Source organism: Leifsonia sp. NPDC058230, assembly GCF_042882245.1.
Taxonomy (GTDB): domain Bacteria; phylum Actinomycetota; class Actinomycetes; order Actinomycetales; family Microbacteriaceae; genus Leifsonia.
The window spans coordinates 57,672-267,631 of the sequence record NZ_JBHVWM010000002.1; the positions used below are offsets into that span (position 1 = coordinate 57,672).

A 209,960-nucleotide genomic window follows, 5' to 3' on the forward strand; every position below is an offset into this window, starting at 1 on the left:
CGACGAGTTCGCCGCCCTCAAGGAGCGGATGACCGTCGACATCCCGCAGAGCGGCATCGCCCTCGACGACGAGCAGTGGACCGCCGCGCGGGTGAGGGAGCACGAGAACGAGCTCGACGCGCGCGGCGAGCCGCTGCTCACCACCGTCGCCCAGCACATCCCGAGCGGTCACCTCGTGGCCTACACCGAGATCACCGTTCCCGACGACGGCGACAAGGCCGAGCAGTACGACACGCTCGTCGCGGTGGCACACCGGGGGCACCGCCTGGGAGCCCTGGTGAAGCTCGAGAACCTGAGGCGCCTCGCCGCGCATGCGCCGCACATCCGGCGGATTCTCACCTGGAACGCCGACGAGAACGCGCCGATGCTCGCCGTCAACGATGCCTTCGGCTTCGAGCTGCGCGGCCTCACCGGCACCTGGCAGAAGACACTGGCCTAGGCGGCGCGTAGCCGCTGACAGTGCGGGCAGAAGTGCGACGAGCGGTTCATGAACTGCTCGCGGACGATCGGGGTTCCGCAGCGCGGGCACGGTTTGCCCTGCTGGCCGTACACGTTGAGGCTGTGCGAGAAGTAGCCCGAGGCGCCATTGACGTTCACGTACTGCGCGTCGAAGCTCGTGCCGCCCTCGGCCAGCGCCTTGGCCAGCACCAGGCGGACTTCGTTCAGAAGGGTCCGGATGCGCGCGCGGCTGAGGCTGTTCGCCGGCTGCGCATAGTGCAGCTTGGCGGCCCAGAGTGCTTCGTCGGCGTAGATGTTGCCGATGCCGCTGATGAGCGTCTGGTCGAGCAGCGCGCGCTTGATGCCGGTGTTCTTGCGGCCGAGAGCGCGCGCGAAGGCGGCGTCGTCGAACGCCGGGTCGAGCGGATCGCGGGCGATGTGGGACACCTGTGCCGGCACGAGGGGCTCCTCGGTGCCGCGACCTCCCGGAGCGCCGTCGACGGTCGGAACGAGCGTGTCGACGGCCATCGAGCCGAAGATGCGCTGGTCGACGAAGTCGATCCAGAGCTCGCGGCGATCGCCGGACTCCGACCGCGGGGTCTCGATGTGCAACCGGATGCGCAACAGGCCTTTCTCGATGGCACCGGGCTCCCGCACCAGGATCTGGCCGCTCATCCCGAGATGCGCGACAATCGCCTCGTCGGTGCCTTGGAGCGGGATCCAGAGGAACTTGCCGCGCCGCGCCGGCGTCGCCATGACACGACCGGTGGTGAGTTCCTCGAAAGCGCCGGCCAGCGAATCGTGGCGGCGCAGCGATCGTGGTTCGAAGACCTCGACACCGAGAATGGTCGCGTCCGTCACCGCCGGAGCGAGCCCGGCGCGCACGACCTCAACCTCGGGAAGCTCGGGCACGACGTTTCGTGAGTTCGGTCCAGGCGACGAGGGCGGCCGACATCTCGGCCTGCTTCTTGCTCGTCCCCTCGCCGGTGGCGGTGACCAGACCGGGCACCTCGACGGTGGCGTGGAACGTCTTGCTGTGATCGGGACCGGTGTTGGTCACCGAGTAGATAGGCAGCCCGGCTCCGCGATGAGCGGCAGCCTCCTGCAGGCTGGTCTTCGGATCCATCGCGGCGCCGAACCGGTCCGGATCGTCGAGGAGCGGCTCGACGAGTCGCAGCACGAGCGCAGTGGCCTGCTCGCCGCCAACGTCGAGGTAGGCGGCGCCGATGATGGCCTCCACCGTGTCGGCGAGGATGGACGCTTTGTCGCGGCCGCCACTCTGGTTCTCACCACGGCCGAGCAGCAGGAACTCCCCCAGTCCGATGCTGCGGGCCACCTCGGCAAGGGCGACAGAGCTCACGAGACTGGCTCGCCGCTTGGCGAGATCGCCCTCATCGAGGAGGGGGTTCTCGCGAAAGAGCTTGACCGTGACGGCCTGTCCCAGAATCGAATCGCCGAGGAACTCGAGGCGCTCGTTGTTCGGGATGCCGCCGTGCTCGTAGGCATACGAGCGGTGGGTCAGCGCAAGCTCGAGAAGCTCGGGGTCGATATCGACCCCGAGCTTCTCGACGAGCGCAGAGCGGTCGGTCGAATGTCCGGCCATGCCGCTGAAATCAGAGACGCCGGAAATCAGACGTCGGCGACCTTGCGGCCCTTGTATTCGAGGAACAGGGCGGTGCCTGCGGAGTCCTCGACGACCTTGGCGCGGTGCGGGAGGCTGTAGGTGACCTTGCCGTTCTCGATCGTCTTGACGAGCGTGGGGACCTCAGCCTTCCACTGCGAACGGCGGGCGTGGGTGTTGGCGCGCGATTGCTTCCGCTTCGGAACAGCCATGACTAACTCTCTTCTCTGGTTCTGTCGTTGTCGTTGTCGGCAGGAACATCCTGCGTCACGTTGTCGGAAGCCTGGAAGGCCGCAAGCGCAGACCACCGCGAATCGGTGTTCTCCTGGGGTTTGCGGTCCGGCATTTCCGCCAGCCTCTCGCCCGTCTCGGGGTCGAGTCCGGGGCAATCTGGCCGGCACACCGGCTGAAACGGAAGTGCAAGCACGACCGCATCCCTGATCAGAGGTTCAAGATCCACGTGGTCGTCGTGAACCTCATAATCAAAAGCTTCGTCAGAAGAATACGCGAAAAGTTCCTGGAAATCGACTTGGACAGGCTGTTCGATGTCGATCAGGCAACGCCCGCAGACGCCGACAGCGATCGAATCGGCCTCAGCAGAGACGAGGACGCCCTCGTGCATCGACTCGAGACGCAGGTCGAGATCGATGGTCGCGCCCACCGGGACGCTCACCAGTCCCTCGCCCAGCTTCTCGTCGACGGGCAGGCTGATTCGCGACTCGCGCATCTCCCCGGGACGATGGATGAGGTCGTACACATTGACGGTGTACGGAGTGGTCTTGAACTTGGTCACGATCGACCATTTTACGCCTCAGCTCCTGACAGTTGACCCGACAGACCACCCTGGCGGAATGAGCGACACCGGCAGCAGCGTCGCCTTGGCTCTCAGCGCCGCTCCGGCCTGCGCTTCGAGTGCGTCGAGCACGCGATGGAGGTCGTCGGCGAGACCGACGGCTACTGCGCGCGACGGCGGCCCGTACGCATCCCGCTCGCGCACGGTGAGAAGTCTCGCTATGGCGTCCTCGCCCGGTGTGCCGGCGACGGCGGCCGCTATCCGGGAGGCGAACGCCCGCGGGGTCTCGGTGTCCGGCACCGCCCAGCCGAGGTCACGCGCGGTGTCGCGCAGCTCGTCCCAGGCGATCCCCGCACCGCCCCACTCGTCGGTGAGCCGTCTCAGCCGCTGGCGCCGCCGCACCCGCCGGAAGACGGCGGGAACGAGAAGAAGCGCGATGACGAGAACGGCCACACCGAATCCGGATGCGATCGGCTGGAGCGGCGAGGTGGCAGTGGCGCCGGTGGGACTCGAGAGGTTGGCCGGATCGGTGGGCACGAGTCGCTGCGCTGCGGAGGTCGATGTCGACGTCGGGAGAGGACCGATCGGCGTCGCGCCGACGTCAGGGCGCGTGTAGCTCGGGATGGTGCCCCGGCCGACCGTCGGCTCGAACGGCACCCAGCCGACCCCGGCGAAGTAGAGCTCCGGCCAGGCGTGCAGGTCGTCGCTGGTCACCGTGTACAGACCGGGGTTGTTTGCGGTTCCGCCGCTTGTGGCGCCAGGCAGGTAGCCCTCTGCCACCCGCGACGGGATGCCGAGCGTGCGTGCCATGAGCGCCATCGCCGAAGCGAAGTGCACGCAGTACCCGCTCTTCACCTCGAGGAACCTCGCGATCACCCGGGCGCCGTCGCCGTCGTAGCCTTGGCGGAGCGGGGTCTGGGTCGAGTAGACGAAGTTGTTGTCCCGGAAGTAGTCCTGCAGGGCGACGGCCTTGTCGTACTCGGACTCGGCCCCTTGGGTCGCTGCGATCGCCGTGGACGCGATGATCGGCGGCAGGCTCGACGGGAGGAACAGGTCGCGTTCGATGGACGTGGGGACGAATCCCCCGGCGTTCTTCAGCTGCTCGGCGGTCGGCTGGATGACGAGGCTCGTCGCCGTGTACTTCTGACCCTGGGTGGAGCTGTTCACCCCGCCGATCGTGAGGTCGTCGGGATCCCACGACCACGTGCCGTTCAGGCCCTTGATGCCCTGCACCGGATATGGAACGGGAAGCCAGCGGCTCTGCATGTTGTCGATCTCGATGTTCGTCGTGATCTTCGTGGTCGCCACGCTGTCGGAGAGGCCGAACACTGGTCCGATCGTGTTTCCGGGCGGAAGGCGCTTGGTGTCGCGTTCCCGGTGCTTCCACACGGAGCCGGTGAACTGGTCGAGGGAGGCCAGCTTCAGATACTGACCGCTCGCCGCCGTGGTGGTGTACGTCAGGGTGCGCACGGCCGCTGGACGGCGGAGATCGCGGCCCAGGTCGATGAGCGGGGTGACGGTTCCGCCGATGGAGACGCCGCCCGCGGTGAAGGAGGTCGCACCGCCCCGGTCGAATCCGGGAGCCGTGCCCGAGAGGATGAGGGCGACGGCGATCGACGAAGCCGCGACCGACAGAGACGCCGTGGGCCGGGTCGTTCCCGGCCTCCGCGTGCGGACATCGCACCGCAGCAGCCAGAGGAACGCGGCCGCCGAGGCGGCGAGGGCGAACGGATCGAGTCCGTCGCCGAGCAGCGCGGCGGGCACGACCAGCACGCCGGCGATCCACAGTGCCGTGAGTGCCGGGATCCGGAAGGCTATCGCGGACGCATCGAGCAGGATCGCGATCAGGCAGCCGCCCCCAACCACCAGGAACATGAACTCGGGCAGGGCTTCCGCCGGTGTTCCCTGCTGATAGATCGACAGCATGGCCTGGTTCGCCAGATCTTCGAACCGAACGAAGGTCGCCGGTGTCGGCAGGAGGCCGATCAGCCCCGTCCCCCGGCCGAAGACGAGGGTCATGATCATCGCGAACTCGACCAGGAGCAGAAGAGGCACCCAGCGACGGTGCACGCCGAGCATCCTGAGCCCGGCACCGGTGACAAGGATCACGGATGCCGACAGCAGCAGGGCGAACCACCAGCCTGCGCCCTCGATCAGCCCGAACAGAGCGAAACTGAGCGCGAGCACCTGCAGCAGCAGGGCACCGGTCAGCCGCCAGTATCCCGGGCGGCGGGTGCGCACGCCCGCGATGGCGGCAGAGCCGACAGCGGTCTCGCTAGCCACCGAGCATCGCCGCCCTCTGCCCGTGCATGGCGCGCTGCCAGCAGTCGGCCGGTTCGTCGCCGGCCGCGAACGGCACGCACAGCCAGCCCGCGTCGACGAGCACCTCGCTCACGTCCGGGGGCGCGGACTGGGCGACGAAGGCGACCGCCGGATCGCACATGGAGCGGAGTGCCGCCAGCGCGCCCAGCTCGTCGAGCGTTCCGCCGGAGAGCACCGCGAACACCGGGACCGCCCGGCCGGAGCGCCGTAGCCCTGCGGCGAGTTCGGCGACGGCGTCGTCACGGCCGGCGGCGTCCTGGTCCACCGCCGCCAGATCGGCGAGGAGCAGCCGATCGGCGCTTCCGACATCGTAGGTGGGCGTCGCCGATCCGAGGGTGCCTGTTCGTCCCGCCCCGCTCCGGCCGGAGAGCTGGCGCGAACCGGTCTCCACGACGCTCACCACGAATCCCTGGTCGAGCAGATGCACCCCGATCGAGGCGACCAACTCGACGAGGGTCTCGAATTCCGCATCCGTGCCGGCGCCGGTTCGAGTGTCGAACAGCATCCACGCCTCGGGATTGCTGCGCTGCTCCTCTTGGCGCACCATCAGCTTGTCGTGGCGTGCCGTCGCCCGCCAGTGAACGCGTCGCAGCGGGTCGCCCTGCCGGTACTCGCGGGCGATCAGCTCGTCGGCACTCGGGATGCTGTGACGCAGCAGCTCGTGCTCGGTGCCCTCGCTGCGGGCGATGTCGAGGTCCCCCGTGCTCAACGCCTGCACCCGCGGGGTGACCACGAACTGACGGGGCTGCCCGAGGGCGTATTCGGCGAAGGCGAGCCCGAAGGGATCGGTGCGGCTGACGATCAGCGGGCCGACCGGATGCGATCCCCGGTGCATCGCGCGCACCTCCTGCCGCAGCACGATCGTGTCGCGCCCGTGTGCGACGTTCGACTGGTGCGCGCCCAGCCGCGGGAACGGCGCCGAGGGTTGGACGCCGACCGCCGGAGGCGCGTACTCCCGCCAGCGCGCGGGCGGGCTGGGACGAGGGGACTCGTTGCGCGCCGTCGTGACGACGCTCGCCGTCTCGCCCACACCGACGATGTCGGGGTGGAAACTGCGGGTGACGGTCAGACGCGGCCGGTCCATCGTCACCGAGATCATGCCCGCCAGCGGGAGCACGGTGAGGAACAAGCCGACGAAGAGAACATCGGTGCGGCCGAACGCCGCCGAGACGACCAGGGCGACGACGCCGATCCCGAACAGCACCCAGCCCCGACCCGTCGGCCGCGGCTTGCGGACCGGCGACGAGGAACGAGCGCGCCGGGGCATGGCTCAGCCCGCCGAGCCGGACCTGGCCGAGCCCGGCCGCGCCGCACCCGAACCGGACCCGATCGCACCCGATCCCACCGGGACCGGGGTCGACGCCACGATCCGCCGCACGATGTCGGCGATCACCGGTGCGCTCTCGTGGTGATGCCCGAGCGCCCGACTCGTCGGCAGCAGGCGGTGCCCGAGCACGGGAACGGCGAGCGTGTCGATGTCGTCGGGCAGCACGAAGTCACGGCCGTCGAGTGCCGCCTTCGCCTTGGCTGCTCGCACCAGCTGGAGGGTCGCGCGCGGGCTCGCGCCGAGCCTCAGGTCCCGATCCTCGCGGGTGGCCCGGACGAGGTCGACGGCGTACTGCTTCACCGGAGTGGACGCGAACACGCTCCGAGCCGTCGTCATCATGGCCCGCAACTCCGCCGAGGTCACCACCGGTCCGATCCGGGAAAGCGGGCTCGAGGTGTCGCGTCCCGTCAGCATCGCCATCTCGGAGTCGTCGTCGGGATAGCCCATGGCGATCCGCGCCATGAAGCGGTCGCGCTGTGCCTCGGGAAGGGCGTACGTGCCCTCCATCTCGACCGGGTTCTGCGTCGCGACGACGATGAACGGCGCGGAGAGCGGATAGGTCGACCCGTCGACGGTGACCTGGCGCTCCTCCATGCACTCCAGCAGGGCGGACTGCGTCTTCGGACTCGCGCGGTTGATCTCGTCGCCGATGACGATGTTCGCGAACACCGCGCCCGGCTTGAACTCGAACCGGCGCTCGGCCTGGTTGTAGACCGACACGCCCGTCACATCGCTCGGAAGCAGGTCGGGGGTGAACTGGATGCGGCTGACGGTGCAATCGACCGACTTGGCCAGCGCTTTGGCGAGCATCGTCTTGCCCACGCCCGGCACATCCTCGATGAGGAGATGGCCTTCGGCGAGGAGGACGGTCAGCGCGGTTCGGACGGCGTCGTGCTTGCCGTCGATCACCGACTCGACATTGACCGTGATCTGCTCGGCCCGGCGGCGCAGCTCTTCCAGGTCCATGCCTGCGGCGGCATCCCCCGCGGGCTCGGAGGGGGCGACGGACGATTCCGTCGGCTGGCGGGTCGCGTAACTGTTCATGTCTCCTGCAAGTACTCGTAGACGGCGGTGGGAACGTACGGGCTGACATCTCCCCCGAGCGCGGAGACCTGGCGCACGAGGGAGCTGGACAGGTGGGCGTTGGCCGGGTTCGGCAACAGGAAGACCGTCTCGACAGCGGCCAGGTGCCGGTTGACGATCGCCATCGGCGTCTCGTAGGCGACGTCGACCTGTGAGCGGATGCCCTTGACGAGCACGTGTGCGCCGACATCGGTGCAGTAGTCGACCAGAAGGCCCACGCTCCAGGATGCGACCACGATGTTGCCGAAGATGCCCGCGTCCTCGATCGACCGCTCGAGCAACGACACCCGCTGCGCGATGGGCAGGAGGGCCGACTTGTCGGGGTTGTGCACCACGAGAACGTGCACCTCGTCGAAAATGCCGGCGGCACGTTCGATCACATCGAGGTGCCCGAGAGTGACCGGGTCGAACGATCCAGGGACAACGGCGATCCTGTTCATAGAGCATCAGACTATCTCGACGTTCCCGGCATTTCGTTGTGAATCCGTTACCGAACCGGCGGCCGGGTCTCAGTGGCCCGGACTCACTCAGGATTTGGCGAGGAACGCGCGCTCGCTCTCGTCGAGGCGTCGTGCCAGAGCGGCGGCGAGGGCGGGATGCGCCCCCAGCCCGTCGCCCGATTCGAGCGTCTCCTGCGCGGCCGTCCGCGCTTCCGAGATGAGCTCCCCGTCCTTCGCGACGCGCAGCAGCCGCAGCGACGATCGGCCGCCGGATTGCCGGCTGCCGAGCACATCGCCCTCGCGGCGCAGCTCCAGGTCGATGTTCGCCAGCTCGAAGCCGTCGAGCGTCGCAGCGACCGCCTCCACGCGCTCTCGCGCGAGCGTCTCCGGCTCGGCGGAGGTGACCATGAGACAGAGCCCCGGGACACCGCCTCGCCCGACACGACCGCGCAGCTGATGGAGCTGGGACACGCCGAACCGGTCGGCGTCGAGGATCACCATCGCCGACGCGTTCGGCACGTCGACCCCCACCTCGATCACCGTCGTGGCGACGATGAGGTCGAGCGCGCCCGCGGCGAACGAACGCATCACCTCGTCTTTGACGTCGGACGACAGCTTTCCGTGGAGGACGCCGATGCGCGCCTCGGCGAACAGCGGATCAGCACGCACCTGTGCCGCCACCGCCTCGACATTCGCAACGGGACGGGCGGGGCCCTCATCGGGAGGACTCTCTTCGCCGTCGTCTTCGGCGTCCTTTCCCGTGATCGCCGGGCAGACGACGAAGACCTGCCTGCCCTTCGAGATCTCCTCGGATGCGCGCTCCCAGATGCGCCTCTCCCAGCCGGGCCGGTCGGCCAACGGCACGACGAAGCTCTCGATCCCCTGCCGGCCTGCCGGCAGCTGCGCGATCGTCGAGACGTCCAGGTCTCCGAAGACGGTCATGGCGACGGTTCGCGGGATCGGCGTCGCCGTGAGCACCAGGACGTGCGGCGGCGTTCCGCCCTTCGCCCGCAAAGCCTCACGCTGCTCGACGCCGAAGCGGTGCTGTTCGTCGACCACGACCAGGCCGAGGTCGAAGAAGGTGACCGCGTCCCCGAGGAGTGCGTGGGTTCCCACGACGATGCGCGCCTGCCCCGACACGGTGCGCAGCAGGGCCTTCTTGCGCTCCGCCGTCGACAGCTGACCGGTGAGCATCGTCGGCATGAGTTGTGCCGCCAGATCGGGCCCGAGCACTCGGACGATCGAACGCAGGTGCTGCGCCGCCAGAACCTCCGTCGGCGCGAGGAGGGCCGCCTGGCCGCCGGAATCCGCGACAGCGAGCATCGCCCGCAGCGCCACCAGGGTCTTGCCCGAACCGACTTCGCCCTGCACGAGCCGATTCATCGGCGCCGTGTCGGCGAGGTCGCGGGCGATCTCGCCGCCGACGGTCGCCTGATCGTCGGTCAGGGCGAACGGGAGCGCCGCATCGAAGCGCTCGAGGAAGCCGCCCGGCGACGGCCGACGCGGGGTCGCGGCGATGGCGCGCGCCGCTGCCCGTTGCTGCAGGAGGGCGGCCTGGAGTACGAAGGCCTCCTGGAAGCGAAGCGCATCCCTGGCACGCTGCCACTGCGCATCCTTCTCCGGCCGGTGGACGAGCTCGAGCGCTTCTCGGAACGGCAGCAGCCCCCGCTCCCGCGAGACCCCACCCGGAACCGGATCGTCGACGGGACCGAGTCCGTCAAGCACCAGAGCGGTCGCCTTCTGCACCTGCCAACTCGCCACGGTGCCGGTCGCGGGATAGATCGGGATCGGCGTCTGCGCCCAGTTCTTCGCTGCCGCGCTGTTCGTGCCGACCTCGCCGCCCTCATCCGGTTCGAACAACTCGTAGTCGGGATGCGCGAGCTGCAGCGCACCCCGGTAGTCGGAGACCTTGCCGGCGAAGATGCCGCGCACGCCCGGCACGAGGTCTTTGGCACGCCAGGCCTGGTTGAAGAAGGTGAGTGTGAGGATCCCCTCGCCGTCGGAGATCTTCACCTCGAGGATCGAGCCGCGTCGCGCCCGCATCGGCCGCTCCTGCACGCGCAGCACCTCGGCGACGATCGTGACGTTCTCGTCGATCGGCAGGTTGGCCAGCGCCGTCAGCTCACCGCGCTTCGCGTAGCGGCGCGGGTAGTGACTGAGCAGATCGGCGACGGTGCGCATCCCGAACGCCTTCTCGAAGGCGCTGGCGGTGCGGCCGCCGAGCACGCCGCTCAGCTTGGCGTCGAGGCTGATCGCGCTCTCGACGGCCGGGGAAGACGCGGAACTCATGGTTCGATCGTACGGGCCGCGTCCGTCAGGGCGGCGAGCTCGGCCACCACGTCGGGGTCCTCGGGCCGCTCGGCGGAGAGCCGCTGCTGGATGGCGAGGGCCTCGTCGGTGCGGCCGAGCAGCCGCAGGCAGTGCGCAAGCGCCCACTCGGCCCAGAAGAGCTGCGTATCGGTGCCGACCTCGCGCGCAGCAGAGAAGGCCGTCGCGAACTCCTCGAGCGCCGCGGACGGGTGCCCGTCGTCGAGCAGAGCGAGTCCGCGATTGTTGTGCAGGGTCACGGCCCAGCGGCGGGTGCGGACGTCGGTGGCGGCCTGCAGCTCGGTCAGCGCTTCGGCCGTCCAATGCGCCGAGCGGGTGTGATCGGCGATGGCGAGCATGTGGGCGGCGTCGACGGCGAGGAACACATCGCCGTCCCGGCGGGCGCGGGACAGCGCCTCCTCGAAGAGCGGGATGGCCTCCTCTTTGCGCCCGGACGAAGTGCGCAGGCGGCCACGCTCGAGCGAGATGCGCACCGCGAGCACCCCCAGCGCCGGCTCCAGGGAGTCGAGCAGGGCATCCGCCTCGTCGAAGCGTTGCTGCAGGCCGAGTGCCCGTGCGCGCTGGGTCTCCAACTCGGCCCGCACCAGTTCGGCACGGTCGGATTCGGCTGCCGCCTGCGCGAAACGTTCCGCAGAGGCGATCGGGTCGTCGAAGTTCCACAGGGCGTCGAGCTCGGACTGGTCGAGTCGTTCGTCCACGACACCATCTTGCTCGGCGAGAGGTCCCGGCCGCTAGGCTCGAATCCACTATGACTCGAATCGTCGCCGGTTTCGCCGGCTCGCTCGCCCTCCAGGTGCCGAAAAGCGGGACGCGACCCACCAGCGACCGGGTGCGGGAGGCGATCTTCTCGGCCCTCGACGCCCGTGACGAGCTCCACGGCGCCCGCGTGCTCGACCTCTACGCCGGGTCTGGCGCGCTCGGCCTCGAGGCCGCGAGCCGGGGCGCCGTCACCGTGATGCTCGTCGAGAGAGACTCCGAAGCGGCCGCCGTCGTGCGCAAGAACATCTCCGCGCTGCTCAAGGCCGCGCCGAAGGATGCGAAACCCAAGATCGAGGTGCGCTCGACGGCCGTGCAGACCTTCCTCGCCGGCTCGGGGTCCACCTACGACCTGGTCTTCATGGACCCGCCGTACGACCTCGGCGAGGACGACCTGCGCGACGCCCTCCTGACCCTGGAACACCGCCTCGGCCCTCACGCGACGATCTGCCTCGAGCGCAGCACCCGCTCGCCCGAGCCGCTCCTGCCGCCCGGCCTCACACTCGACCGGCGCAAGGACTACGGCGACACCGCGCTGTACTGGATCACCCCCGCCTGACCCGGGGCTGCGTGGGATCGTCCGTCAGCCGGCGTGCCCGTTCCAGCCGACATACGGATCCCAACCGCCACGCTCCTCGAAGAGGCGTCCGTCCACCAGCAATCCGGACCCCGCTGCGACGTGACCGATCGGCCGGAAGCCACCGGGCAGTGCCGTTCCCCGCGGGAAGGTCGCCAACAGGCCGTGGTCCTCACCGCCCGTGAGTGCGGTGCGCACGTCGTCGCCGAGGGCAGACGACTCCAGGTCGACGGCGACGCCGCTGTCCTCGGCGACGCGCCGCGCGTCGAGCGCGAGGCCGTCGCTCAGATCGAGCATGGCCGTCGCGCCGGCCAGAGCCGCGAGCGGTCCGTCGGCGATCGGCGGGTTGGGCCGCAACTGAGCGCCGACGGTCTCCGGATGCTCGCGCAGCACCTCCTCGAACCGCGCCCGGTCGGGCTCTCCGTTCTCATCCACCGCCCGCTCGAAGAGCAGCCGGAGGCCCGTCGCCGCCACGCCGAGGGCTCCGGACACCGCGACGACGTCCCCGGCCCGCGCACCGCTCCGGAGCACCGGCCGACGGCCCTGCAGGTCGCCGAACGCCGTCACGGCGATCGTGAACGTGCCGGAGACCGAGAGGTCGCCGCCGACGACGCCGCAGTCGGGGGCGAGCGCAGCACACGCATCCCGAAGCCCGTCGGCCAGGGAGAGCAAATCGGCGACCGGAGTGTCGCTGGGGGCCGCGATGGCGACGACCAGCGCTGTGGGGACGGCGCCCATCGCGGCCACGTCCGAGAGGTTCGTCGCGGCGGCCTTCCAGCCGAGGTCGTACGGCGCCGACCACGCCCAGCGGAAATCCGGGCCGTGCACCATCATGTCGGTGGTGACGACATAGCGGCCGTCAGGCGCGGCGAGCACGGCGGCGTCATCGCCGGGGCCGACGATCGTGGCGAACGACCGCGGCAGGCGCGGGAAGATCTGCTTGAGGGTCTCGCGCTCGGAGGCCTCGCCCAGCGTCGTTCCGGCGGTGGCGCTCCCAGACATCGTCATGCATCAAACGGTAGCCTGAAAGCGATGCCCAGACGCCACACCGCCCTCGCGGTGATCCTCGCCGCCGCCCTTCTCGCCCTCACGGGATGCGCCCCCATCGTCGCCCTCGACGCCGCGCCGGGCTCGAACGACCCCGGCTGCGCCGAGATCAGCGTGCGGCTGCCCGATTCCGTCGCGGGCAAGGCCAAGCGCGAGACGAACGCTCAGGCGACGGGCGCCTGGGGAACGCCCACCGCGGTGCTGCTCCGGTGCGGCGTGAAGCCGATCGGACCGACCACGCAGCCGTGCGTCAACGTGAACGGCATCGACTGGGTGCTGATGACCGATCCGGCCGCGAAGACGATCGTCTACCAGACCTTCGGGCGCGTCCCGGCGACCGAGCTGATCATCGACCATGTCTCGGGCGTGTCCGACTCGGCGGTGCTGCCCGAGTTCTCGGGTGCCATCGCCACCGTCAAACAGACCGAGAAGTGCCTCTCGACGCTGGACACCGATCCGGGAGCCTGAGTCGGAGAGCCCGCCCGACTGACCGGTGAAACGTCCGTCGCGACGGTCAGCCGGCGGCGCGGGCGAGAGCCACGGAGATGAGCTCGTCGATGAGTGCCGGATAGGACAGACCCGACTCCTGCCAGCAACGCGGGAACATCGAGATCGGGGTGAAACCCGGCATCGTGTTGATCTCGTTGATGACGAACCCGTCGGCCGTCAGGAAGAAGTCGACCCTGGCGAGTCCCTCTCCCCCGATGGCGTCGAACGCCTGCACGCCGAGCGCCTGCATGGTGGCGAGCTCGTCAGCGGTCAGGTCGGCAGGGCAGACGAGGTCGATCCCTGGAGCATCGAGGTATTTGGCTGCGAAGTCGTAGAAGTCACGCCCCGTGACGACGATCTCTCCGGCGACGGATGCGCGGGTCGCTTCGCCCGGGCGGCCGCCGAGCACGGCGATCTCGACCTCACGACCCGCGACCGACGACTCGATCAGCACGCGGTCGTCTTCGGCGAGGGCGGTCTCGATGGCCGCGTCCAGCTCGGACGCCTGCTTCACCTTGCTCACGCCGACGCTCGAACCCGCGCGTGCGGGCTTCACGAAGGCGGGAAGGCCGAGCTCCGCGGCGGCGGTGCGCACCGCATCCGGGCTCGTTCGCCATTCGAATGCGGTGACCGTGCGCCAGGGCGCCACCGGGATGCCCGACTGCTGCAGCACGGTCTTCGTGAAGTGCTTGTCCATGCCGAGAGCGCTGGCGAGCACTCCGCTGCCCACGTACGGGAGGTCGACGAGTTCGAGCATCCCCTGCACCGTGCCGTCTTCGCCCCACGGTCCGTGCAGGATCGGGAACACGACATCGACCGTGCCGAGGGAACGCGTCACACCGTTCTCGGTGACCGAGAGCTCGTGCGACCGGGCGTTCTCCGGCCACCGGATGCGCGAGCCGTTGTCCTCGACGGTCGGCAGCTTCTCCGCGTTCAGCGCGAACAGCGAAGCGTCGTCGGGCTGGAGGGTGAACGTACCGTCGCGCGTGATGCCGACGGGGATGACGTCGTACCGGTCGCGATCAATTGCGGTCAGCACTCCCGCCGCCGTTGCGCAGCTGATCGAATGCTCGCTTGAACGCCCCCCGAAGAGAAGAGCGACCACGAGTTTGTCCGTCATCCAGTGTCCTTTCGCCCTGAGGCTCGTCTGAGTCGGTGGTGAGGTGCGGGGCGATGTCCTTCGGGTCGAGCGTACCGTCCAGCACCTGGCTGACCTGGCGCACGATCGGCATCTCGACGCCGCGGGCCTCGGCCAGCCTGAGGATCGGCGCCACCGAGGCCAGCCCCTCCGCGGTCTGGTTCATCTGCTTCACGACGTCGTTGAAGCTGTAGCCCTGGCCGAGCAGCCGGCCGGCCGTGTTGTTGCGGCTCAGCGACGACTCGCAGGTCGCGATGAGGTCGCCGAGCCCGGCGAGACCGGACAGCGTGACGGCCTCCGCTCCGTATGCCACGGCGAAGTCGGTCATTTCGACCAGCCCGCGGGTGATGATCGACGCCTTCGTGTTCTCGCCGTACCCGACACCGTCGACGATGCCGATGGCGACCGCGATGAGGTTCTTCAGCACGCCGCCGAACTCTGTGCCGATCACATCGGTGTTGACGAAGCTGCGGAAGTACCGGTTGGTCGCGGCCATCGCCACGGCCTGGGCGGTCTCGAGGCTCACCGACGAGACCACGGCGGCGGTCGGCTGCTCGCGCGCGATCTCCAGGGCGAGGTTGGGCCCGGATGCGACGGCGATACGCTCCGGCTCGATCGGCAGCCCCTGGGCGATCACCTCGCTCATCCGCAACCCGGTGCCCTTCTCGACACCCTTCATCAGGCTCACGACCACCATCGACGGGGAGAGGAACGGAGCGACAGCCTCCAGGTTGGAGCGCAGAGTCTGACTCGGGATCGAGACGAAGACCTGTTCGGCGTCGCGCATCGCTTCGCCCAGCTTGCTGGTGGCCCGCAGGTTGCGGGGCAGGTTGATGCCCTCGAGATAATCGCTGTTGCGCTTCACCTCGTTGATCTCGCGAGCGAGTTCGGGACGCCGCGCCCAGAGGGTGACGTCGGCACCTCCGTCGGCGAGGATCTTGGCGAAGGTCGTCCCCCAGCTGCCCGCGCCGAGAACGGCCACCCTGCGGGGCGCGATGACGGGTGCTTTTCTCGAGCTAGCTCTCAAAGCGGCCCGTCTCCTTCTGGTCGTGCTCGGCGGGGTTCCACCGGGTCTCCGGAGCCTTCTCGCCGCGGAGGTCTTCCAACAGAGAGGTGATGGCTTCCATGATGGCGGCCGTTGCTTCGTTGAGAGTCGCCGAGTCCAGATTGCGGCCGCGGAAGGCCGAGAGGTCGACCGGGTCGCCGACCTTCACCGTGACCGTCTTGCGCGGGAAGAAGCTGATCTTCTTGCCGTAGCGCGCCATCACCTGCTGGGCGCCCCAATGGGCGACCGGGATCACGGGGATGTCGTGTTCGAGCGCCATGCGGGCCGCGCCGGTCTTGCCGCGCATCGGCCACATGTCGGGGTCGCGCGTCAGCGAGCCCTCCGGGTAGATGATCACGATGCGACCGTCGTCCACGATCTGCTGAGCGGACTGCAGCGGTGCGGAACCGCGTGCCGATCCGGCGCGTTCCACCGGCACCTGCCCCGATTTGCGCAGCAGCCAGCCGACCACGGGAATCTTGAAGAGGCTGCCCTTCGCCAGGAAGCGCGGCATCCGGCCGAGGTGCCAGCTGACCATCCCGATCATGACGGGATCGATCTCGGTGTAGTGGTTCGGAGCCACCACGAAGGCGCCGCGCCGCGGCAGCTTGTCGCCGTCGACGACCTTGAAGCGCACGGCGATGCTCATGATCGGGATGATGATCCCGGCGAGCACCCAGAAGATCGAGGGCTTGCTCGTCTCCTTGCGGGGCAGTTTGACGGGTGCGGAGGCAGGCTTCTGCTCTGAAGAAGGTCGGGACACGTCCCTATTATCCTTCGAGAACGAAGTCGGCTCCCAGCAGTTCGAGCTTGGTGATGAAGTTCTCGTACCCCCGGCTGATGATCCCGACGTTGCTGACGGTCGAGCGTCCCTCCGCGCTGAGCGCGGCGATCAGGTGGCTGAAGCCGCCACGAAGGTCGGGAACGACGATGTCGGCGCCGTGCAGCGGCGTGGGACCGGAGATGACGGCCGAGTGGTTGAAGTTGCGCTGACCGAAGCGGCACGGGTGGCCGCCGAGGCAGTCCTTGTGGATCTGGATGGTCGCGCCCATCTCGACGAGCGCGTCCACGAATCCGAAGCGCTGCTCGTACACCGTCTCGTGCACGATCGAGACACCGTTCGCCTTCGTGAGGGCGACCACGAGCGGCTGCTGCCAATCGGTCATGAAGCCGGGGTGCACATCCGTCTCGATCACGACAGGCTTGAGCTCGCCGCCGGGGTGGAAGAAGCGGATGCCGTCGTCGTGGATCTCGAACGCCCCGCCCACCTTGCGGAAGACGTTGAGGAAGGTGAGCATCTCGGGCTGACGGGCGCCGCCGACGTAGATGTCGCCACCGGTCGCGAGCGCGGCGGCAGCCCAGCTCGCAGCCTCGTTGCGGTCGAACAGCGCCGTGTGGCTGTAACCGACGAGCTTGTCCACGCCCTCGATCCGGATCACCCGGTCGGTGTCGACCGTGATGATCGCACCCATCTTCTGGAGGATGTTGATCAGGTCCATGATCTCGGGCTCGATCGCCGCGCCCTTGAGCTCGGTGATGCCCTCGGCGCGCACGGCGGTGAGAAGCACCTGCTCGGTGGCGCCGACACTCGGGTACGGCAGCTCGAGCTTCGCGCCGTGCAGGCCGTTGGGGGCGGTCATCCGGATGCCCGTCGGCAGCTTGTCGACGATCGCGCCGAACTTGCGAAGCACCTCGAGGTGGTAGTCGATCGGGCGGTCGCCGATGCGGCAGCCGCCGAGATCGGGGATGAACGCCTCACCGAGACGGTGCAGCAGCGGCCCGCAGAACAGGATCGGGATGCGGCTGGAGCCGGCGTGCGCGTCGATGTCGGCCATGTGGGCGCTCTCGACGGCGCTCGGGTCGAGCAGCAGCTCGCCCTCGTCGGCGCCGTCGGTGACCTTGACGCCGTGGATCTCCAGCAGCCCGCGGACGACCCGGACATCGCTGATGTCGGGCACGTCGCGCAGCACGCTCGGCCCCTCTCCGAGGAGGGCGGCGACCATCGCTTTGGTGACGAGGTTCTTGGCGCCCTTCAGTTCGATCCTGCCGCGGAGCGGGATGCCTCCGTTGATCGCGATGCGATCGCCTTTGAGGCCTACGCTGGCTCCTGCTGCCTGGGCGTCCTGAAGAAGTGAGTTCAAAGTTTCACCGGTAACGTCTTAGGCCGCCAGCTTTCGCGGCGGGCTTCGAATTCTGTGATGTGCGCCTCGTCACGCAGGGTCAGACCGATATCGTCCAGCCCTTCGAGCAAACGCCATCTAGTGTAATCGTCGATCTCGAATGAGACTGTGAGTTCACCGACGCTTGCAGTCTTGGCAACCAGATCCACGGTCGCCTCTATTCCCGGACTGGCTTCGACGGCCTGCCAGAGACGCTCGGCATCCTCCGGGGTGATCTGACCGGCGAGGAGACCCTGCTTGCCCGCGTTCCCGCGGAAGATGTCACCGAACCGTGGGCTCAGCACAGCGCTGAAACCGTAGTCGCGCAGCGCCCAGACGGCGTGTTCCCGCGAGGATCCCGTGCCGAAGTCGTTGCCGGCGATGAGGATCTTGCCTGCCTTGTACGGCTCCTGATTGAGGATGAAGTCGGGGTCCTGCCGCCAGGCGAAGAACAGGGCGTCGTCGAAGCCCGTCTTCGTGACGCGCTTGAGGAACACCGCCGGGATGATCTGGTCGGTGTCGACATCGGAGCGGCGGAATGGGACGGCTACGCCGGAGACGGTCGAGATCTTTTCCATCAGGCGCCCACCTTCTCTCCGCTGCGCGTATCCGTCACGCCATCACCCGGCGTGTCGCCGCCTTCGACGCCCTCGAGGTCCCAGGGACTGGAGAGTGTTCCGCGCACGGCCGTCGCCGCCGCGACCAGCGGTGAGACCAGGTGGGTGCGCCCGCCTTTGCCCTGCCGTCCCTCGAAGTTGCGGTTGGAGGTGGAGGCGCAACGCTCCCCCGGAGCGAGCTGGTCGGGGTTCATCCCGAGGCACATCGAGCAGCCCGCGAAGCGCCACTCGGCGCCGAACTCCTCGACGATCTTGTCGATGCCCTCGGCCTCGGCCTCGATACGCACACGGGCGCTTCCCGGCACGACCATGACCCGAACGCCGTCGGCCTTCTTGCGGCCCTTGATGATCGAGGCGAACGCGCGGAGGTCTTCGATACGGCTGTTGGTGCACGAGCCCATGAAGACCGCATCCACCGGGATGCTCTTCATCGGGGTTCCCGCCGCGAGGTCCATGTATTCGAGGGCGCGTTCGGCAGCGGCGCGCTGGTTGGCGTCGACGATGTCGGCCGGGTTCGGCACGGATTCGCTCAGGGACACGCCCTGGCCCGGGTTCGTGCCCCAGGTGACGAAGGGCTCGATGTCGGCGGCGTCGAGGTAGACCTCGGCGTCGAACACGGCGTCATCGTCGGTGACGAGCGTGTTCCAGTATTCGACGGCCTCGTCCCAGTCCTGACCCGCCGGCGCGTGAGGACGGCCCTTCAGGTAGGCGTACGTGGTCTCGTCCGGTGCGACCATCCCCGCCCGGGCGCCCGCTTCGATCGACATGTTGCAGATCGTCATGCGGCCCTCCATCGAGAGCGCGCGGATCGCACTGCCGCGGTATTCGAGCACATAGCCCTGGCCGCCGCCGGTGCCGATCTTGGCGATGACCGCCAGGATGATGTCCTTGGCCGTCACACCGGGGCGCAAGTCGCCCTCCACCGTGATCGCCATCGTCTTGAACGCCTTGAGCGGCAGCGTCTGCGTCGCCATGACGTGCTCGACCTCGCTGGTGCCGATGCCGAACGCCATCGCACCGAACGCGCCGTGGGTGGAGGTGTGCGAGTCGCCGCAGACGACAGTGATGCCCGGCATGGTGAGTCCGAGCTGCGGTCCGACGACGTGGACGATGCCCTGCTCGATGTCGCCGAGAGAGTGGAGGCGGATACCGAACTCCTCGGCGTTCTTGCGCAGGGTCTCGATCTGGGTGCGGCTGGTCAGGTCGGCGATCGGCCTGTCAATGCCGATGGTCGGGGTGTTGTGGTCTTCCGTCGCGATCGTGAGGTCGGGGCGGCGAACCGGGCGGCCTGCCATCCGCAGGCCGTCGAACGCCTGCGGGCTGGTCACCTCGTGCACCAGGTGCAGGTCGATATAGATCAGATCGGGCGAACCGTCCTCGCCTTTGACGACCAGGTGGTCACGCCAGACCTTCTCGGCCAGGGTGAGTGCGGTGCGCTCAGAATCGTTACTCATGGGGCTCGTGAACTCCTTGCTTGCTTCGGTGATCAGCCAACGACGAACTCCGCGACGAGGGAGGCCTGGAAACTAGGACCCGTCGCGGCAGCTAAGGAGAAGCACACCGTAAAGCACGTTTTCAGGGTAGCACCGGTTCACTTCTGCACCTTTCACGCCCGTTCGGAGTGCCCTTCGCCCGTCTCCGACTCGATCACGACGACGGTCACGTTGTCCCGTCCGCCTGCCTCGATCGCCGCCTCCACGAGCGCGTCGGCGAGGCTCCCGTCGTGCGGGTCGGCGAGGATGCCCGCGATCTGAGCATCCCCGAGCTCCTTCGTGAGGCCGTCGGAGCAGATCAGGAAAGTCTGATGCCCCTCGATCGGCAGGAACAGCGCGTCGGTGTCGACGTAGTCCTCCGCACCGAGCGCGCGTGTGATGACGTTGCGTTCCGGATGCACGGCCGCCTGCTCGTTCGTGATCAGTCCCGCATCCACCAACTCCTGGACGGCGGAGTGGTCGATGCTCAGCTGGACGAGGGCGCTGCCGTCCCACCGGTACACGCGCGAGTCGCCGACGTTGACGACCATCCACTGCTCTTCGCCGGTCTCGGGCAGACGCACCCGGATGACGCCGGTCAGTGTCGTGCCGGCGACGGCGATCCCGGACTCGTCGGCGCCGGAGAGGGCCCGCACAGCAACGTTGGCGCGATCGATGGCCGCGATGACGTCGTCGGGGCTGGGAAGCGACCCGCCGGGCAGCGCGTTCGCGAGCGTCTCCACAGCGGTCGTGCTCGCCGCGTCGCCCCGGGCATGGCCGCCCATGCCGTCGGCGACGGCGAAAACGGGATCGGCCGTGATCATGCTGTCTTCGTTGACGTGCCGCACGGCCCCTACATCGCTTCGTGCGCTCACGTCGACGATTGACGTCATTACCCGGCATCCTCCCGTGTGGTCTTGGCCGGACGGTCGGTCGTCTCGGCGGTGCCCGAGTCGTCCGGCTCCTCCTCGTCGTCGCCATGCATGGCCTCGGACACGGAGGTGCCGCTGCGCTTCAGCTTCACCAGACTTGCAATCGTAGCGACTGCCATCGACAGGATGATCACCGCGAGCGAGGTCCATGTGCTGATCTCGGGCGCCCACTCGATGGGGTGGCCCCCGTTGATGAAGGGGAGCTCGTTCTCATGCATCGCGTGGAAGACCAGCTTGACGCCGATGAAGCCGAGGATGAACGCGATGCCGTATTTGAGGTACTCGAGCTTGTCGAGCAGGTGGCCGAGCAGGAAGTAGAGCTGCCGCAGACCCATCAGCGCGAACACGTTCGCGGCGAAGACGATGAACGGGCTCTGCGTGATTCCGAAGATCGCCGGGATCGAGTCGAGCGCGAACAGCAGGTCGGTCGTTCCGAGCGCGATGAACACGATGATCAGCGGGGTGAACATCTTGTTCCCGTCGACCAGCGTGCGCAGCTTGAAGCCCTCGTACTGGTCGGAGATCTTCAGGTGCTTGCGCATGAAACCGACCATGCGGTTCTCATTGTCGTCGGTGTCGTCGTGCTTGCTGAAGGCCTGGTGGATGGCCGTGTACAGCAGGAACGCACCGAAGATGTAGAAGATCCAGCTGAAGCTCGCGATCAGCTGGGCGCCGAGCACGATGAAGATCCCGCGCAGGACGAGCGCGATGATGATGCCCACCATCAGCACTTCCTGCTGGTACTTCTTCGGCACAGCGAAACGGCTCATGATCAGCACGAACACGAACAGGTTGTCGATGCTCAGGCTGTACTCCGTGAGCCAGCCGGCGAGGAACTGGCCGGCGTGCTCCGCATCCCCGATCGTGAGCATCAACAGGGCGAACAGCAGGGCGAGCGCCACGTAGAACGACACCCAGAGCGTCGATTCCTTCGGACTCGGGATGTGCGGCCGCTTGAAGACGATCAGCAGGTCGAACGCCAGGATCAGCAGCAGGACGACGAACGATCCGATCTCGAACCACGCGGGAAGAGCAAGTTCCACAGGGATTACCTTTCGAAGGGTGCCAAAAAGACAGCCGAAAGTCTCTCCCGCACCCACTCACTCGGGTGCCGCCGTGTCCGGGATCGATGACACCGATCCGTGTTGACGTTCACGACGCCGACCCGCTGTGGGTCGTCCGGGATACTCCCCTTCGCTTGCATCATCCTACCGGAGCCCATCCCTCACGACGTACCCGGGCCGACGGTTTCGTGTGCTTCACGGATGAGGTCGGCGACGGCTTCGAGCTCGTCGCGACTGTGGATCGTGAAGCGATGCGTCACGACCTTCTTCGTCGTGGGAAAGGCCGCCGCGATCTCGCGGTAGGCGCCGAGCAGTGCGAGGTCTTCCTCGCTGAGACCGTGGGTGAACTCCCGCCAGGTGGCCTGCACCATGGGGCCAAGTCTCGCAGCCGCGGATCGCGCGGTCTACTGTGACCTGCATGACCGAGGATCTTCGCGCACAGGCCGTCAAGGAGAGTCTCCACGACTATCTGCGAAGCAATCGCACTGAGCTTCTCGCGAAGCTCGACGGCCTCGGCGAACGCGACCTCCGGCGCCCCCTCACCCGAACCGGCACCAACCTGCTCGGCCTCGTGAAGCACGTCGCGAGCGTGCAGCTCGGGTACTTCGGGGAGACTTTCGGCAGGCCCACCGCGGTCGAGATGCCGTGGCTGGCCGACGATGCGGACGTCAACGCTGACATGTGGGCGACCCCCGACGAGACGTCGCAGCAGATCTTCGAGTTCTGGCAGTACTCCGCGGAGCATTCCGACGAAACGATCCGGATGCTCGACCTCGACTCCCCCGGATCGGTGCCCTGGTGGCCGCAGGAGCGGCGAGCCGTGACCCTCGGCCTCGTACTGACCCGGATGCTGGCCGAGATCGCCAGGCACGCCGGTCACGCCGACATCGTCCGTGAGCTCATCGACGGGAGCGCCGGCAACAACGACGGCAACCTGCCCGACCAGTCGGACGACCAGTGGAGCGCCTATCGCGAACGTCTGGCTGCGGCGGCGGAGGAGGCCGAACGGCGGTACGGCGGCCGCGGAGCGTGAGACGACGGCCGCTCGACAGCACCGTGCTCGCCTCGGCGGGTTACGACGCCGAGCGCCGGATCCTGGAACTCGAGTTCGTCGACGGCGACGTCTACCGCTACTGGGTCGTGCCCGCACGCGCCTGGCGGGAGTTGCTCGAGGCCGACAGCGCCGGCCACTACTTCGCGACGAGCATCCGGGATCGCTATCCCACCGAGAAGCTGTGAGCCGGCACGTCCGATCAATCCCGACCGCGCCTGCGGGCGATGTGGAGGACTGCGCCCCAGTGCCGGCGCAGCCGACCGTCGGCGCGCAGGTCGAGCCTCCTCCGAATCTCGCCGTCAAGGCGATCGCGCTTCCATCGGTCCATCGCGATGTGGTTCGAAAAGGTATCGAGCAGGTGCAGGTACTCCTCTGCGGTGTAGCTGACCTCCCAGTCGAATGGGACGATCGCCGCGACTTCGAAGAGACCGCTCTGCGCGATCTCCTCGCGCGAATCAGGCAATTCGCCGGGCCGGGGCTTCGCCTCGTCGCCCTTGCCTTCGCCGATCTCCTCGTAGATCTCCTGGAGTTCGGCGAAGAAGGGGTCGCCTCCCTCGGGAAAGACATGCGTCGCACTCCAGAACGCCAGGTGCCCATCGTCGTTCAGAAGCTCCCAGGCCCGCCCGTAGCGGATGCCGGGATCGATCCAGTGCCAGGCCGTCGCGGCGAACACCAGGTCGAAACGGTCGGCGCCCACCCGGGCGGTCTCGAATGCCCCGGTGACAACCCTGACGTTCGGGTACGCGACGAGGTTGCGCCGCGCGGCCGCGGCCAGATTGACGCCGATCTCGACGCACGTCAGCTGCATTCCTCGACGAGCCAACGGAATCGTGGCCTTCCCCGTCGCGCATCCCACCTCCAGGACAGAGGCGCCGCGCTCGAGGCCAGTGACGTCGACAAGGGTGTCGTACAGCTGCTCTGGATAGTCGGGCCGCGCCACCTGGTACAGATCGGCTGTGGAATCAAAACGGGTTCGCAGGTCGCGCCGATCGTCAGCCACTGTCCGAGTCTCTCGCAGGCGTCCCCGCCTGTCGAGGACCGAACGGGGCTCAGTCAGCGGGCTTGATGGCGACGCGTCCGCTGCCGGTGCGAGCCAGGTACAGGCGGGCGCCACTGCGGGCGAGGAACTCGTCCACAGCGTCGCGGGAGCCTTGCCACCAGCCGTAGTCATCGAGCAGCAGAACGCCGCCCGGCGTCAGCCGGCCGTACAGGTGGGCCAGTTCGTGCGCGGTGGATTCGTACCAATCCGTGTCCAGACGCAGCACGGCGATGCGTTCGGGGGCCTGGTCGGGGATGGTCTGCTCGACCGGCCCCTTGACGAAATGCAGCTTCTCCTCCGGGTACGGGACCTGACGGAAACCCTCCTTCACGTCCTCCAGCGAGGCGTACGCCCACACGCGGGAGGCCTTGCCGTAGGAGGCCATCAGGTCCTCTGCGGTCCGTCCGTCGCCGCGCCGGTCGCGCGGGCCGGGAGCGGTCATGCCCTCGTACGTGTCGAACAGGTACAGGTCGCGATCGTGTGCACCTGCTGCATCGAGCGCCCGGGCGATCGCGTGGATGCTCCCGCCGCGCCACACGCCGCATTCGACGACCGCACCGGGGATGCCGTACCGGGTGACATAGCGGGCAGCCGTGATACCTGCGTACAGCTTCTCGACGTTCGTCATCGTGTACGGCTGCACCAGGCGGATGATCGCGGCGGCCTCCCCGTCGATGTCCGCGGGAATCCGCCCGGCCGACGTGTCGCCACCTGTGCCGCCGCGAGCGCTCCGCAGTTCATACCCGGTCAGTCGGGAGAGAACACCGTTGAGACGCTTCCGCATCGACACACTGCACAAGGTACCCGTTCTTTTCAGACGGGCGCGGTCTTGATTCGCGGACAGTCCGGTTCGCGATCCAATTCATACCCGGCTCTCGTGGCGGATCGGCTTCAGCCGCTCGGGCGCATCCGTGGCGGGCGGGAACTCGCAGTGGAACTCCCCTTCGTAGCCGAACAGAAAGCCGAATACGGGGTTCCGCACCTCCATGCGGATGCGGTACACCTCAGCGGCATCGTCGTAGCTCTCATGCAACTCGGCGCGACCGCTGAACAGCATCGGAAAGCGGAAGGCGACGAATCGTCCCTCGTAGAATCGCTGCTCATCGGAGGTGAGGTGCAGCGAACCATCGTCACCGACCGTGAGATCCAGGTCCACAGCCAGGTGCTGATGCGTGCCGAGGTAGTCGAGAACGCGGCCGTCGTTGAGAATCATGGTCGCGTCGAAGCGGCTCGGCTTTTTGTGCACGCGGTACTCGCGGACGAAAGTGACGGTTTCGCGCCCCAGCGGGTCGCGATACGGGAAGTTCTCGATCGTGAACGGGACGTGGTCACCCACGTCAGGTATGAGAATGTTCCGGAGTTTACCGATGTACAGAAACGGCAACACCCACCAGGGCCCACGACGGATGCGCGACATGACCCCGGTTCCGATGCACGCGTAGCCCGATTCAAGGCCGACGCCGAATCTCTTCTGCATCATCGGAGAGAGTCGAGTGAACTCCTCGCCCAGTGCACGTTCGAAAATCGAGCTCATGGCGCCTCCAGCGTCGCGAGTGCCGTCGGAGGGTCGTCCATTGCGCGTCCGTGGCGGGGCGTCCGGCGACAGCGAGCCGCGCGCGGTCGATCCTGCCTCCAGAATTGAATGACAGACCACAACGTCCACGTTTCGGGCTCGACGCCTGTCTCCGCCCAGATGCGCAGCCGATCGAAACTCCACGCCGTCATCCAACCGATGAACCGGCGGAGGAAGAGCACATCCAACGTGGTGCCCCAACCCGGCTCGTAGTCATATCCGGTTATGAATGTGACACCAGTGGCAGTGGGAACGTAACGCCAGTAGCCGCGCCCGTCGCCGAGCGGCGACAGAGGGTCGGACGTCGTGAATCGCAATGCCGATGTCCGCGATCCGTCCGGCCTGCTTCGCTCCCCCAGGGAAGTCCCTGTGCCAACGATGGTGTGGAGCGGCAGCCGGCGTTCATATCGGAACCGGTACCCACCGCCAGAGAGGGCTTCAGTCGGCGTTATCGAGCTGAAGCGAAGATCCCAGCGCGGATGCTCCGAGGGTTCCTGGGTGAGCTGCCAGACCCGCTCCATCGGACTGTGGATCTCGATCTCGACATGGATTGGTGAGCCCCTCATCGATCCCCCAGGTCCGTCCCACCACCGTCGCCCAGCCGTTGCCTGATACCGTCGGCCTTCGCTCGTCGGCAATTCGCTTCACGGTAGCGGTCGGCGGGGCAACAACTCGAGTCCTCGATCGGGGGTCAGCGAGCGAAACGAAAAAGCCCGGACACCAGTGAATGACTGGTATCCGGGCTGTTGGTGACCCCAGCGGGATTTGAACCCGCGTTACCGCCGTGAGAGGGCGACGTCCTAGGCCGCTAAACGATGGGGCCGTTTTGCAACTCAATGAGTATGCCACAGACCCGCCACTGGCTCCAAAACGGGGCCGGCCTCCGGGCGTGGCGCGTCGGCCGGTCTCAGGCGAGCACTTTGAGGGCGCCGGGAACCACGGTGATCTCGACGGGCAGTGGGCCGATCCGCTCTCCGTCGGCGTAGGCGATCACCCCGGGTGCGGTCAGTGTCACCGAGCGCACCCGCTGGAACGACACCACCGGGAGCTCGGTGTGGGCACCGGAGAAGACCTTCGGAAAGACACGGAGGAATGCGAGGCGCGACATCGGCGTGACGACGAAGAGGTCGAGCATCCCATCTTCGAGGTCGGCGTGCGGAACGATGCGCATCCCGCCGCCGAGGGCACGGTTGTTGGCCACCGAGATGAGCAGCGCCCCGGTCGAGGACGGAACTCCGTCAGCCACGATCTCGTAAGGAATGGGCTTGAGCGTGGCGAGTTCGCGCAGGAGCGCGAAGACGTAGCGGCTTCGGCCCCTCGGGCGCGTCATCAGATTGGCGCGCTCGTTCACGATCGCGTCGAAGCCTGCGGAGAGCACGCCGGCGAACCACGTGGTGAGCTCACCGTGGCGCACCGTGGCCGCGTCGATCACGCGCGGTGGTCGGCCGAGCGCGTCCAGCAGACGCGCGATGGCCGCTTCGGTGTCATCGATCGGGATGCCGAGGCCGTCGGCGAGGTCGTTTCCGGTCCCGCTCGGCACGATGCCCAGGGGGATGTCGGTCTGCGCCACGATGTTGGCGCCGAGGTTGGCCATGCCGTCGCCGCCGACCACGACGAGCGCATCCGCACCCGCTTCGACCGCGCGGATCGTCTCCCGGCGCAGGAGCTCGATGTTCGCCTGATCGATATCGATCACGTTGTGTCCAGCATCCCTCAGCCGCCGGATCGCCAACGGGCCGACCTCTGCACGGTGCCCGAACGACGCCATCGGGTTGACCGCGACGACGACGGTGAGGGTGGAACCGGCCATGGTTCACGATTATGGCCGAGTCCCCGGGGTCCCGATGACACGCGTACCCGTCCGGGCGGTTCGGAGAGTTTGCAGTCGCACCGTGAATGGGTATTTCCTGGAGCCATGAGACTGACGAAGTTCGAACACGCTGCCCTCCTCCTCGAAGACTCCGGAAAGAAGCTGTTCCTCGACCCCGGCTCGTTCACGTCGCCGCTGACCGACACGTCGAACACCTCCGCCGTCGTCATCACCCACGAGCACGCCGATCACTGGACGCCCGAGCAGCTGAACCGTGTGCTCGAGCTCAACCCGGAGGTGCCGATCTACGCCCCGCAGGGCGTCGCCGCCGCCGCGCCCGACTTCGCCATCACCGTCGTGCACGCCGGTGACACCGTCGAGGCCGGACCCTTCACGTTGCGCTTCTTCGGAGGCACGCACGCGGTCATCCACTCGAGCATCCCGGTCGTCGACAACCTCGGCGTCCTCATCAACGACGAGCTCTACTACGCGGGCGACTCATTCACGATTCCCGAAGGGGTCGAGGTCGACGTGCTCGCGGTTCCTGCGGGAGCGCCGTGGCTCAAGATCGCCGAGACGATCGACTACGTTCTGGCCGTGAAGCCGAAGCGCAGCTTCCCGACCCACGAGATGGTGCTCGCACGCGCGGGAAAGGACATGTCCAACGGACGCATCAAGTGGGCGACCGAGCAGGGCGGTGGCGAGTTCTTCCCGCTCGAGCCTGGCGACACTCTCGACCTCTAAATCCCGCTGTCAGCGGCTCAGCGCGCGTGATCGGCCAAGATCTGGTCCACGTCGATCTGCTTGAGCAGCGCGGGCCAGTCGAGCTGACGGGCGACCTCCGCGATGTCTTCGTCGGCGAGCACGCGTCCGCTCCGTTCGACGGTGACGCCGACGGGGACCATCCTGTTCAGCTGCGCGAGGATGGCGTCGTCGACCGCTTCGGTGTCGAAATCGGCTCCCACGCTCGCGTAGTAGTCGGCAGAGAGGGTGTACGACACGATTCCGGTCTCGATTCGGCTCATGCCGGAAGTGTAACCCCGCGATCGTCGAACGTGAGGGGTCGCAACACGCCGCCCGCCGGGAGCGTCGGGCGGCGTGTTGCGACCCCTAGTTCGCGCGTGCCCGAGGATGCTCAGCCGCCCACGCCGCGATCTCGGCCCGCCGGGCGGCACCGAGCTTGGCGAGGATGTGCTCGACGTGCGAGCCGACCGTCTTGGGAGCGATGGAGAGCGATGCGGCGATCTGCCGGTTCGTGGATCCCGTCGCGACCAGTCGCGCCACCTCTACCTCGCGGGCGGTGAGCGGGAAGGTCCCGTCGTCCCGTGGCACACCCCGGCCTGCGCGCTCCGCCTGCGCGACCAGCGCCGCCGCACCGGTACTCGTCGCACGGTCCATCGCCTCTGCGATGAGCTCGGAGGCCGCCGCCGGACTCCTCGACCTCGTCGCGCAGACCGCACGGTCGATCAGTGCCTCCGTCCCCTCCCACCAGCGGCTGTTCGCGTCCCAGCCCGCCGAGGCCGTCTCGAGCAGGATGCGCGCCTGGCCCGGACGTCCGCTCGCCAGCTCCAGCAGGCCCTCCGCGTGACTGATCGCGGAGAGGGTCCCCGGTATGCCGCGCCGGCGAAGGAGGACCGCGCACTTGTCGATCCACGCACGGGCCGTATCCGTCGGGGCCGCGCCCGGCGCACCGCCTGCCAGAATCGCGCGGGTGCCCGTGACGACGAACGGGAACAGGTAGGCGGCGTCGGTCACTCGCGCGGAGGCCTCGAAGCCGGCCTCGCACAGCTCCACCGCATCCCCGAACCGCTCCTCGCGGAGGGCGAGCTCGGCGAGGCCCCAGAGAGCGGGCGAGAGGCGCTGGAGTTCGCGCATCCCCTCCCCGATCGCACGGGCCTCGTTCAGGATCGTACGGGCTCCCTCGAAATCAGCACGACCGAGCGCGAGATAGCCGAGCACATGCAGAGCGGTCACCCTCGTCGTGATCGCGCAGCGCCCGTCGGCCAGTGCGCGGGAGGCGAGTTCGGTGGCGTCGACCCAGTCACCGGTCGCCCAGCGCACATGCGCGAGGTGTGCCGTGAGGTAGTGGGCGTCGTTCCAGCGCTCGACCGACCGCGTGTACCGGATGCCGTCGGTCAGCCAGCGCTCGGCGCGCGCGTACGCGACCAGCACGGACGCGCTGGTGCCGAGCATCCGGTACGCGCGGGCGGCCGATGCCTCCAGGCCGGCCTCGACCGAGCGTTCGATCGTGGACTCCAGAAGCGCCCAGCCCTCGTCGAGACGGCCGGCGAAGACGAACACCGAGCCGATCGTCGCGTCGACGCCGGACCGGGATTCGAGGTCGTCGGCGGCGATCAGGGCTGCAGCGCGCTGGCCGTAGCCCTCGGCGTCCTCCAGCCGCCGGTCGAGCATGTTCGCGGCGGCGAGCGATGCGAGCAGCTGCGCGCGGGCGTGCCGGGTCTCGTTCTCCGGCAGGCCGTCGAGGCGGGCGAGCGCGTCGTCGAGATCGCGCATCCTCGATTCCAGGTCGGCGCCCAGCAGATGCCGCACGGCGACGAGCGAGGGAACGAGCTCGGCGGCGGCCACCTCGTCGCCCTCGGCGCGCAGCAGGTCGATGGCCTGGAGGTACTCGGTCTCAGCGGCCTCGTTGTCGTCGACGGCGACCTGCTCCGCCGCCAGAAGCCGGTGCAGGTTTGCTTGCTCGGCCATGCTCGCATCGGCCGGCATCGTGCGTTCAGCGCGCTCGAAGAGCTCCGCCGCCTCACGATGCGCCGAGACGTGCGAAGCGCGGTCCGCCGCTGCGAGAGCGCGACCGTACGCCTCGTCGGCCAGCCCCGCGCGCTCGAAGTGGTCGGAGACCCACGCTGCCGGGAACCGGGCCGCATCCGTGGCCCAGGCGACAGCCGCATGCAGCGAACGCCGGTGCGCCGCTCCGGTGTCTTCGTAGACGGCGTCGCGGATCAGGGCGTGCCGGAAGTCGAAGCGATCGTCCGAACGGCGCACGACGAAATGCTCGACCATCAGTTCGTCGAGCATGATCTCGACCTCGATCGCGCTGTCACCGGTGATGCGTGCGAGCAGCGCAGCGTCGAAGCTGCGGCCGATCACCGCCGCGGCGGACAGTGCCTCCCGGGTGCGCGGACGCAGTCGCCGGGTGCGGTCGATCACGGCCTCCGCGATCGTGTCGGGAACGTGCTCGAATCCGCCGGCGACGAGTTCCTCGATGTGCAGCGGGATGCCGTCGCTCGCCGCGAGCAGCCTGTCCCGCTCGTCCTCAGCCGCCTCACGGCCGAGAATCGACGCGAACATCCGGGCGGTGCCGTCGGCGTCGAGCCGGGACAGCCGTACCTCCTCCGCGCGACGCTGAGCGAGCAGGCGGGTGCGCCAGAGCTGGAACTCGGTCTGCGGGAACAGCTCCTCGGTGCGGTACGTCACCAGCGCCATGCTCGGCGAGGAGCGCAGCGCCCCTGCGACGCGCTCCAGCACCTCGAGGCTGAGCTCATCGGCCCAGTGGATGTCCTCGAGCCGCAGCAGGGTGGGAGTCGCCAACGCGTCCTCGACAGCGCCCGTCAGCTCGGCGACCATCAGCCGCCGGCGTCGCAGCGGGTCGCCCGCCATGCCGTCCTCGATGACGAGCGAGCGGATGCGGTCGGCGAGCTCGGACTCGCCGGCCCGCCGCAGCTCCGCCGACAGTCCCAGCAGGAGGACTCCGGGTGTCTCCCGGTCGCTCGGGAAGGCGCCCACCTCGATCGTTCGGGGCGCAGCGATCCGCGCCACCATCTCGTCGAGGAGGCGCGACTTGCCGATTCCTGCCTCGCCCGCGAGGACGAGCAGCTGTCCCGAGCCCTCGGCGCTCTCGGCCCACCGCCGCTCCGCGAGCGCGAGGAGATCCTCGCGGCCCACGAACTCGGGACAGACACGGGCGCGACCACCTGGCGTCGAGTACGCCGCGATCATGGGCACAGTCTAGGAGCGGTCGGCCGCGATCGACAGGCTCTGAGCGCATCCCGGAGCCATGATCGGTCAGACGACCGATGCTCGTGCCCTCCGCACCGGCGAGGCTGGCGGGACGAGAGAGGAGCAGGACAATGGCACGATTCATGGACGTTCACGACGGATTCGTCGGCGTCACCAAGGAGCAGCTCGCGGAGGCGCACGAGTTCGATCTCGCGATCGAGGCCGACGAGGGGGTGCACTTCGAGCAGGCCTGGCTCGATCCGGAGAGCGGCAAGGTGTTCTGCCTGTCGGAGGGCCCGTCGAAGGAGGCGGTCATGCGCATCCACGAGCGCGCCGGGCATCCGACCGATCAGGTCTACGAGGTGACGGTCGAGGTCTGACGCCGATGCTGGGTGGCCGGTCGCTCTGCCCTCATCGGGGGCAAACAGCCCCGGCCAGCCCTGCACTGGGGCGTGCACCCGGTCGCACCCGGCCGTTAGGTTGACCGGATGGGTGAAAAGACGGGCATGCGCGAGCGCGCGGCCGGCCTCTCGGTGATGGAACAGGTCGTCCGCTTGCAGGATGCGGCCCCGCGACGGTCGGCTCTCGCCCGTGCACTCGGGGTGAGTCCGCTGACCGAGGAGGCCGAGCCCTGGTTCGCCGGCGCGACCGGCGAGCGCGAAGTCGGAGCTGTGCTGTCGAGGCTGCCCGAAGGATGGACCGCGTTCCACGCCGTGCCGGTCGGCCGCGACGAGTCCGACATCGACCATCTCGTGGTCGGCCCGGGCGGCGTCTTCTCGGTCAACACGAAACACCACCGCGGCAAGAAGGTGTGGGTCGGCACGAAGGCTGTGATGGTCGACGGCGTCCACCAGCCGTACATCCGCAACTCCGAGTTCGAGGCATCGCGGATCCGCGGGCTGCTGGCCGAGCGGGGCCTGCACGCGCCGGTGCACGCCGTGGTCGCGGTGGTCGGGGCGGCGAAGTTCTCGGTCGCCCACCAGCCTCCCCGGGTATCGATCGTCCAGTCGTCCGACCTTCTGCGATCGATCCGGCGGCGAGCGAACGTCGTCGACGCGCCGACCATCGCCGCCATCGTGGACCTGTTCGACCATCCGTTGACTTGGCGTGCCGACGCGCCGGGCGTCGACACGGTCGGACGGTTCGAAGCGATCGCCCGCGACGTCCGCTCGGCGACGTTCGTGCGCCGTGGCTGGGTGCTCGCCGGCGCGCTCGCGCTCGTCGCGGTCGGGCTGGCGCTGCTCCCGCACTGATCTCACCGATCGTGCGGGCCGTTCGCCGGCTCAGGATGCGGTCGTGCGCATCCGCAGCTCGAGGGCGCCGTCGACGGTCTCCAGCTCGAGCGATACGCGCGCGCCGCTCAGCTCGCCGAGCGACGTGAGGTGGGTGCCTCCGCACGGGAATTCAACGACCGCATCGGGCAGCTCGCACCGCCAGGTGCGGCGCTCCCCCAGCCCCTCACCGGTGCGGGCGATGGCGACCGGAGCGCTGGAGGCGACCCAGCCGGCGAGCAGGGCGTTCGCGGTGGCCGTCACCTCATCGAGCACGCCGGGGAGTTCGGCGGCCGCGAAGCCCTTCTTCCGCAGGCTCTTGCCGATGCGGTAGGTGTCGAGTGAGCCGTTCGGCAGGATGCGCGACTCCTCGATCGCAAGCTGGTCGAAGTTCGGATTGCCGCGCCCGTCGCGCGGTACCTCCTTCGTCCAGAGCGCGGCGAGGGACTCGTTGAGCGCCAGAGACGCGAGGTGGCAGGCGGTGTGGCCGGCGGACAGGGCGCGGCGCCCATCCGGTTCGACCGCGATCTCGGCTGCGCTCCCCGGCTCGATGCCTGTCGCGTCGGCGACGAGGTGGCAGACCACGAAGACCCAGCCGTCCGTTCCGGTGCGCACCGGCGCGTCGCCGACGAACAGGGAGGTGCCGTCCGTGGCGCCCACCACGGCGTCGAGCACCGGATGCGACACCCCTGCGACGGTCAGCGTGCCCTGGTCGGCGGGCTGGTCCGGCCACACCGGGTCGACCGGGTGGAACGCCGTGCGGTCGAGGACGACGGCGGCGCGCCCGTCCGGAAGCGGCTCGACGTGCAGGACCGTTCCGGACGATACGAGTGCACCGTCCGGATAGCTGACGAGGGTGTCCGTGACGATCGGCGTGGAGAGGCTCATCCGTCCAGGTTACGAGGTCGGCGATACGCTGTGCCGATGACGCTCCCGCGCTCCCGACACCGCCTCGCGGCCGGGCTGGTCGCGGTCGCGCTCGCGGCGGCCGCGGCGCTCAGCGGCTGCACCCCGGAGCAGGTCGAGCGCGCCGGCGAAGACGTCGCCGAGCAGTGGACCGTCCCCGCCTTCTACCAGCAGCCCCACCCGGTGCCGGCCGGCGAGCCCGGCACCCTCATCCGGTCGCAGCGCATCCTGGGAGCGCCGAACGGAGCCAAGGCCTGGCGCATCCTCTTCCGGTCGACGGATGTGCTCGGCCACCCGGTCGTCAACTCCGGCATCGTCGTGGCTCCCGCCTCCGCCGCTCCGGCGGGTGGACGGACGGTCGTCTCCTGGGGCCACCCGACCACGGGAAGCGCCCAGCGCTGCGCGCCGTCGGCCGGTATCGATCCGTTCGACCTCGTCGAGGGTCTGACCGGGTTTCTGCAACGCGGATACATCGTGTCGTACACGGATTACACCGGTATGGGCACGTCCGGTCCGAACTCGTACCTGATCGGCGACACCGAGGGCAAGAACATGCTCGATACCGCGCGCGCCACCCGCGAACTGCTGGGGGCGGAGGCGAGCAACCGACTGGTGCTCTGGGGCCACTCCCAGGGCGGCCAGGCCGCACTGTTCGCGGGCCAGCTCGCGGCCGGCTACGCACCCGAGCTCGACCTGCGGGCCGTCGCCGTCGCCGCGCCGGCTGCTGATCTCGGCGACCTCATCGAGGCCGATATCGGGGACATCTCGGGCGTGAGCATCTCCTCGTACGCCTTCACGGCGTTCGAGGAGGTCTACGGACCGTCCACTCCCGGGGCCACGCTCGACAGGATCCTGACCCCCGCCGCCATCGCGGCGCTGCCGTCCATGGCGAGACTCTGCCTGATCGGCCAGAACAAGGCCCTCCACGCGATCGGCGAGCCGCTGGTCGGGAAGTTCCTCGCCGCGGATCCGGAGACCACTGAGCCGTGGGCCACGCTGCTGTCGCAGAACACTCCCGGCGCCGTGCCGATCCCGGTGCCGCTGTTCTTAGCCCAAGGCGACACCGACCAACTCGTGCGACCGCAGGCGACGGCTGCGTTCGTCGAGCACGAGCGCGCGATCGGCACGCGGGTCAGCTTCTTGCGCATCCCCGACACCGGGCACGGGCTGGTCGCCCTTCGTGCACTGCACGATCTGTTCGAGTGGCTTCCGGCCAACCGGGCGGGTGCGACCGTGCAGGACTGACGGGTCACGTCGATCGCCTCTGGCCGATGCGTCCCGGCTACGGCAGACTCTGAGCATGCAGACCGATCCGGGAGACCATGGCTGGCAACGCGTCCCCATCGAGGCGCAGAGCGTCGATGCTCCGCTCTCCGGCTCGGCAGTGTTCCTCGTGGTGGCGATCGCCGACGCCGACGAAGCGTATGCGGCCGTGCGGGATGCGCTCTCCGGGCTCTCCGACCTGGTCAAGACGGTCGGCTTCCGCGACCTCAACGCCCACCTCTCGTGCAACGTCGCGATCGGGGCGGCCTCGTGGCCCCGGCTGACCGGCCGACCGCTCCCCCGAGAGCTTCATCCGTTCCCGGTCATCGCCGGCCCGGTGCACACGGCGGTCTCGACGCCCGGCGACCTGCTGTTCCACATCCGCGCGGAACGCGACGACTTCTGCTTCGAATTCGAACGGCTGCTGCTCGGCGCGCTCGGCGACGCTGTGCAGGTGATCGACGAGGTGGTGGGTTTCCGCTACTTCGACTCCCGCGACCTGCTCGGCTTCGTCGACGGGACGGCGAACCCCGCCGGCAGCGAGATGATGGGTGCGGCGCTCGTAGGCGACGAGGACCCGGAGTACACCGGGGGTAGCTACGTGGTCGTGCAGAAGTACCTCCACGATCTCGACAAGTGGGGTTCGCTGCCGGTGCCCGCCCAAGAGGGCGTGATCGGGCGCACCAAGCTGGAGAACGTCGAACTGGGCGACGCCGAGCACGGCCAGAAATCGCACAAGACGCTCGCGACGATCACGGACGAGAACGGCGTGGAGTACGACATCCTGCGCGACAACATGCCGTTCGGACGACCGGGCCACGGCGAGTTCGGCACCTACTTCATCGGGTACTCCGGGCGGCTCTGGGTGATCGAGCGGATGCTGCAGCGGATGTTCGTCGGAGACCCGGAAGGCAGCTACGACCGGATCCTCGACTTCTCCACCGCCGCGACCGGCACCACCTTCTTCGCCCCGGCCAGTGGCGTTCTCGACGCCCTGGCGGACTGACCGAGCAGAATGCCTGCCAGCACGATGGCGAGACCGAGCGCTTGACGCAGCGTCAGCACCTCGCCCGCGACCATCGTGCCGAGGAGCACACCGGCGACGGGGTTGAGGAGACCCAGCACGCCGACGGTCCCGGCACCGAGGTGTCGCAAGCCCGAGAACCAGGCGACGAATGCCAACGCCGTCGCGACCACGGTCACGAACGCGAAGCCGGCGATCGCTGGGCCGTCCAGCCGCGGTGGCGCGCCCTCGAAGGCCACCGCGAACGGCACTGCGAGAAGACCGCCGGCGATCAGCTGCCACGACGTCGACGAGAACACGTCCGTGCCGTCGCTCCAGCGAGTGGCGAGCACGTACCCGACCGACGACAGCAGCATGGCCGCGAGCGAAGCGGCGACCCCGAGGGGATGCACGCCGGCCCCGCCGTCGAGCAGCATCACGCACACCCCGGCCACGCCCACGACGGCGCCCGCGACCGCGATCATCCGCGGACGCTCGGCGAGGAGCAACCAGCCGAAGCCCATCATGGCCAACGGCGACGTCGCCATGAGCGTCGCCGCGATGCTCGACGGCAGCAGCTGCGCCGCCGCGTAGACGAGTGCGAAGAAGCCGCCCGTGTTCAGCACCCCCAGCACGGCGGACCGCCACCACCACGCGCCGCGCGGTCGGCGACGGCGCACCAGGAAGAGCAGGAGGCCGGCGGGAAGCGCCCGGATCGCGGCGCCCCACAGCGGCTCCCCCGGCGGCAGCACGGCGTTCGTGACGACGTACGTCGATCCCCAGGCGATCGGCGCCACGGCCGTGACGAGCATCCAGAACCACTTAGCTTCCATGGAAGCTATTTTACCTTCCATGGAAGCTATTATGGAAGGGTGAGCACAACAGCCGACGGACCCGACCGCATCTCCCGGATTCAGGCCGAGTGGGCCCTCGAGCGCCCTGACCTCGACGTGAGCCCTCAGGGCGTCATCGGCCGCCTGCACAGGGTCGCTGGGCACCTCACCGACGAGCTCCGGATCGTCTATGCGGAATTCGGGCTCGGCGAGGGCGACTTCGACGTGCTCGCGGCGCTCCGCCGTGCAGGAGAGCCCTTCGAGCGGACCCCCGGAGAGCTCGCCGAGCACACGATGGTCACGACGGGCGGCATGACCAAACGCATCGACCGCCTGGAGAAGGCCGGACTGGTGGCGCGACGCGCGGGTTCCGGCGACAGGCGCAGCCGGGTCGTCGCGCTCACGCCGCGCGGCCGGGAGACCATCGATGACGCGTTCACCGCCCACATGGCCAACGAGCGCAGACTGGTCGATCAGCTCGGGGCCGACGACGCCCGACGGCTCGAGGAGATCCTCGGCCGGTGGCTGGCCCGGTTCGAGCGATGACGGGCTGAGGCTAGTGCCTCAGAGCGTCCTCGAGCGCGACCCACGGGAGCATCGCGCACTTGATGCGGGTCACGTAGCGGGAGACTCCGGCGAGTGCGACCGCGTCGCCGAGCAGCTCGTCGTCGCCCTCGAGCTGACCCTTCGACTGCATGAGCTCGCGGAAGGCGGCGATCTTGGTCGCCAGGCTCTCGCGCGAGTCGTCGTCGACGATGTCGCTGAGCAACGACGCCGACGCGGTCGAGATCGAGCAGCCGTGACCTTCCCAGCTGATCGACGCGACACCGCCGTCGGCCGCGGGATGCACGTTCACCGTGACCTCGTCGCCGCACGTCGGATTCAGCTGGTGGGACGACGCCGCGGCTCCGTCGCGCAAGCCGAAGCCGTGCTTCTCCTTCGCATGATCGAGGATGACCTGCTGATAGAGGCTCTGGAGCTCTGAGGAACTCATCGGTCGACTCCGAAGAACGCGCGGGAGTCGGCGACGGCCTGAACCGCCTGGTCGACCTCGTCCGCGGTGTTGTAGAGGTAGGTGCTGATCCGCGTGCTCGCCGTCGCGCCGAAGCGGCGATGCACGGGCTGGGCGCAGTGGTGGCCGACACGCACGGCGATGCCCCGATCGTCGAGGAACTGACCGACGTCGTGGGAGTGGATCCCGTCGACCACGAAACTGGCGAGCCCCACCCGTTCCACATCGCGTCCGGGTCCGAGGATGCGCACCCCGGGAATCTGTGCCAGCCCGTCGAGCAGGCGCTCACCGAGCGCCGCCTCGTGCGCCTCGATCGCCGGCATCCCGACCTCGCTCAGGTACTCGGTCGCCCTCGCGAGAGCGATCGCCTGGGACACCCGCTGCGTGCCCGCCTCGAAGCGCTGCGGCGCGGGAAGGTACTCGGTCTCCGTGAGCGTCACCGTGGTGATCATCGACCCACCGGTCAGGAAAGGCGGCAGCGCATCGAGGAGGTCTTTGCGTCCGTAGAGCACGCCGACGCCGGTCGGGCCGAGCATCTTGTGCCCGGAGAAGACGGCGAAGTCCACATCGAGCGCCCTCAGGTCGAGAGCGAGATGCGGCGCCGACTGACAGGCGTCGAGCACGACGAGCGCCCCCGCCGCGTGTGCGAGCCGGACGAGGGTCTCGACCGGGTTGATCGCTCCCAGTACGTTCGAGACGTGCGCGAAAGCCACGACCTTGGTGCGTGGGCCGATGATCGACGCCGCCTCGTCGAGCCGCAGCTGCCCGTCGTCGTGCAGGCCGATCACGCGGAGTGTCGCCCCCGTGCGAGCGGCGAGCTCCTGCCACGGGACGAGATTGGCGTGGTGCTCCGCCTCGGTGACGACGATCTCGTCGCCCGCGGTGAGCTGGAATCGCTCGGCTGCGGCACCTCCGCGGCCGAGCGAGGCGTTCGACATGCTGTAGGCGAGGAGGTTGATGCCCTCGGTGGCATTCGAGGTCCAGACGATCTCGTCAGCGTCGACCCCGACGAAGCGGGCGAGGGTCGCCCGCGCCTCCTCGAAGAGCTCGGTGGCCTCACCGGCGACGGTGTGCGCACCCCGATGCACCGCGGAGGTGTAGTTCTCGACGAACGTGCGTTCCGCATCCAGCACCTGACGAGGTTTCTGGGAGGTCGCGCCCGAGTCGAGGTAGACGAAGGGGTGACCGTTCACCTCGCGGGAAAGGATGGGGAAGTCCGCGCGGATGCGGGTCAGATCGAGCGTGTCAGTTTGCATCATGTCCAAGAGTCTTCTCGGGAACAACTTTAGGTCCCTTCGGTGCAAGTTGCTCGGGAGCGCTCGCATTCCCCGCGCTGCCCTTTCTTAGCGTGATCTGAGCTGGCGTCTCGGAGACTCGGGAGATCGAAAAGAAGGGCTCCGCCATGCTCGCCTCGTCCCTGCGCACCCCTCGGGCGCAGACGCCCACCCCCGTCGCCGTCGTCCAGGTGGCCGCCTCCGGCGCTGTCATCGTCGTCGTCATTCTCGCCGGCCTGGTCATCCGGGTGACCTCGGGAGCGACCTTGGTCGACCTCCGGGTCCTGAACGCGTTTGCCGCCATCCAGAACACCGCGCTCACCGCCATCGCATTCGGAGTCGACTGGGTGTTCTCGCCTCCGATAGCAGCGGTCATCGTGGTGCTCGCCGGTGCCGGGGTCTGGATTGTGACGAGAAGGCTGCGCGCCGTGGTCCTGTTCGTCGGCGTCGCCGTCCTCCCCTGGCTCGGAAGCGAGGTGGTGAAGCTGATCGTGCGCCGGCCGCGGCCCGATCCGGCGTCACTCGCGCATCCACTTCTCGCCAGCCCGCCGTCTTTCAGCTTTCCGAGCGGGCACACCTGTTTCGCGCTCGCACTGTGCCTCGCGCTGCTGACCGTGGCGTGGTCGACGAGAGCGAGGCCATTCCTCATCGCCATCTCCGTCGTCATCCCGGTGACGACCGGCCTCTCGCGGATATATCTCGGCGTGCACTACCCGACGGATGTGCTCGCCAGCCTTGCCTACACGGCCGCGGCCGCTGCCGCAGTCACCGTTCTGGGCAGGATGATCCTCGCTAGGGTTGACCGACATGGAGAGTGAACGGCATCGCATCCTCCTGGTCGAGGACGATCCTCAGCTCGGGCCGATCATCCAGCGGGTGCTGGCGGAGACCTACGAGGTGACGCTCGCTCCCGACGGCGAGACAGGGCTGCGCCTCGGACTCGGCGAGCCTTTCGACGCGATGGTCGTCGATCGCCGGCTGCCGGGCATCGACGGTCTCACGATGATCGAGCGGCTGCGCTCCGGCCGGGTGGTCGCGCCCATCCTGGTGCTCACCGCACTCGGCGCGGTCGCCGACCGGGTGAACGGGCTCGACGCCGGCGCGAACGACTACCTCGTGAAGCCGTTCGAGTTCGACGAGCTGCTGGCCAGACTACGTGCGCTCACCCGGACCTTCTCCGGCGAGGGCGCCGCGGTCTCGATCGGCAGCTGGGAGTTCTACCCCGAAAGTCGCTGCATCTATTCGCCGTACGAGGGGCGCATCCAGCTCACGGTGCGCGAGAGCGCGCTGCTGCGGCTGCTCGCCGAGAACCCGCTGCGCACGTACAGCCGCGGCGCGATCCTGCACGCGGTGTTCGAGAGCGATGAGCAACCGGGCACCGTCGACACCTACGTCCATTACGTGCGCCGCAAGACAGACAAAGACCTGATCGCAACGGTGCGGGGCGAGGGCTATCGGCTGGGTGAACTGTGAGGAACCGACCGGAGAGCGACGTCGATGCTCTCGCCGTCCGGCGTGCATCCCGTATCGTCGGACTCCAGATCACAATCGCCTCGGGCGCTCTGGTCTTCGCAGCGATCGGGGTCGCGTTCTTCTTCGTGCTCGACCAGCTGCGGCCGTCCGAACTGCTCGAGAAGCCCGCACCGGGCGAGCACAAGATCTACATCGACAGCACCGAGGCCATGATCGCGTTCGTAATCGTCGGCGTTCTCGCTGTCGCCGTGGCCGGAACGCTGAGCCTGGTGATCACACGTCGCGCGGTCAGTCCGCTCGGGCGCGCGCTGTCGATTCAGCGAACCTTCGTGCAGGACGCCAGCCACGAGCTCAGCACCCCTCTCGCGGTGCTGGATGCGCGACTCCAGATACTTCAGCGCTCCCTGCCGCAGGGTGACCCGTCTTCCGGGCTCGTCTCGGAGTTGCGCACCGACGCCCGTACACTCATCGACGTCGTGAACGACCTCCTGCTCGCCGCGGCCGACACCCCTGGCGGCGTGGGCGAACATCCGGCGCCCGTGGTGCCCGCCGTCGAACGCGCAGTCGAAGGGATGCGGGTGCTGGCCTCCGAGCGGGGGATCTCGATCGCGCTCGACGCGGACGGGTCGCCGGCGACCCCGGTGCCCTCGACGAGCATCCAGCGCTGCATCACCGCCCTCCTCGACAATGCGGTGACCCACGCTCCGGACGGGTCGGTGGTCAGCGTGAGAGTTCGAGCAGAGCGTAACCACGTCATCCTCGCAGTCGCCGACTCCGGACCAGGCATCGTCGACATCGACCCCGAGCGGATCTTCGACCGCTTTGCGCGAGCACAACAGTCTGCCACCACCTCGACCAGGCCCGGTTTCGGGATCGGGCTGGCACTCGTGCGCGAGGTCGCGGCGAGGTACGGTGGCAGCGTTCGCGTCGCAGAGACGAGCGCACGCGGAACGGTTCTCGAACTGGTTCTGCCCGAGGTGCGCTCGAACTGAGTGTGCGTTGAACACCCGACCTTCGAGACTCCGAACCTTCACCGTCGGGACTCTTGGTCGTTTCTGAGACCTGATCGGGTGGACTGGTGCACGGCACCCCAGTGCCGCATCGGTCCCACCAGGAGGGTACTCAGATGGTTCTCGCGCAGGCACCGCGCAGCTCGGTACTGAGATTCACTCTCTCCGTCGCCGTCACCAGCAGATGGAAGGTCGCAGCCGCCCTCGGCACACTCGCGATCCTCCTCGCCGCCGAGGGATCCTGGATCCCGTCCCTCTGGGGCGACGAAGCGGCGAGCCTCCTGTCGGCCGAACGGCCGGTGCCCTCGCTGTTCCGGATGCTCGGCCACGTCGACGCCGTTCACGGCACCTACTATCTGGGCCTGCACTGGTGGATCAGGGTCTTCGGCACTTCGCCGTTCGCTCTGCGGTTTCCGAGCGCCGTCGCCGTGGGGTTCGCGGTCGCGGGCACCGTCGCGATCGCCTGGAGGCTCGCGGGCCGGCGCGTGGCCGTCATCGCCGGACTCGTCTGCGCCGTACTCCCGCGGGTGACGTACATGGGCGAGGAAGCCCGCTCCTACGCCTTCAGCGCGGCCTTCGCCGTCTGGCTCACCGTCGTCCTGCTGGAGATCCTCGCCCGTCCCCGCGTGCGGCGACGCTGGTGGGTGGTCTACGGCATCCTGCTGACCGCCGGGACGTACCTGTTCCTCTATGTCGCTCTCTTCGCAGTCGTCCACGCCGTGCTCCTTCTCGTCGCCCGCCCGGGGCGTCGGGTCCTCGTGCCCTGGGCGATCGCGGCAGGCGCGGCAGCAGTCGCAAGTTTCCCACTCGTGGTGGTCGCCTTCCTCGAACGGCGTCAGATCGCGTATCTCGCCACGACGAACCAGATCACCGGCAACGCCGTCTTCAGCACGCTGTGGTTCAGCACCTGGACGGTCGCGGTCGTCGGGTGGGGGCTCATCCTGTTCGCGCTGGGCGGCGCCTGGCGGGAGCGCGGCCGGGCAGCGAGCGCGGGAACCCATCAGGGTGCGGCAGGAATCGATCGCCCTCTCCCGTCGCTTGCCGCAACGGGCGCGGCGTGGCTGGCGATCCCGACGATCATCCTCGTCGGCGGCCACTCCATCACCCCGGACTTCACGCCCCGCTATCTGTCGTTCTGCGCGCCGGCAGCCGCGCTCGTGATCGCTCTCGGGTTGACCCGGCTCTCGCGAGTCCGACGGTGGGCGCCCTTAGTCGCCGGGACGATTCTGCTCGCAGCGATCGTCCCGGTGTACGCGGCGCAGCGGACGCCGTACGCGAAGAACGGGAGCGACTGGGCGGAGGTGAGCTCCACGATCGGCGCGAATGCGCGACCGGGCGACGGTGTCGTGTTCGACGAGTCGACCAAACCCTCCAAACGCCCCCGACTCGCGATGCTCACCTACCCGGCCGGCTTCCGGGGCCTCGTGGATGTCGCCGTGCGCACTCCGTTCGCCAGCAGTCGGACCTGGCACGACTCGGCGATGACCGTGCCGCAGGCCGAGAGGGCTGGCCGTTTCGACGGCATTCGGCACGTCTGGCTCATCGAACTCGCCGACGGCGCGACCGTCGACTCCTACGGTCGCGCCGACCTCGAGCACCTGGGCTATCAAGAGGTCGGTCGGACCCTCGTCACCCACGCATCCCGGATCACCGAGCTCGCCCGCTGACAGGGCGCCTCCGTTCACCGGGAGGTCATCTCCCCGGCCTACGCTTCAGGAATGGCCACTTCGGGCATCCTCGCGCGCCGTCTCGGACTGGGCGACGCCGTCTTCATCGGTCTGGGCTCGATGATCGGCGCCGGCATCTTCTCCGTGTTCGCCCCGGCCGCGGCTGCCGCCGGAAGCTGGCTTCTCGCGGGACTGGCCATCGCTGCCGTCGTGGCCTTCTGCAACGCCACATCCTCAGCACAGCTCGCGGCCGCCTATCCCGCCTCCGGCGGCACCTATCTGTACGGACGCGAGGAGCTCGGCCCCTGGTGGGGTTTCGCCGCCGGGTGGAGCTTCGTGATCGGCAAGACGGCCAGCTGCGCGGCGATGGCTCTGACCTTCGCCACCTATGCGGCCCCGGCGGGATGGGAGCGACCCGTCGCGATCGGCGCGGTCGTCCTGCTCACTGCCGTCAACTACGCCGGAGTGACCCGCACCGCACAGCTGACCCGGATCATCGTCGTCCTCGTACTCGCCGTCCTGGGAGTCGTGCTCGCGGCGGGTGCGGTCGCCGCACCTTCGGGCGCACTCGCGAGTGGATTCTCCGCCCCCGGATCGCTCTACGGGATCCTGCAGTCCGCCGGGCTCACCTTCTTCGCTTTCGCCGGCTACGCGCGCATCGCCACGCTCGGCGAGGAGGTGCGCTCCCCCGCGCGCACGATCCCGCGGGCCATCACCGTCGCCCTCGCTCTGACCGTGGTGCTCTACCTCGCGGTCGCGGTCGTGTCCCTCGCGGCGATCGGACCGGACCGGTTGGCGCTGTCCGATGCCCCGCTCGAAGATGTGACCGCGGCGGCCGGATGGGCGTGGGCGCTTCCGATCGTTCAGGCGGGAGCCGCCCTCGCCTCGCTCGGGGCTCTGCTGGCTCTGATCGCAGGCATCGGCCGAACCGTGCTGGCGATGGCACGGAATGCCGACCTGCCGCGTTCGCTCGCGGCCGTGCATCCGCGCCGTTCCGTTCCGCACCACGCCGAAATCGCACTGGCGGTCGTGGTGGTCGTGCTCGTCGCGACCGTCGACCTCCGCAGCGCGATCGGCTTCTCCTCGTTCGGCGTGCTGCTGTACTACCTCGTCGCCAACCTCGCCGCCTTCCGGCAGAGCGCCGAGCGCCGCCGGTATCCACGCTGGCTCCAGGTTCTCGGAATGATCGGCTGCGTCGCCCTCGTGGCAACACTGCCGCCGATGAGCATCGCCGTCGGCGCTGCAGTGCTGCTCTGCGGATTCGCCTACCGCGCCATCCGCCTGACCGCGTCGCGCGGCCGGGAGCTCTAGATCAGATACGGGATGAGCGCCTTGCGCGACCGGGGATAGTCGTCGAACGTCTCCCGGTACCAGCGGTGGTTCGCCATCGCCCGCGGCGCGAGGTTCGCCACCGTGTACAGCGCGAACGCGAAGCCGGCCAGCGACCAGGTCGCGATCGCCCACCCCGTCCACTCCACGATCTCCCCCAGGTAGTTGGGGCTCGACACGAAGCGGTATCCCCCGCCGTGCGGAATCCTGTACCCGTCCGATCCCCGCCCACGCAGCCGTCTCAGGATGCGATCCGAGCTCAGGTTGAGTACGAACCCGCCCAGGAACACGAGCACACCGATCACGAAGCGCGGATCCGTCAGCCATGAGACCGCATACGAGCCGTACTCCGAGATCCAGCGCGCGTTGATCCAGGTGTTGAGGGTGTTGAACAGCATCGCCATCGCCATGACCGACACCGGCATCCGTCCCCCTCCGCGCATCAGGAACGGATAGACGAACGCCCGCTGGATGTAGTGCAGCTGCCACAGCCCGAGGAAGACCAACGGCACCACCTCGAAGCGATGCTCGCCCAGGAGGAAGAAGATCAGGAACAGCACCGACGCCGGGGACTCCATCACCACCCAGCCGACGCGCGCGGGAACAGTGGGACCCCATCCGCCGCGCCCGTGCCGCCCGTACGGCGCGACGATGAAGCAGAGGGCCACGAAGGTGACGACGGCCAGCGCGATCTCCAGGTAAACGAACCAGCGGTACGGGTCGGTCGTCGGCATCACACCACCGCCGTCCGGGTCGCGAAGTCGAGGCGCAGGAAGGGAAGGTGCTCCCGCGCAACGACGGCGCTGAGCATCCGGTCGCCGACCTGCGCGGCCACCGCGACGATGTGCGGATCGCTCTCGATCCAGAGGGCGCGCAATGCGGCACCGTCGACGACGACTGTTCCCTCGATGGTGTGCTGCTCCGACACCGGGTCGATCAGTGTTCCCGGGAAGTCTCCCCGAGTCCTCTCGTCGCGGAAGAGGTTCTGCACGATGTAATCGGCATGCTCGTTCAGCGTCTGGGTCAGCGATCGGCTCTCGGAGCCGGGGAGCGTGGTTCGCACGGCATCCCAGACGAGCGGGTAACGCATCCGGGCGCGCGTCTCGAGAATCCACTCCGGGAGAGGCCAGGGCGGCAACTCATCCAACGCGGCCGCGGTCTCGGGCGCCAGCTCGGCGAGATTGCGCGGGTCTTCACGGTTCTCCGGATGCCGCCAGAGCGTGTACGACAGCGTCAGCGCCGACGGGGTCTCCCGCCCGTTGCGGGTGGAGCTCCAGACGCTCGCTCCGGCCTCCTCGGCGGATTCGTGCGGTTCGAGTGTGAACGCCGAGCCTCCGAACCGAGCGATCGCCTCGTCGACCGTCGGCGGCGCAGGAAGGTCGATGGCACGCTTACTCGGATCGAACTGCATGGCCCTCACTCTGCCGCACGGTCTGGTGCGGGGCAATCGTCGGCGTGCCGATCTAGGTCAGCGCGATGCGGCGGCTCCGCCAATAGGCGTACAGGTCCCACGGGTCCTCGGCGCCCTCGCGGAGCTCGGCGAGGTGAGCGGCGAGCTCGTCGTGCAACTCGAACCACTCCGTTCTCGGAATCCGGTGCGCGGCGAACTGCTCGTGCCGCCGTTGCTCCAGCTTCCGGCCGCCCAGCTCGAACGCCAGCACCTCGTCGTGCGGCAGACTCGCGAGGCGCCGACGCGGATTCGCCGACGTACCGATCTTCACCCGGTCCTGGTACCGGATGTAGTACACGACGTCGACCCTGACCTCCGTGCCCGGCTCGTCGGGGGCCTCCCCCACCCGCCACTCGCAGATCGCGCAGAGCCACCCGGAGGGGTAACGCACTCCCAGCCGGGAGCCGCACGCCGCGCACGGCGACGGCAGCACATCCGTCACACCTGCGTCGCGCGCCACCCAGTCGTAGGCCGCCAGCAGGTGAGCGGTGCAGAGGTTGAGGGGCGTGTCTGCGGTAACGGGTTCGGCGCAGAGACGCCCGCTGCCCAGAAGGATTCCGCACCCGTCGACCATGCCGGCACTCTACCCGCGAGCACCGACGCGGCCGACGGATGCGGTCGAACGATCGGTCAGGCGGTCGCGGAGGCCGCCTTGCCCGCACCCCGGCCGAACGTGAAGGCCCGGATGATCTGAACGATACCGAGCACGATGAGGCTGATCCCGAGCAGGATGAACAGCACGACGAAGCCCCACAGCGGCGAGAAGAGCAGCACGATTCCCGCCACGATGCTCAGGATGGCGAAGAAGATGGCCCAGCCGCGCGAGGGTGCGTCGCCGAGCTGCGCGAACGTGGTCGCGCCTTCGACGATCCAGATGATGCCCACCAGAATGCCGAGGAACACCGCCAGGAACGCGGTCGTCCCGGAAAGGTTCGCGAACGCCAGGATCGCGGCGACGACCAAGATGACCCCGAAGACGATGTCGAGCGCTCGCGCTCCGCCGCTGAGGCCCTTCGCGAAGATCCCGATGCCCAGATACGACAGGCCGGAGACCAGGAGCGAGATGGCGATCAGGATCGTCAATCCGGCGGCGGCCGTTTTCGGCCAGAACACGATGATGATCCCGATGATCAGTGCGACCGCACCGCTGATGCCGAGCGAAACGCGAACGGTGTTGATCACCGATGCCGTCATGTCTTTGGCGTCGAGCGAGAAAGAGGCGAACATCGAAGGTTGTGAATTGGACATCAGACGATCCTTTCGCTGGATGACCGAACGCTATCGCTCCACACGGGCCGTGTCCATCGACGCGGCCGGGTGGGACGAAGACCGCGATCAGAAGTCGCCGCCGCCTCCACCGTCTCCCCCGCCGCCGTCTCCGCCGAAGAAGCCGCCTCCGCCACCGCCGTCGCGTCCGTCGCCACCGCCGAATCCTCCGCTGAAGAAGTCTCCGCCCCCACCGTCACCGCCGCCTCCGCCGAAGAACCCGCCGCCGCTTCCGCGCAGGACGCTGTCGATCAGGATGCCGCCGAGCACGGCTCCGAAGAGGCCACCACCCCCACCGCCTCGGCCGCCGTACTGACCGGGCGTCCCGTACATCCCGCCGCCGCCTGCATTCGAGGTGAACCCGTTCACGTCGGACTCGGCGAACTGGATGGCCTGGGCCGCGAGCTCGTCGGCGCGCTGAGCGTGCGCGACGGCGCTGACGGTGTCGGTCGCCGCGGTCGACTGCGCGAGGCTCAGCAGGCGCGACGCTTCAGCCAGCCGCGTACGCGCTTCCGCCCCGACCGCGCCGCGCCGTGCGGCGATGAAGTCCGATGCGGCGGTGATGCGGCTCTGTGCCGATCCGAGTGTCTGGCCGAGCGACGCGGCGGCGCGCTGCTCCTGAGCCTGGCGCGTCCGCACCGCGTTCACCACCCCGTCGATCTCGCGGTTGGCGAGTTCGAGCTTCTGCAGCAGTTCGCGCGGGTTCACCGTGCCGCCGCGGAGGCGCGACTGCACGTCAGCGACGGCGGCCTGCGTCGAAGCCTCCGCCGCCATGATCGCTCCGCTCGGGTCGCCCGACGCGGCGAGCGCTCTGGCGTCCGCGATGTCCTGCTGCAGGTTGACGACCAGCGCGTCGAGCTGGCCACGCGCGGTCGTCAGATCGGTGCCGACCCTGTCGACCGCCTCCAGCAGCTGCCGGGACTGGTCGAGGGCGGCTTCGGCGGCGCGAACGCTCACGGCCGCCTGCGTGGCGGAACCCGAGTCGGCCTTCAGCTCCGCATCGGCGAGCGCCGTGGCGGCGAACGTGAGCCTCTCGCCGGCTTGCACGATGTTGTCCTGCACGGTGGTCAACGCCGAGTCGCTGTACTCGGAAGCCAGCTGGGCGAGGGTCGTCCGCGTCGCGTTGACGCGCAGTTGGGCGGTCACGACGTCCGACCGCAGCTCGGTGACCTTGCCGGGGATGTCTTTGGCGAGCGAGCGCAGTTCGGCGAACGCCGCCGTCTGCTGATCCAGCAGTCGATTGGCCTCAGCGGTCTCGCGGATGATCGTCGCGTTCCACTCGCGGCGCTCCTGCTCGGTGTCCGGCTCCGCATCGTCGAGTTTCTGTTTCAGCGAGAAGGCCGCACGGAGCTTGGCGTCGGCGGAGTCGACCGCCGCCGCGAACGGACGCGCAGCCTCGTCCCCATACTGTGCGACGACGAATCCGAGCTCCTGCGAGCTGGCTTGCAGAGCATCGTCGGTGCGCACGAGAGCGGTCGCCGCGCGGCGCTCGAGATCGGGCAGCGGGATCGCCTGAAGCTCGTCCGCCTGCGAGGCCGCATCGCGCGCAGCCTTCGCGCGGATGCGGTTGCGGTTTCTCGTGCGCACCACCAGCAGCACGATGACCCCGATGATGACGAGGACGATCACGATGGAGACGACGACCGCCGCGATGGTGCCCGCCGAGGCCCCTCCACGGCCCGCCGCGTCGCCACCCGCTGTGCCTCCGTCGCTGCTGCCGCTCACGGCGTTCCCGATGCCGGTCGCGGCCGCGATGGCGGCATCCGCCCACTCATCGTTGCGGAGCCGAGGCTCGATCTGGTTCTTCTGGATGTCGCTCAGCTCGGACTGGCTGAGCGGACCGGCGGTGTCGGCGGAGAGGTAGTACGAGCGCCCCTGCACGGCGACCGCGAGCAGGTAGTCGGTGGGCGAGAGGTTGTTCTGACGTGCCGTGGCGATCGCCCACGACTTCGCATCGGACGGCGAGGTGAAGGTGTCGACGTAGACCACGAAAAGGCCGATCTCGTGGTCGCTGGCGAGTTTCGTGGTGGCGCTCTCCACCTCATCCGTGCGCGAACCCAGAACGCCTGCATCGTCGACCACGTGCCCGGGGCCGAGCACCACGGGTTCCTGTGCCTGAGCCGGCGAAGCGCCGACGATCGCGAGCAGCGTCAGTCCGACCGTGACGACACTCGCCGCGAGAACCCGTCGTATCTGCATCTGTCCGCCGCCCTCAGCTGATTCCACCCGCTCTTCATTCTAGGGAGCGGACCACAGGCAGTCACCGGGCGGGCCGGGTCACCGGGCCGGGGTGGGCGTTCGCGGACTCAGTGCCTCCGCGATCTGCTCGGAGAAGCGGCTGACGAATGTCTCGAGCGGACCCCGTCGCCGGAGGAGAGCGAGAATGGCACCGATGACGAGTGCCAGCGCGGCGTGGAGCGCGAGGGCGCTCGGGCCGGAGAACCACCAGGGGAATTCCGCCGCGCCGCTCTCCTGGTAGTACGCGGTCGCGAACGAGTACGCGAAGATGTGGGCGACGTAGACCGTCAGCGGGGCCGCACCGGCGGCGCTCACCGGGTGGAGGACGACAAGCCAGACCGAAGGAAGCGACCAGGCGAGGAGCAGGCACACCCCGATCACGATGAAGGCGACACCGACCCCGCGGGTGATGTCGAAGAACGATCCGGTGTGTGGTGTGTGCAGAAGATACGACCACCAGCCGCTGCCCGGAGCGCCGAGGTCGACCGCGGCGCTCGAGAGTTCCGATTCGCGGCCGAGCAGCCGGAAGAGGAGCGCGACGAACCCGAGCGTCGCCGCCAGTCCCGCCGCACCGATCCCGGCGAGCACGATCGCGAAACGTCGATGGGTCCCCTTCTGCTGGGCGATGAACAGCAACCGGGCGACGGTCATCCCGACGAGCATGTACACGAGCCACGTGATGACCGGGTACGTTCCGGTGACGAAGGTGGCGCGAAGCAGGGTGACCGGATGCTCGAGCGCGGTCCATGCGAGCGAGCCGCCCTCATCCGGTGCCCCCAGCTGCGCCCTGACCGAACCGTTCACCAAAGGCCCGACGACGGCGAGCACGGTGGCGCTCAGCACGAGAACCCAGGTGGGTGCGAACAGGAACGGGACGGTGCAGATCATGGATGCGCCGAAGTAGACCAGCACGACGATCGCAGGGCTGCCCAGCAGGCCGAGCGTCAGGCCGATCCCGATCACGGCTACGCCACGCGCGGCCAGCGCCCAGCAGGCGGCGACCGCGGCGCCCGCATCCAGGTACCGTCGGGTGGCCAGCACGATGCTCAGACCGCCGATCACCGCGAACAGGGTGGATGCGTTCCCGTCGGAGACGGCGAAGAACCAGCTCTCGCCGCGCTCCGTCACATGGGCCGACATCATCCCGAGAATCGCGACGAAGCGTGCGATATCGAGACCGACCAACCGGGGCATCACGCCGTCCGTCATCTCCAGTCCTCTCGGCCGGATCGCTGTGACGCAAGGCTAGCGAATGAGACCGGGGATGGGCAGAGCCTCGGCCCACCCACCTACCGGATGACGCGGAACGCGAGATGTGTGGCGGCCGGCGTCATCGTGACGCTCGTGCGTTCGAGGGAGATCGCCTCTCCGAGCGCGCCGAACAGCGGCGTCCCGCCGCCGAGCAGCACGGGGACGACATGAACGCGGATCTGGTCGACGAGGCCGAGCGGGAGCGCCTGCTGCATCACGGTCGCACCGTGCAGGCCGACGACTTTGTCCCCCGCCGCAACGACGGCCTGCTCGATCGCACTCGCCACGCCGTCGGTCACGAACGTGAAGACCGGCGGGTACGTCGTCGTCGGCAGCGTGTGAGTCACGACGAAGCACGGAGTATCGCCGACGGGGCCGCTGTCGCCCCAGCCTCCGTCACCCTCGTTCTTGTCGAACGATGTCCGCCCCATCACGATGGCGCCGACGCCGTCGATCATCTCCTGCAGCATGGCGCTGTCTTCGTCGGTCGCCGCGTCGAACATCCAGTCGTGCAGCATCCCGGCGCCGTCGCCGAAAGGATTCTCCCGACTGTCGTTGGGGCCGGTTACGTAGCCGTCGAGGGACATGGACATATCGCTGATCACGAGGGCCATGAGAATCTTCCAATCTCTGCGTCCCGAGTGTCCCACCACCGGTAGGATCCCGCGAGGGGGGATCATGACTCGCACGGACAACCAGCGCCGAACGCGCCGGCGCCGATTCGCATCGGCCGTCGGCGTCGCCATCGCGCTGCTCACCGCTGTCTCCGGATGCGCCCTCTTCAGCGGGACCGGCGACCCCTCATCGGCGCACACCCGGCATGCGGCCCCGACAGCATCCCCGTCGCCGACCTCCACGATCTCTGGGATCGTCATCGGCTCGGCGACCCCGACGCCGCTGGCCACGCCCACTCCGAGCCCCACCCCCACTCCGGCGCCGATCCCGACGATCACGCCGGTCCCGCGGGGCACGGTCGTCGCCGAGGGCGATGTCGCCTCCCCGAAGGGCAGCATCCACTTCCACTACCGGATGATCGCCGACGGTGACAACACCTACACCGCCGAATACTCGCGCTTCACCTCGACGGTGCCGGTTCCGGTGTCCGTCACGCTGATCGACGTCCCGCCGAGGGTCGGCGATGGACTGACCTACCACGGCGTCGGAGATCACTCGCTCGGCGGACCGACCACGACGGCCGCCCCAGCATCCACGGCACCCCTGAACGTCAGCCAGCCGTCGTATCTGGGTACGCTCGTGACCTACTCCTCGGTGACCTCGGCCAACGGGGTCCCGGTGGAACTGGGACCGGGCAAGGTGCTCGCCGTCAATGCGATGCACTGGTCGGTCCCCGTTCGACAGTCGAACGTGCATCCGATCGACGGGGGCGCCCGCCCGTACGCCGACGGGACCGTCACAGCGAAGACCGCGAGCGGTGCGCCGAAGCGGTACCTCGTGGCGCAGGGCGACACCACTGCGATGGTCGCGTCGCGGTTCGGAATCCACGTGCAAGATCTCATCTGGCTGAACCCGGATCTGCCGGGCGACGGCGGCAACCAATACCTCTACGAATCCACGACGCTGAACCTCGACCCGAACAGCCTCTAGCGTCCCAGCCCCCACCCACTATGCTCAGCTCAACGGAGGGGGAACGGCATGAGCGGACTGATGGAAGACTACGAGCGGGCGCAGCGTCGGACGAGGGGCACCCGGGCACGGGTGGTCGTTGCGATCGCATCCGCTGTCGGCGTCTGGCTCACCGTACCTCTCGGCGTCATCGCGGTCATGTCGGGCGAGGCGGCCGGCTGGTGGCTCATCGCTCTGGGTGCGGCCCTGCTCGCGGTCACTGTGATGGCCTCGGTTGCGGCGTTCCGCCGTCGCGTGACGGTGGTGGCGGAGCGCGGAAAAGCGAACCCGCGGTTTCACGAGCCGCAGCCGTCTCAGAACCCGGTCGGCGGAAACTCGATGATCGACAGCGGCATCGGCGCGCAGTGAGCTCGCCACGGTAAGCGAGGCACTCGCTCAGGACCCGAGAGTCCTACGCAGCTCGAATTGACTTGCCGATGAGCTCAGCGACCTCGGCCGCGTGTCGTTTCCGACCGCCCGTACTGGGGATGCCCCGACCGCGGCACGGCCTCCTACGCTCGACCCATGGGGGAACAGCAGGGGCATGTCCGCGAGCAGAACAGCAAGCGGACGAGGGCACTGATCATTTGGTCGGTGATCGTCGCGTCCGTCCTCGTGATTGGTGCGGGAACCGTGCTTGTCGTCACGGTCAGCGGCTGGTTGCACGCGGCCTTCTCGAACCCGGCCGATGCACAGATCCAACCCTTCAATGCGGCTCTCGATGAACTGGGCGGCCGAAAGCTCTGCACAAACGGGGATGGGGGCAATGGCCCGGACAACCTCATTCCTTGGTCGACGGTGTACTACCTCGTCCCTCATGCAGGCGGCATCTCCGATTCCCTCAGGCAGACCGCCGTTGCGGAAGGGTATTCGCTCAAGCCGATGGCCTTCGAGAGCGATCCGTCACCGGTACCCGACGAGGCCCTCAACGCAGACGATCGTTTACAGATTTACGTGTACCGTGACGCAGACGTTCCGCTCTATTGCAGCGACATTGTTCGCTACGGCGAGACACGTCAGGTCAGCGGGGAAGATGTGATCGTCGAGGTGAGTGTCGAGCTTCCCAGTCGCCTGCTCGACTAACCAGAGAGTCGAAGCTGTACCGCCATCGTCACGCCGTCCAGGCGCTAGTCTCAGGTCTCAAATGAGTCTTCGTGAAGAGCCTGGCGACGAGCCAGGAACCGAGCAAGGGCAGACTTCCGCGGATCTACGCAAGAAAAAAGCCCGGAAAAACCGGGCCCAATTTCACTTCAGAACTGCTGGGGTACCTGGACTCGAACCAAGAACAACTGAACCAGAATCAGCCGTGTTGCCAATTACACCATACCCCACCGCGCCAATCCGGAGACCGGCACCGAGAGTCAACTTTAGCCTACCGGGAGCCCCAATCACAAAACGGGCGCGCCGCCCTTCACGAGGCCGGAGCGATCACTCGGCGTGCGGTCTCCATGATCTGTGAGCGGTATCGATCGCGGATCTGCTCCTCGTCGAGGTCGCCGTAGATCATCCGGACCACCTGGGGTGCCGCGACGAACCAGTACGCCATGGCGATCAGGCTGAGGAAGATCGATTCGGCATCGGGATCGGGCCCGCCCGCCGCCTCGCGGATGAGTGCGACCCGGTCGTGGTGGTACTGCTCGCGCTTGTCGAAGTCGGGCACCTCACCCGGCGCGTAGTGCATCCCTTCGTGCTCGTAGAGCCGCACGACGTCCGGATGCGCGCACAGGAAGTCGAAGAGCTGACCGACATAGGTGGGCACGTCTTCCGAGCGAACGACGACGTGTTCCGCCAACTCGCCGAGCTTCTTCTGGAGGGCTGCGCCGAACAGGTCCTCCTTCTTGCCGAAGTAGGTATAGATCGACGCCTTGTTCACGCCGGCTCGCTCGGCGATCTTGTCGACGCGGGCTCCGCCGATCCCCTTCTGCGCGAACTCGACGGCGCTCGCCTCCAGGAGAAGGTTGGCGCTCTCAGCGCTGTCATACCGTTTCGCCATTGTCCGCTCCTGCATCGTCGCGCTTTCCAGATCGATTCTAGAGGTGTACTCTACAACTAAACGTTTAGTTATATTCAACTGGAGGAAAGAGAAATGAGCATCACCGCCCCCGTCACCGTCGAGAACACTCTCGTGCTCCGGCTCTCCGCCGACGACTTCGGAACGGACTCGAGCCCTGCCGGCGACGCGCGCCAGTTCGTCGCCGTGCTCCCTCAGCCCGGCCTCGGATCCGCGACCTCTGTCGTCCTCGATCGCGTGGACGAGAACGCGTTCGACCGGATCGCCGTCGGCTACCAGGTGGACGGCCAGACCTTCGAGCGGACCTGGACCAAGACGAACGACCTCGGTTCGACCGTCACTTACACGCTGCTGAACAGTGCGACGGACGACAACTACGTGAGCGCCGCTTAGACCGTTGCGTCCTGATCGGTCGCGACCCCGATGAGGTCGCGATTGACGGCCGCAGCGACGACCGCTCCCGCTCCGGCGGCCACGATCAGTTGCTGCGGCCCCGGCGGCGTCGACTCCCCCGCCGCGTAGACGCCGGGAATCGACGTGCGCCCCTGTGAGTCCGTGAGCAGGAACCCGTCGTCGTCGGCATCGAGATCGAGACCCGTTGCGAACGCGAGCGACGGCGTCCAGACCGGGCGCACGAATCCGCCGACCCTCGGGATCTCCGTGCCGTCGACGAGCCGCACGCCCGTCATCACGCCGCGCTCCCCCGTGAGGTCGTCGATCTGACGACGTTCGACCTGCACGCCGAGGCGTGCGAGCGTGCGCTCCTCGTCGGCCGTCACCGTGCCCGCTTGGTTCGTGAAGACGATGAGATCCTTCGACCACTGGGTGAGCAGCAGCGCACGCTCGGCGAGATCGTCCGTCTCACCGATCAGGGCGAGGGGCGCATCCGCCTTCTCGAAACCGTCGCACTCGACGCAGCTGTGCAACTGGGTGCCGTAGTAGGCCCGGATGCTGGGCACATCCGGCAGCGTCTCCGTGAGACCGGTGGCGATCACCAGGGTCTCGGCGAGCACGTCGAGGTCGGCCGAGCCACGCACCCCCTTCGCCCGGATGTGGAACCCTGCGTCCGAGAACTCGACAGACTGGGCCTGCGCGAACGCGACCTCGCCGTTGTCGTACGCTTCGACCTCGTCGCGGCCCAGTCTGCGCAGCTCCAGCGGCGGGATCCCGTCGCGCGTGAGGAACCCGCGCGCCTTCAGAGTCGCGGCATTGCGCGGCCGGTTGCTGTCGATCACCAGCACACGTCGGCGGGCACGCACGAGGTTGAGCGCAGCCGAGAGGCCTGCGGGGCCGCCACCGATCACGACGACCTCGAACGACTCCCCTGTCATCGCGCGGACCTATCCGAGCAGGGCGGAGAGCTTGTCGAGGCGCGCGACGGTCTCGGCCTTGCCAAGGATCTGCATCGACTCGAAGAGCGGCGGCGAGACCCGTCGACCCGAGATCGCGACGCGGAGTGGCCCGAAGGCGACGCGCGGCTTGAGCCCGAGGCCCTCGATCAAGGCATCGCGCAGTGCGGCCTCGATGGCCTCGTGGGTCCAGTCGGACTCCGGGACGAGCTCCAGCGCACCGAGGGATGCCGCGAGCACCTCGCCGGCGTCGGCCGGCAGCGAGGCGCGGGCATCGTCCTCGACGACCAGGGATGCGGCGTCGGTGAAGAGGAAGCCGAGCATCCCCGGCGTCTCCCCCAGCAGCTGCACCCGCTCCTGCACGAGCGGCGCGGCCTCGGTGAGGATGGCGTGCTGTGCGTCGGTCAGGGGCTCGGTGAGCACGCCGGCGGCGACCAGGTATGGCACGGTACGCTCCGCGAAATCCCAGGTCTCGAGCATCCGGATGTGGTCGCCGTTGATCGACTCGGCCTTCTTCAGGTCGAACCTGGCCGGGTTCGGGTTCACATCGACGACGTCGAACGCGGCGATCATCTCGTCGATGCCGAACACGTCGCGGTCGTGGGTGAGGGACCAGCCGAGAAGCGCCAGGTAGTTCACCAGGCCCTCGGGGATGAATCCGCGGTCGCGGTGGTGGAACAGGTTCGACTCGGGGTCGCGCTTCGAGAGCTTCTTGTTTCCGTCACCCATGACATAGGGAAGGTGACCGAACCGCGGGACGAACGTCGTGAGTCCCACGTCGATCAGCGCGTGATAGAGCGCGATCTGGCGCGGCGTCGACGACAGCAGGTCCTCACCGCGCAGCACGTGGGTGATCCCCATGAGCGCGTCGTCGACCGGGTTCACGAACGGGTACAGCGGATGCCCGTTGGGACGCACGACGACGAAGTCGCTGAACGAGCCGGCCGGGAAGGTGATGTGCCCGCGCACCAGGTCGTCGAAGCTCAGATCGGTGTCGGGAACGCGCAGGCGGAGTGCGGGCTGACGGCCCTCGGCGCGATAGGCGGCCTTCTGCTCTTCGGTGAGGTCGCGCTCGAAGTTGTCGTAGCCGAGTTTCGGGTCGCGGCCGAGCGAGACGTTGCGGGCCTCGATCTCCTCGCCGGTGGCGAAGCTCTCGTAGATGTGCCCCGACGCCTTGAGCGTCTCGACGACCTCGGCGTAGATGTCGTAGCGCTGCGACTGACGGTACGGCGCGTGCGGTCCGCCGACGTTCACGCCCTCGTCCCAGTCGAGCTTGAGCCAGGTGAGACCCTCGACGATCTGCGCGTAGCTCTCCTCGCTGTCGCGGGCCGCATCCGTGTCTTCGATGCGGAACACGAGCTTGCCGCCCGTGTGACGCGCGTAGGCCCAGTTGAAGAGGGCGGTGCGGATCAGGCCGACGTGCGGCGTTCCGGTGGGCGAGGGGCAGAACCGCACGCGGACCTCGGCGCCGGTGGCCGTGGAGAAGGGGTGAGAGGCGTTGTCAGACATACCTGTGCAAGTGTAGTTGGCGGAGCCTGGTCGGCGGAGCCTACTTGGCGGCGCGCACCGGGTTCACGAGCGACCCGACACCCTCGATCTCGACCTCGACGGTGTCGCCGGCCACGATCGGCCCGACACCCGAGGGCGTTCCGGTGAGGATCACATCCCCGGGCAGCAAGGTGAACACGCTCGAGGCGTAGGCGACGATCGACGGGATGTCGTGCACCATGTCGCTGATCTTGCCGTCTTGCTTGAGCTCGCCGTTGACGCGGGTGCGGATGAACGCATCCGGTGCGAGTTCGGTCTCGATCACCGGTCCGAGTGGGCAGAAAGTGTCGAAGCCCTTGGCGCGGGTCCACTGGCCGTCGGTCTTCTGCAGATCACGGGCCGTCACGTCGTTGGCGACGGTGTATCCGAAGACGTACTCGAGCGCGCGCTCCACCGTCACGTTCTTGGCGATCGTGCCGATGATCACGGCGAGTTCGCCCTCGTAGTCCACCTGCTGCGACTGCGGGGGCAGCACGATCGCATCCCCCAGCCCGATCACGGACGTGTTCGGCTTGAGGAAGAGCAGCGGCTCGGCCGGGGCCTCCCCGCCCATCTCCGCGGCGTGGTCCCGGTAGTTCTTGCCGACCGCGACGACCTTGGAGCGAGGGATGACCGGAGCGAGCAGCGCCCCCACCTTGCCGAGCGGCACCCGCTCGCCGGTGGTGTCGAATCCGGAGAACATGGGGTCGCCCGCGAGCACGACGAGCGCGTCCTCGTCGACGATTCCGTAATCGATGGCGCCTTCGTGGCTGAATCGTGCAATCTTCACGGATATGAGCCTAAGGGACTCGGCGGCCGGCGTGTCAGCCGTCGAGCCTGGTCATCCAGTTGTGACGGTCGGGGATGCGGCCGTACTGGATGTCGGTGAGCTCCTGGCGCAGCGACATGGTCAGCTCCCCGGGAGGCGCAGTGATGTCGCCGACCGTGAAGGTGTCCGACTTGAGCTCGCCGATCGGCGTGATCACGGCGGCCGTGCCGCAGGCGAAGACCTCGACGATGTCCCCTGACTCGACGCCGACGCGCCACTCGTCGAGCGTGACCTTGCGCTGCTCGACCTTGTGGCCGCGATCGCGGGCGAGCTGCAGCACCGACTCGAGCGTGATGCCCTCGAGGATGCTGTCCGACTCGGGCGTGACGATGGTTCCGTCCTTGTAGACCAGCACCACGTTCATCCCGCCGAGCTCTTCGAGGTACTTGCCCTCGACCGAGTCGAGGAAGAGCACCTGAGCGCATCCGTGCGCGTACGCCTCGGACTGCGGCAGCAGGCTCGACGCGTAGTTGCCGCCGGTCTTCGCGGCACCGGTACCGCCCTGACCTGCGCGCGACCAGCGGTCGGACAGCCAGATCGAGACCGGGGCGACGCCTCCGGTGAAGTATGCGCCAGCGGGGCTGGCGATCAGGTAGTAGGCGACCTTGTTCGCCGGGCGCACACCGAGGAACGCCTCCTTGGCGAACATGAACGGACGCAGGTAGAGGCTGGTCTCCGGCGCCGACGGCACCCAGTCGGCATCGACCTTGATGAGCTGCTGGAGCGAGTCGAGGAAGTATTCGACCGGCAGTTCGGGCAGGGCCAGCCGGTAAGCCGAGCGCTGCATGCGCGCGGCGTTCGCCTCGGGGCGGAATGTCCAGATCGAACCGTCCGCGTGGCGGTAGGCCTTGAGGCCCTCGAAGATCTCCTGGGCGTAGTGCAGCACGGCGGCCGACGGCTCGAGCTGGATGGGCCCGTACGGCGAGACCCGCGGCCGGTGCCAGCCGCCCTTGGCCGACCAGCAGATGTCGACCATGTGGTCGGTGAAGTAGTTGCCGAAACCGGGGTCGGCGAGGATCTCCGCGCGCTCTTCTGCGCTTCGTGACGCGTCGTTGCGCGTCACGGCGAACTGGAGGCCGCTGGTCTCGGTGGGGCCGTCGGTGAGGGTGATGCTTGTCGAAGCGTTCATGAGAGTCCTTTGCGCTGCACTCATTCAGAGCGGGGTTGAACTAATTCTGCGCCACCAGTGCGGCGATCGCGTCACCGATTTCGGCGGTGGTGCGGGATGCGACGCCCTGCAGGGAGGAACGGGAGACGAGATCGGCGGTCACCGCACCCTCCACCCGCTCCGCGAGCTCCACGCTGCCGAGATGACGGAGCAGGAGTGCGACGGAGAGGATCGCGGCGGTGGGATCGGCCTTCTGCTGGCCTGCGATGTCGGGGGCCGATCCGTGAACCGGCTCGAACATGCTGGGGAATTCGCCTGCGGGGTTGATGTTGCCCGAGGCCGCCAGTCCGATGCCACCGCTGATTGCGGCCGCGAGGTCGGTGAGAATGTCGCCGAAGAGGTTGTCTGTGACGATCACGTCAAACCTAGCAGGGTTCGTGACGAGGAAGATCGTGGCGGCGTCCACGTGCAGATAGTCGACCGTGACCTCGGGATGCTCGGCCGCGACCGCATCCACGATCCGCTTCCAGAGACCCCCCGCGAAGGTGAGCACGTTGGTCTTGTGCACCAGGGTCAGCCTCTTGCGCCGCGCCTCCGCCTGCTCGAACGCGTACCGCACGACGCGCTCGACGCCATAGGCCGTATTCACGGAGACCTCATTGGCGATCTCGTGCGGCGTGCCCTGCCGGATGGCACCGCCATTGCCGACGTAGGGGCCTTCCGTGCCCTCGCGCACGACGACGAAGTCGACGTCGCCCGGGTCGGCCAGCGGACTCGCGATTCCCGGGAACAGCGTGGTCGGGCGCAGGTTCACGTAGTGGTCGAGCGAGAAGCGGAGCGTGAGGAGCAGGCCACGCTCGATGTTCGCATCCTTCAGCCGTGGGTCGCCGGGCACACCGCCGACCGCTCCGAGGAGGATGGCGTCATGCTGCTTGATCGATGCGAGGTCCGCATCCGTGAGCACCTCGCCCGTCGCGAGGTAGCGCTCGGCGCCGAGCGAGAACGGCGTCTTCTCGAAGCTCAGGTCGCTTTCGGCCGTGACGGCATCGAGCACCTTGACCGCTTCGGCGACGACCTCCGGTCCGATTCCGTCTCCCGGGATGACGGCGAGTCTGATCGTCTGCGACATGGCACTCCTGCGGTCTCGATTGTCTTGATGACAACCCTACCGGCGGGCGGCCCGCGGGTTGCGCCGCCCGACGCCGGCCCTGTCACGGTGCGAGCGCGTCCCGCCTGACCGCGAGAAATCGTCGGACCCGTTCGTTCGGCTCGAGTTCGATCGCCCGGCCGTACGCGGTCGCCGCGGTGCGCGCATCCCCCGCCAACCGGGCCAGATCGCCGCGCACGGCGAAGGCCTGCGGCGCGAGCGTCCCGGTGAAGAGCTCACGATCGGCGTCCAGCTCGTCGCGAGCCGCCTCCGGCCCCACATCCGGGCTGTAGCCGCGGGCGACGACCCGGCCCAGACGGGCCGACGGTGACGGCCAGAGCTCCACGAGACGGTCGTAGAGCCGGGCGATCGCCGGCCAATCGGTGGCGTCCCAGCTCGGGGCGATGGCGTGCAGCCCGGCGATCCCCGCCTGCAGAGCGAAACGCCCGCGACCGCCCAGCGCCGTCGTCGCGAGCTGCTCCCCCTCGGTGATCATCCCTGCGTTCCAGTTGCCGCGGTCGGCCTCGGCGAGCGTCACGAAGTCGCCGTCGGGCGACAGCCTGGTCGTCTGCCGCGCTTCGGTGAGCAGGAGAAGCGCGAGCAGACCGGCCGCCTCACGATCGTCCGGCCGGATGCGATGAGCATCCTGGGCGAGCACCACGGCGTCGGCACGCACACGGTCGTCCGGCGCCGCGTGGCCGACGGTGTACAGCAGGTAGATCGTCGTGAGCGCATCCGGAAACCGTGCCTCCACGTCGGCCTCGTCGTCGATCGCGAACCGGATGCTCGAATCGTGGATCCGCTTCTTCGCCCGGGTGAGGCGCGCGGCCATCGTCGCCTCCTGCACGAGCAGGGCCGCGGCGACCTCCCGGGTCGGCACGCCGCAGACGAAGCGCAGGGCGAGTGCGACCCTGGCCTCCTCGCTCACCTCGGGGTGGCAGAGGAGCAGGATCAACTCCAGCCGCTCGTCGCCGGTGAAGGCGAACTCTGTCTCGGGCATGGGGGTATCCGCTGTTCGGCGCAGCTCGGCCGCGATGGCGGGGAGCGAGCGCATGGTCGTGCGTTCCTTGCGGATCGTGTCGACCGCGATCCGCCTGGCCACCGTGGTGATCCACGCGGACGGATTGTCGGGTGCGTGGCCGCGCGCCGCCAGTTCGACGGCGCGGGCGAAAGCCTCCTGCACGGCGTCTTCGGCCGTCAGCAGATCGCCGGTGTACCGCGCGACGGCGCCGAGGATGCGCGGAGCGTCAGCACGGAAGGCTTGCTCGATCCCGGAGGCCACAGCCCATTCAATCGTGGCGCACTCGCCGGCACAATCGCCGGCGGCGCCCGTCGCGAACGGGATGCGGCCTCCAGGCGTGGTCAGCTGACCCGCTCAAGCACGAGCACCGGATACAGCTCGACCCAGCCGTGGGTCGGTACCAGCGCTGCCAGTTCCCTGGCCTGCTCGGGGCTCGAAGCCGTGAAGCTGTAGAAGCCGCTCACCACTTCGCGCGTCTCACCGAACGGACCGTCGGTGAAGACCGGAGTGCCTCCCGCGCGTGGAGTGATCTTGGTCGCCACCGAGACCGACTGCAGTGCGCTGCCGCCGAGGATCTTCTCGCCGGCCGCCGCCACTGCCTCCTGGAAAGCCCCGTGACCGGCCATGCCGGCCTGGATGGCCTCTGCGGACATCTCCCCCGGGTTCCAGTCGGGCTCGCGGATGAGGACCACATACTCTTCGGACATGATGTCTCCCTACGTCTCGCGCTGATCGCGCTTTCTGATGTGAACACCAGTACGACGTAAGCCTCCCGCAGAAATCGACAGGCGGGCCGAAAATCTTTTCAGGACTCGGTGATGTCGATCTCGTGCATGAGGTCGGCGTCGATCGCCACACGCACCTTCTCGAGCAGACCCTCCGGGATGCGCGAATCGACCGTGAGCACGCTGAGGGCCTTGCCTCCGGCTGCGGTGCGGGCGATCTGCATACCCGCGATGTTGATCTCCGCCTCGCCGAACTCGTGGCCGTAGACGGCGACGATGCCAGGACGGTCGTCGTAGATCATCACGATGAGGTGCTCCGCGATCGGGACCTCGACGTCGTAGCCGTTGATCTCGACGATCTTCTCGATCTGCTTGGTGCCGGTGAGCGTTCCCGAGACCGAGATCTGCGAGCCGTCGCTGAGCGCGCCGCGCAGGGTGATCAGATTGCGGTACTCCTCGCTCACCGAATCGGTGAGCAGGCGCACCTCGATGCCGCGCTGCTCGGCGAGCAGCGGCGCATTCACGTACGAGACCGTCTCACTGACGATATTGGTGAAGATGCCCTTGAGCGCCGCCAGCTTGAGCACGCTCACGTCGTAGTCGACGAGCTCGCCGCGGACCTCGACGTCGACGCTGGTCAGCGGGCTGTGCGACAGCCCGGAGAACACCTGGCCGAGCTTCTCCACGAGCGGGATGCCCGGGCGCACGTACGGATCGATGACGCCGCCGGCGACGTTGACCGCATCCGGAACCAGCTCGCCCGACAGCGCGAGGCGAACCGACTTGGCGACGGAGACACCGGCCTTCTCCTGGGCCTCGTCGGTCGAAGCGCCGAGGTGCGGGGTGACGACGACGTTCTCGAGCGCGAGCAGCGGCGAGTCGGTGGGCGGCTCGCTGACGAAGACGTCGAGGCCGGCACCGGCGATGGACTTGGTCGAGAGGGCGCGGTACAGCGCGTCTTCGTCGATGAGCCCGCCGCGCGCGACGTTCACAATGAACGCGGTGGGCTTCATCAGCGCGAGCTGGTCGTCGCTGATCATCCCGGTGGTCTCGGGGGTCTTGGGCATGTGGATCGTGATGAAGTCGGCTTCGGCGAGCAGCTCGTCCAGTGTCACCAGCTGCACACCCAGCTGCTGCGCGCGGGCCGAGGTCACGTACGGATCGAAGGCGATCACCTTGGTGCCGAAGGCCTGCAGACGAGCGGTGATGAGCGCACCGATACGGCCGAGGCCGATGATGCCGACGGTCTTCTCGTAGACCTCGACGCCCGTGTACTTCGAACGCTTCCACTGACCCTGCGCGAGCGCATTGTGGGCGGCGGGGATGTGACGGGCGAGGCTCAGGATGTGCCCCACGGTCAGCTCGGCGGCCGAGACGATGTTCGAGGTCGGCGCGTTCACGACCATGACACCGGCGGTCGTCGCGGCCTTGATGTCCACATTGTCGAGCCCGACTCCCGCACGGGCGATCACGCGCAGCTTGGGCGCCGCGCCGATGACCTCCTGGTCGACCTTCGTGGCCGAACGCACCAGAATCGCGTCCGCGTCCACGATGGCGGAGAGCAACGCGGGACGGTCGGTGCCGTCGACCGCGCGGATCTCGAAGTCCGGCCCGAGGGCGTCGACGGTGGCGGGCGAGAGTTCTTCGGCGATCAGCACGACCGGCTTTGTCACGTGGCGGTTCCTTCGAATCGGAGCAGGCTTGGGAGGCGAGCGCCACGATCTATGGGGCGCGATCAGCACACACTCTACCGGCTGACGCGGGGTGCCCTCGCCCGCGTTACGCCCGATGTAGCGGCAGACTGGGGAGGGTGACCGTCTTCGAGATCGTTCAGCTCGTGCTGCGCATCGCGCTCGCCTGCGTCTTCGTCGTGATGGGCGTCGTGCACTTCCTGCCCCGACCTCGCAGAGTCATGGCCCGGATGATTCCGCCGCGGATGCGCAGGGATGGGATGCTGCGACCGTCTGTGCTGGTCGCCGTCACGGGCGTCTGCGAGATCGCCGGCGGCATCGGCCTGCTCGTCCCGGCGACGCGGGTGCCCGCTGCGATCGCGCTCGCCGTCTTCTTGGTCGCGGTGTTCCCCGCGAACGCCTATGCCGCCCGCCACCCAGAGGGTTTCGGCAGGCTCGCTACTCCGCTCGTCCCGCGCCTCATCGGCCAGCTCGTGCTGATCGCGCTGTGCATCATCGTCGCGCTCTGACGGGCGTCAGGACACCCGGAGCGCTGCGACGGCCTCCCGCACCACATCGGGTGACGTGACGTCGTAGGAGTCGTCTCCGCCGCCCGGCCCGCTGATCGTCCCGGTCACGGTTGCGCGCGCCGACAGGTGGACGGCGTCGACGCCGGTCGCGGCGATGGCCTGCAGGTCCACCACGCGCACGCCTCCCCCGGCCATCACCTGGATGCGGCCGGATGCTTCCGCGGCGAGGGCGGCGAGCATCCCGACACCGTCGACGCTGCGCGCTTCGCCACCAGAGCTCAGGATGCGCGTGATCCCGAGCCCGACGAGTGTCTCGAGGGCGCCGAGCGGGTCGGCCACCGCATCCATCGCCCGGTGGAAGGTCACGTCGACGCCGTCGGCCGCCTCGATGAGTCGCGCGGTCGCATCGACGTCGATGGCTCCGGATGCGTCGAGCGCACCGATCACGACGCCGCCCGCTCCGACCGCGACAGCACCGCGGATGTCGGCGATGGTCACGTCGAGTTCTTCGGGCGTGTAGACGAAACCGCCCCCTCGGGGGCGCACCAGCACGTGCACGAAACCGGGCCGTTCAGCCGCCTCGGCCTGCGCGACCGCTGCAGCGATCAAACCGGCCGAGGGAGTCAGGCCGCCGGTGCTGAGGGCCGAGCACAACTCGATCCGGTCGACACTGGCGTCGAGCGCGACACGCACGCCTGCCGGGTCCTGGACGGCGATCTCCACCGCGAGCGCCTGCTGCATGCGTTCCCCGATCTCGTACGTGTCGTGGTGTGGTGTGCGAAAAGCGCGGTCCGGTCGTGCCGAACCGCGCTCTTCGCGCTCAACGGTGCCCGATACTAGCGGGCGACCTCGCCGTCGACGTAGTCGTCGTCGTTCGAGGCGTTCCAGGCGAACAGCTTGCGCAGCTCGCGGCCGGTGGCCTCGATCGGGTGCTGCTCGCCCTTCTTGCGCAACGCGAGGAACTCCGGCGCGCCGGCGTCCTGGTCGGCGATGAACCGCTCGGCGAACGCGCCGGACTGGATGTCGGCGAGAACGGCCTGCATGTTCTCCTTCACGTGCGGGTCGATGACGCGCGGCCCGGAGACGTAGTCTCCGTACTCGGCGGTGTCGGAGACGCTCCAGCGCTGCTTGGCGATGCCGCCCTCCCACATCAGGTCGACGATGAGCTTGAGCTCGTGCAGCACCTCGAAGTAGGCGACCTGCGGCTGGTAGCCGGCCTCGGTCAGGGTCTCGAAGCCGTACTGGACGAGCTGCGACACGCCGCCGCAGAGCACAGCCTGCTCGCCGAACAGGTCGGTCTCGGTCTCTTCGGTGAAGGTCGTCTTGATGCCGCCGGCGCGGAGTCCGCCGATGCCCTTCGCGTAGCTGAGGACGAGCGGCCACGCGTTGCCTGTCGCATCCTTCTCGACGGCGACGATCACGGGAACGCCACGGCCGGCCTCGTACTCGCGGCGCACGGTGTGACCCGGGCCCTTAGGGGCGACCATGATGACGTCGACGCCCTCGGGAGCCTCGATGTAGCCGAAGCGGATGTTGAAGCCGTGGCCGAAGACGAGCGCGTTGCCCTCGCTCAGGTTGGGCTGGACGTCGTCGGCGTAGAGGTGACGCTGAACCTGGTCGGGGGCGAGGATGACGATGACGTCGGCCCACTTCGCGGCGTCCGCGGCGCTCAGCACCTGGAATCCGGCCTCTTCGGCCTTGGGCTTCGACTTCGAGCCCTCCTTCAGGCCGACGACGACCTCGACGCCCGAGTCGCGGAGGTTCTGGGCGTGCGCGTGTCCCTGCGAGCCGTAACCGATGACGGCGACCTTCTTGCCCTGGATGATGGACAGGTCAGCGTCGTTGTCGTAAAAGATCTCAGCCACTTGATGTTTCTCCTTGTTCGTGTGGTCTTGCTCAGTCAGTTCTTGAACACTCGTTCGGTGATGGACTTCGAGCCGCGGCCGATCGCGAGCAGGCCCGACTGCGCCATCTCCTTGATGCCGTACGGCTCGAGCACCTTCAGCAGCGCCTGCGTCTTGCCGCTGTCGCCCGTGACCTCGATCACGAGGGCGTCGGTGGCGACGTCGACGACGCGCGCGCGGAACAGGTTGACGGCTTCGAGCACCTGTGAGCGCGTGGTGTTGTCCACGCGCACCTTGATGAGCAGGTGCTCGCGCTGCACGGACTGCGCGGGGTCGAGCTCGACGATCTTGATCACATTGATCAGCTTGTTGAGCTGCTTGGTGACCTGCTCGAGGGGAAGCTCCTCCACATCCACCACGACGGTGATGCGGGAGAGGCCGTCCACCTCGCTCGTGCCCACCGCGAGCGACTCGATGTTGAAGCCGCGACGGGCGAACAGGCCGGCCACGCGGGTCAGCAGACCCGGTTTGTCCTCGACGAGGAGGGAAAGGACGTGCGTGCTCATCGGTTACTCCTCCTCGAACGCGGGGCTGTGGTCACGGGCGTACTGCACGTAGCTGTTGCTGACGCCCTGCGGCACCATCGGCCACACCATCGCGTCGGCGCTCACCACGAAGTCGATGACCACGGGGCGGTCGTTCGTCTCGAGGGCGAGCTTGATGGCGGCGTCCACCTCTTCTTCCTTGGTGACGCGGATGCCGAGGGCGCCGTATGCCTCGGCCAGCTTCACGAAGTCCGGGATGCGCACCGTGTCGTGCCCGGTGTTGAGGTCGGTGTTCGAGTAGCGGCCGTCGTAGAACAGCGTCTGCCACTGGCGCACCATGCCGAGCGACGAGTTGTTGATGATCGCGACCTTGATCGGGATGTGGTTGATCGTGCAGGTGGCGAGCTCCTGATTGGTCATCTGGAAGCATCCGTCGCCGTCGATCGACCAGACGATGCGGTCGGGTTCGGCCACCTTGGCCCCCATCGCGGCCGGGACCGAGTAGCCCATCGTGCCCGCGCCGCCCGAGTTGAGCCAGGCGTTGGGTCGCTCATACTTGATGAACTGCGCCGCCCACATCTGGTGCTGTCCGACGCCGGCGGTGTAGATGCCTTCCGGTCCGGTGAGCTCGCCGATGCGCTTGATGACGTGCTGCGGGGAGAGCAAACCGTCGGTCGGCTGGGTGAACCCGAGCGGGAACTCCTCGCGGAGCCCGTTCAGGTAGGTCCACCATTCGACGGTGTCGGGCGTGGTCTCCCGGCTCGCCTGCTGGAAGGCCGCGGTCAGATCGACGATGACGTCCTTGGCATCGCCGACGATGGGGACGTCGGCGACCCGGATCTTGGAGATCTCGGCAGGGTCGACATCGACGTGCACGATTTTCGCGTTGGGTGCGAACAGGGCGGTGTTGCCCGTGACGCGGTCATCGAACCGCGCACCGAGCGAGACGATGAGGTCGGACTCCTGCAGGGCGAGCACCGCGGGCACGGTGCCGTGCATCCCGGGCATGCCCAGGTGCTGCGGGTGGGAGTCGGGGAAGGCCCCGCGCGCCATGAGCGTCGTGGTGACGGGCGCGCCGGTCGCTTCGGCGAGTTCGAGCAGTTCCTTCGACGCCTTCGAGCGGATGACCCCGCCGCCGACATAGAGGATCGGCTTCTTCGCCTCGACGAGCAGCTGCGCCGCCGCGAGGATTTGCTTGCCGTGCGCCTTGGTGATCGGGCGGTAGCCGGGCAGGTCGATCTTCGGCGGCCAGACGAAGGGCACCTTGTTCTGCTGCGCGTCCTTGGTGATGTCGACCAGAACCGGGCCGGGGCGACCCGTTCCGGCGATGTGGTACGCGGCCGCGATCGTCGACGGGATGTCGGCGGCATCCTTCACGAGGAAGGAGTGCTTGGTGATCGGCATGGTGATGCCGACGATGTCCGCCTCCTGGAAGGCGTCCGTTCCCATCAGCGTGGAGAACACCTGTCCGGTGATGAAGACCACCGGCACCGAGTCCATGTGAGCATCCATGATCGCCGTGACGAGGTTCGTGGCGCCGGGGCCGCTCGTGGCCATCGCCACGCCGACCTTGTTGCTCGCCGACGCGTAGCCCTCTGCTGCGTGACCCGCGCCCTGCTCGTGGCGCACGAGCACGTGACGGATCTTGGTGGAGTCCATGATCGCGTCGTAGATCGGGAGGATCGCACCGCCGGGGAGTCCGAAGACGTCCCGGACGCCGAGCAGTTCGAGCGTGCGGACCACGGACTGCGAGCCCGTGAGGATTTCTGGTGACGCCTTACCGGCGGGCGTCGCGGATGGCAACACGGTACTTGGTTCCGAAGACATGTGTGGGAGTGTCCCTTGGTACGAAACGGATGATGCGGAGAGCGCAAGCTACCCCGTGATCGCGCCCTCCGCAGCGGAGTGCACGAGCTTGGAGTATTTTGCGAGAACGCCACGGGTATAGCGCGGGGGCAGCGGAGCCCAGCCGTCGCGGCGGGCGGTCAGCTCAGACTCGTCGACAAGTAGGTCGAGGGAGCGAGCCGCGATATCGACCCGTATCAGATCACCATCGCGCACGAAGGCGATGGGACCTGCGTCCACCGCTTCGGGTGCTATATGGCCGATGCAGAGGCCGGTTGTGCCGCCCGAGAATCGTCCGTCCGTCAATAGTAGTACATCCTTTCCGAGCCCTGCGCCCTTGATGGCGGCGGTGATGGCGAGCATCTCGCGCATCCCCGGGCCGCCCTTCGGACCCTCGTAGCGGATGATGACGACGTCTCCGGCCGAGATCGTGCCCTCGGTGAGCGCATCCATCGCTGCGCGCTCGCGTTCGAAAACGCGAGCGGGACCCTCGAAGACCTCGGCGTCGAAGCCCGCGGTCTTCACGACGGCGCCCTCGGGAGCGAAGGAGCCCTTGAGGATCGTGATCCCGCCGGTGGCGTGGATGGGGTTGTCGAGCGTGCGCAGCACCTCGCCGTCGGGCGCGGGCGGGTTGATCTCGGCCAGGTTCTCCGCGACGGTCTTGCCCGTGACGGTGAGGCAGTCGCCGTGCAGGAGGCCCGCATCCAGCAGCGCCTTCATGACGACGGGGACGCCGCCGTGGCGATCGACGTCGTTCATGACGTACTTGCCGAACGGCTTGAGGTCGCCGATGTGCGGCACCCGGTCGCCGATGCGGTTGAAGTCGTCGATCGTGAGGTCGACCTCGGCCTCGCGTGCGATTGCCAGGAGGTGCAGCACCACGTTGGTCGAGCCGCCGAACGCCATCGCCACTGCGATCGCGTTCTCGAACGCCTTCTTGGTGAGGATGTCACGGGCAGTGATGCCGAGCTTGAGCAGATTGACGACGGCCTCGCCGCTGCGGTGCGCGAAGTAGTCCCGACGGCGGTCGGCCGAGGGCGGGGCGGCCGAGCCCGGGAGGCTCATCCCGAGAGCCTCGGCGACGGATGCCATCGTGTTGGCGGTGTACATGCCACCGCAGGCACCCTCGCCCGGGGCGATCGCGCACTCGATGCGCTTGAGGTCTTCTTCGCTCATCTTGCCGGCCTTGCACGCGCCGACCGCCTCGAAGGAGTCGATGATCGTGACGTCCTTCTCGGTGCCGTCCGAGAGCTTCACCCAGCCGGGCGCGATCGAACCGGCGTAGAGGAACACGGCCGAGAGGTCGAGGCGCGCTGCGGCCATGAGCATGCCGGGCAGCGACTTGTCGCAGCCCGCGAGAAGCACGGTGCCGTCGAGGCGCTCGGCCATCATGACGGTCTCGACCGAGTCGGCGATCACTTCACGCGACACGAGCGAGAAGTGCATCCCCTCGTGGCCCATGGAGATGCCGTCGGACACCGAGATCGTGCCGAACTGGAGCGGATAGCCGCCACCGGAGTGGACGCCCTCTTTCGCGCCCTGCGCCAGGCGGTCGAGCGAGAGGTTGCACGGCGTGATCTCGTTCCAGGAGCTCGCGATGCCGATCTGCGGCTTCTCCCAGTCGGCGTCGCCCATGCCGACCGCACGGAGCATCCCGCGGCTGGTGGTGGCTTCGATTCCGTCGGTGACAACGCGCGAGCGCGGCTTCCAATCGATGTCAGGCATGGGACAACTCTAGAACGCTTGGGATGCCGTTCCGTTCATGCGACCGGACGGCCTCAGCCGCGCGCTTCGCGGGCGCCCGCGAGGAGGGTCAGGAGCGTGGCGATGGCCTTCTCGTCGGAGACCCGGAACTGGGCGGCGGTGTCTCCCTCGCCGACCTTGATGCCGACGTCGCCGTCTTCGGGACGCAGCACGAGGAACCCGTCTTCGTCGGTCACGTCGTCGCCGGCGAAGAGCACGGCCGTCGCGTGGGTGTACTCACGGAGGCGCTCGATTCCGTCGCCCTTGTTCGCGCCGCGCACCGAGAACTCGATGATGTCCTTGCCGTCGCGGATGGTCAGCTGGTCGCTCACGGCCGCGGCCGCTTCGTATGCCGCGGCGACCACCTCCGCACCCGAGCCGTGCTCGAGCTTGCGGTAGTGCACCCCGAACCCGACCGGCTTGACCTCGAGACGCGTTCCCGGGTTGGCCTTGACGAGCGCGCCGAGCACCTCGCCGAGGCGGGTGAGGGTGTCGAGCTCGTCGACGCTGAGGTCGAGGGAGACGCCGTCGCGGCCGAACCGGATCTCGACACCGTGGGAGCCGATGAGCAGTGCGTCCTCGTCGGCCTCGGTGACGATCTCGAGGCTCGTCAGCGGGCGGCCCGAGACGTAGGCGACCCACGTGTCGGGCAGCTTCTCGAGGCGTTCGAGCGCTGCCTTGGATTCGGGGAGCGCGCGGGCCGATTTCGGTTTGTCGACGAACGGGGCGAGGGTGCCGTCGAAGTCGAGGGCCAGCAGCAGACGATCGGCTTCGGCGAGCTTCTTCAGGCTCTGGGCGAGAGCGACGGCGGCTTCGGTGGATGCGGGACGTTCGGTGTCGGTCATGCTGCTTTCACGTGGTAGGAACGGTCGGTGGAGGGCGGGTCGGACCTCAGCGCCGGTTGACGGGCGGGTTCTGGAGGGGATGGTCGCCGTGTGCGCTGCGCGTGAGAGCGTCGAGGAACGAGGCGGACCACCGGGCGACGTCGTTCGTGAGAACCCGCTTGCGCAGGGAGCGCATCCGTCTGGTCCGCTCGCGTTTCGGCATGGCGACGGCCTGCAGGATCGTCTCTTTGAGTCCCTCGATGTCGTGCGGGTTGATGAGCAGCGCCTGGCGGAGCTCGTCGCTCGCGCCCGCGAACTCGCTGAGCACGAGGATGCCGTCATCGTCCACGCGCGTAGCCACGTACTCTTTCGCGACCAGGTTCATTCCGTCGCGCAATGCGGTGACGAGCATGACGTCGGCCGCCAGGTAGAGCGCCACCATCTCCTCGCGGGGGTAGCCGTGGTGCAGGTACGAGACGGCGGTATGGCCGAGCGTGGCGTAGTCGCCGTTGATGCGCCCGACCGTCAGCTCGATCTCATCGCGCAGCTGGCGGTAGGTCTCGACCCGCTCGCGGCTGGGGCTCGCGACCTGGATGAGTGCCACATCCTCGACGGAGATCGACCCCTCGGCCAGCAGCTCGCCGAACGCCTTGAGGCGGTGACCGATGCCCTTCGTGTAGTCGAGTCTGTCGACGCCCAGCATGATGGTCTTCGGGTTTCCGAGCTCCTCGCGGATCTCTCTCGCCCGCGCCTGGATCTCCGCCCGCCGCGCCATCTCCTGGTACTTCTCGGCGTCGATCGAGATGGGGAACTGCCGCGCCAGCACCGTGCGCACGAGGCCGCCGTGCCGGTTGGTCGTCACGTGCCGATGCGATCCCGCCTCGGGATCGTCTGTGTCGATCGGGACCTCGATGATCGGGCCGCGCGTCTCGTACCCCTTGAGGCGGCGCACCGCACGCGAGAAGTTGCCCGCATCCGCCACACGCTGAAACCCGATGACGTCGGCACCGAGCAGCCCGTCGATGATCTGGCGGCGCCATGGCAGCTGCGAATAGATGCCGTACGGCGGAAAGGGGATGTGGTTGAAGAAGCCGATGACCAGGTCGGGGCGCACGGCGCGCAGCATCGCCGGCACCAGCTGCAACTGGTAGTCGTGCACCCAGACCACGGCGCCCTTCGCGGAGACCGCGGCGGCCGCATCCGCGAACCGCTGGTTGACCTTCACATACGAGTCCCACCATTCGCGGTGGTAGGTGGGCGGTGCGATGACGTCGTGATAGAGGGGCCACAGCGTGTCGTTCGAGAAGCCCTCGTAGTACTCCTGCAGCTCCTGCTCGGAGAGACGCACGGGGTGGATGCTGATGCCGTCGGCCTCGAACGGGTCGAACTCCTCGTCGGCGACGCCCGCCCAGCCGATCCAGATGCCGTCCTCCGCGCGCATGACCGGCTCGAGCGCTGCGACAAGACCCCCGGGAGACGGCCGCCAGGTGCCGTTTCCCTCGTCGTCGACCACTCGGTCGACCGGAAGGCGGTTCGAGACGATCACCAGATCGTAGCTGTCTTCCGAGGTCGATCCCGGGCTCGGGGAGGTGTGCGGCTGTGCTGAAATGGTGAGTCCTATCCGTCGCTGGCGTCGCGTCTTCACGCTGCTGCCCAGGGTACCAGCGTCGTTCATCTGAACGTCTGCTTGGCGTTCCCCGAATGGCCATGCCGTGTTCAGCGCGCGTGGCTAGAGTTGCCGCGATGATGCGCATCGGAATGAGTACGTCTTGCGTGTATCCGCTGTCGACGGAGCACGGATTCCGCCTCGCGCGACGGGCCGGCTTCGACGGTGTCGAGGTCATGGTCACGCGCGACGAGGTGACCCAGTCACCGGATGCGCTGCTCGAGTTGTCCGCCCGCTACGGCATGCCGATCCTCTCGATCCACGCCCCGGTTCTGCTGCTCACGCACTTCGTGTGGGGCCGTGATCCGCGCATCAAGCTCGAGCGGGCCGCGGACCTCGCCGCCGCCGTCGGCGCGTCGACGGTCGTCGTGCATCCCCCCTTCCGCTGGCAGTCGGGGTACGCAGAGGACTTCCTCGGCATCGTGCGCCAGACCGCCGCCGCCAGCCGGGTCGAGATCGCCGTGGAGAACATGTTCCCCTGGAAGCTTGCGGGCCGCTCGGTCGCCGCGTACTCCCCCGGCTGGAATCCGGCGGAGATGGACTGTGACGCGGTCACCCTCGACTTCTCGCACGCCGCTCTGAGCGGGTACGACTCGCTGGAGCTGGCGACGGCGCTCGGCGACCGGCTGCGGCATGTGCACCTCTGCGACGGCTCCCGCTCGGTCGACGAAGGACGCATCTTCGACGAGCATCTGCTGCCGGGCCACGGCGGTCAGCCGGTGGCCGAGGTGCTCCGGATGCTCGCCGACCGGCGCTGGTCGGGCAATGTGATCGCCGAAGTCAACACCCGCAAGGCGCGCACCGAGGAGGAACGGCTCGGGATGCTGACCGAGACGCTCGCCTTCGCCCGCGAGCACGCCGGCGTCGCCCGGCACCCGCGGTTCTCGCGCTCCCGGCGCGCACTCGCTGCGATGCTGCCGGTCCGGCGCGGCTAGCGGATTCCGCGCCCGCCTAGTTGACGGCGCGCCCGAGCAGCCGGACGAGCTCGGCCGAATACTCCCGGTACCCTGCGGCCGTCGGGTGGAAGGCCGTGATTCCGACGGTGTTCACCCAGGGCTTGGCCGACCCGATGCCATGGCCGTCGAAGTTGACGCCGACATAGGTGATCGGCACCCCATCGGCGCGCTGGTTGTCGACCGCGGCCTTGATGACCTCGTTGAGGCCGATCGTCGCAGCGTTGATGGCCGCGGCCGTGCCGAAGTCTTTCGCAGACGGGTCGGAGGCGTCGTAGAGGATCGCGTACCCGGTGACCACGATGCGCGCGTTCGGCGCCGCATCCGCGATCGCGCTGTACACCTGGTCGAGCCGGCCGGGCAGGACGTTCAGCAGGGAGAGCGCGGACGAGATGCCGTTGCGGCACGACTCCGACCGCCCCGCCGAGCAGTCGCCTGCGATCGCGGCCACCCCGAGGTCGTTGCCGCCGATGCTCACCGTGACGAGATCGGTGTTCGCGTCGAGCGGGAGCAGCTGCCGCTTGAGCAGATCGGCCGTGGTGGCACCGCTGCAGGCGGCATTGGTGATGAGATCCACTCCGGCGACGGCCGAGAAGACGTCGGGGTAGCTGTTGTCGCTCATGACGCATTTGCCCTGTTCGTCGCCGCCCCCCATCCCTGCGGCGAAACTGTCCCCGAGTGCGACGTAGCGCGTCGCCTCGGTGAGTGGCCGCTTCGGAAACGGTGGGAGGGTCGCCGTGGGTTGCGGTGTCGCTGTGGCGACGGCGCGCGGCTGCTCGGGCGTGTCGGTGCTCGCCGCCCAGGCGATGGCGCCGACGCCCGCGAGCGCGCCGACGGCGACGACGGCGACGATCGGGATCAGAAGAGTTCTGCGTCGCATCCGCGATACTTTACCGCCGCATCCTTGACGCCGGCTCGATGCCCGCTCGATGCGCGCTCGACGCCGGCTCGATGCCGACGGCCGGTCGCCGGCGCGATTCAGAGCGGTTCGGTGAGTGCGAGCACGACGGCGGGCAGGCTCGCGCTGAGGCGCTCGGAGAACTTGCGCTCATCGCCTGCGAGCAGTGCGCGCGCCTCGCCGTTCGCGCACAGTTCGGCGATGACCCGAACACCCTCTTCGGGGTCGATCGTGAAGCGACGGGACGCCGACCGGAGAGCGTCGACGACGATCTCGGTGAGGTCTCGGAAGAAGCCGTCCTGATACTCGAGGAACGCGTTCGCGATGGCTGGATCGCGCAGGGCGAGCAGCAGGAACTCCGACTGCACCAGCCACCAGCGGCGATCGTCGGACTGCAGTTCGAGCACTTTCGTGATGATCTCGACGACCTCGCCGTCGCCGAGTTCTGCGCTCTGCCCGGCGAGCGGGGTGAGGAACTGAGCGACGCCGGCATTGAGCTGCTCGATCCTCAGAGTCTTCTCACGCTCCATGAGCGCGAAGAAGAGCTCCTCTTTGGTCGAGAAGTTGGAGTAGAACGCGCCGCGGGTGAACCCGGCCGCTTCGGTGATCATCTCGACGCTGGCCGCGTGAACGCCGTGTTCGGCGAAGATCTCGAAGGCTGCGTCCAGCAGGCGCGTCCGGGTCTTCTGCCGACGTGCCGATTCGGTCGGTGCGTCTTCTCCGAGAGCGGCCGTGCTGAGAGCTGACGTATCCAAGCTGAAACCTTCCTGAGTTCGTTTCGCATACACCAGTGTATTCGATACATTCGAGTATCGGATACGACGGTGTATCGAAATAATTCCCTGACGCTGTTGTGTCACCGATACGTAGGAGTACGCGTGTCTTCGATTCTGTATTCGATCGGCCGCTGGGCCTTCCGCGCCCGCAAGCTGGTCGTATCGCTCTGGATCGTCCTCCTCGTCGCCCTCGGCGGCGGCGCCGTGCTGTTCAACCAGGGCACCGACAATACCTTCAGCATCCCGGGAACGGAATCGCAGGAGGCGCTCGACACGCTCAGTCGGACATTTCCGCAGGTCAGCGGCACGTCGGCACAGCTCGTGGTGGTCGCTCCGAAGGGCGAAACGGTCACCGAGCCGGGCATCCAGCAGCCGGTCGAGAACACCGTGGCCGAACTCAAGAGGCTCGACGGCGTCTCGGGGGTCACGTCTCCGTACGACGACACCGTCACAGGCTCGATCTCCGACGACGGGTCGGCCGCGATCGTCACCGTGCAGCTCAAAGGTCAGATGACGACCGTGCCGGCCGAAACGAAGACGGCGCTCACGGATGCGGGGGCTGCGCTCCAGAAGCAGCTGCCCGACGGGTCGCAGGCCGCGGTCGGCGGCGCACTCTTCTCCCAGAGCCTGCCGACCCTCAGCGTGACGGAGTTGCTCGGCGTCGGGATCGCGCTGGTCGTGCTCATCCTCACCTTCGGATCCTTCATCGCCGCCGGGATGCCGCTGCTCACGGCGCTACTCGGCGTCGGGCTGTCGATGGCGCTGATCTTCATCGCGACCCTCTTCGGACCGATCTCGTCGACGACACCGCTGCTCGCCCTGATGCTGGGCCTCGCCGTCGGCATCGACTACTCGCTGTTCATCATCTCCCGGCATCAGAGCCAACTGAAGTCGGGAGTCGACCCAGAGGAGTCGACGGCCAGGTCGGTCGCGACGGCCGGGTCGGCGGTTCTCTTCGCCGGCATCACCGTGATCATCGCGCTCGTCGGATTGTCGGTCGCGAACATCCCGTTCCTGACGACGATGGGCATTGCGGCCTCGGCGGCGGTGGCGATCGCTGTGCTCATCTCGCTCACGCTCACCCCTGCCCTCCTCGGATTCGCGGGCTCGCGCATCACTCCCGGTCGACGCGCAGCCAAGCGGGCCGCGCGCAAGGCGGCCGCAACGTCCGCGGCGGAAGGTCGCGAGCTCGAGGCACCGAGCCCGAGCACCACTGCCGCCCCCACCCTCGCGCACGCCGCCAAGGCCGACGTGCCCCCGGGGTTCTTCCGCGGCTGGGTGCGCGCCGTCACACGCTTCCCGATCGTCACGATCGTGGGAGTCGTCGCCGTGCTGGGCATCGTCGCCATCCCCGCGGCCCAGCTCCGGCTCGCGCTTCCCGACGCAGGCTCACAGGCGGCGGGCGAGCCGGCGCGGGTGACGTACGACCTCGTCTCCGAGCACTTCGGGCCGGGCCACAACGGCCCGCTGATCGTCACGGGCTCGATCATCCAGAGCACCGACCCGGTGGGACTGATGACGAAGATCGGCGATGAGATCGCCGCCATGCCGGGCGTCGCCTCCGTTCCCCTCGCCACTCCGAACCAGACCGCCGACACGGGGATCATCCAGGTCATCCCCACCACGGGCCCGGACTCCGAGAAGACGGCGGCGCTCGTGTCGGAGATCCGCGCTCAGCACCAGCACTTCCTCGACGAATACGGGGTCGACCTCAAGGTCACGGGCAACACGGCCGCGCAGATCGACGTGTCGAGCCGGCTGGGCGGGGCATTGCTGCCCTTCGGCCTCCTCGTCGTCGGGCTCTCCCTCGTGCTGCTGACGATGGTGTTCCGCTCGATAGCGGTGCCGATCAAGGCCGCGCTCGGCTACCTGCTCTCGGTCGGCGCCGCGTTCGGTGTCGTCACGATGGTGTTCGAGTGGGGCTGGTTCGGGGATGCGCTCAACGTCGCCAAGGAGGGCCCGGTGATCAGCTTCATGCCGATCATCCTGATGGGCGTGCTGTTCGGCCTGGCGATGGACTACGAGGTGTTCCTGGTCAGTCGCATCCGCGAGGACTATGTGCACGGCGGGAACGCCCGGCGGGCGGTCGAGAGCGGATTCGTCGGCTCGGCCAAGGTCGTCACGGCTGCGGCGATCATCATGATCTCGGTGTTCGCGGCCTTCGTGCCGGAGGGCGACAACTCGATCAAGCCCATCGCGCTCGGACTCGCCGTCGGCGTCTTCGTCGACGCGTTCATCGTGCGCATGACACTCGTTCCCGCTGTGCTCCAGCTGCTCGGCGAGAAGGCGTGGTGGATGCCGCGGTGGCTCGACCGCATCCTGCCCTCGTTCGATGTGGAGGGCGACGGCCTGCAGAAGGAGCTCGACCTCGCCGACTGGCCCGAACCCGCCGGACGGTACATCGCGGCTGCCGAGGGCCTGGGGTTGAGCGCCAAGAAGCGTCGTGTGTTCGGCGACGTGTCCTTCCGCCTCGGTGACGGCGACGTGCTCGTGGTGCACGGCGACGACCGCACGGCCACCTCTGCGCTGCTGATGGCCGTGACCGGGCGCACCAAGACCGAGACGGGCATCCTCAAGGTCGCCGGCTACGTGCTGCCGACTCGCAGCGCCGCGGTCCGATCGCGCACCGCGGTCGTGCGTCTCGGCATCACCGAGACGCCGGTCGAGGATGTGCGGCGAGCGCTCCAGGGAACGCCTCAGGTGCTGGCGCTGGACTCCGCCGACGCCGTCACCGATCCTGTCGAGCGCCGGCGCATCCGGTACGAGCTCGCCGATGCGCTGAGCCGGGCCCGGATCGACGGGCGCCCGTTCGCCCTCGTCGTCAGCTGTGTCGAGCCCGACGGACTGGACGACCTGCTGCCCGAGAGCACCGAGCCGAGCTCTGTGCACCTGACCGGCACGGGACCGTCCGCTCCCCCTGTCCACGCCCACCGTTCGACCGAGAAGGCCAGCGTCTGATGTCCACCTCCCCCTCTCCGCTCCGCCGCCCCCGCTCGCTGTTCTCGCTCGAGAGGATGCGCTCCGAGCGACGCGTGACCTGGCTGACCCTGGTCGGCATCCTGATGGTTCCCCTGGTGATCGGCGGCTTGCTCGTCTGGGCCCTGTGGAATCCGACCGAACGGCTGAACGATGTGAAAGCCGCGGTCGTCAACCTCGACCAGCCCGTGACCGTCAGCGGTCAGACCGTTCCGCTCGGCCGCCAGCTCTCTGCCGGCCTCCTCGACGGCAGGAACGACAACTTCACCTGGGTGCTGACAGACCAGAAGGATGCGGCGAGCGGTCTCTCCGACGGCTCGTACGTCGCCGTGGTCACCATCCCGAAGGACTTCTCGAAAGCGGCGACCTCCCCCGCGGGCGCGGCTGCCGATGCGACGCAGGCCACGATCGACGTGCAGACGAGCGACTCCTCGAAGCTGGTCGACCCCGCGATCAGCCAGACCGTGACGACGACCGCGACGAGCGTGCTCAACAAACAGCTCACGTCGACCTACCTCGAGAACGTCTACGTGGGCTTCAACACGCTGCACGATCAGATCGCCCAGGCGGCGACGGGCGCGTCAGCGCTCTCCGGCGGAGCATCCCAGCTCGCCGGCGGCCTCCACCAGCTCGCGGATGCGGGCGGCCAGCTCGCGACCGGCACGTCGGGATTGTCCTCGGGCATCACGAAACTCTCGGGAGGAGTGTCCGGGCTCTCGGGAGGTCTGTCGAAGCTGAGCTCGCAGACCAGCGGACTCCCCGCACAGACCCAGCAGCTGGCCGGGGCGGCCGGCACAGCGTCGACGACGCTGGACCGCGCGACCACCGGGATCAACGCGATCATGGCCGACTGCCAGACGGACGCCGGGGCTGCAGCGGTCTGCGCCAAGCTCGCGGCACAGCTGACCGACCTCAACACCGCCGACGCGTACGCCAAGGGTGTCGCCTCCGGCACGTCGCAGCTGGCGACCGGGATGCCCGCGCTCACGAGCGGAATCGCGCAGAGCGCATCCGCGGCCTCGCAGCTCGCGGGCGGAGCGGCCCAGTCGGCGACGGGTGCGGCGCAGCTGTCATCCGGTGTGACGCAGCTGAGCCAGGGGCTCACCCCACTCGCCGCGGGCGCCGACCAGACCAGCGCCGGCGCCGCGTCCCTCGCCTCGGGACTGCAGACCGCCACCCAGAAGCTTCCGAGCTACTCCAGCGGCGACCGCTCGAACCTGGCGTCCGTGGCCTCCGAGCCGGTCACCCAGAAGACCGCAGCCGATCAGGCGAGCGGATTCGGAAAGTCGAGCATCGCCCTGTTCGCCGCGGTCGCGCTGTGGCTGGGCGCGCTCGCGACCTTCCTCGTGCTGCAGGCGGTGTCGCGGCGGGCGATCCTGACGACCCGGGCATCCGGGCGTATCGCCCTCGACGGATTCGTTCCCGCCGCCGTCATCGGCGCCCTGCAGGGCGTGCTCGTCGCTGGAATCATGCAGTTCGCGCTCGACCTCGATCTCGGACACTGGTTCGGCTTCGCCGGCATCGCGGTCGCGGGCGGTGTGGCGTTCGCCGCGGTCAACCACGGTCTCGTCGCGCTTCTCGGCGGGGTAGGACGGTTCTTGTCGATGCTCGTCGTCGTCATCACCCTCGCATCCGGCATCATCTCGACCGTCCCCGGCTTCTTCGACTCCGCGATGCAGGTGCTGCCGACGTCGGCGGCGATAACGGCCTTCCGGGGTGTCGTCGAGTCGACGGATGCGGTCTGGCAGGGGCTCGGCGGACTGCTGCTGTGGGCGGCGTTCGGGTTCCTGCTCGCCCTGATCGCCGTCGCCCGCAAGAGGATCGTCCGGGTCGCGCAGCTGCTCCCCGCCGAGTGACCGGTCGCGGCTATACCGCGAACGCGAACGCCGTCGCGGCCAGGCCGACGGTGAGCGGGGCGACGACCAACCCGAGCAGCATGTAGCGCCGCCAGGAGATCTCCACATCGAGAGCGCTCAGGCGCTGGTGCCAGAGGAGGGTCGCCAGCGACGCCCACGGCGTGATGAGCGGGCCTGCGTTCACGCCGATCAGCAGGGCGACCAGGCGCACAGGGGTGTCGGCCACGGGCTCGAGGGCGAGGTAGGCGGGCAGGTTGTCGATGACGTTGGCGCCGAGCATCCCGGTCCCCGCGAGCCTCAGGAGCGCTGCGGGCGACTCCCCCGATCCGGAGACGGTCGCCAGCACGGTCGCCAAACCGATCGAGTGCAGGGCCTCGATGAACAGGAAGAGACCCGAGGCGAGCACGATCAGCTGCCAGGGGAGCATCCCGAACCGCAGAACGGACGGGCGGCGAACCGCGAAAAGCACGACGAGCACGATGGCGGCAGCGCTTGCCGGCAGCCAGACGGGCAGTCCCGAAAGGAGTGCGGGCAGTAGGGCGATCACGACGGCGGCGCTGCACCAGAACAGGACGTCGTCTTCGATCGGATCGCGGGCCTCCGGTGTGTACCGCTGCATCAGTGGTTTGCGGAAGACGAGGAACACAGCGATGGACGGCACCACGATGGCCACCGCGGCCGGAACGACCGTGAGCGCCGCGAACTCCAGCGGGCTCGGGTTGCCCATGGCGTGCTGAGCGAGCAGGTTCGTCAGGTTCGAGACCGGCAGCAGCAGGGATGCGGTGTTCGCCAGCCACACGGTGGTCAGCGCGAACGGCAACGGGCTCAGCCCGACATGGCGCGCCAGCACGATCACCACCGGAGTGAGCAGCACCGCCGTCGTGTCGAGCGAGAGAAAGATCGTGCTCAGCGTCGCGACCAGCACCACGAACAGCCAGAGCAGCCAGGCACGGCCCCGGCCCCAGCGGGCCGTCTGCTGCGCGAGCGCCGTGAACACTCCGGCTTCGGCGGCGAGCTCGGTCACCACTGTCACGGCGAGGACGAACAGCAGGATGGGCCACACGCGATCCCAGAGCACGCCCACGTCCGCCAGCGGCAGCAGTCCCGTGGCTACGGCGACGGCTCCGAGCAGGAGCAGCACGGCGCCGACGAGGGCTGTACGCATCCCGGTCCTCTCTCGACGGCTGGTCCGACTTTAGACCGCGGGGTACGGTGGGGACGAACCGAAAGGATGCGGATGCGCAAGTTCATTTTCAACGGCGCCGTGATCAGCGCGGTGTTCGGTCTGTGGTCGACGATCCAGGCGTCCAAGGCCGGCCCGCGCGACTGGCGGATCGTGCTCGGCTGGGTGAATGCGGGCATTGCACTCGCCATTGCGATCGGAACGGTCGTCCAGGAGTCGAAGGAAGCAGAAATCAACGACAAATCGCGCTGATCACGCGGCGTGTCCCACGTTCCGCACACCGAACGTCCAGGAGACTGTTAGCACGTAGTGTGAACAACCTGGAAGGGATGCGCGATGTTTGGTCGTAGGCGGCACGCCGCCGCGGTACCGGCGGCTCCGGTTCCTCAATTGAGCGAGGCGCAGATCCTCGAGCTGGTGCACGACAAGGTCGCCGAGCTCATCGGCGAGCGCGGCGAATGGACCGTTTCGCGCCGCTCCCAGGACGACACCGACACGATCTTCCACTCCGTGCTGGCCAAATCCGTGACCCTCACGATCGCCACAGCCCTGTTCGACGCACAGCGCCGACTCGAAGCCGGTGAGACCGTCCTCGACGACGCCGTCCCCGAGATCGTCAACGCGCCGCAGCACCTCGCACCCGAAGTCGAGGCCGAGCCGGCCGCATCCGTCGACGACCAGGACAGCGAGCCCGAGACCGGTGAGCCGGCCGCATTCGGCTGGGAACCCGCACCCATCACGGTCTGGACCGACCTGCGCAAGCCGGTCACCGGCGAGATCCCCGCGATCCTCCCCCAGCGCACAGCCGCCTGACCCTCGCCGTCCCGGTTCCTTCGACCCCGAACCGACGGTCGACGTGCGCTCACCCGAGCGGCGGCCACGCCGTCGGCCCGCTCGATCCTGCAGGGTACTCATCGAGGGGCACTTTGTTCTCGGCCCAGGCCGCGAGGATCGGGTCGACGATCCGCCAGCACTCCACCGCCGTGTCGCCTCGAACGGAGAGCGACGAGTCGCCGTCGAGGATGCCCGCGATCACCTCGCCGTACGCCTCCAGCTGACCGGGGCCGAAGTCGACGGTCAGTGCGGCACGATCGATGTGGAAGGGATCACCGGGTCCGTTGACATTGAGCTCGAGCGCCATGACGTCGGGCGCGAGCATGAGACGGAGCTTGGTCGGCTCCTTCACACCCCGAAGCCCGGTCGGTACATGCGACGCCTGGCGGAAGGTGATGACGATCTCGCGGCGGCGAAGGCCCAGGGCCTTGCCCGAGCGCAGCGTGAATGGCACGCCCGCCCAGCGCCAGGTGTCCACGGCGAACGTCGCCTCGGCGAGCGTCTCGGTGTTGCGCGACGGGTCGACCCCGTCCTCGTCGACGTAGGACGGAATCTTTTCGCCCTCGATCGTCCCGGCCGTGTAGCGAGCACGTCTGGTCGAGCGAACGGGATCGTCGTCGACCAGGTGGGTGGCGCGCAGGACCAGCGCCTTCGCATCCCACAGGTCCTGTGCGTCGAGGGTCGACGGAGGCTCCATGGCGAGCACGGCCATCACCTGCAGGAGGTGGCTCTGGATCATGTCGACCAGTGCTCCCGCCTGGTCGTAATACCGTGCGCGGCCCTCCAGTGCGAGCGTCTCGTCGTAGACGATGTCCACGCGCTCGATGTGCTCCGAATTCCAGACCGGTTCGAAGATGCGGTTCGCGAAGCGCAGTCCGAGCAGGTTGAACACCGTGGAGCGTCCGAGGAAGTGATCGACGCGGTGGATCTGCGACTCCGGGACCAGTTTCGTCAGCTTGTCGTTCAGCGCGATCGCGCTCTTCTCGTCGGTTCCGAACGGCTTCTCGAGAACGAGGACCGTTCCCTTCGGCAGCTCCAGCTTCCCCAGTTCGGTGCAGGCCTGCGCCGAGACGGCGGGCGGGAGGGCGAAATAGAGCGCTGTCACTCCCGTGCTCGCGTCGAAGATGCGCTGGAGGTCGACAGCGGAGGTCGCGTCGGCCTGCACGTATTCGGCGTTCTCCAGCACCGCATCCACCGCCGGGCCCGACGCCTTCACCGTCTTGAACGACGCGCGAACGATGGAGCGCCAGTGCGCACGCGTCCACTCGTGCGTGCCCGAGCCGATCAGGTGCAGACGTCTGTCCGGTTCACTGGTGAGGAGCTGACCGAGAGCGGGAAGGAGGAGCCTGGACGTGAGATCCCCGGTAGCTCCGAGAATAACGAGAGTGGACACCGCTTGCGTCATGCCCGCAACAGTACGTCCATACTGGAGGAGTGTCACTACCGATAGAGGACTATGCCCTGATCAGTGATTGCTTCACGGGGGCCCTCGTCGGCAAAGACGGCAGCATCGACTGGCTGTGCCTGCCGCGCTACGACTCGCAATCCCTCTTCGGCGGTCTGCTCGGCACGGAGGACCACGGCCGCTGGCTGCTTGCGCCGACCGACGCCGCGGCGACCTCCACGCGCAGCTACGAGGGCGACACGATGATCCTCGTCACCCGCTGGACGACGCCGACCGGCGAGGTCGAGGTGACCGATGCGATGCCGATGGGCGACGGGCGGGCGGATGTGCTGCGCCGGGTGCGCGGGATCACCGGCACCGTGCGCATGCAGCAGGACCTTCGCTTGCGGTTCGGGTACGCGACGGCCATCCCGTGGGTGCGCAAGGACCACTCGGAGCATCCGCCCTCGCTGATCGCCGTGGCCGGGCCGGATGCGGTCGTGGTCCGGGGCGCCGCACTGCACCCCACCGACCACAGCCACGCGGGCGTGTTCGACATCGAAGCCGGTGAGACCATCGATCTCAGCCTCACCTGGTTCCGGTCCCATCGCACGACTCCGAAGCCGCCCGACGTCGATGCGGCGCTCGAGAACACGCGCTCCTGGTGGCTGAAATGGGCGAAGGAGGACATGCACGAGGGACCGTACCGCGACGAGGTCGTGCGCTCGCTCCTCATCCTGCGGGCCCTCACCCACTTCCAGACCGGCGGCATCGTGGCGTCGGCCACCACCTCTCTCCCCGAGAGTTTCGGCGGCGAGCGCAACTGGGACTACCGCTACGTCTGGCTCCGGGATGCGTCCCTCACCATCTCCGTGCTCCTCGCGCACGGCTACAACGACTACGTCGACCACTGGCGCAACTGGCTGCTGCGGGCGATCGCGGGCGACCCCGCCGACGTGCAGATCATGTACGGGCTCTCCGGGGAACGCGACCTCGCCGAGCACGTGCTCGCGAGTCTGCCCGGCTATCAGGGCGCCGCACCGGTGCGCGTCGGTAACGACGCATCCAACCAGTTCCAGGCGGACGTCATCGGCGAGGTGATGCTGGCGCTCGACCACGGTCGGCTGAACGGAGTCGAGGAGACACGGTTCTCCTGGGCACTGCAGCGCGCGTTGATGGGGTATCTCGAGGAGCACTGGCGCGAGCCGGACCACGGCATCTGGGAGATCCGCGGGGAGCCCAAGTTCTTCACCCACTCCCGCGTGCTGGTGTGGGCGGCGTTCGACCGGGCGGTGCGGGCTGTCGAGGAGCACGGGCTCGACGGACCGGTCGACCGGTGGCGCAAGCTGCGCGAAGAAGTGGCCGCCGATGTAGAGGCGAACGGGTTCGACCCCGAGCGCAACACCTATGTGCAGGCGTTCCACAGCACCGAGGTCGACTCCTCCCTCCTCCAGCTCGCCCAGGTGGGCTACTGCGACTGGGACGACCCCCGGATGCTCGGCACGGTCCGCGCCATCGAGGAGGACCTCCTCACAGACGGGCTGCTGATGCGATACCGCACGGAGACCGGCGTCGACGGGCTGCCGCCGGGCGAGCATCCGTTTCTCGCCTGCTCGTTCTGGCTGGTCGAGCAGTACGCCCGGTCGGGTCGCCAGGACGACGCCTGCGCTTTGATGGATCGCCTGGTCGGGTTCGCCAACGACGTCGGTATGCTCTCTGAGGAATACGACGTCTCGAGCGGCGCTCACGTCGGGAACACTCCTCAGGCCCTGACGCATCTGACGCTCGTGCGCGCGGCCGATGCTCTCGCCGAAGTGGCCGGCAGGGAGTGACCTCCATGGCCTCGACGTCCGACCCGCACACCATCGAAGACACCGGGCTCAGCGAACGGATCGAGCTTGGCTCACCGTGGGTGACCATCGTCTGGAACGATCCGGTCAATCTCATGTCGTACGTGACGTACGTCTTCGAAACGTATTTCGGCTTCCCGCGCGCGGAGGCACAACGGCTGATGCTGATGGTGCACGGCGACGGCCGCGCCGTCGTCGCCACCGGCACCCGCGAAGAGATGGAACGGCACGTCGAGGCGATGCACGACTACGGGCTCTGGGCGACGCTGACGAAGGCGGACGCATGAGGGACTTCCGGCGCGAGAACGACGGATGCGTCTCCGCGGTCTTCGAACCGGAGGAGGTCGAGATCGTGGTGCAGCTCGCCACGGAGAGCGGCGCGCTCGCCCGGTCGGCGCAGGAGGGAGCGGAGCTGCGGACCGACCCTGCGCTCATCCGCCTGCTCCCGGACGCCTACCCCGACGATCCGGCAGCGTCCGCCGAGTTCCGCCGCTTCACGACGGGCGGCCTGGCGGAACGCAAAACCCTCAACGCGCAACTCGTCGTCGAGTCCCTCGCCCGCCCCGGCGACGCCGAGGTCGAGGTGCGGCTGGACGAGGCGGGAGCCACCGCCTGGCTGCGCGCCATCACCGACATCCGTCTCGTGCTCGGCGCCCGGCTCGGTATCGTGCAGGACGGCGACGAGGGCGAGATCCATGACGACGAGACCGCGCTGATGCGCGCCGTCTTCGACTGGCTCGCCTACGTGCAGGACTCGCTGGTGCTCGCGCTCAGCCGCGAGTAGGCGTCTGATCGGCGATATCCGCCGCGCTCGACCGGCCTAGACCGGGAACCGCACCGCCGCGGCGACGGCTCCCCCGCCCGGAACGTCTTCAGCGCGCAGGGCGTAGACCTTCGCCTTCGAGGCGAGCGAGCGGCGCAGGATCTCGTCGATGACACCGTAGTTGCTCGGCTCGTCCTCGTCGGCGAAGGTGACCACGCCTGTCTCGTCGTCGATCGTTCCTGGGACCCGTTGATCGATGTCGACGATGAGGATCTCCACGGCACCGTACGTGGCGGCACGGGCGATGTCGCTCAGGTCGACGAGGGCTGTCCCTGCGGCGACGCGGGCCTCGAAATCCTCTTTCAGCTTTGCGATCTTGGCGGCGTAGACCTTGTCGAGCACCAGACGGGCGGCCGTGGCGAGCTCTTCTTCGGTCTTCTCCTCCGGGTTGCCCGTGATGACCTCGTCGACGAGGTGCGGGTAGCTGTTCGCCCCGCGGAAGATGCCGATGAGGGGTTCGGCGGCGGCGAGGATGAGCGGCTCGGTCGAGTTGGCCAGCAGCGGATGCAGGGCGCGATCGATCGCCTGCACGTATTCGAGCATCCGAACCTTCTGCCCCTCCGAGCCCTGGATGCGTCCCTCCCCGTTGCGGCTCACCGAGGTCTTCCCGACGACCGAAGCGACATCGGTGGGCAGTCCGGGGACGTCGACGATCGTCGCCGGCGCTTCGGGCGAGACGGTGATCAATCGCACCGAATTGCCCGCGAGGGCGAGGATGAACGCGGTCTGCGGAAACGTCGTCGCACGCAGTAGCGGCTTCACGTAGAAGCGGTCGGCGACGTCGCACGACGAGGTCAGGCGATTGGGCAGGCGGAAGGTCTCACTCACCTCTCCGTTGAGGAACACCGCCAGCGAGCGTGACTGGTACCTCCAGAAGTCGCGGTCCTCGAGGATGGTCTCGCCTTCGCGCTGGATAGCGGCGATCCGCTGCTTCGGAACGTCGTGTTCCTCAAGATTCCTGACGGCCAGCGCGAGGTGGTTCTTGAACTCGATCCTCGCGCGATCGGCCTCGGCCGGGGTCGTACCGGTGGGCAGATAGATCGAGACGGACCCGGGCTCTTTGAACGCCGAGATCCTCTCGATGTCGGCCTTCGTCGGGATGTCTTTGTATTCCATGAGCAGCTCCCTCGGTCGTCGGTGTCCGGTCCCGCCAGTCTCCTGCGGTACGTCTCTCGTTGACAACCCCCGAAAACGCGCCTACCGTGAGCTAAACCGGTTTAGACGACAGGAGCGCAACGATGCGAAGCCTCACCCATCACCCCGTCCTGCGACGTGCAACCGCGTCCGCGGCGCTCGTCGTGGGCACGATCCTGGCGGTCACAGCGGTCCCCCTCGGTGCTGCCGCCGGCACGCCCGCCACCGGGTCCACCCAGTCGGCCAGCACATCCGCCGCCCCGAAGCTCACCAACCTCGCGCACCTGAACTTCCTGCTCGACACCGTGCCATTACTGCCGGATGTCGCGGGTCACACCACGTACCGGCAGAGCGCCGAGCCCACCGCCCGGGCTCCGTGGGTCTACGCCGACCGGCAGGCCGACGGCACGTTCACGCGCGTCGGCGGCGGCCCGATAACGGATGCGGCGAAGGGCTGGTACGCGCAGGGCGCCTTCGACGCCGACGACATCTCCCGCGCCGCCGTCGTGTATCTGCGCGACTGGGCGCAGAACCGCACCCCCACGAGCAAGCAGGCCGCCTACGATCTGCTCCGCTCGCTCACGTACCTGCAGACGAGCTCCGGACCGAACGCCGGAAACGTCGTGCTCTGGCAGCAGTCCGACGGCACGCTAAACCCCAGTGCGATTCCGGTCGAGGTGCCTGACCCGAGCGATTCGGCCGAATCGTTCTGGCTGGCGCGCACGGTCTGGGCTCTCGGAGAGGGCTATGCCGGATTCCGCGCCAGCGACCCGGCATTCGCATCGTTCCTCCAGCAGCGGATGACCCTCGCACTCGGCGCCCTCGACAGGCAGTCCCTCGCGGCATACGGGCGAACGGATGTCGCCAACGGCGTTCGCGTTCCCTCCTGGCTTCTCGTTGGCAGTGCGAGTGCGACGTCCGAAGCCGTCCTCGGGCTCAGCGCCTACGTGAAGGCGGCGCCGGGCGACCGCACGGCGTCGACCGCGCTGTCGCGCTACAGCGAGGGCATCGCGCGTCTCGCGAGCGGCGGAATCGGTCAATGGCCGTTCGGCGCGCTCCTTCCGGAAGCGAACTCGCCCACCTTCTGGCACGCGTGGGGCGGGATGGAGCCGGCCGCGCTCTCGACGGCGGCCACTGTGCTCCGCCGCAGCGATTTCCAGCGGATCGCGGCCGCCGATACGGCGCAGTTCACCGCGCAACTCCTTGCTACCGGCGGTCCCGTCAACGGCTGGACCCCGACGCCCGCCGATCAGACGCAGATCGCCTACGGCGTCGACTCGCGCGTGCAGGGCCTCCTCGCCGTCGCGGACGCCACGGGTGCTGCCGGACTCACCCAGCTCGCCGGAGTCCAGGCCGCCTGGTACTTCGGCGCCAATCCGGCCGGGGCGCCTGTCTACGACCCCACGACAGGCGTCTGCGTCGACGGCATCGGCGGGGACGGGATCGTCAACCGCAACTGCGGGGCCGAATCGGTCATCCACACCGAGCTCTCGATGCTGGCGCTGGATGCGCATCCGGCCGTCGCGAAGATCGCGACAGCCCTCACCTCGACCACGGCGACCGACGGGCTCACGGTCGCCGAGGCCGAGAGCGGCACGTTCACCGGCTCTGCCGCGATCGTGACGCCGCCGTCGGCGTGGACGGGCTCGGCCAACTGGTCGGGTGGCGCGTACGTGCAGGCGAAGTCCGGCGATACGGTCACGATCACGATCCCGGCCACGACCGGCCCGGTCAGCATCCTGCCGATCGCGAACCTGGGCAGCGGGAGCGGGCGCACCGACTGGACGGTCGCGTCCGGAGGCAAGAAGGTGTCGCTCGGCTCGTCCGACAACGCCCGACCGGCCCGACAGGGAATCGCGCCGACCACCGTCTTCCTGCTGCCGCAGACCCTGCGCGGCACCGCGAACCCGGGCACCACCACACTGACGGCGACCGTCCATGGTTCGGTGCAACTGGACGCCGTGCTCGTGCAGCCCGTCGTCTCGCACCTCGGCCTCGCCGGCGCGGGCACTGCGCTCGACGTCTACGTGAACGGGACCGACCGTCAGACGCGCCGTCAGCTGGCCGACCACGGCTCGGTCGTGGTCACCCGGTTCGACCGGTACGGCCGGCAGCTCGGCTCGCCGACCCGCACCGGCGGCAACGCCGCGATCGCGATCGAAGCCGGCGGCTTCACGACGGTGACCCCTCGATGAACGCCGCGCACGTCACGATCAACGACGTCGCCCGGGCGGCCGGCGTGAGCAAGGGTCTCGTCTCGCTCGCGCTCAACGGCCGCCGCGGGGTCTCTCCCGAGACGCGGGACCGCATCCTCGCCGCGGCTCAAGACCTGGGCTGGAACCCGAACCCGAGCGCCCGCGGGCTGACGACGCGTCGCGCATACGCGCTCGGCCTCATCCTGCGCCGCGACCCTCGCACGATCGAGGTCGACCCGTTCTTCCCGGCATTCATCTCGGGTGTCGAGACCGTCCTCTCCGAGAAGGGGCAGGTGCTCGTGCTGAGCGTCGTGCGCGACCACGAGTCCGAAGCCAAGGCGTACACGCGTCTCGTGGCCGACAAGCGCGTCGACGGGTTCCTGCTCACCGACCTGCTCGCCGATGACGACCGCATCCGGCTTCTCGAATCGCTGGGCACGCACGCCGTGTCGCTCGGAGCTCCGACCACGACGAGCTCGTTCCCTGTCATCACACGCGACTACGACGAGGGCATCGACGCCCTGATGGCGCACCTGGTCTCGCTCGGCCATCGCGAGATCGCCCACATCTCGGGCGACGAGCGGATGCTGCACGGCCGCCATCGCCGCGACCGCTACGAGCACGCGATGCGCGAGGCGGGGCTCGAGCCGCTCGTGATCTCCACCGACTTCTCGCCCGAACAGGGCGCGGAGGCCACCAAACGCCTCCTCGACGGTCCACGCCGCCCGAGCGCGATCGTCTACGGCAACGACCCGATGGCGGTCGCCGGGATGAGCGTCGCCCACGAACGCGGACTGAACCTTCCCGGGGACCTGTCGATCACCGGACTCGACGGATCCCAGATCGGCACCTACGTCTACCCCGCCCTGACCACCCTCGACAACGACCCGACCGAATGGGGCATCGCCGCCGCCACAGCGCTCCTGCGCCTCGTGGAGCTCGGCGAATCGGACGATGTCACCCTGCCCCCCGCAGGGCTCGTCGTCCGCGGCTCGACCGCCGCACCGGCGAACCTCGCCAAGACCCAGCACTGAAAGCAGACAAGGGAAAGAACCATGCAAAGACGCAGAATCATCATCAGTATCCTCACCGCAGGAGCCATAGCCGGCACTCTCGCGGCCTGCGGCTCGAGCGGCGGCGGCACCACCGACGCCATGAAGGCGAAGGGCCCGATCACCATCTGGTACTCGAACAACGAGCAGGAGGTGCAGTGGGGCAAGGCGATGGTGTCGTCGTGGAACTCCGCGCATCCCGACGAGCAGATCAAGGCTCAGGAGGTCCCGGCCGGCAAGAGCACCGAGGAGGTGCTCGGCGCCGCGATCACTGCCGGCACGACCCCGTGTCTCGTGTTCAACAACCTGCCCGCCGTGACCGGCCAGTTCCAGAAGCAGGGCGGCCTGGTCGACCTGTCGAAGTTCTCCGACGGCGACTCGTACATCAAGGCGCGCAGCGGCGCCGGCGCCGACCAGTACAAGTCGGCGGACGGCGACTTCTACCAGATGCCGTGGAAGCAGAACCCCGTGATGATCTTCTACAACAAGGACATCTTCGCCAAGGCCGGGCTCAATGCGGATGCCCCCGACCTGTCGACCTATGACAAGTTCCTGGCAGCGGCCAAGCAGATCAAGTCGAGCGGCGCAGCGCCGTTCGCGATCTACCCGGCGCCGACGAGCGAGTTCTTCCAGCCGAACTTCGACTACCTGCCACTCCTCGCAGCGCAGACCGGCGGCAAGGGGATGATCGAGAACGGCAAGGCGACCATCGACAGCGCCGACGGCCTCGAGGTCGCGAACTTTTGGCGCAGCATCTACAGTGACGGCCTCGCCGGCAACGAGCAGTACCAGGGCGACGCGTTCGCCGACGGTAAGGCCGCCATGGCGATCGTCGGCCCGTGGGCGATTGCGTTCTACGGCGACAAGGTCAACTGGGGCTCGGTGCCCGTTCCGACCAAGGACGGCACTTCTGCCGACAAGACCTATACGTTCCCGGATGCGAAGAACGTCGGCATGTACACCTCGTGCAAGAACCAGGGAACGGCCTGGGACGTGCTCAAGTTCGCGACCAGCAAAGACCAGGACAACAAACTGCTGAACGTCACCGGTCAGATGCCGATCCGCGCGGATCTCGCCACTGTCTACGCGGACTACTTCGCCGCGCACCCGGCCTACAAGGTGTTCGGCTCGCAGTCCGAGCGGACGGTCGACGACCCGACCGGACCGAACACGGTCGCGCAGCTCCAGGCTCTTCGTGACGCGTACACGAAGTCGGTGATCTCCGGTTCGGGCAGCGTCGACGATGCGTTCAAGGCGGCCGCCGACAAGATCGACAAGCTGCAGACACAGGGCTGATCATGTCGACCCTCAGCACGAACCCGGCGACCGGGGGCAGCAAAGCCTCGGCCGCCGGGGGGAAGCCCGCACGACGCGGTAAGCGGCCGAACCAGGCACCGCATCCGCTGCGCATACGCATCTTCGGCCGCAACCCGCTCGGCTGGCTGTTCAGCGCGCCGTACCTCGTGTTCGTGATCGTAATCTTCGCCTACCCGCTGCTGTTCGCGATCTACATGTCGTTCTTCGACTACTTCTTCGCGGCACCGGGCGCTGTGGTCGACCGCCCGTTCGTCGGGTTCGACAACTATGTCAACGCGTTCACCGACCCGGCCGTGCTGCAGTCGTTCGTGAACGTCGGCATCTTCCTCGTGATCAACGTGCCGCTGACGGTGGTGCTCAGCCTGGTGCTCGCCAGCGGGCTGAACAGCATCAAGCGGTTCCGCACCTTCCTCCGCGTCAGCTACTACGTGCCGTATGTGACGGCGAGCGTCGCCATCATCGGCGTGTGGCTCTTCCTCTTCAACGGGGACGGGCTCGTCAACCAGATCCTCGGGCCGCTGGCTCCGAATCCGAGCTGGTTCGTGAATCCGACGCTGGCGATGCCGATGATCGCGATCTACGTCACCTGGAAGCAGCTCGGGTTCTACATCCTGCTGTACCTCGCGGCATTGCAGAACGTGCCGACGGAACTGTATGAGTCGGCGGCGACGGATGGGGCCGGTCGCCTCCGTCAGTTCTTCTCCGTCACCGTGCCCGGGGTGCGCCCGGCGACCGTCCTGGTCCTCCTCCTGTCGACGATCATCGGGGCCAACCTCTTCACGGAGCCGTACCTGCTCACCGGCGGAGGCGGGCCGAACGGCGCCTCGACCACGCCGGTGCTGCTGATCTACCAGCAGGGCATCCAGCAGGGGCACCCGGGGTACGCGGCCGCAATCGGCATCGTGCTCGTGGTGGGCGTGCTCATCATCGCCTTCCTCCAGAACCGATTCGCAGGAGATCGAGACTCATGACGACCACAGCAGCACGCGCATCCGGTGCCGGCGCCAAGCCGACGCGTCGCCGCAAAACCGACCTCGGATCGCCCCGGTCACTCAGCCGCGGTCAGGCGATCCTCCAGGGGATCGTGCTCACGATCGGGGCCGTCGCGTTCCTCTTCCCGTTCTACTACATGGTCATCGGATCGCTGCAGGCCGCTCCCGACACCACGCTGGCCGGCGCCTTCCCCCATCCGGCGAACATCACCCTGAACAACTACGTCAACATCGACGCGCGCATCAACCTGTGGAGCGGCCTCGCCAGTTCCGGGATCTTCACCGGCGGCGTGATCCTCTGCACGGTGCTGTTCGGCCTGCTCGCCGGGTACGCGCTGTCGATCCTGCAATGGCGCGGCCGCAGCACGACGTTCGCGCTGGCGCTGCTGGTGCAGGTGATCCCGTTCCAGTTGCTGATGGTTCCGCTCTACGTGCTCATCGCGCGCAACTACGGGCTCGCCGACAACTACCTCGGGATGATCCTCCCGTTCGCCATCAACTCGACGGCGGTGCTGATCTTCCGGCAGTACTTCCTGCAGATCCCGAAAGAGCTGTTCGACGCCGCGAGGATCGACGGGGCAGGCGAGTTCGCAATCCTTCGCCGCATCGCCCTCCCGCTGGTTCGGCCCGCCCTCGTCACCGTGCTGCTCCTCACGTTCATCGGCCCGTGGAACGAGTTCCTCTGGCCGTTCCTGATCACCAAGGAGGCGAGCATGCAGCCGCTGGCCGTGTCGCTGGCGAACTACATCAGCACGGTCGCCGCATCGACGACCAACCCGTACGGCGCGATCCTGGCCGGCGCTGTGGTGCTGGCCGCGCCCGTCGTCGTTCTGTTCATCGTCTTCCAGCGCTACTTCACGTCGACCGACATCGGCTCGTCGGTGAAGGGATAGGACCCTGTGACCACCCACCTGAACCCCGTCGACCGCGAAGCCCTCGCGGCGAGCTACGCAGAAGCGCTCACGCACACGAACGCGCTCACCGATGTCATCTCGACCGATCAGTTCTCGGCCGAGTATCCCGAGCGTCCGGACTGGGCGATCGGTCCGTTCGCCAGGGACGCATCGCTCACCTTCCGCCTCGAGGGCCAGTGGGACGATCCCACGGGTATCGGCTGGACGAGCGACTCGATCTTCAACCCGACCACGATCGAGCGCGGAGATGAACTGCACCTGTTCTACCGGGCGTCCCCGCGAAAGGAGTCGACGGCCAGCCGGATCGGACACGCCGTTCGGCGGAACGGCGAGTGGGTCGACTCCCCCGCGAATCCGGTGATCTATCCCACGCTCGAGAACGAGGCCCTGGGATGCGAAGACCCGAAGATCTACGCGGTCGACGGACGCTACGTGCTGTTCTACAACGCGATCTGGCGCACTCCCTCGGGCGAGACCGCGTGCGACATCATGGTCGCCGTCTCCGACGACCTGGAGCGCTGGGAGAAGCTCGGCCTGGCCGTGCCGTACGACGTGTCGCAGTTCTGGGCGAAAGGCGCAGTGGTGCCGCGGGATGCATCGGGCGGCGCCGTGCGCATCCGTGGCGAGTACCTCATGTTCCTGTCCGAGGGATGCGGCGGGCGCCCGATGGTCGGGCACTCCGACGACCTGATCTCGTGGCGGTACGAGGAGCAGCCGTACCTCGACCTCGCGCCGCTCCGCGGATCCCTGCACGAGGTCGCGTGCGCGGCCGTCGACGGCGGAGACCTGGTGCTCGACTTCTTCTACGCCGACGAGAACGGCGACTTCGCCGCCGCCCAGGCCCTCTACTCGCCCGACGATCCCTTCCACCAGCTGGCCGTGCACCGAGACGGCTCGCTCGCCTGGGGCGGACTCCAGAAGCTCGACGGCGACTGGGCCTTCGCTCAGGGCTGGGATGCACCCCCGTCGTCCCGCGAGATGTACTTCTATCGATCGAACCAGAAAGCACCACAATGAGCTCCCCCGAAATGTTCCCATACGCTCTGACCCGCGCCGGTGTCGTGATGACGCCCGAACCGGGCAACCCCCTCGAGGTCGAAGGCGTGCTCAACCCGGCGAGCGGCCGCGGACCGGACGGCGAGCTGTACCTGCTTCCCCGTCTCGTGGCCGACGGCAATGTCTCGCGGGTCGGGCTCGCTCGCGTCCACGTCGATGGCGGTGTGCCCGCATCCGTCACCCGCGAGGCCGTCGTGCTGGAGCCGGAGCGCGAATGGGAGAAGGGCGCGCACAACTCGGGAGTCGAAGACCCGCGGGTCACGTTCATCCCTGCCCTTGGACTGCACGTGATGACCTACGTCGCCTTCGGTCCTCTCGGCCCACGCACCGCGGTGGCGACGTCGGCCGATCTGCGCACCTGGCGGAGGCTCGGACCGGTGTCGTTCGAGTACGACGACGAGCTCGGCGTCGATCTGGGGCTCTACCACAACAAGGACACGGTCTTCTTCCCCGAACCCGTCACCGCACCGGATGGCACCCCGAGCCTCGCGGTGCTCCACCGCCCGGTCTGGGAACTCGGCGAGGTACGGCCCGGCGAAGGCAACCGTCCTCCCGCGACCGTGCCGGATCCGCGACCGAGCATCTGGATGGCCTTCGTGCCGCTGGATGCCGTGCTCGCCGACCATCGCGAACTCGCACGCTGGCGGCAGAACCGATTTCTGGCCGGCCCCGAGCATCCCTTCGAGGAGCTCAAGATCGGCGCGGGACCGGCACCGATCCGGGTTCCCGAGGGCTGGCTGCTGCTCCACCACGGCGTGACCGGAGTCATCGTCAACTCCATGGCCCAGCAGCAGAACGTCAACTACGGCGCCGGCGCGATGATCCTCGACGGTGCGGAACCGTGGCGGGTGCTCGACCGCACGAGCGCTCCCCTGCTGTCGGCCGAGACCGAGGATGAGCGCAGCGGCATCGTGCCGAACGTGGTGTTCCCGACCGCGATCGAGGAGGTGGACGGCCAGACCTTCGTGTTCTACGGCATGGCCGACTCGAAGATCGGCGTGGCCAGGCTGGATCGGAGATCCGTTTCTGCGGAATGATGTCGAGGATGGCGGTTCCCGTTCGTGTAGAGAGCGAGAGAAACGGAGAACATCATGACCCAGTACCTGCTCAGCGTCTATCAGCCCGACGGCCCTATCCCGTCGCCTGAGGCGCTCGCCACGATCGGTGCCGACCTCGACGCCCTCAACGACGACATGCGCGCCGCGGGCGTGTGGGTCTTCTCGAACGGACTGCTGCCGCCCAGCTCGGCCACCACGCTGAGGCCGCGAACCGAGTCGGTGGGCGACGTGCTGATCGCCGACGGTCCCTTCGCCGAGGGTAAGGAACACCTCGGCGGGTTCACGATCATCGACGCGCCCGACCTGGATGCGGCACTCGCGTGGGGCAAGCGGCTCGCCACTGCGACCACCCTGCCCATCGAGGTCCGGCCCTTCGCCGGCTGACCCGGAACCCGCACCGGTGGACGCGAAAGAGATCGATCGTGTGTTCCGTGCCGAGTACGGCCGATCGGTCGCCGTGCTGTACCGCGTCTTCGGTGATCTCGACATCGCCGAAGACGCGGTACAGGATGCGTTCACGGCCGCGGTCGAGCGCTGGCCGGCCGACGGGATCCCGCCGAGCCCGGCCGGCTGGATCATCACCACCGCCCGGCGGCGAGCCATCGACCGCCTGCGCCGCGAGGCGAAGCGGAACGACCGCTCTGCCGCGGCCGCACTGCTTCACGAGCAGAACGCCTCCGAGCCGCTCGCTGCCGGAGCCGATCCCGAGGAGTCTGCCGTGGACGACGACCGCCTCCGGCTGATCTTCACCTGCTGCCACCCCGCCCTCGCGCCGGCCAGCAGGGTCGCGCTCACGCTGCGCCTTCTCGGCGGACTGACGACCACGGAGATCGCCCACGCCTTCCTGGTTCCCGAACCCACGATGGCGCAGCGGCTCTCCCGGTCGAAGGCGAAGATACGGGATGCGCGCATCCCGTATCGAGTACCCCGAGACGCCGACCTGCCCGAGCGTCTGCGTTCGGTGCTCGCCGTCGTCTACCTGATCTTCAACGAGGGCTACAGCGCCACAGCCGGCGACCGCCTCCTCCGCGGCGAACTCTGCACCGAGGCCGTGCGGCTGGCGCGGCTGCTCGCCGCACTGATGCCCGACGAGGAGGAAGTGCTCGGTCTGCTCGCCCTGCTCCTGCTCATCGACGCACGGCGCGACTCCCGGGTGGGCGCCGACGGGCAGCCGGTACTCCTTCCCGACCAGGATCGTTCGAAGTGGGATGCGGCACTCATCGCAGAAGGGCAGGAACTCGTGCGCCACTGCCTGCGCCGCAATCGGCCCGGGCCGTACCAGGTCCAGGCGGCGATCCAGGCCGTGCACAGCGATGCCCGCATCGACGGCCGCACGGACTGGGTGCAGATCGTCGTGCTCTACGACCAGTTGCTGCGGCTGCAGCCGAGTCCGGTCGTGACCTTGAACCGGGCCGTCGCAGTCGCGGAGGTCGACGGGCCCGCCGCCGGTCTCGCCCTGGTCGACGAGCTGGGCGCGACAGCACCCACCCTCACCCGGCTCTCGCTCTTCCACTCGATCCGGGCGGACCTCCTCCGGCGCCTCGATCGCACGGTGGATGCGACTCACGCCTACGAGGCGTCCATCGCGCTCACCGACAACGAGGCGGAACGCGAATTTCTCACGCGGTCCCGCGCATCCCTTCCGTAGCCGCCCCGATCGGCGCACAGTGGAGGCATGAAGATCGCATTTCTCGGCCTCGGCCGCATGGGCCGCGAGCTCGTCGTCCACCTCATCGATGCCGGCCACGACGTCACCGTCTGGAACCGGTCGCCCGAGCCCGCCGCCGTGATCGGCCGCAGAGGCGCGCACGTCGCAGAATCCGCGGCCGCCGCGGTCGAGGGCGCCGAGGCGGTGATCTCGGCGTTCTTCGGGCCGGATGTGGTGCGCGACGTCATCATCGGCGGCTCGCTCCCGTTCGCGCCCGACGCGTTGTGGATCGACGTCACCACTGTCTCCCCCGCCGACGCCACCGAGTTCGCGGCGTGGGCGTCAGGCGCGAACATCCGGTACGTCCACTCCCCGGTCATCGGCTCGCTGGCCCCGGCGCGCGCTGGTGCCCTCGGTGTCTTGATCGGCGGCGAGCAGGATGCTGCCCGCGAGGCGCGCAAGATCGTCGCCCTCTGGGCCGATCCGAACAAGCTGCGGATCCTCGGCCTTCCCGCCAAGGCCGCCACCGGCAAACTCGTGGCGAATCTGGCCCTCGCCGTCTCGATGGAGGGACTCGTCGAGTCCTTGCGTCTCGGCGAGTCCGGCAGTCTCACCCCTCAGGAGGTGCTCGACACTCTCGGAATCACCACGATCGCGCCGATCGCAGCCTTGAAGGGCGAAACCGTCGTCGCGGGCGAATTCGACGACACCCAGTTCTCTGCGGCCCTCCTCGCGAAGGACACGCACCTGATGCTGGCGACCAGCACCCAGCCGCTCCCCGCCGTCGAACTCGTGGCGGGCATCCTCGACAGGGTCATCGCGGCGGGAGACGGCGAGAAGGACCTCGCCGTCATCGCCCGCGCCTGACGACCGCGGGCGACTTCAGAGCAGCACGGGCTGACCGGTCACGGCGGAGCGCTGTGCCGCCTCCACCACCCGCAGTGTGCGGACACCGACGTCGCCGCCGGGCGTAGCCCGTCGACCCTCACGTACCGCCGCGAGGAACTCGTCGAGCATCGCCGCGTCGAGGTCGTCGCCGACGCCCGCCCAGACCTCGCCGTCGGCGTCGTGGCCACGCACATGCTGCGCGAAGGGGGCGATCGTGACGGTTCCGCGGGTTCCGGTGACCTGCAACGTCAGTCCGCCCCAGGTGGCGGCACTGTCGGGCACGCTCCACGAGCAGTCGATCGTGGCGACCACCCCACCCGGATAAATCGCGGTGACCAAACCGCCGGTCTCGACCCCGATCCCGGAGCCGGGATGCAGCATCCGGTTCGTCACCGCCCGCACCGACGTGGGAAGGGCGCCGGCGAAGAGCTCGTCGAGCAGGTCGGCGCAGTGCACGACGTGATCGACGAGGGCGCCACCGCCCGACAGCGCCGGGTCGGTGAACCAGGAGCGGTCCCCGATGGGCAGCTTGCCGTTGTTGGTGCCTTTGACTCCGATCACGGTTCCGAGCTGCCCGGTGCGTACCCGCTCGAGGGCGTCCCCGAACGACGAGGCGAACCGCACCGGATACGCGGTCATCAGCGTCACCCCGGCTCGCTCGGCGGCAGCGACCATCGCGGTCGCATCCTCGACGGTCGTCGCAAGAGGCTTCTCGCACAGGATGTGGGCACCGGCCGCCGCCGCCTGCTCGACCAGCTCGCGATGGCGCGCGTTCTCCGCGGTGACGACCACCGCATCCGGGCCCCAGGCCAGCGCGTCGTCGTAGGTCGCAACGTAGCGGACGCCCAGAATCGCAGCCAGCTCCGCCCCGCGCGGCGCGGCGTCGGGTGCGCCGGCCCCGTCGGGATCGGTGACGATCAGCTCGACGTCGTCGCGCGCCGCGAGCAGCCGGCAATAGGCGAGAGCGTGCGTGTGGGCGAAAGACAGCACGGCGATGCGGAGCTTCGGTCGGTCGGTCATCTGTGTCCCTCGGGTCTCGGTCATGCGTTCACACTCACGCTCTCGACTGCAGCGGCCGCAGCCAGGTCGACATCGATCGCGCGTCCCGTGCGGATGGATTCGGCCGCCGCCTCGGCCAGCAACACAGCCCGGATGCCGTCGGCAGCGGACACCCGCGGCTCGGGGCCCCCGGCGAACGCGCGCGCGAACTCGCGCAGCTGCGTCGTGTACGGGCTCTCCGCATGGGCGGCGGGCGGCAGATAGCCGTCGGTCTGCCCGCTCGCAGGAAGATCGACCATCACGGCGGTGTCGATGGCGGAGTCGATGGCGAGCACACCGGTGGCGCCGGCGATGTCGGCGCTGGTGCGGAATGCCATCCCCGTGGCTCCCCAGGTGCCCTGGATGTGGCTGAGCGCGCCGCCCGTGTGCGTGAGCACGACGTGTGCTGTGACCTGCGGCGGCACGATCCCGTCGACGCTGGGCGGGCTCTGCACCGCGTACACCTGGCTCACGTCGCCGGCGAGCCAGAGCGCCTGATCGAGGTCGTGGATCATCTGGTCGAGCACGATACCGCCACCCGCCGCCTCGTCGAAGAACCACGAGCCGGGCCTGGGCGCCTCGCCGCCGCGCACGAAACGCAGCACCGCGGGTGCGCCGATACGTCCGGCATCCACCTGCTGCTTGATCCTGGCGTACTCGGGGAAGAACCGCACGACGTGCGCCGGAAACACCTGCACCCCCGCTTCCTCAGCCGCCTCGGCGATCTCGCGAGCCGCCTCGGACGTGGCCGCGAGCGGCTTCTCGCACACGACGTGCTTGCCCGCTGCGATCGCAGCGAGAGCGAGTTCGCGATGTGATCTGCTCGACGTGACGATGTCGACGACGTCCACGGTGGCCAGCAGTTCGTCGAGGTCGTCGGCCACGGCGAACCCGTAGGCCGCGGCGAGCGCCGCAGCACCGTCGTGCGAGTACACGGTGACGTGTGCCCCGAGTTCGCGCCAGCCGGCCGCGTGCACGTGTGAGATTCCGCCGGCGCCGATGAGGCCGACTCGAAGTGTGTTCATAGTGACTTTCTACTTCATGCCCGAGAATGCGATGCCGTCGATGACGCGCTTCTGCATGATCAGGAACAGGATGAGTACGGGAGCCATCGCGAGGAGGCTCGCCGCGAGCAGTAACGGGTAGTCCGGGATCGACCGCTGGCTGGTGAGTGTCGCGATTCCCGCCGAGAGCGGCATCTGCGTCGAGTCGGTCGCCACGATGAGCGGCCAGAGCAGGTCGTTCCAGGAGGCGAGCACCGTGATGATCGCGAGCGCGGACAGTCCGGGCTTGGCCAGTGGGAGCATCACCTTCCAGAAGGTCTGGAAGTGGTTGGCTCCGTCGAGTCGTGCGGCTTCGGCAAGTTCGTCGGGCAGACCGAGGAAGAACTGCCGCATCAGAAACGTGCCGAACGCGCTGAAGATGCCGGGCGCCGCGATGCCCGCGATGGTGTTCAGCCAGCCGAGTCCCTGCACGATCTGGTACTGGGGCAGCAGGTACACCTGGGGCGGAACCATGAGGATCGCCAGCACGAGAGCGAAGATCGTCCTCTTGAACGGAAACTCCATGCGTGCAAACGCATAGCCCGCCATCGAGCAGAGCAGCAGCTGTCCCACCGTGCGGATGACGGTCACGGCGACCGACACCCACAACTGATTGAGGAACGGCAGCTGGTCGAAGACGTGGGCGAAGTTGTCCCACTGCAGCGTGCCAGGCCAGATGGTCGGCGGCACCGAGGTGACCTGCGCGTTCGTCGACAGCGACATCAGGATCTGCCACACGAACGGGAAGATCATGAACAGCGAGGCGATGATGAGAACGGCATGAGTCAGGCCTGTTCCGATCCGGGCACGCCCGGTCGAGCGAACCTCGACGGCACTAGACATAGTTGACCCACCTCTTCTGCATGCGGAACTGGAGAATCGTGAAGACGCCGACGAGGAGCAGGATCGCGACCCCGACCGCCGCCGCGTATCCGTTGTCGCCTGTCTGCTGGTGAGCGAAGAACAGGTAGACCATCGACTGGGTCTGGTTGATCGCCGGGTTCTGCGTGCCCATGAGCGCGTAGAGCAGGTCGAAGAGCTGGAATCCGGTGATCACGGTCATTACGGACACGAAGAAGATCGACGGGCTGAGCAGCGGCACGGTGATCGCGAAGAACTGCCGCAGCCGGCTGGCCCCGTCGAGCGAGGACGCTTCGTACATCTCGGGCGGGATGCCCTTCATCCCGGCCGAGAGCACGATCAGGTTGAACCCGACCGAGATCCACATCCCGACGACGCCCACCGCGATCAGGGCCAGCCATTCGGTGGAGAGCCAGTTGGGGCCCTCGATGCCGACGAGCGAGAGGACGTAGTTGAGCATCCCGAAATCGCCGTTGAAGATGATGCGCCAGACCATCGACACCGCCGCAGGCATGGCCACGTACGGGAGGAAGAAGGCGGTGCGGTACAGACTCGCGAACCGGAGCCCCGGCCGATTGATCAGGGCGGCGAAGATCACGGCCAGGGGGATGCCGAGCAGCAGGAAACCGACGTAGATCAGCGTGTTCAGGATCGAACGCCAGAACATCGGATCGGAGAGCATCGTCTCGTAGTTGTTCAGACCGCTCCACGTGGCGCCGCCGAACACACCCCAGGTGGTGAAGCTGAAGTACGCGTTGCGGAAGATCGGCCAGATGTAGAACACGACGACGCCGAACAGCAGCGGAAGAACGAACAGGGCCGCCCACAGCCATTCCTTGCGCTTCGCCTTCGTCGTGCGGCCAGGGCCACGGGCACCGGTGCGCTGCACCCGGGCGGGTGCCGCCGCCCTTGCGGCGGCACCCCTCTTCTCGGTGATCGTTTGCGTGGACATTATTCTTTGGCGAGCGCCGCGTTCATCTTGTCCGCAAGCTCCTTGGCCACCTCGGCCACCGGTCGCTTGCCGTCGAAGGCGTCGGGGAGCAGGTCGCCCTCGAGCTTGTTCCACGCGGCCGTGTTCTTCGAGATCGGGTACGGGTAGGACGAGTCGTTCGCTTCGGTCAGGAAGATGTTCAGGTCCCACGGTGCCGACTTGACGAACGCCTCCTGAGTGTCGTTGAACGCCGGGTTGGCGGCGCCCATCTCGGCCTGGATCTCTGCGGCCTTCTTACCTGCCAGATAGTTCTGGAAGGCGATGGCTGCTGCCTTGTTCTTGGAGTCCTTGGCGACCACGTTCGCGAGACCGTGGATGACCGTTGCGCTGCGTTCGCCCTTCGGGAGCGGCGCGAGCGCGATCTGGTCCTTGATCGGCGACGCCAGGAGCTCCGCGTTCGACCAGGTGCCCGACCAGAACATCGCCGACTTGCTGTTGATGAACCACTGATCCTGCGGGGTGTCGGAGAGCTGCGACGGCGTCGGAGAGGAACCGTCGGCGATCAGGTCGCGCACGAACTGGAGACCCTCGATCGACTTGGGGTCGTCGTAGCCCGACTTCTTGCCGTCCTTCGAGATGATCGAGCCACCGGCCTGCAGGATGGTGTTGTAGTAGACCTCCTGGCCGCCGGCCAGACCGCTGGCCACACCGAAGACGCCCTCGTCTTTCAGCGTGTCGGAGATCGCCTTGGCCTTCTGGTGGAAGTCGTCCCACGTCCAGTCGGCGGTCGGATACGCGACACCCGCCTTGTCGAACAGCGCCTTGTTGTAATAGACACCGATGGTGTCGAAGTCCTTGGGGGCGCCGTACTGCTTGCCGTCATACGAGTAGAGCTCGTTCAGCGCATCCGGATAGTTTGCCGGCTCGACGGCGGAGCTCACCGGCTCGAGCAGGCCGTTCGAGGCGTAGAGCTGAAAGTTCGGCCCGTTCATCCAGAACACGTCGGGCAGCGTCTTCGACGAACCCTGCGTCTGCAGCTTGGTGAAGAAGTTCTGGTACGGCGTGATCTGCTCGGTGACCTTGATCTTGGGGTACTCCTTGTTGAAGTCCTTGATCAGCGCGTCCATGGCCGGCTTCTGGTTCGAATCCCAGAAGGCGTATGAGATTGTTGCCGACAGATTAGGATCGGCAGTGGCATCTGAGCCGCTTCCAGTGTTGGATGAACAGCCGGCTAACAGGGCGGCGGCAGCGATCGTGGCCCCGGCGGCAAGCAGTGCTTTTCGCATTGGATCTCCTTTGAATGTGGGGGTGTGTTTCTGGTGCCTCCTGGGTCGGCGATTGCCTTCGCCGGCCCAGGAATCCTGGTCGCTACAGCTTCAGCGCGACCCGTTCCTTCACTGCGGGCACGGCCCGCGGCTTCGATCCGTCACGCAGGGACTCGGTCGCGGCGACGGCTGTCGCCACCGCATTGCGGGCTGCGATCGCCGACGTCTCGGTCGGGGATCCGTTCAGCACGAAGTCGACGAACTCGTCGACGGTGCGACGGTCTGCGTCTCCGTGGCCGCCGTTGTCTCCGCGCACGCGGTATTCCACGTCGCCCGCCGGGTCGTAGGTGGTGCGGCGGTTCCACACCCGCACCACTCCACCCTCCGAGTCGCCGAAGTTCTCCAGGCGCCCCTCGGTTCCGATGACGGTGTAGTTGCGCCAGTAGTCCGGCGTGAAATGGCATTGCTGGTACGACGCGAGCACGCCGTTGTCGAGGCGCATGCTCACCATCGACAGGTCTTCGACATCGATCACCGGGTTCAGCTCGGTCTGGCTCAGCGGCGGCCAGGAGTCGAACGAGAACCACTCGGGCATCGTGCGATCGGAGTTGTCGCGACGGTCGGCGATGTCCCCGTAGACCGAGAGGTCGCCCATCCCGGTGACGAGAGTCGTGTACCCACCGGCCAGCCAGTGGATCACGTCGATGTCGTGCGCACCCTTCTGCAGCAGCAGACCGTTCGACTTCGCCCGTTCGGCGTGCCAGTCCTTGAAGTAGTAGTCGCCGCCGTTGCCGACGAAGTGCCGGCACCAGACGGCCTTGACCTCGCCGATGTCTCCGCGCTGGATGATGTCCCGCATCAATCGCACGACGCCCATGTGGCGCATGTTGTGCCCGACGTACAGCCTGCTCCCGCTCTCGGCGGCCGCCTCCAGGATCGCGTCCGCATCCTCGACCGTGATCGCCAGCGGCTTCTCGAGGTACACCGCCACCCCGGCGCCCAGCAGGTCGATCGCGATCTCCGCGTGCGTGTGATCGGGTGACGTCACGAAGGCCGCGTCGATGCGCATCCCGCTCGCGAGCAGCTCTCGATGGTCGGAGAACAGGGCCACCCGGTCGCCGAAGGATGCGCGAGCCCGTTCCCGCGACGCCTCGCTGGGATCGGCGACGGCGACGACCGTGCCGCTTCCCGACCTCACGGCGTGCTGCGCGATCCCCGACCGCGCGCCCGCTCCGATGACGGCGAGCTGCAGCGTCCGGCTCGTTTCCTCGTGGTTCATGCCTGGGCGACCCTTTCTGCCAGCGCCCGCGCGCCGGCGACATCGATGTGCGGCTCCGCCACGTCGGCGATTCCGTAGACGCGGTGCGCCGACTCGAGAAAAGCGAGGGCCACCGCACCCAGCACGACCGATTCGGCGCCGAGCTCCGACGCGATGATCGACGGCCTGATGGGGAGTGGGATCGCGGCCCAGACAGCGCGGCGCAGCGGCCCGAGCAGCGCATCTCCCGCCCGGGAGAGGCCGCCACCGATCACGACGACGTCGGGGTCGATCGCCATCGTGACCGTCGCGATGCCGGTGGCCAGCCCGCCGACGAAACGCTCGACCTCGTCCGTCGACTCGGGATCCCCCTCGGCCGCGCGGCGGAACACGTCCTCGCCCGACTCGGCGCTCGACCAGCGCAGCTGGCCCCGCTCGTTCACCTGCTTCGAGAAGACGATATCGCCCACCTCACCGGCGGCGCTGTGGCTGCCGCGGCGGAGCCGTCCGCCGATGATCAGGCCCATGGAGATGCGGTGCCCCGCGAAGAAGTAGAGCACGTCGTTCATGAGCCGGGCCGACCCCATCCGGTGCTCGGCGAGGGCGGCGAGCCGCATGTCGTTCTCGACCGTCACTTCGCAGCCGAATTCGGCCCGCAGGTGTCCGGCGATGTCGACGCCCTCCCAGTCGGGAAAATTGCGGGACACGACGAGCCGTCCGTCTTCGCCGACGAGACCCGAGACGGCGACAGCCATCGAGACGAGTCGCGTGCGGTCGATTCCGCTCTCGTCGAGGCAGCGGTCGATGATGCGTTTGACGCCGAGCATGCGACCCGCTCCGACGACGGCTTCGTCGACAGGCTCGTCGGTCCAGGCGACGATCGTGCCCGCGAGGTCCGCCAGCGCGGCCCGGATGCGGTGGATGCCGACGTCGACGCCGAGCACGTACCCGGCATTGCCCGCGAACTCGTAGATGCGAGCCGGCCGTCCGGCCCCTCGGCCGCCGAGAGTGTGCTCCTCGACCTCGAGGACGATGCCCCGCTCGCTCATCTGGAGCAGTGCGGCCTCGACCGTCGGCCGCGACAGTCCTGTGCGTGTGGCGACCTGCGCGACCGTCGCCCGGCCGCCGTCCCGGAGCGCCAGCGCGCACCGCGCGGCGTTCCCGGCCCGCAGGCGCGGGGCCTCGGGCTCCTGGGTGCGATCGACGACTGCCATCGGTTCAGCTCCATCACTGTTACAAAGCAACTACGTTTCGTAATTGTTAGCGGTCAGTAAAGCACGGCTGGGCTCACAGGGTCAAGCGATTCGCAGATAGAAGTAAAGCAGTTTGCGTATTGCGCGCCGAGCGGTCGGGCACGCGCGGCTGGACGGGCGTTCGTTTCGTAATGAGACGTCGACTCCGACACCCGCGCGCGCATCCCGGTATCGTCCGATCGGTGACGTCGACGATCGAGAACCTCTCCCGGGAGACCCGGGTCTTCCCACCGAATCCCGACTTCGCCGCCGACTCGAATGTCGGGCCGGATGTCTGGGAGCAGGCCGCCGATCCCGTCGCCTTCTGGGAGCGGCAGGCCGACAGGCTCGACTGGTCCGAACGCTGGACCACGGCTCACACGTGGGAGCCGGCGCGCGACACCGGCGAGCTGGACGCCGACGGGGAGCAGCTCCTCACGGTGCCGAAGGCGACCTGGTTCGAGGGCGGACGGCTCAACGCCGCCGTCAACTGCGTCGACCGGCACGTCGAGGCCGGCAACGGCGACCGCGTCGCGATCCACTTCGAGGGCGAGCCGGGCGACCGGGAGACCATCACCTACTCCGACCTCCAGCGTCGCGTCGCCCAGGCCGCGAACGCCCTGGAGGCCCTCGGCGTCGGCGCGGGCGACCGCGTCGTCGTCTACCTTCCGGTGATCCCCGAGACCGTCGTGGTCACCCTCGCCATCGCGCGGCTCGGCGCCATCCACTCGCTCGTCTTCGGCGGCTTCTCGGCCGAGGCGCTGCGATTCCGGGTCGAGGACACCGGCGCCAAGCTGCTCGTGACGTCGGACGGCCAGTTCCGCCGCGGAAAGGCCGTCGCGGTCAAAGCCGCTGCCGACGAAGCGGTCTCCGGCGCAAATCGGATCGAGCACGTGCTCGTCGTGCGTCGCACCGGTGACCTCACCCCCGATATCCCGTGGACCCCGGGCCGCGACGTCTGGTGGCACGAAACGGTGGAGACCGCATCCACCGAGCACACGCCCGAGTTCTTCGACAGCGAGACCCCGCTCTTCATCATCTACACCTCGGGCACGACCGGAACGCCGAAGGGCGTCGTCCACACCACCGGCGGCTATCTCACCCAGGCGGCGTGGAGCCACTGGGCTCTCTTCGACGCAAAAGACTCCGACGTCTACTGGTGCACCGCCGATCTGGCCTGGGTCACCGCCCACACCTACGTGCTCTACGGTCCCTTCGCCAACGGCGCGACCTCGGTGATCTACGAGGGCACCCCCAACACACCGCACGAGGCTCGCCACCTCGAGATCATCGAACGCTACGGCGTCACCACCTACTACACCGCGCCGACGCTCATCCGCACCTTCATGACCTGGTTCCCGGATGGGGTGCCCCCGCAGTGGGACCTCTCCAGCATCCGCCTGCTCGGCACCGTCGGGGAGGCGATCAACCCCGAGGCCTGGATGTGGTTCCGCGAGCAGCTGGGCGCATCCCGGGCCCCGATCGTGGACACCTGGTGGCAGTCGGAGAGCGGCTCGGCGATCGTCGCTCCCCTGCCCGGTCTCTCGACGTTGAAGCCCGGCTCGGCGACGCGCGCCATCCCCGGCGTGACCGTGCGGATCGTCGACGGGAACGGCGATCAGGTTCCGAACGGGTCGGGCGGCCTCATCGTGATCGACGGCACCTGGCCGTCCATGGCGCGCACGGTCTGGGGCAATCCCCAGCGCTACCTCGACTCGTACTGGCGCCGTTTCGCCGACCGCGGCTACTTCCTCGCCGGCGACGGAGCGAAGTACGACGATGACGGGGACATCTGGCTCCTCGGCCGCATCGACGACGTCATCAACGTCTCCGGCCACCGTCTCTCCACGATCGAGATCGAGTCGGCGCTGGTTTCGCATCCGGCAGTCGGCGAGGCGGGGGTGGTCGGCGTCAGCGACGGGACCACCGGTCAGGCGATCGCGGCCTTCGTCATCCCCTCCCGCGAAGTCGCAGAGTCGGATCGCGACGAGCTCGCCGCGATCCTGCGGGCCCACGTCAGCCACGAGATCGGGCCGATCGCCAAGCCGCGCGACATCATCCTCGTTCCCGACCTGCCGAAGACCCGTTCGGGCAAGATCATGCGCCGTCTCCTTGTCGATCTCTTCGAGCACCGCCCGCTCGGCGACACCACCTCGCTGCAGGACGAGACCGTGCCCCGCCAGATCGCGGAGCTGCTGGCGTCGGTCACACCGTCGAGATGAGCCCGCCGTCGATGGTCACCGTCACGCCCGTGATGTTCGTTGCGCGCTCCCCGGCCAGCCAGAGCACCACATCGGCGACCTCCTCGGGATGCGTGAACCGGCCGGTCACGGAGGCCGCCGCTGCCCCGCGCGCGACATCCTCCGGCTGCTGCCCGGTGGCGTTCGCGACCGTCTGAGCGACGCCGCCCTCCCCCAGCCACAAGGCCGTCTCTACCGGTCCTGGGCACACACTGTTGACCCGGATGCCGCGAGCTCCGAACTCCTTCGACAGTGATTTGGCGAAACTCGTCAGCGCAGCCTTGGCCGCGCTGTAGTCGATGACGTCGGGGTCGGCGAGAAACGCATTGACCGAGCTGGTGTTCACGATCGTGCCGTGACCGGCCTCGAGCATCCCCGGCAGAAGCGCCCGCGTCGTGCGCACGGCGGCCATCAGATTGAGGTCGAGGGATGCGTACCACTGCTCGTCCGTCACGCTGAGGAAGCCACCCACCCGGGTCTTGGCGAGGCCGACATTGTTCACGAGGATGTCGACGCCCGACCCTGCAGCGTCCGCCAGCAGTTCGGCGCCTCCTGCATCGGAGAGGTCGACGGCGACGAATTCGACGCTTCCCTCTTCGATAAGTTCGGAGAGCTCGCTCGTGATCGTCCGGGCCCCCGCGACCACGTGTGCGCCCTCAGCGACGAGCCCGCGCACGATCGCGAGTCCGATGCCCTTGCTTGCGCCGGTGACGACGGCGCGCTTGCCTGCGAGTCCCAGATCCATGGGCCGAGCGTATGGCTCAGCGCCTCCCGCCGTCTACGCGCGCGACGGAATCGACTCGTGCGAAACGTGCGGTTCCAGCGCGCACAACCGCACTTTTCACACGAGGCGCTGCAGGCAACGAGACCGTCGATCCGTGGCGATGACGCGCAGCGGCGGTGAGACGTCGCTCAGTCGCGGAAAGCGTGGGATCGAGAACCAGACGGAGCGCTCTTACCAGGCTGCTCTTACCCGACTTGTTCTCGCCTACAACGACGGAGTTTCTTCCTAGGGCAACGTCCAAGTTCGGCGGGTTCCCGAAGTTCTTGATCTGTAAGCGGGCAACGCGCACGGCTCACGGTACCGGCGAGGACCGTTCAACACCGGTGCCTATGCCGCAGCGTCAACTAGCTGGATCACGATGAAATCTGGTTTGCCAGTCGCGCCTTGGCTACCTTCGCAACAATCGAATCGGGCACGGCACGATCGCCGCACTCAACGATGTACTCCTCGAGAATCGCTAGCTCGCCAACTCGGTCCCCCAGTCGACGAACAACGGCAGCCAACTGTTCTGTGGGCCATGGGTCTGCCACTTCGCCAGTAACCGCTGATTCACGGGCCGCTGCCTCGCGACACTCGGCCAGAAAGCTTCGAGCTTCTTCCAACCGCTGCTGTCGCTTCAGTTCCGCGATCGACGGCTTCCAGGTGGTCCAGTACTCACCCCGCACGGTGCCGGCTCCCCGGCGCGCGAGCTTCGCCGACTCCCGAGTCTCGCGCACAGCTGCCTTCTGCGCGATGTCTGCTGCTCTCTGGGCGTCTCGCTCTTCCATCTCGACGCGCTGCGCGGCGTAGTCCTGCTCATCCTCTGACGTTCCAGTGAAGGCCAAAGTGACACGCGCTCTCCAGGTGCCCCCGTCGACGCGTGCCCAAACGCGAGCGGGAACGACAGCTACGGATCCGCGAGTGAGGCGCTTGCAGGCTGATGCGACCCGAGCACTGAAATCGGCCGGGACGTACCCAACGTGCTCGCCGCGGATGACTACCTTCACTGCGTTACGGTCGTACTGGTTCGTTGGTTCGGGCACCAGTTGCGCTTGCTGCATCGTGACGCCGCCTTCCGCCCTCCCAATTCCGAGGAAGAGGCGGGACACTTCGGCCCGGCGATACGCTTCGCCTTCGACCTCAATGTCAGGCCACCCACTCCCGATGGCAACGGCCTGCTGCGTTGCCGGAAGCGTGTCGCCGCCGCCCAGCAATCGAGTGAATAGTCCAGCCACGTTTCCTCCTCGTTTAGCGGAATGTTATCGGCATTCGACGACACAGGTAACGCATCACTCAAGTGGTTCGGGACCAATGCAATCGACTCTCGGCCGAGACTCTGCCGCGCTTAGGATCTTGCGATGAAGTTCACTGTGCGTCCCGCGAGCGCTGCCGACGCGCTAGGACTCGCACGAGTGCACGTCGAGTCGTGGCGCGAGAGCTATCGCGGATTGATGGCTGATGAGGTCCTCGACGATCCCAGCTTCATCATTCGTCGCGAGCAGTTCTGGACGGCGGCACTCACAGACGCGCGCTTCACCCGGCATGCCGTAGCGGCCGCGATCCTCGACGGCGAAATCGTAGGCGTTGCGATGGCCGGACCGGCAACCCCTGAAGGCCCGGCCTGGGAGAAGCAGCTGTACGTGCTTTACACGTATGCCGCGGTTCACGGTCAGGGCGCGGGTGCTGAACTCTTGTCGGCAGTGATTGACCCGCGGGACTCCGTTGCGTTGTGGGTTGCGGATCCGAACCCTCGCGCGCAGGCGTTCTATCGTAAACACGGGTTCGATTTCGATGGGACGAGCAAAGTCGAAGGCGGAGTTCGTGAGCTGCGCATGACTCGACTGCCGGATGGCCCGTCTCGGTAGGTAACCCGAGTGCCAGCACGTCCTGCCGGGCTTGCAAGCTGCACAAGTCCGGAGCGGAAACGAATAAAAACCCCAGTAGATGGCGAGATCTACCGGGGTTTTCGGTGCACCCCCTGGGACTTGAACCCAGAACCCACTGATTAAGAGTCAGTTGCTCTGCCGATTGAGCTAGAGGTGCGATTCGATTCGGACACCCGAACCGAGGCTCAACATTAGCATCAGTTTCGGGACCTACGCCAATCGAGCATCCGTCGGCTCCCGATAGGCTCGGAGGGTGACTTTCGACAGCGCCAGCAGCGCTTCTCTCGCCGACGATCTCGCTCTCGCACTCCGGCTGGCGGATGCCGCCGACGCGATCTCCATCGGCACATTCCGCAGCCGCGAACTGCACATCGACGTGAAGCCCGACCGCACGCACGTGACCGAGGCCGACCTGTCGGTTGAGCGGGCCATCCGGGAGACACTCTCGAAGGAGCGACTCTCCGACGGCATTCTCGGCGAGGAGTACGGCGTCGAGGGCGACTCCCCTCGGCAATGGATCATCGACCCGATCGACGGGACAGCCAACTACCTCCGCGGGGTCCCCGTGTGGGGCACGCTCATCGCTCTGGCCGTCGACGGCGTCCCCGTCCTCGGGGTCGTCTCCTCGCCCGCCCTCGGCAAACGGTGGTGGGCGGCGAGGGATGCGGGCGCCTGGCTCTCCGAGAACGGTGGCGAGCCACGGCGATTGCGCGTGTCCGGCGTCGCCGAGCTCTCCGACGCATCCCTCAGCTTCCAGAGCGTCGCGCAGTGGGATGAGGCCGGCTACCTCGATCGCCTCATCGCGCTGACGCGCACCGTGTGGCGGGACCGCGCATACGGCGACATGTGGTCGTACATGATGCTGGCGGAGGGACTCCTCGATGCTGTGGGCGAGTTCGGCGTGAAGACGTACGATCTCGCCGCGCTCATCCCGATCGTGGAGGAGGCCGGGGGCCGGTTCACCTCTGTGACGGGTGAAGCCGGCCCCGGCAACGGGTCCTCGCTCGCCAGCAACGGCATTCTGCACGACGCGCTGCTGACGGCGCTCGCCTGAGCGCGGCTCACAGGGTCGCTGTGAGCTCCTCGAGCTGATCGTAGCCGTCGGTCATGCCCTTCTCCATGCCGGAGGAGACCATGCCGTCGCGCGCCTCGAGCGTCGGATAGACGGCCTTTCCCGTGAGACGGGTGCGGCCGTTCCCGAGGTCCTCGAATTTGATGGACTCGATGCTGACCACATCCGGGTACCCCTCGAACTCGAAGGTCTGGATTGCGAAGTCGTTGTCCCGCACGACGTGGAACACGCCGCGGAAGGCGTACTCGCCGCCCTGCCCGTCCTTGTGCACGTAGCGGTAGCCGCCGCCGGTCGAGAAGTCGTACTCCTGCAGGTCCATCTCGTAACCGCGCGGACCGACCCAGCGCTTGTACAGCTCGGGGTCCTTGTGGGCACGGAAGACCTTCTCGACGGGTGCGTCGAACTCGCGGACGAATTCGACGTACGGGAGCCCCTCAGGTGCGGTGACGCGGAGTGCGTTGCTCATGATCGTTTCCTCATTCCTTTTCCTTGGCGTGGTCGCCGGGCCCGGGTTCGTCGAGTTCGGCGAGTACTGCATCCAGCGAGCGGAATCGTTGTTCATGGATCAGCCGGTACTCGTCGATCCACGCGGTGAGCTCTTCGAGCACGTCTGCGTTCAGGTGCACCGGGCGACGCTGAGCCTCCTTGGTGCGGGTGACGAGCTGCGCTTCTTCGAGCACGTGGATGTGCCGCGACACGGCCTGTGTGGTGATCGCGAACGGTTCGGCGAGCTCGTTCACCGTCGCCGGCCCCCGGCTGAGGCGGGCGACGATCGCCCTCCGCACCGGGTCGCCGAGCGCCTGGAACGCCCTGTCGAGCCGATCTTCGACCCCGCCGACCTCATCCATGTTCAACCAATTCCTTTATCAACCTTTGCGTTGAATACGTTAGTTCGACCGGATGCTCGTGTCAAGGGTTCCTGCCCGGCTCGGCTGTCGATAGGTTGGGGACAGTGAGCACCCCTTCCGCGCCTCCCCTCGTGCACATCGACCACTTCCGCATGGATTTCGGCCGCACGACCGTCATCCGCGACCTCTCCTTCGACATCGAGCGGGGTGAGACCTTCGGCTTCCTCGGCAGCAACGGATCGGGCAAGACCACGACCATCCGCGCCCTGCTCGGGATCTACCAGCCGACGGGTGGCACGCTTCACATCGACGGCCGTCCGTTCAGCCCCGAGGCGGGCATCCGGCTCGGCTACCTCCCCGAAGAGCGCGGGCTGTACAAGAAGGAGTCCGTGATCGACGTCATGGTCTACTTCGGCAGGCTCAAGGGGATGGCGACGGAGACGGCCCGCCACTGGTCTCGCGAATACCTCGAGCGCGTCGGGATCGGCGACAAGGAGAAGGTGCGGCTCGACAAGCTCTCCGGCGGCCAGCAGCAGAAGGTGCAGCTGGGCGTGACGATCATGAACGACCCCGAGCTGCTCATCCTCGACGAGCCCACCAAGGGCTTCGATCCCGTCAACCGGCGCCTGCTCATGGACATCATCGACGACCAGAAGGCCGCCGGCTCGACCGTGATGATGGTCACCCACCAGATGGAAGAGGTCGAGCGGCTCTGCGACCGCGTGATCCTGCTGAAAGACGGCGTCTCGCGGGCCTACGGCACCGTCGCCGAGGTGCAGGAGCAGTTCGGCGGGACCATCGTGCTCGTCGATCACGACGGCACGATCCCGCGCTCCCCCGATTACACCGTCGCTCAGGATGAGGGCGGTCACGCCGTGCTGGAGGTCGCGAACGACACCGACCCGGCCAGCATCCTGCGCGGGCTCCTGGACGCGGGCCTCGATGTCGCCCGGTTCACCCCCACCCGCAAATCTCTCGACGACATCTTCGTCGAAGTGTACGGAGCCGAGAACAGGGAGCTCGTCTGACCATGTCCCAGCACAACCTCGGAACCGTCATCTCCTTCGAATTCCTGCGCACCGTCAGCAAGCGCCGCTTCTGGGCGATCACGCTGTTCATCCCGATCGTGATGGTGGGCCTGATCACGCTCATCGTCGCATCCAACGTCTCGACGGCCAATACCGCCGATGCGCAGAAGGACGCCCGCTTCGCGTTCCAGTACACCGATGCGTCGGGCCTGATCGACCAGGGCATCGCCACGGAGTTCGGCGGCGAGCGCATCACCTCCGACGCCGCGGGCATCGACGCCGTCAAGTCGGGCAGCACCGAGGCCTTCTTCGCGTATCCCGCCGACCCCGCGAAGGAGTCGGTCGAGGTCTACGGCGCCGACTCGGGACTCTTCCAGAACGGCAAGTACTCGTCGGTCGCCCAGTCGCTCCTCTCGTCCAGCGTGGAGCAGCGCGTCGATTCAGCGACCTACGTGGCCGTGCTTCGCGACCAGGTGTCGACCACGACGACCACGTTCAAGAACGGCGCGGTGTCCGGTGGGTTCGATGCGATCATCCCGCCGCTCTTCTTCGTCGTCATCTTCTTCGTCGTGTTCGTGTTCCTCGGCAATCAGATGCTCAACTCGACGCTGGAGGAGAAGGAGAACCGGGTCACCGAGATGATCCTGACCACGATCAATCCGACGAGCCTGCTGCTCGGCAAGGTCATCTCGCTGTTCCTGATCGGGATCATCCAGATGATCGTGTTCTCCCTGCCCGTCATCGCCGGCTACCTGTTCTTCCGAACGCAGCTCGCCATCCCGGAACTCGATCTGTCCGGGCTGGTGTTCGACCCGACGCGGATGATCATCGGCGCGCTCATCCTCATCGGCGGATTCGCGCTGTTCACCGGCACGCTGGTCGCGATCGGCGCGATCATGCCGACGGCGAAGGATGCGGCCCCAGTGTTCTCGGTCGTCATCTTCGCGTTGGTCATCCCCCTCTACGCCGGCGGCTACGCCATCAGCTCGCCGCAGTCGCCGATCGTGCAGGTACTCGCGTACTTCCCGTACACGGCTCCCGTCACGGCACTGATCCTGAACGCCTTCGGGAGCCTGCCGGTCTGGCAGGCGATCATCATCATCCTCGAGCTGTTCGTGCTCGCCGCGATCGTGCTGCGACTCGCGGTTCGCCTGTTCCGCTACGGCTCGATCGAGTACACGAACAAGGTCAAGATCCGGGATGTGCTCGGTCGCCGACCCGCAGCCGACCTGCAGACGGAGCGATGATGCGAGCGATCGCCGTACCGACGCCGGGAGACGCCCACGCCTTGAGGCTGGTCGAAGTTCCCGAACCCGTGCCGACCGAGCGGGAGGTCCTGATCCGCGTCAAAGCCGCGGGCCTCAACGGCGCCGACCTCTCCCAGCGCCGAGGCTTCTATGCGCCGCCGCCGGGAGCAGCACCCTGGCCCGGGCTCGAGGTGTCGGGTGAGATCGTTCAGGTCGGCGCATCCGTGAGCGAGTGGGCCATCGGCGATCGGGTGTGCGCGCTTCTGCCGGGCGGTGGATACGCCGAGTACGCAACCGTGGACGCCGGCCTCGTTCTTCCCGTCCCGCCCGGAGTCGATCTGATCGACGCGGCCGGCCTGCCCGAGGTCACGGCGACGGTCTGGTCGAACGTCTTTCAACTCGCCCAGCTGCAGCCGGGCGAGGTCCTGCTCGCGCACGGCGGCTCCAGTGGAATCGGCTCGATGGCCATCCAGCTCGGCGCGGCCTTCGGCGCCCGCGTGCTGGCGACGGCCGGTGGCCCTGAGAAGGTGGCGTTCTGCCGCGGGCTCGGGGCCGAAGCCGCTATCGACTACAGGGTCGACGACTTCGTGGCAGTCGTGCGCGACTTCACCGGAGGGCGCGGCGTCGACGTCGTGCTCGACATCGTCGGCGGTGATTACATCGCCCGCGACTTGGAAGCGCTCGCGACGGGAGGTCGCATCATGTCGATCGCCAATCGGGACTCGGCGCCGAGCACCATCGACATGGGCGTGCTCATGCGCAAGCGGGCGCGGATCTGGGGAACGACCCTGCGTGCCCGACCGCTGGACGAGCGCGTCGCCATCATCGCCGCCGTGCGCGAACACGTCTGGCCGCTGATCGAGGCGGGCCGCTTGCATCCGGTCATCGACTCGGTGTTCCCGCTGGAGGATGCGGCTCAGGCTCACCTGCGGATGGAGTCGTCGATCCACCTCGGGAAGATCCTGCTGCAGCTCCACTGACCCACGCATCCACCGCGGCCACGATGGCGATCCCCACCGCATACGCGACCAGATCGATCCACTGGAATGTGGAGCCGACGACGAGCGAGGCACCCGGCACCGACCGCGACAGTGCGGCGGGCAGCGGGGTGAGCTGCAGGAGCTCGATCGCCGCACAGAACACCGTCGCCACGATCGCGACCACGACGATCCGCGACCGCGGAGCCAGCACGACGATCAGCGTGTAGATCAGGGCCGCATAGAGCGCATCGCCGGCGAAGCCACCCACGAATCCCCCGACGAGACCGTGCACGAGCAATCCGGCGACCAGGATGCCCGCCGCCGCGATCGCCGCTCGTGCCCGCCTGCTCATCCGCCCTCGCATTCCGCGCCGGTTCGCGCTCTCCCACGATACGAAGGCGCCGGCACGCCCGCATCCGCCTCGAGACGGACAACGGGGCTGCCGGATGCGAGGATCGTTGCATGACCGATACACCCGCGACCCCGTCGGATGCTGCCCTCTACGCGCTGCCCAAAGCCGAGTTGCATCTCCACATCGAGGGAACGCTCGAGCCGGACCTGGCGTTCGAGCTGGCCGCGCGCAACGGCATCCGCCTGCCATACGACACGGTCGACGACCTGCGCAGGCAGTACGACTTCAGCGACCTGCAGTCGTTCCTCGACCTCTACTACGAGACGCTGGATGTGCTGCGCACCGAGGCGGATTTCGCCGAGCTCACGAGGCGGTACGTCGCGACCGCGGCCGCCCAGGGTGTTCGGCACGTGGAGCCGTTCTTCGATCCCCAGGCCCACACGAGCCGCGGTGTCGCCCTCGAAACGGTGCTGGGCGGTATGACCGCGGCCCTCGACGAGGCGGAGCGCGATCTCGGTGTGACGAGCGGGATCATCCTCAGTTTCCTCCGTGACCGGCCGGTCGAGGAAGCCGAGGCGACCCTCACGGCGGCGCTGCAGAGGTCGGACCGCATCATCGCCGTCGGTCTCGACTCGGCCGAGGTGGGGTATCCGCCCGCCCTGTTCGAGAAGGTCTTCGCGCGGGCACGCGATGCCGGACTCCACGCGGTGGCGCACGCCGGCGAGGAGGGGCCGCCCGAGTACGTGCTCGAGGCGCTCGACCTCCTCGAGGTCGAACGTATCGACCACGGGATCCGGTCGGCCGAGAGCCCGGGGCTGGTCGATCGACTCGCCCGCGACCGCATCCCGCTCACGATCTGCCCGTTGTCGAACGTTCGCCTGCGCACCGTGCCCGAGCTCGCCGCGCATCCCCTCCGCCGATTGGACGCCGCCGGTGTTCGTGTGACGATCAACTCCGACGACCCCGCCTACTTCGGCGGTTATCTCGGAGACAACTTCATCGCTGTCCGGGATGCGCTGGGCATGACCGAAGCGGAGGCGCGACGATACGCCCGCAATTCCCTGACGGCCTCGTTCGCGCCCGAAGAGCGCGTGGCCGAGTTGCTCGCAGAGCTCGACGCCTGGCGGGCCTAGGCGGGGGTCAGCCGCCCGCGGAGGAACGGCAGCCACGGCGCGCGATACACCAGCTTCAATGGCGCCTCCGGGCCCACGACCGCTTCCGCCGCGCCGAACCTCCACATCCGGTTGTAGAGGTACACGCTGATCGTCGTCGGCTCGTCAGCGGAGATCTGCCAGGTGCCCGTTCCCCACTGCGCCGGATGCCCGTGCCCGCCGAACACCACGGTCGGCTTCGGATACCAGCCCAGCCACGGCTTGACCAGAGTGAGCTCGATGCGGGGTGAGGTCGGCGAGGCGGGCACGCTGACAGCCTAGGGGCCGGAGCGCCATGCCTCGAACACAAGGGCTCGGCTGCGCTGGGATAATCGCGACATGTACGGGACACGCATCGCGAAGTGGGACGGGGCCGTCGAATGGCCACTCACGATCGCCGCCACGCTCTTCCTCTCTGCATACGCCATCCAGATCATCGCCCACCCAGAGGGGGTCGTCGATGTCATCTGCGAGTTCGTCCTGTGGGCGACCTGGGTGATTTTCGCCACCGACTACCTCACCCGGCTCGTCATCGCCGAGAACAGATGGCGGTGGTTCTACCGACATCTCCTCGACCTTGCGATCGTCGTGTTGCCTATGTTGCGCCCCCTCCGCCTGATGCGCTTTCTCACCGTCCTCGCGATCATCGGTCGCGGCGCTGGCAGCATGCTCCGTGGACGAGTTGTGATCTACACGGTCGGAGCGACACTCCTGACGATCTTCATTGGTGCCCTTGCCGTATATGACGCGGAGAGCGGCGCCGGCGGAATCGACAACTTCCCAGACGCGATCTGGTGGGCGTTCGTCACAATCACCACCGTCGGTTATGGTGACTTCTTCCCCGTCACGCTGACCGGGCGAATTGTCGCCGTCGGACTGATGATCGGCGGCATCGCCCTGATCGGCGTCGTCACTGCCACACTTGCCTCCTGGATCGTCGAGCGCGTCAGCGACCAGAACACGCTGACGGCTGCCGCGACCGAGCAACAAGTCGAAGACCTGCGTCGCGAACTCATCGAGCTGAAAGAGATGATCCGCGAGCTTCGACCGACCGGCTGAACCTCAGCGGCACTCATACACGTGGACAGGCGTCCACCCGTAGCACGAGGCGGGCAAAGGGAATCTCGTCGTTGGCATCAGCCTGCGACGATGCCGATTGCGAGGTGGCTGCTCGAGAAGGGCGCCATCGGAGTCCTGCGGAGTCAGCGATTGACGGGACAATCAGCGATGTCGATCCCGTTCTTCTCGAGCAGTTCGAGGTTATCGCCGTACATACTCGAGGGCTCGATTCGATGCTCTCGGAGACAGTTCGCAATTATCTGAGCGGACTCTGACGTGTCTTCGTGAGCGATCTGCCAGACCTGATCGACGTGCGCCCAGTTGAAGTCATAGCACCGGTCATCGGCACCCGAATCTACGGCAGCACCCGGAACCCCGAAGTCCATCAGATCCCCCTTTACCTGAGGATCTACAAGCTCGTAGCCTTCGCGCATCAAGCATGCCCGGTAGGCATTGAATGCCGCCTGGTATTCGTCCCAGCTGACGCCCCCGTCTTGCAGTGCATCCTTCTGCTGTGCCGAAGTCGAAGGCTCGATGGTGGAGTGGACCGGCGTAGCCGCCGACCCACTACAGCCAATCAGACTCCCCACTATGCAGCACGCAAGCAGGCCGAAGCGCAGGAATCCGATCATGTGCGGATCAGTGGGTTGCTGAAAGCGGGCGCGGGATTGGTGATGGTGTGTTCACTCGATTCTTCACGCTGCAACTCCACCTTCTTCGAAACTGCACGCTTCGAATCTTCTTTCATCATTGAACGGACACGGCTCCGGTGACTCGCCCTTCAACGTATCTTAGACGAAACATCCTAGATTTTTAAGTCGAAGCGTCACCGACCCCGCCTTCAGATACGGGTGGCCTTCTTGCCACTGTGACGCTCGTATGAAAGGCTCGAAACCGTGCGGGTGGGTCAAAGACGTTCCATCTGCGGTTGGTTTCTGAAGCTAGGGGTGGGCTATGTCAGAAGTATTGCCGGGTGCCGTTCTTCCGTTGCCTGATCAGGTCTATGTCGGCCCGATCACAATGGATGAAAAGAAGCTCGACTCCAAGCGAGCACCGATCGAGGTGAAGCGGCCACCGCAGAAAGCACCGAACGTGCTCCTGGTGCTCCTCGACGATGTCGGGTTCGGCGCGTCGAGCGCGTTCGGCGGTCCGGTGCCGATGCCGACGGCCGAGCGACTGGCCGGCGAAGGATTGCGGTACACCCGCTTCCACACCACCGCGATCTGCTCGCCGACGAGGGCGGCACTGCTGAGCGGCCGCAACCACCACCAGGTGGGGATGGGACAGATCACGGAGACCGCGACGCCCGCGCCCGGGTACCGTTCCACCCGTCCGAACAGCTGCGTTCCGCTGCCCGAGATCCTGCGGCAGGCCGGGTACAACACGGCACAGTTCGGCAAATGCCACGAGGTTCCGGTGTGGGAGAGCGGCCCGACCGGCCCGTTCGACCACTGGCCCGCGTTCAGCGGTTTCGAGAAGTTCTACGGGTTCATCGGCGGCGAGACCAACCAGTGGACTCCCGCTCTCGTCGACGGCGTCTCGCTGATCGAACCGCCGCTCGACCCCGACTACCACCTCATGCCCGACCTCGCGGACAAGACGATCCAGTACATCAACCAACAAAAAGAGTTGACTCCGGACAAGCCGTTCTTCGTCTACTTCGCTCCGGGTGCGACCCACGCTCCCCATCACGTCCCCAAGGATTGGATCGACAAGCACAAGGGCGAGTTCGACGACGGGTGGGATGCGCTGCGGGAGCAGACTTTCGCACGTCAGAAGACCCTCGGCGTGATCCCGGCGGATGCTGTGCTCACGGAGCGCTCGGCGGGCATCCCCGCATGGGACGAGGTTCCGGATGAGCGCAAGCCGATCCTCGCCCATCAGATGGAGGTCTACGCGGCGTTCCTCGAGTACGCCGACCACCACACCGGCCGGGTCGTCGACGCCATCGAGAACCTGGGCATCCTCGACGACACCCTCGTCATCTACATCATCGGCGACAACGGCGCCTCAGCCGAAGGCGGCCTCGAAGGCGCGTTCATGCTCTCGACCGCGGCCAACGGCGGAGCCGAGTATGAGAGTGTCGAGTTCTGGCAGGAGAACCTCGACAAAATCGGAGGCCCCGAGGCCTACAACCACTACGCGGTGGGCTGGGCGCATGCGATGTGCACTCCGTACCAGTGGACCAAGCAGGTCGCCAGCCACTACGGCGGCACGAGGAATGCCACGATCGTGCACTGGCCGAACCGAATCGCGGCGCGTGGAGAAGTGCGCGAGCAGTGGCACCATGTCATCGACATCGCCCCGACCATCCTGGATCTCGCCGGTCTGGCGCAGCCGCACACTGTCAACGGGGTGACGCAGGTGCCGATGCACGGCGTCTCGATGCAGTACACCTTCGATGACGGCAAGGCGGACGAGCGACACCACACCCAGTACTTCGAGATCATGGGCAACCGGGGCATCTATCACAAGGGCTGGACGGCGCAGACGAAGCACCGCACGCCGTGGGATGTGGTCGGTGCGGCCCCCGATTTCTCGGACGACGTCTGGGAGCTCTACGACACAACGGTGGACTGGACCCAGTCGAACAACCTCGCGAAATCCAACCCGGAGAAGCTCGCCGAGTTGCAGCAGCTGTTCCTCATCGAGGCGACCCGGTACAACGTGATCCCGATGGATGACCGGGCTGCGCAGCGCATGAACCCCGAGTTCGCAGGGCGGCCGACTCTCGTCGCAGGCACCAGGCTGCGTCTGCACGAAGGCATGAAGCGGCTCAACGAGAACGTCGCGATCAACGTCAAGAACCGCTCCTGGTCGGCCACCGCCCAGCTCGTCGTCCCCGACAGCGGTGATGTCGACGGCGCGATCCTCGCCCAGGGCGGCCGCACCGGAGGATGGTCGTTCTTCGCCGAAGGCGGCAAGCTCGGCTTCCACTACAACTTCTGCGGACTTCTCCGGAGCACTGCACTGTCCGACCAGGCGATCGGCGCCGGCACCCACCAAGTGCGCGCCGAGTTCGCCTACGCCGGCGGAGGAATCGGCCGTGGCGGAACGGTGACCATATATATCGACGGCTCGGCGGTCGGGACCGCCGAGGTCGAACGCACGCACCCGATGTACTTCTCGTTCGACGAGGGACTCGATGTGGGGATCGACACCGGGATGCCGGCGTATGAGGGCTACACGGTGCCGCAAGGCCGTTTCACGGCACGAATCGATTGGGCCGAGATCGACCTCGGCCTCGACGACCACAGCCACCTCCTCGACCCGGATGAGTGGCTGGCCGCAGCGATGCGCCACCAGTAGAGTCTGGGCACGGCCCCGACGTCCGCGTGATTCCGCGGTTTTCAAGCAACGCGTGACAGCGACCTGATGGTGGAGATGGGGGGAATTGAACCCCCGTCCACTGCTGTGGTCATATGCCTTCTACGGGTGTAGCCAGTGCAGGCGTTCTACTCGGCTCCGGAATTTGCCACTGGCACCTAATCCGACGAGCCCAGTCTCAGTTGAAGTCCCTCTATGCCCTCAGACGAAACATAGAAGCAATCTCTCTAAATTACGCCAGGATCCGGGTAGAGAGCATTCCCGGTCTGACGGTCTCTATAAGTTGCGAAGGAACTTACGCCGCGAGGGCGAAGTCTACCTTGGCAGAGACAGTGCGGTTTGAATTGGCACTTATTGTTTTGCAGACATCGTTTACGAGATAAGTCTGCATCCTCGACCCGCTTCTCACACTCTCGCAGTCAATGTCGAAACCGATCATCCCCATGCGACGGCCTCAGAGGCCGGGTCACTGTCACGCGCTGTTGAATTTTCTCTTTACAATCGCCGCTAGGGCGAGCTTCCAATAATACAACACCGCGGGTGTTCGTTCTATGCCACGATCGAGGAATGGCCGACACGATCATCACAGTCCAGGGCGAGTACGAACTGCACCAGCCGGCTGAGCGGGGCACCGTGCGTCTCACGATCTCCTATGAGGGCGAGCAGCGGGATGAGGTCCTCGCGCTCGCGACGCAGCGCCACGCCTCCCTCGTCAGCGAGCTGCGCGACATCCACAACCCCCAGTCGGGTCCGGTCACATGGTGGGCGTCCGACCAGCTCCGGGTGTGGGGCGAGCGGCCCTGGAACCAGAGCGGCGAACAGCTGCCGATCGTCTTCCACGCCCAGGTCGGGCTCGATGCGAAGTTCAGCGACCTCGCCGCCCTCTCCGACTGGGTCGGGGTCGTGTCGCTGCTCGACGGCGTGAGCATCGCCGGAGTCGTCTGGGCCCTTACCGAAGCGCGCAAGCAGACCCTCGTACAGGAGGCCAGACGCCGTGCGGTCGAGAACGCCGTCGCCAAGGCCACCGTCTATGCGACCAGCCTCGGTCTCCGCAGCGTCAAGCCGCTCGCGCTGAGCGACCCCGGGATGCTCGGCGACGGTTCTTCGCCGGGCCAGCCGCCGCAGCCCCTGTTCGCGCGGGCCGCATCCACCGACCTGGGTGGGGGCGGCACCCTCGCGCTCAAGCCGGAGGACATCACGATCGCCGTGCAGGTGCACGCGCGGTTCGCCGCTTCCTGACCGGGCTCAGCCTCCGTCGCCGGGTGTCTGCGGCGATCCCGGCCGCGACGGTGGCCTCTGGAGCTCGTGCGGTATGGCGACCACATGTGTCGCCGTGATCGTGTCTCCGTTGCGGCTCCCCGCCACCGCCACCTCGTCGCCCGGCGAGAAGTCGGCAGCGCTCTTCGGCGCACCGGGCGCGCCGAACACCGTCGACGAAGTGAGCTTCACCGTGACCGCACCATCGCGGACCGTCTCGACTCTCCAGCTCCTCCCGGAGACCGAGGCGATCGTTCCGCGGATCACGTCACCCTCGCGCTGCTGCGGTTCAGGCGCCCTGGGGATGCCCCCGCCGCGGAACGCCTGGGAGTGACCGGCGTGCAGGACCAGGGAGGTCACCGCGACGGTGCCGACGGCGGTTCCTCCCAGCAGTACGACAAGGGCGAGCACTCCCGTCGCGATCGCGAAGGCGAGCCCGTGCTGCCGATAGAACGGTTCCGGCTGCGCGGGCGTCGTCGGCGGCGGCTGCGGGGCCGGCCTGTACTCCGGCTGATTCCCATCCATATCCCCATCGAAGCACCGAAAGGCGTCGATCACACTGTGAGGTGGTTATGAATCCGGGGGGTCAGGCTGGGTCGACCAGGACGGAACGGAGTTTTGCGAGTTCGATCTCGTCGACTCCTGCGTCGAGCAGGTACTGGTGCACGCCGCCGCGCTCACTGTCGATGAGATCGAGCACGCCCTCGAGCGCCTCCGGCGGACTCCCGCCCATGATCACACGGATGTCGGGCGTGACCTCGACGCCGTGGTTCCGCACCAGCTCGAGCATCTTCTCGAGCCACGGGCCCTGCAGGTTCCCCTCGGTCTGCGCGTAGTCGGCCACGACCGTCTCGCGATCGACGCCGACCGCGAGCAGGGCGAGCGCGACGACGATGCCGGTGCGATCCTTGCCCGCGGTGCAGTGCACGACGACGCCCGCATCCCGGGTGTCCGCGATCTCGCGCAGGGCCTTCGCGACGACGTCGGTGTGCTGCAGCACGATCTTCGCGTACAGGTCGGCGATGGTCGCTCCGATCGTCGCCTGGGAGGCGCCGGAACCTTCGAACACCGGCAGGTGCAGAACCTCGACATCGAGACCGTCGAGATCGTCGGGGGCCGCTTCGATCTCGAAGTCGTCGCGCAGGTCGACGATGTACTTCACGCCGAGCTCGCGCAGCTTCTCCTTGCCGGCCTCGCCGATCGAGTGGAGTCCGTCTGAGCGGAACAGCTTGCCGGATCGGATCGTGCCGCCCGCAGCCGGGTAACCCCCGACATCCCGGAAGTTGTAGGTGCCTGCGACGGGGATGAGGTTGGTCGTGCTGGTCATGGACACCAGTCTGTCATCTCCGAGCGGGGAGGCGTCCGCGCTCGGAGCGAAGCCTCACTCGCCGAGGTGAGCGCGGCTCGACATGGCGCGGTCCGCTTCGCGCTTGTCCTGCCGCTCGCGCAGTGCCTGCCGCTTGTCGTACTCGCGCTTGCCCTTCGCCACTGCGAGTTCCACCTTGGCCCGGCCGTCGGAGAAGTAGATCGAGAGCGGCACGATCGTGTATCCGCCCTCCTTCACCTTGTTGTGGATCTTGAGGATCTGGGCCTTGTGCAGCAGCAGCTTGCGCTTGCGGCGCGGCGCGTGATTGTTCCAGGTGCCGTCGGCGTACTCGGGGATGTGGACGGCATCCAGCCACGCCTCCCCGCCGTCGACGAAGGCGTACCCGTCGACGAGGGATGCACGACCGGCCCGCAGCGACTTCACCTCGGTTCCCGTCAAGACCAGGCCGGCCTCATAGGTGTCTTCGATGGTGTAGTCGTGGCGGGCTCGGCGATTGGTGGCCACCACTTTCTGGCCACGTTCCCTGGGCACAGCGCACTCCTGACGGATTCGGTCGATGGATGTCCCGCACTCGCGGGGCAGCTGACCAGTCTATTACGAACTAGACCTTCAGATAGCGACTGATGGCGAAGTTGGCGGACACGGCGGCAAGTATGATGCCGACGAGCACCAGGATCGGCGCGACGAGGAGCGCATTGTCCGTCCCGACGAAATTGATCGACCGGATCTGCTCGCTCAGGTAACCGCGGACGAAGACCGACACGAGGGCATAGATCGCCCCCGCGGCGAGCACCGACCCGATCAGGGCGGCGAACACCCCCTCGAGGATGAACGGGGTCTGGATGAACCTGTTCGACGCTCCCACGAGTCGCATGATCCCGAGCTCACGTCTTCGCGAGAACGCAGAGAGCCGGATGGTCGTGGCGATCAGGAGAGCGGCGGCCACGAGCATCAGTGCGGCGATGCCGATCGCGGTGAAACTCGCCGCATTGAGGATCGAGAAGATCTGGTCGAGATAGCTTCGCTGATCCACGACGCTCTGCACACCGGCCGCGCTCGAGAGGGTCTCGGAGAGCACCGCGGAATTGTTCGGATCCTTGAGATTGACCCAGAACGCCGGCTGGATCATCTGCGGGGTCACGAAGTCGGAGATCTGGTTGCCCTTGAACTGCTGCTTGAAGTGGGCGAACCCCTGCTCCTGGTTCTCGAAGTAGAACTTCTTGATGTACGGAGCGAGCTCGGGCGACTCGAGCTGTGACTTCACGGCCGCGATCGTCTGATCGTTGGCCGGTCCGGCCTCGCACGCGTCGGAGTCGATGCAGAGGTAGACCGCCACCTGGGCTCGGTCGTACCAGTAGTCCTTCATCTGACCGATCTGCATCTGCAACAGGATCGCGGCGCCGACGAAGGTCAGCGAGATGAAGGTGACGAGCACCACCGACACGACCATCGACAGATTGCGGCGCAGTCCGCTCGCGGCCTCGGAGAGGATCAAGCCGAGTCTCATTTGGTCGGTCCCACATTCTGCTCGCCGCTCTGCTCGCCCTCGGCGCGGAGGCCGCGCAGGTCGAGGTTGGCGGTGAAGTTGAGGTGATCGGGCAGGCCGTCGCTCGCCGGCGGCGGGCTCTGCTGCGCGGCGGGTACCGCCACGGGTTCCTGGGCGGCCGGATGCGCGGGCACGGGCTCGGGGACGGGGGCCGCCTGCGCGACGGGTGCGGCCTCGACGACCGGCGCATCCTCGCTGATCGGCACCTGAGTCGTCGGCACCGTCACGGGGCCGTGCGGCTGCGACGTCGGCACCTGCGGGCGGGTCATCGGTCCGGTCTGAACGCGCGTGTACCCCTGGTCGGCGGAGTACTGGGACGGCCTCGAGGCTGCGGCGTCGGCATCCGACTGGCCCGCGATCTTCGGCTCGGCGACGAGTGGCGCTGCGGTCGGGATGGCGGCGGTGAAGCCGTACCCGCCGTGACGCTCGTCGCGCACGATCTGGCCGTTGACGAGCTCGATCACACGGCGTTTCATCTGGTCGACGATCGCGGCCTCGTGCGTCGCCATCAGAACCGTGGTTCCGCCTGCGTTGATCCGCTCCAGCACCGCCATGATGCCGGCGCTCGTGGCCGGGTCGAGGTTACCGGTCGGCTCGTCGGCCAGCAGCACCTGCGGCTTGTTCACGACCGCACGGGCGATGGCGACACGCTGCTGCTCGCCGCCGGAGAGCTCGTGCGGGAGGCGCTGGGCCTTGCCGTCGAGGCCGACCATCTTGAGCACATCCGGCACGGCTTCCTGGATGAAACCGCGCGACTTGCCGATGACCTGCAGCGTGAACGCGACGTTCTCGAACACGGTCTTGTTCGGCAGCAGGCGGAAGTCCTGGAAGACGACGCCGATGTTGCGACGGAAGTACGGGACCTTGCGGCTGGAGATCGTGCCCAGGTCTTGACCGAGCACGTGGATCTTCCCCTTGGTGGGCTTCTCCTCTTTGAGGATCAGCCGCAGGCAGCTCGACTTTCCCGAGCCGGACGCACCGACGAGGAAGACGAAGTCTCCACGCAGCACTTCGAGGTTGATGGCGTTGAGCGCCGGGCGCGTAGTGCCCGAGTACTGTTTGGATACGTGTTCGAACCGGATCATGACTTCTAGAGACTAAGCAACCCACGGGCGATCCGCAGCAACGACATGCCCGACTCCTCAAGCCTGATAGCCCACCGAGTGAACTCTAGGCGCCGGCTTTCGCGCCGGCCTTCCACCGGATGCCCGCGGCGATGAAGCCATCGAGGTCTCCGTCGAAGACGTTCGACGGGTTGTTGACCTCGTAGTCCGTGCGAAGATCTTTCACCATCTGGTACGGCGCGAGCACGTAGCTCCGCATCTGGTCGCCCCAGCTCGCCGTGATGGTTCCGGCGAACTCCTTCTTGGCCGCCGCCTCCTGCTCGCGCTGAAGGAGGAGCAGGCGGCTCTGCAGCACGCGCATCGCGGCGGCGCGGTTCTGGATCTGGCTCTTCTCGTTCTGCATCGAGACCACGGTTCCCGTCGGGAGGTGGGTGATGCGCACAGCGGAGTCGGTGGTGTTGACCGACTGGCCGCCAGGGCCGGATGACCGGAAGACGTCGACGCGGATGTCGTTGTCGGGGATGTCGATCGACTCGGTCTCCTCGATCAACGGGATGACCTCGACCGCCGCGAAGGAGGTCTGCCGTTTGCCCGCAGAGTTGAAGGGACTCATCCGCACCAGGCGGTGGGTTCCCGCTTCGACGCTCAGCGTGCCGAAGGCGTATGGCGCATCCACTTCGAAGGTCGCCGACTTGATGCCGGCCTCTTCCGCGTAGCTGGTGTCCATCACCGTCACCGGGTAGTTGTGATGCTCCGCCCAGCGCAGGTACATGCGCAACAGCATGTCGGCGAAGTCGGCCGCGTCGACGCCGCCCGCGCCGGCCCGGATCGTCACCACGGCGGGTCGCGGGTCGTATTCACCGCTCAGGAGCGTCTGCACCTCGAGCTCGCCCAGGCTCTTCTGCAGGGACTCGAGCTCGGTGCGCGCCTCGGCTGCGGTCTCCGCGTCGCCTTCGCCGTCGTTGGCCATCTCGATGAGCACCTCGAGGTCGTCGAGGCGCTGTTCGATGGAGGTGATGCGTGCGAGCTCCGACTGGCGGTGGCTGAGCGCGCTGGTCACCTTCTGCGCCCGTTCGGTGTCGTCCCAGAGGTCGGGCACACCGGCCTGCTCGCTGAGGTCTGCGATCTCGGCGGTCAGCGCATCCACGTCGACCACCGATCGGATGTCGGAGAACGTTGAGCGCAGGTCGGCGATCTGCTGCGAAAGATCGAGTTCAATCATGTCGCCCACCAGCCTACCGGTGCAGGCCGCGCGCGGGCTGTGGGCGGAAGACGCCGGCGCCGACAGTTGTAGTGTGTTAACGACATGACTTCTGCCGAGCGCCCCTTCAATTTCCGCTCCGTGGCTCTAGCCGCATTCCTCCCCACTCTGCTGTTCTCGATCGGCGAGGGGGCGATCATCCCGATCATCCCGATCGCCGCCGGCAACCTCGGCGCGACTCTGGCGATCGCCGGCCTGATCTCGTCGATGGTGATGGTCGGCGAGCTGGTCGGCGACATCCCGAGCGGTTGGGTCGTATCGCGATTCGGCGAACGCCCCTCGATGATCGCGGCCGCCGGAGTCGCGATCGCCGGAGTCATCGTCTGCCTGGTCGCGCCGAACTACTGGGTGCTCATGATCGGGATCTTCGTCGTCGGGCTGGCCACCGCCGTCTTCGCCCTGGCACGTCACGCGTTCATGACCTCCTACGTTCCTGCCCGCTACCGCGCACGGGCCCTGTCGACGCTCGGCGGCATCTTCCGCGCGGGCTGGTTCATCGGGCCGCTGATCGCGGCCGCCGTGATCGCCGTCACCGGATCGACGCAGTCGGTGTTCTGGATCTTCATCGTCAGCTGCCTCGGGTCGGTGATCGTGCTGATCGCCCTGCCCGACCCGGAGAAGATGTTCGGTCCGACGCCCGTCGCGCTGGACGAGAGCGGCGAACTTCTCAGCGCCGGCGAAGAAGAGGCCGAGGAGCGCACGAAGGGTCTGTTCCGCACGATCTGGTCGTTCCGCGGTGTTCTCGCTCGGATGGGGAGCGGTGTCGCACTCATCGGCGCCATCCGCTCGGCCCGCACCGTGCTGCTGCCGCTGTGGGCCGTCAGCATCGGCTTGAGCGAGTCGAACACCGCGCTGATCATCGGCATCGCCGGCTCGATCGATTTCGCCCTCTTCTACGCGAGCGGTCAGATCATGGACCGCTGGGGCCGGATGTGGAGCGCCATCCCGTCGATGCTCGGACTCACGGCCGGCTTCCTCGTGCTCGCTTTCACCCACGACCTTCCCACGAACGTCGAATGGTACATCGGCGTCTCGATGTTCCTGTCGGTCGCGAACGGCATCGGATCGGGGATCATCATGACACTGGGCGCCGATCTCGCACCGAAGGACCGGCCGGCTCCGTTCCTCGGCGCGTGGCGGTTCGCGGGCGACGCCGGGCAGGCGGCCGCTCCCCTGCTGGTCTCACTGCTCACCGCCCTCGTGTCGATCGCGTTCGCCAGCGGTGTCATCGGCGTGCTCGGCCTTGTCGGGGCGGGGATCCTCGCACGCTACATCCCCCGATACGTTCCGAGGCGCCCGCGTCCCGCCCTCCTGGAATAAGGTCGAATCGACAGCGGTTCGGTTTCATGCAAACGCATGGAATAGAGACGGGACGACGAACATGGCGCACACACTCGAGCTCGGCATCGACACCTTCGGGGATGTCACGAACGGCCCGGACGGTGAGCCGCTCCCCTTCGGGCAGGTGCTGCGCAACGTAGTCGAAGAAGGGGTTCTCGCCGACCAGGTCGGACTCGACTTCATCGGTATCGGCGAGCACCACCGGGAGGACTTCGCCGTGTCGGCACCCGAAGTCGTCCTGGGCGCGATCGCCGGGCGCACGGAGCGCATCCACCTGGGCACCGCCGTCACCGTGCTCAGCTCGGACGACCCCGTGCGCGTCTTCGAGCGCTTCGCCACGCTCGACGGCGTCTCGGGCGGACGAGCCGAGGTCATCCTGGGCCGCGGGTCTTTCATCGAGTCGTTCCCGCTGTTCGGCTTCGACCTCACCCAGTACGAGGAGCTCTTCGATGAGAAGCTGAACCTCTTCGCCGAGCTGCGCAAGGAGCAGCCGGTGACCTGGTCCGGCTCACTGCGCGCCTCCCTCGAGAACCAGTCGGTGTACCCGCACCTCGAGAACGGCCCGCTCAAGACCTGGATCGGCGTCGGCGGCAGCCCGGAGTCGGTCATCCGGGCCGCGCACTACGGACTGCCCCTCATGCTCGCGATCATCGGTGGAGGCCCCATGCGCTTCCAGCCTCTCACCGACCTCTACCACCGTGCACTCGAGCAGTTCGAGCAGGATGCGACGCTGCCGATCGGGGTGCACTCCCCCGGATTCATCGCTGCGACCGACGAAGAGGCGAAAGAGACCCTCTGGCCGCACTACGAAGCCATGACGAACCGGATCGGGCGCGAGCGGGGCTGGCCGCCGGCGACGAGGGCGCGATTCGAGCACGATGCGGGCGACGATGGCGCACTCTTCGTCGGCTCGCCGGAGACCGTGGCGAAGAAGATCGCCTACACCGCGAACGGGCTCGGGATCCAGCGCTTCGACCTCAAGATCAGCAACGGGACGCTCGGGCACGACCACCTCATGAAGGCCATCGAACTGTATGGAACCGAGGTCGCCCCGCGCGTCGATGAGCTATTGTCGTAGCCGCGCCTGGCGCGACCGCGGGAGTGGTGAAATTGGCAGACACGCAGGATTTAGGTTCCTGTGCTTTCGAGCGTGAGGGTTCAAGTCCCTTCTCCCGCACCGGCCCCGGCCTCCGGCCCCGGACGCCTTCTCCCGCCGAGTCCGCGCGAACTACCCGTCGAGTACGGAGATAGTCGCCTGAAAGCGGTCGAGTACGCAGACAATTCGCGTACTCGGGAGACGGTGCTCGGCAGGCGGCGAGCGGCGCGAGCGGCGACGGGTAGCACCAGAGGATGATCTTTCCCGCCGCGTGCAGGATTCTGAGGGTTTCCGGAGGACGCCCTCGCTAAACTCAGGTGATCCACTGAACTGACTCCCCTGGAGAACCTTGATCCATCACGCTGCCCTCATCCCGTGGCTCGACCCGAACGTGATCATTCACGGCGCCGGGCCCTGGGCGCTGCTCGTGGTCTGCGCCATCGTCTTCTCCGAGACCGGCCTGCTGGTCGGATTCCTGCTGCCGGGCGATACCCTGCTGGTGATCTCCGGACTCCTCACGCACACCGTGCTCGTCTTCGGCGTCGACATCTGGTGGGTCGCCCTCGCGATCGCGTTCGCCGCGTTCCTGGGAGGCGAAGTGGGCTATCTGATCGGTCACAAGCTCGGCCCGAGGGTCTTCGAGCGCAAAGAGACCGGTCTGTTCAGCATGGAGAACGTGAACCGCACCAACAAGTTCTTCGAGCGCTTCGGAGCGCTCGCGGTCATCCTCGCCCGCTTCGTTCCGATCGTGCGCACCTTTGCTCCCGTCGCGGCGGGCGTCGGTCACATGAACTACAAGAAGTACTCGCTGTACAACGCCATCGGAGCACTCATCTGGGGTGCCGGGCTCACGTACTTCGGCTTCCTCATCGGCTACATCCCGCCGGTGGCCGAGTTCGTGGAGAAGTACATCGACGTCATCCTCATCGGTGCAGTCGTGGTGACGCTGGTGCCGACACTGTTCCACTACATCCAGTCGACCCGCAAGGCCAAGAAAGCCAAGGCCGCACTCCCCACCGACGCCGAGGTCAGCATCGACCCGAAGGTGTTCGAGAAGAAACCGTCCGAGAGCTGAGCGTTCCCGCCGCTATTGGTGCAGCTCGTCCTCGTGGGCCGCGTGTTCCGCCGGTTCCAGTTGGAAGGTCGAGTGCTCGACGTCGAAATGCTTCGACAGGCATCCGGAGAGCTCGTCCAGCAGCTCCCCGGTCTTGCCCGAGCTGAAGATCTCCGGCTCCACCACGACGTGCGCGGTGAAGACCGGCGCGCCCGAGGTGATCGCCCACACGTGCACGTCGTGTACGGCTACGACTCCCTTGGTGCCGCGGATGTGGTCCCGGATCTCCGCCACGTCGGTGTCAGCGGGCGCCGCCTCGCTGAGCACGCGAACCACATCCCGCAGCAGCACGAACGCCCGGGGAACGATCAGCACGGCGATCAGCAGCGAAGCGATCGCGTCGGCGGAAACGAAGCCGGTGAAGAGGATGACCACCGCCGCAACGATCACCGTCACCGAGCCGACGAGGTCGCCGAGCACCTCGAGGTAGGCGCCGCGCATGTTGATCGAGTGCCCGGCGGCTGGTCGCAGCAGGAGGAGCGCTGCCGCGTTGGCCACCAGACCGATGACGGCCACGACCAGCATCGGTGTGCTCTGCACCTCGGGCTCGACCGTGCTGAGCAGCCGGTTGACGGCCCCGACGCTCACGCTGACGGCTACCACGAGCAGGATGAGCCCGTTGATGAGCGCTCCGAAGACCTCGGCGCGCTGGTACCCGAAGGTCTGACGGTCGCTCGGCGGGCGTGCCGCCACGATCGTCGCCATCAGCGCCACGATGAGCCCGGTGAGGTCGCTGAGCATGTGCCCGGCGTCGGCGAGCAGTGACAGCGAGTCGCTCAGCCACGCGCCGACCACCTCGACGACCAGAACGGTCGCCACGATCCCGATCGCGATCAGGAGGCGGTTGCGATTGGCGGCTTGGCCGTGGTTGTGACTCATCACCACCAACGGTAGGCGTGCCGACGCTCCCCCGCCAGGCGATCGGGCTAGATAGGAATGAGTGCCGTTCTCATTCTCAGCGGGCGGCGAGCACGGTCAGCGCGGGAACTGCCGCGGCGAAGGCCCGAGCGCGGTGGCTCTCGGCGTTCTTGACTGCCGGACCGAGCTGCGCAGCGGTCTCGTCGTGGCCCTCGGGGATGAAGATCGGGTCGTAGCCATGGCCGTGCTCCCCGGCGGCCTCACGGGCTATCCTGCCGGGCCAGACGCCCTGCACCAGGGTCTCCTCGCCGTCGGGCGTCACCAGTGCGAGCGTCGCCGTGAAGTGCGCGGTGCGGGATGCGTCGGGCAGGTCCGCGAGCTGATCGAGCAGCAGGCGCAGATTGGCCTCCGCATCGCCGTGCCGGCCCGCCCAGCGCGCCGAGAAGATCCCTGGGGCTCCGCCCATCGCGTCCACGCAGATGCCGGAGTCGTCGGCGAGGGCGGGAAGCCCGGTGTGAGCGGCGGCGGCGCGCGCCTTGATGAGCGCGTTCGCTTCGAAGGTGACACCGTCTTCGACCGGTTCGGGACCGTCGTAGGCGACGATCTCGAGTCCGGGAACCGCATCGCCGAGGATCTGCTGGAACTCGGCGGCCTTGTGCTGATTGTGGGTGGCCAGGACGACGCGGACCATCAGAGCTCCCCTGCGAGCGCCTTGCTCTGGATGTCTTTCAGCGACTCCGCGCCGCCGAGCGCGAGATCGAGCAGCGAGTCCAGTTCGCGCCGGTCGAACGGTGCGCCCTCTGCGGTGCCCTGGACCTCGACGAAGAGCCCGCGACCGGTGACGACGACATTCATGTCGGTCTCGGCTCGCACATCCTCGACGTACGCCAGGTCGAGCATCGGGGCGCCGTCGATGATCCCGACCGACACGGCCGAGACGGAGTCGATCAGCGGAGTGGCGCGCTGGGCGATGAAGCGGTGCTCGCGACCCCACTCGAGCGCATCCGCCAATGCCACGTATGCGCCCGTGATGGCGGCCGTGCGCGTTCCGCCGTCGGCCTGCAGCACGTCGCAGTCGAGCACGATCGTGTTCTCGCCGAGGGCCTTCATGTCCACGACCGCGCGCAGGCTGCGGCCCACGAGACGGCTGATCTCATGGGTGCGCCCGCCGATCTTGCCCTTGACCGATTCACGGTCCATGCGGCTGTTGGTCGAACGAGGGAGCATCGAGTACTCGGCGGTGACCCAGCCCTTGCCCTTGCCCGCCATCCAGCGCGGCACACCGTTGGTGAACGAAGCCGTGCAGAGCACCCTGGTGTTGCCGAACGAGATGAGTGCCGACCCCTCGGCCTGCTTACTCCAGCCGCGCTCGATCGTGACCGGGCGGAGCTGGTCGGGGGTGCGCCCGTCGGCGCGGAGGATGTCGGTCACGGAGGATCTCCTTGTCGTGGTGATGCTGATCAGAGTCGCGGAAGGTCGATGACACCGGTCTGGACGAGGTCGACGCGCGAGACCTCCGGTCCGATGAACCGGTGCGCCAGCCGCAAGAAGTCGTCGGCGTCGTCGCCGGTCGCCTCGTAGTGGATGGTCGGCGACGTCGATGCGGTTCGCTCGAGCCCGCTTCCCACCAGGGTGCGATACACATCCTTGGCCGTCTCGGTGTCACTCGATACGAGAGAGACGCCCTCCCCCATGACGTACGAGATCGCACCCTTGAGGAACGGGTAGTGCGTGCATCCGAGGACCAGGGTGTCGATGTCAGCCTCGCGCAGGGGCTGCAGGTATTCGGCGGTCACCCGCAGGACCTCGTCGCCGCTGGTGACGCCTGCCTCGACGAACTCGACGAAGCGGGGGCACGCCTGCGTGAACAGCTCGAGATCGGGTGCAGCGGCGAAGGCGTCCTCGTAGGCCCGCGAATTAATGGTGCCGAGGGTGCCGATCACACCGACCCGGTTCGTGCGGGTGGCGGCGACGGCACGGCGCACGGCCGGCTGGATGACCTCGATGACCGGCACGGAGTACCGCTCGCGCGCATCCCTCAGCATCGCCGAGGACGCAGTGTTGCAGGCGATCACCAGCATCTTGACACCCTGCTCGACGAGGAGGTCGAGCACCTCGAGCGAGAAGCGGCGCACGTCGGCGATCGGCTTGGGGCCGTAGGGAGAGTGGGCGGTATCGCCGACGTACAGCATCGACTCGTTCGGGAGCTGGTCGCGGATGGCGCGTGCCACGGTGAGCCCGCCGACCCCCGAGTCGAAAATCCCAATCGGTGCATCGGTCACAAGAAGCCACCATACAACGTACGCACTGTGCCTCCGGTGCCGACGCTAGGCTGAACGGGTGACCGGCTCAACCGCTCTCCTGACCGACCGTTACGAGCTCACCATGCTCGACGCCGCACTGCTCGCGGGCACGCACGACCGCGAGTGCGTCTTCGAGGCGTTCACCAGGCGGTTGCCGGCCGGCAGGCGATACGGCATCCTCGCCGGAACGGGCAGGCTCCTCGAACTGATCGAACGCTTCCGGTTCGGCGACGCGGAACTCGAGTGGCTGCGCGAGAACCACGTGGTTCGAGACGCGACCCTCGACTGGCTCGCCGACTTCAGGTTCAGCGGCACCATCTCCGGGTACCGCGAGGGGGAGGTCTTCTTCCCCGGCTCGCCGTTCCTCGTCGTGGATGCGCCGTTCGCGCAGGGGGTCATCCTCGAGACCCTCATCCTCAGCGTCTTCAACTTCGACTCGGCCGTCGCCAGTGCCGCGGCCAGAATGGTCACCGCCGCGAACGGCCGCCCCATCGCCGAGATGGGCTCCCGCCGCACCGGCGAACGGTCGGCCGTCGCCGCTGCCAGGGCGGCGTACATCGCCGGTTTCAGCGCAACCTCCAATCTCGAGGCCGGTCGCAGCTGGGGAGTTCCCACGATGGGCACCGCCGCGCACGCGTTCACCCTCCTCTTCGATAACGAGGAAGAGGCGTTCCGTGCCCAGGTGGATGCGCTCGGCCCGGGAACGACGCTGCTCGTCGACACTTTCGACGTCGAGCGCGCCATCGAGACGGCTGTGAGAGTCGCCGGTCCCCGGCTCGGCGCCGTGCGTCTGGACTCCGGCGACCTGCCCAACCTCGTGCGCCGGGTGCGCGACCAGCTCGACCGGCTGGGCGCGTCCACGACGAAGATCACGGTCACGAACGACCTCGACGAGTTCACCATCGCCGCGTTGTCGGCGTCGCCCGTCGACTCGTACGGCGTCGGTACCTCGGTCGTGACCGGCTCCGGATACCCGGCCTCCGGCATGGTGTACAAACTCGTCGCGCACCGCAGCCACGACGGCGACGGCGAGTGGATTCCGGTGGCCAAGAAATCCGAAGGCAAAGCGAGCGTCGCGGGCCGCAAGCATCCGGTGCGCCGGGTCGATGAGAGCGGTCGAGCCGTGGCCGAGGCGATCCACATCGTCGAGCACGGTGCGACGGTCCACGACAACGGTCGCGACCTCCTCGTACCGCTGATCACGGACGGTGTCGTGCATCCCGAGCATCTCGGTGCTGCGGGAACCGCGGCCGCACGAAAACACCGCGACAAGGCGATGGCAGAACTCCCGGATCAGGCGTTCCGGGTCGGCCGAGGCGACCCCGTCCTGCCGACCGTCTTCGTCTGAGGTTACGGCCGGGGGCCTACTCGTCGCGAAGCTTCTCGTAGATCTCTTTGCAGGTCGGGCAGACCGGGAACTTCTCCGGGTCGCGGCCCGGCGTCCACATCTTGCCGCAGAGCGCCTTGACCGGCTTGCCCGTCATGGCGGACTCGAGGATCTGCTCCTTCTTGACGTAGTGCGAGAAGCGCTCGTGGTCGCCCGGGTCGACGTTCTGGTTCTGCAGCAGCTCCTCGAGCTCGCGGTCCAGCGTCGCTGTGCCGCCGCCGTCTGGGATGCCACCGGGTTCGGAGATGCTCGCTTCGTGCATGCTTCCAGTGTAGATCGACGCCGGATCAGTCGTTGCGGTTGGCGAAAGCCATCAGCTCCGGCTGCCGACGGTTGTATGCCCAGGCGCCGAGATACAGTCCGCCGAAGAGGCAGCCGAACCCGAGTACGACACCGGCCACGGGCGCGACGCCGAGCCACAGCGGCGAGACCGTGATGCCCAGTACCAGGAAGACGATGATCGGCGACGCGAGCAGCAGGATCGCGAAGAAGCTCAGCGCCTGCACCAGCGCGGCGGACGCGCCCGACGTCTGAGGTTGAGCGAACGCGCTGTCGCCCGGCTTGGTCGCGGGATACGGGAAGAGCACCGATGCGATGCTCGACAGGCCGATCCCGATGAGCAGGATGGCACCGCTCAACGACGCCACGGTGGGCAGGATGACCCAGTCGCCGTACACGGCCGTCGTCACGAGCGAGCCGACTGCGATGACCGGGATGCCGATGAGGATCGGCGGGAACATCCGGCCCACCCTGTCGGCGATTCCCCGGGTGCCGGAGACGATGTGCAGCCAGATGGCGGTGTTGTCGTAGGCGATGTCGTTGTGGATCGACCAGCCGAGGAAGAGACACACCAGCGGGAGCGGCACGAGCGAGGCGTAGTGCGCAGGGATGCCGCCGAGCATCAGCGCGACGATCACGAAGGCGGGCACCAGCGGGATCAGGACCAGAGACACCCAGTACCGCGGGTCCCTCGCCCAGTAGGTCATCGAGCGGGCTGCGATCGAGGCCGTCGGGCCGCCGTGGAGGCGGCCGAACCAGCCGAGGCCGGAGTACGCCTTCGCCTCCGCCTCGCGGGACGGCGTGACCAGAATCTTTGCGACCAGACCCGTCCAGGCCAGCCAGAGCAGCCCGACCGTGCCCAGCGCGATCAGGAGCTGCAGGACCGCGACTCCGGCATTGCCGGCCGCTGCCTCGCCAGGCACCGACCAGGCGGCTCCGAGCGGCGTCCATGCCAGCCAGGATGCGAATCCGGTGATCGTTCCGAGTCCATCGCGACCCCAGTCGACCGTCAGCAGCAGGAAGGCGACCGGAGCGAGCAGGACGATCACGAGGATGCCGATGATGCCGCCGAACTCACGCGACCGGCGCGTGGACAGCGTGAACGACGCCACCGAGGTCGTGACCCGGGAGACGAGCACGCAGGTTGCGACGATGACCGCGAACGAGACCACGGCGAGCACACCGGTGCCGGGATCGCGCGACCAGGTGACGACGGTCGCGAATGTGCACACGATCAGCACGATCGAGGGGACGCCGATGAGCGCCGAGAGCGCGAGCCCCGTCGAGAGCTGGCGGTTCGGCATCCCGAACAGTGCGAACTTGCGCGGGTCGAGGGTGTCGTCGACACCGAAGATCAACGGGAGCACGGCGAATCCGGCGACGACGATCGAACCGATCACGACCAGCACGCTGTGCAGAGAGGACACGTCGGGGTTCGAGCGGGCAGCGATCAGAACGCCGACGACGATGATCGTCATCGCCAGACCGTAGAGCAGCCCGACCACCAGGCCGAAGACCTGCCAGGGGCTGCGCCGGAAAGCGTTCCCCATCAGCCGGAGCTTCAGTCCGAGAAACTGTGCAACCACTCCATGCCTTCCGCAGCCTTGCGTCCACCGGCCAGTTCGACGAAGCGCTCCTCCAGGGTCTGCTCTCCGCGCACCTCGTCGATCGTCCCCGCGGCGAGCACCTCTCCCCGCACGATGATCGCGACGCTGTCGCACACCCGCTGGATGAGATCCATGCCATGACTGGAGAGCACGACGGTTCCACCAGCCGCCACATAGCGCTGCAGGATGTCGATCACGTTCGCGGCCGACACCGGGTCGACGGACTCGAACGGTTCGTCGAGCACGAGCAGACGTGGCGAGTGGATCATCGCTGCAGCCAGGGCGATCTTCTTCGACATGCCGGCCGAGTAGTCGGCGACGAGGCGGTCGAGGGCGTCTTCGATGCCGAACGCCTTGGCCAGATCGGCGGAGCGATTGCGCACCGTCTTCGCGCTGAGTCCGCGCAGGGAACCGGCGTAGTGCAGAAGCTGGGCGCCCGTGAGTCGATCGAACATCCGCAGCTTGTCCGGGAGCACGCCGATGGCACGTTTGGCCTTGACCGGGTCGTTCCAGACGTCGACGCCGTGGACGAGGATGCGGCCGGCGTCGGGACGCAACAGCCCCGTCACCATCGACAGGGTCGTGGTCTTGCCTGCGCCGTTCGGGCCGACGATGCCGTAGAACGACCCCTCGGCGACCTCGAGCGAAACGCCGTCGACCGCGACCGTGTCGCCGAAGCGCTTGTGGAGTCCGTAGAGCGAAAGGACGCTGGGTGCCCGGGATGCCGCTGGAGCGGCCGTCGGCGCGGGGGTGACCTCGGGTGCGGGGATGACCTCGGGAGCGACGGCGACATCGGGAGCGACGGCGACCTCGGGGATCACATCGACCGCCTCCACCGTCACGGCCGTCTCGACGGTCATCGGTGTCGCCACCGATGCGGCAGCAGTCTTCGGGGCACGCGTCGGCGCCTTGGTCGCGCGGGAGTTGGTTGTCGGACCGGCCGACTTGGGTGCGCTCGATTTCGGGGTCGTCGACCGGGTGCCGCGGGTCGTGGTGCTCGTACCGACCGCGGCGGCGGCGGTCTTCGCCGTTCCGCTGGCCGGGCGGCGCTTCGTCGCGCGCACCGGCGCAGCCGGCTTCACCGACTCGTCTTCACTGGCGTCTGCCGCCATCTCTTCCCCCGTCCCCACAGCCTTCGAAGCCGTCGTGCGCGGCCGGCGCGTGGGCTTCTTCACGGCACCCTGTTCCGCATCCGCCACCGGTGTGTCCAGGGCCTCGGTGGACTCTGGACTCTCGGACGACGCACGCTCGGAACTCACCCCGCTACCGTACCAAGCCGCCCACGGACGGGGATACAGAAGGCGCGATCCGGCGAAGTCCGAGCCTAGGAATGTCCTGTGAAGAACGTAACGACCCCACAACGACCCACGTCAACCCCTGCCCCTCGAAAGGGGCCATGGGTACTCTGGGGGAGGCATAAAGGGGTGTCGATACGCGTAAGTGCGGGCTGAGCTCGATTATCGGGCCTGGGCGAATCTCTCCTCCAGGCTGGCGTACCGGTGGCAACGAGACCACGGGAACGCCGTCCGCACGGAACACAAGGAGACAATTGTGACGACCCAGGTAGTGATTCTGGCCGCCGGCATGGGCAGCCGCCTCGGACGAAGCCTTCCCAAGCCGCTGACCGAGCTGAGCGACGGCCGCACGATCATGCAGCAGCAGTTCGACAACATCCACGCGGCCTTCGGCAAAGACGCCAAGGTCACGATCGTCGTCGGTTACAAGCTGGAGCACATCATCGAGGCCTTCCCCGACGCCTCCTTCGTCTACAACGAGCAGTACGACCAGACCAACACGTCGAAGAGCCTCATGCGCGCCCTTCAGGCCTCCGCCACCGGCGGCGTGCTGTGGATGAACGGCGACGTCGTGTTCGATCCCGCCGTTCTCGTGCGGGCGGCCGCGTCGGTCAAGCGCGACCAGACGTTCGTCACCGTCAACACATCGTCGGTCGCCGACGAAGAGGTCAAGTACACCACCAGCGCCGAGGGCTACATCCACGAACTGTCGAAGACCGTCAAGAACGGGCTCGGCGAGGCAGTGGGCATCAACTACATCTCCAGCAAAGACAAGGCGGCTCTGCTGCGCCAGTTGCAGCGGGTCGGAGACCAGGACTACTTCGAGCGCGGCATCGAGCTGGCGATCGACCAGGACAAGATGCTGGTCGAGCCGATCGACATCTCCGACCTGTACGCGGTCGAGGTCGACTTCGCGGAGGACCTCGAGCGGGCGAATCTTTTCGTATAGTCGTATCGTCCGCGTCGGTTAGCACGCGGCGTCGATCAATACGATGGGTTCCGTGACCAGTACATTCTCCGAGGTGCGCCCCGGCCAGCGAACGAGGTTCGCGCGGTATCGCCACTCCCTCTGGTTGCTGACCAAGCGCGACCTCCGCGTGAGGTACTCGACGAGCGCGCTCGGCTACCTGTGGTCGATCCTCGATCCGCTCGTGATGAGCGGCATCTACTGGTTCGTCTTCACGCAGGTCTTCAAGCGTTCGGTCGGCGAAGACCCGTATATCGTGTTCCTTCTGGCGGCGCTGCTCCCCTGGATGTGGTTCAACGGGGTCGTGTCCGACGCGACGCGGGCGTTCCTGAAAGAGTCGAAGCTCATCCGGTCGACGATGATCCCGCGCACGATCTGGGTGAATCGCATCGTGATGTCCAAGGGGATCGAATTCCTGGCGTCGTTGCCGGTCCTGGCGTTCTTCGCGATCATCAGCGGGGCGAAGGTGAACATCGACATCCTCTTCTTCCCGCTCGCCGTGGTCATCCAGACCGTGCTCCTGGTCGGCATCGGCCTCATCGTCGCCCCGCTCGTCGTGTTCTTCCGCGACCTCGAGCGGGCGATCAAGCTGATCCTGCGATTCCTGTTCTACGCCTCCCCGATCATCTACAGCGCACGCGACCTCGAGCACTTGCACGTGCTGAGGGATCTTGCGGCGTTCAACCCGCTGACCGGACTGTTCAGCCTCTACCGCGCGACGTTCTTCCCGCAGGAGCTCGATTGGTACCTCGTGGGGATGAGCGCCCTCGTGTCGGTCATCCTGCTGGTGGTCGGCCTCCTCGTCTTCCGGCGCTGCGAGCGCGCAGTGCTCAAGGAGATCTGATGTCGACCACCGTCACCACCACCCCCGTCATCGCGGCCGAGAAGATCGGGATTCGCTTCCGCCGCAATCGCGGTGGGCGCCGTCTCTTCAAAGACCTCTTCTCGTCGCGTCAGCGCCGTTCGCGCCCCGGTGACTTCTGGGCGCTGCGCGATGTGACGTTCGACGTGCAACGCGGCGAGTCGATCGGCGTCGTCGGCCGCAACGGCCAGGGCAAGTCGACTCTGCTCAAGCTCGTCGCCGGCGTCATGCTCGCCGACGAGGGTACCGTGAGCGTTGCCGACGGGGTCGCCCCGCTCATCGAGATCACCGGCGGTTTCGTCGACGATCTGACGGTTCGCGACAACGTCTACCTCACTGCCGGCCTGCACGGGATGTCGAAAGCGCAGATCGACGAACGCTTCGAGAGCATCATCGGTTTCGCGGAGATCGAAGACTTCGTGGACACGCCTTACAAGCATCTCTCGAGCGGAATGAAGGTGCGCATCGCGTTCTCCGTGATCTCGCAGCTCGAAGAGCCGATCATCCTCGTCGACGAGGTGCTGGCCGTGGGAGACCGCGGGTTCCGGGAGAAGTGCTACCGGCGCATCGAGGAGCTGCTCGACGGCGGGCGCACTCTCTTCTTCGTCTCGCACAACGAGCGCGACCTGAGACGATTCTGCACTCGTGGACTGTACCTCGACAAGGGTGCGCTGGTGCTCGACGGTCCGATCGACGAGGTTCTCGACCTGTACAACCGCGACTACGGTTCCTGACCCGTTACCCCCACGACGCATCAGCAACGTTCCTCCACAAGGCGTGGGTGTTCGGAGTTATCCCCGAGAATGCCCGGTTCGGGGCCGGGGGCCGGTTGAAGCGTCGGTCGGGGTGGTTATTTTTCTGGCATGGTTCGTTTTCGAGTTCTTCGCCGTCCATTGTCCGTTCGCCCCGATCGGGGGCTCGCCTACCGGGTGCCGTGGCGCGTCGACCGGAGCGCTCCCCCGGTCTATCGGCTCGTGAACACGGGGCATGATGTGCTCCGCGGCGTGAGCGTCAGCGTGTCCGGCCGGGCGCGCCTGCGTGTGAGCGCTCCGGCGTCGGTGGCGCCTGGAGACGCTGTCTCCGCCACCGTGTCGGGCCCAGAGCTGGAGCGTGACACCGTCATGGTCGTCCGCTGGTTCCAACCGGATGGCTTGGAGTATCTCTGGCACGTGAGCTTCTGAGGCGGTGCTCCGGGACCGTGCCCGCACGGTCCCGGAGCCGGCCGCCCGGGTTCAGCGCCGACTGCGACGTTCGCGAACGAATTCGGCGGCCGTCAGAACGTGGAAGTGGGACGGGAGCTGGTTCACGCCGATGCCGCCGAGGAGTGCCGCCGGATCCACGCCGAGAACGCTGGCGATTCGGATGATCGTGTGCAGACTCGGGTTGGCGCAGCCGCGCTCGATCTTTCCGAAGTTGGTGACGTGCATCTGCGCGAGGTCGGCGACGCTTTCCTGGCTGATGCCCAGATCGACGCGCGCTCTCCGGACGCGTTCTCCGAATGTCTGGGCAGCGAGCGAGTGTGGTTCAGGCATACAACATAACTACGGGTATCACGCTTCCTCATCCAGAGCCACGGCGCCTCTAGCCTGGTGGCCTCCAGTTCAGAGTACAGAAAATGCGTGCATTCAGGGACGACCTCTACACTCGTCAGACGATGGCGAAACAGGAGAAACCGATCGTATCGGTCACCGGCGGCCCGCCGAAAGGCGGCGATACCCCACGCGTGCTCAACACGACCCTCGACAGATTCCTCGCGATCCAGCGACCCGTCGTGCTCGCGCATCTGCGGAGCATCCGGCGCCGCCATCCCGACGCCACACCGGCCGACCTCACGATCATTCTTCAGCGCCGCTATCTTGCGGCTGTCACCACAGGCGGGGCCGCGGTCGGCGTGACCGCGGTCATCCCCGCGATCGGCACAGGAGTCACCCTCGCACTCTCGGGAGTGGAGACATTCGCATTCCTCGAGGCGACCTCGCTCTACGCGCAGTCGCTCAGTGAACTCCACGGCATCGCCGTCGACGATCCGGAGAGGGCCCGTGCCCTCGTGCTCACGATGATGCTGGGCCGAGAAGGCTCAGACCTCGTCAGACAGCTCGCCGGGCAGGTGACCGGTGGCGGAAGCTCCCGCTCGGCCTACTGGGGCGAGCTGGTCACCGCCAGCCTGCCCACCGTCGTGGTCGGCCCTCTGGTCGATCGCCTCAAAAACGTGTTCCTCCGTCAGTTCGCCGTGCGCGGCGGCGCCAGCATGATCGGCCGCGCCATCCCGTTCGGGGTCGGAGCGGTCATCGGCGGTGCGGGAAACAACATCCTCGGCCGTCGAGTGGTGCAGAACTCCCGATTGGCGTTCGGCGCGGCCCCGCACGACTTCGCGCCGGCCCTCACCCTCACCGCCCGCACCGTTCGCGTGAAGCGGGAAGGGGGCGGGATCGCGACACGGTCCCTCGAAGCGACGGCAGAGGGCGCGCGCCGCCTCGGGAGCGGAGCCGGAAACGTGGCAGGTAAGGCCGGAAAGGCCGCAGGCAACGCCGGACGCGCCCTTCGCAGGGCGCTCCCCCGCAAGCGCATCGAGAGCGCCCAGCCGGGGCCCCACGATGATGCCTTCGACGTCGACTCCGACCTCGACGAGCGTCCAGAGGACTGAACCGACCCCGTCCTGCTGGAGGCTAGACGATCGGCGGCCGTCCTGCGCGCGTCATCCGCCACACCGTCGACCAGCGCAGCGCACGGCGCTCCCCCGGATCGCTTCGCCAGCCCTCCGACCAGCCGCCGAACCAGGCCCGCAGCACGGCAGGCTGACGGAACCAGCGCAGGAGCTGGATGCCGGTCCAGGAGCCGACATACAACGGGATGAGCACGGCCGGCAGGTTTCGGCGCGCCAGCCAGACCCGATTGCGGGCGTTCAGGCGGTAGTAGTAGGAGTGCCGCGTCGGGGAGACCGCCGGGTGGTTGGCGATCAGCTCACCCGCGTACCAGGTGCGGAGACCTTGGTCCCAGACCTTCCACGCCAGGTCGATGCCTTCGTGGGCGTAGAAGAACGGGGCGGCCCAACCGCCGGCTGCGTCGAAGACGCGTCGCGGCATCACGATGACCGCCTCGCACACGGAGAACACCGCACTCGAGTGACCGGGATCGCCCTTGCGGATGCGCGGGATCCAGCGCCGCGGCGACATCTTGCCCGACGGGTCGACGATGCGCGGCTGGATCATCCCGACGCTCTCGTCGTGCTGAAGGAGCGCGATCGCGTCGGTGAGGAAGGTGGTCGACGGGATGCTCGCATCGTCGTCCAGGAAGAGCAGGATCTCGCCCGAGACGAGCGGCACGCCCTGATTCCTGCCCGCGGGGATGCCGAGGTTCTCCTGCAGGTGCAGCGTGTGCACACCGGCGGGCAGCGGTGGTTCGGCCGTGGCCGGGTCCCAGCCGTTGCCGACGACGACGACGTCGGTCACGACGCCGGTCTGCGCGAGCACCGAGGAGATGCCGCGGTGCAGGTCCTCCGGCCGCGTTCCCTGGGTGAGGACGACGACGCCGACCCGCGGCTCAGCCACGGACCCGTTTCGAGGCCATGATGGCGACGAAATGCCCGATCAGGGCGAGCAGGGCGAGGGGCACGAGCGCGAGGAGCAGGATGCGGTCTGCGAGCACGTCACCGATGAAGAGTCCGACGATCGCGAAGACGAAGATCAGGATGGTCAGCTCCACTGAGTGGTACAGGCGGTGGAACGGCACGAAGTGCGCCACGCGTCTCAGCCGGGCGATGAGCCCGTGGGTGGGTGCGTATTCGCTCCGGGTGTCGGCCAGCTTGGGCAGTCCCGCGTTGGCGCGGGCGACACGAACCATGTCGTTGAGGGCCTTGTTGAGCACGATGATGAGCGCGAGAAGCGTGCCGAGATTCGTCCAGAGGAGATCTTCCGGCGTTTCGAACGGGTAGCCGGCGGCACGGATGCCGAGGGCGATCGCGATCAAGGTCTCGGTGGAATAGTGCCCGACGTTGTCGAGGAAGATCCCCGCGGGCGACGAGGTCTTGCGCCAGCGCGCGACTTCACCGTCGCAGCAGTCGACGAGCATCTGGAGCTGGCCGAGGATGAGGGCCAGGGCCGCCCCGCCGAATCCGGGGATGAGCAGCGCCGCTGCGGTCGCCCATCCGGTCAGGATCATCAGTCCGGTGACACCGTTCGCCGAGATCGAGGTCTTCAGCAACAGCCACGTGAGGTAGGGCGAGAGCTTGCGGAGATACAGCGACGCGGTCCAGTGCTCGGCATTGCGGCGCCCACGCACCTCCGGGGGCTGCGCGACGGCACGCAGCTCGGCGATGGAGGACGGGCGTGCGCCGTGTTCGGGAACGACGCTCGCTCCGTTGTCTGGGGACGACATGACTACCTTCCCGTGTGGGCGGTGATGTTCCGCGAGAGGGAGAGAAAGCCGAGCAGGAACCCGATCCCCCAGCAGAAGTGGATGCACGGCAAGACTACGAGAAACCAGAGGAACGAGCGAAAGCCGTCGCGCCGGCCCCAGAGCAGCGCCGAGACGATGACGATGAGGATGTAGAACAGCGGCGCGGCGAAGCCGATCAGCAGCCAGGGGGCGGCGCCGACGGCCGCTTGCACGATGCCGACGATGCCGAGGATCAGCCCGACGGTCACTCCGACGACCATGGCAGGCGGCACGAAGTAGCGGATGCCGTTGGACGCGGGAAAACGGCGCGCGAGTTCTCCGCGCCAGACGCCGGTGGAGACGAACTGCCGCGCGAGTCGGTACAGGTTCGGTCGAGGACGGTACGTGACTTTGAGCCGAGGGGTGAACCAGACGGTGCCGCCGCTGGAGCGCAGGCGTCGGTTCAGCTCCCAGTCCTGACCGCGCTTGATGCCTTCGTCGAAGAGTCCGACTTCGAGCAGGCGGTCACGCCGGAACACACCCAGGTAGACGGTCTCCGACGCACCCGCCTCACCGCCGACGTGGAGCTTCGTGCCGCCGAGACCGATTCGGCTGCCGTACGCGCGGGCGACGGCTCGCTCGAAGTGGGTCGTGCCCTGCGCATCCATCAAACCGCCGACGTTGTCGGCCCCGGTCTCGAGAATGGTCTCGACCGCGATGCGGGCGTAGTCCGGAGGGAGCACCGAGTGCGCATCCACCCGCACCACCACGGGGTATTGGGATGCACGGATCGCCAGATTCAGGCCGGCGGGCGTGGAACCGACCACATTGTCCACCACGTGGATGCGCGGATCGACCGACGCGAGCTCTTCGACGAGCTGGGTCGTGCCGTCCATGCTCGGCCCCAGGGCCAGGGTGACCTCGAAGGGTCCCGGGTAGTCCTGGTTCAGCAGACTGTCGACAGCGGCGCGCACATGTGTGACCTCGTTCAGAACGGGCATCACATACGACACTCCCGGGAGGGCGCTCTGTGTTGCTTCGTCCGGCATCTGATCCATTCGTCGTTTTCGGGTCGGTCGAGCTTATCAGCCGAGGGCCCGCCGACCCTTGGAGCGCACACAGCAGAGGCCGCCCCGCGGGTGCGGGACGGCCTCTACGGGGTCGGGTGCGATCAGTTCGCGGGAAGCGATCCGAGGGTGACCGTCGCGGTCTTCGTCTGGTCTCCGCGGATGTAGGTCACGTCGGCCTTCGCGCCGGCTGCGAGGGCCCGGACCTGTGCGGTCAGGTCGGTCGCGCTGGTGATCGGGACGCCGTTGAAGCCGACGACGATGTCGCCTGCCTGCAGACCGGCCGAGGATGCAGCCCCGCCGCCGGTGATCTCCTTGATCAGGGCGCCGACCGTGGTGGCCTTGCTGTCGGAGCTCGAGTCGACGACCGAGGCGCCGAGCAGACCGTGAGTGGCCTTCCCGTTCGCGATCAGCTCGTCGGAGACGCGCTTGGCGAGATTCGCCGGGATGGCGAATCCGACGCCGATGCTGCCCGACTGCGTGCCGTCGGTCGAGGTTCCGCCCGCGCTCGCAATGGCGACGTTCACGCCGATCAGCTCGCCCTTGGCGTTCAGCAGCGCGCCACCCGAGTTGCCCGGGTTGATCGAAGCGTCGGTCTGGATGACCGGCAGCGAGATCGTCGCCTGCGACTGGGTCTGGGACTGGCTTCCGCCGCCGCCCTGACCCGGGAAGTCGAAGTTGAACGGGGTCTGGCCGCCCGTGCTGCCGTCACTGCTGTCCGGCGCCGCCGAGGAGGCGATGCTGATGCTGCGGTTGAGGGCGCTGACGATGCCGTCGGTCACCGTGCCGGCGAGGCCGAGCGGAGCGCCGATCGCGACCGCCGTGTCACCGACGTTCAGCTTGCTCGAGTCGGCGAAGGCCATCGGGGTGAGCCCGGATGCGCCGTCGAGCTTGATGACGGCGAGGTCGGTCGTCGGGTCGGTTCCGACGATCTTCGCGCTGTAGAGCTTGCCGTTGTTGTCCTGCACGGAGACGGTCACATCCGACGCCTGGCCGTCGAGGGTGACGACGTGCGTGTTGGTGAGGATGTACCCGTCCGAGGTGAGGACGATGCCGGAACCCGTGCCGCCCGAGCTGCCGCCGGTCACCGAGATGGTGACGACGCTCGGGGAGGCCTTGGCGGCGACCGCGGTGACGGTGGTGGCGTCGTTCGCGTTGTTGACCGTGACGTTCTGCGGGCCGGTGGCCGTGCTGACGACGGAGTTGTTCCCGCCGGTCGCGGCGTAGATGCCGACTCCCGCGCCGGCCCCGGCGATGCCGCCGATGAGGGCGCCGATCGCCAGCGTGGCGACGATCATGCCCGTTCCGCGCTTCTTCGTGCTCTGCGTGCTGGCGGGCAGCGGCGCTCCGTTGTGGGCCGCGTACGGGTTCTGCTGGGCGTGCGAGCCGTACGGCTGCTGCGGGACGCCCTGGTGCGGCTGCGGGGCCGGCTGCCCGAACGCGCCCTGGCCGTAGTTCGGCTGCGGCTGCTGGCCGTAGGGCTGCGGCGGTACCGGCTGAGTGGGCTGGGTGGGCTGGGTTGCAGCGGCCGGTGCGACCGGCGCGGGCTGCGGAACCGTCGGCTGCGCAGCGGTCTGGGCGGGCGCCTCAGGGGCGGCGGGTGCCGCGGGCTCCTGGCCGGCCGCCGGGGCAGCCGGAGCCGCCGGGGCCGCCGGAGCTGCAGACGCAGCCGGCTCGGGTGCGGCCGGCGCGGCGGGTGCCGCAGCCGCGGGGGTCTCGGGGGTGGTCTCGGCTGCTCCAGCCACGGCCGACTCGGTCGCGGCGTCGTGCTGGGCCTTCGCGGGCTCCGGTGTGTTCGGGGTGTCGGTCATGGTGTTGCTCCTTCCAAGCACTCAAAGCTTGGGCTGCGAACCTGGACGTTCTATTTGCGCACCCTGTGGACGGCCTTCCGCCTCCCGATGACTCTCCTTAACGTAGCGAATGCGTCCGCCCGGAGTGACCGAAGTAGGTTGGTGTCACAGGACGGAAGGAACGGCATGACGGTCAACGGATCCTGGCGGCGCGCAGCACGCGGCGCCGGTCTGCTCGGCGACGACGGTTCTGTCGCCGCCACGATCTTCGCGGAGATGAGCGCGCTCGCCGCCCGCACGGGTGCGATCAACCTCGGACAGGGCTTTCCCGATGAGGACGGACCGGCCGAAGTGCTGAGCGCGGCCGTGTCGGCCATCCGCAGCGGAGAGAACCAGTACCCGCCTGGCATCGGCACCCCCGACCTCCGGCACGCCATCGCCGAGCACCAGGAGCGGTTCTACGAGCTGCGGTTCGATCCCGACCGCGAGGTGCTCGTCACCGCGGGTGCGACGGAGGCGCTCGCCGCGACCCTGCTCGCACTCCTGGAGCCGGGGGACGAGGTCGTCACGTTCGAGCCCTTCTACGACGCGTACGGAGCACTGATCGCGCTGGCCGACGGCATCCATCGCACTGTGCCGCTACGCCTGCCGGGCTTTCAGCCGGATCTCGACGAGCTGCGCGCATCCGTCACGGACCGCACCAGGGTCATCCTGGTGAACAGCCCGCACAACCCGACGGGAACGGTCCTCACGCGGGAGGTGCTCGAGACGATCGTCGACCTCGCGCACCGGCACGACGCGATCATCGTCACCGACGAGGTGTACGAGCACCTCACGTTCGGCCCGAGGCACGTTCCGATCGCCACGGTGCCGGGTGCCCGGGAACGCACGGTCAGCATCTCTTCCGGCGGTAAGACGTTCAACACCACCGGCTGGAAGATCGGCTGGATCACGGCACCCGCCGAGCTGGTCACCGCGGTGCTCGCGGTCAAGCAGTTCCTGACGTACGTGAACGGTGCACCCTTCCAGCCGGCGATCGCGACGGGGTTGCGACTGCCACGCGAATACTTCACCGGCATCGCCGACAGCCTGCGCCACAAGAGGGATGTGCTCAGCGACGGTCTTCGCGAGGCCGGTTTCGCGGTCTCCCCCTCCGACGGCACCTATTTCGTCGTGGCGGACGCCGCCCCGCTCGGCTACCGCAATGCGGTCGAGTTCTGCAAAGCACTCCCGGGTCTCGCCGGAGTGGTCGCCGTTCCATTGTCGGCATTCTGCAAGGACGACTTCGCGGAGAGGACGGCGTCACTGGTGCGATTCGCATTCTGCAAGCGCATCGACGTGCTCGAGCGGGCCGCAGCGCAGCTTGCCGAGCTGAAACACTGACAGCGAGGGCTAGTCGATCGGCTCCACACGATACCGGCGCAGGGCGAGACTCGGATTCGACTCCCGCACCTCTGCGACGCGTGCTCGCGACACCTCGGCGACGGCCACGCCCGTCGCCTCCCCCAGTGCCGCCACCGCGACGCCCATCGGGTCGACGATGAGGCTCGTGCCGACGCCGATCGGCGGCGTGTGGTCGGCGGCGGCGACGTAGACGGTGTTCTCGATGGCTCGGGCCGTCACCAGGGTCTGCCAGTGGTGCTCCTTGAGCGGACCGCGCACCCACTCCGCCGGAACGAGGATGAGTTCGGCCCCCGCATCCACCAGTCGTCGACTGACTTCGGGGAACCGGAGGTCGTAACAGGTCTGGAGTCCGACCGGAACGCCTTCGACATCGAAGATCTGCGGTGCGTCGAGGTCTCCGGGCACGACCCAGTCCGACTCGCGAGCGCCGAACGCGTCGTAGAGGTGCTGCTTGCGGTAGGTGGCGACGACATCGCCCAGCGGGTCGACGGCGACCAGAGTATTGGAGAATCGGTGCGCGTCCTCGGTCTGCTCGACAAGGCCGGCGACGACGAAGACACCGTGCTCGCCCGCGGCCTCACCGAGAGCCGCGACGAAGTCCCCGTCGAGAGGCTCGGCGTTTCGCACGAATCCATCGCCGAGCGGATGCACGAAGTACGACGAGTACTCCGGGAACACGACCAGCCGCGCACCGCGTGCCGCCGCGACGGCGACGAAAGCGGCGATCCGATCGCGGTTGCGCATCCGGTCGTCGGTCGGCGCGAACTGCACGACGGCGACCAGGATGCTCGAAGCCCTCTCGCCCATCGGTCGCTCCCTACGCTCTGCCTTCGGCCTGCACGGCCGCCTGTTCCGCCCGAGCTGCTGCCGCCTCCAACGGTAGCCGCACACTGATCGTCGTGCCGACTCCCTCTTCGCTGGTGATGTCGACGCTGCCGCCGTGAGCGGTCACGATCGCCTTCGTGATCGTGAGTCCGAGCCCGACGCCGGGTACCGCGTTGCGTGTCGCAGTCGAAGCGCGGAAGAAGCGGGTGGAGAGCTTGCTGAGCTCGACCGCGGGGATCCCGATGCCGGTGTCGGCGACACCGATCACGACCTCGCCGTGCTCCTCGCGGAGCGACACGGTGACGCGCCCGTTCGCCGGCGTGAACTTGACGGCGTTGGAGATGAGGTTGTCCACGGCCTGTCCGAGGCGCAGGGCGTCACCCTGTATGACGACCCGGTGACCAGGGGCCTCGACCGCCAGCGTGACCGCTGCGGCATCGGAGACGGGACGCGCCGACTCGACGGAGGCGGCGATGACGCTGCCGAGGTCGACCTCGCCGAGGGTGAGCGGGAACCGGCCGGACTCGACCTGTGCCGTGAACAGCAGGTCGCCGACCAGCCGGAGGAGCCGGTGGGCATTGCGCTCGGCGACGGCGAGATACTGGAGCTGCTCCTCGGACAGCGGATCGTCCTCGTCGTCTTTCATGAGCTCCAGGTATCCGAGGATGGAGCTCAGGGGCGTGCGGAGCTCGTGCGAGATCAGGCCGACGAACTCGTCCTTCAGACGTGCGAACTCGCGGGCCTGGGTCATGTCGGTCGCGACGAAGATGAACCCGACGCGGTGGCCGTTCTCGTCGAGGCGCGGCGTCGCCGCCACCTGCACCGGGACGAGCTTTCCGTCGGGCCGCACGTAGGTCCAGTCGCGCACATCCGCGAAGCCGGACCTGACGGCGTCGACGAGAGCGGAGAAGTCTTCGGCGCTGGAGACGGTGGTGATCGTGGCATCCATGTCGCGGAGTCGCTGCTCGAGCTCGGACACCAGATGGAAGTCGACGACGTGCCGTTTCGCGTCGAGCACCTGCTTCTCGGTGAGGCCGAACATCTTCTCGGCTCCCGGATTCCAGACATCGATCAGGCCGTCCAGGTCGGTTCCGATCACGGACTGCTCGGTCACGGCGTTCCAGATGCTCTGGATGAGCCGGTTCGCGGTCTTGAGCCTGGCCTCGTTGAGCGCCAGCTCGTCCTTGGCCAGAACGGCCTCTTCCAGCAGCTGCTTGCGCTGCGCGGCTGCTGCCCGGGCGGCAGCGAGCTGCTGCCTGACCCGGTGCGCGATCTCGTTGATCACGGCGGCGACCATCAGGTAGACGACAGGAGAGAAGAACGCACGCAGGAGCCCGCCGACCGACTCGGCGGAGTCCGGGTCGACGATGAAGGGCGCGAAGAGCACCAGAAACGTTCCGAGTGCCGCGATCAGCACATTGATGCGGCCCTCCTCTGTCGCGATCCAGACGAACGGCAGGAGGAGGAGTGCGGCGAACGGCGAGTTCGACCCTCCCGTCGCCATACGGAAGAACGCGACAGCGAACAGCGAGATCACCGGGACGATGATCGACCACTCGGCGCCGATGCGCCGCCAGGGCAGAGCGAGGGCCAGGATCGACGCGAGCGCCACCAGCCCGACGGCGATCACGAAGTAGGTGGGATCCGCGATCGTCTCACCGATCGGCAGCAGCGCGATCACGATCGCCAGCGCGAACGCGACGATCGTCGGAAGCTGTTTGAGGAACGGCGACGGCGAATCGAGCGAGATCCGTCTCAGCCAGCCGTCGAGAGTCATGCGGGCGCCTCCAGTCCGAGCATCTCGCGGATGCGCAGGGACAGCATCCGGGGACTGAACGGCTTGATCAAAAACGAGTCGGAGCGTTCGGCGACGATTCCGTGATCGGTCAGCAGCTGAACCGAGGCCGAGATCATCAGGATGAGCGTCCCGCTCGTCGCCGCATCCTCACGGATGCTGCTGGCAACCTCGACGCCGTTCATCCCCGGCATGGAGATGTCGAGCACAGCGAGGTCGATCCCGCCCCGACGCACGGCGTCGAGCGCGTCGCGACCGTTGTCGACGGCAGCCGCGACCTCGACGCCCGCCCGTTTCGCCGCGATCACCATCAGCGCCCGGATGTCGGCATCGTCGTCGGCGATCACCACCCGCTTGGCGTCGGCCCCGCTCACGAGAAGAACACCACGCGCACCGCCACGATCGCGGCGATCACGATGAGGGCGACACCGGCAGAGGGCAGCAGCCGGAACTCCGAACGCCGGTCGTTGTCGATCTCCTGCTGCAGTTCGGCGCGCAGGTCTCCAGAGAGTTCAGCGGGGCTCATCGGTCTCTCCTGGTGCGGATCGGTACGGTCGTTCGGTTCATGCGGGCATCCCGGCCTCGTCGAGAATGCGGACGACGCGGTCGTAGCGGCCGACCTCGGCCGCCGCATGGCTGTCGGTGGAGGCGACGATCCGCGCACCGGATGCCACCAGTGCCGCAACGGCTGCCGGCCCCGGGCAGGCCCACTTCTCGTTGACCTCGACGATTGTTCCGGTGCGCGCCGCCGTGTCCGCCCAGGCGGTGAGGCGGGATGCGCCCAGCCCGTCCTCGGAGAGACCGACCTTGGGCAGAATCGAGAACCAGTGCGCCAGCTGCGCGTGCGGGGTGCGTTCCATCACGCGCACGCTCGCCGTGACGAACAGGTCGAGAGCATCCTCCTCGGACAGCCCGGAGGCCAGCCGCTCCCGGGTCGCCCCCGGCGACCAGGGGCCGTCCGGCCCCGGGAACTGGTGGTCGCCGATCACGATCGCGTCCACTCCGCCGGGCGCGCCGACGATGAGGTCGGAGGGGAGGTCGACGGCACCGGACGCGTCCAGCAGTTTCGTCTCGACCCCGGTGATCACCCTCAGCCCGCTCGGGATTCGCTCGGCCGCCACAGCAGCGACGAACTCGGGCACCCACGTGGTCGCCGCACGCACGTGGTCGGTGAGGCGGATCGCTCGAAGCCCGGCCGCATCCGCCGCCGCAAGGTTGTCGGCGAGTGTGCTGTGCGCGTCGTCGGAGAAGGTGGAGTGCACGTGGTAGTCACCCAGCAGCAACTCGCGCTGCGTCGGCGCCGAACCAGCCGGAGTCATTCCTCGCCGGGCCCTTCGGCATGGGCGGCGTTCTCGGAGACGAGCACGCTGGACGGATCGAGGAAGACGTCTTCCAGGTACCGCACGTTGGCGAGCTCGATGAAGTCGACCGCGCTCGGCACCGGCCGGCCCAGAACCAGGTCGAGCAGCAGCGAGGGCATGTCGACGCCCGCGGCGATGGTCAGGGGCATCGCTCCCGGGAAGCGCGGATTCACCTCGAGAAGCGCGGGGATGCCGGCTGTGCTGTAGCGGAGCTGCACGTTCGCCACCCCGGTCAGCCCGATGGCCCGGGCGACAGCGGAGGCCGTCTCGATCAACTCGTCACGGCGAACCGTGCGCCCGGCGATCGACACACCGGAGTCGACCCGCTCACGCGATCGCGGGACGGCGGCGATCACCGTGCCGTCGAAGGCGGCGAGGACGTCGACCGAGAACTCCTCCCCCGGCAGGTTCTCCTGGATGAGGATGCTCTCGTCGGTGCCGAGCGTCTCGAGTGCGCCGCGGTCGGCGATCAGCTTGACCCCGCGCGAACCGGCGCCGCTTCGTGGCTTCACGATGACGGGGAACTCCCAATCGTGACCGACCCCGTCCCGGTTGAGCAGACGGGTCTCGGGGACGGCCGTCGATGGTGAACAGCGCTCAGCCAGTTTGTACTTGTCCAGGCAGACGATGAGCGTCTCGTGGCTCGGTGCGGCCAGGGCAGTCCCGGCGGCGAGAAGCTCCTCCCGTCGAGCCGCGAGAGCGGGGAGCTCGACGTCGACCGTCGAGAAGAGCACCTCGATCGAGTCGGCAGCGCACAGCGCGATGACGTCGTCGACGAACGTCTCGGACCGTCCGGCCGGAATTATCCTGCGGTTCTCGGCGGGGACGAGGTAGAGCCCGCTCGCCCAGCCGTCCATGTCGGCGGCGAAGACATCGACGTCTTCACGGGCGAGCAGCGAGCGGATGACCGCTACACCGGCCGGACCGCCGGCACCGGTCACGAGAACTCTGGTCACGCGGAGTTTCCTTTGAATCGGGCACCCTGGGTCATCGAGGAGACGGGCACGGAGATGTCGGCGGTGTCCTTGATGACTTCGAGCGGCTCGCAGTTCTGACCGCCGCCGAAGCGCGACCAGTAGCGAGCCGTCGCCAACACGAAATCGGGATCGAGGTAGGTGCGCAGCTCCGTCTGGGACTGGAAGCAGTCGATCAACGCGAGCTTCGCATCCGTGAACCCGTCGATCGGCACGAACCGGGTCGGCCGGTAGTCGATGGTGGCCGACGGGCTCTGATAGCAGCACACCGTTCGCACGCTGCGGGTGGCGACCAGCGTCGCGGCGTGCACAGCGCGATGGTCCTGATGCCGGTCGTGTGCCGAGTGCGTGTAGACGATGTCCGGGCGCACCTCGGCCACGACGCGCTCGATGATCCCCACCGTGGGATCGGCGGCCGAGATGTGGGTGTCCTCGAGGTCTTCCATGAAGAGGCGGGCGCCGAGCAGCTCGGCGGCGGCCAGCGACTCGTGCTGACGGTTCTGCGCATCCCCGCCGCGCGCGCCGCGGGACATCGTGAGGATGACGACCTGGTTGCCCGCGTCGCGATGCGCGGAGAGGATGCCGCCGACTCCGATCTCCACGTCATCCGGATGCGCGCCGATCGCGAGCACGACCTGCGGCGCTGCCGCGGCTTTCTTGGTGCGCCCCTCCTCGGCCAGCCTGGTCACGATGGACACCAGATCGGCGGAGGCGACCGGCTTGGTGAGGAACTCGTCGGCCTGCGACCGTAGCGCGGAGACCGCGTAGTCAACGGAGACGTGCGCGGTCATGACGACCACGGGCATCCCTGGATAAGCGACGCGAAGCTGCTTGAGGAGATCGAGCCCGGAGATCCCGGGCATCTCGATGTCGGTGAGCACCAGATCGGGCTCGAACTCGGCGATCTGCTGCATGGCCGTCGCGGGGGCCGTGATCGCAAGGACCACAGCATCCGCTCGCTTTTCGAGCACTGTCTTCATGAAGAACGCGACGTCGGGATCGTCTTCGATGACGCACACCCGGTACTTCGATGTCGAGTTCGGCATGGACTCCCCCTCCTGTCAGAGAACTCTATCGGCGGACGGGTGGACAATGCGTGTATTCGCACACCCCGTGTGGGGCGCCGCGGCGGCCATCGCGCCGGCGGAACCGCCCCTGATTTTCGCGAATGGTCAGTCCGTGCTAGAGTCAATTCTTGTGCCGCGGGGTGGAGCAGTTCGGTAGCTCGCTGGGCTCATAACCCAGAGGTCGCAGGTTCAAATCCTGTCCCCGCAACGAGAGAGGCCCGGATTCCCTTGGGAATCCGGGCCTTGTTCTTTTGAATCGTGCTCGCATCCGCCGCGATCAGTCGCGGAAATCGAGCGACGCGAGGTCGACGATCGTCACCCCGTCGTCGGCGAGTTCCCCCGTGACTCTCGCCGAGATGGCGGCCGCAGGCTCCTCGGTGTCATACGTCGCGTGCCCGTCGGACGGCAGCACGACGTCCAGCCCGTGCAGCAGAGCTCCGCGGCTCGTGTCCCGGATGCAGTACTCACTCTGCAGCCCGACGATCACCAGCGAGTCCACCCCCATAGCCCGCAGCACATCGGCAAGCGCAGGGTTCGCCTGGAACGTGTCGCCGACTTTCTTGCGCACGACGGGTTCGCCGGGGAGCGGCGGGAAGACCAGCTCCCAGCCGTTGGTGCCCGGCTCGTCCGGGTCGCCCTCGGCGCCGTCGTTCTTGACGTGGACCACCGGCACATCGGCCGCGCGCGCCCGCGCGAGCACCCCGGCCAGCGCCTCGCGGAAAGCGACGGCACCCTCGATCGCACCGTCTCCGTCCAGCATGTTGCGCTGAACGTCCACCAGCATCAGACCCTTGCCCATACGGCCATACTGCGCTGCGCGGCCGACATCCGCCAGCGTGTCGGTCGAGCAGGCGTGAACCTCTCCGGCCCGGCCTCCGGACCGGATCCTCGCGGATTCGCTAGGGTCGTGGCGGGGAGAACGCGCGTCGAGGAGCGGACAGCAGTGGCAGACGATCACACCAAGGCGACACAGGCCGCTGTCCGTGAGCGCAACCTCACGAATGCGCTGCAGCTCGTCCTGTCGGGCAACGGCACGGCGACCAGGGCGAGCATCGCCCGACGCACCGGCCTGACCTCGGCGACAGTGTCGTCCCTGCTGGCCGGATTGCTGGCCGAGGGTCTGGTCCTCGAGGGCCAACGGGCGGAGAGCACGGGAGGAAAGCGGGCGACGACTCTCCAGGTCGATTCCACCCGGCACGTTCTGCTCTCCATCGTCGTGCAGCCGGGGCTCGTCCGCGGAGCCGTCGTGAATCTCCTCGGTGCCGAGCTCGCGGCCGTGTCACAGCGCCCGACATCTCCCGGGGAGATCGAGGATGTGCGCAGCATCGCCCGCCGCCTGGTCGCCGCCACGAGCGCTGACGTCGTCGCCGTCGGCGTGCAGGTGCCCGGCATCGTCGACGGACCCCTCGTCCGCGAGAGCGTGCAGCTCGGCTGGAGCGACCTGAACCTCGCCGACGCCCTGAGCGACGTCGCCGACGCTCCCGTGCACCTTGTGAACGACGCGGACGCCGAAGCGCTCGCCGACTACTCGACCTCTGACCAGTTCGGCGCGAATCAGATGTTCGTGTCGCTGAGCACGGGAGTCGGAGCGGCCTTCATCGTCGAAGGCAGCCTCCTCGTCGGTGCTGCCCATCGCGCCGGCGAGATCGGCCACGTGCCGGTGCTCTTCGGGCCGGATGCTCCGCTCTGCGCGTGTGGCAACCGCGGGTGTCTCGAGGAGATCGTCTCGGTGACGTCGCTGCTGGGTCTCCCCCACGGCACCGACCTCGAGTCGGTGGATGTGCAGAGCCTGGCAGCCATGCCCGAATCACGCGAACGGATCGCCTTCGGCGCCCGCGTGCTCGCGCGAGCGCTCCTGCTCGCCGGCGCCGCCCTCGACGTGCCGAACGTCGTGCTCGGCGGAACGGCCCCGAAGCTGGGTGACGAGTTCATCGCCCATCTGCGCGCCGAGGCGGCACGCCACACGGTTCGAGCGGCCATGCCGCTGAGCTTCCGCTATGCGAAGGTCGCCCTCGAACAGCCTTTCCGCGGTGCGGCTCAGCACGCCCTCCAGTCCACCCTCGGCGTCTCCTGGGCGCTCTGAACCCGCCGACGGGTGCCCGCGCCGTGCCTCAGGCCTGCGGCGTGAGGAGGTCGAGCAGCGCGCCTCCCCGTCGGCGGTCGAAGCCGAAGGTGGCGATGTCCGCGTAGCGATGACCGGTGACGCGAACTCCCATGTCGACCACCAGGACCGAGGCGCAGGATGCTCGCACCGAATCGATGAGCCGTGTCGCGTATCCGTGAGCCTCGTTGTCGATTCCGAAGACGATCGCCGGCATGAGCGTCGCCAGGACGAGATCCGGGTCGTCGGCAGGGCCGACGGTCACGACCGGGTTGTCGGGCCAACGCCGCCGAACGGGGGCGGCAGGATCCGTCCACGCCTCGGCGAGCGTCGACCAGCGCGGAACGCCGAGCACCTCGTTGTCGATCGTCGCGAGACGCACGACGGTGCAGCGCTCCTGGAACTCCGGGAGCGCATCCCTGGCTCCAGGCGCGAACGCGAAGGTCTCCGCGATGGCAGCGGATGCAGGACGCTCCAGGAGCATGGTCATCAGGAGACCCCGAGCTGCGCCGAGAGCACCAGCACGACGCAGCCGCGCACGACGATGTCGCGCCCCTGACTGGTCATCCTGAGGGTTGCATCCGAGTGGAAACCGGCCATCGTGCGATTGCGCAGGGTCTCTCCCACGGCCTCGAGGAGCGGCCCGGCGAGGAGCTCCTCCGGTCCGCTCACGACCACTTCCGAGAGGTTCAGGGCACCGACGATGGGAGCGAGCGCCACTCCCAGGCGCTGCCCCGCCTCTCTGAGCACAGGGGCGACGGGTTCGCCGGAAATCGCTGCAGCGGCGACCCTTGACTCGAGCCGGGGAACGGCCAGCCACGCTTCCAGGCACTTCTCGCGGTCATAGGGCGTGTCTGCTCCGTCGTCGGTGCCGACCATGACCTGCCCGATCTCGCCTGCGGCGAAGCGGCTGCCGAGCACGAGGGCGCCGGCGACCAGCAACCCCGACCCGACGCCGTGGCCCACCTTCACGAGCATCATGTCGCCGTGAGCTCCGCCGAAGCCGTGCTCGGCGAGCACCGCGACGTTCGCGTCGTTCGCGACGAAGACCGGGAGTGAGGTGCGCTCTGCGACCAGCCGCTGCAGCGGCTCGTCGGTCCAGCCGAGGTTCGGTGCGGAGTTCACGGTGCCCGACGCGTCCACGATGCCGGGCGAGCCGATGCCGATGCCGAGGATGGGCGCGCTCGTGAGCGAGATCAGCCGGTCGACCAGGGTGAGCACCTTTGCCATCGCCTCGTCTCCGCGGCTGCCGGCGAGGGCGATCTCCGCGCTCGCGAGGGCGCGACCGTCGATGTCGAGGACTGCGCCCCGGAACACGGAGTGCTCGCTCAGGTCGACGCCGATGATCTGGGTGGCGCCGCGATTCATGTCGAGCAGGACCGCGGGTTTGCCCGGTCGCGCATCGTCGCGCTGACCGACCTCGAGGATCAGATCCTCGGCGATGAGCTCGGCCACCAGGTCGGAGATCGTGACCCGGGTGAGGCCGGTGGCTCTGGCGAGATCGGCACGGCTGACCTGACCCGAACGGTAGAGAGTCTGAAGCACCAGCGACCGATTGTGGTTGCGCGCGTGCTCGGGGAGCACCTTGGTGCGGGGGCGCAATGCACGGCCGGGGAGCATCCCCCGGTCGGCCTGAACCCGGCCCAGGTCACCCAGCGTCGAACGCCGTCCCTCATCCACCAGCATGTTTGTTAGTAAAGTCGACAATCAAAGTTTTGGCAAGAGGTTGACGTCATTCCGGCGCGATCGGGCGTGATTGCGGCGAGTACGCGTCGAGCAACGGAACCTTACTTTGTATAGAAGCCGAACATTCGCCCCTGCTGTGCCGTCAACGCAACGCGGCCCGCACGGATAATCCGTGCGGGCCGCGTTCTGCGGGCGCCTACTTGCCTTCGGCGGCCAGGGCGTCTGCGATCGCCTGGGAGAGCCGGGTGTCCGCCGCACCGTATGCGGCCCAGTCTCCGGCCTTGAGGGCGGCCTCCTTGTCGTTGATGGCGGTCTGCGCAGCGGCCAACGCCGCCTGCAGAGCAGCATTGTCGGTCGGCGAGGGTGTTTCCGTGCCGTCGCCGGTCCCGGTCGTCGGCGGAGTCTCCCCCGTGGTCGGCGGAACGTTGGTGTCACCGGCGCTCGCTCCGGAATCACCTCCGAACAGCACATCCAGCGCCTGGTCGAGGGTGTCCTCGAAAGCGATCTTGTCGCCGAACGCGACGAGCACCTTCTGCAGCAGCGGGTAGCTCGTCTCACCCGTGGACTTGACGTACACCGGTTGCACGTAGAGCAGGCCGCCACCGACCGGCAGCGTCAGCAGGTTGCCGTTGATCACATCCGTCTTGCCCTGTCTCAACAGGTTGAGCTGTTGCGAGACCGTCGGATCGGAGTTGAAGCTGTTCTGCACCTGCCCTGGCCCGGGAACGGTGTCGCTCGATGGCAACGTCAAGAGTCTCAACTTGCCGTAACTGTCCGCCCGTTTACCCTTGGTGGACCCCGCATTCGAGTCGACGGCGAGGTAGCCGCGCAGCACCGATCTGCTCGAATCGCCGGACGCCAAGGGGATGAACGTCGTGTAGAGCGAGAACTCCGGCTGGGTCTGGCCCGGCATCTGCAGAGTCAGGTAGTACGGAGGCTGTTGCGGCGTGGCGGTTCCGGCCTCCGCTGTCGGATCGTTCGGCGTCGTCCAGGCGTCGTCGCGCGAGTAGAAGGAGCCGGCGTCGGTCACGTGGTACTGACCCAGCACCGAGCGCTGCACCTTGAACAGGTCGGCCGGGTAGCGGACGTGGCTCATCAGCTGCGCGCTCATGTCGCTCATCGGCTTGACCGTGGTCGGGAAGATCTTCTCCCACGTCTTCAGCACCGGGTCGGTGTCATCCCACGCGTAGAGCGTGACCGAGCCGTCGTAGGCATCGACCGTCGCTTTGACCGAGTTGCGGATGTAGTTGATGTTGTCGAACGCGTATGCCGGCTTCGGCGTCTCGGTGTCGGCGATCGCGTCGCTCAGGCTGCCGACGTGCGAATACGGGAACTGGTCGCTCGTCGTGTAGCCGTCGATGACCCACTTCACGCGGCCGTCGACCACGGTCGGATACGCCTGCGAGTCGAGCGTCAGGTACGGCGCCACCTTCTGCACACGCTTGATCGGGTCGCGGTCGTAGAGGATCTGCGAATTGTTGTTGACCGCATCCGAGAGCACGATCTGCTCGTCCTGGAACTTCAGCGCATAGACCAGGCGCTTGAAGATGTTGTCGAGCTTCGGACCGCCGTTGCCCTGGAACGTCGTGGCCGTCTGCTGGGCGTCGCTCGTGCCTCCCGGGTAGTCGAGCTCGACATCCTTGGTGCCCTTGGGCGCGCCGACGATCGAGTAGGTCGGCGACTGCTGTCCGAAGTAGATGCGCGGCTGATACTCGCCGAGCGAACCGGTCGTCGGGATGCCCGACTCGAGGAACACGGGCTGGCCGTCGCTCGAACGCTGGTTGCCGTAGGCGGCGACGAGGCCGTAGCCGTGCGTGTAGACGATCGTGTCGTTGTACCAGTTCTGGGCGCTGCCGAGGCCGGACTGCTGCAGTTCGCGCACGGCGACCACCGCATCCTGGTCTTTGCCGTCGATGTTGTAGCGGTCGACGGCGAGGTTGTTCGGGAAGGCGTAGTACTGCTTGAACTGCTCCAGCTGCCGGAACGACGGGCTCACGACGGCCGGGTCCATGATGCGGATCTGCGCCGTCGTCTGCGCATCCTGACGCAGAGCGCCCTGTTCGGCGGTGGTCTTGGCGTTGTACGGGGTCATCTCGATGTCGCCCAGACCGTACGCGTCACGGGTGGCGTCGATGCCTCGTTGAATGTATGGCGTCTCGAGCGTCTTCTGGCTCGGCTCGACCTGGAAGCGCTGAACGACCCAGGGGACGATCGCGCCGGCGACGAGGGCGGTGACGATGAGGAGAGCGGTTCCGACGATCGGGAAGCGCCAGCGTCCGATGAACGCCGTCAGCAGGAAGAGCAGCGCGACGAAGATGGCACTGCCTGCGAGGATCGTGCGCCCGGGGATCGTGGCGTTCACATCCGTGTACGCAGCGCCGTTGATCATGTCGTTGACGTTCGAGTCGGTGACGGTCGCGTAGCGGTCGAGCCAGATGCTCACAGCCTGAAGCAGCAGGTAGAGCGCGGCGACGATCGCGATCTGAACGCGTGCGGCCTTGGAGATGCGCACCTCACGGCCGCTGATGCGGATGGATCCGTAGAGGTAGCAGGTGGCCAGCGTCGCGATGAGCGAGATGATGGTGACCGCGGAGGCGAAGCCGACGAGGCTGCGCAGGAACGGCAGGTCGAACAGGTAGAAGCCGATGTCGAGGTGGAACTGCGCATCCGTCTTGCCGTACGCGGTGCCGTTGATCCACATGAGGGCGGTCTGCCAGCGGCTGCCGGCCGACACCCCCGCGAAGATGCCGAAGACGATCGGGATGCCGTACATCGCCAGCCGCCGCAACGGCTCGATGACCTGCTGGTAGCGGTCGAGCTGGCTGTTGAGTTTGGCGTAGACCGGGCGGAGCCGGTAAGCCAGCTGGATCGCCAGCCAGAGAGGCACCGCCATGCCGAGGAACCCGATGAAGAACATCACACCGGCGGCGAGCCACTGCGTCGTCAGCACATTGAGGAAGCCGAGCTGCTGGTACCACAGGATGTCGGCGTACAGTCCCGCGAAGACGAAGAACAGGATGACCAGGGCGACGATCGCACCCAGAGTGATCCAGATGGCGGCACGACGGCGCGCTGGGGGGCGGACTGCGGCTGTTGAACTCACGTGTTGGGCCCTCATTGCTCTTGCGCGGCACGGTCAGACAACCATCCTAGGCGCGGCTCGCTTGGAGAACCCTGCACCCGAGCTGAACGTCGGCGAGCCTATGCGAACGCTATGAAGCGGGGCACCGCGCGAGATCGGAGGTGCTGCCCCCGGAGCTCACGGCATCGAGCACCTTGATCGAGTCGTCGAGCGTCTTGACCGCGAACACATCGAGTCCGCTCGGGATGTGCCCCGTCACCTCGTCGCAGTTGGAGGCGGGTGCGAGGAAGACGGTGGCCCCCGCATCCCTGGCGCCGAACATCTTCTGCCGGATACCGCCGATGGCGCCGACGTTTCCCTCGTTGTCGATGGTGCCGGTCCCGGCGACGCGCTTGCCGCCGTTCAAGTATCCGGGCGTGAGCTTGTCCATGATCCCGAGCGCGAACATCTGTCCCGCGCTCGGCCCGCCGACGTTGTTGAGCTGGATCTTCACGTCGAACGGGAAGGTGTAGTCCATCCCGGCGCCGATGCCGAGCACGACCTGCCCGGCCGACCGGGTCGGCGTGATCTGCACGGTCGAGGCGACCCCGTCGCGCACGATCCCGAGCTGCGCCGCCTTCTCCGTGCCGTTCTCGGTGACGAGCTTGCGCAGTGTCGCGACACCGGGAACGGCCTTGCCGTTGACGCTGAGGATCTCGTCGCCCACCTTGAGCACGTCGGCGGCAGGCGTTCCCTTGATGAGCTGCTTCACCGCGACCGCCTCGGGGAACTCGTAGCCGAGCTTGTTCAGGGCCGCGGCCACAGCATCCTGCTGCGAGTTGACCATCAGCGCGGCGTTCTCGGCGTTCGACTGCTCCGTCGTGGTGCCGGGCGGGAAGACGTCGTCGACCGGGAGCACCGCCTTGGACGGATCGAACCAGGCCGACGCGATCTCGAACCAGCTCGGCCGGGTGTCGGGGTTGCCGACGACCGAGACCGTGAGCAGGTCGAGCGACCCTTTCGTCGGGTACGTCTTCTGACCGGGGATGCTGATGAGCGGCTTGGTCTCGCCGTCTGAGTTCGCACCGACGGGCTCGTCGGTGCCGAGTGTGTTGTACGCCGGACCGGGCTGCTCGATCACATAGGGAGCGGGAACCACCGCCAGCACGAGGGTCACCACGACGGCGACGGCGATCATCGACCAGCCGACGATCACGCGCTTCGACGGAGCGATCCGCTCCGGCTGCTGCCCCAGCGGCGGCTGCAGGTCGTCGTCGGTGAAGAGGCTCACAGGGGTCCCTTTCGCTTGTTCGCCACGGGCGCACAGCCCGACCCCCGAGCCTAGGCCAATTCTCACCAAGGGCCGGAGTACACGGGCTAGCGTAGATTCCAAGCCTGAAAGCCGAACATACGAAAGAGGCATGACGATGGCCGACGAACCGAACCGGGATCCCGACAAGGAGCCTGACGACGAGTTCCGCGACATGCTGAACGAGTTCCTCTCCGGAAACTCCTCGATCGACGCGAGCCAGCTGGCGGGCGCCGCCGGTCTGCCCAACGATCCGGCGAGCATCCAGGCCCTCCTCTCCCAGTTGCAGAACGCCATCCGCTCGAGCGACGGCGGCATCAACTGGGATCTCGCCCTCGAGCAGGCCCGTACTCTCGCCGCCCAGGATGCGCACACGGTCACCCCGGCGGAGCGCGCCACTCTCGACCAGGCGTTCAACGTCGCGGCCCTCTGGCTCGACAACGTGACCTCGGTGGCCGAGCTCACCAGCCCGCCGCTGCTGATCGGCCGCGCCGAGTGGGCGCGCCAGACCATGCCGATCTGGTCGCAGCTCGCCGAGCCCGTGGCCCTGAGCATCTCCGACGCGCTGACCCGGGTGCTCACCGAGCAGGCGCCCGAAGAGATGCAGGGGATGATCGCCAACGCCGGCCAGGTCATGCGCTCCATCGGCGGCGCACTCTTCGCCATGCAGCTCGGTCAGGTGGTCGGACAGCTCGCCAAGGAGGTCGTGTCCGGCGGCGACATCGGCATCCCGCTGATGGAAGACGGCACGGCCGCGCTCATCCCCCAGAACGTCGACGAGTTCGGCGACGGCCTCGACATCCCCATCGACCAGGTTCAGCTGTACCTCGCCGTGCGCGAGTTGGCGCACGCCCGGCTGTTCCGCCACGCGAAGTGGCTGCGGCTGCAGCTGATCACACAGATCACCGCGTTCGCCAAGGGCATCACCATCGACACCGATCGCCTTGAAGAACTCGCAGAAGGATTCGACCCGTCGAATCCCGAGGAGCTCCGTGAGGCGATGGTGAGCGGTGCCCTCATCCCGCCGAAGTCGGAGGAGCAGCAGGAGGCTCTCGCCCGGCTCGAGACGACGCTCGCGCTCGTCGAAGGCTGGGTCGACGTCGTCACCGCGAACGCCACCACGCTCCTTCCGAAGGCCGACGCCGTCGCCGAGACCGTTCGGCGCCGTCGCGCATCGGGCGGCCCCGCCGAGTCGGCGTTCGCCACCCTCGTCGGCCTCGAGCTGCGCCCGCGTCGCTTGCGCGATGCGGCGGCCATGTGGCGCGCCGTCACCGATGCGGTGGGGGCGGATGCCCGCGACGACCTGTGGTCGCACCCCGATCTGCTCCCCCAGTCGGCCGACCTCGACGACCCCTCGAAGCTGGTCTCCCGGCTGACGGCGACCGCGAACGGCGAGGAACCGGAGTATGACGCCCTCGACCAGGCGCTCGAAGACCTGCTCCGGGGCGACACGGAACGCCCGAAAGAGGACTGACACCGCCCGAACCGACCGATTTGGCGACCCCTGTGGAGAACTTCTGCGGGGGTCGTTCGTTTCACGGCAGGATACCGGGATGACCATCGCACTCGATCCGCACATCCCCCGCGTGTGGCGCACGCCGAACATCCTGCAGTTCGGGGTCGAGCAGCCCGTGCTCACCCTCCACGACCTCAGCAACGCCGAGGAGCGGATGCTCGTCGCGCTCGAAGCGGGCGTCACCATGAGCGGGCTGGAGCTGGTCTCCGAGCGCGCGGGCGGCGATCCGTCGAGCATCGCGCCGTTTCTGGAACGGGTGGAGCCGGTGCTCGCTCCCGCCGGCGGCCGAGCTGCACCAGCCCCGTCGCCGAGCCCGCTCGTGGTGCTCGATGGTCAGGGAGCGACGGCCGTGCGTCTCGCACAGGTCCTCACCGAGAGCGGCCTCGATGCCCGTGCCGGCCTGCGCTGGAACGACCCCGTGCTGGCGCACGCGCAGGCTGCCGTGATCGTCGGCTCCTTCGCCCTCGATCCCGAGCGGCACCAGCGCTGGCTCCGCCGCGACATCCCGCACCTCGCGATCGTGTTCGGCGACCGCACGGCGACGATCGGACCGTTCGTCGAACCGGGAAAGAGTCCGTGCCTCGGCTGCGTCGACCGCCGGCGCACCGATGACGACCCGGATTGGCCCGCGATGGCGTGCCAGCTCAGCACCCGCCCGGTGCGACACGAGACGAGTCTCGTCAGCAGCACCATCGCATCCATCGCAGCCTGGCGGGTGGTCGACCGGGTGCTGGACAATGCCCGGAGCCTCAGCGCCCGCAGCATCGCCGTCGACTACGGGACCGGTGTCACGACCGAGCGGGAGCACCTGCCGCACGAGGAGTGCGGGTGCCGAGCTCTGCCAGGAACCGGGACGGCTGACGTGCCGCTGCGCGGCCGCCCAGATTTCCGGCCTGGGACCAGCTGAGGCGCAACCGGCGCCGAGCGCGCGTGATTCCCACGTACAGCAGCCGGCGCTCCTCGTCGATCTGCTCGAAGGTCTTGGCGTAGCTGATCGGCACGAGACCCTCGTTGAGTCCGACGAGGTGCACGGACTCCCACTCCAGGCCCTTCGCGGAGTGCAGGGTCGCCAGGGTCACGGCCGAGAGCGTCGGCTCGTGCTGCCCGGCCTGGCGCACGAGCAGTTCGTCGGTGAAGCGGCGGAAGGTCGTGCCCTCCGGCGCTTGGTCGACGAGGCCCATGATCGCGTTGAGCGACTCCCAGCGGTCGCGCACCGCTCCGCGGGCTTCGGGCGCCTGCTGTGTCCAGCCGAGGGAGCGCAGCACGTCGCTGACCGATTTGAAGAGCGGCTCGTCGCCGATCGAGACGCTCGCCGCGCGCAGTGACATGATCGCCTGGCGCACCTCGGAGAGGTCGAAGAAGCGTTTGGCGCCGCGGATCTGGTAGCTGATGCCGAGGTCGCCGAGCGCCTGCTCGATCGCGGCGGCCTGCACGTTCACGCGGTAGAGCACCGCGATGTCCTCGGGTTTGGCGCCCGCCGCGAGCTCTGCGGCGACCGCCTGAGCGACACCGCGTGCCTCGGCCCGATCGTCGGGGTACGCGATCGGCTCCGGCACATCGGATGCAGCCGATCCCTCCTGCGCGCGCTCGACCGCCGAGTGCAGGGTGAGGGCACCCGAGCGACCGCGCATCAGCCGGTTGGCGGCATCCACGACATCCGGGGTCGACCGGTAGTTCTGTTCGAGCCGCACGACGGTGGCTCCCGGATGCGCGCGCTCGAAATCGAGCAGGTACTCGCTGCGAGCGCCGGCGAACGAGTAGATGGTCTGACTCGCGTCACCCACCACGCAGAGATCGCGGCGCCCGCCGAGCCAGAGGTCGAGGAGCTGCTGCTGCAGCGGCGAGACATCCTGGTACTCGTCGACGACGAAGAACCGGTACTGCTCCCGCACCTGCATGGCGACCGCCGGCTCGATCTCGATCATTCCCGCGCAGGCGAGCAGCACATCCTCGAAGTCGAACTGCTTGCGCTCGTCTTTCAGGTCTTCGTACGTCTGCAGCATCAGCAGGAGCTGTTCGGCGGTCAGGGTGCCGGGAATGGTCCGTGCGGGGACCCGGCCCGCGTACTGCTCGATGCTCAACCCCGACACCTTGCGCCACTCCACCTCGGCGGCGATGTCGCGCAGGGTGGCCGTGTCGAGCTTGAGTCCCAGCCGCTCCGCCGCGTGGCCGAGGATGCGCCCCTTGCTGTCGAGCACGCTCGGAAGGTTGCCGCCGACGACCTGTGGCCAGAAGAAGTTGAGCTGCGACAGCGCGGCGGCGTGGAACGTGCGTGCCGCGACTCCCCCGGCGCCCAGCTGACGCAGCCTGCCGCGAAGCTCGGCCGCCGACCTGTTGGTGAAGGTCAGAGCCATCACGCGGTTCGGCGCATACGCCCCGCTGGCGACACCGTAGGCGATGCGGTGCGTGATCGCTCTGGTCTTGCCCGTTCCCGCACCGGCGAGGATGCACACCGGCCCGAGCAGCGCCTCTGCCGCGACCCGCTGCTGGGCGTCGAGGCCGTCGAGGAGGCTCTCCGGCGTCACGGTGCGACCGGTGCCTCGTCGAGCGATCCGCCGTACCAGTCCTCGATCAGGGCGCGGGCGATCGAGGAGCGTCCGGGCAGGATGATCTGCTCCCGCGCCGCCCAGAGCTCTTCTCGGCTGAACCAGCGGAGGTCGAGGATCTCCTCGCCGTCCGGATCGAGCGCGTCCGCGGGCTGGTCGTCGGCGAGTCGCGCCGTGAAGCCGACCATGACCGAAGCGGGGAACGGCCAGGGCTGCGACCCCTTGTATTGCGCATCCACCACCCGCACGCCGGCCTCCTCGAAGATCTCACGCTCGACGGCGGACTCGAACGACTCCCCCGGCTCGACGAAACCGGCGAGCAGCGAGTAGCGCGAGTTCTCCCACATCGCGTTCGAGCCGAGCAGCAGCCGGTCGTCCGCGTCGAGCACGGTGACGATTACCGCCGGGTCGGTGCGGGGGAAGATCTGGGAGCCGTCTTCGAAGCACTTGCGCACCCACCCGGCCTCCTCGACGACGGTCGGCGTTCCGCACCGCGGGCAGTGCGTGTGCGAGGCGTGCCAGTTGGCGATCGCAAGCGCCTCCGTGAAGAGACCGGCGTCGCGGTCGCTCAGCGCAGTGGCGACGGTGCGCAGGTTGCCCCAGCGCGACTCATCGGGTTCGAGTTCGATCGCAGCCGCATCCGTGAGCACCTCGAGCACCACTGCGGTGCCTGCGGGCTCCTTCTCGGTCGCCGTCAGCGTGCGCCCGAGATAGACGCGCACCAGCGCGGCCGATACGTCATCGACGGGAAGCAGCTCCAATTCGGCGGTGCCCGGGCCGGATGATCCCCAGCCGTCGGCCGCGGGCGTCGCCGCCTCGACGCTGTCCGGCGTGAGCAGCGCGCGACCCTTCCAGAGCGGCAGCACGCGTGTTCCCGGCTCCTCCCACAACTCGTCGAACAGCGCCGGCCGCGACCGCGCGACGTGGTCCCGGTCGACAGAATGACGGGAAAGAGGCAGGGAAGCGAGAGGGATGCTCGACATAGGGGTCCTTTCAAGGCGTGGCGAACAGACCCACGCGGGGAAGCCATTTAACCTAGGTGCATGGCCAGATCCCATCTCACTCTAGCCGCGCTGGCCACCTCGGCCGTCGCTGGACTCGAGGTCTCCGGTGCCCGCAGCTTCAGCCAGGGCGGGGCGGCCGAATACGACTCCGCGCTGCTGAACGGGCGTGACGGGCAGACGTACATCATCCGCGTTCCCACCTCTCAGGCCGCCGAGACGGAGCAGAGCGCCGATCTCGTCGCACTGCGCGCGCTCACCACGGGCATCCGCAGCCGCCTGCCGTTCGACGTGCCCGCCTACCGGGGTCAGACACCGATCGGCGGCACCCGTGCCCTGGTCTACGAATTCCTCCCCGGCCACCACATCGAGGTCGACGACGTTCCGCCCGGTGACGGACTCGCCGGCTCCATCGGTCACGCGATCGCGGCCATCCACACGCTTCCCACCAACTTCGTCGGCGAGGCCGGGCTTCCCGTGCTGAGTGCGAGCGAATCGCACACGGCGACGACATCGCTCATCGAGCAGTCGGCATCGACCGGCCTGCTCCCCAGCGCCCTGCGCGACCGCTGGCGCGACGCATCCGCCGACACCTCGCTCTGGCAGTTCCAGCCGACCGTGATCAACGGCGCACTGACGGTCGATTCGTTCCTCGTCGAAGAGGAATCGGTCACCGCTGTGCTGGGCTGGTCGGCTCTGCGAGTGGGCGACCCGGCCCGCGACCTGCACTGGCTCCTCGCCATGAACCCCGACGCCACCGAGGGTGCCCTCGGGGCGTACGCGTCGACGCGCCAGGTCGCCACCGACCGGCAGTTCACGCAGCGGGCGATGCTCTACGCAGAGCTCGAGGTCGCCCGCTGGCTGCTGCACGGACGCGAAGTGCGCAACCAGTCGATCGTCGACGACGCGGTGAGCATGCTCGATGGTCTCGTGGATCGCGTCCACACCAACTCCGCGACCCCTCTATCGACCGCGACCGGCCCGATCATGGCCATCGACGACGTGGAGGCGATGCTCGACCGCACCCCCGGCGACAGGAACTCGGACGATTACGGTCACGCGGGCGGCATGAAGCCCGTGGTCGACGACCAGAGCGAGCGCAACTCCTCCTCGGAGTAGATGCGCTCCGGACGCACGACCCGGTCGTCGGCAACGAAGTAGAAGACGGCGTCGATGAGCTCGGGATCCACACCCTTGTACCGCGCGAACGCGAGCCGGTACAGCGCCAACTGCAGCTGCTTGCTTTCGAGATCGTCGGCATCCCGTGGCGCCTTGCCCGTCTTCCAGTCGACGATCTGATACGAGTGGATGCCATCGTCGGCCGGATAGACGGCGTCGAGCTTGCAGACCACGACCTGGTCGGCGAGCGTGATGTGGATCTCGATCTCCACCTCGTCGGGACGGCGGTCGGCCCACTCGCTCGCCGCGAAGGTGCGCTGCAGGGCGGCGAGGGCCTCGGCCTCGAGCGGCTCCCCCGCCGGATCGTCGAGCTCCGCCGCCGTGGCGTCGATCACGTCCGACGCACCGCCGACGGTACCGTAGCGCTGCTCGACCCAGCCGTGGAAGAGCGTGCCCAACCGCGTCTGCCGATACGGCCTCTCGGGCATCGGGCGGCGAAGTGCCGACGCGACGGAACCGGGGTCGGTGACATAGTCCTTGAAGCGGGACGCCGGGATGCGCGTCGGCAGTTCCACGAGCTGTGCTTCCGCCGCCCGGCGCGCGCGCTCGGCGAGGAGCAGATCGATGTCGTCCGCGTACACACCGCCGCCGCGAGACCCGCGATCCATGGCCGAACGCACGGCCGCGGCCGCGGCGACGACACGCTCCCGTCGTGAACCGAGCGGGTCGAGCGGCCACGACACCGTCTGGGTGGCGAGCGCATACGGGTTCTCGTCGGGCTCGTCGCACGCGGGGAACGCATCGTCGGCCAGCAGTCCCGCCGCCTGCAGCTCCAGCAGGAATGCGCCGGGGCCGCGCGGCTTCGTCTGCGTCGACCAGTACGATCCGGACAACAGCAGGCTCTGCCGTGCCCGGGTCACCGCGACGTAGACGAGTCGCCGCTGTTCGGCCGCGTGGCGGTCGACGACCTCCTGCTCGAAGGCTTTCACGGCCTCGTCGACGTCTTTCTGGGTCTCGGCCGTGCGCCAGGCGAGCAGGGGCAGCTCGATCGCGTCGCCCCGGAACTCGTACGGCAGCTCGCCGAACGCCAGCCAGCCCTTCTTGCTGAGCGGGCCACCGGGAAGTTCGCCCTCCACCATTCTGGGTACGGCCACCACGTCCCACTCGAGGCCCTTCGAACCGTGGATCGTCAGGATCTGCACGGTCCCCGGCTCCGGTTCCTCGCTTCGCGGCGCGAGGTTGTCGCGCCGCTCGGCCTCGGCCAGCCAGGACAGGAACGAGCCCAGTGTCGCCTGTTCGTCGCTCGCCAGATAGGAGGAGACCTGCTCGGCGAAGGCGTCGAGGCTGGCCTGTCCGAGCTGGGCCGACTCGTTCGCCGCGACCTCGATGTCGAGCAGCAGTTCCTGCTGCACCAGAGTGACGAGATCGAGCAGGTCGAGGCCGACCCGGGAGCGCAGGTAGTCGAGGCGGCGGCCCGCGGCGCGCATCCGGTCGAGCCCGATCGTGCTGAAACCGGCCAGCTGGCTGTGGCCATCGGGCGCATCGACCACGAAGTCGAGCGCATCCACCAGCGACGCGGATTCGTCTCCCGCGACCGACTGCCGCAGCCGTTCGCGCACAGCCGGGTCGAGTTCTCGGAAGCGGTGGTCACGTGCCGCCAGCCAGGAGGCGACGCCACGGAGCGCGGCGATGTCCTTCGGGCCGATCCGCCAGCGCGCGCCCGTGAGAACCCGGATCAGCTCGGATCCGGCAGTCGGGTCGTGCATGACCCGCATCGCACTCACGAGGTCGGCGATCGCAGGCTGCTCGAGCAGTCCCCCGAGCCCGAGCACGTGGAACGGGATGCCGCGTTCGGCCAGGGCGGCGGTGAACGGGTCGATCTTCTTGAGCGAGCGGCACAGCAGCGCGGCACTCGGACCACGACCCTCGTCGTCCCGCTGCGCAAGACGTTCGGCGAGCCAGTCTGCGACGACGGCCGCTTCGTCGGCGACCGTCTGCTCGAAGCGCGTGTCCAGTCGCCCCGGCTCGGCGCCCGGGCGCGGTTCGAGGCGCTCGACGTGAACCGGGGACCCCTCCGAGAGCGGCCCGACGAGCGCATTCGCTGCATCCAGGACCCGGGTGGGATTGCGCCAGCTGGTCGAGAGCGCATACTCGGCGGCACCGTCCGGGGCCCCGGTGAAGTCGAGCGAGAAACGCCCCAGGTTGGCCGCGCTCGCACCGCGCCACCCGTAGATCGACTGGTGCGGGTCGCCGACAGCCATCACCGCCTGACCGGCGAAGAGCCGGGAGAGCAGCAGCGTCTGCACCACGGACGTGTCCTGGTATTCGTCGAGGAGGATCACCCGGTAGCGCTGGCGATAGTCGTCGACGACGCCGGGCAGCTTCTCGCTCACCCGCAGTGCGAGTGCGACCTGATCGGAGTACTCGACGAACCCGCGGCGCACCTTCTCGGACGAGAACTGCTCGGCCAGGTCGAGGAGGGGCGGAAGCGAACCGACGACTGCGATCGCATCGCGAACGGACTTGTACGCCTCCTTGACCTGCCGACTGCCGGTCGGCAGGTCGACCACGCCGGCGAAGGACTGGATCATCCGCTCCACCTCGGCGGGCTCGGCGACGTTCTCACTGAGCGCCCTGCTGAGTGCGATGACCGCGCTCGTCACGACGTCGACGCTCTTCTCCAACTCGACCAGCCGGTCGTCGGTGCTCGTGACCACCAGCCGCCGGGCGATCTGCCAGGCCGAGGCCTCGCTCAGCACGGCCGACTCGGGTTCGCGACCGATCAGCAGCGCGTTCTCGCGGAAGATCGCGTTCGCGAACGCGTTGTACGTGGCGACCGTCGGCGCGTCGAAGGGATCGAACTCGAGGTCGGTGAGCCCGGAGGCCACGAGCTGCTCGATGCGCTTGCGGATGCGCAGCGCCAGCTCCCCCGCGGCCTTTCGGGTGAAGGTCAGGCCGAGGATCTCCGGAACCCGCACGTGCCCGTTGGCCAGCAGCCACACCACGCGGTTGGCCATCGTCTCGGTCTTTCCGCTGCCGGCACCGGCCACGACGATCGCCGGTCCGAGAGGCGCCTCGATCACCGCCTGCTGCTGCGCGGTCGGCGAGGGCAGTCCCAGAACCTCGGCGATCCTCACCGCGCTGAGCTGCCGGCCGCCGACACGGGGCTCCGGATGCGCGCGCTCCTGGGCCAGCGCGAGCTCCACGAGGTCGAACGCCTCCTCAACGTCCCAGTCGAGCAGACCGTCGAGACCCTCGTCAGTGGTGTTCTCCTCGGTCATGCGCTCACCGCTGGCACCAGGTGGATGCGGTACTCGTATGCGGCATGCGGGTCGCGCTCCTCCAGGTTCAGCACCGCGAGGAAGGTGCTGTCGGCCATGCCGCCGGCCGCTGCGGCCACGCGCTCGCGCAGCCGCTGGAGCCCGTCGTCGTCCTGACGCTCCTGCACCACCTCGCGATAGTTCTTGCCGCGGGTGCCCGTGCTCACGAAGAGCAGCTTGGCCCCTCCGGAGGGGAGCTGCGCATCCTCGGATCGCTCGATCGCGCCGTGTTCGAGCGCAAGCTGGTATGCGCCGAGCTGAGCGTGCTCGGCCACCTTGGCCGCCGACGGCACCGTCTTGCCCGTCTTCAGGTCGACGATCACGATGGTTCCCTCCGGGGTGCGCTCGACACGGTCGATCGTGCCGGTGACGAGCGCCTGCCCCAGCTCGAGCTGGAACTGGCCCTCGGAACCGAGCAGCACGCCCCCGGCGCGATCGAAGTCGCGCAGATACTCGGAGAGCCCTTCCGTCAGCCGTCGGGTGCGCCGCCGCTCCTTTTCCTCAAGCCACGGCGATTCGAACTGGAGCTCGCCCCAGCGCCGTTCGACGCCCTCCCAGATGTGCTCGACGCTGAGATCGCCCTCGGGTTCGGTGCTCACCTGCTCCATCACGGCATGCACCACCGTGCCGATTCCGGCCGCCAGCCCGCTCGGCGACGACGCCATCGCATCCACGAACCAGGCGAGCGGGGACTTCTCGTAGGTCTCGAGGCGAGACGGCGACACCCGCACGCGTGCCTCCGGGTCGGTCAGATCGACGAGAGGTTCGTCGGTGGAGGGCTCGATCAGCCCGTACCACTCGGCGGGATCGGCGCCTTCGACCGCGGACACGGCGAGCCTCGCCAAGGCGTCGGCCGCATCCGGGGACCCGGCGGTCACCAGCCGCCGGCGCAAGCGACCGACCATCCCACGCAGGGAGAGCGGATGCGCAGAGTCGTCGGTGTCGTGCACCGCGTTCTCACCCGCGAGCCGCAGGAACGGCGACGGCTGCTCGTCGTCGTTCGCCGTGGCGGTGAGGATCACCTGTCCGCGGGCGCGCGAGACGGCGAGCGCGAACATCCTCAGCTCGTCGCCCATCACCTGGGCCCGCTCGTCGCCGGTCACGGATGCTGTGCCCGCGGCGACCTCGCCCAGCTCCTGCGGGTGCAGCAGCGATCCCCGAAGCCGCAGGTTCGGCCAGACGCTCTCCTGCAGACCCGCGACGGCGACCACTTCGAACTCGGCACCGATCGTGGCGCTCGGCGTGCACACCAGCACCGCATCGGAGGTCGTCTGGGCCGCGAGGGTGTCTTCGGGCACCTCGGCGTCGAGGAGTTCGCGCACGAACAGGGCGGCCGGTTTTTCGGGGTAACGCTCCACGAAACGGCGGGCAGCCGTGAAGAGCGCGACGACGCCGTCGAGGTGCCGGTTCGCCTCGTCGGCGACGATGCCGCTGCGCTCGGACTGCTCGAGCCAGCGCTTCGCCAAGCCGCTGCGCTCCCAGGCCTGCCAGAGCAGTTCCTCCACGGTGGCGCCCTCGGCTGCCTTCTCGCTGCCCGAATGCAGGGTCTCGGCAAGCCGCGCGGCACGCCGGGCGGGAGACGAGTCGATGGTCGCGAACCGCCCGGGAGCGCCGAGAGCCTCCACGAGCAACTCGTCGGCGGGGCGGTTGCCCCCTCCGGCGAGCTCCTCTTGCCGCAGGGCGAGGCGCAACCGGCGCAGACTCACGCCGTCGAGGCCGCCGAACGGCCCGACGAGGAGGTCGGCCGCCAGCGCAGCGGTCAGCTCGACCGAGCCCAGTTCGACGCCGATCACGGTGAGCAGTTGACGGGCGGCGAAGTCGTCGCGGAGGGCCCGCCCCGCGACCGAGGTCTTGGTCGGAACCTCGGCCACCGCGAGCGCCCTGGCCAGCGGAGGCACGCGGGCGCCGGAGCGCACCACAACGGCCATCCGGCCCCACGGGACACCGTCGAGCAAGTGCCGTTCGCGAAGTTTGCGCGCCAGACGCGCCGACTCCGCGGGGGCCGAGGTCGCTTCGATGCAGACGATCTGGGGCACACCGGCCTCCTGGCCCGGTCGCCCCGCCTCGGCGAGTCGCTGCACGCCTGCCGCGGCAGTACCGATCCGCTCGGTCACGGCCGACGTCAGTGCGCGCAGTGCGGGCGACTGCCGGTGAGCCGTGGCGAGCACGAAGCGCGTGACGGGAACGCCGAGTCGCACATCCAGCTGCCCGAGGGCCGAGGCTTCGGCACCGCGGAAGGCCGTCGACGCGACGTCCGGGTCGCCGAACGCCACCACGGCGACACCGCGCGCGGCGAATGCCCGCAAGAGCGAGAGGGTGGCGACGGTCGCCTCCTGCAGGTCGTCCACGAGGATCAGCCGGAGCCGCCCCAGCGCCCCGTCGCGGGTGACGATGGTGACAGCGTTGTCGATCAGCTCCGCCGAATCGACGAACGAGTCGCGGTAGTTCGCCACCACCTCGCGGTACTCGCGGATGAAACGCGCGGCGGCCCGCCACTCGGGATGGTCCGCGATCGCGCCGAGCTCGGAGAGCCTGCCGGGGCTCACGCCGTGCTCGACGCAGCGGGCCATCAGCTCGCGCAGCTCGGTTCTGAAGCCCCGGAGGGTGCGCACCTCTTCGCCGAGCGGATCGGGCCAGACCGGCCCCGTGCCGTCTTCGATGTGACCGGCCAGCAGCTCGGCGATGATCTGATCCTGCTCGCCGCCCGTCAGCAGCCGTGGCGGTTCCGTCGCGGTGGCGCGAGCCCGCTCGCCCACGATCTGGAAGGCGAGGGAGGTCGCGGTGCGCGCCAGCGGTCCGACGGTGGGCACAGCGATTCGCAGGGCGATGCGGTCGCGCAAGCGCGTCGCCGAGGAGCGGGATGCGGTGAGAGCGAGCACCTCATCCGTCGCGTATCCGCGGCCCAGCACCCGCTCCGCCAGCACCTCCACCAGCGCCGTGGTCTTCCCTGTTCCCGGCGCACCGAGCACCGCCGCGGACTGCCCGTCGGAGAGCATCAGCACGCGCTGCTGGGACTCGTCGAGCACCAGGTCGATCGGGTCGCCGGCCGCCGTCGGGCGAGGCAGGAAACCACGGATCGTCATGACTAGAACGGTACCGGCGTCCGCCGACAGAGAACGTGTCGCAGCGCCGTGAGCCGAGTGTCGTAGTCTGAACTCACACCGCCGGTACAGAGTCGAAAGGCACCACACGTGGAGATCCGCATCGGAATCGTCAACGCTCCCCGCGAGCTCAGCTTCGAATCGACCCAGACGGTCGACGAGATCGCGGAGCAGGCGCAGGCCTCGCTCACCAGCGGCACCGGATTCCTCCGCCTGACCGACGACAAGGGCAAGGTCTACCTCGTTCCCGTCGCAGGTGTCGCCTACATCGAGATCGGCAGCGACGAGTCGCGTCGCATCGGCTTCGTCGGCTAGGGCTCCGTCGTGGAACTCCTCTTCGTCGCGCTCGGCGGCGCCATTCTCGGGCTCGGCGCACGCTACCTGCTGCCGGGGCGCCACACGCACGGCGCGGTTCTGGTCCCCGCCATCGGAGTCATCGTGGCGAGCGTCCTCTGGGTCGCCCTCACCTGGGCCGGCCTCGCCTGGAACGGCGGCTGGATCTGGTGGATCACGCTCGGCGGCACCGCCGTGGCGGTAGTCGTCATCGACCTGCTGATCGGCCGCGTCCGGAATCACAGCGACGAGCGTATGCTCGCCAACTTGACCAAAGGTGCGATCGCGCGCTGACCGGCGCTAGGCGGTGAGGCCCAGCGCGTCCATCCGGCGCGTGTGCGCAGCGATCAGCTCGGTGAAGATCGGCTCGATACGCTGATCATCGGTCGCGGCGTTGCCCGAGAGGTGCAGTGCCGAACGGGCCACGAGTAGAGTGTCGCCGACGAGGCGTCGCCCCCACAGCGCCAGCCGGGACGAGAGCTTCGGGTCGGCGCCGATGGCGTCGCGGAGGACGTCCATCAGGCCCTCCTGGCCGCCGTCCGACCCGAGCAGGTGCGCTATCCGCGGCCCGACATCGCCCGGCAGACCGGCGGCGAGACGGATGAAGAAGTCGTCGAGGAGCCCGCTCGTCACGAGGACGGCGAGCAGCGTCTCCTGCCAGTCGACTCCGGTCGTGAGCGCGGTGAACCCCTCGATCTCGTCGGCGAAGGCCTGCATGACGTCGGCGGGATCGTCACCGCGCCGGCGGATCTCCGCGACGATGCCCTGGTGCTTCGACAGCGAGGCGCCGGCGCTGGCCGACACCTTCTCCTTCGCGGCGAGGTCGTCGACCTCGCCGACCACGCGGGACAGGGTCTGGAACGCTTCGAGCTGAAGGTAGGCGGCCTGCCCCAGATACGGGAGCAGATCGGGCATCACCTCGGCCAAGTCGACCCTCGTCGCCGCCGTCGGGGTGTCCCGCGAAGTGAGACGCGGAAGCTCGACCGGAGGCCGGCGTCGGGATAACCAGGTTGCCACGTACAGCAGTGTAACGGGGAGCGTCCGGTAAGCTTGATATGCCGTCGGCGATGGAACGACGGCCCTACGCCTGAGAAGAGAACAGGGCGTAGACCCATCCGCTTCTCAATCGACAGGCATATCTTCGTGACTTTTTCCGAACTCAATATCGATCAGGACATGGTCGACGCCCTCGCCAACAAGGGCATCATCGAACCGTTCCCCATTCAGGCTCAGACCATTCCGCTCGCACTCGACGGGCAAGACATCATCGGCCAGGCCAAGACGGGAACCGGCAAGACCTTCGGCTTCGGCCTCCCGATCATCCAGCGTCTCGGCCTCCACCCGGAGCCCGGCGTGCAGGCGCTCGTCGTGGTCCCCACCCGCGAGCTGTGCGTGCAGGTCTTCGAAGACCTCTCGCAGGCGGCGGAGAACCGCAACACCAGTGTCGTGGCGATCTACGGCGGAAAGGCCTACGAAGGCCAGATCGCCCAGCTCAAGTCCGGCGCTCAGATCGTCGTCGGCACCCCCGGACGACTGCTCGACCTCGCAAGCCAGCGCCTGCTGAACCTCGGCAACGTTCGCGAGATGGTGCTCGACGAGGCCGACAAGATGCTCGACCTCGGCTTCCTCGCCGACATCGAGAAGCTGTTCGCGCAGACCCCGGCCACCCGCCACACGATGCTCTTCTCGGCGACCATGCCGGGGCCGATCGTCGCCCTGGCCCGCCGATTCATGACGCGACCGATCCACATCCGCGCCACCGACCCCGATGAGGGCCAGATCCAGGCGAACATCAAGCACCTCGTCTACCGGGCTCACTCGCTCGACAAAGACGAGGTCGTCGCGCGGATCCTGCAGGCCGAAGGGCGAGGCAAGACCGTCGTCTTCACCCGCACCAAGCGCGCCGCGGCCAAACTGGTCGAAGAGCTCAACGACCGCGGCTTCAACGCTGCTGCGGTGCACGGAGACCTCAACCAGGAGCAGCGCGAACGCGCCATGGCCGCCTTCAAGGCCGGCAAGAAGGACATCCTCATCGCGACGGATGTGGCGGCACGCGGTATCGACGTCGACGACGTCACCCACGTGATCAACCACACCATCCCCGACGACGAGAAGACCTACCTGCACCGCGCGGGCCGCACGGGCCGCGCCGGCAAGACCGGAATCGCCGTCACCTTCGTGGACTGGGAAGACCTCCACAAGTGGGCGCTCATCAACCGTGCCCTCGAGTTCGGTCAGCCCGAGCCGACCGAGACCTACTCCTCGTCACCGCACCTCTTCAGCGACCTCGACATCCCCACGGGCTCGAAGGGCCGCCTCAAGAGCACGCCCACCGTCAAGGCGCCCGCCGCAGACGGTGCGCCGCGTCGTCAGGGCGGCTCGGGAACGAACCCCGCCTCCGACTCCTCGCGGTCAGGCGGGAACGACAGCAGCGGTCAGCGCCGTCGCCGCACCCGCGGCGGCCGCCCGGCGGGAACCGCCGGCGGTGACACGGCGCCAGCGGGCGAGCCGACACAGGCTGCCGGAACCCATGACGGCGGCGGCTCCGAGCACCACGACGGCAACAGCGCGCCGCGCCGTCGTCGCCGCTCGCGCGGTGGCGCCCCGGCGGCACCCGCCAACTGAGCGCCCGACTCGCGCACGCGGTACCGCGCGAGGTCAGTACCAGTTGTGGCTGACCTCGTGCGCCCAGGCTCCGCACGGTGAACCGTAACGGCCTTCGATGTAGGTGAGTCCCCAGTTGATCTGGGTGTCGGCGTTCGTCAGCCAATCAGGGCCGGCCGACGACATCTTGCTCGGCGGCAGGGCCTGCGCGATGCCGTACGCGTCGCTCGACGGGTTGACCGCGTTCGCACGCCATCCCGATTCCTTGTTCCAGAGGCGCACGAGGCAGCTCATCTGGTCGGAACCCCAGCCGTAGGCGGGGAGCTGACTCGAGGCATACGCCTGTGCCGCCGCAGGATTGACGGTCATACCGGTGGGCGCCGACACCCAGCCGGCGCCCGCTCCCCCGCCCCCGTTGGACGCCTGCGCGTCGGCAGCCGCCTTGGCGACCCCCTGGGCGTACGCCTGCTCCACCGATGCCGCGGTGTTCTTCAGCGACGCGAGCTGCGCATACAGCGTCGTCGCGTGCTCCTGCTGGCTGGCCAGCTCCGCCTCGGCGGCGACCTCGGCGGCTTTCGCGCTGTCGAGGGCGGTCTTCGCCTTGGCGGCGAGCTGATCCCTGACCCTCTGCGCCGACGCCGCTTGAGCGCTCAACGAGTCGGCGAGGTTCTTCTGTTCGTCTGCGGCGGCGAACAGCTTGCTGGAGTCGGCGCCGAGCTTGGCGACCGCCCCCAGTTGGTAGAGCAGCGTGTCGGCGGACTGAGAATCGTCGCTGGTGAGCAGGAGCCTCAGCGAGTAGTCGGACCCGCCCGCACGACCCAGCTGCTCTGCCAGCCTGCCGCTCTGCGCACGCAACGTCGCTGCTTCGGCTTTCGCCGCATCCGCCCGGGTCCGCAGGTCGGCGGCCTTGGCCGTCGCCTTCTGCAGGCTGAGCTCGGCCAGCCCGTACTCGCCCGCGCGCTTGACCGCGAGGTCGGCTGCCGCATTGGAGGCGGCCTGGAGTCCGTCGAGGAGGCCATTGATCCGGTCGACTTGGGACTGCGTCGCGGCCGCGTTCGCTTTGGCCGCTTGCACGTCGCCCCACGACGGGTACGAGGTGGCCGCAGCGGCCGGTCCGGCGACGCCCGCCGTCACGAGTGCGGCAGCGAGCACCGTCACAACCGCGCCGACCCTCCAGGTCATCCGTCGCACGCACACCTCGCTCTATCGCCCCGATTCAGGCTAGCGAGGAATCTCACGAGGCGTAGAAGGGCGCCGCGCCTGTCGCTTCTTCGATGATGCGGTCGAGCACCTCAGGCCGGGTGGTGTTCTCTCCCAGACGGTTGGGCTTGCCCGAGCCGTGGTAGTCGCTGGAACCCGTGATCGCCAGGCCGAAACGGTCGGCGAGCTCGTGCAGCCGCACCTTGCCGTCCTCGGTGTTCTCGCGGTGATCGATCTCCAGTCCGAAGAGGCCGCCCTTCACGAGACGGGCCAGCCTGTCCTCCGGGATCACCCGGCCCCGGCCACCGGTCCCCGGATGCGCGAGCACCGGCACGCCGCCGGCACCGCGGATGAGCCGCACCCCGGTGAGTGGATCCGGTGCGTAGTGCGGGATGTAGTAGCCCGCCCGCCAGTGCAGGATACCCGCGAAGGCGGCGCTGCGGTCGGGGGCGAGCCCCCGGGCGACGAGGGCATCGGCGATGTGCGGACGGCCGACGGTCGCACCGTCCGTCGCCTGGGCCATCACGTCGTCCCAGGTGATGTCGTAGTCCTTGGAGATCGCGCGCACCATGTCCTCGGCGCGTTTCAGCCTGCCCGTGCGGATGCGCTCCGTCTCAGCCACGAGCGCCTCGTTCGCCGGGTCGAACAGGTAGCCGAGCATGTGCACGCTGGCGAATTCGATGCGGGTGCTCAGCTCCATGCCCGGGATGACGGTGACCCCGACCTCGACACTGGCCGCAGCCGCATCCAGCCACCCCGCCGTCGAGTCGTGGTCGGTGATAGCGACGGTTCCGAGCCCGGCCGCCGCCGCAGCGCGAACCAGTTCGCCGGGCGTCTCCGTGCCGTCGGAGACGCTCGAATGGGTGTGCAGATCGATGGGACCCCGGAAGCGTCGCGCATCAGCCATGCAGTCCATCCTAGGAGTGGAAGAATGGGAGCCATGTCTTCGCAGTCGACCAGCCAGCAGACCACGCCCACCGACGAGCCCCGGGCCACGAGCAATCGCTCGACCACCCCGCGCTCCGAAGGGTTCAAGGAGTACATCGCCAGCGGCTGGGCCGACCGGGCGGAACCCGTCCCCGTCGCTCGCGAGCAGGCTGCGTTCGCGGCCGCCCGCCGTGCGCGCATCTCCGAGCTCTACCAGGGCAAGCGGCTCGTCATCCCCGCGGGCTCGCTCGCGCAGCGCTCGAACGACACCGACTACCCGTTCCGCGCCCACTCCGCTTTCGCGCACCTCACCGGATGGGGTTCCGACTCCGAGCCCGGCTCCGTTCTCGTGCTCGAACCGACGCCGGCAGGCCACGATGCCACCCTCTACTTCCGCGAACGGGCCGGGCGCGACTCCGACGAGTTCTACGCGAATCCCGAGATCGGCGAGTTCTGGATCGGCCCGCGCCCCTCTCTCGCGCAGGTCGCGGGCGACCTCGCCCTCCCGACCCGCGGCATCGCCGAGCTGACCGGGGTCATCGACGCGTCCGACGCGAACACTGTGATCCTCCGTGAGGCGGATGCGGCGCTCACCGACCAGATCGACGCCCTCCGCCTCGTGGAGGCCGGCGACGACGCGAGCGCGGAGGACCACGACGACGACGACCGGCTCGCCCGCGACCTGTCCGAGCTGCGTCTCGTCAAGGACTCGTACGAGGTCGCGGAACTGCGGGCGGCCGTCGATGCGACCGCGCGCGGTTTCGACGACGTGATCGGCGATCTGGATCGCATCACGGCTCACCCGCGGGGCGAGCGTCTCGTCGAGGGCGTGTTCTACGGACGTGCGCGCGCCGACGGGAACGCGGTCGGCTACGACACGATCGCCGCGAGCGGGCCGCACGCGTGCATCCTGCACTGGACGCGCAACGACGGCCCCGTGGTTCCAGGCGACCTGATCCTCCTGGATGCGGGCGTCGAGGTCGACAGCTACTACACGGCCGACATCACCCGCACGTTCCCGGTCAACGGCACATTCAGCGAGACGCAGCGTCTGGTGTATGAGACGGTGCGCGAGGCTGCGGATGCGGCATTCGCGATCGTGCGCCCGGGCATCCGGTTCCGCGAGATCCACGCGACGGCGATGGAGGTCATCGCTCGCCGCACCGCGGAGTGGGGCCTGCTCCCGGTGACGGCCGAGGAGGCCCTCGAAGCGGACAACCAGCAGCACCGCCGCTACATGGTGCACGGCACGAGCCACCACCTCGGCCTCGACGTGCACGACTGCGCGCAGGCCCGCAAAGAGCTCTACATCGACGGCATCCTGCAGCCGGGGATGACGTTCACCATCGAGCCCGGTCTCTACTTCCAGCCCGACGACCTGACGGTTCCCGAGCGGTTCCGGGGCATCGGTGTTCGCATCGAGGACAACATCCTGGTCACGGAGGACGGCGCCGAGAACCTCTCGATCGCCATCCCGCGCACGGCCGATGACGTCGAGGCGTGGGTGCAGCGACTGAGCTGACCCGTCGGCCCGCTCGCCCGAACGAGGGGTCGCAACACGCCGTGCGGCGACCACCGCGCGCGGCGTGTTGCGACCCCTCGTTCGGGCGCGCGAGTCGGGCCGGAGAGCGCCCGCAGCCGAATCGGGCCCGGCCCGCGCCCGCGGGTCAGAAGATCCGCAGGCCGATCTCTGCCGGGGCGGCCAGCAGCTGCTCGATCTCGTCATCGAGACGCACCAGCGTCACGGATGCTCCGGCCATGTCGAGCGACGTGCAGTACTCCCCCACATAGCTACGCCCGACCGTGATGCCGCGAGCGGCCAGCTGCTTGTGGGCGTGGCGGTAGGCGATGTACAGCTCGCTGATCGGCGTGCCGCCCAGCCCGTTGACCATCAGCGCCACTCGGTCTCCGCTCACGTACGGCAGGTCGGCGATCACCGGCTCGAGAAGCTCGTCGACGAGAGCGTCAGCGGGTTCGATCTTCGCTCGGCGGCGTCCGGGCTCGCCGTGGATCCCGACGCCGATCTCGATCTCGTCCGGGCCGAGCTCGAACAGCGGAGAACCCTTGGCGGGCGGGGTGCACGCGGTCAGCGCGAGCCCCATCGTGCGCGTGACGGAGTTGACCTTCTCACCGATCCGCACGACCTCGTCGAGGTCTGCGCCGGCCTCGGAGGCCGCACCGACAGCTTTCATGACGAAGAAGTTGCCCGCCACTCCGCGCCGCCCGACCGTGTAGGTCGAGTCCTGAACGGAGACGTCGTCGTCGATGAACAGGGTCTTCACGGTCACGCCGTCGGCCTGAGACATCTCCGCGGCCATGTCGAACGCCATCCGGTCGCCGGTGTAGTTGTTGACGAGCAGCAGTACGCCCTTCGGCGTCGCCAGCAGCTTCGTCGTCTCGTACACGTAGTCCATCGGGGGCGCTGCGAAAACGTCGCCGGGGCACGCGCCGTCGAGCATCCCCTTGCCGACGGTCAGGACGTGCGCCGGTTCGTGGCCGGAGCCGGAGCCCTGGATGATCGACACCTTGTCGTCGCGGGGCGCATCCGACCTCATGATCAGGTTGTACTCGGGCACGTAACGCAGGGTGTCCGGGTTCGCCAGGGCGATGCCTTCCAGCATCTCGGGAACGTACTGCAGCGGGTCATTGACGAATTTCTTCATTTTCTTCTCCACGTCGGGTTCTATCGAGGACGGATGAGGGACTGCTTGTCGGGGATCGCTGGTCGAGGGGCGCTCATTCACGGCCGCCGGTTCACGGTTGCCGGGGCCGGCTCGCCCAATCTGCCGCGAGCCGTTCGAGGATGACCGCCACGGCCACCGCGCCGGGATCGGGCGAGCCGATACTGCGCTCACCCGTGTACGCCGCCCGACCGCGCCGGGCCTGCATGCCGACAGTGGCATCCGCCGCCGCGCGGGCCGTCGTCGCGGCGGCGGAGACCACCTCTTCGCTCGGCTGCCCCTCCCCGAGCTTCTCGTCGATCGTGTCCGTCATCGGCGCCAGCGCGTCGAGGAGGGTCTTGTCGCCGAGCTCTGCGTTGCCGCGCGCTTTGATGCCGTCCATCGCGGCATGGAGCATGGCGACCACATCCGGTCCCGCCAGCTCGTCGCGGCCCTTCGCCACCGTGGACGCCCGCAGGAACGCCGTGCCCCAGATCGGGCCGGAGGTCCCGCCGATGCGGCCGGTGATGACCATGGCGATCTTCTGCAGGAAGACCCCGATGTCGCTGCGGTCGTAGCTGTCCCAGTCGGTCAGCACGATCTCGAAACCGCGCGCGAGCGAGAATCCGAAGTCGCCGTCGCCGACGACCGAATCGAGATCCCCGAACGCCTTCTCATTGTCGACCGCCGTCTGCGCAATGGTGCGGACCACGAACTCGGTGTCGCTGAAACTCTGGGTCGTCATCGGTGCTCCTTCGGGCGGTTGCGGAATCGGGTTCGGTCGTTCAGGGTCTCGGCCGGGCAAGAACAGCGGTCAGATCGTCGATCGTCACGAGCGGTCCCGGATGCACACCGGCGGCCGCCGCGCGCTCCTCGGCTGGCTCGTCCGGGTCGCCGAGTGAACTCACGACGAGGGAGGCGCCGGTGAAATCCTCGTCGACGGTGTACGCGCTGACGGTGACCACCGTGCGCAGTCCGGCGTCGAGCGCTGCGCGCATCCCGTTGCTGCTGTCTTCGATCACGAGGGCGTCGTCGGCGCCGAGCCCGAGCCGGTCGAGCGCGAGGAGATAGATGTCTGGCGCCGGCTTCTTCCTCGGCACGATGTCCCCCGCGAAGACGGCGAAGCTCTTGGCCAGCTCGGGTCCGACAGCGTGTTCGAGCACTGCGCGCACAGAGGGCTCGGCCGAGGTCGAGGCGACGGCGAGACCCCAGCCGGCCGCATCCGCGGCTGCGGCCAGACGGGCGATCCCCGGGCGGGCGGGCATCGCTCCGGATGCGACCAGCTCGGTGTAGATCTCCGTCTTGCGCTTGTGCCATCTCGCGAGCAGCTCGCGCTGCCCCTCCTCGTCGGCGGGGAGTCCGTTCGCTGCCACGAATTCCGGCGTCAGGATGCTCGCCATCCGCTCCTTGCCGCCCCCGATGAGCACCTTCTCGCGATAGTCGTCATCGCTCCAGTGCACGGGAACGCCCTCCTCGGCGAACGTCTGATTGAAGGCGGGGAGATGGCCGTTCCGCTCCGTGTCCGCCAGAACGCCGTCGCAGTCGAAGATCAGCGTCGGCACGGCTCACCAGGCCTTTCCTGCGCTGCCGAAGGTCTCGGCAAGGCCCGTGGTGAGCGACACGATGTGCGACCGCACGTCGGCGAAGAGCGACGGCGGGTCCCACTTGTTCGCGGCCTCCGCCTTCTTCAGGAAGGCGAGGTTCGCGGTCATGTACTCGATCTTCAGGGCGGTGGAGATGTTGATCTTGGCGCAGCCGCGCGCGATCAGGTCGTGGAACTGCTCGTCGGTCATCCCGCTTCCGCCATGCAGCGCGATCGGCACGCCGGAGGCCTCGACGAGGTCGGTGACGCGCTGGAAGTCGAGCTCCGGCGTCGCCGAATAGACGCCGTGGGCGTTGCCGATCGACGGCGCGAAGACGTCGACCCCGGTCGTCCGGATGAACGTCAGCGCGGTCTCGAGACTCTGCCGAGCGGGCTCGGTCTCGCTGCCGATCCCGTCCTCCACCCCCTTGATCGCCTCGATCTCCCCCTCGACGTTGGCGCCGTAGCCGCGGGCCTCCGCAACCACCTCGACGGTCTGCCGCTGGTTCTCCTCCACGGTGAGAGTGGATGCGTCGAAGAGCACCGAGTTCCAGCCGCGCTCGAGGCACTCGGTGATCACCGACCGATCGGGGCAGTGGTCGAGGTGCAGGGTGACGGGAACCTCGATGTCCTTCGTCATGGCCGTCCACATGGCGAACAGAACGTCGGAGCCGATCGATTTGACCGTCTTGACCGAGGTCTGCACGATCACGGGCGACCGGGCTTCCACCGCACCCGCGAGCACGGCCTCGAGGGTGAGGTCGTTGACGATGTTGATCGCAGGAACGCCGTACCGTGCGGTGAACGCGCGGTCGACGATCTCCTTCAGAGGCACGACGGGCATGGGAACCTCCTTGCTCCTCCGCCAGAGTAGGCAGACCCGTCGCCGCGGCGACACGGGAGGTTCCCCCATCCCCGCGGTAGGGATTCCCCGCACGGCCCTGCCTGTGGGCGGTCAGCGGTGCAGCGAGGAGCGCCCGGCCAGCGCCGTTCGGTTGGCTGCCCCGGTCTTGCGCAACACCGACCCGACGTGCTTCTCGACGGTCTTCACCGAGATGCCCAGCTCGCTCGCGATCGATTTGTCGGGCATCCCGAGTTCGACCAGGGCGCGCACTTCGCGCTCCCGCGCCGTGAGCGTGTCCGCCGTGCTGCCGGTGAGCGCCACCGTGAAGCGGCTGAGGAAATCGGGACTGAGCAGGAGGTCGCCGCGAGCAGCCGCCACGACGCTGCGGGCGATCGACGCGGCATCCGAATCCTGCTCGATGAAGCCCGCAGCGCCCACTCCCGTCGCCCCGAGCAGGCGGTCGTCGGTCACCGACCCGATCAGCAGCACGATCCGCGCGTTCGGGTCGGCAGCGCGCAGGTGGGCCGTGAGCTGGACCCCGTCGACGTGGGGAAGGTCGAGGTCGGCGAGCACAACGTTCGGGCGCAGGAGGTCGTACGCCTCGACGGCGCTCTCCGCATCCGGCACCTCCCCGACCACCTGGATGTCGGGCTCGGCCTGCCCGAGCATCCGCACCAGCCCCGACCGGATGAGCGCGCTCGAGTGCACGACCAGAACGCGCCAGCGGGCGTGCGACGCTTCATCCCGTGCCGGCGGGTCGACGGGGAGCTCCGCCCGCACCCTGGTCCCCCACTCCGGCGTCGACTCGATGTGCACCGTACCCCCGAGATGCTGGGCGCGGGCGGCGAGGCCCTGCAGACCGAGCCCGCGCAGGGGTCGGCGCGGCGCCTGCGAGAGGCTGGCCACATCGAATCCGCGCCCGTCGTCGTCGACCAGAACCGTCACTTCGCCGTCGCCGTAGACGAGGCCGACCCGCACACTCGTCGCCGCGGCGTGCTCGACGACGTTCGTCAGCGACTCCTGCACGATGCGGAACAGCTGGCGCACGGTCTCCGCCGCGAGAGCGCCGGGCTCGCCGACCACGACCAGACGGGTCTGCAGACCCGCGGCGGACTCCGCCCAGGCCAGCTCCAGGGCGATCGCCTCACTGAGCGAGTGGCTGTCGAGCGGTTCCGGCCCGAGCCCGAGCACCGTGCGCTGTGTCTCGCTGAGCGCGGAGCGGGCCGCGGTTCTGGCCTGGGCGAGTGCCGATCGAGGATCGCGTCCTGTCGCCACTCTGCGGTCGGCCTCGTCGACGTTCAGCAGGATGTCGGCGAGTCCGCGCCCGACGGTGTCGTGCACATCCCGGACCACCCGCTCGCGTTCAGCGGCCACGGCGGCCTCCCGTGCGCGATCCTCGGCGACCGCGTGCAACCGCGCGTTCGTGATGGCGATCGCCGCGTGCGCAGCGAAGCGTTCGAGGAGCACCGCATCCGCCGGCGTGAAGCGGCGCTCCGGATCCCGGCTGAAGAGCACGCAGGCTCCGATGATCGAGCCGCTCCACCGGATGGGCACCCCGATCGTCGCGTGCAGGAGCGCGCGCTCCGGTCCGTCGATGTGACCGCCTCGCACCTGCACGTACTCGGCGAAGATCACGGATCCGCGCGCCCGCACCACCTCGCCGGTCACCCCCTCGTCGAGAGGGAAGACCTGCCCCGACTGGCACCCGACGCCGAGGTCGACCTCTTTGCGATAGCTCCCCGCCGCCTCATCGACCGTGCAGATCGAGCCCTGGTCGCAGCCGAGCAGCTCCAGTGTGTGGCGCAGGATGCGTTCGAGCAACGGCTCGAGCGCGAAATGGCCCGCGAGGTCTCCGGCCATGGCTGCCAGCGTGTCGAATTGCGCGCGGACGCTCTCCGCGCTGGAGTGCTCGATCGGGTTCTCGGCCTTCATGACGGTCCTCGGTGACGTCTGCGGGTAGTCGTGCCGCCTTCATCATGCGCCTAGACGGCACCGTCGGACAATGCCGGGACGGTTACGGGCGGTTCTGGCCGTCCGACGGCTCGGCGCCGGGAGGAGCCTGCGGCGGCTCCGGCTGACCGAACGGCGGCTGTGGCGCGGGCTCACCGTACGGCGGCTGCGGGGCGGCGGCGGGCGGGGCCGGCGGGGCCGGCGGCGGGTCGGACGGGTGCGGCGCGACCGGAACATCCGAGGGATGCGTGTACGCCGAATCCTGCGCACCTCCGCCCTGCGCCAGGTTGCGTGCGCGGTTCGCCAGGTCGGGATCCACGACCACCGAGTAGCTGGACGCGATGACCTGCATCACCGAGGTGTAGTCGCGACGACGACGGTTGATGGCGTAGGAGACGATGCCGAACAGCATCCCGAAGCCGGCACCGATGAGCACGGCGGCGATCACGAACGCGTAGCTGACCGCCGGCGAGAAGATCACCAGCAGCAGGCCGAAGAAGATTCCGAGCCAGGCGCCGGATGCGGCTCCCGCCACCGCCACCCGCCCCCACGTGAGCTTGCCCGTGACGCGCTCGACGCTCTTCAGGTCACTGCCGACGATGGACACCTTGTCGACCGGGAAGTCCGCACGGGCGAGCAGGTCGACGGCCTGCTGCGCCTCGGGATACGTCTCGTACTTCGCGACGACCTCGCCCCTGGGCAGGGTGGGGAAGAGTCCGCGGGTTCGTCCGTTCATCGGACTCGGTGTGGTCATCGCCCCATTCTGGCACCCGAGCCCGTCGGGGCGCCCGGGAGGGCTTAAGTTATTACCTGTGAGTGCAACCCGAGTTTTCGTCGCCCGTCTCGCCGGGAGCACCGTTTTCGACCCCACCGGAGACCGGGTCGGCAAGGTGCGCGACGTCCTCGTGGTCTACCGCAAGAGCGATCCGCCGAGCGTCGTCGGACTCATCGTCGAGATTCCCGGCAAACGCCGCGTGTTCGTCTCGATCGGCCGGGTCACCAGCATCGGAAGCGGACAGATCATCACGACGGGGTTGATCAACGTGCGCCGCTTCGAACAGCGTGGCGGAGAGGTGCGCGTCATCGCCGAGCTCCTCGGCCGACGTGTCGTCCTCACCGACGGCAGCGGCGAGGCGACCATCGAGGATGTCGCGATCGAAGAGTCCCCGACCGGCGAGTGGGCGATCGGCCAGCTCTTCGTTCGCCGTCCGAAGACGGGCTCATCGCCATTCGGCAAGGGTCCGACGACCTTCGTCACGTGGCAGGAAGTGCGCGAGAAGCAGGCGGGAGGCGAAGCCCAGTCCGCCGAGCAGCTGATCGCGACGTACTCGGAGCTCAAGCCCGCCGACCTGGCCAACACGCTGCTCGACCTGCCCCAGCAGCGCATGCTCGAGGTCGCCGGGGAGCTTCCCGACGACCGGCTGGCCGATGTGCTGGAGGAGATGCCGGAGAGCGAGCAGGTGCAGATCCTCGCCGGGCTCGACGACGACCGGGCCGCCGACGTGCTCGACCAGATGCAGCCCGACGACGCCGCCGATCTCATCGCCCAGCTGTCCGACGAGCGGGGCGAGCACCTGCTCGAACTCATGCAGCCCGAGGAGGCCGAAGACGTCAGGATGCTCCTGACCTACGCCCCCGACACCGCAGGCGGCTTGATGACGACCGAGCCGATCATCGTGTCGGCCGACGCCACCGTCGCCGAGGGGCTGGCGCTCATCCGGCGCCACGAGCTCGCCCCCGCCCTCGGAGCCGCCATCTGCGTCACCCTGCCGCCCTACGAAGCACCGACTGGCCGGTTCCTCGGCGTCGTGCACTTCCAGCGGATGCTGCGCTACCCGCCGCACGTGCGCCTCGGCACGCTGCTCGACCCCAGCCTCGAGCCGGTCAAGGCGGACACCAGCGCCGCGGAGGTGTCCCGCATCCTCGCGAGCTACAACCTCGTCTCGCTGCCCGTTGTCGACGACAACCACCGCCTGGTCGGGGTGGTGACCATTGACGACATCCTCGACTACCTGCTGCCAGACGACTGGCGAAGTCGCGACGACGAAGACGACCGCCGCCTGCTGAAACGCCCGGCCGTGGGCGACGAGACCGGCAGCATCCCGATCGCGAACGGAAGGAGGAGCGGCAATGGCCCGAGGTAAGCAGGACACCAGACTCGACGCCCCCAAGGGCTTGCGCACCAGCGTCCTCCCCCGACGCGGCGGTGTGGAGCCGAGCGACCGGTTCGGCCGCTTCACCGAGTGGATCGCGCGCGCGATGGGCACGCCGTGGTTCATCCTCGGCCTGACGATCTTCGTGATCTTCTGGATGGCCTGGAACACGCTGGCTCCCGTGGCGTGGCGTTTCGACTCGATCGCCCTCGGTTTCATCGCATTGACGCTCGTGCTGTCGTTGCAGGCGTCGTATGCCGCTCCGCTCATCCTTCTCGCCCAGAACCGGCAGGACGACCGCGACCGCGTGCAGATCGAGCAGGACAGGCAGCGCGCGGAGCGCAACCTCGCCGACACCGAGTACCTCGCCCGTGAGGTCGTCGCGCTGCGGCTGGCCGTCAAAGACATGGCCACCAAGGACTTCATCCGCGCGGAGTTGCGGGCCCTGCTCGAAGACCTCGACAAGCGCGACGACGAGGAGGGCGAGCACGCCCGTGCCTGACCTCGCAGCCGGCGACCTCGCAGCCGGGGTCGAGCGTGCGCTCGGCGGCGTGCTCGATCCGGAGATCCGCAAGCCCATCACCGATCTCGACATGGTGGGGAGCGTGACCGTCGACCCTGCCGGTCACGCCACGGTGGCGGTCAAGCTCACGATCGTGGGGTGCCCCGCAGCCGACACCATCGAACGGGATGTGCGCACCGCCACCGCGAGTGTCCCCGGCGTCTCCGGGGTCACCGTCGACGTGTCGGTGATGACGCGCGAGGAGCGGGCCGCTCTCACCGAGAAGCTGCGAGGCGGACGCGCGGCCAGAGCCCAGCAGTTCGGGCCGGACTCGTTGACGACCGTGTACGCGGTCACAAGCGGCAAAGGCGGCGTCGGCAAGTCAACGCTCACGGCGAACCTCGCGGTCGCACTCGCGGAGCGCGGCCTGCGCGTGGGGATCGTGGACGCCGACGTGCACGGGTTCTCCATCCCCGGCATCCTCGGACTCGTCGACGCCTCGGGCGCCGCGCCTCGCCCGACACGGGTGGACGACATGATCCTGCCCCCGATCGCCTACGGCGTGAAAGTCGTGTCGATCGGGATGTTCGTCGACTCCTCCTCGGCTGCTGTCGCCTGGCGCGGGCCGATGCTGCACCGCACGATCCAGCAGTTCCTCGGCGACGTCTACTTCGGTGACCTGGATGTCCTCCTCCTCGATCTTCCGCCCGGCACCGGCGACGTCGCGATCTCGGTCGGGCAGCTGCTGCCGAACGCGGAGGTCCTCGTCGTGACCACACCGCAGCCCGCGGCTGCCGACGTCGCCGAGCGCAGCGGCGTCGTCGCGCGGCAGACCGGTCAGCGCGTGGTGGGGGTCATCGAGAACATGTCCGGGCTCCCCCAGCCCGATGGGACCGTGCTGGAGCTCTTCGGCTCCGGAGGCGGGGCCGAGGTCGCCCGCCGCCTCTCGGTCGGCCAGGACTCGCCCGTGCCGCTCCTCGCATCCGTGCCCCTCAGCATCCCGCTCCGCGCCGGTGGCGACCAGGGCGCCCCGATCGTCGTGACCGACCCGGCGGATCCGGCGGCCGCCGCCATCCGGGCGGTCGCCGACCAGCTCGCCACCCGCGGTCGCGGCCTCGCCGGCCGCAAACTCGGCCTCACCGTCACCTGACGTCCCCACCCAGGCGCCGAGATGCCACTTTCTACCGTTTGAACCGTTCCAAAACGGTAGAAACCGGCATCTCGCCGCGGCGGATGGGCGGGCGGCTCGGGCTCGGGCCGCGGGTCAGTCGGTGGGGGGCTCGACGATGCGGGCGAGGAGTTCGATGAGCAGGCGCTCGGTGAGCGGATGCGGGAGGGCCTCGACGAGCGCGAGGAACGGTGCGAGCTCGTCCGGCAGGGAGGCGCCCGACGTGTCCCCGGAGCCTGCGAGACCAATGCCCTCGAGGATGCTCGCGGCCGTGGCCGAGTCGAGCGGCGCATCCGTCAGCCCGGCGGGTACTGCGGCGAGAACGCCCGAAGCGTCGGCGCGCGGCAGGCCGCGCACCTCGTCGGCCGAGGCCCGGAGCGCAGCCTCGAGCTCGTCGACGCGCTGCTCTGTGACCGGGGTGATGGTGAGGTGGGTGGTGTGCGGCAGGCGCGTCCCGTCCGACTGCACGAGGCCGGGCTGCAGCTGCAGCTGCCAGCCACGACGGTGGGCGCGATCGGCCCAATGGTGCGGGTCGACGCGGCGATCCTCCGGCACAGACTCGTCGGTCGCCACGGCGAGCAGTGGCCCGGCGGGGTCGCCCACGATACGCAAGCCATCGATGTCGGCCACGATGTCGGCCAGTGCCACAGTCGCCCGACGGCAAGACTCCGCGAGCTCGGCGAACCCTCTCGCACCGAGCGCTTGCACGATGGCCCAGGATGCGGCGAGCGCGCCGGCCGACTTCGACCCCAGCATCGTGGGGTTGACGACCGGATAGCCCGGCCAGCCGGTCGTCGCGAAGTACTGCGTGCGCTGACGGTCGCGGCCGCGCTGCAGGAGCACACTGGCCCCCTTGGGCGCATACCCGAACTTGTGGAGGTCGGCGGAGACACTCGTCACACCGCCGACCCGGAAGTCCCAGAGCGGCACCGGCAGCCCGTCGGCGGTACGCCAGAACGGAAGGATCCAGCCGCCGATGCAGGCGTCGACGTGGCAGGCGATCCCGGCCTCCTCGCACGCGGCGGCGACCACCTCCACCGGGTCGAGGGTTGCGAACGGGTACGAGGGCGCCGAGACCACCGCGAGCGCGACATCCGGGCCGAGGCGGTCGATCAAGGCGTCGGCATCGAGCGCGCCGGTCTCCGGATCCACGGGCACCAGGTCGAGTTCGAGGTCGAAGTAGTGGGCGGCCTTGTGGAACGCCGCGTGCGCCGTGACGGGCGCGACCAGCCGGGCGCGACCTGTCCCGCCCGCCGCCCGCCAGACGTCTCGGGCGGTCTTGACGGCGAGGAGGCAGGATTCGGTTCCGCCCGTGGTGACGGATCCCACGACATCGTCCGCCCCGTGGAGCAGCTCCCGCGCGAAGCCGATCACCTCGCGCTCCATGACGGCGACGGACGTGAACGTGGTCGGATCGAGGCCGTTGACGGGCTGCACCAGCCGCACCGCCTGGGCCGCGAGCTCGTCCACCTCGGCAACGCCCGAGTCGTAGACATAGCTGAGAACCCGTCCGCCGTGGGTCGGGGCGTCCCCGGCTCGAAGGGCGGCGAGCCGGGACAGGATCGCTGCAGAGTCAAAGGCGACCATCGATGTCCTCCTTGCGTAGACGGTACCGCGCGAGCGGGATGAGGCTCAGCGCCACGATCCCGGCCGGCACCAGACTGAAACTGAGCACGATGCCCGCGACGGCACTCGCCGGCTGCGTCTCCCCGGCCGCGACGACGGCCGGCGTGGCCGTGCGAGCGACGTAGCCGGTGACCGCGAGCACGATCGTGAGCACGGTCGCGCCGAGCGCCATCCCGGTCGTCTCCCCGGCGGTCCACATGCCGCCGAAGGTGCCCGCTCGGCCTTCCCCGTTGACGGATGCGTCGTGCGAGATCACATCGGGCAGCATCGCCATCGGCAGGGACTGCATACCGGCGTAACCGGCACCGACGAGCGCGACAGGGAGATACACCCACGGTCCCGGTGCCCACAGCAGCACGATCATCGAGAGCGCCGCGAGCCCGAACAGGATGCTCGCAAGAACGAATCCGCGCTCCTTGCCGATGCGCCGCGATACGACGCCCCAGAGCGGCGTGACGATCAGGGCGGGCCCGATCAGCGCCACGAAGAGGAAGGTGACCGCGTCCTCGGAGTGCAGCACCCAGGTGGCCACGTAGTTCGCGCCGGCGAGCATCGCGCCGGTCGCCAGGCCCTGCAACAGGAAGGTGAGAAGGAGGACCCGGAACGGCTGGCTGTCGCGGAGGACTCTGAGCCCCGCGGCGTAGTTCGAGCGGAGCGTCGTGAGGACGCTCTCCTTCGGCGGCAGCACCGCGGCGGGCAGCCCGCGGGGCGCGACGAAACTGGAGACGAGCATCCCCGCGCCGATGACGACTCCGGCGACGACTGCCATCAGCAGGTAACCCGCGAACTCGTTGTCACCTCCGAGCGATCGCAGCGCCGGTCCCCCGGCGCCGAAGAGCAGGATCGCGAAGGTCAGCACCACGACACGCCAGGTGAGCAGGCGCGTCCGCTGGTCGTATCCGGATGCGAGTTCGGCCGGCAGCGCGATGTACGGCACCTGGAACAGGCTGAACGCGGTGGCGGTGAGCACGAACGCCACGAGCACCCAGATCGCCGCCGGCGCGGCAGCCGTGCCGGGCGGGACGGCGAACGTGACGATGAAGAACACCGGAAGAGCGATCGCGCCGAGCATCATCATCGAGCGCCGGGTGCCACGGCTCGCGAGCATCCGGTCGGACCGGGCACCGATCACCGGGTCGATGATCACGTCCCAGATCTTGGCGACCGTGACGACGACGCCGGCGACCAGGGCGGCCACGCCGAGGGTGTCCGTGAGGTAGTAGACGAGCACGAGCCCGGGAAGGGTGGCGAAGCCTCCGGTGCCGAGGGAGCCTATCGCGTACTGCGCGATCGTTCGTCGGGTGAGCAACTGCTCCGTTGCGATCATTCCCGAATGCTATTGGATGCGGGGCTGCTCGTCGCGTTTGCGCGCGCTCAGGTCGCTTCCGTGTCGAACGGAGGGACAGCGCCCTCCTGCAGCTTGCGCTTGTGCTGCGCATACGCCGACTCCGTCACGGGCTTGATCGCCGTCGCGGCGGCGATGCCGGCGGCACCGGATGCGGGAGCGTCGTCGAGCAGCGCCTCGCGGATGATGCGGCGCGGGTCGTACTGACGGGGGTCGAGCTTCTTCCAGTCGACATCGTCGAATTCCGGACCCATCTCGTCGCGCATCCGGTCTTTCGCACCATCGGCGAAGTCGCGCATCGAACGCACGAACTGACGGAGCTTGCCCGCGTAGAGCGGAAGGCGTTCCGGGCCGATCAGAAAGGCAGCGATCACACCGATGATCAGCAGCTTCTCGAAGGTCAATCCGAACACGAGATAAGCGTAACTCGGATCGCCTGCGCGAAAGCCGCGAGGCTTCGCCGTATCCTGAGGCACGAGACAACCGGGAGCACTGTGTCAGACAAAGATTCGAACTGGAAATTCGCCGACGACGTGATCGTCGAGAGCGAGGTCATCGCCCGCGCGCGGCAGCAGTCGCTCGAGCTCGGGATCGAACCCATCGCGCCCAGCGTCGGCGCCCAGGCAGCGGTCGTGGTCGCCGCGACCGACGCCGAGAACATCGTGGAGATCGGCACCGGCGCCGGGGTCTCCGGGCTCTGGCTGCTCACCGGCGGAACGCGCGCCCAGCTCACCTCGATCGACTCGGAGCTCGAACACCAGCAGTACGCCCGGGGCCTCTTCACCGAGGCGGGCGTCTCGTCCAACCGGGTGCGACTGATCACCGGTCGCGCGCTCGATGTGCTCCCCCGAATGAACGAGAACTCCTACGACATCGTCTTCATCGACGCCGACCCCCAGTCGGTGATCGAATACGTGGAGCACGGACTGCGGCTGGCGCGGCCGGGCGGCACCGTGCTCGTCGCGCACGCGCTCTGGAAGGGCCGCGTCTCCGACCCCGCCCAGCGCGACGACGTCGCGACCGGGTTCCGCACGCTCATCACCGAGACCGCCGCATCCGGGGCCGTCGTCAGTGCGCTGTCGCTCGCGGGCGACGGCCTGCTGCAGATCACGAAGCTCGCGCCCTAGCGCCACTCGCAGTTCCGGAGAGTGCAGAACGGGCCCCCGTGGGGGCCCGTTCTTCGCGTTTCTTCTAGGAGGAGGCTACGACGCTGGCTAAGGCGTCGTGCAGCTCTTTCGCTTCCGCGTCGTTGACAGAGACGACGAGTCTTCCCCCACCTTCGAGCGGTACTCGCACGATGATGAGCCGACCCTCCTTCACAGCCTCCATTGGCCCGTCCCCGGTCCTCGGCTTCATGGCCGCCATGCAGCTCCCCTTTCGTGGATGTCCTCTTATTATCTGTCATCCGTGGCAGCGCGCGGAAATCCTGGGTCTACCCGCATCCGCGTGGCGAGCCGATCACGGGGGCGTCCAGTCGGCTCCGTCGACTCCCCAGGCGATCAGCAGCCAGCCGACCTGGAGTGCCAGGAACAGCTGGACCATTCCGATCCGGTACACCCGGCTCTTCGGCAGTGCGATCACAGCGAGCAGCGGGAAGAGCGGCATCAGCAGCCGGAACGTGCTCGATTGCGGGAAGAAGACGGCCAGCAAGTAGAGGGAATAGGCGATCAGCCAGAACCGCACGTCAACGCCCAGCCGTCGTACCGCCGGGGAGAACAGCACGACGGCGAACAGCGCGATGACGATGAGGACGGTCAGGATGCCGAGCCACGACGGCAAGCCGAGCACGTTCACGAACCACCAGTCGGCGCCCTGGAACCAGGGTGCGAACGGCACCAGGTGCATCCAGCCGATGTAGACGGACCGCCAGGCGAGCTCGGTGTCCGTGTACGCCATCAGGTTGCCCGTGACGAGTCCCGCTATGGCCGGCCACGCGAGGCCCGCGATGCCGCTGAACACGGCCAGCGACACGCTGAGCACACGCTCCCTGACGGGGAACGGCTGCGAGCGGCGCACGACGAAGCGGTAGATCACGTGCAGGCCGACCGCGAGAGCGAAGGCCAGGCCGCTCGGCCGCGTGAACGCCATGATCGCGACGACGGGGAACAGCATCCCGTATCGCCGTTCGACCAGGAGGAGGAGGGCCGCCGTCAGCAGGAAGATGTACAGCGACTCGGCGTACGCGAGCTGGAACAGCGGCGAGACCGGAGCCACGCAGAAGAGCACGACAGCGAAGAGGGTCGTCGAGGAGGAGAACCCGAGGCGGATCAGCAGGCGGTGGAACAGCAGTGCGGCCCCGGCTCCGAACGCCACCGAGACCAGCACCGCCGCCACCTGCCACGGCATCCGGGTCACGAACTGGACGGCGTTCACGAGGCCTGGATAGACCGGCAGGAAGGCCCAGGCGTTCTCGGTCACGTGGCCGTCGGCGACGGGGAGAGCGCTCGGATAGCCGGCGATCGAGACGATGTTGTACCAGCGGCCGTCCCAGATCGCCGCGAAGTCGAAGTACCCCGGGCGCGCAGCCGTCCACGGGTTGGCGCCCTGCACACTCGCCAGGATCAGGAGGATGGTGGTCGTGACGACGCGGCTGAGGCCGTAGACGATGAGCACGCGCACCCACCAAGGGGACCACCACGCGGCCCGCGTCCCGGATGCGCGGCGACTGTCGAGCGCCTCGCGCTCGGCCGCGACACCGGCGGGCGCCGCGGTCACGTCGCCGGTCGTCCCGCCGTCAGCTGCGCTCGACACCGGTCAGCCAGGCCCTCAGTCCGGCCTCGACGGCGGTGATCTGCTCGACCTCGACCCGCTCGTCGTCGGCGTGCGCCTTGAGCGGGTCGCCCGGGCCGTAGTTGACGGCGGGGATGCCGAGGGCCGAGAAGCGCGCGACATCCGTCCAGCCGTACTTGGGCTTCGCGACGCCGCCGACGGCAGCCAGGAACTCCTGGGCCAGCGGGGCGTCGAGCCCCGGACGAGCGCCGTCGGCACGGTCGACGACGGTGATGTCGTACTCGCCGAACAACTCGCGCATGTGCGCGATCGCCTCCTCCGAGCTGCGGCTCGGTGCGAAGCGGTAGTTGATGTGCACCATGCACTCGTCTGGGATGATGTTGCCGGCCACTCCCCCGGAGATCCCGACCGCGTTCAGCCCCTCGCGGTACACGAGCCCGTCGACCTCGACCTCGCGCGCCTTGTACGCGGCCAGCGTGTCGAGGATGGACGCCGCCTTGTGGATGGCGTTCTCGCCGACCCAGCCGCGCGCCGAGTGGGCGCGCAGGCCGTAGGTGCGCACCTCCACCCGGAGGTTGCCGTTGCAGCCGCCCTCGACGACGCCGTTGCTGGGCTCTCCGAGGATCGCGAAGTCGCCCGTGAACAGGTCGGGACGGTTGCGGGCGAGCCGGCCGAGGCCGTTGAGGTCGTTGGAGACCTCCTCGTGGTCGTACCACATCCAGGTCACGTCGATGGCGGGGTCGGTGAGCTCGGCGGCGAGCTTGAGCTGAACGGCCGTGCCCGACTTCATGTCGACCGTGCCGCGCCCCCAGAGGTACTCGATGCCGTTCTCGGTCTCGTACCGCGTCGGCAGGTTGTTGTTCACGGGAACCGTGTCGATGTGCCCGGCGATGACCGCTCGGCGCTCGCGCCCCAGGTTCGTGCGGGCGACCACGGTGTCCCCGTCGCGGATGATCTCGAGGTGATCCAGGCCGTCGAGCGCCGCAACGATCGCGTCGGCCAGCTCGCTCTCGTTGCCGGACACCGACTCGATGTCGCAGAGCTGGCGGGTGATGTCGATCGAGGAAGCGCTGAGGTCGAGAGGCACCCTACTAATCTAGAGGCATGCCCTCCGACGTTTCCTCCGAATCCGCCGCGCCCGCATCCGCCCCCCGCCAGGCCTGGGGCTACGGACTGGCAACGGTCGCCGGCGACGGCACCGTGCTCGACACCTGGTTTCCGGAACCGAAGCTCGGAAGTCTGCCGGCCGGTCGCGACCGCTGGATCGCTCCCGCCGAGCTCGAGGCCCTCGCGGGCGAGGACGCGCGCCGCAATGTGCGCGTCGACATCGTGACCGTCGACATCGACCTGGATGCGCCCCCCGCGTCCACACCCGACGCCTACCTGCGCCTGCACCTGCTCTCGCACCTGCTCGCGGCCCCGAACACCATCAATCTCGACGGCATCTTCGGCCACCTGCCGATCGTGACGTGGACGAACGCCGGGCCCGTGCATCCGGCCGACTTCGACCGTCTGCGGCCCCAGCTGCAGCGCGCGGGCATCCACGTGACCGGCATCGACAAATTCCCGCGCCTGCTCGACTACGTCACCCCCGAGCGCGTGCGGATCGCGGATGCGTCCCGCGTGCGCCTCGGGGCCCACCTCGCCCCCGGCACCACCGTGATGCACGAGGGCTTCGTGAACTTCAACGCCGGAACCCTCGGCAACTCCATGATCGAGGGCCGTGTCTCCCAGGGGGTCGTCGTCGGAGACGGCTCCGACATCGGCGGCGGCGCATCCATCATGGGCACCCTCTCGGGCGGCGGCACGCAGCGCGTCGCCATCGGCGAACGCGCCCTCCTCGGCGCCAACTCGGGCATCGGCATCTCCATCGGCGACGACACCGTCGTCGAGGCCGGCCTCTACGTGACCGCCGGGACCAAGGTCGTCGTGGTCGGCGGCGTTCCGACGGCGGACGGGCGCCCGCAGACGGTGAAGGCCGTGGAGCTGTCCGGTGTGGCGGGGCTGCTCTTCCGCCGCAATTCGGTGAGCGGCGCGGTCGAGGTGCTGCAGCGATCCGGCGGCGGCATCGAGCTGAACGCCGCGCTGCACGCCTGACGCTCGGCTCCGCGCTCAGCGGTGGAGAGCCGTCTCCTCCTCCATGCGTGACAGTTTCTCCGGGTTGCGCACCGCATACAGTCCGCTGATGCGTCCGTCGTCGATCCGCACCGCCATGACAGTGTCGATCCCGCCGTCGAGCCGGAAGACCAGGGCGGGATGTCCGTTGACCTGCGCCAGCTGTCCGGGGGCTCTGGTGGCGATCCTGCTCAGCACCGACATCACGTCGTCGACTCCGACGACCGGCGCAATGGCGGCCGGCGCGATCCCTCCCCCGTCGCCCAGCAGGACGACGTCCGGCGCGAGGATGTCGAGCAGGCCCTGCAGATCGCCGGTTCCGACCGCGCGCTGAAACGCCTCGAGCGCCTGACGGGTATCGGCGGCGGAGACGACCGTGCGGGGCCGTCGTGCGGCGACGTGCGCTTTGGCGCGGTGCGCGATCTGACGCACGGCGGGAGGCTTCTTGTCGACGGCATCGGCGATCTCGTCGTAGTCGAGGTCGAACACCTCACGCAGCACGAACACCGCCCGCTCGATCGGGGTGAGCGTCTCCATCACCAGCAGCATCGCAATCGAGACGCTGTCGGCCAACTCGACGTCCTCTGCCACGTCCGGCGTGGTGAGCAGGGGCTCGGGGAGCCAGGGACCGACGTAGGACTCCTTGCGCCGGCCCAGCGTCCGCAAACGGGTCAGTGCCAGGCGGGTCGTGATCCGCACCAGGTAGGCCCGCTGGTTCTCGACGGTCTCGATACCGACGCCCGACCACCGCAGCCAGGTCTCCTGGAGGACATCCTCCGCGTCGGCCGCCGAGCCGAGGATCTCGTAGGCGACGGTGAAGAGGAGGTTGCGGTGTGCGAGGAACGCCTCGGTGCCGGGATCCGGTCGGCCGCGGCGGCTCGTCCCCCGACCGGGGTCGTCCGGTGCGGTCTGCGATGTTCCGGTCATGCCCTGCTCCCCTCACTCGACTGCGTCGCTCATCAGACGCCGCACCCCGCTGTTCTGTGACACATCCGCCGATCACCGGACCGGAGGCATCCGGATGTCACAGACGCGTCTGCCCCGGAGTCTGATGAATGCCACGTTCACTCATTCTCGTCTCGTGCTCGGAAGGATACCCACATGAATTCAGCGCTTGAAACGCTTCGCCAGGACTTCGGCGGCGACATCATCGAACCGGGCGGCCCGGACTACGAATCGGCCAGTCGTACCGTCTTCGCTTCGGGTCGTCCGGCCTACGTCCTGCGGCCCCGCAACGTCGAGGACGTTCAAGCCGACGTGCGATTCGCGGCCTCCGCACGCCTCCCCTTGTCGGTCCGCGGCGGCGGCCATGGATTCGCGGGGTTCGGCACCAACGACGGCGGCATCGTCATCGATCTCGGTGGTCTTGCGAGCGTGGAGCTCATCGATCGCGAACGCCGGCTGGTGCGCATCGGCGGCGGCGCCACGTGGGGTCAGGTCGCGGCCGCACTGTCCCCTCTCGGACTGGCGATCTCGTCCGGCGACACGAAGAGCGTCGGCGTCGGCGGCCTCACCCTGACCGGCGGTATCGGATGGAAGGTACGAAAGTACGGTCTCGCCTTGGACAGCGTCGTCGCGGCCGAGGTGGTCGTCGCCGACGGTACGGTCGTGCGCGCGAGCGCGTCGCAGAACGCGGACCTGTTCTGGGCGATTCGCGGTGGTGGCGGCAATCTCGGGATCGTCACCGCCTTCGAATTCCTCGCCCATCCGACGACGGACGTCTTCTTCGGCACGATCGCCTTCCCGGCTTCGGAGGCCACCACCGTGCTCCGCGGGTGGGCGACCCACCTCCGCACCGCCACGGAGGACCTCACGTCGGCGGTGAGCCTGTCCAACCCGTTCACCGGCGGACCCGAGGCGCCGATCGAGATCTCCGTGGCCTTCGACGGCGACGACCCGCAACGCGCCGCTGAGGCGATCGACCCGATCCGCCGGCTCGGAACGGTGATCAGGGACGACGTCGAACTGAAGCCGTACGCGGACACGCTCGTGGACGGCGCGACACCGCCGCCCGGCATCCGTTTCGTCACTCGCAGCGGATTCGTCGACCCCGAAGCGGTGCCCGAAGTGCTGCGGATCCTTGCCGAGATCGGCGGGTCCGAGGGGTCGCCGTTCATCGCCGTGCGCAGTGTCGGCGGCGCGGTCGCGCGGATCCCCGATGATGCCACCGCGTACGCGCACCGCGGGGCGGAGCTGATGTTCGTGACGACCGTCGCGGGTCCCGAGCCGGTCGTCGAGGCCGCCCGGCCCGCCCTGGACGCGGCCTGGGCGAAGCTCGGACCTCACGTCAGCGGTGCCTACGCGAACTTCCTCGCGTCCGCCACCGAGGAGGACGTCGCCGCCATCTATCCGCCCGAGACGTACCGGCGCCTCGCAGCCGTCAAGCGCCGCTACGACCCGGACAACCTGTTCGCGGGCAACCACAACGTGCCGCCCGCCGGATGAGCTCAGATCATCGTGAGCGCGCTCGCGGGGTCTGACAGCACCCGGCCGATATCGGCGATGAAGCGGGACCCCTGTTGACCGTCGACCAGCCGGTGGTCGAACGAGACGGCCAGCGTCATCACCTGGCGCAGCGCCACCTCGCCGCGGTACTCCCACGGCTGACGGCGCACCGCCCCGATCGCGAGGATCGCGGCCTCGCCCGGCGTGAGGATCGGTGTGCCCGCATCGACTCCGAACACCCCGACGTTGGTGATCGAGATGGTTCCGCCGCTGAGTCGCTCGGGCGCGGTGCGGCCCGCCCGGGCGGTCTCGGCGAGCTCCCGGATGCTCGTCGCGAGGCCTGCGAGATCGAGTGTGTCGGCATCCGGGATGGTCGGCACGACGAGCCCCCGTGGCGTCGCAGCCGCGATGCCGAGGTTCACGTAGCCGAACTCGACGATCTCCTGAGCCTGCTCGTCCCAGCGGGCGTTCACCTCCGGAGTGCGCAGGACGGCCAGGCAGAGCGCCTTCGCCACCACCGCCAGGAGCCCCGGACGACTGTCGGCGAACTCGCGCTGCGCCCGTAGCCGCTCGAGCAGCTCCATGGTGGGCGTCACGTCGACCGTGAGGAACACCGTCGCGTGCGGCGCGGTGAACGCACTGCGGACCATCGCCTCGGCGGTGAACTTGCGCACGCCTTTGATCGGGATGCGCGTCTCGCGCGGGCGTCCGGGCTCGGCTCCCGTGCGGTGCGGGGCCGGCACGGCGGCGGACGCGGACGCGGTCCGTGAGACCGCGGCCGGGTCGTAGGCCTCGACGTCGTGCCGGGTGATCACGCCCCGGTCGCCCGTGCCGGGGACGTCGGCGAGGTCGATGCCGCGCTCGCGGGCGAGTCTGCGCACCGGAGGGGTCGCGCGCGGCCGCTCGAGCAGTTTCGGTCCTGCCGACGCGGAGCGAAGCGCCGTCACGTTCGACGCCGTCTCCGAGGCCGCGGGCGTGGGAGTCGTGCCGGTGAGTCCAGGACGCGCGCGGCGCTGCGGGCGGTCGCGGGAGTCCGCTTTGGCGCCGTAGCCGACGAGGTTCGGCTCGGGTGCCGAGTCGGTGTCGACAGGGTCGGCCGACGCGGGAGGCGGAGCATCCTGTGCCCCTGCCACCTCGAAGGCGACGATGGGGTCACCCACCGAGATGGTCACCCCCGGCTCGACGAACAGTCGGGAGACCACGCCCGCGTACGGCGCGGGAAGCTCGACCAGCGCCTTCGCTGTCTCGACTTCGGCGATGATCTGATTCAGCACGACCGTGTCGCCGACGGCGACGTGCCACGAGACCAACTCGGACTCGGTGAGACCCTCGCCGAGGTCGGGCAGCGCGAACTCCTTGATCGCGGCCATCAGTCCTCCACCCCGGTGAGCGAGTTGGGGCGGTCGAGCGCGCGGTCGATGCCGTCGAGGATGCGGTCGAGGTCGGGCAGGTGCGCGCTCTCCAGCTTCGCTGCGGGGTACGGGATGTCGTGGCCGGTGACCCGCACCGGCGCGTGCTCCAGATGGTAGAAGCACCGCTCGGTGATGGCGGCCGCGACCTCCGCGCCGATGCCGCCGGAGAGCGGTGCCTCGTGCGAGACGACCAGTCGGCCGGTCTTGCGCACAGAAGCCACCACCGTGTCCAGGTCGAGCGGGGAGAGCGAGCGGAGGTCGATCACCTCGACCGAGACGCCGTCGTCTCCGGCCGCGACGGCCGCATCCTTCGCGATCTGCACGACGCCGCCGTAGGTGACGAGCGTGACGTCGGTGCCCGGGGTGATCACGCGCGCCGTCCCCATCGGGCGGGCGTCGGCCAAGGGCGCATCCTCATCCACCTCGCCCTTCACGTGGTAGCGGCGCTTGGGCTCGAAGTAGAGCACGGGGTCGTCGGAGGCGATGGCCTGCTGGATGAGCGTGTACGCGTCCTCAGGATCCGACGGACTCACGACACGCAACCCGGCGGCGTGTGCGAAGTAGGCCTCCGGGGAGTCGGAGTGGTGCTCGGCCGCGCCGATCCCGCCCGCGAACGGTACGCGGATCGTGATCGGCATCGTCACCGCGCCGCGCGTGCGGTAGTGCATCCGCGCGACCTGGCTGACGATCTGATCGAAAGCGGGATAGATGAAGCCGTCGAACTGGATCTCCACGACCGGCCGATAGCCGCGATAGGCCATGCCGACCGCGGTGCCCAGGATGCCCGACTCCGCGAGCGGCGAATCCATCACCCGTCGCGGCCCGAATTCGGTCTGCAACCCGTCGGTGACGCGATAGACGCCGCCCAGAGCCCCGATGTCCTCGCCCATGAGCACGACCCGGTCGTCGCCGGCCAGCGCCTTGCGGAGGCCGGCGTTGATCGCCTTCGCCATCGTCAGTGTCGTCATCGACTGTCACCTCCCACGAACGTGCGCAGGTAGCGGCTGTAGTGGTCGCGTTCCCGGATCAGACCGGTGTGCGGCTCGGCGTAGACGTTGTCGAAGACGGTCATCGGATCGGGGTCGGGAAGGGAGACGCAGCCGGCTCGCAGCTCGGCGGCGACCTGGTCGGCGGTTGCCGCGACGGATTCCGCACTCTCGGCGGTCAGCATCCCACGAGCCGAGAGATAGGCCTCGACCCGGGCGATCGGATCCTTGCCCTTCCACTGCTCGAGTTCCGCGGGGTCGCGGTACCGGGTCGGATCGTCGGCCGTGGTGTGCGGGCCCATCCGGTAGGTCACGGCCTCGATGAACGTCGGGCCGCCGCCGCTGCGCGCGCGATCCAGGGCTGACCGGGTCACGGCCATCACCGCGAGCACGTCGTTGCCGTCGACCCGCACGCTCGGAATGCCGAACCCGGGCGCACGCTCGGCGATCGGCCGCTGCGCCTGCAAGGCGACGGGCTCGGAGATCGCCCACTGGTTGTTCTGGCAGAAGAAGATCACCGGCGCGGAGTACGTGGCGGCGAAGATCATCGCCTCGTTCACGTCGCCCTCGCTCGTGGCGCCGTCGCCGAAGTAGGCGACCGCGACCGAATCCGTGCCGTCGGCCTGGATGCCGAGCGCGTAGCCGGTGGCGTGCAGCGTCTGGGCGCCGATGATCACCTGCGGAGTGGCCATGTTGATGTCGTACGGATTCCAGCCCGACTGGGCGGTGCCGCGCCACACCCGCACGAGGTCGGTGAGGCCGGCGCCTCGGCAGTAGGCGACGCCGTTCTCGCGGTAGCTGGAGAAGACGAAGTCGTCGGCGCGCAGGGCACGCCCCGAGCCGATCTGGGAGGCCTCCTGGCCGAGGAGGGGCGGCCACAGCCCGAGCTCCCCCTGGCGCTGCAGAGCGGTCGCCTCGGTGTCGATCCGCCGGACGACAACCATGTCCTCGTACAGGGAGAGCAACTGGTCGTCGCCGATGTCGGAGACCCAGGCGTCGTAGCGCACGTCGCTCAACCGCTCCCCGGAAGGGGTCAGGAGCTGCACGGTGTCGATTTCGCCGAGGCTCAACTCGCCCAGGCGCACATCGTCCATCCGGATGTTCTCATCGCGGGGTCGGATGTCAGGCTGATTGTCGATCGTCACGGTTCACGCAACCTTCACTCTCGAGCCCGGCCGCGTGCTTGTGGCACGGCGAACCGGCTTCCGGCCTCCTTGCCGGAATTAACGGGAACGCTACGCCGAGCAGTCACCCAGCACAACTGTCGGCGTGTCGGATGGGCCGGATGCACTATCCCGGCGTGTCGCGTCGTGCTACGTTTCGCACTATGCCCAGCATCGACAGCACCGACCGGCGCATCCTCGTCGCCCTCACCGAGGACCCGCGCTCGACCAATGTGACCCTCGCCGACCGGCTCGGGCTGAGCCGAAATACGGTGCAGTCGAGGATGGCAGCATTGGAGCGCTCCGGGGTGTTCCTGTCATTCGATCGGCGCATCAGCGCCGCCGTCGCCGGCTACCCTCTCGCCGCATTCGTCACGGTGCACGTGCAGCAGCAGAAACTGTCGTCGATCGTGGAGCAGCTGGCGACCATCCCCGAGATCGTTCAGGCGCACGGCCTGAGCGGCCCGTCGGACCTTCTCGTGCGCGTTGTCTGCATCGACGCCGAGGACCTCTTCCGCATCACCGGCGCGATCCAGGCCTGCGACGGCGTCGAACGCGCCGAGACTGCACTCGACATGGGCGAGCTCATCCCCTTCCGCCTCCACCCCCTTCTCGCCCGCGACGCCCTCCGCTGACCCGCGCTTCCCGCCCCGAGCCCGCCCACCCGCCCCGCGAACCCGCGCTATGTACCCGCCGAGTCCACGAAAAGTCGCTTGAAAAGCGCCGAGTACACGGAGAATTCGTGGACTCGACGGTTGCGGGGGCGGGGCGGGGCGGGGCGGGGCGGGGCGGGATGCGCGAAGCCCGCGCAGACGGGGTCTGCGCGGGCTTCGTGTGGTGCGGTTGCGGAAGGGAGGTTACTCGCCTTCGGCGGGAGCCGTGGGGCCCTCGCTGGCCGCATCGCGGCCGTGCGTGTCTGCCTCATCGGCCTCGGCGAGCACCGGAGCGAGCGACAGCTTTCCGCGGTCGTCGATCTTGGTGATCTCGACCAGGATCTTCTGGCCGACCCCGAGCACGTCTTCGACGTTCTCGACGCGCTTGCCACCGGCGAGCTTGCGCACCTCCGAGATGTGCAGCAGTCCGTCCTTGCCGGGCAGCAGCGAGACGAACGCACCGAACGCGGCGATCTTGACGACGGTTCCGAGGAACTGCTCGCCCACCTCCGGGTTCGTCGGGTTCGCGATCGCGTTCACCTGGGCGCGGGCGGCCTCGGCCGACGGGCCGTCGACAGCGCCGATGTAGACGGTGCCGTCCTCCTCGATGGAGATGTCGGCGCCGGTCTCGTCCTGGATGGCGTTGATCGTCTTGCCCTTCGGGCCGATCAGCTCACCGATCTTGTCGACGGGGATCTGCACCGAGATCACGCGGGGCGCGGTCGGGGCCATCTCGTCGGGCTGGTCGATGGCGGCGTTCAGCACGCTCAGGATGGTCGTACGAGCATCCTTGGCCTGCTTCAGCGCACCGGCGAGCACGGCGGAGGGGATGCCGTCGAGCTTGGTGTCGAGCTGGATCGCGGTGACGAACTCGCTCGTTCCGGCGACCTTGAAGTCCATGTCGCCCAGCGCATCCTCGGCACCCAGGATGTCGGTCAGAGCCGCGTAGCGGGTCTCACCGTCGACGGTGTCGGAGATGAGGCCCATGGCGATGCCGGCGACCGGCGCGCGCAGCGGCACACCGGCGTTGAGCAGCGACAGGGTCGAGGCGCACACGGAACCCATCGACGTCGAGCCGTTGGAGCTGAGAGCCTCAGACACCTGACGGATCGCGTACGGGAACTCCTCGCGGCTCGGCAGAACCGGAACGAGCGCGCGCTCGGCGAGGAAGCCGTGCCCGATCTCGCGACGCTTCGGCGAACCGACGCGGCCGGTCTCACCGGTCGAGTACGGCGGGAAGTTGTAGTGGTGCAGGTAGCGCTTCTTGGTGACCGGCGACAGCGAGTCGATCTGCTGCTCCATCTTGAGCATGTTCAGCGTGGTGACGCCCAGGATCTGGGTCTCGCCGCGCTGGAAGATCGCCGAACCGTGAACGCGCGGGATGACCTGCACCTCGGCGTCGAGCGGACGGATGTCGCTCAGCCCACGGCCGTCGATGCGGATGCCCTCGCGCAGCACACGGCCGCGCATGACCACCTTCGAGACGGACTTGTACGCCGCCGAGAACTGGCTCAGCACCTCGGGGTCGAGAGCACCGGCCTCGACCTTCTCGGTGAGCGCCACCTTGACGCGCTCCTTGAGCGCGTCGTCGGCGTTCTGGCGCTCGACCTTGTCGGCGATCTGGTACACGTTCACCAGGTCGTCGTACGCGAGGCCGGCGACGTTGTCGTAGGTCTCCTGCGAGTACGGCAGGAACACGGGGTAGGCGGCGATGGGCTTCGCGGCCTGCTCGGCGAGCACGACCTGCGCGCCGACGAGCTGGCGGATGAAGGGCTTGGCAGCCTCGAGGCCCTGGGCCACGACCTCTTCGTTCGGCTTGGTGGCGCCGCCCTGGATGAGGTTCCAGCTACCCTCGGTCGCTTCGGCCTCGACCATCATGATGGCGACGTCTTCGTTTCCGTTCGCGTCGGTGACGACACGGCCGGCCACGACGAGGTCGAACACGGCCTCTTCGAGCTGCGACGCCTTCGGGAAGGCGATCCACTGGTCTTCGGCAGCACCGTTGCCCGGGATGAGCGCGAGGCGCACACCGGCGATCGGGCCGCTGAACGGCAGGCCGGAGATCTGGGTGGATGCGGAGGCCGCGTTGATGGCCAGAGCGTCGTAGAACTCATCCGGAGCGATGCTCAGAACGGTGATGACGATCTGAACCTCGTTGCGGAGACCCTCGACGAACGAGGGGCGCAGGGGCCGGTCGATCAGACGGCAGACGAGGATCGCCTCGGTGGAGGGGCGGCCCTCACGACGGAAGAACGAGCCGGGGATCTTGCCGGCCGCGTACGACCGCTCCTCGACGTCGACGGTCAGCGGGAAGAAGTCGAAGTTGTCCTTCGGGTGCTTGCTGGCGCTGGTCGCGCTCAGCAGCATGGTCTCCTCGTCGAGGTATGCGGCGACAGCGCCCTGAGCCTGCTGGGCGAGACGGCCGGTTTCGAACCGGACCGTGCGAGTGCCGAAGCGTCCGTTGTCGAGAACGGCTTCGGCGAATTTGATTTCGGGACCTTCCAAGAGGTCTTTCTCCTTTGTTTTACGTCGCCACCCCGTTTGGGCGGCGACTCGTACATCGGAGCAGGGGAACAGGCAGATCGACACGCTTCTCCAGCGCGTACGTGCGGCTCACCGACGACGTTCTAACGTCGAGGGTTGGTGCCCGTCTGGCCATCAGTAGAAATACACGGCTGCGTTCATTGCGCATCCGGATACCACCACCGAGGACCAGCTCCTGCCAGCCTGCTCCGTTTGTTGCTCGGTATTCAGTTTGAGTCGGCATACAGCCAACCTCATGAATCCTAACAGGTGGGCCCGGAATTGCGGCAGAACGCAGTGAGTCGCGGGGGGGGGGGGGGGGGGGGGGGGGGGGGGGGGGGCGGGGGGCGGGGGGG

General features: G+C 68.1%; 202 protein-coding genes, 5 tRNA genes and 1 other RNA gene (1 of these 208 only partly in view). 76 read left to right on the forward strand and 132 right to left on the reverse strand.

Annotation, left to right across the window (positions count from 1 at the left end; all coding sequences use genetic code 11):
* A protein-coding gene (locus ACFVV0_RS05855) for a GNAT family N-acetyltransferase (RefSeq protein WP_387059651.1) crosses the window boundary here: on the forward strand, positions 1 to 439 show its 3' end. It extends 650 nt beyond the left edge of the window; the window shows 439 of its 1,089 coding nt (coding positions 651–1,089); its start codon lies beyond the left edge, outside the window; the stop codon is at positions 437 to 439.
* On the opposite strand, the gene mutM is transcribed toward ACFVV0_RS05855, so the two are convergent.
* The 10 genes from mutM to ACFVV0_RS05905 form a co-directional block, all read right to left on the reverse strand.
* Entirely contained in the window at positions 436 to 1,350 is a 915-nt protein-coding gene (gene mutM / locus ACFVV0_RS05860) for a bifunctional DNA-formamidopyrimidine glycosylase/DNA-(apurinic or apyrimidinic site) lyase (RefSeq protein ID WP_387059654.1), read from the reverse strand. The two genes, ACFVV0_RS05855 and mutM, sit on opposite strands and share 4 nt — an antisense overlap.
* Positions 1,328 to 2,041 carry a ribonuclease III gene (gene rnc, locus ACFVV0_RS05865; RefSeq protein WP_387059657.1) on the reverse strand — a complete coding sequence of 238 codons (714 nt, stop codon included), beginning with the start codon at positions 2,039 to 2,041 and terminating at the stop codon, positions 1,328 to 1,330. The genes mutM and rnc overlap by 23 nt, the downstream gene beginning before the upstream one ends.
* 26 nt (positions 2,042 to 2,067) lie before the next feature.
* Positions 2,068 to 2,271 (reverse strand): 50S ribosomal protein L32, encoded by a 204-nt coding sequence (rpmF, locus tag ACFVV0_RS05870; protein ID WP_018190667.1) that lies wholly within the window; start codon positions 2,269 to 2,271, stop codon positions 2,068 to 2,070.
* A 2-nt stretch (positions 2,272 to 2,273) separates the two neighbouring features.
* A complete protein-coding gene (locus ACFVV0_RS05875) occupies positions 2,274 to 2,786 on the reverse strand; it encodes a YceD family protein (RefSeq protein ID WP_387061720.1) in 513 nt (170 codons plus the stop codon).
* An 84-nt stretch (positions 2,787 to 2,870) separates the two neighbouring features.
* Positions 2,871 to 5,135, reverse strand: coding sequence for a transglutaminaseTgpA domain-containing protein (locus ACFVV0_RS05880; RefSeq protein WP_387059661.1), 2,265 nt, complete (start codon positions 5,133 to 5,135; stop codon positions 2,871 to 2,873).
* Positions 5,128 to 6,441 carry a DUF58 domain-containing protein gene (locus ACFVV0_RS05885; RefSeq protein ID WP_387059664.1) on the reverse strand — a complete coding sequence of 438 codons (1,314 nt, stop codon included), beginning with the start codon at positions 6,439 to 6,441 and terminating at the stop codon, positions 5,128 to 5,130. The genes ACFVV0_RS05880 and ACFVV0_RS05885 overlap by 8 nt, the downstream gene beginning before the upstream one ends.
* Positions 6,442 to 6,444: 3 nt before the next feature.
* Positions 6,445 to 7,545, reverse strand: a complete 1,101-nt coding sequence (locus ACFVV0_RS05890) for an AAA family ATPase (RefSeq protein WP_387059666.1) — start codon at positions 7,543 to 7,545, stop codon at positions 6,445 to 6,447.
* Positions 7,542 to 8,024, reverse strand: a complete 483-nt coding sequence (gene coaD / locus ACFVV0_RS05895) for a pantetheine-phosphate adenylyltransferase (protein ID WP_387059669.1) — start codon at positions 8,022 to 8,024, stop codon at positions 7,542 to 7,544. Before coaD ends, ACFVV0_RS05890 begins: the two co-directional genes overlap by 4 nt.
* An 87-nt stretch (positions 8,025 to 8,111) precedes the next feature.
* Positions 8,112 to 10,313 (reverse strand): ATP-dependent DNA helicase RecG, encoded by a 2,202-nt coding sequence (locus ACFVV0_RS05900; protein ID WP_387059672.1) that lies wholly within the window; start codon positions 10,311 to 10,313, stop codon positions 8,112 to 8,114.
* Entirely contained in the window at positions 10,310 to 11,050 is a 741-nt protein-coding gene (locus tag ACFVV0_RS05905; protein WP_387059674.1) for a hypothetical protein, read from the reverse strand. The genes ACFVV0_RS05900 and ACFVV0_RS05905 overlap by 4 nt, the downstream gene beginning before the upstream one ends.
* Positions 11,051 to 11,100: 50 nt before the next feature.
* Between ACFVV0_RS05905 and rsmD the strand changes: the two genes are divergently transcribed.
* A complete protein-coding gene (rsmD, locus tag ACFVV0_RS05910) occupies positions 11,101 to 11,667 on the forward strand; it encodes a 16S rRNA (guanine(966)-N(2))-methyltransferase RsmD (protein WP_387059676.1) in 567 nt (188 codons plus the stop codon).
* Positions 11,668 to 11,691: 24 nt separating this feature from the next.
* Here rsmD and thiL read toward each other — a convergent pair whose 3' ends face one another.
* On the reverse strand, positions 11,692 to 12,693 hold the full coding sequence (gene thiL, locus ACFVV0_RS05915) for a thiamine-phosphate kinase (protein WP_387059679.1): 1,002 nt from the start codon (positions 12,691 to 12,693) through the stop codon (positions 11,692 to 11,694).
* Positions 12,694 to 12,717: 24 nt separating this feature from the next.
* On the opposite strand from thiL, the gene ACFVV0_RS05920 reads away from it, so the two are divergent.
* Positions 12,718 to 13,200 (forward strand): DUF3515 family protein, encoded by a 483-nt coding sequence (locus tag ACFVV0_RS05920; RefSeq protein ID WP_387059682.1) that lies wholly within the window; start codon positions 12,718 to 12,720, stop codon positions 13,198 to 13,200.
* 46 nt (positions 13,201 to 13,246) lie between these two features.
* On the opposite strand, the gene ACFVV0_RS05925 is transcribed toward ACFVV0_RS05920, so the two are convergent.
* The 9 genes from ACFVV0_RS05925 to ACFVV0_RS05965 form a co-directional block, all read right to left on the reverse strand.
* Complete coding sequence (locus ACFVV0_RS05925) at positions 13,247 to 14,341, reverse strand: D-alanine--D-alanine ligase family protein (protein ID WP_387059685.1); 1,095 nt, start codon at positions 14,339 to 14,341, stop codon at positions 13,247 to 13,249.
* Positions 14,244 to 15,386, reverse strand: coding sequence for an NAD(P)H-dependent glycerol-3-phosphate dehydrogenase (locus ACFVV0_RS05930; protein WP_387059687.1), 1,143 nt, complete (start codon positions 15,384 to 15,386; stop codon positions 14,244 to 14,246). Before ACFVV0_RS05930 ends, ACFVV0_RS05925 begins: the two co-directional genes overlap by 98 nt.
* Positions 15,376 to 16,167, reverse strand: coding sequence for a lysophospholipid acyltransferase family protein (locus ACFVV0_RS05935; protein ID WP_387059690.1), 792 nt, complete (start codon positions 16,165 to 16,167; stop codon positions 15,376 to 15,378). Before ACFVV0_RS05935 ends, ACFVV0_RS05930 begins: the two co-directional genes overlap by 11 nt.
* A 7-nt stretch (positions 16,168 to 16,174) precedes the next feature.
* Positions 16,175 to 17,545, reverse strand: coding sequence for a UDP-N-acetylglucosamine 1-carboxyvinyltransferase (gene murA, locus ACFVV0_RS05940; RefSeq protein ID WP_387059693.1), 1,371 nt, complete (start codon positions 17,543 to 17,545; stop codon positions 16,175 to 16,177).
* Positions 17,542 to 18,141: a 3-isopropylmalate dehydratase small subunit gene (gene leuD, locus ACFVV0_RS05945; protein WP_387059696.1), complete on the reverse strand. Its 600-nt coding sequence runs from the start codon at positions 18,139 to 18,141 to the stop codon at positions 17,542 to 17,544. The genes murA and leuD overlap by 4 nt, the downstream gene beginning before the upstream one ends.
* Positions 18,141 to 19,634 carry a 3-isopropylmalate dehydratase large subunit gene (gene leuC / locus ACFVV0_RS05950; RefSeq protein WP_387059698.1) on the reverse strand — a complete coding sequence of 498 codons (1,494 nt, stop codon included), beginning with the start codon at positions 19,632 to 19,634 and terminating at the stop codon, positions 18,141 to 18,143. Before leuC ends, leuD begins: the two co-directional genes overlap by 1 nt.
* 152 nt (positions 19,635 to 19,786) lie before the next feature.
* Positions 19,787 to 20,545, reverse strand: coding sequence for a PP2C family protein-serine/threonine phosphatase (locus ACFVV0_RS05955; protein ID WP_387059700.1), 759 nt, complete (start codon positions 20,543 to 20,545; stop codon positions 19,787 to 19,789).
* A complete protein-coding gene (locus tag ACFVV0_RS05960; RefSeq protein ID WP_387059703.1) occupies positions 20,545 to 21,627 on the reverse strand; it encodes a TerC family protein in 1,083 nt (360 codons plus the stop codon). Before ACFVV0_RS05960 ends, ACFVV0_RS05955 begins: the two co-directional genes overlap by 1 nt.
* A 182-nt stretch (positions 21,628 to 21,809) precedes the next feature.
* Positions 21,810 to 22,019 carry a hypothetical protein gene (locus ACFVV0_RS05965; RefSeq protein WP_387059705.1) on the reverse strand — a complete coding sequence of 70 codons (210 nt, stop codon included), beginning with the start codon at positions 22,017 to 22,019 and terminating at the stop codon, positions 21,810 to 21,812.
* A gap of 47 nt (positions 22,020 to 22,066) precedes the next feature.
* Between ACFVV0_RS05965 and ACFVV0_RS05970 the strand changes: the two genes are divergently transcribed.
* Positions 22,067 to 22,681 carry a DinB family protein gene (locus ACFVV0_RS05970; RefSeq protein ID WP_387059707.1) on the forward strand — a complete coding sequence of 205 codons (615 nt, stop codon included), beginning with the start codon at positions 22,067 to 22,069 and terminating at the stop codon, positions 22,679 to 22,681.
* Positions 22,678 to 22,887, forward strand: a complete 210-nt coding sequence (locus tag ACFVV0_RS05975; RefSeq protein ID WP_387059709.1) for a KTSC domain-containing protein — start codon at positions 22,678 to 22,680, stop codon at positions 22,885 to 22,887. Before ACFVV0_RS05970 ends, ACFVV0_RS05975 begins: the two co-directional genes overlap by 4 nt.
* A gap of 14 nt (positions 22,888 to 22,901) precedes the next feature.
* Here the strand turns inward: ACFVV0_RS05975 and ACFVV0_RS05980 are convergent, their stop codons facing one another.
* The 6 genes from ACFVV0_RS05980 to ACFVV0_RS06005 form a co-directional block, all read right to left on the reverse strand.
* Entirely contained in the window at positions 22,902 to 23,702 is an 801-nt protein-coding gene (locus tag ACFVV0_RS05980) for a class I SAM-dependent methyltransferase (protein ID WP_387059712.1), read from the reverse strand.
* Positions 23,703 to 23,751: 49 nt separating this feature from the next.
* A complete protein-coding gene (locus tag ACFVV0_RS05985) occupies positions 23,752 to 24,525 on the reverse strand; it encodes a TylF/MycF/NovP-related O-methyltransferase (RefSeq protein WP_387061723.1) in 774 nt (257 codons plus the stop codon).
* 78 nt (positions 24,526 to 24,603) lie between these two features.
* Positions 24,604 to 25,275 (reverse strand): DUF4166 domain-containing protein, encoded by a 672-nt coding sequence (locus ACFVV0_RS05990; RefSeq protein ID WP_387059715.1) that lies wholly within the window; start codon positions 25,273 to 25,275, stop codon positions 24,604 to 24,606.
* Complete coding sequence (locus tag ACFVV0_RS05995) at positions 25,272 to 25,880, reverse strand: SRPBCC family protein (protein WP_387059718.1); 609 nt, start codon at positions 25,878 to 25,880, stop codon at positions 25,272 to 25,274. Before ACFVV0_RS05995 ends, ACFVV0_RS05990 begins: the two co-directional genes overlap by 4 nt.
* Before the next feature lie 181 nt (positions 25,881 to 26,061).
* Positions 26,062 to 26,137: transfer RNA gene (locus ACFVV0_RS06000), tRNA-Glu, on the reverse strand.
* Between the two features lie 84 nt (positions 26,138 to 26,221).
* A complete protein-coding gene (locus ACFVV0_RS06005; protein WP_387059721.1) occupies positions 26,222 to 27,124 on the reverse strand; it encodes a diacylglycerol kinase family protein in 903 nt (300 codons plus the stop codon).
* Between the two features lie 105 nt (positions 27,125 to 27,229).
* Here ACFVV0_RS06005 and ACFVV0_RS06010 point away from each other — a divergent pair, with 105 nt between their 5' ends.
* Positions 27,230 to 27,868, forward strand: a complete 639-nt coding sequence (locus ACFVV0_RS06010; protein ID WP_387059725.1) for an MBL fold metallo-hydrolase — start codon at positions 27,230 to 27,232, stop codon at positions 27,866 to 27,868.
* Between the two features lie 17 nt (positions 27,869 to 27,885).
* On the opposite strand, the gene ACFVV0_RS06015 is transcribed toward ACFVV0_RS06010, so the two are convergent.
* The gene (locus ACFVV0_RS06015; RefSeq protein ID WP_387059728.1) at positions 27,886 to 28,149 is read right to left on the reverse strand and encodes a hypothetical protein; all 264 of its coding nucleotides are present in this window, start codon (positions 28,147 to 28,149) and stop codon (positions 27,886 to 27,888) included.
* 85 nt (positions 28,150 to 28,234) lie between these two features.
* Positions 28,235 to 31,081 (reverse strand): helix-turn-helix transcriptional regulator, encoded by a 2,847-nt coding sequence (locus ACFVV0_RS06020; RefSeq protein WP_387059731.1) that lies wholly within the window; start codon positions 31,079 to 31,081, stop codon positions 28,235 to 28,237.
* A 131-nt stretch (positions 31,082 to 31,212) separates the two neighbouring features.
* Here ACFVV0_RS06020 and ACFVV0_RS06025 point away from each other — a divergent pair, with 131 nt between their 5' ends.
* Positions 31,213 to 31,461 carry an SCO4226 family nickel-binding protein gene (locus ACFVV0_RS06025; protein ID WP_387059734.1) on the forward strand — a complete coding sequence of 83 codons (249 nt, stop codon included), beginning with the start codon at positions 31,213 to 31,215 and terminating at the stop codon, positions 31,459 to 31,461.
* Positions 31,462 to 31,569: 108 nt separating this feature from the next.
* Positions 31,570 to 32,334 carry a nuclease-related domain-containing protein gene (locus ACFVV0_RS06030; protein ID WP_387059737.1) on the forward strand — a complete coding sequence of 255 codons (765 nt, stop codon included), beginning with the start codon at positions 31,570 to 31,572 and terminating at the stop codon, positions 32,332 to 32,334.
* Between the two features lie 30 nt (positions 32,335 to 32,364).
* On the opposite strand, the gene ACFVV0_RS06035 is transcribed toward ACFVV0_RS06030, so the two are convergent.
* Entirely contained in the window at positions 32,365 to 33,240 is an 876-nt protein-coding gene (locus ACFVV0_RS06035) for a metal-dependent hydrolase (RefSeq protein WP_387059739.1), read from the reverse strand.
* Between the two features lie 36 nt (positions 33,241 to 33,276).
* Between ACFVV0_RS06035 and ACFVV0_RS06040 the strand changes: the two genes are divergently transcribed.
* Together ACFVV0_RS06040 and ACFVV0_RS06045 are read left to right on the forward strand one after the other, a co-directional pair.
* Positions 33,277 to 34,503: a lipase family protein gene (locus ACFVV0_RS06040; protein WP_387059741.1), complete on the forward strand. Its 1,227-nt coding sequence runs from the start codon at positions 33,277 to 33,279 to the stop codon at positions 34,501 to 34,503.
* 55 nt (positions 34,504 to 34,558) lie between these two features.
* Positions 34,559 to 35,527 (forward strand): Dyp-type peroxidase, encoded by a 969-nt coding sequence (locus ACFVV0_RS06045; RefSeq protein ID WP_387059744.1) that lies wholly within the window; start codon positions 34,559 to 34,561, stop codon positions 35,525 to 35,527.
* Here ACFVV0_RS06045 and ACFVV0_RS06050 read toward each other — a convergent pair.
* On the reverse strand, positions 35,437 to 36,357 hold the full coding sequence (locus ACFVV0_RS06050) for a DMT family transporter (protein ID WP_387059747.1): 921 nt from the start codon (positions 36,355 to 36,357) through the stop codon (positions 35,437 to 35,439). The two genes, ACFVV0_RS06045 and ACFVV0_RS06050, sit on opposite strands and share 91 nt — an antisense overlap.
* 39 nt (positions 36,358 to 36,396) lie before the next feature.
* Between ACFVV0_RS06050 and ACFVV0_RS06055 the strand changes: the two genes are divergently transcribed.
* Complete coding sequence (locus ACFVV0_RS06055) at positions 36,397 to 36,903, forward strand: MarR family winged helix-turn-helix transcriptional regulator (RefSeq protein WP_387059750.1); 507 nt, start codon at positions 36,397 to 36,399, stop codon at positions 36,901 to 36,903.
* A gap of 10 nt (positions 36,904 to 36,913) precedes the next feature.
* Here ACFVV0_RS06055 and sufU read toward each other — a convergent pair whose 3' ends face one another.
* Positions 36,914 to 37,351, reverse strand: a complete 438-nt coding sequence (gene sufU / locus ACFVV0_RS06060; RefSeq protein WP_387059753.1) for a Fe-S cluster assembly sulfur transfer protein SufU — start codon at positions 37,349 to 37,351, stop codon at positions 36,914 to 36,916.
* Positions 37,348 to 38,625, reverse strand: a complete 1,278-nt coding sequence (locus ACFVV0_RS06065; RefSeq protein WP_387061726.1) for a cysteine desulfurase — start codon at positions 38,623 to 38,625, stop codon at positions 37,348 to 37,350. Before ACFVV0_RS06065 ends, sufU begins: the two co-directional genes overlap by 4 nt.
* A gap of 146 nt (positions 38,626 to 38,771) precedes the next feature.
* On the opposite strand from ACFVV0_RS06065, the gene ACFVV0_RS06070 reads away from it, so the two are divergent.
* From ACFVV0_RS06070 to ACFVV0_RS06090, 5 genes are all read left to right on the forward strand, one after another.
* Entirely contained in the window at positions 38,772 to 39,461 is a 690-nt protein-coding gene (locus ACFVV0_RS06070; RefSeq protein ID WP_387059756.1) for a phosphatase PAP2 family protein, read from the forward strand.
* On the forward strand, positions 39,451 to 40,116 hold the full coding sequence (locus ACFVV0_RS06075) for a response regulator transcription factor (RefSeq protein WP_387059759.1): 666 nt from the start codon (positions 39,451 to 39,453) through the stop codon (positions 40,114 to 40,116). The genes ACFVV0_RS06070 and ACFVV0_RS06075 overlap by 11 nt, the downstream gene beginning before the upstream one ends.
* The gene (locus ACFVV0_RS06080; RefSeq protein ID WP_387059762.1) at positions 40,113 to 41,108 is read left to right on the forward strand and encodes a sensor histidine kinase; all 996 of its coding nucleotides are present in this window, start codon (positions 40,113 to 40,115) and stop codon (positions 41,106 to 41,108) included. Before ACFVV0_RS06075 ends, ACFVV0_RS06080 begins: the two co-directional genes overlap by 4 nt.
* Positions 41,109 to 41,242: 134 nt before the next feature.
* Positions 41,243 to 42,793: a glycosyltransferase family 39 protein gene (locus tag ACFVV0_RS06085; RefSeq protein WP_387059765.1), complete on the forward strand. Its 1,551-nt coding sequence runs from the start codon at positions 41,243 to 41,245 to the stop codon at positions 42,791 to 42,793.
* A gap of 51 nt (positions 42,794 to 42,844) precedes the next feature.
* Positions 42,845 to 44,104, forward strand: coding sequence for an APC family permease (locus ACFVV0_RS06090; RefSeq protein ID WP_387059768.1), 1,260 nt, complete (start codon positions 42,845 to 42,847; stop codon positions 44,102 to 44,104).
* Here ACFVV0_RS06090 and ACFVV0_RS06095 read toward each other — a convergent pair.
* From ACFVV0_RS06095 to ACFVV0_RS06125, 7 genes are all read right to left on the reverse strand, one after another.
* On the reverse strand, positions 44,101 to 44,856 hold the full coding sequence (locus ACFVV0_RS06095; RefSeq protein ID WP_387059771.1) for a DUF1295 domain-containing protein: 756 nt from the start codon (positions 44,854 to 44,856) through the stop codon (positions 44,101 to 44,103). The two genes, ACFVV0_RS06090 and ACFVV0_RS06095, sit on opposite strands and share 4 nt — an antisense overlap.
* A complete protein-coding gene (locus ACFVV0_RS06100) occupies positions 44,856 to 45,533 on the reverse strand; it encodes a hypothetical protein (protein ID WP_387059774.1) in 678 nt (225 codons plus the stop codon). The genes ACFVV0_RS06095 and ACFVV0_RS06100 overlap by 1 nt, the downstream gene beginning before the upstream one ends.
* 52 nt (positions 45,534 to 45,585) lie before the next feature.
* Positions 45,586 to 46,146 carry a GIY-YIG nuclease family protein gene (locus ACFVV0_RS06105; RefSeq protein ID WP_387059777.1) on the reverse strand — a complete coding sequence of 187 codons (561 nt, stop codon included), beginning with the start codon at positions 46,144 to 46,146 and terminating at the stop codon, positions 45,586 to 45,588.
* A 56-nt stretch (positions 46,147 to 46,202) separates the two neighbouring features.
* Positions 46,203 to 46,820, reverse strand: coding sequence for an HdeD family acid-resistance protein (locus ACFVV0_RS06110; RefSeq protein WP_387059780.1), 618 nt, complete (start codon positions 46,818 to 46,820; stop codon positions 46,203 to 46,205).
* 87 nt (positions 46,821 to 46,907) lie between these two features.
* Positions 46,908 to 49,064 carry a TPM domain-containing protein gene (locus ACFVV0_RS06115; protein ID WP_387059783.1) on the reverse strand — a complete coding sequence of 719 codons (2,157 nt, stop codon included), beginning with the start codon at positions 49,062 to 49,064 and terminating at the stop codon, positions 46,908 to 46,910.
* 51 nt (positions 49,065 to 49,115) lie between these two features.
* Positions 49,116 to 50,285 carry a heparan-alpha-glucosaminide N-acetyltransferase domain-containing protein gene (locus tag ACFVV0_RS06120; RefSeq protein WP_387059786.1) on the reverse strand — a complete coding sequence of 390 codons (1,170 nt, stop codon included), beginning with the start codon at positions 50,283 to 50,285 and terminating at the stop codon, positions 49,116 to 49,118.
* A gap of 80 nt (positions 50,286 to 50,365) precedes the next feature.
* Entirely contained in the window at positions 50,366 to 50,941 is a 576-nt protein-coding gene (locus tag ACFVV0_RS06125) for a dihydrofolate reductase family protein (protein ID WP_387059788.1), read from the reverse strand.
* A gap of 64 nt (positions 50,942 to 51,005) precedes the next feature.
* On the opposite strand from ACFVV0_RS06125, the gene ACFVV0_RS06130 reads away from it, so the two are divergent.
* The 3 genes from ACFVV0_RS06130 (at position 51,006) to ACFVV0_RS06140 (ending at position 53,033) form a co-directional block, all read left to right on the forward strand.
* Complete coding sequence (locus ACFVV0_RS06130) at positions 51,006 to 51,932, forward strand: LysM peptidoglycan-binding domain-containing protein (protein WP_387059790.1); 927 nt, start codon at positions 51,006 to 51,008, stop codon at positions 51,930 to 51,932.
* Positions 51,933 to 51,980: 48 nt separating this feature from the next.
* On the forward strand, positions 51,981 to 52,319 hold the full coding sequence (locus tag ACFVV0_RS06135; protein ID WP_387059792.1) for a hypothetical protein: 339 nt from the start codon (positions 51,981 to 51,983) through the stop codon (positions 52,317 to 52,319).
* Positions 52,320 to 52,475: 156 nt separating this feature from the next.
* A complete protein-coding gene (locus ACFVV0_RS06140) occupies positions 52,476 to 53,033 on the forward strand; it encodes a hypothetical protein (protein WP_387059795.1) in 558 nt (185 codons plus the stop codon).
* Between the two features lie 176 nt (positions 53,034 to 53,209).
* Here the strand turns inward: ACFVV0_RS06140 and ACFVV0_RS06145 are convergent.
* A tRNA-Gln gene (locus ACFVV0_RS06145) sits at positions 53,210 to 53,281 on the reverse strand.
* Positions 53,282 to 53,361: 80 nt separating this feature from the next.
* The gene (locus ACFVV0_RS06150; RefSeq protein ID WP_387059798.1) at positions 53,362 to 53,943 is read right to left on the reverse strand and encodes a TetR family transcriptional regulator; all 582 of its coding nucleotides are present in this window, start codon (positions 53,941 to 53,943) and stop codon (positions 53,362 to 53,364) included.
* A gap of 93 nt (positions 53,944 to 54,036) precedes the next feature.
* On the opposite strand from ACFVV0_RS06150, the gene ACFVV0_RS06155 reads away from it, so the two are divergent.
* A complete protein-coding gene (locus ACFVV0_RS06155) occupies positions 54,037 to 54,354 on the forward strand; it encodes a hypothetical protein (protein ID WP_387059801.1) in 318 nt (105 codons plus the stop codon).
* On the opposite strand, the gene ACFVV0_RS06160 is transcribed toward ACFVV0_RS06155, so the two are convergent.
* The 8 genes from ACFVV0_RS06160 to serA all read right to left on the reverse strand — a co-directional run bounded on the left by ACFVV0_RS06160 (position 54,351) and on the right by serA (position 63,340).
* Positions 54,351 to 55,292, reverse strand: a complete 942-nt coding sequence (locus ACFVV0_RS06160; RefSeq protein WP_387059804.1) for an NAD(P)/FAD-dependent oxidoreductase — start codon at positions 55,290 to 55,292, stop codon at positions 54,351 to 54,353. The two genes, ACFVV0_RS06155 and ACFVV0_RS06160, sit on opposite strands and share 4 nt — an antisense overlap.
* Positions 55,293 to 55,301: 9 nt before the next feature.
* Entirely contained in the window at positions 55,302 to 56,819 is a 1,518-nt protein-coding gene (gene gltX / locus ACFVV0_RS06165) for a glutamate--tRNA ligase (RefSeq protein ID WP_387059807.1), read from the reverse strand.
* Between the two features lie 40 nt (positions 56,820 to 56,859).
* Complete coding sequence (locus tag ACFVV0_RS06170) at positions 56,860 to 57,627, reverse strand: fumarylacetoacetate hydrolase family protein (protein WP_387059810.1); 768 nt, start codon at positions 57,625 to 57,627, stop codon at positions 56,860 to 56,862.
* 34 nt (positions 57,628 to 57,661) lie between these two features.
* Entirely contained in the window at positions 57,662 to 58,795 is a 1,134-nt protein-coding gene (locus ACFVV0_RS06175) for a branched-chain amino acid aminotransferase (RefSeq protein WP_387059813.1), read from the reverse strand.
* A gap of 40 nt (positions 58,796 to 58,835) precedes the next feature.
* The gene (locus tag ACFVV0_RS06180; protein ID WP_387059816.1) at positions 58,836 to 59,903 is read right to left on the reverse strand and encodes a 3-isopropylmalate dehydrogenase; all 1,068 of its coding nucleotides are present in this window, start codon (positions 59,901 to 59,903) and stop codon (positions 58,836 to 58,838) included.
* A gap of 82 nt (positions 59,904 to 59,985) precedes the next feature.
* Positions 59,986 to 61,203: an RNA polymerase sigma factor gene (locus ACFVV0_RS06185; protein ID WP_387059819.1), complete on the reverse strand. Its 1,218-nt coding sequence runs from the start codon at positions 61,201 to 61,203 to the stop codon at positions 59,986 to 59,988.
* Between the two features lie 80 nt (positions 61,204 to 61,283).
* Positions 61,284 to 61,649 (reverse strand): YciI family protein, encoded by a 366-nt coding sequence (locus tag ACFVV0_RS06190; RefSeq protein ID WP_387059822.1) that lies wholly within the window; start codon positions 61,647 to 61,649, stop codon positions 61,284 to 61,286.
* A 98-nt stretch (positions 61,650 to 61,747) separates the two neighbouring features.
* Positions 61,748 to 63,340 (reverse strand): phosphoglycerate dehydrogenase, encoded by a 1,593-nt coding sequence (gene serA, locus ACFVV0_RS06195; RefSeq protein ID WP_387059825.1) that lies wholly within the window; start codon positions 63,338 to 63,340, stop codon positions 61,748 to 61,750.
* Between the two features lie 137 nt (positions 63,341 to 63,477).
* Here serA and ACFVV0_RS06200 point away from each other — a divergent pair, with 137 nt between their 5' ends.
* Entirely contained in the window at positions 63,478 to 63,867 is a 390-nt protein-coding gene (locus ACFVV0_RS06200) for a DoxX family membrane protein (protein ID WP_387059828.1), read from the forward strand.
* A gap of 6 nt (positions 63,868 to 63,873) precedes the next feature.
* Here ACFVV0_RS06200 and ACFVV0_RS06205 read toward each other — a convergent pair whose 3' ends face one another.
* The 7 genes from ACFVV0_RS06205 to otsA all read right to left on the reverse strand — a co-directional run bounded on the left by ACFVV0_RS06205 (position 63,874) and on the right by otsA (position 72,343).
* Complete coding sequence (locus ACFVV0_RS06205) at positions 63,874 to 64,608, reverse strand: copper homeostasis protein CutC (RefSeq protein WP_387059831.1); 735 nt, start codon at positions 64,606 to 64,608, stop codon at positions 63,874 to 63,876.
* Between the two features lie 95 nt (positions 64,609 to 64,703).
* Positions 64,704 to 65,732, reverse strand: a complete 1,029-nt coding sequence (gene ilvC / locus ACFVV0_RS06210; RefSeq protein ID WP_387059834.1) for a ketol-acid reductoisomerase — start codon at positions 65,730 to 65,732, stop codon at positions 64,704 to 64,706.
* A gap of 35 nt (positions 65,733 to 65,767) precedes the next feature.
* A complete protein-coding gene (ilvN, locus tag ACFVV0_RS06215) occupies positions 65,768 to 66,277 on the reverse strand; it encodes an acetolactate synthase small subunit (RefSeq protein ID WP_387059837.1) in 510 nt (169 codons plus the stop codon).
* Between the two features lie 3 nt (positions 66,278 to 66,280).
* On the reverse strand, positions 66,281 to 68,083 hold the full coding sequence (locus tag ACFVV0_RS06220) for an acetolactate synthase large subunit (protein WP_387059841.1): 1,803 nt from the start codon (positions 68,081 to 68,083) through the stop codon (positions 66,281 to 66,283).
* Positions 68,084 to 68,131: 48 nt separating this feature from the next.
* Entirely contained in the window at positions 68,132 to 69,826 is a 1,695-nt protein-coding gene (gene ilvD / locus ACFVV0_RS06225; protein WP_387059844.1) for a dihydroxy-acid dehydratase, read from the reverse strand.
* 53 nt (positions 69,827 to 69,879) lie between these two features.
* Positions 69,880 to 70,689, reverse strand: coding sequence for a trehalose-phosphatase (otsB, locus tag ACFVV0_RS06230; RefSeq protein ID WP_387059848.1), 810 nt, complete (start codon positions 70,687 to 70,689; stop codon positions 69,880 to 69,882).
* A gap of 46 nt (positions 70,690 to 70,735) precedes the next feature.
* Positions 70,736 to 72,343, reverse strand: coding sequence for an alpha,alpha-trehalose-phosphate synthase (UDP-forming) (gene otsA / locus ACFVV0_RS06235; RefSeq protein ID WP_387059851.1), 1,608 nt, complete (start codon positions 72,341 to 72,343; stop codon positions 70,736 to 70,738).
* A 68-nt stretch (positions 72,344 to 72,411) separates the two neighbouring features.
* Between otsA and ACFVV0_RS06240 the strand changes: the two genes are divergently transcribed.
* The gene (locus ACFVV0_RS06240; RefSeq protein WP_387059854.1) at positions 72,412 to 73,269 is read left to right on the forward strand and encodes a sugar phosphate isomerase/epimerase family protein; all 858 of its coding nucleotides are present in this window, start codon (positions 72,412 to 72,414) and stop codon (positions 73,267 to 73,269) included.
* A 16-nt stretch (positions 73,270 to 73,285) separates the two neighbouring features.
* Here the strand turns inward: ACFVV0_RS06240 and ACFVV0_RS06245 are convergent, their stop codons facing one another.
* Both ACFVV0_RS06245 and ACFVV0_RS06250 read right to left on the reverse strand, forming a co-directional pair.
* Positions 73,286 to 74,167, reverse strand: coding sequence for an SGNH/GDSL hydrolase family protein (locus ACFVV0_RS06245; RefSeq protein ID WP_387059857.1), 882 nt, complete (start codon positions 74,165 to 74,167; stop codon positions 73,286 to 73,288).
* Positions 74,168 to 74,265: 98 nt separating this feature from the next.
* On the reverse strand, positions 74,266 to 74,940 hold the full coding sequence (locus tag ACFVV0_RS06250; RefSeq protein ID WP_387059860.1) for a TetR/AcrR family transcriptional regulator: 675 nt from the start codon (positions 74,938 to 74,940) through the stop codon (positions 74,266 to 74,268).
* A 123-nt stretch (positions 74,941 to 75,063) separates the two neighbouring features.
* On the opposite strand from ACFVV0_RS06250, the gene ACFVV0_RS06255 reads away from it, so the two are divergent.
* Both ACFVV0_RS06255 and ACFVV0_RS06260 read left to right on the forward strand, forming a co-directional pair.
* Entirely contained in the window at positions 75,064 to 77,919 is a 2,856-nt protein-coding gene (locus tag ACFVV0_RS06255) for an MMPL family transporter (protein ID WP_387059863.1), read from the forward strand.
* Positions 77,919 to 79,793: a YhgE/Pip domain-containing protein gene (locus ACFVV0_RS06260; RefSeq protein WP_387059866.1), complete on the forward strand. Its 1,875-nt coding sequence runs from the start codon at positions 77,919 to 77,921 to the stop codon at positions 79,791 to 79,793. Before ACFVV0_RS06255 ends, ACFVV0_RS06260 begins: the two co-directional genes overlap by 1 nt.
* Before the next feature lie 10 nt (positions 79,794 to 79,803).
* Here the strand turns inward: ACFVV0_RS06260 and ACFVV0_RS06265 are convergent, their stop codons facing one another.
* Positions 79,804 to 80,958, reverse strand: coding sequence for an SLC13 family permease (locus tag ACFVV0_RS06265; protein WP_387059869.1), 1,155 nt, complete (start codon positions 80,956 to 80,958; stop codon positions 79,804 to 79,806).
* Between the two features lie 72 nt (positions 80,959 to 81,030).
* Between ACFVV0_RS06265 and ACFVV0_RS06270 the strand changes: the two genes are divergently transcribed.
* Positions 81,031 to 81,228 carry a hypothetical protein gene (locus ACFVV0_RS06270; RefSeq protein ID WP_387059872.1) on the forward strand — a complete coding sequence of 66 codons (198 nt, stop codon included), beginning with the start codon at positions 81,031 to 81,033 and terminating at the stop codon, positions 81,226 to 81,228.
* A gap of 84 nt (positions 81,229 to 81,312) precedes the next feature.
* Complete coding sequence (locus tag ACFVV0_RS06275; protein WP_387059875.1) at positions 81,313 to 81,789, forward strand: hypothetical protein; 477 nt, start codon at positions 81,313 to 81,315, stop codon at positions 81,787 to 81,789.
* 49 nt (positions 81,790 to 81,838) lie between these two features.
* Here the strand turns inward: ACFVV0_RS06275 and ACFVV0_RS06280 are convergent, their stop codons facing one another.
* Complete coding sequence (locus ACFVV0_RS06280; protein WP_387059878.1) at positions 81,839 to 83,215, reverse strand: glucose-6-phosphate dehydrogenase; 1,377 nt, start codon at positions 83,213 to 83,215, stop codon at positions 81,839 to 81,841.
* Between the two features lie 29 nt (positions 83,216 to 83,244).
* Between ACFVV0_RS06280 and ACFVV0_RS06285 the strand changes: the two genes are divergently transcribed.
* From ACFVV0_RS06285 to ACFVV0_RS06295, 3 genes are read left to right on the forward strand one after another with little or no spacing between them, the layout of a single operon-like run.
* On the forward strand, positions 83,245 to 85,026 hold the full coding sequence (locus tag ACFVV0_RS06285; RefSeq protein ID WP_387059881.1) for a glycoside hydrolase family 15 protein: 1,782 nt from the start codon (positions 83,245 to 83,247) through the stop codon (positions 85,024 to 85,026).
* Positions 85,027 to 85,031: 5 nt separating this feature from the next.
* On the forward strand, positions 85,032 to 85,331 hold the full coding sequence (clpS, locus tag ACFVV0_RS06290; RefSeq protein WP_387059884.1) for an ATP-dependent Clp protease adapter ClpS: 300 nt from the start codon (positions 85,032 to 85,034) through the stop codon (positions 85,329 to 85,331).
* The gene (locus tag ACFVV0_RS06295; protein ID WP_387059887.1) at positions 85,328 to 85,828 is read left to right on the forward strand and encodes a DUF2017 domain-containing protein; all 501 of its coding nucleotides are present in this window, start codon (positions 85,328 to 85,330) and stop codon (positions 85,826 to 85,828) included. Before clpS ends, ACFVV0_RS06295 begins: the two co-directional genes overlap by 4 nt.
* Positions 85,829 to 85,864: 36 nt before the next feature.
* Here the strand turns inward: ACFVV0_RS06295 and ACFVV0_RS06300 are convergent, their stop codons facing one another.
* A complete protein-coding gene (locus ACFVV0_RS06300; RefSeq protein WP_387059890.1) occupies positions 85,865 to 86,983 on the reverse strand; it encodes a hypothetical protein in 1,119 nt (372 codons plus the stop codon).
* A gap of 122 nt (positions 86,984 to 87,105) precedes the next feature.
* On the opposite strand from ACFVV0_RS06300, the gene ACFVV0_RS06305 reads away from it, so the two are divergent.
* The 10 genes from ACFVV0_RS06305 to ACFVV0_RS06350 are packed head-to-tail and all read left to right on the forward strand — an operon-like array spanning position 87,106 to position 98,100.
* Positions 87,106 to 89,196, forward strand: coding sequence for a hypothetical protein (locus tag ACFVV0_RS06305; protein ID WP_387059893.1), 2,091 nt, complete (start codon positions 87,106 to 87,108; stop codon positions 89,194 to 89,196).
* Positions 89,193 to 90,230, forward strand: coding sequence for a LacI family DNA-binding transcriptional regulator (locus ACFVV0_RS06310; protein WP_387059897.1), 1,038 nt, complete (start codon positions 89,193 to 89,195; stop codon positions 90,228 to 90,230). The genes ACFVV0_RS06305 and ACFVV0_RS06310 overlap by 4 nt, the downstream gene beginning before the upstream one ends.
* A gap of 21 nt (positions 90,231 to 90,251) precedes the next feature.
* Positions 90,252 to 91,544, forward strand: a complete 1,293-nt coding sequence (locus ACFVV0_RS06315) for an ABC transporter substrate-binding protein (RefSeq protein WP_387059900.1) — start codon at positions 90,252 to 90,254, stop codon at positions 91,542 to 91,544.
* A 2-nt stretch (positions 91,545 to 91,546) separates the two neighbouring features.
* Positions 91,547 to 92,536 carry a carbohydrate ABC transporter permease gene (locus ACFVV0_RS06320; RefSeq protein WP_387059903.1) on the forward strand — a complete coding sequence of 330 codons (990 nt, stop codon included), beginning with the start codon at positions 91,547 to 91,549 and terminating at the stop codon, positions 92,534 to 92,536.
* Positions 92,533 to 93,450, forward strand: coding sequence for a carbohydrate ABC transporter permease (locus tag ACFVV0_RS06325; RefSeq protein ID WP_387059906.1), 918 nt, complete (start codon positions 92,533 to 92,535; stop codon positions 93,448 to 93,450). Before ACFVV0_RS06320 ends, ACFVV0_RS06325 begins: the two co-directional genes overlap by 4 nt.
* A gap of 6 nt (positions 93,451 to 93,456) precedes the next feature.
* Positions 93,457 to 94,488 (forward strand): hypothetical protein, encoded by a 1,032-nt coding sequence (locus ACFVV0_RS06330; protein WP_387059909.1) that lies wholly within the window; start codon positions 93,457 to 93,459, stop codon positions 94,486 to 94,488.
* A complete protein-coding gene (locus tag ACFVV0_RS06335) occupies positions 94,485 to 95,564 on the forward strand; it encodes a glycosidase (RefSeq protein WP_387059912.1) in 1,080 nt (359 codons plus the stop codon). The genes ACFVV0_RS06330 and ACFVV0_RS06335 overlap by 4 nt, the downstream gene beginning before the upstream one ends.
* A gap of 54 nt (positions 95,565 to 95,618) precedes the next feature.
* Positions 95,619 to 95,969 (forward strand): YciI family protein, encoded by a 351-nt coding sequence (locus ACFVV0_RS06340; protein ID WP_387059915.1) that lies wholly within the window; start codon positions 95,619 to 95,621, stop codon positions 95,967 to 95,969.
* A gap of 16 nt (positions 95,970 to 95,985) precedes the next feature.
* Entirely contained in the window at positions 95,986 to 97,233 is a 1,248-nt protein-coding gene (locus ACFVV0_RS06345) for an RNA polymerase sigma factor (protein WP_387059918.1), read from the forward strand.
* 27 nt (positions 97,234 to 97,260) lie between these two features.
* A complete protein-coding gene (locus ACFVV0_RS06350; RefSeq protein WP_387059921.1) occupies positions 97,261 to 98,100 on the forward strand; it encodes an NAD(P)-dependent oxidoreductase in 840 nt (279 codons plus the stop codon).
* A 15-nt stretch (positions 98,101 to 98,115) separates the two neighbouring features.
* Here ACFVV0_RS06350 and ACFVV0_RS06355 read toward each other — a convergent pair whose 3' ends face one another.
* From ACFVV0_RS06355 to ACFVV0_RS06385, 7 genes are all read right to left on the reverse strand, one after another.
* Complete coding sequence (locus ACFVV0_RS06355; RefSeq protein WP_387059924.1) at positions 98,116 to 99,141, reverse strand: Gfo/Idh/MocA family protein; 1,026 nt, start codon at positions 99,139 to 99,141, stop codon at positions 98,116 to 98,118.
* Positions 99,142 to 99,161: 20 nt separating this feature from the next.
* The gene (locus tag ACFVV0_RS06360; protein ID WP_387059927.1) at positions 99,162 to 100,184 is read right to left on the reverse strand and encodes a Gfo/Idh/MocA family protein; all 1,023 of its coding nucleotides are present in this window, start codon (positions 100,182 to 100,184) and stop codon (positions 99,162 to 99,164) included.
* A gap of 9 nt (positions 100,185 to 100,193) precedes the next feature.
* Entirely contained in the window at positions 100,194 to 101,045 is an 852-nt protein-coding gene (locus ACFVV0_RS06365) for a carbohydrate ABC transporter permease (protein ID WP_387059931.1), read from the reverse strand.
* Complete coding sequence (locus tag ACFVV0_RS06370) at positions 101,038 to 102,015, reverse strand: carbohydrate ABC transporter permease (protein ID WP_387059934.1); 978 nt, start codon at positions 102,013 to 102,015, stop codon at positions 101,038 to 101,040. The genes ACFVV0_RS06365 and ACFVV0_RS06370 overlap by 8 nt, the downstream gene beginning before the upstream one ends.
* Positions 102,015 to 103,280: an ABC transporter substrate-binding protein gene (locus tag ACFVV0_RS06375; protein WP_387059937.1), complete on the reverse strand. Its 1,266-nt coding sequence runs from the start codon at positions 103,278 to 103,280 to the stop codon at positions 102,015 to 102,017. Before ACFVV0_RS06375 ends, ACFVV0_RS06370 begins: the two co-directional genes overlap by 1 nt.
* 82 nt (positions 103,281 to 103,362) lie before the next feature.
* Entirely contained in the window at positions 103,363 to 104,538 is a 1,176-nt protein-coding gene (locus tag ACFVV0_RS06380; RefSeq protein WP_387059940.1) for a Gfo/Idh/MocA family protein, read from the reverse strand.
* Positions 104,535 to 105,731 (reverse strand): ROK family protein, encoded by a 1,197-nt coding sequence (locus tag ACFVV0_RS06385; RefSeq protein WP_387059943.1) that lies wholly within the window; start codon positions 105,729 to 105,731, stop codon positions 104,535 to 104,537. The genes ACFVV0_RS06380 and ACFVV0_RS06385 overlap by 4 nt, the downstream gene beginning before the upstream one ends.
* 170 nt (positions 105,732 to 105,901) lie before the next feature.
* Between ACFVV0_RS06385 and acs the strand changes: the two genes are divergently transcribed.
* A complete protein-coding gene (gene acs, locus ACFVV0_RS06390; protein ID WP_387059946.1) occupies positions 105,902 to 107,971 on the forward strand; it encodes an acetate--CoA ligase in 2,070 nt (689 codons plus the stop codon).
* Here acs and ACFVV0_RS06395 read toward each other — a convergent pair.
* From ACFVV0_RS06395 to ACFVV0_RS06405, 3 genes are all read right to left on the reverse strand, one after another.
* Positions 107,955 to 108,734, reverse strand: coding sequence for an SDR family NAD(P)-dependent oxidoreductase (locus ACFVV0_RS06395; RefSeq protein ID WP_387059949.1), 780 nt, complete (start codon positions 108,732 to 108,734; stop codon positions 107,955 to 107,957). The two genes, acs and ACFVV0_RS06395, sit on opposite strands and share 17 nt — an antisense overlap.
* Positions 108,735 to 108,750: 16 nt before the next feature.
* The gene (locus ACFVV0_RS06400) at positions 108,751 to 109,062 is read right to left on the reverse strand and encodes an AAA family ATPase (RefSeq protein ID WP_387059952.1); all 312 of its coding nucleotides are present in this window, start codon (positions 109,060 to 109,062) and stop codon (positions 108,751 to 108,753) included.
* Between the two features lie 64 nt (positions 109,063 to 109,126).
* Entirely contained in the window at positions 109,127 to 109,987 is an 861-nt protein-coding gene (locus ACFVV0_RS06405) for an HIRAN domain-containing protein (protein WP_387059955.1), read from the reverse strand.
* A gap of 123 nt (positions 109,988 to 110,110) precedes the next feature.
* Here ACFVV0_RS06405 and ACFVV0_RS06410 point away from each other — a divergent pair, with 123 nt between their 5' ends.
* Positions 110,111 to 110,617, forward strand: coding sequence for a GNAT family N-acetyltransferase (locus ACFVV0_RS06410; RefSeq protein ID WP_387059958.1), 507 nt, complete (start codon positions 110,111 to 110,113; stop codon positions 110,615 to 110,617).
* 105 nt (positions 110,618 to 110,722) lie between these two features.
* Here ACFVV0_RS06410 and ACFVV0_RS06415 read toward each other — a convergent pair.
* Positions 110,723 to 110,795: transfer RNA gene (locus tag ACFVV0_RS06415), tRNA-Lys, on the reverse strand.
* Between the two features lie 96 nt (positions 110,796 to 110,891).
* Here ACFVV0_RS06415 and ACFVV0_RS06420 point away from each other — a divergent pair.
* Positions 110,892 to 111,692, forward strand: a complete 801-nt coding sequence (locus tag ACFVV0_RS06420) for an inositol monophosphatase family protein (RefSeq protein WP_387059961.1) — start codon at positions 110,892 to 110,894, stop codon at positions 111,690 to 111,692.
* A 7-nt stretch (positions 111,693 to 111,699) separates the two neighbouring features.
* On the opposite strand, the gene ACFVV0_RS06425 is transcribed toward ACFVV0_RS06420, so the two are convergent.
* Positions 111,700 to 112,176 carry an SRPBCC family protein gene (locus ACFVV0_RS06425; protein ID WP_387059964.1) on the reverse strand — a complete coding sequence of 159 codons (477 nt, stop codon included), beginning with the start codon at positions 112,174 to 112,176 and terminating at the stop codon, positions 111,700 to 111,702.
* Positions 112,177 to 112,186: 10 nt separating this feature from the next.
* Positions 112,187 to 112,558, reverse strand: a complete 372-nt coding sequence (locus ACFVV0_RS06430; RefSeq protein WP_387061728.1) for an ArsR/SmtB family transcription factor — start codon at positions 112,556 to 112,558, stop codon at positions 112,187 to 112,189.
* 152 nt (positions 112,559 to 112,710) lie between these two features.
* Between ACFVV0_RS06430 and ACFVV0_RS06435 the strand changes: the two genes are divergently transcribed.
* The 3 genes from ACFVV0_RS06435 to ACFVV0_RS06445 are packed head-to-tail and all read left to right on the forward strand — an operon-like array spanning position 112,711 to position 115,813.
* Positions 112,711 to 113,586, forward strand: a complete 876-nt coding sequence (locus ACFVV0_RS06435; protein WP_387061730.1) for an ABC transporter ATP-binding protein — start codon at positions 112,711 to 112,713, stop codon at positions 113,584 to 113,586.
* Between the two features lie 2 nt (positions 113,587 to 113,588).
* Positions 113,589 to 114,833: an ABC transporter permease gene (locus tag ACFVV0_RS06440; RefSeq protein ID WP_387059967.1), complete on the forward strand. Its 1,245-nt coding sequence runs from the start codon at positions 113,589 to 113,591 to the stop codon at positions 114,831 to 114,833.
* Entirely contained in the window at positions 114,833 to 115,813 is a 981-nt protein-coding gene (locus ACFVV0_RS06445) for an NAD(P)H-quinone oxidoreductase (protein ID WP_387061732.1), read from the forward strand. The genes ACFVV0_RS06440 and ACFVV0_RS06445 overlap by 1 nt, the downstream gene beginning before the upstream one ends.
* Here ACFVV0_RS06445 and ACFVV0_RS06450 read toward each other — a convergent pair.
* Positions 115,716 to 116,165 carry a DUF2809 domain-containing protein gene (locus ACFVV0_RS06450; RefSeq protein WP_387059970.1) on the reverse strand — a complete coding sequence of 150 codons (450 nt, stop codon included), beginning with the start codon at positions 116,163 to 116,165 and terminating at the stop codon, positions 115,716 to 115,718. The genes ACFVV0_RS06445 and ACFVV0_RS06450 overlap by 98 nt on opposite strands.
* A 110-nt stretch (positions 116,166 to 116,275) precedes the next feature.
* On the opposite strand from ACFVV0_RS06450, the gene ACFVV0_RS06455 reads away from it, so the two are divergent.
* Entirely contained in the window at positions 116,276 to 117,298 is a 1,023-nt protein-coding gene (locus ACFVV0_RS06455) for an adenosine deaminase (protein WP_387059973.1), read from the forward strand.
* Here ACFVV0_RS06455 and ACFVV0_RS06460 read toward each other — a convergent pair.
* Positions 117,295 to 117,585, reverse strand: a complete 291-nt coding sequence (locus ACFVV0_RS06460; protein WP_387059976.1) for a hypothetical protein — start codon at positions 117,583 to 117,585, stop codon at positions 117,295 to 117,297. The two genes, ACFVV0_RS06455 and ACFVV0_RS06460, sit on opposite strands and share 4 nt — an antisense overlap.
* A 70-nt stretch (positions 117,586 to 117,655) precedes the next feature.
* Between ACFVV0_RS06460 and ACFVV0_RS06465 the strand changes: the two genes are divergently transcribed.
* Entirely contained in the window at positions 117,656 to 118,375 is a 720-nt protein-coding gene (locus ACFVV0_RS06465; RefSeq protein WP_387059979.1) for a potassium channel family protein, read from the forward strand.
* Between the two features lie 143 nt (positions 118,376 to 118,518).
* Here the strand turns inward: ACFVV0_RS06465 and ACFVV0_RS06470 are convergent, their stop codons facing one another.
* A complete protein-coding gene (locus tag ACFVV0_RS06470) occupies positions 118,519 to 119,007 on the reverse strand; it encodes a hypothetical protein (protein ID WP_387059982.1) in 489 nt (162 codons plus the stop codon).
* Positions 119,008 to 119,329: 322 nt separating this feature from the next.
* Here ACFVV0_RS06470 and ACFVV0_RS06475 point away from each other — a divergent pair, with 322 nt between their 5' ends.
* Entirely contained in the window at positions 119,330 to 121,684 is a 2,355-nt protein-coding gene (locus tag ACFVV0_RS06475; RefSeq protein WP_387059985.1) for an arylsulfatase, read from the forward strand.
* Between the two features lie 67 nt (positions 121,685 to 121,751).
* Here the strand turns inward: ACFVV0_RS06475 and ssrA are convergent.
* Positions 121,752 to 122,145, reverse strand: a transfer-messenger RNA (tmRNA) gene (ssrA, locus tag ACFVV0_RS06480).
* 124 nt (positions 122,146 to 122,269) lie between these two features.
* Here ssrA and ACFVV0_RS06485 point away from each other — a divergent pair.
* Entirely contained in the window at positions 122,270 to 122,941 is a 672-nt protein-coding gene (locus ACFVV0_RS06485) for an SIMPL domain-containing protein (RefSeq protein ID WP_387059988.1), read from the forward strand.
* A gap of 6 nt (positions 122,942 to 122,947) precedes the next feature.
* Here ACFVV0_RS06485 and ACFVV0_RS06490 read toward each other — a convergent pair whose 3' ends face one another.
* From ACFVV0_RS06490 to prfB, 6 genes are all read right to left on the reverse strand, one after another.
* Complete coding sequence (locus ACFVV0_RS06490; RefSeq protein ID WP_387059991.1) at positions 122,948 to 123,484, reverse strand: DUF5666 domain-containing protein; 537 nt, start codon at positions 123,482 to 123,484, stop codon at positions 122,948 to 122,950.
* 61 nt (positions 123,485 to 123,545) lie between these two features.
* A complete protein-coding gene (locus tag ACFVV0_RS06495) occupies positions 123,546 to 124,286 on the reverse strand; it encodes a tyrosine-protein phosphatase (protein ID WP_387059994.1) in 741 nt (246 codons plus the stop codon).
* A 54-nt stretch (positions 124,287 to 124,340) separates the two neighbouring features.
* Complete coding sequence (gene smpB / locus ACFVV0_RS06500) at positions 124,341 to 124,817, reverse strand: SsrA-binding protein SmpB (RefSeq protein WP_387059997.1); 477 nt, start codon at positions 124,815 to 124,817, stop codon at positions 124,341 to 124,343.
* Between the two features lie 70 nt (positions 124,818 to 124,887).
* Entirely contained in the window at positions 124,888 to 125,793 is a 906-nt protein-coding gene (gene ftsX, locus ACFVV0_RS06505; RefSeq protein ID WP_387060001.1) for a permease-like cell division protein FtsX, read from the reverse strand.
* Positions 125,790 to 126,917 (reverse strand): cell division ATP-binding protein FtsE, encoded by a 1,128-nt coding sequence (ftsE, locus tag ACFVV0_RS06510; RefSeq protein WP_387060004.1) that lies wholly within the window; start codon positions 126,915 to 126,917, stop codon positions 125,790 to 125,792. The genes ftsX and ftsE overlap by 4 nt, the downstream gene beginning before the upstream one ends.
* An 85-nt stretch (positions 126,918 to 127,002) precedes the next feature.
* Positions 127,003 to 128,118, reverse strand: a complete 1,116-nt coding sequence (prfB, locus tag ACFVV0_RS06515) for a peptide chain release factor 2 (protein WP_387060007.1) — start codon at positions 128,116 to 128,118, stop codon at positions 127,003 to 127,005.
* Positions 128,119 to 128,202: 84 nt separating this feature from the next.
* Between prfB and ACFVV0_RS06520 the strand changes: the two genes are divergently transcribed.
* The 4 genes from ACFVV0_RS06520 to ACFVV0_RS06535 all read left to right on the forward strand — a co-directional run bounded on the left by ACFVV0_RS06520 (position 128,203) and on the right by ACFVV0_RS06535 (position 131,669).
* Complete coding sequence (locus tag ACFVV0_RS06520) at positions 128,203 to 129,477, forward strand: MFS transporter (protein ID WP_387060010.1); 1,275 nt, start codon at positions 128,203 to 128,205, stop codon at positions 129,475 to 129,477.
* A gap of 61 nt (positions 129,478 to 129,538) precedes the next feature.
* Positions 129,539 to 130,576: an LLM class flavin-dependent oxidoreductase gene (locus ACFVV0_RS06525; RefSeq protein ID WP_387060013.1), complete on the forward strand. Its 1,038-nt coding sequence runs from the start codon at positions 129,539 to 129,541 to the stop codon at positions 130,574 to 130,576.
* Between the two features lie 17 nt (positions 130,577 to 130,593).
* Positions 130,594 to 130,675: transfer RNA gene (locus ACFVV0_RS06530), tRNA-Leu, on the forward strand.
* A 271-nt stretch (positions 130,676 to 130,946) separates the two neighbouring features.
* Positions 130,947 to 131,669 carry a DedA family protein gene (locus ACFVV0_RS06535; protein WP_387061735.1) on the forward strand — a complete coding sequence of 241 codons (723 nt, stop codon included), beginning with the start codon at positions 130,947 to 130,949 and terminating at the stop codon, positions 131,667 to 131,669.
* 12 nt (positions 131,670 to 131,681) lie between these two features.
* On the opposite strand, the gene ACFVV0_RS06540 is transcribed toward ACFVV0_RS06535, so the two are convergent.
* The 4 genes from ACFVV0_RS06540 to murI form a co-directional block, all read right to left on the reverse strand.
* Positions 131,682 to 132,587 (reverse strand): cation diffusion facilitator family transporter, encoded by a 906-nt coding sequence (locus ACFVV0_RS06540; RefSeq protein WP_387060017.1) that lies wholly within the window; start codon positions 132,585 to 132,587, stop codon positions 131,682 to 131,684.
* Positions 132,588 to 132,663: 76 nt separating this feature from the next.
* The gene (rdgB, locus tag ACFVV0_RS06545) at positions 132,664 to 133,257 is read right to left on the reverse strand and encodes an RdgB/HAM1 family non-canonical purine NTP pyrophosphatase (protein WP_387060020.1); all 594 of its coding nucleotides are present in this window, start codon (positions 133,255 to 133,257) and stop codon (positions 132,664 to 132,666) included.
* Complete coding sequence (rph, locus tag ACFVV0_RS06550; RefSeq protein ID WP_387060022.1) at positions 133,257 to 133,997, reverse strand: ribonuclease PH; 741 nt, start codon at positions 133,995 to 133,997, stop codon at positions 133,257 to 133,259. Before rph ends, rdgB begins: the two co-directional genes overlap by 1 nt.
* 29 nt (positions 133,998 to 134,026) lie before the next feature.
* Positions 134,027 to 134,848, reverse strand: a complete 822-nt coding sequence (murI, locus tag ACFVV0_RS06555; RefSeq protein ID WP_387060024.1) for a glutamate racemase — start codon at positions 134,846 to 134,848, stop codon at positions 134,027 to 134,029.
* Positions 134,849 to 134,951: 103 nt separating this feature from the next.
* Here murI and ACFVV0_RS06560 point away from each other — a divergent pair, with 103 nt between their 5' ends.
* A complete protein-coding gene (locus ACFVV0_RS06560) occupies positions 134,952 to 136,217 on the forward strand; it encodes a nicotinate phosphoribosyltransferase (RefSeq protein WP_387061738.1) in 1,266 nt (421 codons plus the stop codon).
* A 16-nt stretch (positions 136,218 to 136,233) separates the two neighbouring features.
* Here the strand turns inward: ACFVV0_RS06560 and ACFVV0_RS06565 are convergent, their stop codons facing one another.
* Genes ACFVV0_RS06565 through ACFVV0_RS06575 form a run of 3 tightly spaced genes read right to left on the reverse strand, consistent with a single transcriptional unit; the run spans position 136,234 to position 139,002 of the window.
* The gene (locus tag ACFVV0_RS06565; RefSeq protein WP_387060026.1) at positions 136,234 to 136,518 is read right to left on the reverse strand and encodes a DUF3039 domain-containing protein; all 285 of its coding nucleotides are present in this window, start codon (positions 136,516 to 136,518) and stop codon (positions 136,234 to 136,236) included.
* Between the two features lie 25 nt (positions 136,519 to 136,543).
* The gene (locus tag ACFVV0_RS06570) at positions 136,544 to 138,121 is read right to left on the reverse strand and encodes a hypothetical protein (RefSeq protein WP_387060029.1); all 1,578 of its coding nucleotides are present in this window, start codon (positions 138,119 to 138,121) and stop codon (positions 136,544 to 136,546) included.
* Positions 138,097 to 139,002: an ABC transporter ATP-binding protein gene (locus ACFVV0_RS06575; RefSeq protein WP_387061741.1), complete on the reverse strand. Its 906-nt coding sequence runs from the start codon at positions 139,000 to 139,002 to the stop codon at positions 138,097 to 138,099. Before ACFVV0_RS06575 ends, ACFVV0_RS06570 begins: the two co-directional genes overlap by 25 nt.
* Positions 139,003 to 139,693: 691 nt before the next feature.
* On the opposite strand from ACFVV0_RS06575, the gene ACFVV0_RS06580 reads away from it, so the two are divergent.
* From ACFVV0_RS06580 to ACFVV0_RS06595, 4 genes are all read left to right on the forward strand, one after another.
* Positions 139,694 to 140,386: an NTP transferase domain-containing protein gene (locus ACFVV0_RS06580; RefSeq protein ID WP_387060032.1), complete on the forward strand. Its 693-nt coding sequence runs from the start codon at positions 139,694 to 139,696 to the stop codon at positions 140,384 to 140,386.
* 43 nt (positions 140,387 to 140,429) lie between these two features.
* The gene (locus ACFVV0_RS06585) at positions 140,430 to 141,248 is read left to right on the forward strand and encodes an ABC transporter permease (RefSeq protein ID WP_387060034.1); all 819 of its coding nucleotides are present in this window, start codon (positions 140,430 to 140,432) and stop codon (positions 141,246 to 141,248) included.
* A complete protein-coding gene (locus tag ACFVV0_RS06590) occupies positions 141,248 to 142,000 on the forward strand; it encodes an ABC transporter ATP-binding protein (RefSeq protein WP_387060036.1) in 753 nt (250 codons plus the stop codon). Before ACFVV0_RS06585 ends, ACFVV0_RS06590 begins: the two co-directional genes overlap by 1 nt.
* Before the next feature lie 129 nt (positions 142,001 to 142,129).
* Complete coding sequence (locus ACFVV0_RS06595) at positions 142,130 to 142,447, forward strand: hypothetical protein (RefSeq protein ID WP_387060039.1); 318 nt, start codon at positions 142,130 to 142,132, stop codon at positions 142,445 to 142,447.
* A 51-nt stretch (positions 142,448 to 142,498) separates the two neighbouring features.
* Here ACFVV0_RS06595 and ACFVV0_RS06600 read toward each other — a convergent pair whose 3' ends face one another.
* Positions 142,499 to 142,798 (reverse strand): helix-turn-helix domain-containing protein, encoded by a 300-nt coding sequence (locus ACFVV0_RS06600; protein ID WP_387060041.1) that lies wholly within the window; start codon positions 142,796 to 142,798, stop codon positions 142,499 to 142,501.
* Between the two features lie 83 nt (positions 142,799 to 142,881).
* Here ACFVV0_RS06600 and ACFVV0_RS06605 point away from each other — a divergent pair, with 83 nt between their 5' ends.
* Positions 142,882 to 143,910, forward strand: coding sequence for a hypothetical protein (locus tag ACFVV0_RS06605; RefSeq protein WP_387060044.1), 1,029 nt, complete (start codon positions 142,882 to 142,884; stop codon positions 143,908 to 143,910).
* A gap of 22 nt (positions 143,911 to 143,932) precedes the next feature.
* On the opposite strand, the gene ACFVV0_RS06610 is transcribed toward ACFVV0_RS06605, so the two are convergent.
* The 4 genes from ACFVV0_RS06610 to ACFVV0_RS06625 form a co-directional block, all read right to left on the reverse strand.
* Positions 143,933 to 144,814 carry a glycosyltransferase family 2 protein gene (locus tag ACFVV0_RS06610; RefSeq protein WP_387060047.1) on the reverse strand — a complete coding sequence of 294 codons (882 nt, stop codon included), beginning with the start codon at positions 144,812 to 144,814 and terminating at the stop codon, positions 143,933 to 143,935.
* On the reverse strand, positions 144,807 to 145,640 hold the full coding sequence (locus ACFVV0_RS06615) for a CDP-alcohol phosphatidyltransferase family protein (protein ID WP_387060050.1): 834 nt from the start codon (positions 145,638 to 145,640) through the stop codon (positions 144,807 to 144,809). The genes ACFVV0_RS06610 and ACFVV0_RS06615 overlap by 8 nt, the downstream gene beginning before the upstream one ends.
* 2 nt (positions 145,641 to 145,642) lie before the next feature.
* Positions 145,643 to 146,689, reverse strand: a complete 1,047-nt coding sequence (locus tag ACFVV0_RS06620; RefSeq protein WP_387060053.1) for a glycosyltransferase family 2 protein — start codon at positions 146,687 to 146,689, stop codon at positions 145,643 to 145,645.
* Positions 146,690 to 146,811: 122 nt separating this feature from the next.
* Positions 146,812 to 148,518, reverse strand: a complete 1,707-nt coding sequence (locus tag ACFVV0_RS06625; RefSeq protein ID WP_387060056.1) for a S1C family serine protease — start codon at positions 148,516 to 148,518, stop codon at positions 146,812 to 146,814.
* A gap of 165 nt (positions 148,519 to 148,683) precedes the next feature.
* Between ACFVV0_RS06625 and ACFVV0_RS06630 the strand changes: the two genes are divergently transcribed.
* Positions 148,684 to 149,880: a pyridoxal phosphate-dependent aminotransferase gene (locus ACFVV0_RS06630; protein WP_387060058.1), complete on the forward strand. Its 1,197-nt coding sequence runs from the start codon at positions 148,684 to 148,686 to the stop codon at positions 149,878 to 149,880.
* Between the two features lie 9 nt (positions 149,881 to 149,889).
* On the opposite strand, the gene ACFVV0_RS06635 is transcribed toward ACFVV0_RS06630, so the two are convergent.
* Genes ACFVV0_RS06635 through ACFVV0_RS06665 form a run of 7 tightly spaced genes read right to left on the reverse strand, consistent with a single transcriptional unit; the run spans position 149,890 to position 155,902 of the window.
* A complete protein-coding gene (locus tag ACFVV0_RS06635; protein ID WP_387060061.1) occupies positions 149,890 to 150,708 on the reverse strand; it encodes a carbon-nitrogen hydrolase family protein in 819 nt (272 codons plus the stop codon).
* A gap of 10 nt (positions 150,709 to 150,718) precedes the next feature.
* Positions 150,719 to 152,503, reverse strand: coding sequence for a sensor histidine kinase (locus tag ACFVV0_RS06640; protein WP_387060064.1), 1,785 nt, complete (start codon positions 152,501 to 152,503; stop codon positions 150,719 to 150,721).
* Positions 152,500 to 152,895: a response regulator gene (locus ACFVV0_RS06645; RefSeq protein ID WP_387060067.1), complete on the reverse strand. Its 396-nt coding sequence runs from the start codon at positions 152,893 to 152,895 to the stop codon at positions 152,500 to 152,502. Before ACFVV0_RS06645 ends, ACFVV0_RS06640 begins: the two co-directional genes overlap by 4 nt.
* A complete protein-coding gene (locus ACFVV0_RS06650; protein ID WP_387060071.1) occupies positions 152,892 to 153,047 on the reverse strand; it encodes a hypothetical protein in 156 nt (51 codons plus the stop codon). The genes ACFVV0_RS06645 and ACFVV0_RS06650 overlap by 4 nt, the downstream gene beginning before the upstream one ends.
* A 37-nt stretch (positions 153,048 to 153,084) precedes the next feature.
* Positions 153,085 to 153,840: a PHP domain-containing protein gene (locus tag ACFVV0_RS06655; protein WP_387060074.1), complete on the reverse strand. Its 756-nt coding sequence runs from the start codon at positions 153,838 to 153,840 to the stop codon at positions 153,085 to 153,087.
* Complete coding sequence (locus tag ACFVV0_RS06660; protein ID WP_387060077.1) at positions 153,837 to 154,838, reverse strand: ATP-grasp domain-containing protein; 1,002 nt, start codon at positions 154,836 to 154,838, stop codon at positions 153,837 to 153,839. The genes ACFVV0_RS06655 and ACFVV0_RS06660 overlap by 4 nt, the downstream gene beginning before the upstream one ends.
* A complete protein-coding gene (locus tag ACFVV0_RS06665; RefSeq protein ID WP_387060079.1) occupies positions 154,835 to 155,902 on the reverse strand; it encodes a response regulator in 1,068 nt (355 codons plus the stop codon). Before ACFVV0_RS06665 ends, ACFVV0_RS06660 begins: the two co-directional genes overlap by 4 nt.
* Before the next feature lie 155 nt (positions 155,903 to 156,057).
* Here ACFVV0_RS06665 and ACFVV0_RS06670 point away from each other — a divergent pair.
* Positions 156,058 to 156,131: transfer RNA gene (locus ACFVV0_RS06670), tRNA-Met, on the forward strand.
* A gap of 69 nt (positions 156,132 to 156,200) precedes the next feature.
* On the opposite strand, the gene ACFVV0_RS06675 is transcribed toward ACFVV0_RS06670, so the two are convergent.
* Positions 156,201 to 156,722: an isochorismatase family protein gene (locus ACFVV0_RS06675; protein WP_387060082.1), complete on the reverse strand. Its 522-nt coding sequence runs from the start codon at positions 156,720 to 156,722 to the stop codon at positions 156,201 to 156,203.
* A gap of 144 nt (positions 156,723 to 156,866) precedes the next feature.
* Here ACFVV0_RS06675 and ACFVV0_RS06680 point away from each other — a divergent pair, with 144 nt between their 5' ends.
* Positions 156,867 to 158,006 (forward strand): ROK family protein, encoded by a 1,140-nt coding sequence (locus ACFVV0_RS06680; RefSeq protein WP_387060085.1) that lies wholly within the window; start codon positions 156,867 to 156,869, stop codon positions 158,004 to 158,006.
* 28 nt (positions 158,007 to 158,034) lie between these two features.
* Here ACFVV0_RS06680 and ACFVV0_RS06685 read toward each other — a convergent pair whose 3' ends face one another.
* The 4 genes from ACFVV0_RS06685 to ACFVV0_RS06700 form a co-directional block, all read right to left on the reverse strand.
* On the reverse strand, positions 158,035 to 158,514 hold the full coding sequence (locus ACFVV0_RS06685) for a hypothetical protein (RefSeq protein WP_387060088.1): 480 nt from the start codon (positions 158,512 to 158,514) through the stop codon (positions 158,035 to 158,037).
* Complete coding sequence (locus ACFVV0_RS06690) at positions 158,514 to 159,644, reverse strand: ROK family transcriptional regulator (protein WP_387061744.1); 1,131 nt, start codon at positions 159,642 to 159,644, stop codon at positions 158,514 to 158,516. Before ACFVV0_RS06690 ends, ACFVV0_RS06685 begins: the two co-directional genes overlap by 1 nt.
* Before the next feature lie 262 nt (positions 159,645 to 159,906).
* Complete coding sequence (locus tag ACFVV0_RS06695) at positions 159,907 to 162,813, reverse strand: UPF0182 family protein (protein WP_387060090.1); 2,907 nt, start codon at positions 162,811 to 162,813, stop codon at positions 159,907 to 159,909.
* 109 nt (positions 162,814 to 162,922) lie between these two features.
* Positions 162,923 to 164,062 carry a PDZ domain-containing protein gene (locus ACFVV0_RS06700; protein WP_387060094.1) on the reverse strand — a complete coding sequence of 380 codons (1,140 nt, stop codon included), beginning with the start codon at positions 164,060 to 164,062 and terminating at the stop codon, positions 162,923 to 162,925.
* 136 nt (positions 164,063 to 164,198) lie between these two features.
* Between ACFVV0_RS06700 and ACFVV0_RS06705 the strand changes: the two genes are divergently transcribed.
* Both ACFVV0_RS06705 and ACFVV0_RS06710 read left to right on the forward strand, forming a co-directional pair.
* On the forward strand, positions 164,199 to 165,554 hold the full coding sequence (locus ACFVV0_RS06705; RefSeq protein WP_387061746.1) for a zinc-dependent metalloprotease: 1,356 nt from the start codon (positions 164,199 to 164,201) through the stop codon (positions 165,552 to 165,554).
* A gap of 79 nt (positions 165,555 to 165,633) precedes the next feature.
* Positions 165,634 to 166,503: a TOMM precursor leader peptide-binding protein gene (locus tag ACFVV0_RS06710; protein WP_387060097.1), complete on the forward strand. Its 870-nt coding sequence runs from the start codon at positions 165,634 to 165,636 to the stop codon at positions 166,501 to 166,503.
* Here ACFVV0_RS06710 and ACFVV0_RS06715 read toward each other — a convergent pair.
* Positions 166,385 to 168,121: an ATP-dependent helicase gene (locus ACFVV0_RS06715; protein WP_387060100.1), complete on the reverse strand. Its 1,737-nt coding sequence runs from the start codon at positions 168,119 to 168,121 to the stop codon at positions 166,385 to 166,387. The genes ACFVV0_RS06710 and ACFVV0_RS06715 overlap by 119 nt on opposite strands.
* The gene (nudC, locus tag ACFVV0_RS06720) at positions 168,118 to 169,125 is read right to left on the reverse strand and encodes an NAD(+) diphosphatase (protein WP_387060103.1); all 1,008 of its coding nucleotides are present in this window, start codon (positions 169,123 to 169,125) and stop codon (positions 168,118 to 168,120) included. Before nudC ends, ACFVV0_RS06715 begins: the two co-directional genes overlap by 4 nt.
* Before the next feature lie 60 nt (positions 169,126 to 169,185).
* On the opposite strand from nudC, the gene ACFVV0_RS06725 reads away from it, so the two are divergent.
* Complete coding sequence (locus tag ACFVV0_RS06725) at positions 169,186 to 170,262, forward strand: phosphotransferase (protein ID WP_387060106.1); 1,077 nt, start codon at positions 169,186 to 169,188, stop codon at positions 170,260 to 170,262.
* Here ACFVV0_RS06725 and ACFVV0_RS06730 read toward each other — a convergent pair.
* Both ACFVV0_RS06730 and ACFVV0_RS06735 read right to left on the reverse strand, forming a co-directional pair.
* Positions 170,199 to 173,543: a UvrD-helicase domain-containing protein gene (locus ACFVV0_RS06730; RefSeq protein ID WP_387060108.1), complete on the reverse strand. Its 3,345-nt coding sequence runs from the start codon at positions 173,541 to 173,543 to the stop codon at positions 170,199 to 170,201. The two genes, ACFVV0_RS06725 and ACFVV0_RS06730, sit on opposite strands and share 64 nt — an antisense overlap.
* Positions 173,540 to 176,665, reverse strand: coding sequence for an ATP-dependent helicase (locus ACFVV0_RS06735; protein ID WP_387060110.1), 3,126 nt, complete (start codon positions 176,663 to 176,665; stop codon positions 173,540 to 173,542). The genes ACFVV0_RS06730 and ACFVV0_RS06735 overlap by 4 nt, the downstream gene beginning before the upstream one ends.
* Positions 176,666 to 176,773: 108 nt before the next feature.
* On the opposite strand from ACFVV0_RS06735, the gene ACFVV0_RS06740 reads away from it, so the two are divergent.
* Both ACFVV0_RS06740 and ACFVV0_RS06745 read left to right on the forward strand, forming a co-directional pair.
* The gene (locus ACFVV0_RS06740; protein WP_387060113.1) at positions 176,774 to 176,998 is read left to right on the forward strand and encodes a DUF3107 domain-containing protein; all 225 of its coding nucleotides are present in this window, start codon (positions 176,774 to 176,776) and stop codon (positions 176,996 to 176,998) included.
* Positions 176,999 to 177,007: 9 nt separating this feature from the next.
* The gene (locus tag ACFVV0_RS06745) at positions 177,008 to 177,310 is read left to right on the forward strand and encodes a hypothetical protein (RefSeq protein WP_387060116.1); all 303 of its coding nucleotides are present in this window, start codon (positions 177,008 to 177,010) and stop codon (positions 177,308 to 177,310) included.
* Between the two features lie 6 nt (positions 177,311 to 177,316).
* Here the strand turns inward: ACFVV0_RS06745 and ACFVV0_RS06750 are convergent, their stop codons facing one another.
* Positions 177,317 to 178,033 (reverse strand): ferritin-like fold-containing protein, encoded by a 717-nt coding sequence (locus ACFVV0_RS06750; RefSeq protein WP_387060118.1) that lies wholly within the window; start codon positions 178,031 to 178,033, stop codon positions 177,317 to 177,319.
* A gap of 126 nt (positions 178,034 to 178,159) precedes the next feature.
* Here ACFVV0_RS06750 and ACFVV0_RS06755 point away from each other — a divergent pair, with 126 nt between their 5' ends.
* Positions 178,160 to 179,641: a DEAD/DEAH box helicase gene (locus ACFVV0_RS06755; protein ID WP_387060121.1), complete on the forward strand. Its 1,482-nt coding sequence runs from the start codon at positions 178,160 to 178,162 to the stop codon at positions 179,639 to 179,641.
* 33 nt (positions 179,642 to 179,674) lie between these two features.
* On the opposite strand, the gene ACFVV0_RS06760 is transcribed toward ACFVV0_RS06755, so the two are convergent.
* Both ACFVV0_RS06760 and ACFVV0_RS06765 read right to left on the reverse strand, forming a co-directional pair.
* A complete protein-coding gene (locus ACFVV0_RS06760) occupies positions 179,675 to 180,802 on the reverse strand; it encodes a hypothetical protein (RefSeq protein ID WP_387060124.1) in 1,128 nt (375 codons plus the stop codon).
* Positions 180,803 to 180,854: 52 nt separating this feature from the next.
* Positions 180,855 to 181,727, reverse strand: a complete 873-nt coding sequence (locus ACFVV0_RS06765) for a PHP domain-containing protein (RefSeq protein WP_387060126.1) — start codon at positions 181,725 to 181,727, stop codon at positions 180,855 to 180,857.
* Positions 181,728 to 181,760: 33 nt separating this feature from the next.
* Here ACFVV0_RS06765 and ACFVV0_RS06770 point away from each other — a divergent pair, with 33 nt between their 5' ends.
* Positions 181,761 to 183,269, forward strand: a complete 1,509-nt coding sequence (locus ACFVV0_RS06770) for an aminopeptidase P family protein (RefSeq protein WP_387060128.1) — start codon at positions 181,761 to 181,763, stop codon at positions 183,267 to 183,269.
* A 145-nt stretch (positions 183,270 to 183,414) separates the two neighbouring features.
* Here the strand turns inward: ACFVV0_RS06770 and dhaK are convergent, their stop codons facing one another.
* The 6 genes from dhaK to ACFVV0_RS06800 all read right to left on the reverse strand — a co-directional run bounded on the left by dhaK (position 183,415) and on the right by ACFVV0_RS06800 (position 189,537).
* Positions 183,415 to 184,410 (reverse strand): dihydroxyacetone kinase subunit DhaK, encoded by a 996-nt coding sequence (gene dhaK / locus ACFVV0_RS06775; protein ID WP_387060131.1) that lies wholly within the window; start codon positions 184,408 to 184,410, stop codon positions 183,415 to 183,417.
* Positions 184,411 to 184,501: 91 nt separating this feature from the next.
* The gene (gene dhaL, locus ACFVV0_RS06780) at positions 184,502 to 185,152 is read right to left on the reverse strand and encodes a dihydroxyacetone kinase subunit DhaL (RefSeq protein ID WP_387060134.1); all 651 of its coding nucleotides are present in this window, start codon (positions 185,150 to 185,152) and stop codon (positions 184,502 to 184,504) included.
* Positions 185,153 to 185,192: 40 nt separating this feature from the next.
* Positions 185,193 to 185,969, reverse strand: coding sequence for an HAD-IA family hydrolase (locus ACFVV0_RS06785; RefSeq protein ID WP_387060137.1), 777 nt, complete (start codon positions 185,967 to 185,969; stop codon positions 185,193 to 185,195).
* A gap of 3 nt (positions 185,970 to 185,972) precedes the next feature.
* Positions 185,973 to 186,833, reverse strand: a complete 861-nt coding sequence (locus tag ACFVV0_RS06790) for a class II fructose-bisphosphate aldolase (RefSeq protein WP_387060140.1) — start codon at positions 186,831 to 186,833, stop codon at positions 185,973 to 185,975.
* A gap of 111 nt (positions 186,834 to 186,944) precedes the next feature.
* Complete coding sequence (locus ACFVV0_RS06795; RefSeq protein ID WP_387060143.1) at positions 186,945 to 188,765, reverse strand: ATP-binding protein; 1,821 nt, start codon at positions 188,763 to 188,765, stop codon at positions 186,945 to 186,947.
* A gap of 82 nt (positions 188,766 to 188,847) precedes the next feature.
* Entirely contained in the window at positions 188,848 to 189,537 is a 690-nt protein-coding gene (locus ACFVV0_RS06800) for a general stress protein (RefSeq protein WP_387060146.1), read from the reverse strand.
* A 58-nt stretch (positions 189,538 to 189,595) separates the two neighbouring features.
* On the opposite strand from ACFVV0_RS06800, the gene ACFVV0_RS06805 reads away from it, so the two are divergent.
* From ACFVV0_RS06805 to ACFVV0_RS06815, 3 genes are read left to right on the forward strand one after another with little or no spacing between them, the layout of a single operon-like run.
* The gene (locus tag ACFVV0_RS06805; protein WP_387060148.1) at positions 189,596 to 190,927 is read left to right on the forward strand and encodes a magnesium transporter MgtE N-terminal domain-containing protein; all 1,332 of its coding nucleotides are present in this window, start codon (positions 189,596 to 189,598) and stop codon (positions 190,925 to 190,927) included.
* Positions 190,914 to 191,438: a DUF1003 domain-containing protein gene (locus ACFVV0_RS06810; RefSeq protein WP_387060150.1), complete on the forward strand. Its 525-nt coding sequence runs from the start codon at positions 190,914 to 190,916 to the stop codon at positions 191,436 to 191,438. The genes ACFVV0_RS06805 and ACFVV0_RS06810 overlap by 14 nt, the downstream gene beginning before the upstream one ends.
* Positions 191,431 to 192,588 (forward strand): P-loop NTPase, encoded by a 1,158-nt coding sequence (locus ACFVV0_RS06815; RefSeq protein ID WP_387060153.1) that lies wholly within the window; start codon positions 191,431 to 191,433, stop codon positions 192,586 to 192,588. Before ACFVV0_RS06810 ends, ACFVV0_RS06815 begins: the two co-directional genes overlap by 8 nt.
* A gap of 114 nt (positions 192,589 to 192,702) precedes the next feature.
* Here the strand turns inward: ACFVV0_RS06815 and ACFVV0_RS06820 are convergent, their stop codons facing one another.
* Genes ACFVV0_RS06820 through ACFVV0_RS06830 form a run of 3 tightly spaced genes read right to left on the reverse strand, consistent with a single transcriptional unit; the run spans position 192,703 to position 195,990 of the window.
* Entirely contained in the window at positions 192,703 to 194,193 is a 1,491-nt protein-coding gene (locus tag ACFVV0_RS06820; RefSeq protein ID WP_387060156.1) for a pyridoxal phosphate-dependent decarboxylase family protein, read from the reverse strand.
* Positions 194,180 to 195,559 (reverse strand): MFS transporter, encoded by a 1,380-nt coding sequence (locus tag ACFVV0_RS06825; protein WP_387060159.1) that lies wholly within the window; start codon positions 195,557 to 195,559, stop codon positions 194,180 to 194,182. The genes ACFVV0_RS06820 and ACFVV0_RS06825 overlap by 14 nt, the downstream gene beginning before the upstream one ends.
* A gap of 47 nt (positions 195,560 to 195,606) precedes the next feature.
* Complete coding sequence (locus tag ACFVV0_RS06830; protein WP_387060161.1) at positions 195,607 to 195,990, reverse strand: Sec-independent protein translocase TatB; 384 nt, start codon at positions 195,988 to 195,990, stop codon at positions 195,607 to 195,609.
* Positions 195,991 to 196,071: 81 nt separating this feature from the next.
* Between ACFVV0_RS06830 and ACFVV0_RS06835 the strand changes: the two genes are divergently transcribed.
* Entirely contained in the window at positions 196,072 to 196,704 is a 633-nt protein-coding gene (locus ACFVV0_RS06835; protein WP_387060164.1) for an O-methyltransferase, read from the forward strand.
* Positions 196,705 to 196,768: 64 nt separating this feature from the next.
* Here ACFVV0_RS06835 and ACFVV0_RS06840 read toward each other — a convergent pair whose 3' ends face one another.
* From ACFVV0_RS06840 to dapE, 3 genes are all read right to left on the reverse strand, one after another.
* Positions 196,769 to 196,942 (reverse strand): DUF3117 domain-containing protein, encoded by a 174-nt coding sequence (locus ACFVV0_RS06840; protein ID WP_387060166.1) that lies wholly within the window; start codon positions 196,940 to 196,942, stop codon positions 196,769 to 196,771.
* Between the two features lie 93 nt (positions 196,943 to 197,035).
* On the reverse strand, positions 197,036 to 198,328 hold the full coding sequence (locus ACFVV0_RS06845; protein ID WP_387060169.1) for a hypothetical protein: 1,293 nt from the start codon (positions 198,326 to 198,328) through the stop codon (positions 197,036 to 197,038).
* The gene (gene dapE / locus ACFVV0_RS06850; protein ID WP_387060171.1) at positions 198,312 to 199,394 is read right to left on the reverse strand and encodes a succinyl-diaminopimelate desuccinylase; all 1,083 of its coding nucleotides are present in this window, start codon (positions 199,392 to 199,394) and stop codon (positions 198,312 to 198,314) included. The genes ACFVV0_RS06845 and dapE overlap by 17 nt, the downstream gene beginning before the upstream one ends.
* 17 nt (positions 199,395 to 199,411) lie before the next feature.
* Between dapE and dapD the strand changes: the two genes are divergently transcribed.
* Positions 199,412 to 200,404, forward strand: a complete 993-nt coding sequence (gene dapD, locus ACFVV0_RS06855; RefSeq protein ID WP_387060174.1) for a 2,3,4,5-tetrahydropyridine-2,6-dicarboxylate N-succinyltransferase — start codon at positions 199,412 to 199,414, stop codon at positions 200,402 to 200,404.
* 15 nt (positions 200,405 to 200,419) lie between these two features.
* Here the strand turns inward: dapD and ACFVV0_RS06860 are convergent, their stop codons facing one another.
* The gene (locus ACFVV0_RS06860; protein WP_387060177.1) at positions 200,420 to 201,349 is read right to left on the reverse strand and encodes an RNA polymerase sigma-70 factor; all 930 of its coding nucleotides are present in this window, start codon (positions 201,347 to 201,349) and stop codon (positions 200,420 to 200,422) included.
* 174 nt (positions 201,350 to 201,523) lie between these two features.
* Between ACFVV0_RS06860 and ACFVV0_RS06865 the strand changes: the two genes are divergently transcribed.
* Positions 201,524 to 202,867 (forward strand): FAD-binding oxidoreductase, encoded by a 1,344-nt coding sequence (locus tag ACFVV0_RS06865; RefSeq protein WP_387060180.1) that lies wholly within the window; start codon positions 201,524 to 201,526, stop codon positions 202,865 to 202,867.
* A 2-nt stretch (positions 202,868 to 202,869) separates the two neighbouring features.
* Here ACFVV0_RS06865 and ACFVV0_RS06870 read toward each other — a convergent pair whose 3' ends face one another.
* Genes ACFVV0_RS06870 through pdhA form a run of 3 tightly spaced genes read right to left on the reverse strand, consistent with a single transcriptional unit; the run spans position 202,870 to position 206,359 of the window.
* Complete coding sequence (locus ACFVV0_RS06870) at positions 202,870 to 204,237, reverse strand: dihydrolipoamide acetyltransferase family protein (protein ID WP_387060183.1); 1,368 nt, start codon at positions 204,235 to 204,237, stop codon at positions 202,870 to 202,872.
* Positions 204,237 to 205,247, reverse strand: a complete 1,011-nt coding sequence (locus ACFVV0_RS06875; RefSeq protein WP_387060186.1) for an alpha-ketoacid dehydrogenase subunit beta — start codon at positions 205,245 to 205,247, stop codon at positions 204,237 to 204,239. Before ACFVV0_RS06875 ends, ACFVV0_RS06870 begins: the two co-directional genes overlap by 1 nt.
* A complete protein-coding gene (gene pdhA / locus ACFVV0_RS06880; RefSeq protein ID WP_387061749.1) occupies positions 205,244 to 206,359 on the reverse strand; it encodes a pyruvate dehydrogenase (acetyl-transferring) E1 component subunit alpha in 1,116 nt (371 codons plus the stop codon). Before pdhA ends, ACFVV0_RS06875 begins: the two co-directional genes overlap by 4 nt.
* 233 nt (positions 206,360 to 206,592) lie before the next feature.
* On the opposite strand from pdhA, the gene ACFVV0_RS06885 reads away from it, so the two are divergent.
* Positions 206,593 to 207,063: an Lrp/AsnC family transcriptional regulator gene (locus tag ACFVV0_RS06885; RefSeq protein WP_387060189.1), complete on the forward strand. Its 471-nt coding sequence runs from the start codon at positions 206,593 to 206,595 to the stop codon at positions 207,061 to 207,063.
* A gap of 222 nt (positions 207,064 to 207,285) precedes the next feature.
* Here the strand turns inward: ACFVV0_RS06885 and ACFVV0_RS06890 are convergent, their stop codons facing one another.
* Entirely contained in the window at positions 207,286 to 209,586 is a 2,301-nt protein-coding gene (locus ACFVV0_RS06890) for a polyribonucleotide nucleotidyltransferase (protein WP_387060192.1), read from the reverse strand.
* Positions 209,587 to 209,960 lie beyond the last annotated feature (374 nt).

Bases quoted from the DNA above. Each gene is read 5' to 3' on its own strand.
- ACFVV0_RS06710 (WP_387060097.1), top strand. From the start codon at position 165,634: ATGACCATCGCACTCGATCCGCACATCCCCCGCGTGTGGCGCACGCCG.
- ACFVV0_RS06110 (WP_387059780.1), bottom strand. From the start codon at position 46,820: ATGTCCAATTCACAACCTTCGATGTTCGCCTCTTTCTCGCTCGACGCC.
- ACFVV0_RS06025 (WP_387059734.1), top strand. From the start codon at position 31,213: ATGGCACGATTCATGGACGTTCACGACGGATTCGTCGGCGTCACCAAG.
- ACFVV0_RS06625 (WP_387060056.1), bottom strand. From the start codon at position 148,518: ATGACCGACACCCCGAACACACCGGAGCCCGCGAAGGCCCAGCACGAC.
- ACFVV0_RS06040 (WP_387059741.1), top strand. From the start codon at position 33,277: ATGACGCTCCCGCGCTCCCGACACCGCCTCGCGGCCGGGCTGGTCGCG.
- ACFVV0_RS06705 (WP_387061746.1), top strand. From the start codon at position 164,199: ATGGCCGACGAACCGAACCGGGATCCCGACAAGGAGCCTGACGACGAG.
- dhaL (WP_387060134.1), bottom strand. From the start codon at position 185,152: ATGACGACCCAGAGTTTCAGCGACACCGAGTTCGTGGTCCGCACCATT.
- ACFVV0_RS06640 (WP_387060064.1), bottom strand. From the start codon at position 152,503: ATGACTCTCGACGGCTGGCTGAGACGGATCTCGCTCGATTCGCCGTCG.
- ACFVV0_RS06155 (WP_387059801.1), top strand. From the start codon at position 54,037: ATGAGCATCACCGCCCCCGTCACCGTCGAGAACACTCTCGTGCTCCGG.
- thiL (WP_387059679.1), bottom strand. From the start codon at position 12,693: ATGACGATGTCTGGGAGCGCCACCGCCGGAACGACGCTGGGCGAGGCC.
- ACFVV0_RS06305 (WP_387059893.1), top strand. From the start codon at position 87,106: ATGCGAAGCCTCACCCATCACCCCGTCCTGCGACGTGCAACCGCGTCC.
- ACFVV0_RS06435 (WP_387061730.1), top strand. From the start codon at position 112,711: ATGGATTTCGGCCGCACGACCGTCATCCGCGACCTCTCCTTCGACATC.
- clpS (WP_387059884.1), top strand. From the start codon at position 85,032: ATGGCCTCGACGTCCGACCCGCACACCATCGAAGACACCGGGCTCAGC.
- ACFVV0_RS06675 (WP_387060082.1), bottom strand. From the start codon at position 156,722: ATGGGCAAGGGTCTGATGCTGGTGGACGTTCAGCGCAACATGCTGGAC.
- ACFVV0_RS06035 (WP_387059739.1), bottom strand. From the start codon at position 33,240: ATGAGCCTCTCCACGCCGATCGTCACGGACACCCTCGTCAGCTATCCG.
- ACFVV0_RS06360 (WP_387059927.1), bottom strand. From the start codon at position 100,184: ATGAACACACTTCGAGTCGGCCTCATCGGCGCCGGCGGAATCTCACAC.
- ACFVV0_RS05890 (WP_387059666.1), bottom strand. From the start codon at position 7,545: ATGAACAGTTACGCGACCCGCCAGCCGACGGAATCGTCCGTCGCCCCC.
- ilvD (WP_387059844.1), bottom strand. From the start codon at position 69,826: ATGCCTGACATCGATTGGAAGCCGCGCTCGCGCGTTGTCACCGACGGA.
- ACFVV0_RS06760 (WP_387060124.1), bottom strand. From the start codon at position 180,802: ATGACCTGGAGGGTCGGCGCGGTTGTGACGGTGCTCGCTGCCGCACTC.
- ACFVV0_RS06150 (WP_387059798.1), bottom strand. From the start codon at position 53,943: ATGGCGAAACGGTATGACAGCGCTGAGAGCGCCAACCTTCTCCTGGAG.
- ACFVV0_RS06425 (WP_387059964.1), bottom strand. From the start codon at position 112,176: ATGAGCAACGCACTCCGCGTCACCGCACCTGAGGGGCTCCCGTACGTC.
- ACFVV0_RS06190 (WP_387059822.1), bottom strand. From the start codon at position 61,649: ATGTCCGAAGAGTATGTGGTCCTCATCCGCGAGCCCGACTGGAACCCG.
- ACFVV0_RS06140 (WP_387059795.1), top strand. From the start codon at position 52,476: ATGGGGGAACAGCAGGGGCATGTCCGCGAGCAGAACAGCAAGCGGACG.
- ACFVV0_RS06585 (WP_387060034.1), top strand. From the start codon at position 140,430: ATGGGTTCCGTGACCAGTACATTCTCCGAGGTGCGCCCCGGCCAGCGA.
- ACFVV0_RS06105 (WP_387059777.1), bottom strand. From the start codon at position 46,146: ATGGTCGACGGGTGCGGAATCCTTCTGGGCAGCGGGCGTCTCTGCGCC.
- dapD (WP_387060174.1), top strand. From the start codon at position 199,412: ATGCCCTCCGACGTTTCCTCCGAATCCGCCGCGCCCGCATCCGCCCCC.
- ACFVV0_RS06650 (WP_387060071.1), bottom strand. From the start codon at position 153,047: ATGAGCCCCGCTGAACTCTCTGGAGACCTGCGCGCCGAACTGCAGCAG.
- ACFVV0_RS06045 (WP_387059744.1), top strand. From the start codon at position 34,559: ATGCAGACCGATCCGGGAGACCATGGCTGGCAACGCGTCCCCATCGAG.
- ACFVV0_RS06790 (WP_387060140.1), bottom strand. From the start codon at position 186,833: ATGCCCGTCGTGCCTCTGAAGGAGATCGTCGACCGCGCGTTCACCGCA.
- ACFVV0_RS06520 (WP_387060010.1), top strand. From the start codon at position 128,203: ATGACTTCTGCCGAGCGCCCCTTCAATTTCCGCTCCGTGGCTCTAGCC.
- ACFVV0_RS06820 (WP_387060156.1), bottom strand. From the start codon at position 194,193: ATGGTCGCCTTTGACTCTGCAGCGATCCTGTCCCGGCTCGCCGCCCTT.
- ACFVV0_RS06770 (WP_387060128.1), top strand. From the start codon at position 181,761: ATGTCTTCGCAGTCGACCAGCCAGCAGACCACGCCCACCGACGAGCCC.
- ACFVV0_RS06120 (WP_387059786.1), bottom strand. From the start codon at position 50,285: ATGACGGACGGCGTGATGCCCCGGTTGGTCGGTCTCGATATCGCACGC.
- ACFVV0_RS06070 (WP_387059756.1), top strand. From the start codon at position 38,772: ATGCTCGCCTCGTCCCTGCGCACCCCTCGGGCGCAGACGCCCACCCCC.
- ACFVV0_RS06220 (WP_387059841.1), bottom strand. From the start codon at position 68,083: ATGTCTTCGGAACCAAGTACCGTGTTGCCATCCGCGACGCCCGCCGGT.
- ACFVV0_RS06090 (WP_387059768.1), top strand. From the start codon at position 42,845: ATGGCCACTTCGGGCATCCTCGCGCGCCGTCTCGGACTGGGCGACGCC.
- leuD (WP_387059696.1), bottom strand. From the start codon at position 18,141: ATGGAAAAGATCTCGACCGTCTCCGGCGTAGCCGTCCCATTCCGCCGC.
- ftsE (WP_387060004.1), bottom strand. From the start codon at position 126,917: ATGATCCGGTTCGAACACGTATCCAAACAGTACTCGGGCACTACGCGC.
- ACFVV0_RS06810 (WP_387060150.1), top strand. From the start codon at position 190,914: ATGGCCCGAGGTAAGCAGGACACCAGACTCGACGCCCCCAAGGGCTTG.
- ACFVV0_RS06875 (WP_387060186.1), bottom strand. From the start codon at position 205,247: ATGACGACACTGACGATGGCGAAGGCGATCAACGCCGGCCTCCGCAAG.
- ACFVV0_RS05920 (WP_387059682.1), top strand. From the start codon at position 12,718: ATGCCCAGACGCCACACCGCCCTCGCGGTGATCCTCGCCGCCGCCCTT.
- coaD (WP_387059669.1), bottom strand. From the start codon at position 8,024: ATGAACAGGATCGCCGTTGTCCCTGGATCGTTCGACCCGGTCACTCTC.
- ACFVV0_RS06335 (WP_387059912.1), top strand. From the start codon at position 94,485: ATGAGCTCCCCCGAAATGTTCCCATACGCTCTGACCCGCGCCGGTGTC.
- ACFVV0_RS06800 (WP_387060146.1), bottom strand. From the start codon at position 189,537: ATGACCACACCGAGTCCGATGAACGGACGAACCCGCGGACTCTTCCCC.
- rpmF (WP_018190667.1), bottom strand. From the start codon at position 2,271: ATGGCTGTTCCGAAGCGGAAGCAATCGCGCGCCAACACCCACGCCCGC.
- ACFVV0_RS06430 (WP_387061728.1), bottom strand. From the start codon at position 112,558: ATGGATGAGGTCGGCGGGGTCGAAGATCGGCTCGACAGGGCGTTCCAG.
- ACFVV0_RS06655 (WP_387060074.1), bottom strand. From the start codon at position 153,840: ATGACTCCGGCTGGTTCGGCGCCGACGCAGCGCGAGTTGCTGCTGGGT.
- ACFVV0_RS06325 (WP_387059906.1), top strand. From the start codon at position 92,533: ATGACGACCACAGCAGCACGCGCATCCGGTGCCGGCGCCAAGCCGACG.
- ACFVV0_RS06540 (WP_387060017.1), bottom strand. From the start codon at position 132,587: ATGAGTCACAACCACGGCCAAGCCGCCAATCGCAACCGCCTCCTGATC.
- ftsX (WP_387060001.1), bottom strand. From the start codon at position 125,793: ATGAGACTCGGCTTGATCCTCTCCGAGGCCGCGAGCGGACTGCGCCGC.
- ACFVV0_RS06485 (WP_387059988.1), top strand. From the start codon at position 122,270: ATGGCCGACACGATCATCACAGTCCAGGGCGAGTACGAACTGCACCAG.
- ACFVV0_RS05900 (WP_387059672.1), bottom strand. From the start codon at position 10,313: ATGAGTTCCGCGTCTTCCCCGGCCGTCGAGAGCGCGATCAGCCTCGAC.
- ACFVV0_RS06160 (WP_387059804.1), bottom strand. From the start codon at position 55,292: ATGACAGGGGAGTCGTTCGAGGTCGTCGTGATCGGTGGCGGCCCCGCA.
- ACFVV0_RS06565 (WP_387060026.1), bottom strand. From the start codon at position 136,518: ATGCACGAAGCGAGCATCTCCGAACCCGGTGGCATCCCAGACGGCGGC.
- ACFVV0_RS06015 (WP_387059728.1), bottom strand. From the start codon at position 28,149: ATGAGCCGAATCGAGACCGGAATCGTGTCGTACACCCTCTCTGCCGAC.
- ACFVV0_RS06560 (WP_387061738.1), top strand. From the start codon at position 134,952: ATGCTCGACGCCGCACTGCTCGCGGGCACGCACGACCGCGAGTGCGTC.
- ACFVV0_RS05885 (WP_387059664.1), bottom strand. From the start codon at position 6,441: ATGCCCCGGCGCGCTCGTTCCTCGTCGCCGGTCCGCAAGCCGCGGCCG.
- ACFVV0_RS06385 (WP_387059943.1), bottom strand. From the start codon at position 105,731: ATGGCAGTCGTCGATCGCACCCAGGAGCCCGAGGCCCCGCGCCTGCGG.
- ACFVV0_RS06005 (WP_387059721.1), bottom strand. From the start codon at position 27,124: ATGGCCGGTTCCACCCTCACCGTCGTCGTCGCGGTCAACCCGATGGCG.
- ACFVV0_RS06320 (WP_387059903.1), top strand. From the start codon at position 91,547: ATGTCGACCCTCAGCACGAACCCGGCGACCGGGGGCAGCAAAGCCTCG.
- sufU (WP_387059753.1), bottom strand. From the start codon at position 37,351: ATGAGTTCCTCAGAGCTCCAGAGCCTCTATCAGCAGGTCATCCTCGAT.
- ACFVV0_RS06095 (WP_387059771.1), bottom strand. From the start codon at position 44,856: ATGCCGACGACCGACCCGTACCGCTGGTTCGTTTACCTGGAGATCGCG.
- ACFVV0_RS06630 (WP_387060058.1), top strand. From the start codon at position 148,684: ATGACGGTCAACGGATCCTGGCGGCGCGCAGCACGCGGCGCCGGTCTG.
- otsB (WP_387059848.1), bottom strand. From the start codon at position 70,689: ATGACCGACACCGAACGTCCCGCATCCACCGAAGCCGCCGTCGCTCTC.
- ACFVV0_RS06245 (WP_387059857.1), bottom strand. From the start codon at position 74,167: ATGCGACGCAGAACTCTTCTGATCCCGATCGTCGCCGTCGTCGCCGTC.
- ACFVV0_RS06355 (WP_387059924.1), bottom strand. From the start codon at position 99,141: ATGACCGACCGACCGAAGCTCCGCATCGCCGTGCTGTCTTTCGCCCAC.
- ACFVV0_RS06885 (WP_387060189.1), top strand. From the start codon at position 206,593: ATGCCCAGCATCGACAGCACCGACCGGCGCATCCTCGTCGCCCTCACC.
- ACFVV0_RS06445 (WP_387061732.1), top strand. From the start codon at position 114,833: ATGCGAGCGATCGCCGTACCGACGCCGGGAGACGCCCACGCCTTGAGG.
- ACFVV0_RS06525 (WP_387060013.1), top strand. From the start codon at position 129,539: ATGGCGCACACACTCGAGCTCGGCATCGACACCTTCGGGGATGTCACG.
- ACFVV0_RS06205 (WP_387059831.1), bottom strand. From the start codon at position 64,608: ATGCAGCAGGCGCTCGCGGTGGAGATCGCCGTCCAGGACCCGGCAGGC.
- ACFVV0_RS06380 (WP_387059940.1), bottom strand. From the start codon at position 104,538: ATGAACCACGAGGAAACGAGCCGGACGCTGCAGCTCGCCGTCATCGGA.
- ACFVV0_RS06620 (WP_387060053.1), bottom strand. From the start codon at position 146,689: ATGCCGGACGAAGCAACACAGAGCGCCCTCCCGGGAGTGTCGTATGTG.
- ACFVV0_RS06410 (WP_387059958.1), top strand. From the start codon at position 110,111: ATGAAGTTCACTGTGCGTCCCGCGAGCGCTGCCGACGCGCTAGGACTC.
- rdgB (WP_387060020.1), bottom strand. From the start codon at position 133,257: ATGGTCCGCGTCGTCCTGGCCACCCACAATCAGCACAAGGCCGCCGAG.
- ACFVV0_RS06260 (WP_387059866.1), top strand. From the start codon at position 77,919: ATGTCCACCTCCCCCTCTCCGCTCCGCCGCCCCCGCTCGCTGTTCTCG.
- ACFVV0_RS06270 (WP_387059872.1), top strand. From the start codon at position 81,031: ATGCGCAAGTTCATTTTCAACGGCGCCGTGATCAGCGCGGTGTTCGGT.
- ACFVV0_RS05955 (WP_387059700.1), bottom strand. From the start codon at position 20,545: ATGACGTCAATCGTCGACGTGAGCGCACGAAGCGATGTAGGGGCCGTG.
- ACFVV0_RS06065 (WP_387061726.1), bottom strand. From the start codon at position 38,625: ATGCAAACTGACACGCTCGATCTGACCCGCATCCGCGCGGACTTCCCC.
- ACFVV0_RS06440 (WP_387059967.1), top strand. From the start codon at position 113,589: ATGTCCCAGCACAACCTCGGAACCGTCATCTCCTTCGAATTCCTGCGC.
- ACFVV0_RS06050 (WP_387059747.1), bottom strand. From the start codon at position 36,357: ATGGAAGCTAAGTGGTTCTGGATGCTCGTCACGGCCGTGGCGCCGATC.
- ACFVV0_RS06735 (WP_387060110.1), bottom strand. From the start codon at position 176,665: ATGACGATCCGTGGTTTCCTGCCTCGCCCGACGGCGGCCGGCGACCCG.
- ACFVV0_RS06075 (WP_387059759.1), top strand. From the start codon at position 39,451: ATGGAGAGTGAACGGCATCGCATCCTCCTGGTCGAGGACGATCCTCAG.
- ilvN (WP_387059837.1), bottom strand. From the start codon at position 66,277: ATGAGCACGCACGTCCTTTCCCTCCTCGTCGAGGACAAACCGGGTCTG.
- ACFVV0_RS06730 (WP_387060108.1), bottom strand. From the start codon at position 173,543: ATGACCGAGGAGAACACCACTGACGAGGGTCTCGACGGTCTGCTCGAC.
- ACFVV0_RS06375 (WP_387059937.1), bottom strand. From the start codon at position 103,280: ATGCGAAAAGCACTGCTTGCCGCCGGGGCCACGATCGCTGCCGCCGCC.
- ACFVV0_RS06125 (WP_387059788.1), bottom strand. From the start codon at position 50,941: ATGGCCCTCGTGATCAGCGATATGTCCATGTCCCTCGACGGCTACGTA.
- ACFVV0_RS06310 (WP_387059897.1), top strand. From the start codon at position 89,193: ATGAACGCCGCGCACGTCACGATCAACGACGTCGCCCGGGCGGCCGGC.
- ACFVV0_RS06350 (WP_387059921.1), top strand. From the start codon at position 97,261: ATGAAGATCGCATTTCTCGGCCTCGGCCGCATGGGCCGCGAGCTCGTC.
- ACFVV0_RS05995 (WP_387059718.1), bottom strand. From the start codon at position 25,880: ATGAGGGGCTCACCAATCCATGTCGAGATCGAGATCCACAGTCCGATG.
- ACFVV0_RS06295 (WP_387059887.1), top strand. From the start codon at position 85,328: ATGAGGGACTTCCGGCGCGAGAACGACGGATGCGTCTCCGCGGTCTTC.
- ACFVV0_RS06465 (WP_387059979.1), top strand. From the start codon at position 117,656: ATGTACGGGACACGCATCGCGAAGTGGGACGGGGCCGTCGAATGGCCA.
- ACFVV0_RS05990 (WP_387059715.1), bottom strand. From the start codon at position 25,275: ATGAGCTCGATTTTCGAACGTGCACTGGGCGAGGAGTTCACTCGACTC.
- ACFVV0_RS06600 (WP_387060041.1), bottom strand. From the start codon at position 142,798: ATGCCTGAACCACACTCGCTCGCTGCCCAGACATTCGGAGAACGCGTC.
- ACFVV0_RS06615 (WP_387060050.1), bottom strand. From the start codon at position 145,640: ATGTCGTCCCCAGACAACGGAGCGAGCGTCGTTCCCGAACACGGCGCA.
- ACFVV0_RS06030 (WP_387059737.1), top strand. From the start codon at position 31,570: ATGGGTGAAAAGACGGGCATGCGCGAGCGCGCGGCCGGCCTCTCGGTG.
- ACFVV0_RS06130 (WP_387059790.1), top strand. From the start codon at position 51,006: ATGACTCGCACGGACAACCAGCGCCGAACGCGCCGGCGCCGATTCGCA.
- ACFVV0_RS06860 (WP_387060177.1), bottom strand. From the start codon at position 201,349: ATGACCGGAACATCGCAGACCGCACCGGACGACCCCGGTCGGGGGACG.
- ACFVV0_RS06450 (WP_387059970.1), bottom strand. From the start codon at position 116,165: ATGAGCAGGCGGGCACGAGCGGCGATCGCGGCGGCGGGCATCCTGGTC.
- ACFVV0_RS06395 (WP_387059949.1), bottom strand. From the start codon at position 108,734: ATGGATCTGGGACTCGCAGGCAAGCGCGCCGTCGTCACCGGCGCAAGC.
- pdhA (WP_387061749.1), bottom strand. From the start codon at position 206,359: ATGGACGATGTGCGCCTGGGCGAGTTGAGCCTCGGCGAAATCGACACC.
- prfB (WP_387060007.1), bottom strand. From the start codon at position 128,118: ATGATTGAACTCGATCTTTCGCAGCAGATCGCCGACCTGCGCTCAACG.
- ACFVV0_RS06175 (WP_387059813.1), bottom strand. From the start codon at position 58,795: ATGAACGCTTCGACAAGCATCACCCTCACCGACGGCCCCACCGAGACC.
- ACFVV0_RS06455 (WP_387059973.1), top strand. From the start codon at position 116,276: ATGACCGATACACCCGCGACCCCGTCGGATGCTGCCCTCTACGCGCTG.
- ACFVV0_RS06275 (WP_387059875.1), top strand. From the start codon at position 81,313: ATGTTTGGTCGTAGGCGGCACGCCGCCGCGGTACCGGCGGCTCCGGTT.
- ACFVV0_RS06495 (WP_387059994.1), bottom strand. From the start codon at position 124,286: ATGACCAGCACGACCAACCTCATCCCCGTCGCAGGCACCTACAACTTC.
- ACFVV0_RS05875 (WP_387061720.1), bottom strand. From the start codon at position 2,786: ATGCGCGAGTCGCGAATCAGCCTGCCCGTCGACGAGAAGCTGGGCGAG.
- ACFVV0_RS06725 (WP_387060106.1), top strand. From the start codon at position 169,186: ATGGCCAGATCCCATCTCACTCTAGCCGCGCTGGCCACCTCGGCCGTC.
- ACFVV0_RS06085 (WP_387059765.1), top strand. From the start codon at position 41,243: ATGGTTCTCGCGCAGGCACCGCGCAGCTCGGTACTGAGATTCACTCTC.
- ACFVV0_RS06370 (WP_387059934.1), bottom strand. From the start codon at position 102,015: ATGTCCACGCAAACGATCACCGAGAAGAGGGGTGCCGCCGCAAGGGCG.
- ACFVV0_RS06590 (WP_387060036.1), top strand. From the start codon at position 141,248: ATGTCGACCACCGTCACCACCACCCCCGTCATCGCGGCCGAGAAGATC.
- ACFVV0_RS06265 (WP_387059869.1), bottom strand. From the start codon at position 80,958: ATGCGTACAGCCCTCGTCGGCGCCGTGCTGCTCCTGCTCGGAGCCGTC.
- ACFVV0_RS06605 (WP_387060044.1), top strand. From the start codon at position 142,882: ATGCGTGCATTCAGGGACGACCTCTACACTCGTCAGACGATGGCGAAA.
- ACFVV0_RS06685 (WP_387060088.1), bottom strand. From the start codon at position 158,514: ATGACCATGCTCCTGGAGCGTCCTGCATCCGCTGCCATCGCGGAGACC.
- ACFVV0_RS06635 (WP_387060061.1), bottom strand. From the start codon at position 150,708: ATGGGCGAGAGGGCTTCGAGCATCCTGGTCGCCGTCGTGCAGTTCGCG.
- rsmD (WP_387059676.1), top strand. From the start codon at position 11,101: ATGACTCGAATCGTCGCCGGTTTCGCCGGCTCGCTCGCCCTCCAGGTG.
- ACFVV0_RS06825 (WP_387060159.1), bottom strand. From the start codon at position 195,559: ATGATCGCAACGGAGCAGTTGCTCACCCGACGAACGATCGCGCAGTAC.
- ACFVV0_RS05965 (WP_387059705.1), bottom strand. From the start codon at position 22,019: ATGGTGCAGGCCACCTGGCGGGAGTTCACCCACGGTCTCAGCGAGGAA.
- ACFVV0_RS06595 (WP_387060039.1), top strand. From the start codon at position 142,130: ATGGTTCGTTTTCGAGTTCTTCGCCGTCCATTGTCCGTTCGCCCCGAT.
- ACFVV0_RS06575 (WP_387061741.1), bottom strand. From the start codon at position 139,002: ATGACCGTCGAGACGGCCGTGACGGTGGAGGCGGTCGATGTGATCCCC.
- ACFVV0_RS06840 (WP_387060166.1), bottom strand. From the start codon at position 196,942: ATGGCGGCCATGAAGCCGAGGACCGGGGACGGGCCAATGGAGGCTGTG.
- ACFVV0_RS06180 (WP_387059816.1), bottom strand. From the start codon at position 59,903: ATGTCGCAGACGATCAGACTCGCCGTCATCCCGGGAGACGGAATCGGA.
- rnc (WP_387059657.1), bottom strand. From the start codon at position 2,041: ATGGCCGGACATTCGACCGACCGCTCTGCGCTCGTCGAGAAGCTCGGG.
- ACFVV0_RS06690 (WP_387061744.1), bottom strand. From the start codon at position 159,644: ATGCTCCCCGGCCGTGCATTGCGCCCCCGCACCAAGGTGCTCCCCGAG.
- dhaK (WP_387060131.1), bottom strand. From the start codon at position 184,410: ATGAAGAAATTCGTCAATGACCCGCTGCAGTACGTTCCCGAGATGCTG.
- ACFVV0_RS06340 (WP_387059915.1), top strand. From the start codon at position 95,619: ATGACCCAGTACCTGCTCAGCGTCTATCAGCCCGACGGCCCTATCCCG.
- ACFVV0_RS06315 (WP_387059900.1), top strand. From the start codon at position 90,252: ATGCAAAGACGCAGAATCATCATCAGTATCCTCACCGCAGGAGCCATA.
- ACFVV0_RS06020 (WP_387059731.1), bottom strand. From the start codon at position 31,081: ATGATCGCGGCGTACTCGACGCCAGGTGGTCGCGCCCGTGTCTGTCCC.
- ACFVV0_RS06135 (WP_387059792.1), top strand. From the start codon at position 51,981: ATGAGCGGACTGATGGAAGACTACGAGCGGGCGCAGCGTCGGACGAGG.
- ACFVV0_RS05925 (WP_387059685.1), bottom strand. From the start codon at position 14,341: ATGACGGACAAACTCGTGGTCGCTCTTCTCTTCGGGGGGCGTTCAAGC.
- ACFVV0_RS05985 (WP_387061723.1), bottom strand. From the start codon at position 24,525: ATGCGGAAGCGTCTCAACGGTGTTCTCTCCCGACTGACCGGGTATGAA.
- ACFVV0_RS06665 (WP_387060079.1), bottom strand. From the start codon at position 155,902: ATGCCGAACTCGACATCGAAGTACCGGGTGTGCGTCATCGAAGACGAT.
- ACFVV0_RS06010 (WP_387059725.1), top strand. From the start codon at position 27,230: ATGAGACTGACGAAGTTCGAACACGCTGCCCTCCTCCTCGAAGACTCC.
- acs (WP_387059946.1), top strand. From the start codon at position 105,902: ATGAGACGTCGACTCCGACACCCGCGCGCGCATCCCGGTATCGTCCGA.
- ACFVV0_RS05970 (WP_387059707.1), top strand. From the start codon at position 22,067: ATGACCGAGGATCTTCGCGCACAGGCCGTCAAGGAGAGTCTCCACGAC.
- gltX (WP_387059807.1), bottom strand. From the start codon at position 56,819: ATGTCTGACAACGCCTCTCACCCCTTCTCCACGGCCACCGGCGCCGAG.
- ACFVV0_RS06300 (WP_387059890.1), bottom strand. From the start codon at position 86,983: ATGGAATACAAAGACATCCCGACGAAGGCCGACATCGAGAGGATCTCG.
- nudC (WP_387060103.1), bottom strand. From the start codon at position 169,125: ATGTCGAGCATCCCTCTCGCTTCCCTGCCTCTTTCCCGTCATTCTGTC.
- ACFVV0_RS06475 (WP_387059985.1), top strand. From the start codon at position 119,330: ATGTCAGAAGTATTGCCGGGTGCCGTTCTTCCGTTGCCTGATCAGGTC.
- ACFVV0_RS06240 (WP_387059854.1), top strand. From the start codon at position 72,412: ATGATGCGCATCGGAATGAGTACGTCTTGCGTGTATCCGCTGTCGACG.
- otsA (WP_387059851.1), bottom strand. From the start codon at position 72,343: ATGAACGACGCTGGTACCCTGGGCAGCAGCGTGAAGACGCGACGCCAG.
- ACFVV0_RS06280 (WP_387059878.1), bottom strand. From the start codon at position 83,215: ATGACGCAAGCGGTGTCCACTCTCGTTATTCTCGGAGCTACCGGGGAT.
- ACFVV0_RS06870 (WP_387060183.1), bottom strand. From the start codon at position 204,237: ATGGCCGCGATCAAGGAGTTCGCGCTGCCCGACCTCGGCGAGGGTCTC.
- ACFVV0_RS06795 (WP_387060143.1), bottom strand. From the start codon at position 188,765: ATGAAGGCCGAGAACCCGATCGAGCACTCCAGCGCGGAGAGCGTCCGC.
- ACFVV0_RS06470 (WP_387059982.1), bottom strand. From the start codon at position 119,007: ATGATCGGATTCCTGCGCTTCGGCCTGCTTGCGTGCTGCATAGTGGGG.
- ACFVV0_RS06365 (WP_387059931.1), bottom strand. From the start codon at position 101,045: ATGTCTAGTGCCGTCGAGGTTCGCTCGACCGGGCGTGCCCGGATCGGA.
- leuC (WP_387059698.1), bottom strand. From the start codon at position 19,634: ATGAGTAACGATTCTGAGCGCACCGCACTCACCCTGGCCGAGAAGGTC.
- ACFVV0_RS06765 (WP_387060126.1), bottom strand. From the start codon at position 181,727: ATGGCTGATGCGCGACGCTTCCGGGGTCCCATCGATCTGCACACCCAT.
- ACFVV0_RS06100 (WP_387059774.1), bottom strand. From the start codon at position 45,533: ATGCAGTTCGATCCGAGTAAGCGTGCCATCGACCTTCCTGCGCCGCCG.
- ACFVV0_RS06490 (WP_387059991.1), bottom strand. From the start codon at position 123,484: ATGGATGGGAATCAGCCGGAGTACAGGCCGGCCCCGCAGCCGCCGCCG.
- ACFVV0_RS06865 (WP_387060180.1), top strand. From the start codon at position 201,524: ATGAATTCAGCGCTTGAAACGCTTCGCCAGGACTTCGGCGGCGACATC.